This window comes from Mesorhizobium sp. NPDC059025 (genome assembly GCF_042739655.1).
Classification (GTDB): domain Bacteria; phylum Pseudomonadota; class Alphaproteobacteria; order Rhizobiales; family Rhizobiaceae; genus Mesorhizobium.
This window is the reverse complement of sequence record NZ_JBHYIM010000004.1, coordinates 108,933-333,758: the sequence shown is the minus strand read 5'-3', so window position 1 is coordinate 333,758 and position 224,826 is coordinate 108,933. Positions and strand designations below refer to the sequence as shown.

Below are 224,826 nucleotides of genomic sequence, written 5' to 3'. Positions count from 1 at the left end.
TTTACACGGCGGAGCGTGGTGGCGGCGCTTTCATGAACGATCGCCGGCTGCGAGTCGCTGCGCGCAACAAGCTGTCCGACACGGTGATCGGTTGCGGCGTACCACATCTCGGCCGCGGGCATCATGGCAATTTCCTGATCGAGCTGCGCAATGTGATGGCCGAAGTCTCCGGTATTCGTCGCCTCGGCTCGGCAGCACTCGATCTTGCCTATGTCGCCGCAGGTCGCATGGACGGCTATTGGGAAGACAAGCTCTCGGCCTGGGACATCGCTGCCGGCATCCTGATGGTGCGCGAAGCAGGTGGCTATGTCTCCGATCCGGATGGCGGCCAGGGCATGCTGGAGAGCGGCAGCCTCGTTGCCGGCAATGAGGCGATCCATCGCGCCCTGCTTGCGACGCTGAAGAAGCCGCTCGCCCAGCGCTAGCACACCCCGCAAGGCACGCTCTGACGAGTTATAGCGTCGTACCTCGCGAAAATCGGTTACGATTTTCGGCCGATATGTGAAGTACGCCGCAGCCACGAAACCGTTACAGAAGCTTGAAATACTCGCCTGCGACTGCCCAGATAAAGTGTATGCAGGTGAACCCATGAGTGAAGGCCGGCCCGAGACGGCTATCGACATCCCCTTTGTCGGGCGATGGCACTATTCGCGTGCCGAGATGATCGCTGACGGCATCGTCCACGCCGTCGGCATCGTGCTGGCGATTGCTGCGGGTTCGGCCATGCTGACCCTGGCTGCCTTTCACGCTGGGCCGGGTGAATATGTGGCCGCGGTGTTTTATGTCGTGGCACTGCTTACGGTTCTTTCCGTGTCGATGGCCTACAATCTCTGGCCCGTTACATCACGCATGAAATGGCTGTTGCGCAGGTTTGATCATGCCGCGATCTACCTGCTGATTGCCGCTACCTACACACCCTTTCTGGCTCAGCTCAGCGACGCGACGCTTGCCGGCTGGATGCTCGGTCTGATCTGGACGGCAGCTGTTGCCGGAATCGCCATCAAGGTCTTCCTGCCCGGTCGCTTCGACCGTCTTGCCATCGTCTTTTATCTCGCCATCGGCTGGAGCGGGATTGTTCTGGTCGAACCGCTCGTCGGAACGCTGCCACCAACCGCCATCGGTCTTCTGCTCGCCGGCGGCATCGTCTATTCGCTGGGCGTCATCTTCTTTGTCTGGAAGGGTCTGCGTTTCCACAACGCGCTGTGGCACGGCTTCGTCGTCACCGGCGCGGGCCTGCATTTTGCCGCCATGCTGGACAGCCTGGTCATCAACCGGCTGTGACACTGCATTTCGGCGCCTTCCAATTTCGTCACATTTCCGTTTAGAGTCGCGGCAATCCTATTCGGCGACGACATCGCAAACGGGGCAGGAATGACCTTTCTCAAATCCATGACTGCTGGCCGGGGTTCGGATGTGTTGAGCTACGACCCGCACAAGCTTTCCAGTCCACAGGTTTTCGTGCTGACGATGGTGATCTTTCTGGCCATCGTTGCCTTCATCGCCATTGTCCTTTCCCGTCAGATCCAGACGGCTTTCGTCACCAATCCCGGCCTCAACGGCTTGATCGTCGGCGTACTGGTCGTCGGCATCCTGCTGGCTTTCGTCCAGGTTGGCAGGCTGTTTCGCGAAGTGCGCTGGGTGAATTCGTTCCGGGCTGGTTCCGAAACCACCGAACCGGTGTTGCTTGCCCCGATGAAAGCGATGATCGGTCGCTCGTCCTCGCTCGCTTTTTCGACCAGCGCCATGCGAACCATGCTCGATTCGATAGGTACCCGCCTCGACGAAAGCCGCGACACCTCGCGCTATCTGGTCGGCTTGCTGGTTTTTCTCGGCCTGCTCGGAACCTTCTGGGGCCTGCTGCATACGATCGGTTCGATCAGCGAGACGATCCAGTCGCTCGATCCCGGCTCGGGCGACGCGGCAGCCGTGCTTGACGCATTGAAGCAGGGCCTGTCGGCTCCCTTGTCCGGCATGGGCACCGCTTTTTCGTCCTCGCTGTTCGGTCTCTCCGGTTCACTTGTGCTTGGGTTCCTCGACCTGCAGGCCGGCCGCGCGCAAAACCGCTTCTACACCGAGCTCGAGAACTGGCTGTCGACGGTCACCGACCTTTCTTCGGATGTCGGCACGACCGATGCATCGCGTTCGGAGTCTTCCGACGAGCTGCGCGCTCTTTCGGAGCGCCTGCGTCACATGAGCGAGAGCGACAGCTCCAGCCCGCGCGTCGCGACCGCGATGGCCAATCTGGCCGATGGCATTTCCGGGCTGGTCAAGAACATGCGCTCCGAACAGCAGATCATGCGCGACTGGGTGGAAGCGCAGTCCGATGAGCAGAAGGCGATGCGCGCAACACTGGACAAGATCGCCGAGGCCCTGAAAAGCCGGGAGCGCAACTAAATGGCGCTCGCGAGGGGACGACGCAGCTATCGCCACATCGATTATTGGCCGGGCTTCGTCGATGCGCTTTCGACATTGCTGCTTGCCATCATGTTCCTGCTTTCCGTCTTCGTGCTGGCGCAGTTCCTGCTCAGCCGCGAGATTTCCGGCAAGGATGTGGTGCTCAACCGGCTCAACGCCCAGATCAACGAACTGACGCAGCTTCTGGCTCTGGAAAAGAGCAACAGCCAGGACGCTCAGGATTCTCTGGCCAACCTGCAGGCTTCACTCTCCGCGGTCGAGGCCGAAAAAAGCCGCCTGCAACAATTGCTGAACGCCGGCTCAGGTGCAGGCAATGCCGCCAGCCAGCGTGCCACCAAGCTGGAGGGAGAACTCGACACCGAACGCCAGGTCAGCCAGCGTGCGCTGAGCCAGGTCGAACTGCTCAATCAGCAGATCTCGGCGCTGCGCAAGCAGATCGCCGCCCTTGAGGACGCGCTGAATGCGTCTGAGACACGAGACCGCGAATCCAACACAAAGATCGCCGATCTCGGCCGTCGTCTGAACGTCGCGCTTGCCCAGCGCGTGCAGGAGCTGAACCGCTACCGTTCGGATTTCTTCGGCCGCCTGCGCGAGATACTTTCCGACCGCGAGAACATCCGCATCGTCGGTGACCGTTTCGTTTTCCAGTCCGAAGTGCTTTTCCCGGTCGGCTCTGAAGAAATCAACGACGCCGGCAAGGTCGAGATGAAGAAGCTGGCCGATGCGATCATCGAACTGCAGAAGGAAATTCCGCCCGAGATCAATTGGGTGCTTCGTGTCGATGGGCATACCGACAATCGCCCGCTTTCGGGCACCGGCCGTTTCAAGGACAATTGGGAACTGTCGTCCGCGCGCGCGACCTCCGTGGTCAAATTCCTGATCGCCAATGGTGTTCCGGCCAATCGGCTGGTCGCAGCGGGCTTCGGCGAATATCAGCCGCTGGATGGTACCGACACCGACGATGCACGATCCAAGAATCGCCGTATCGAGCTGAAGCTTACCGAACGCTGAGACAAGACGTTCAGGCGTCCGCCAGGGCGTTTCCGTTTTTCACGGAAACGCTCCAGCTCTTTGTTTTCAGGCCATTCCGGACGGAAAACCACCACGCACTTTTCCCGGAGTTGCGCGAAGCCCAGCAAGATCAAATGGGTAACGGTTCGTTATCCTTAACGGTGACTTAACCACTATAGTTAACAATGCTCTCAGAAGGGGCCGTGATCGCGTGGTGATCGGCGCGGGTTTGGGAGCTTGAATCCATGCAATTCAAATTGCACATAGCGCTGGCTCTGGCTGCTGCAGTGCTTCTGCCGCCGATGTCGGCACTGGCTGCCGACTACGATCCGCCGATCTATGTTGATCAGGCGCCCGAATATCAACCGGTGGAGGTTGGTTCGGGGTGGTATCTGCGCGGCGACGTCGGGTACAATTTCAACAAACCCTACAAGTATTTCGAGAACACCGCGGCGTTCTCATCAAGCACCAATCCGGTCTCCGGCTCGGTCGGCATAGGCTATCACCTCACCGATTACCTGCGCGCCGAGCTCAACCTCGGCCTGCTGCCGAAAAGCGAATTCGCGACCGATTTCCTGTCGAGCTGCGAGGGAACCCAGACGACGACGACGGTTATTAACAATGTCAACGGGGAGGATTCGGTTTTTAACGACAGCCGGCGTGTATCGCAAAATTGCCAGGGGCAGAATGCCGGAACCAACAGCGCCTTCGATGGCACCGCCAACCTCTATGTCGATCTCGGCACGTTTGCCGGCCTGACACCTTACATCGGTGGTGGCCTTGGCCTGATCTATTCCAGGTATCGCAGTTCGACGGGCGATCGCCATTGCACCGAACCGTCTCCCACGGTGATCCAGGGCGGCAACGTGACGACAACCACGGCTTTCAGGTGCGACGACGCTGGGACCTATGAGGGTTCGGCGGACTCAGAAAAGCAGCTCGGGCTGATCTATTCGCTCAATGCCGGCTTTGCCTATCAGGTCTCGAAGAACGTCGAGCTCGACTTTGGCTACGAATACAAATCGGCACCAAGCGCGCGCTACGTTTCGTTCGAGAACAACGCGGTGGTCCTGAACAAGGGTATCGACTACCACCAGTTCAAGGTCGGTGTTCGCTACGATCTCTGGTAGGACACGTCCACTCACCACAAAAACAAACGGCAGGCTGTGGGCCTGCCGTTTGTTTTTGTGGCTTTGCCGCCGCCCCAAGCCAATATCCCGCAAACGACAAAAACTTTGCTCTTGACGCCGGCAAGCCGAAGTCCTATCGCCGTCCGTGGGCCACCCCTCCCCACCGAGGGGCTTACTATCTGGAAGGATAGACCACGATGACTGCTCTCCCCACGCCGGACGTGCGTCCGGCCAATCCCAATTTCTCCTCAGGTCCCTGCGCGAAACGTCCCGGCTGGTCAGTCGAGGCGCTCAAGAATGCCGCCTTGGGTCGCTCGCACCGCGCCAAGATCGGCAAGGTCAAGCTGGCCAACGCCATCGACCTCACCCGTGAGATCCTGCAGGTCCCGGCCGACTACCGCATCGGCATCGTTCCGGCGTCCGATACCGGTGCCGTCGAAATGGCGCTCTGGTCGCTGCTCGGTGAACGCGGCGTCGACATGGTCGCCTGGGAAAGCTTCGGCGCCGGCTGGATCACCGACGTGGTCAAGCAGCTCAAGCTCGTAGACGTGCGCAAATTCGAGGCGCCTTACGGCGAACTTCCCGATCTGACCAAAATTGACTTCGACCGCGACGTCGTCTTCACCTGGAATGGCACGACTTCCGGCGTGCGCGTGCCCAATGGCGATTTCATTCCGGATGATCGCAAAGGCCTGACCATCTGCGATGCCACCTCGGCGGCCTTCGCGCAGCGGCTCGATTTCGCCAAGCTCGACGTCGTCACCTTCTCCTGGCAGAAGGCGCTCGGTGGCGAGGGCGCGCACGGCATGCTGATCCTGTCGCCGCGCGCCGTCGAGCGGCTTGAGACCTACAAGCCGGCCTGGCCGTTGCCCAAGATCTTCCGCCTGACCTCGGGCGGCAAGCTGATTGAAGGCATCTTCAAGGGTGAGACGATCAACACACCGTCGATGCTGTGCGTGGAAGACTATCTCGACGCCTTGAACTGGGCAAAGAAGCTCGGCGGCCTCGATGGGCTGATTGCCCGTGCCGATGCCAATTTCGCAGCGCTCGACGCCTTCGTGCAGAGGACGGCCTGGCTGGACAATCTGGCTGCGGTCGAGGAGACGCGCTCGAATACCTCGATCTGTCTTTCGATCGTCGACCCGGATGTCACAGCGCTCGACGCCGACGGCCAGGCTGCTTTCGCCAAGGGCATCGTCTCGGCGCTCGATAAGGAAGGCGTCGCCTTCGACATCGGTCACTATCGCGATGCTCCTCCCGGACTCCGCATCTGGGCCGGCGCCACGATCGAGACGGCTGATCTGGTTGCGCTGACGGCATGGCTCGACTGGGCCTTTGCCAACCAGAAGGCCGCGCTCAAGGCCGCTGCCTGACACAGACTTGCGGCGGCCCCGGAGCATGATCCCGAAAAGCGGAAACCGGTTTTCAGAGAAGATCATGCTCCAACAAAGAGGCCGCCCTCTTTTCGAACAATTCAATCACTCTTCAAGGAGGCAGCAATGGCGCCCCGCGTACTCGTTTCCGACAAACTCTCCACCACCGCCGTGCAGATCTTCAAGGATCGCGGCGTCGAGGTCGACTATCTGCCCGACCTCGGCAAGGACAAGGAAAAACTGCTCGAAGTCATTGGCCAGTATGATGGTCTCGCCATCCGCTCGGCGACCAAGGTCACCGAAAAGCTGATTGCCGCAGCGACCAGGCTGAAGGTCGTGGGGCGCGCCGGCATCGGCGTCGACAACGTCGATATTCCCGCCGCGTCGCGACGCGGCATCATCGTCATGAACACCCCCTTCGGCAATTCGATCACCACGGCGGAACATGCCATCGCATTGATGTTCGCTGTCGCCCGGCAGATCCCGGAAGCAAATACCTCGACCCACGCTGGCAAGTGGGAAAAGAACCGTTTCATGGGCGTCGAAATCACCAGCAAGACGCTCGGGCTTATCGGCTGCGGCAATATCGGTTCGATCGTCGCCACCCGCGCCGTCGGCCTGAAGATGCATGTCGTTGCTTTCGACCCGTTCCTGTCCGAACAGCGTGCCGAGGAGCTGGGTGTCGAGAAGGTGGATCTGGACGAGCTGCTTGCCCGCGCCGACTTCATCACCCTGCACACGCCGCTGACCGACAAGACGCGCAACATCATCAACGCCGAAGCCATCGCCAGGATGAAGGATGGCGTGCGCATCATCAATTGCGCGCGCGGTGGCCTGGTGGTCGAGAAGGACCTTATCGCGGGCCTGAAGAGCGGCAAGGTGGCGGGTGCTGGCATCGACGTCTTCGAAGTCGAGCCGGCGGAACAGAACGAACTCTTCAATATGGAGAATGTCGTTTGCACGCCACATCTCGGCGCCTCGACCTCCGAAGCGCAGGAGAACGTCGCACTCCAGGTGGCCGAACAGATGGCGGATTACCTGGTCAAGGGAGCCGTCACCAACGCCATCAACATGCCTTCGATCACGGCAGAAGAAGCTCCCAGGCTGAAGCCTTTCGTCAAACTGGCCGAGGTGCTCGGTGCCTTCGTCGGCCAGGTCACCGAAGACCCGATCAAGGAAGTCGAGATCCTGTTTGACGGCTCAACGGCACAGATGAACACCAAGGCGCTGATCAGTGCGGCGCTTGCCGGCCTGATCCGGCCCCAGGTGGCCGATGTGAACATGGTGTCGGCGCCGATCATGGTGAAGGAGCGCGGCATCATCGTCGCCGAGGTCAAGCGCGACAAATCGGGCGTGTTCGACGGCTATATCAAGCTGAGCGTCAAGACGGAACACATGACACGCTCGATCGCCGGTACCTGCTTCTCCGACGGCAAGCCGCGCTTCATCCAGATCAAGGGCATCAATCTCGACGCGGAGGTGGGCCAGCACATGCTCTACACCACCAACGCCGATGCGCCCGGCATCATCGGCCTGCTCGGCACGGTCTGCGGCGAGAACGGCGTCAACATCGCCAACTTCCAGCTCGGCCGCAATCGGCCGGGTGGCGATGCGATCGCATTGCTCTACCTCGATGCTCCGTTCCCCGAAGAAGTCCTGGCCAAGTTGCGCGCACACCAGACGATCGATTCGGCCAAGCGGCTGCAGTTCGACGTCGGTCCGGCCTGATCGTCTTTCACGGACTTCGAAGGGCGCGGGCAAACCCCGCGCCTTTCTGCATCTGCCGACACGACGCTGGAATGCTCAGTCGTCGGGGCCGCTCCAGCCTGGCAGATGGCTTGCGGATTTATCCCGCGCCAACGCGGCGGCCTTCCTGGCTACCCTGTCGAAATTGTCGGCGAGGAGGCCGGGATCAATGCGCCGGCGGAAGAAATCCGCCCAAAGGAATTCCGCGAACGGCGTCGTGTCCTTGGCGTAACCGCCAGCTCTTCTTACCGCGCCAGCCAGACTGCGAAACGGATCGTCGACCAGCCTGTCGACCGATTTCGGCAAGTCTTCGTAAGCGCGCCGGCGCCCCGATGCATCGAAAGGATGCATCCAGGCACGGTTATCCAGGAAAACCAGGAATTCTTCCTTGGTGAGCCGCGACAGGTCCGCGAGCACGCTGATCAGCACCTTTCCGATACCCTCTTCATGCAAGGCGCGGGCAAGATGATGATGGTCGACCACGAAGGGACGCTGCTTTGGGCCGATCACCGCAGGGATGAGATGTAGCCCGAGAAAATCGTCCTTCTTGCCTGCCGCCAACGCGCGCAGCTCCTTGCGTTTGAGCGCCACCTCGCGCAGGCCGACGGTCATTTGTGTCGGGCGCAATTCGGCGACGGATACCGGATGCAGGACTGGGACGATGTTCCGTGGCATGGTTCATCCTTCCGAAGTTGATGGCGGCGGCGTCTGCTCACGCCCGTCCCGCTCGCCAGTGATGATGTCTGCTATGGCGTTGTCGACGCTGCGGAAAATGGCGTGCGGCCCCAGCATCGCCACGATGCCGAACCGCTCCAGTGCTCTTTGTGCCCGTACCGCTTCCAATCTGGCGATCCGGAAGGAGATGCCGGCTTTTCGGCAATGCCCGATCACCGCCCGAAGGGCTTGCGCCGCGGTGAAGTCTATGTCGATGACGCTGCTTGCTTCAAAGACGACGTGTCTCACGACGCGGGCGTCGATCATCGTCCGGAAATCCTCAGCGAACCTCTCTGCATTGACGAAGGAAAGTGGAGCCTGGAACGCGAGCACCAGCACGCCGGGGACCCGCTCGCCTGCGGGCTCGGCCCCCGGCGGCCACCAGATCGATGTGCCGGGTACTTTCTCGAACTCGATCGCGTTTGCCTGCGTCATGCCCCAGAGGCCATGCAGCAGGGAAAGGCCAATGCCGATGGCCACGCCAACCTCGATCGGAAGGGCGATGATGGCAATCGCCGTGATCATGATCAGCACGAATTCCAGCGGCGCCTGGCGAAACGTGCCAAGGAACGTCTGCCAGCGCAGGATGCGCATCGCCACGAAAAACAGGATGCCGGCAAGAGCGGCTTGCGGCACGTTGGCCAGCAGGCCTTTCCCGAACAGCACGAGCAACAGCACGACTGCCGCCGCGATCAGGCAGGAGAGCTGCGAACGTCCGCCGGTCTCACTGACGATGGCCGTACGCGGCGGACTGGCATTGACGGGAAAGGCGCCCGCCAGTCCGGACAGCAGGCTGGCCGCACCGACGCCGACGAAATCGCGATTCACATCGGCAGGCCGGCCCGAATCACCAGCGAAGGAGCGCGTCGTTGCAGCCGTCTGCACCATGACGATGATCGCCACCAGCAGAGCCAGCGGAACCAGCGTACGCATGTCGTCGAAGCTCACCTGCGGCAGGCCGAGACCCGGCAGACCCGCAGGCAGACTACCCAGGACCGCGACACCGCGAACTGTCAGGTCGAGTGCGGTCACGGCCAGCGTAGCCAGTGCCAGCGCGATCAGCGCGCCTGGAATGCGCAGGCTTATACGCTCGCATCCCGTGACAATCGCGAACACCGCGACGCCAAGCGCCAGGCTCCAGAAATTGATTTGGCCGAGATCGGCCCTGACAGCCGCCAGACGCTGAAATACATTGCCACTGCCGGGCGGCAGGCCAAGCAGCTCCGGCAATTGCGACACCAGGATGTGCACGGCAATGCCGGCAAGAAAACCAGCCATCACCGGCACGGACAGGAGATCCGCGATCCAGCCCAGCCTGAGCAATCCGCCGACCAGAACGATCGCCCCTACCATCAGCGCAAGCAGCGCGGCCATCGTCACATAATGTGGCGAACCCGAAGTCGCGATCAGCGCAAGTCCGCCGGCCAAGATCGGCGTGATGGTCGAATCCGCGCCCACCGATAAGAGCCGGCTGGCACCAGACAACGCGAACGCGAGCACGGCGGCAATGAAGGCGAAGAGCCCAAGTTCCGGAGAGAAATCGCCCAGGCGGGCTGTTGCTATCTGCTCGGGAATGGCAATCGCCGCGAGGGTCAGGCCGGCGAACAGGTCACCACTGAGATCACCTCGGCTCCAGCCTTGCAGGCCTCGAAGAAACAGAACCGGTTTCGCCATCGGCGTCCCGCCTCGAACTCCGATCCCCTCCTGCATATCCAGCTTCCCTAGTCGGGTCTCCGCGCATCAACCTAGGCCATATCCTGCAAAGGACAAGCGGCCGATGAGCCCTGACGATTGCGGACACCGTTCAGGCAGCCGAGCGACGGCTGCCATGCTCGGCCAGCCAGATGCCGCCAAAGACCAGCGCCAAGGCTATGGCATGGTAGAGGTGAAAATCCTCACCCAGGATCAGAATTGACAGCAAGGTGCCGAAAATCGGTACCAGGTTGATGAAAAGCCCGGCGCGATTGGCGCCGATCAGCTCGATGCCGCGAATATAGGTGAGCTGCGAGATCACCGACGCGCCGAGCGCTGTGTAGAGTGTGATCGCCCATCCTGCCGGATCCGGAAAGATGGCCGTGCCGCTGGCGACTTCCCAGATGAAGAACGGCACCGAAACCACGAGTGCGGCGATCGACAGGGCCAACATCAGGCTCTGCCATTGCAGGGCGGGTTTCAGTCGCAGGCCGACCGAATAGCCGCTGTAGAGCACGACGGCGATCAGCATGATCGCATCGCCGAAGTTCAGGTTGAGTTTCAGCAGTTGTGTCGGATCGCCGTGGCTCGCGGTGAGAATGACACCGACGATGGTCAGCAAGACGCCAAGCGCCTGCAGCCAGCCGATCCTGAGACGAAAGAACAGGAAGTTCGCGACAATGATCAGGATCGGCATGCTGGCCTGCTCGATCGAGACATTGATCGCGGTCGTGTAGTTCAGCGCGGCATAGAAAATCACATTGAAAAGCGAAAAGCCGCACGCGCCGAGAACGAGAAGCAGGAACAGGTGACGCCGGATGACCGGCCAGTCTTCCACCAAGGCGCGGCCGCCTATCGGCAGCAGGATGACCACGGCCAGCACCCAGCGGAAGAACACCAGCGTCATCGGCGAGACATGGCCGACGGCGAGTTTTCCAGCCACGGCGTTGCCGCCCCACAGCAGCGTGGTGAGAAGAAGCAGGACATAGGCTTTGCGGTGCATGCGGCAGTCTCCGCCGGATCGGCCCGGACGATGACAACCCGACTATGGTGCTGCTCCATGCAAGTAAATGATGCAAAAGGCCAAAATCTTGTGGCTAGGAATGCCTTTCACGGCAAAGAAAGGGTCGCGCAACGGAGGGCTTGGGGCTATATGGGCCTGTCGTGGCGGGCTTCGAGGCCCGCTTTTGGTGTTGAGCAAGGGATAGTGACATGGCCAATGTGGTGGTCGTCGGCTCGCAATGGGGCGACGAAGGCAAAGGCAAGATCGTGGACTGGCTGGCCGACCGCGCCGATGTGGTCGTGCGCTTCCATGGCGGCCACAATGCCGGTCACACACTGGTCATCGATGGCGTCAGTTACAAGCTGGCACTGCTGCCCTCGGGCCTTGTGCAGGGCAAGCTCTCGGTCATCGGCAATGGTGTGGTGGTCGACCCGCACCACTTCATCACGGAACTGCAGAAACTGCGGGATCAGGGCGTGACGATCACCCCGGAAATCCTGCGCATCGCCGACAATGCCCCGCTGATTCTGTCGCTACATCGCGAGCTCGACGCTATCCGCGAAGACGGGAATTCAGGCCTCAAGATCGGCACCACCCGGCGCGGCATCGGCCCGGCCTATGAAGACAAGGTGGGACGCCGGTCGATCCGCCTCATCGACCTCGCCGAGCCGGAAACGCTGATGCTCAAGATCGAGCGTCTGCTCACCCATCACAACGCGCTGCGGCGCGGCATGGGTTTGAACGAGGTCGATCCCCAGACGATCCATGACGAACTCACCTCCGTCGCCGACGAGATCCTGCCTTTCATGGACCAGGTCTGGCGTGTGCTGGATGAAAAGCGTCGGACTGGCGCCCGCATCCTGTTTGAGGGCGCGCAGGGTGCGCTGCTCGACAACGATCACGGCACTTATCCTTTCGTCACCTCCTCCAATACGGTGGCGGGCCAGGCTGCAGCCGGCTCGGGCCTCGGGCCGACCGCGATCGGCTATGTGCTCGGCATCACCAAGGCCTACACGACACGCGTCGGCGAAGGGCCCTTCCCTTGCGAACTGGACGATGAGGTCGGGCGGCATCTGGCTACGGTCGGCCGCGAGGTCGGAGTCAACACCGGTCGCCCGCGCCGCTGCGGCTGGTTCGACGCCGTTCTGGTGCGCCAGACGGTCAAGACGTCGGGCATCACCGGCATCGCTCTGACCAAGCTCGATGTTCTGGATGGGCTGAAGGAGATCAAGGTCTGCGTCGGCTATGAACTCGATGGCCAGCGGATAGACTATCTGCCTGCCTCAATGCGGGCACAAGCTGCGGTTAAGCCGATCTACGAAACATTGGAGGGATGGTCGCAAACGACTGCAGGGGCGAGAAGTTGGGCCGAATTGCCGGCACAGGCAGTGAAATACGTGCGCTACATCGAGGAATTGATCGGTGCGCCGGTAGCACTCCTCTCCACCAGCCCTGAGCGGGACGACACCATACTTGTGACCGATCCGTTTGAAGATTAATTGTCAAAGACCTGACCGGCCCACTGATTTGCGGGGGGCCTGTCCTGGAAACGAACGACAGGTTCGATTGAAGCATGGCAGATTTCGTTGCGGTTCTGAAAAAGACGCTCGATGGGCTCGGCGAGACGACGCCGGACGTACGCGCCAAGGTCTACGACAAGGCGCGCGCCACCATCGAGAGCAAGCTCGCAGCGATCAACCCGCCGCCGCCTGCCGCGGTTGCCGATCGTCAGCGCAAGGCGCTCGAGGATGCGATTGACGCGGTCGAGAAAGACTACACAAAAACGGCACAACCGCTCGACCCCCTTGCGGAACTCGAGAACATCTTCTCCTCGATCGATCGCAACCGGACCCAGCAGAGCCACGCGCGACCTGCGACGAAAACCGAGACGCCGGTTCCCGCACCGCAAACGCCGGCGCCCGCTCGCACGGACGAACGCTCTGCGCCGCCTTCCTGGCAGCGCCCGCTGCCAGAAGCACGTCAACCTGACCTGAAACCCCAGCCTGCGCTGAAGCCGGAGCCCGCTCCCGCGCCAAAATTGGAATCCACTCCCGCGCCAAAGTCGGAGCCTAACCTGTTCGGCTCACAACCGGCGCTTGAGCCGGTCTGGCCCAAACCAAAGGCTGAAACCAAACCCATCTTCGACCTTGGCAAACCGACAGAGCCAACGCCCGAGCGCCCGCTGGCGCAGGCCTTCGAAGCCAACACGCGGCGTGAAGCCGAACGGGTGACCCACGATTCGGTCTTCAGGGATCAGTCTATCGACGATGTCGCCGACGAAACCTTCGACGACATCGAGGAGCCGGAACAGAAGCGTGGGTTCAGCCGCGTCATCGCCGCAGTCGTGGCGCTCGCGGTCCTGGGCGGCGGTGGATACGGCATCTGGCTGAACAGGGACGCCTTCAAGGACATGTTCGGCCTCGGCAAGACGGAGACCGCCGACAACACGCCTGCGCAGCCGGCGACACCGGCTAAGCCCGCCGAACCGGCGCCCACTCAACCGAACACGGCCACCAGCCCGACCCCCGCTCCAGCGGCGGAGAATGGCGAGTCGCAGAAACTCACCCAGCGCCTGCTGCCCGACGGCAAGGAGACGGACCCGGGTCGCGCCGGAGGCAGCACCAGCGTTGGCGAAGGCACGTCCATCGTGGCCCTGACGACGCCGCCACCCGCAACACCGCCGGCCCAGACACAACCAGCGCAGGGACAACCGCCGGCATCCGGCACCGAAGCCCCGGCAACTCCTGCAACGACGCCTCCCGCGCCGGAAGCAGGAAACCAGCCGGCTGCAATCCCGGTCGGCCAGAAGGCGATCTATTACGAGGAACGCACCAGCTCGGCTGAAGGATCGGCCCAGCCAGGCAACATCGTCTGGTCCGTTGTCCAGGAATCGCCGGGCGGCGACGCGCCTCCAGAGCCGGCGATCCGTGCCGAAGTGACGGTGCCGGCCAAGGACGTGCAATTGCGCATGACCATCCGCCGCAACGCCGACCAGACCCTGCCGGCCAGCCACATCATCGAGATGATCTTCCTGACCCCGCAGGGCTTCGAAGGCGGCGGCATCGACAATGTGCTGCGCATCGCCATGAAGACGTCCGAGCAGGAAGCCGGCAGCCCGCTGATCGGCGTGCCCGCCAAGATCGCCGACGGCTATTTCCTGGTCGCGCTGAACGACACCAAGGCCGACCAGGATGCCAACCTGACCCTGCTGCGCAACCAGGAATGGATCGACATCCCAGTCGTCTACAAATCGGGACGGCGCGCGCTGATCACCATGGAAAAGGGCTTGCCCGGCGACAAGGTCTTCGACGAGGCACTCAAGGCCTGGCAGGCGAAAACGTCCGGGTGATCGCTGCAGCCATAGCGGTCATAGCGGTCTAGACTAGATCCCCTGGCACTTTTACAAATCTTGTTTTCGGGCAGACCGATCGAGGGCTGCCCATTCAGCCTGCGGGACAAGAGCTCCGGTACGGGAAACAAAGGACAACACCCGCGTCGCATTGGCGTCGACCTCGCATCTGAAGCTCACCCTGTACCATGCCGTTCGCGTGCGAAAGGTGGCGTCCGGAACGTCCAGGACATTGCCCGACTTGAGCAGACGGTATGGAAGCAATCCGGGAAAGTAACCTTCGTCGAGAAGTTGCTGCTGCAATGCACTTGCGCAAAGCTTGCCCGCCCGTTGATCACGCGGCACCCCGTCCATCGAGGCCCCGGCGAAGGGATCGCCGGTCGCGCCTTGCGAATAGAGCCGCCTGACACCCGGAAGGCTGGAATATCCTTGCGACGCGGCGACGGCCACATCCGCGGAACTTGACTTTTTGGGGCCGGCGCTTGCCGGCTTCGGCCCTCTTGCCGGCCTGGGCTGTGGCGCCGCTGCAGCCACGGGAAGCTCGATTTCGCCGGATCCATCGGTCACGGCCTCCTGTTCATCGGCACCCGCCGCCTTGGCCTCTGGCTGGTCAGGCTTCGCTGAACTCCCATCCTTCGCTGCATCCTGAATGGCTTCGCGATTGCTTGCCGTGTCTTCCTGTTTCTGGCGCTCCGGCTCAGCTGCGGATTTGTTCTCGCTGTCTTTCACGCCACCGGGCTGCTTCGGATCTTCTGTCTTCGTCGGCGACGCCGAGCTTTCCTGCGCGCTGTTGCCGTCCAGGGATCGCCTTGGACCGGAATCCTTGGCTCCGTACTGGAAAACAGGCTTCAGCTCTTCGATGGACGACGGCGGCGGGGACGGCTTTTCGACTTTCTGCTCGACCGGTTTTTCGACCTTCGGTTCCGGCGGTTTTTCGACCTTGGTCTCTGGCGGCGGAACCGGTTCCGGCTTCACTTGTTCGGGCGGCGGCACCATGACGACACTGACCGCTCCATCGTCCGGATGCTGTTGCGGAAGCCTCGACGAACCGTAGACCAGAAGCGCGATGATAAGCGCATGCAGGATCAGCGATGGGGTCAAGCCCCACAGCACACCACCATCATGCTCCCGCGCGTCACTGTTCATCCTGACCGATGTGGGACGAAATAACGGCGACATCAAGCATTGGCGTCAGCCGCCGCCGTTCAATTCGTTTATGACACAGCACGAGATTGCCGTGCGGCGGCTGCATTGCTCCGATTGCCCGAAAAGACTGGCAGGTGTCTTCAAGGATTCGGCAGAAAGGCCGGTCCGACGATGCGCACGGCTCGATTGATTGCAGGCTCTTCCATCAAGGCCAGGGGCGTGGGTAAATTGCCGTTCATCGCGCCGACAGCCGATAGCTCCGACACGTTCTGTTCCGGCCTCCCCGCTGGTAGCGGAATGACTGCGTTTTCCATATTGCCCGGCGTTACCGTGCGTGCGCGCATTTCGCTGACCCGGCTGTAGTAACGTCGCAGGTCGCAGCTCTTGAACGCCGCGGCGTCGCGGTAACGAAACGCCGTCGCCAGATCCTTGTAGGGTTTGCGTTCGGCGACCGAGACCATCTCATCGGTTTCCAGGCTGGGATCGGTCAGGGCGAATACCTCCATGCCTGGATCATCGCAGATGAAGCGGCACTGGTCAGTGGTCTCCTTCAGGTCTGTATCCCTGGCGAACTGCGATTTCGGTGCCGGGAAGAAATAGCCGTCCGAGGGCCGCACGCAATAGAGCATCGAAGCACCGCCGATCGACATCGGACCCGAAGCGGTATCGCGCGCCGGCCGTTCGCGTCGCTCCGGCACACAGCCAAGCGCGATGTAACGAGCCTGCAGAACGGATGCGTCGCGTCCTCCGCTTGCGGACGCCATCTGCCTCAGCACATCGGCGCGCATGCGCGCAAGGTCACCACAGGGGTCGAAGAAACCGCCGGAGCCCTTGCCCGAACACTGCCGCCGCCGCTCGAGTGCCTGGATGGCGACAAGCTGTCGCCGCAGCTGGGCCTGTTGCGGATTGGTGCCTCCACTGCCGCTGCTGCGGATCTGGCGCGCCAGCGATGAGCACTCGTCGGCCAGCGCCGGGGATGCCGTCAGCGTGCCGAAAGCGAAGATGCAGATCAGCGATGCCGAAATGAAGCGGCAGCAAAGGAGGAAAATGGGTCCCTCGCGCCTGAAACAGCCAAAACCAGCTTCAAGAATACGCATGCCTGCAACACCTTGATACGCACTGGATTTCTCAGCTTTGTATCAGGCTATACCAACGTCACAGCCTTGTGAAAGTACTTCATAATATATCCAGCAAATGTGGTTACGCGCCGGGCGGGATCCAGATACGATCCATTAAGCATGATCGATGACGTGGGATCGAGAGCCGGGATACTCTGGAGCGGAGAAGCTTCAATCATGCCGCTTCGCCCTCCTGGACGGGAAATCTGGCGGCAAAGACTTCCTTGGCCGCAAACAACCCGTTGAGCGCCGCGGGAAAGCCGGCATAAACCGCCATCTGGATCATGATTTCGGTGATTTCGTCCTTGCTCAGCCCGACATTCAGCCCCGCCTCGATATGGACTTTCAGTTGCGGGGTCGCGGTTCCGATCGCCGTCAGCGCGGCGATGGTCGCGATCTCGCGGGCGCGCAGGTCGAGGCCAGGGCGGCTGTAAATGTCGCCGAACGAGAACTCGAACACGTAGTTTGCGAAATCGGGAGCGACGTCGGCCAGAGCGGCAATAACCTTGTGGCCGGCTTCGCCGTCGATTTCAGCGAGCGCCCGCTTGCCGCGGTCCAGCCGGCTTTCGCTGACGTCCGGGGATTGATGCGTCATAGTCCTTCATCCTCTGTTTCATGCCGGCATATCCGGCAATCTTGGTGTCGAGGACGAGAAGGCAGGCTTGCAGCTTGGCCACATGCGCACGGACACGCTCACGGTGCTGCTCGAGCAATGCGCCGCGCTCCGCTTCCGTGTCGCCGCCGCGCTCCCGCAAGGCCGCGTAACGCAGCATTTCCCGTATAGGCATCCCGGTCGTCTTGAGACGATCGAGAAATTCCATCCAGGTCAGGATCGATGCGTCGTAATCACGTTGGCCCGATTGGTCCCTGTCGGCATGGGGAAGCAGCCCGATCCGCTCATAATAACGGATGGTGTGGGCAGACAGTCCCGAACGCTTTGCCAGCTCGCCAATCTTCATCAACGCCTTCTTTCGTCACGACGCAGAGAAAGCTACCGGTTAGAGTGCACTCTAAGTCAAGAGGAGTTTGAAGCTTCGTCGTGTCGCCGGGATACCAGGTTTCGCGATGCGACGGCGTCGTTGATTTCCAAGCGAAAAATCTGTTGCAGATGCCAGGTACCGAAGTCGACCCGCATGTCGACATCCGCGACACCGGAGGGCTGCTTTTGTGGGTTCGCGGCCTAGATGCCCGAGCCGTAGAGTTCCTCTTCGCTGCCTTCCCAGGGCCTCGGCATATCGGCCAGCGCACTCGTGTTCGCGTTGGCGCTCGGCAACGGCATCCAGCATTTCAATTCGGGATCGGCATATTCGATCATATGGCCGGGATAGGAATCATTGGCCCGCCATCCTTCCATGCCGAACTGGTCGGCCCTCGCCCAATAGGCGACGTCGACTTCCGCAGGTCCCTGCTCGGATGATCTCACCGTAACCAGAACCCGGCTGCCGTCTTTCGGCGCGCTCGACATGTGACGCCACCCGGTCGGTTCTGCCATGGAAACTCCTCCTCCGTCGGCCAACGAATACTCGCCAACGGTAGCACGATCCGCCCCGCCAAGATCAATGCCGGATTTTGCCGATTGTCGGAATAAGGATGCATCAGCCGAACAGCGCTTCAGCCTTCCAGTTCTTCGCGCAGCATTTCCAGTTCCAGCCACTCTTCCTCGAGTGCGGCGAGTGTGGCCCGTTCCTTGTCGAGCGCCGCGATCGTCTTCTGGAAGCCAACCGCGTCGCGCTCGTAGAAGGCCGGATCGGCGATGTTGTTTTCCAGCCTGGCGATCGATGCCGTCACCGCTTCGATCTTCTTCGGCAGATTTTCCAGGGCGAATTTCTGCTTGAAGGAGAGCTTTCTGGCCGTCTCCTTGGGCACCTCCGCGCGTGGCTTCTCTGCTCTCGGCTCTGCGGACTGGCCGTTGCGTGCCTTGCGGTCCTCAAGCTTGGTGCCGCCACGCTGCGCCAGCATGTCGGAATAGCCGCCGGCATACTCCACCCAACGGCCACCGCCGTCGGGCGCGATCACGCTGGTGACCGTACGGTCGAGGAAATCGCGATCGTGGCTGACCAGGATGACCGTGCCGGCAAAACCCGCCACCAGTTCCTGCAGCAGTTCCAGCGTTTCCATGTCGAGATCGTTGGTCGGTTCGTCCAGCACGAGCAGATTCGCCGGTCGCGCCAGGACGCGGGCCAGCAGCAGCCGTGCCCGTTCGCCGCCGGAAAGTTCACGCACCGGCGTACGCGCCTGTTCCGGCTTGAACAGGAAGTCCTTCATGTAGGACACGACATGGCGCTGCTCGCCATTGATGACGAGGTTTTCACCACGCCCGTCCGTCAGGTAATGCGACAGCGTCTCATCCGGATCGGCGGCCTCGCGCTTCTGGTCAAGAGCAGCGATCTCGAGGTTGACTCCCAGCCGCACCGTGCCGGCGTCGGGCTTCGTCTCCCCGGTCAGCATCTTCAGCAAGGTCGTCTTGCCGGCGCCGTTGGCACCGACCAGGCCGACACGATCGCCACGCTGGATACGGGTCGAAAAATCCTTCACCACGGTGAGATCGCCGAAGCTCTTCTCGATGTTCTTGGCCTCGATCACCAGCTTGCCCGATTCGGCTGCGTCGCTGGCCACCAGCGTCGCGGTGCCTTCTGCGCCGCGATGGCTGCGGAAACGCTGGCGCATCGACTGCAATTCGCCGAGCCTGCGCATGTTGCGTTTGCGCCGTGCAGTCACACCGTAGCGCAGCCAATGCTCCTCGCGCACGATTTGCCGGCCGAGCTTGTGCTGGTCGCGCTCCTCCTCTTCCAGAACCTGATCGCGCCATTCCTCGAAATGGCCGAAGCCCTTTTCCAGCCGGCGTGTCTGGCCGCGGTCGAGCCAGACCGTGGCACGCGAGATGCGCTGCAGGAAACGACGGTCGTGGGAAATGACGATCAAGGCTGAGGAGGTGCGCGCCAGCTCCTCTTCCAGCCATTCGATGACGGCGAGGTCGAGATGGTTGGTCGGTTCGTCGAGCAGCAGGATGTCGGGTTCCGGCGCCATGACGCGGGCCAATGCGGCCCGCCGCGCTTCGCCGCCGGAAAGATCGGCAGGGCGTTCCTCTCCGGTGAGCCCCAGATGCTCCATCAGGTAGGTCGCGCGATAGGGATCGTCGGCCGGCCCCAGCCCGGCTTCGACATAAGCACGCACGCTGGCAAAACCGTCCATGTCTGGAACCTGCGGCAGGTAACGCACGGTTGCCGTCGGCTGACGGAACACCTCGCCATCCTGCGGCTCGATCATGCCGGCGGCGATCTTGAGCAATGTCGACTTGCCGGAACCGTTACGGCCGACCAGCGCGATCTTGTCTCCGGGAGAGGCCACGAGTTCGGCGCCATCCAGCAAAGGTGTGCCGCCGAAGGTCAGTTTGATGCCAGTCAGGTTGAGAAGGGGCGGCGCCATGTCAGCTTTCGGGAAGTGGGTAAGGATGAGCAAGCAGGAGCGCACGGCCAGTGCCGAGCGCTATTTCGAGCTTGCCTTGCACCGCATTGGAGATGGTGAGGGACGAACCGAAAGGCATTTCCACCGCATTCAGTGGCCATTTGGCGCCCTTGATCGTGAGCCCGGTGAGTTTCGAGAAGCCAAGCACTGAAAACAACGTTCCTTCGGCATAATCGAAAGCCGCCGTCCGGCCAGGCAGAACCGGAATACCTTCCTGCGCACCGCTGGTCAGGAGTACGTCTGTCCCCTGTTCGGCCAGGCTGAGCGCCAGAGCCAGATGCAGGAAGGCATGATCGGCCCTGGCGCCGCCGAAGGCACCCACGAGATTCAGCTTCGCCGCACCGAGATCAAGCGCAATCGAGACGGCGAGCTCGCCATCGGTGGAATCCTTCTCGGCCGGGAACCGCTCCTTCGGCACCTTCGCCAGATGCGGCGGCAAATGAGCTGGTGCGGAATCGAAATCCCCCACCCACAGCTCAGGCGTAAGCCCCAGCATATCCGCATGCCGGATGCCGGAGTCGGCGGCGATCACGCGCGTGCCGGCGACCTGGGCTTCGAGCCGCGGCGTCTGGATGACCTCGCCGCCAAGCAGAAGGGTGAATGTGCTCATGGGCGTCGCCCTTACCAGCCCCTATGCGGAAACGGAAGGGCGTGCGGAGCCTGCCCGTTTCATCCGGCAAACTAACGCTTGCGCGCCACCGTCGCCCGCTCTATGTCTCAGGCCGCTCTAACGGGGTGCCAGATCGCGGCTTCGCGAACCGGCTGAGAGGCGAAAAGCCAACCCGCTGAACCTGATCCGGTTTGTACCGGCGGAGGGATTAGACGCTTAGCCAAAGCGCCAGTTCCCTTGTCACGAAGTGAAGGAGGCGCCGATGCGCAAAACTCTGTCTGTCCTGGTTTCCGCTCTCGCTTTCGCTGCCGCCACGCTGCCGGCGACCGCGAAAGACAAGCTGACCATCTATACCTATGAGAGCTTCACCGCTGAATGGGGTCCGGGCCCCCAGGTCAAGAAGGCGTTCGAGGCGGACTGCGACTGCGAGGTCGATTTCGTCTCGGTTGCGGATGGCGTCGCCCTGCTCAACCGCGTCAAGCTGGAGGGCAGTGCCACGAAGGCCGATATCGTGCTTGGGCTCGACACCAACCTGACAGCGGATGCCAAGGCAACTGGCCTGTTCACTCCGCATGGCGCAACCGCGGCATCCGACGTGCCGGGCGGCTGGAACGACGACACCTTCGTTCCTTATGACTACGGCTATTTTGCCGTCGTCTATGACACCGAGACGCTGAAGACACCGCCGGCCAGCCTCAAGGATCTGGTCGAAGGCGACGCGACCCAGAAGATCGCCATCCAGGACCCACGCACCTCAACGCCCGGCCTTGGACTGCTGCTGTGGGTGCGCGCGGTGTATGGCGACAAGGCACCAGAGGCATGGGCGAAGCTGAAGAACCGCGTGCTCACGGTCACGCCGGGCTGGAGCGAGGCCTACGGCCTGTTCACCAAGGGCGAAGCGCCGATGGTGCTGTCCTATACCACCTCGCCCGCCTACCATATGATCGCTGAAAAGACTGATCGCTACCAGGCAGCTTCCTTCTCCGAGGGCCATTACCTTCAGGTCGAGGTCGCTGGCATCACCACCACCGGCGCCAGAAACCCGCTGTCCGGGAAATTCATGGCCTTCATGACCAGCCCGAAATTCCAGGACGTGATCCCCGAAACCAACTGGATGTTCCCGGCCAGCAAGATGGACAAGCCGCTCGATCCGGCCTTCGACAAACTGGTGAAGCCGGTCAAGACCCTGGCTTTCACTCCCGAGGAGATTGCGAAAAACCGCAAGGCCTGGGTGGATGAGTGGCTCAACGTGATGAGCAAATAGGAACGACGGCGAAACCATTGTCTCAGGCTGCACACCCCGCTGCATTGCGCGACAGACGTGTCGGCGCGGGGATCGCTGCATTGACCTTTGTCGCCGTCCTGATCGGCGGTGCTTTGCTTGGCCTTGCCATCGAAAGCGCCGGCGATTTTTCTGGCGCGGCTGCCGCTTTCGATTCCTATCTTCTTCGCGTCGTCCGCTTCACCTTGTGGCAGGCCGTGCTGTCGACCTGCCTGTCGGTCGTACCGGCATTGTTCGTGGCACGAGCGCTGGCGCGTCATCCCGGTTTTTTTGGCCGCAACTTCATTCTGCAGCTGTTCGCGGTGCCTCTGGCGCTACCCGCCATCGTTGCAGCACTCGGGGTTCTCACTCTTTATGGCCGCGCCGGCTATTTCGCGCCTTTCCTGACAAAGATCGCAGGCGAGGATTGGCCGGGCATTTACGGTCTCTCCGGCATCCTTGTCGCCCACGTCTTCTTCAATCTGCCACTCTGCGTGCGGCTTTTCCTAGAAGCGTTGCAGACCGTTCCGGCGGACCAATGGCGGCTTGCCAGCCAACTCGGCATGGGCGTGCGCCCTGCCTTCCGCTTCATCGAATGGCCGGCGCTGCGGCAGGCGCTTCCCGGTGTCGCCGGTCTCGTTTTCATGCTGTGCATCACCTCGTTCACCATCGTGCTGATCCTTGGCGGCGGGCCGCGCGCAACCACGCTGGAAGTCGCCATCTATCAGGCGTTGCGCTTCGATTTCGATCCAGCGCGTGCGGTTGCGCTGACGCTGCTGCAGGTCCTGCTCACTTTCGCCGTCGTGGCCCTGCTTTCGCGCCTCGGCGCCAACACGGCCGCCGAGGCCGGTCTTTCCGTGGCGCCGCGCCGCTACCTTTCGATCGGTGATGGCGAGACAGCCCTGAACGCCTTGCTCATCACGCTCGCCTTGTTGTTCGTCGCTGGCCCGATGATGGCAACCATAGCCGCCGGGGTGCAATCCGATCTTGTCCGCCTCGTCGGCGAACAAGCCGTGCATCGGGCCGTCACGACAAGCGCGGCACTTGCATTCCTCTCGGCCCTGCTTGCCACAGCCCTTTCCTTGTCTTTGGCAATGGCGCGGCATGGCCTGGCTGCCCGCCGTGGCAGAACCGGTGGTCGGTCGCTGCTGGAATATGCCACCGATACCGGAGCCGGCTTCGTGCTGGTCGTGCCACCGATCGTCATCGGCGCCGGCTGGTTTTTGCTGCTACGCCATGTCGGCAGCGCTTTCGCGATCGCCCCGGCCATGGTCGTTGCGGTGAACGCCATCATGGCGATGCCCTTCGCCCTGCGTGCCATTCGTCCGGCCTATGACGCGGCCAGCGAACGGCATGAGCGGCTTTGCGCACAACTTGGCATCACCGGCTGGGCCCGCTTGAGATTGATCGACTGGCCGGTTCTGCGACGCCCGCTTGCCACCGCTTTCGCCTTTGCCATGGCTTTGTCGCTCGGCGACCTCGGCGTGATCGCGCTGTTCGGTTCGGATTCCCTGCAGACGCTGCCTTATCTTCTGCTTGCGCGCATGGGCAGCTATCGTACCGCCGATGCCGCGGGGCTGGCTCTGCTGCTGGGTCTGGTTTGCTTCGCGCTGATCCTGCTTGCCGACCGGCTCGGAAAGGGACGTTCCTCATGACCGCCGATATGCCGGCTCGACAGGAGGTGTCGCTGCATCTCGACAGGACAACCTTCAGCTATGGCGAGGTCGACCTCACTTTCGACGTCGAATTTCCTGCCGGCGAAATCACCGCCATCATGGGGCCGAGCGGCTCGGGGAAATCGACATTGCTCAGCCTTGTGGCGGGGTTCGAAACACCTCGCTCCGGGCGTGTCCTGATCGGTGACAAGGATTTCACCAGCGTTGCACCGTCCGAGCGGCCGGTTTCGATGGTCTTTCAGGAGAACAACCTGTTCGCTCATCTCGATGTGTTCCGCAATGTTGGCCTCGGTATCTCGCCTTCGCTCGCCCTCACCGCCGCCGACCGCGCCACCATCGCCGGCGCGCTCGCACGCACCGGTCTGGCGGGCAAGGACAAACGCCTGCCACGCGAGCTTTCCGGCGGCGAACGTCAACGCGTTGCACTGGCGCGGGCCCTGGTCCGCGACCGACCGGTGCTTCTGCTGGATGAACCCTTTGCTTCGCTCGGACCTGCCCTGCGCGAGGATATGCTGGATCTCGTGGCGGCGGTTCAGACCGAACGAAAAATGACCACGCTCTTCGTCACCCATCAGCCACAGGACGCACGCCGCATCGCTGCTCATGTCGTTTTCCTGGAGAACGGCGCGGTTGCCGCAAGTGGCGGAGCAGGCGATTTCTTTTCCGCGAATGGTCCGGCAGCCTTCCAACGATACGCCGGCGCAACCGACGAAGGTTAGCCGAGCGCCGGAAAAGAGTGGCCACCGCCACATTTTGACTGGTCCTGCACCAGGGAAATCTGGAACGGATTATGCGACTCAGGCATTTGTCTTGCCCGGAAGCCGACATAATTTGCGGTCAAACCGGTTTGGGGGCATCATCGTCGTTGCTTGCCAATCTGCTTCGTGTGTGGCTAGGTCCACCGCAGATTGTCGGGCACAATCGTAGATTGCTCCATTGAGACGAAGAAGGAAGCCGACCTGTCGACCGGCCTGGACATGAGCTGCAAGAAAACCCCGGTGCGCATGCTCGCACTGGCCGGGGTGGCTTTTGCGCTTGCCTCCTGCCAGTCGGTGATGCCGAATTCGGTTGAGGAATCCGGCTTCCAGCCTTCGAACAGGCCGGTTACCGTCGACAACGCGCAGGCCAACAGCCGCCTTGCCGATCTTGCCAAGGCGCAGCACCCTCGCATCCTCGCCACCTATGGCGGCGAGTACTCCGATCCGAAACTGGAGCGCATGGTCGCCAAGATCGTCGGCCGGCTGACCGTGGTGTCGGCCAACCCGACGCAGACCTACCGCATCACCATCCTCAATTCGCCCAACGTCAACGCCTTCGCGCTGCCGGGCGGATATCTCTACATCACCCGCGGCTTGCTGGCGCTCGCCAACGACTCGTCCGAGATCGCCGCGGTGATTGCACATGAGATGGGCCACGTCACCGCCAACCACGGACTGCAGCGCCAGCAGCTGGAAGCCGAGGAAGGCCTCGCCACCAAGGTCGTCTCCGATGTGCTCGGCGACAATCCCAACGCCAAGGCAGCCCTCATCCGCGGCAAGCTGAGGCTCGCCCAGTTCTCGCGCAATCAGGAACTCGAAGCAGACGCCATCGGCATCAAGTCGGTCGGTGAAGCCGGCTATGACCCCTACGCGGCCGGCCGCTTCCTGCAGTCGATGGCCTCCTATGCCGGCTTCCGCTCGGTCAGCGGTGCGACCGACGCCAGCCTCGACTTCCTCGCCACACATCCGAATACGCCCCAACGTATCGATCTGGCGCAACGCCACGCGCGGATGTTCGGCCAGCCGGGCTTCGGAACCCGTGACCGTGATTCCTATCTTGCCGGCATTGACGGTCTTCTCTACGGCGACACGCCCGAGGAAGGCTATGTGCGCGGCAATACCTTCCTGCATCCCAAGCTCGGCGTGTCGTTCGCCGTGCCGGATGGTTTCGTCATCGACAACTCGGCAGCGGCCGTCACCGCCACCGGTCCCGGCGACATGGCGGTACGTTTCGATGGCGTGACGATCGACAAGGACGTCACGCTGCCTGATTATATCCGCAGCGGCTGGGTTGCCGGCCTGGAAGACGCCACTGTCCGCCAGGAGACGATCAATGGCAATGAAGCCGCGGTTGCCAAGGCACGTGCCGATGGCTGGCAGTTCGATATCGTCGTCATCCGCGCCAACGGCCAGGTCTACCGGCTGCTGACGGCCGCTCCTGCAGCGGGAACGTCACTCGAGCCTGTCGCACGTTCGGTGAGCAGCACATTCCGTGTCCTGAGCCCAGCCGAGAAGGCCGCCCTGAAGCCGCTGCGTATCCGCGTCGTCACCGTGCGACCGGGCGAGACGATCGGCACCCTGTCGGCGCAGATGGTCGGCGTCGACCGCAAGCTCGACCTGTTCCGCGTGCTCAACGCGATGGGACCGGGGGCGACGGTTTCGACCGGCGACAAGGTCAAGATCGTTACCGACAGATAGCATTACGGCGTCGGTTTCGAGCGCGAACATCCGTGCCTACAGCTCGGCTTCAGCCTCGTCTCTCATTTCCACGCCTTCTCCATCGACATTCGCACGCAGGCGCGCGAACACGGACCGAGTGTGATCGAGTTCGTCCTGGCTCATGCCAGTTCGCAATTGCCGGTCGAAGGCGATTGCCGTTTCGCGCAGTCGCAGGAACATCGCCTCGCCGCTCGGCGTCAGTTCGACCAGATGCTTGCGCCGATTGGCTGGATCGCGACGGCGGGTCAGCAGGCCATCCGCCTCCATGGCATTGAGGTGATGTGTCAGCGTCGCCCCCTGGATACCAACCGATTGCGCGAGCTGGCGCTGGTGTCCGAATTGCCGTGACTTCACCGAAATCAGCACGGACCAGACCGGCAGCGATCCGCCATTGGCAATCATCGCATCATCCAGCGCGCGCCGGACGACTTTGGCGGTTTGAGCGAGGTCGAGACCGATCGGTTTGGCGGAAGGTTTAGGCATGCCCGGACACTAGCATACAAAAGGCCGACGTCTAATAGATTGACATCTAACAGTTAGATATCTATCAATTCGATGGTCGCGAATTTGTGGAGGTCTTTGCATGCAGTACATTTTCATGATCGCACTGGCGCTGCATGTCATGTCGGGCGTGTTCTGGGCCGGCTCGACTTTCGTGCTGGCACGCACGGGTGACGGCCGGCTGGCCACAACGCTGTTCGCACCGCAGATGGGGGCAGCCACGATGGCCGTCCTGTCGGGCGCCGTTCTCTGGTATCTGTTTCACGGCAGCAGCTATTTCGGCACGCAAGAACAGATTCTGGCGGTGGGGGCAGCAGCGGCAATCGTTGCCGCGGGTGTTCAGGGCGCGCTGGTCGGGCGCGCACGACGCATTGGCGCTGAGGGTAACGCCGCCAGCATTCTTGATCAGGCGATACGCGGCGAGCGCCTGGCGGCGGTATTGCTCGCCGTTACCGTCATAACCATGGCGATCGCGCGCGTATTCTGACGTCGACGGATCGACGAACGTTCAGGCCGCGAGGAATTCCGGGTTCTGCTTCACCAGCGCCAGTTTCAGCTTCTCCAGCGCCCGTACCTCGATCTGCCGGACGCGTTCCTTGGAGATGCCCAGCGTCTCGCCGAGCTCTTCCAGGGTAGCGCTCTCGTCGCCCAGCCGGCGCTGCTCGATGATCCGCAATTCGCGCTCGTTCAAAGCCGCCAGAGCCTGCTTCAGCCAGCCGGAGCGGCGCTCGACGTCGATGGTGTCGCCGACGATCTCGTCGGGCAGCGGCCCATCCGAAACCAGGAAATCCACACGCTCCGCCCCGGTGCCATCGTCGGTCAGCGGCGCGTTGAGCGAGCTGTCGGGTGCCGACAGTCGCGCATCCATGATGGCGACATCGGTTTCAGAAACGCCCAGCGCGGTGGAAACCTCGCGATAGAGAGCCTGGTTTGACAGGGCCTCGGTTCCAGTGCCGAGACGGGCGCGCAAGCGCCTCAGATTGAAGAACAACGCCTTCTGCGCTGAACTGGTCCCACCGCGCACGATCGACCAGTTGCGCAGGATATAGTCCTGCATGGAGGCCCGCACCCACCAGCTTGCATAGGTGGAGAAGCGAACCTCACGTTCGGGATCGAAACGGGCAGCGGCTTCGAGAAGGCCGATATGGCCCTCCTGGATCAGGTCGGAGACCGGCAGGCCGAAATAGCGGAACTTCGCGGCCATCGCGATGACCAGCCGCATGTGTGCAACGACGATCTGGTTCAGCGCATGCTGATCGTGGCCATCCTTCCAGCGAAGCGCCAGATCATGCTCCTGGTCGCGTTCCAGATAGGGAGCGGCCATTGCCGCGCGGACCATGATACGCCCTGCACTATCCTGAAGCATCGCGACTTTCCCGTCTGCCCGTTGAACCTGGCTGGATCGACCGAAGGTCTGCATCCCGAAGGCCTCCCCCAAACGTGCTATGCGGGTAATGGTTCCCCGGCCGCTCTCACGAAGCCTCCCGGAAACGGAATGGTGCGGTTCATCCGCGCGTTGACCGCAACCTCAAAAGAGAATGAAATTCCCAAAATCGATTCATTTCGAAATTTCATTCCTTATTCGCAAGGCAAGCTTCTGTCACATTCCAGCACCTCTCCAAAGGCCGACATTTGCTGTCCGCCGATATTACGGGATCACAAAAAGATGAAATGGCTGAAATCGCTGCTCCTGGCCGGAACCCTGCAAGTCCTGGCCGTAACCGCTGGTCATGCCGGTGCTGATTTCGATCAGATCAAGCAGGCGGGTGTCTTCAAGATCGGCACCGAAGGCACCTATGCGCCCTTCACCTATCACGACACGTCCGGCGCGCTGGTCGGCTTCGATGTCGAGATCGGCCGCGAGATCGCCAAACGGCTTGGCGTCAAGGCCGAGTTCCTTGAGGGCAAATGGGACGGGCTGATCGCTGGCATCGATGCCAAGCGTTATGATGCTGTCATCAATCAGGTCGGCATCACCGAAGCGCGCAAGGCAAAATACGATTTCTCTGATCCCTACATCGCCTCCAAGGCCGTGCTGATCGTCCGCGACGACAACACCGAAATCAAGGATTTCGCCGACCTCAAGGGCAAGAAGTCGGCGCAGTCGCTGACGTCCAATTTCGGTAAGATCGCTGAGAAGAATGGCGCGGAACTGGTCGGCACCGACGGTTTCGACCAGTCGATCCAGCTGGTGCTCAACGGCCGCGTCGATGGCACGATCAACGACAGTCTTTCCTTCTTCGACTTCAAGAAGCACAAGCCTGACGCCAAGGTGAAGATCGTCGCGCAGGAAGCCAACGCCGACTACTCCGGTGTCATCGTGCGCAAGGGCGACCCGGAACTGGTCGCCGCGATCAACAAGGCGTTGGCCGAGATCAAGGCCGATGGTACCTACAAGAAGATCTCCGAGACCTATTTCGGCGAGGACGTTTCAAAATAAGTCCCCGCTGCGGGCCGGGAATTTTACCCGGCTCACTCAAACAAGGCGGCGTGCCGTTGGCGGCGCGCCGCTTTTGTGTTTTCTGCGACTATCTATGATGAAATTCTAGAACAGGCCCGGAGGGAGAACAGTTCGTGCCACCTTGGCTGCAATTGATGCTGGATTCGCTCGGTCCCCTGCTGTGGGCTGGATTGATCTTCACCATACCGCTCACCCTTCTCTCATTCGCTTTTGGGCTCGCGGTCGGGCTTGGCGCTGCGCTGCTGCGCCTGTTCGGGCCGTGGCCATTGGCGGCGATCGTCCGTTTCTACGTGTGGATCATTCGCGGTACGCCGCTGCTGGTTCAGCTGTTCCTCATCTTCTACGGCTTGCCGAGCGTCGGCATCGTGCTCGATGCCTTCCCCGCGGCATTGATCGGCTTCACGCTCAACATCGGCGCCTATTCGTCGGAGATCATCCGCGCAGTCATCGGCTCGGTGCCCAAAGGGCAGTGGGAAGCGGCCTATTCGATCGGCATGACCTGGAGCCAGACGATGCGCCGCACCATCCTGCCGCAGGCCGGCCGTGTCGCGGTGCCGCCGCTGTCCAACACCTTCATATCGCTGGTCAAGGACACCTCGCTGGCGGCCGCCATTACCTTGCCGGAACTGTTCCAGTCGGCGCAGCGTATCGTCGCCGTGACCTATGAGCCATTGATCCTTTATGTCGAAGCGGCGCTGATTTACCTGGCGATGAGCTCGATCCTGTCGGCATTGCAGGTACGCCTCGAGGCCCGGCTCGGCCGTTATGGCGGTTTCCTGGAGGCGCGCTCGTGATCGAACTCTCCAAACTGGAAAAGCGTTTTGGCGACAACGTCGTCCTGAAGGACATCAATGTTGCCATGAAGGAAGGCAGCGTCACCGCGCTTGTCGGCCCTTCGGGCGGCGGCAAGTCGACACTGCTGCGCTGTATCAATCTGCTGGAAATCCCGACCACCGGCACGGTGAGGATCGGCGAGATAGCCCTGACCTTCCACCCGGGCGGCAAGGTCTCGTCGGGTGATGTGCTGAGACTGCGACGCCAGACTGGCATGGTGTTCCAGAACTTCCAGCTGTTTCCGCACCGCACCGCTATCGAAAACGTCATGGAAGGGCTGGTCACGGTTTTGAAGTGGCCCGAGGACAAGGCGCGCGAGCGGGCGCTTTCGCTGCTCGAGAAAGTTGGCATGGCACACAAGGCGGACGCATGGCCGGCGACCTTGTCCGGTGGCCAGCAGCAGCGCGTCGCCATTGCACGGGCACTGGCGCCTTCGCCACGCGTGCTTCTGTGCGATGAACCAACCTCGGCTCTCGACCCCGAGCTTGCCCAGGAGGTCGTCGACGTGCTCGGCCAACTTGCCGCCGAGGGTACCACCATGGTCATGGCGACACATGACCTGAGGCTCGCCTCGAAGGTAGCGCGTGAGGTGGTTTTCCTGGAGGCCGGCGTCGTTGTCGAAAAGGGACCCGTCGAAACGGTTTTTGGCAATCCGCAGCATCAGCGCACCAGGCGTTTCATCGCCACACTGCGACATGAGCAGGAAGAAGCGAACGGCACGACCTGACCAACATCTCCGACGGGAGTGGCTGGGCAGGCGCGTAACGAATGCCTATGTTTGAACGAACATCCTCTGCAACGAACAACAAGCCGCAAAGGCAAGGAGATCATTCATGGACACCCATACCTATCCCGTCACCCGTACCGACGCCGAATGGCGCGCGCTGCTGACGCCGGAGCAATATCAGGTGATGCGTCACCACGGCACCGAGCGACCGGGTAGTTGCGCGCTTCTCTATGAAAAGCGCGCCGGCACCTTCAAATGTGTCGGTTGCGACAGCCCGCTGTTCGAATCCAAGCTCAAATTCGAAAGCGGTACCGGCTGGCCAAGCTTCAACGATCCGGTCGACGGCTCGGTCGAGACCACGGTCGACCGCAGCTACGGCATGGTGCGCACCGAAGTGCATTGCGCAACCTGCGGCAGCCATCTCGGCCATGTCTTCGAGGATGGCCCGCCGCCGACCGGCCTGCGTTATTGCATCAACGGCGTGGCGCTGACGTTCGAACCTGCCTGACGGCCCTTCCCAAGCCCTTCCGTATCGCCTCCGGCTGACCTATGTCCACCTGTGGGTTGGGAGCCGGAGGAGAGAATGACACATTTCATGTGCCTGCAGTGCGGCGTGCAATTCGCCGAAACCGAATTGCCGCCCGAGCATTGCCCTATTTGCGAGGACGAGCGCCAATATGTGCGCTGGGAGGGCCAGGCCTGGACAACTTTCGAGGACCTCGCCGGGACGCACCGACTGTCGATGAAGGACGATACAGGTGTACTTGCCTTCGGCGTGGAGCCCCGCTTTGCCATCGGCCAGCGCGCGCTGCTGGCCGAAACACCTGATGGCAACGTTCTGTGGGATTGCGTCAGCCTTGTCAGCGACGAGGCCGTGGCCGAGATCGAGCGGCGCGGCGGCCTGCAGGCGATAGCCATCTCGCACTGCCATTATTATTCGGCGATGGCCGAGTGGAGCGAAGCCTTTGGCGGCATACCGATCCATATCCATGCCGACGACCGCGAGTGGGTGATGCGACCGCATCCGTCGGTCGCTTTCTGGGAGGGCGAAACGCTCCCCCTGAACCCGTCGCTGACCCTCATCCGCTGCGGCGGTCATTTCGCCGGCGGGCAGGTGTTGCACTGGAAGCGCGATGGCGGCAACGCCATCCTCTCCGGCGACATCCTGCAGGTGGTACCGACGCGCCGGCATCTCTCCTTCATGTACAGTTATCCGAACCAGATCCCGCTCAACGCACGCACCGTCAGGCGCATCGCCACGGCACTCGAGCCCTTCGACTACGACGACATTTACGGCGCCTGGTGGGGAAGCAATGTGATCGGCGGAGCCAGGGAGGCGATGCGCATTTCCGTAGACCGGTATCTCGCCGCCATCGCATGAAGCGCTCGAGCAATTGCAGGAAAAGCGTGTAACGGTTTGCCGTTCGGAATTGCGAAAACAATGAATTAGAGCGTCTCCGCGAAAGGAGGAAACGCCCTACGCCACGGTGACGAAAACGAGCCAGACCGTCGCCGCCAGCTGATAGGCAACGGCTATCACGAACGGTCGACGACCGGCTGTTGTCCAAACCGCAATGAAAAGAAAGAGGTTGTACGGCAAGGGCAGCAGATGAACCGCGAGGGCGGCAGCAAGCGGCAACCCCGCGCCTAGCGCCAGCAGGGCGAAGACGGAGATCGCCAGGTTGATGATCGTCCCGGCAACGATCATGTCGCGCCAGAACAGTCTGCCGAGCGGGACCTGTCCACGCCACCTCGACAGAAGGAATTCCGCGAGAGATTTGCGGCCGAATGTTTGCGGCCAGCTCACGGCTCTGCGCTCAGCACTTCAGTCACCGCCCGCTCGAAGCGCCCTGCCTCGGTAACGAGCCAGTCGGCCATGGCCGCCCAGTTATCGTCCGGGAAACAGTTGACCCGCCAGATTGCATTGACGCCGAAGTCCTGCCCACCCTGCTCAGCCTTCAACTTCAGCCTGTCTTCGATCGCGGCCCTGAACGGCTCCAGTCGGATTTTTGTATCGACGGCACCCAGCCGCTCGTTGCGGCCGAAGAACACACCCACGACATTCTGCTCGGGCGCCACATACATGGTGACGACGAGATTGAGTTCCGGCAACCCGCGCTGCCAGAACCAGGGTCCATGCCTGACTCGTCGGGAGCGCTCGACCGGATGCCGCTCCTCGAACAGCGCCCAGAAGGCTCGGTGCCGGAATTCCCTCGCATTGCGTGCTCCAAAATCGAATTCATTCATCGATCGATCCGTCAATCCGAGCTCGTGTTTCTGGCATCCGTCAGGGAGCCTGCCTTATCCCGCCACCATTGTAACTCTCGTCATCCCCTGTCCGCCCCTAGTCTGGCGATCACCACTCCGAGAGACGGAGGCAATCCGAGAGGAGAAGACGATGCAACATCCTGTTGGAGATACCAGCGCAATACCTAACACAGTCATCCGGAGCAGCTACCAGCGCCAGGTCGACACGCTACGCGCCTGGGAGAAAGCGCACACAAGGGAGAGCGACGCAATTGCGGCTGCTCGCCGCCGGCTGCCGATGGTCAAGGTCGATGGGTCGGCGCGGCTCGTTGGTGAAAATGGCCCGGTAACGCTGCTGGACGCGTTCGAAGGCCGCCGCCAGCTGATCGCCTACTACTTCATGTGGTATCCGGGCCGCCCGGCACCGGAACAGTGCGAGGGCTGCACGCTCTTCACCACGCAGGTCCGTGAATTGTCCCATATCCATTCCCGCGACGTCACCTACGCGACGTTCTGCCAGGGCCCATACGAGGAGAGCGCCCGCTATCGCAACTTCATGGGATGGGAAATGCCCTGGTATTCGGTCCAGGACTCGGCCGCAGCCCTGCTCTCCCCTCGCCCGGTGGGGATGATGTACCTCATCTGCTACCTGCGGCAGGAAGACGATGTCTTCGAAACCTATTGGACGACAAGGCGCGGCGTCGAAGCGATGGACAACAGCTATCGCCTGCTCGATCTGACGGTCTATGGCCGGCAGGAATTGTGGGAGGACTCGCCAGGCGGCTGGCCACGAGGGTGGGGGGAAGGCAAGCACCGTATGCGCACGGGTGGCCGGCCAATCACGCAATGGCCTCGACTGGAGGCCGGCCATTCCGACGATCTCGGCACCGTTGGCTGACTTCAGGTGGCGTCGACGAACTTCGCCGACAGCAGTTCCTCGCCGCCATGGTCCCGGAGGGCGCTGTCCAGCGCCGCCTCATAGTCGGGCTGCGCGCTGGCGAGACGCGCGCGCCCCGTGTCCGTAAGAACCGCATAGACCCCGCGCTTGTCGTCGGGGCAAAGGTCGCGAAGAGCAAGTCCGCCGCGCTCCAGCCGCTCGACCATGCGCGATACCGAACTCTGGTTGAGCCGCAGATGCGTGGCCAGATCCTGCATCCTGAGCTCGGAATTCGCCGATCGCGACAGGATCTGCAATGCACGGTACTCTGAAAGGCCGAGGCCGTGTTGCCCTTGCAGAACCTCGCCGAGCTCGGCCTCGACGCCCGTCACGGCATGGATCAGCCTGAGCCATGAATCGCTTTTGCCTGGCATGATCTACGGACTCCGTTTCGCCTGATCGCGGACATCACATGTATGTCCATGCAATAGCCTGCTCAAGAGCGGCGACCGCTACGATGCGCGCGAGCGGAATGCCAGGAACGGCGACAGGCCTGTTGAGACAACGAGCCTCCCGGCGACCGCCAGCTCCGTGGGTCCTGAGCGAAAAGGCCATACGTGCCGCGATAGTCAAAACCATGCGTGGCAGCCTCGTCGCGGTCGACGGCATAGAACACCTGCGCGAGGCCCGCATGCAGCGCACTCACATAACACATCGCGCAGGGCTCTCCCGAGGCCAGAAGCGTCATTCCTGCCAGGCGGGTTGTCTTGTGCGAACGGCAAGCGTCACGAATAGCCTCGACTTCGGCGTGAGCGGTCGGATCGTGATGTTCCCGGACGCGGTTGACGCCGCTTCCGAGGATGATGCCGTCCTGATCGACGACCAAAGCACTGAACGGGATGCCGCCCTTGTGGACATGGTCCAAAGCACTGGCGACGGTCGCCTCCATGAGTTGCGTGCAGCGGGCAGGAACATCGACAGCCATCAGGCCTGTCCTTGAAGCTTTACGCTGTCAGCGAGCTTCAGCCACACGACACCAACGATGATGACCCCAAGCCAGAAGGCTTGAACGAGCGTAAGCGGCTGATCGAGCAGGATACTGCCGAAAGCCGCGGCGCCGACGGAACCGATGCCCGCCCACGCCGCGTAGCCGATGCCGACGTCGATGGTCCGCAGGGCGGCGCTGAGGAAGTAAAGTGTGAGCAGGAAGAAGACCAGCGCGGCGATCGACCAGCCCGGTACGGTGAACGCCTGGCTGCCACCGACACTGAGGGCGTAGCCGATTTCAAAAACGCCGGCGAGCAGCAGCATGATCCAGGCCCGGCCGGCACTCTGGCGATTTTCATGGGAGAGTGTCATCTCTTTTCCTTTCCGATTTCCGTGAAGCAAATGAAACGGCAGGCTTTCAGGCCGCACCGCTGAGGCGCAGGCCGACGACGCCGCCGATGACCAGAGCGATACCGAGAGCCTTCTTCCAGTTGAGCTGCTGACCGAAGAAGATTGCGCCCAGGATGACGATCCCTACGCCGGACACCGAGGTCCAGATCGCGTAACCGACACCGACGTCGAAGGTGAGCAGGGCAAGGCTGAGGAAGAAGGTGCCTATCGCACCGGTGACCAGTGTGGCGATCGTCCACCACAGTCTGGTGAACCCCTTTGCGTTGCCTGCGCTGATCGCGACCGCGATCTCGAAGATCACGGCAATCCCGAGATAGAGCCAGTTCATTTGTCTACTTCCTTTCATGACCGGTGTGCCCGTGACGGCCTTTTCCAACTGCGGTTCGCGTGGCGGGGGTCGCCTCGGTCGTCGTTTCATCGAGAAGCTGTCCGCTCTCTCGTGCTGTCCTTATATTTGCATGCGCATACATATAACAAGTCGGCTGCGATTCAATTTATTTGTATGCGCAAGCAAATAAATAAAACGCGCCTCCCGGTAGCTCGTTCAAAGCGCCCCGGCTTCGCTCATGCCGTAACGTGGGGCTTGCCGACGATCTTCTGGACAACCGGGATCGTCAGCAAACCGACAGCCAGGCCAATCAGCCCGGCTGCTGCCGCCGAAACCAGGAAAGCGACCAGCTCGCTGGCCATGGGAACGGAGTGTGCAGCCTTTTCTGCCACAGCCTCGATGAGGTGCGCGAGGGTGCCGTAGCCGAATGTCTCGAGGCCATGCACGAGGATGCCGCCACCAACCCAGATCATGGCAGCCGTTCCCACGGCAGCGAGTGCTTTGAGGAAGTAGGGCATCCCGGTCACGACTCCTCTTCCGAAGGCGCGTAAGGCTGTGCCCAGTCCGAGAAAACGTCCTTTGGTCCTGGCCAGGGCCAATCCGAAGTCGTCGGCCTTCACGATGATGGCGACGACACCGTAGACCCCGAGCGTGATGCCGATGCCGACCACGGCAAGGATGGCGGCCTGCGTCGCAACACTTGAGGATGGTATCGCGGCAAGCGTTATGGCCATGATTTCCGCCGACAGGATGAAATCCGTCCTGATCGCGCTCTGGACTTTTTCATTCTCGAACGTGGCAGGCTCGACCGCAGTGTTCGTCTTGGTGCCGTTGTCCGCCTCGGCGTGCGGGAAGAAGGTCTCCAGCACCTTCTCCGCGCCCTCGAAGCAAAGATAGATACCGCCGATCATCAGCAGCGGCGTGATCGCCCATGGCGCCAGCCATCCCAGCAGCAAAGCTGCCGGAAGCAGGAAGATGAGCTTGTTCCGCAACGAGCCGATCGTGATCTTTGCGATGATCGGCAGCTCGCGTTGCGCCGTGAAGCCGACAACATAGCGAGGCGTCACCGCCGCATCGTCGATCACCACCCCCGCGGCTTTTGCCCCCGCCTTGGTGGCTTGCGCGGCAACATCATCGATCGAAGCGGCCGCGACCTTTGCAATCGAGGCGACGTCATCAAGAAGGGCTAGCAGTCCGGAGCTCATCGGAGACCTTGCTTGCAGTTGGCAGGCACATTTGGCTTAGGCTGGATGATCATGGTCAAGAAGCCTTAGCGACGACGTGGGATTCTGAAAAGATGCCTCGAAGTGGGTCGGCCTTCGGCGCCTGCTGACACGAGCTTGAGTTTTCGTGACCATTGCCGTAAATTCTCTAGTGACTAGAGGAGTTGGCCCCTCTGTCCAAGCATGAAGGACCGATGATGCTGACGATCGGCGATCTCTCCCGGCACACCGGGGTAAAAGTTCCGACGATCCGCTACTACGAGCAAATGGGTTTGGTGTCGGCAGTTGAGCGTTCGAAAGGCAATCAGCGCCGCTACGGAACCGACGAGCGGGACAGGCTCACCTTCATCAAACATGCGCGTGAACTGGGCATTTCCATCGATGCGATCAGGGAACTGCTCGAACTTAGCGCGCACCCTGACGTTCCTTGCGCGCGTGCCGACAAGATTGCTTCGGAGCAACTGGTCTCCGTGCGCGGCAGGATCGCCAAGCTCCGCAAACTGGAAACGGAACTCGAGCGCATCGCTACCCGTTGCGGTGGCTCAACCATCGGTGATTGCTACGTGATCCGATCGCTCGCCAACCACGAAATGTGCGAGCACGAACAGCACTGATCTGATGCCATTGTGCGGTATCTGATCCGGCGGAGACAGCATCAGATCCTGAATGCAGCGCCGGGGCTTCTTATTTGCGCGCCGAGCAGTCGGTTGCCTTTGGAGGAACGGGGCCCTGGAGGGACATTTTGATCTCCTTGCAAACACTGGTGTTCAGTGCTGCAAGAAGCCTGGCTGCGTTATCACATTCATCAAACCACAACGACGGATGCGCCGACGGGGACACGGTTGTAGAGGTCGATCACATGATCGTTGACCATCCGGATGCAGCCGTTCGATACCGCTTTCCCGATCGTCCAAGGTTCAGTCGTACCGTGGATCCGATATAGCGTGTCGCGGCCATCCCGATAGAGGTAGAGCGCGCGCGCTCCGAGCGGATTGCTTTTCCCACCTGGCAGCCCATCCGCAAAACGCAGATACTTCTCCGGGTCACGCTTGATCATGTTGGCCGTGGGTTTCCAGCGCGGCCACTCGGCCTTCCGGCCAACCATCGCCTGGCCCCTGAACGCAAGCCCTGCCTTGCCGACACCTATGCCGTAGCGGCGAGCCACACCAACAGTTTCCACGAGATAGAGGAAGCGACTCTTGGGATCGACAACAACGGTGCCGATATCCTGCCCCAAAGGGAAGTCGACCAGCTGGGGCAGATATCGTTTGTCGAGCTTGAATGCCCTGCTCTTTTTTGCCGGAGCCGGGTCGGCAAAGGCATCCGTCGAAGCCAGCGCCACGACGCCGAAAAGAAAAAATCGTCTGTTGAACATCCTGGACACCATCAGTGCGGATGACCGTCTTCGCCCTCGGGGGCCTGAACATCGGGAACAAGCTTTTCAACCTTGGCCCCGGATCGCAGATCACTCAAGATGCGGGCGGCCTCTTCAGCTTCAAGCGCCTGTCTGATTTCACCAGCAAGCAATTCGAACCGTGGCGCCGCGCGTGGCCTACGCTCATCGACTTTGACGACGTGAAAACCGAACGCGCTTTTCACTGGTGTCTCGCTGAACTGCCCCGCCTTCAGTTCGGCCGCCGCGCTTTCAATCTCTAGAAGGGTTTGCCCGGGCGTTAGAAAACCCAGGTCACCGCCCTTCTCTTTCGAAGCGGGATCGGCCGATTTCTCCTTGGCGATCGCCGAGAAATCTTTGCCTGCCTTCAGATCGGCGATGACGACATCTGCGGCCTCGGCTGTCGGCAGCAACATATGGCGCAGGCGCGTTTCCTCGACCACAGGCATCTTGGCCACTTGCTCATCATAGGCTTTCCGAACCGCCCCGTCGTCGACACGCTTTGAAAGCTCCCGCTGCATGAAGATCGAACGAAGGGTTTGCGCTTCGAAGAAAGCAATCTGACGCTTGTATTCCTCGTCGTCCTGTATGCCTGACTTCCGAGCGGCCTCAGACATCAGCCGCGACTCGATCAACGCATCAACGATCGTGGATCGCTTCGCGTCTTCCGGCATTTTGCCGAGCTGCTGGCCGTACATCTCTTCAGCTACGGCATAGTCCTGCGCGGTGACATCCACGCCATTGACGCGCGCAACTGCATCATTTTGTTGCGCCGTCGCCAACGACGCCGTCAGTACGAAGATCGATGCGAATGCGCCGAACGTGTAAGCGCGATGTTTCCTGGCAAGCATGGCGGTCCCTCAGTTCTTGCCAGCCAGCAAGCTGTCGATCTTGCTGCCCAGGGCTTCGATTGAATAAGCGTCCTTGTAGAGTTCGCCATTGACGAAGAACGTGGGGGTAGCCTCGACTCCAAGCAGCTTCCCGCGCTCGGCGACAGCATTGACCTTGTCGAGCAGAGCCTGATCGGAAAGGCAGGCTTCGACCTTCGGGCCATCCATCCCGGTCATTCCCAGGATCGACTTGAACGCCGAGGATGGATCCTTGCTGCGTGCCCAAGTCTCTTGCGACCGGTAGAGCAGGTCGACTGTGGCGTACCATTTGTCGTCGCCCGCACAGCGGGCCAGCATGAAAGCTCCGGCAGCGCGCGGATCAAAGGGAAACTCGCGCATTATGAACCGTACCTTGCCGGTGTCGACGTATTTTGCCTTGAGCGCAGGCCAAACGTTCATGTGAAAATTTCGGCAATGCGGGCAGGTCATCGAAGCATATTCAACGATTGTTACGCGTGCGTCGGCCGGTCCGAAGCTCATCTCCGGAAGTGGCCCGGGCTGCATCAGTTGTTCTGCAGGTGTCTGTGCGACCGCGACAGACCACGACAACATTCCAAGGCCGACCAGCCCTGTCGCCAACACCATGTCTCTTCTGTTCAAAGTGCTCTCCACATGCGTTTTGCCATGGCTAAAACCTCTAGCCCCTAGAGGGTCAAGCCCGAACAAGATGCAAAAAGCGGCTTCGACGCTGGCCGCGGTCAAATTTGCTTGAACACGGCCTGGCGACGCGAAGGGCCGTGCCAGGGTCACGCCGCCCTTTGGCGAAGTCGAAGAGTGGCAATCGACCGCAGTGCATTTGGTGCAGATTTCGCTTTGAAGCAGTCTTCGAACGGAGAAACCGCCTGTGTCGCTCGATCACGTCAGCCGGACTGAAAGCCTGGACATTGCAAGGAGCCGATCCACGCGGAACAGACTTTTCCTCGCGGCGCTGCTCGTTTTTGTCGGCGCAGTGTTCATCGGCAGCTTCATGCACCTTCGAACCGAATTGTCGGCAGCCGCAAGCCCTGCCTCCAACACGCCCATCACGCTCAAGTGAATTGTCGTTAAGGCGGCATTAGGGTTAACGAACCATTCTCCCTGACAATCTTGGAGACTTTGGTTGTCGCGATCGCCCCGCCCGCGCTTGCGCCGCTTCTTCGCTCAAAGCCTGCGCATACCGACGATTGGCCTTGCATGTTTTGCAACGCTTGGTTTTGCGGCGCCGGCCAGTTCGCCACACATTCTTGCCGCTGAGAATCCGACATCGGGTACGCAGGACAAGTGCTCACACCTCATGGAATTGAGGCTGAGTTCAATCGGCCCCCTGGGTCAATTTTCGCGCTCGGCGGTCGAACCGAAAAAGGCGAGATTGCCGTCGGTGCCGAAGGCTCAGGAAAAGCGTGGCCGCGTCACGGCATCCAGCAACCGCGCCGAGCGTCATCGATCGCAATACGACAGGCTTGTTGGGGTCCCAGCCGTTCTCGCCGACCTCGTGAACAACGATGGCGCGGACATCCTTGCCAGTGCTTATGCCCCCAATGATGCATTTCACGATGCGCGCAATCCTTTCGACCGCCTGCTGGGGTCAGGCGACACCTCCGGGCGCTTCGTTCCCCCAGCCGCGGGAGGCGATCACCCATGGATAAAAACAGCTCTCCCAAGGGAGGTCTTCTCGGCGTCCGAGCAGAAATGCCTCGCGACAGCCATCTATTTTGAAGCCCGTGGAGAAGAACTCAAAGGTCAGGCAGCAGTCGCCCAGGTGATCCTCAATCGCGTCAGGAACCCCGCATATCCCGATACGGTCTGCGATGTTGTTTATCAGAATCAAGACTTGCTCAACCGATGTCAGTTTTCGTTTGCCTGCGACGGCATCGCCGACGTGGTCACCGATCGCCGCGCGTTTGAATTGACAGAGCAGATCGCGATGGCGGTAACCGCGGGCAAGATTTTCCTGCCGGACGTAGCGTCGTCGACCCACTACAACGCGACCTATGTTTCCCCTTCCTGGTCACGCTCGATGGAGCGCATGACCCAGATCGGTTCCCATATCTTCTATCGGACTTTCGGTGGCGGCTGGAGCTGAGATCAACACCACCGGCCCCAGTCCGTACAATTTGGTATCGCTTCAGCCCGTCACCATAGGCTGCAGCCGTCGCGGTTGACCACGTTCCATGTTTGGCGCACTCCATGGAATGAATTCGACAGAACGAGAAAAGATTGCAGGCAACGCGGGCTATTTTTCCGGGCGGTCTCGTCCGATGCTGCAAGGGTCTTTCATGCGAGCACTCATCCAACGTGTCTCATCGGCATCCGTCACGACCGAGGCAGGTGTCGCGGGCCGGATTGAAAACGGCCTCCTCATCTTCGTTTGCGCAATGCGAGGCGACACCGAAAAGGAAGGCGACTGGCTCGCGCGAAAAATCACGAACCTGCGCATTTTCAGAGACGACGCGGACCGGATGAACCGATCGCTCCTCGAGGTCGGCGGAGCTGCCCTTGTCGTCAGCCAGTTCACGCTGGCAGCTGAGACCAAGGGAAACCGCCCCGGCTTCAGTAGCGCGGCGTCACCGGAAGAAGCGCAGCATCTGTACGAGGATTTTTCAGGGCGAATCCGATCATTCGGCGTTTCCGTTCAGAACGGTGTCTTCGGTGCCGATATGAAAGTTGCACTGGTAAACGATGGACCGGTCACGATCTGGCTCGATACGCAGACGCGCTAGGCCACCACGGACGTTCGCGGTCCGCCCGTGCTCGTCAATTCAATCCGAGCTTGATCGGCACCATCTGCTTCTAAATAGAGCCCCGCGAGGCGGTGCGCCTGCGGGGCGTCCCAGGACAAGTCCTCAAACGACGTCGTCCACAAAGCGACGACGGGATCACACCATGCCGAGCGCGGCCTTGTACAGGTCGAGGATCGATTCCTCTTCCTGCCGCTCGGCCTGGTCCTGCTTGCGCAGGCGCACGATCGCGCGGATCGCCTTGGTGTCGAAGCCGGTGCCTTTGGCTTCCGCGTAGACATCCTTGATGTCGTCGGCGATCGTCTTCTTTTCTTCCTCGAGACGCTCGATACGCTCGATGAGTGCCCGCAACTGGCCGGCGGCTACAGTCTGGCTGGTCTCGGTGATTTCGTCGGCCATAGTGGTCTCCATTCCTTCTCAGCGGCCACGACTCGGGCAAGCGGCAGCCGGTTTTCCGGCCGGTTCGATGCCCGACCGGGCCTGACAGGTCAAGACCTGATTGTCAGCAATGCCGTGCTGGCGCGTCAGCCGAACACCACCAGGAGATCCTTGGCGTCGATCTGGTCGCCCGCTTTCACCAGCACCTCGGCAACGACGCCGTCGCGTTCGGCATGCAGTGCCGTCTCCATCTTCATCGCTTCGATGGAGAGCAGCACGTCGCCCGCCTTGACGCTCTGGCCGGCCGAAATCGACACGCCCGACACCACGCCCGGCATCGGCGCGCCGAGATGCGCGTCGTTGCCGGCTTCGGCCTTCGGCCTCGCCTTGCCGTTGGAAGCACCATGCGCCCGGTCCGGCACCTTGACGCGGCGCGGCTGACCGTTGAGCTCGAAGAAGACGGTGACCATGCCCTTTTCATCGGTATCGCCGACGGCAAGGCAGCGGATGACCAGCGTCTTGCCCTTCTCGATGTCGACGAAAACTTCGTCCTCCGGCTTCATGCCGTAGAAGTAGGTCGGTGTCGGCAGCACGCTGACCGGACCATAGGTCTCCTGGGCGGCAGCGAAATCGGAGAACACCTTAGGATACATCAGCCAGGAAGCGAATTCGTTCTCGGGCAGCTTGCGACCGAGCTTTTCCTCGATCTCCTTGCGGCTCTTCTTCAGGTCGGCAGGCTTGAGCAGCGAGCCGGGGCGCACCGTGATCGGCTTGTCGCCTTTCAGCGCCTTCTTCTGCAGGGCTTCGGGCCAGCCGCCAGGCGATTGGCCGAGATCGCCGCGCAGCATCGAAACGACGGAATCCGGGAAGGCAATATCCTTGGCCGGGTTCTCGACATCGGTCACCGTCAAATCCTGGCTGACCATCATCAGCGCCATGTCACCGACGACCTTGGAAGACGGCGTCACCTTGACGATATCGCCGAACATCAGGTTGACGTCGTGATAAGCCTGCGCCACCTCGTGCCAGCGCGTCTCCAGCCCGAGCGAGCGGGCCTGTTCCTTGAGATTGGTGAACTGGCCGCCGGGCATCTCGTGCAGGTAGACTTCCGAAGCCGGTCCCTTGAGGTCGCTCTCGAAGGCGGCATACTGGTTGCGCACCGCCTCCCAGTAGAACGAGATCTTGCGGATCCATTTCGGGTCGAGACCCGGGTCGCGGTCGGTACCCCTCAGTGCCTCGACGACGGATCCCAGGCAAGGCTGCGACGTGTTGCCGGAGAATGCGTCCATCGCCGCGTCGATGGCGTCGACGCCGCTCTCCACCGCCGCCAGCACGGTTGCGGCCGACAGGCCGGACGTGTCGTGCGTATGGAAATGGATCGGCAGATCGGTCGCTTCGCGCAGCGCCTTGAACAGCACACGCGCTGCTGCAGGCTTCAGCAGGCCGGCCATGTCCTTGACGGCAATGATATGGGCGCCGGCCGCTTCCAGTTCCTTGGCCAGGCCGACATAGTAGTTCAGGCTGTATTTGGCCCTGTTCGGATCGAGGATGTCGCCGGTGTAGCACATCGCCGCTTCGATCAGCTTGCCCTCGGCGCCGACCGCATCCATGGCGACGCGCATGTTCTCGACCCAGTTCAGGCAGTCGAAGACGCGGAACAGGTCGATGCCGCCTTCCGCGGCCTGTTTGACGAAATGCTGCACCACATTGTCGGGGTAATTGGTGTAGCCGACGCCGTTGGCGCCGCGCAGCAGCATCTGCAGGAGGATGTTCGGCGCCCTTTCGCGCACCAGCGACAACCGTTCCCAGGGATCCTCGGTCAGGAAGCGCATGGCGACGTCGAAGGTAGCGCCACCCCAGCATTCGAGCGACAGAAGCTGCGGCAAGGCACGCGCATAGGTTCCGGCGATGCGGGCAATGTCGTGTGTACGCACGCGCGTTGCCAGCAGTGACTGATGGCCGTCGCGCATGGTCGTATCGGTGACCAGAACCTCGCTCTGCGCACGCATCCATTTGGCGAAGCCTTCAGGGCCAAGCTGGTCGAGCTTCTGCTTGCTGCCGTCGGGGATCGGCGCGGTGAACCACGGGATGACGGGCGCAGCCGCATCGGGATTCGGCTTCGGCCGGCCACGCGTCTCGGGATGACCGTTGACGGTGACATCGGCCAGGTAGTTGAGCAACTTGGTGGCACGGTCCTGGCGTTTGACCTGCGCGAACAGTTCCGGCGTCGAGTCGATGAATTTCGTCGTGTAGGAATTGTCGGCGAAGCTCGGGTGATTGATGATCGCTTCGAGGAACGTCAGATTGGTCGCCACGCCGCGAATGCGGAATTCGCGCAAGGCGCGGTTCATGCGCGAGATCGCCTCATCCGAGGTCGGCGCCCAGGCCGTGACCTTCTCAAGCAGCGGATCGTAGTAGCGGGTGATGACCGCGCCGGAATAGGCCGTGCCGCCGTCGAGCCGGATGCCGAAGCCGGTGGCGCCGCGATAGGCGGTGATGCGGCCATAGTCGGGAATGAAGTTCTGCTCGGGATCCTCGGTCGTGATGCGGCACTGCAAGGCATGACCGTTCAGCCGGATATCTTTCTGCGCCGGCACACCCGATTCCGGCGTGCCGATGGCGAAGCCGTCGAGGATGTGTATCTGCGCCTTGACGATGTCGATGCCGGTCACCTGTTCGGTGACGGTGTGTTCCACCTGGATACGCGGATTGACCTCGATGAAGTAGAATTTGCCGGTATCGGCATCCTGCAGGAATTCGACCGTGCCGGCGCCGATATAACTGGTCTCGTTGGCGATCTTCAGCGCATGGCCGCAAAGCTCCTGCCGCAGCTCATTGCTGAGATAGGGTGCCGGCGCACGCTCGACGACCTTCTGGTTGCGCCGCTGGATCGAGCAGTCGCGCTCGAACAGATGGACGGCGTTGCGATGCGTGTCGCCGAGGATCTGCACCTCGACATGGCGAGCCCGCTCGATCAGCTTTTCGAGATAGACTTCGTCCTTGCCGAAAGCTGCCTTGGCTTCGCGCTTGCCCTCGGTCACCTCGCGGATGAGGTCGGTTTCGCTGCGGATTGCGCGCATGCCGCGCCCGCCGCCGCCCCACGACGCCTTGAGCATGACCGGATAACCGATCGCCTTGGCCAGCTTTTTGATTTCCTCGGCATCCTCCGGCAGCGGATCGGTAGCCGGCACCACGGGCACGCCAACCTCGATGGCGAGGTTGCGCGCTGCCACCTTGTTGCCGAGCCGGCGCATTGTTTCCGGCTTCGGTCCGATGAAGGTGATGCCGTTGGCCACGCAGGCCTCGGCGAATTCGGGGCTTTCCGACAGAAGGCCGTAGCCTGGATGGATGGCGTCGGCCCCGGAAAGCTTGGCGACCCGGATCACCTCGTCGATCGAAAGGTAGCTTTCGATCGGACCCATGTCCTTGGCGAGCCAGGGGCCGCGACCGACCTGGTAGCTTTCGTCGGCCTTGAAGCGATGCAGCGAGTATTTGTCTTCCTCGGCCCAGATCGCCACCGTTTTGAGTCCCAGTTCGTTGGCCGCGCGAAACACGCGGATGGCGATCTCGGAACGGTTGGCGACAAGGATCTTCGTGATTGCCAAGTGGGGTGCTCCAACGCTCTGGGGAAGAAAGGCGGGGGCATGATTAGCGGGAAAATGCTGCAGTGCAACTAAAATAAGCAGCCCTTCCGAGATGAATACGGATCAGGCAGTGACGGCACTCGGAAACAGGAAAAGAGTGGAAAATTCCGCTACGTCAGGCTTTGAAAGAACACAAGATATTCGCGCCCGTAAACGGTGCACGGCCGTGTAGTTTTATGAATAAATCGAAACCGAAAAAGAAAATGCCCGGCGCTTGGCGCACCGGGCATTTCATCAGGACAGAAGAAAGATCAGTCGACCTTCGGCACGTAGGTGTACTTGCCGTCGTCGCCCTTCTTCCAGATGTACATCACATAGCCCGGAAGCTTGGGATCGCCCTTCTCGTCATAGGAGAGGTCGCCGAGAACGGTCTTGAACGGACCCTTCTCGTGCAGAGCCTTGGCGACTTCCTTGGGATCGTTCGACTTGGCGGCGGCAGCTGCCTGAGCGATCACCTGCACTGAGGCATAGGAGTACAGCGTGTAGGCTTCCGGCTCGAAGCCCTGGGCACGGAACTTCGCAACCAGGTCGTTGTTGGCCGGATTGAGGCGCGGGTCGGCACCGAAGGTGTTCAGCGTGCCTGCAACCGCGTCACCGGCGATTGAAGCCAGTTCGTTCGACACGATGCCGTCACCCGACATCAGAGGGGCCTTCAGGCCCTGGTCGGTCGACTGGCGGATGATCAGGCCGGCTTCGGTGTGGAGACCGCCCCAGTAGATCAGGCTGACACCGGCTTCCTTCATCTTGGCGATCAAAGCCGAGAAGTCCTTGTCGCCGACGTTGACGCCTTCATACATGACTTCCTTGACGCCAGCGGCATTCATCGCCTTCTTGGTTTCGTCGGCGAGGCCCTGGCCATAAGGGGTCTTGTCGTGGATGACCGCGATCTTGGCGTCCTTGAAGTTCTTGGCGATGTAGGCACCGGCGATGCCACCCTGCTGGTCGTCACGACCGCAGGTGCGGAACACGTTCCACAGACCACGTTCGGTGAAAACCGGGTTGGTGGCGGCTGGCGTCACCTCGACAATGCCGTTTTCGGCATAGACTTCCGAGGCCGGGATCGACACACCCGAGTTGAAGTGGCCAACCACGAACTTGACGCCGTCAGCAACGAACTTGTTTGCGACAGAAATACCCTGCTTCGGATCAGAGACGTCGTCGCCAACCGAAAGCTTGACCTGCTCACCATTGATGCCGCCAGCCGCATTGATCTCGGCGATGGCCATTTCGGCACCCTTCTGCAACTGCGCGCCGAAGGCAGCATTGGGGCCAGTGATCGGGGCACCAACGGCAATCTGAAGGTCAGCCCACGCGTTGCCGCTGAACGCGACCAGCGCGGTCAGGGCCACGGCGGACAAAAGTGATTTTTTCATTGAAACGCTCCCATTTCCCGGGCGGGCGATGATAGAGTTTTCACGCGATGCCCACCCCAATCGCAGAAAACGTACTTTGCCTCATTTTAAGGCCTTGTCACGCCGATTCTTGGTCGAGGCGCACGAGCCAAAAATGTCAGCCTTTTGCCTTCCAGCTGAGCGGCGAAACCTTTTCGTATAGCCAGCTATACTGCGACACCATTTGATTGGTGCGGGTATATTGGTAGCCGAGGAAAGCCAGCACCATCAGCACGATCGTGTCGACGACGTAGAATTGCAGCGTGAACATCGTGCCTTCGAAAAGAGCGTGGTGGATGAACCGTACGCCGAGCCCCAGGCCGAGAATGTAGAGGAACAGCATTGGTCGTGTGCGCCATGTCTGCGCGCAGGCCCTTCCTGTCATCCACGCTGCCCATCCGCCCAACAGGCAGGTGACGAAGAAGAACTGCCAGACGGAGGCTTCCTCATAGATGATGCCTTGCATGATGAAGACCCCTAACTCAGTGATGGCCGCCTTCGAGATAGGCGGCGCGAACTTCCGGATTGGCGAGCAGGTCCTTGCCGGTGCCGCTCATGGTGACGTTGCCGTTCACCATGACGTAGCCGCGCGTGGCGAGCTTCAACGCACCGAAGGCGTTCTGCTCGACCAGGAACACCGTCAGCCCCTGCGTGCGATTGAGTTCGCGAATGGCGTCAAAGATCTGCTTGACGATCAGCGGCGCAAGACCGAGCGATGGCTCATCCAGCAAAAGCAGTTTCGGTCGCGCCATCAACGCGCGCCCGATCGACAGCATCTGCTGTTCGCCGCCCGACAGCGTGCCGCCACGCTGGCCGATACGCTCCTTGAGGCGCGGGAACAGGGTGAAGACCTTTTCGACGTCCTCGCTGTAATATTTGAGGTTGTCGAGGCTGGCCCCCATCTGCAGGTTTTCCATCACCGTCATGCGCGGGAAGATGCGACGGCCTTCCGGCGACTGCGCGATGCGCAGCCTGGCGATTTCGTGCGTCGGCATCTGCGTGATGTCGGTACCCGCGAAGGTGATCGTTCCGGTACGCGCACGCGGTGCGCCGAAGACCGTCATCATCAGCGTCGACTTGCCGGCGCCGTTGGCCCCGATCAGAGCGACGATCTCGCCCTCGTTGACGCTGACGTTCACGCCGTTCAGTGCCCGGATGTTGCCGTAGTAGGTGTGGACACCCTTGATATCGAGCAGCGGTGCACCGGCCATTATTTACGTCCTCCGCGCTTGGCCGCTGCGGACTTTGCCGACACATGGCTGGTTGGTACATCGCCCGCATCGACCCGACGCGAGAACTCCGTTTCCTTGCCTTTTGCAAGCAGCTTTGCCTGGCCGATCCAGTCTTCGCGGGCAATGCGCCCGTCAAAGGCGAGATAGGCTTCCGCCGCAACGACATCGGCCTTCTTCCAGGCAGCGATCTGGTCGAAATGATAGATGCCGTGGTCGTTCAGCTTCTTTTCGTTGACCGAGCCGATGCCCTTGATGCGGGTCAGGTTGTCGGCCTTGCCGCCGCGCGGTGCCGAGAGCCGGTTGGAGATGCCCCCGGCAACGGCCGGCTTGGCCGCGGGTGTCTTGCCGGTTGCTGGCTTTGTTGCCGGCGCTGCAGCTTTTGTGGTTTTGGCTGCGGGTGTGGTTGCGACGGCCACCGGGTTCGCGGCTGCGGACCTGGCAGCGGTCTTTCCGCCTGCCTTGGCCGCAGGTTTTGAGGGGGCGGTCGCCGTCACCGGCTTGCCTTTGGATGTCTTGACACCTGCCAGTGCGGAAGCCTCCGACGCGACATTGGCCCGCGCCTCCACGAGTGCGGCCTTCGATGCTCCCTTGGAAACGGTCACCCGCTCACCTTCGACGTGGTCGATCGTCTCGCTAATCGGGCCGGCCATCATCGAGGCGGACGTGCTTGGCCCATGTGCGGTATCGGGGTGCGCCTCGAGCTGTTCGATGATGTTCTCATCACCGACGTCGGTGAGCACGGTCTCCACTTCCTCGTCGTCGACACCGAGATAGGCGGCGATGACCTTGGGATCGGAGCGCACGGAAGCCGGATCGCCATCGGAGATCTTGCGGCCATATTCCAGCACCACGATGTGGTCGGAGATCTGCATCACCACGGACATGTCGTGCTCGATGAGCAGGATCGACGTACCGGTGCTGTTCTTGATGTCCAGAAGCAGATCGTTGAGCGCCAGCGATTCCTTCGGATTGAGGCCGGCGGCAGGCTCGTCGAGACACAGCAGTTCCGGACCGGTACACATGGCGCGGGCAATTTCGAGCCGGCGCTGCGCGCCATAGGGCAGGTCGCCGGCGGGATCGTCCGCGCGGTCCATCAGATCGGCCTTTTCCAGCCAGTGCTTGGCCAGTTCGACCGATTCACCTGACACGCGGCGGTAATTACCGAGGCCAAGCAGGCCGACAATCGTATAGCCCGAAGCCTTCATCAGCTTGTTGTGCTGGGCGACGAGCAGGTTTTCCAGCACCGTCATTCCCGAGAAGAGGCGGATGTTCTGGAACGTACGAGCGACCTTGGCCTTGGCGGTGATCTGGAAGTCCGGCATGCGTTCCAGCAGGAATTCCGAGCCACCCTCACCGGTGAAGCGGATCATGCCTTCGGTCGGCTTGTAGAAGCCGGTGATGCAATTGAACACCGTCGTCTTGCCGGCCCCGTTCGGACCGATCAAAGCCGTGATCTCGCCGCGCCTGGCCTCGAAGGACAGGTCGCCGATGGCGACCAGCCCGCCGAATTTCATCGACAGGTGCTCGACCTGAAGAAGCGTCTTGTTCATGGCAGGGCTCGCATCCATCAGCCGTGTCCTTCCTTGGTGAAGGAGCTTGAAACCGCTTTTCGTTCCTTGAGGAACGCAGTCGGTTCTCGACTGCCGACGAAGCCGCGTGGCTTCCACAACATGACGATGACCATGGCCATGCCGAACAGGAGCATGCGGTAGAGCTCAGGCGTGAAGTCCGGTCCGAACACGACTTTCAGGAAATCCAGCTCTCGCAGGATTTCGGTGCCGCCGATCATCACGACCGCCGCGACCGCGATGCCGCCGAGCGAACCCATGCCGCCCAGCACCACGATCGCCAGGATGATGGCCGATTCGATGAAGACGAAGGATTCCGGCGATACGAAACCTTGCCGGGCGGCGAAGAAGGAGCCGGCGAAACCGCCGAACATCGCGCCGGTGGCAAACGCCGTGAGCTTGGTGGTGGTGGTGTTGATGCCGAGCGAGCGGCAGGCGATCTCGTCCTCGCGCAGCGCTTCCCAGGCCCGCCCTACCGGCATGCGACGCAGCCGGATGGTGACGAAGGCGGTGACCAGCGCCATGGCCAGGATGAGGTAGTACAGGAAGATCTTGTAGTAGGCGCCCGACTGGGCGATGCCCAGCACCTTGGCAATGTAGTTCGGGTCCGACACGTTGAACGACATCAGGCCGAAGAACGAGACCTTGGGAATGCCGGAGATGCCGGCGGCGCCATTGGTTACCTCGCGCCAGTTGATCAGCACCAGGCGGATGATCTCGCCGAAGGCCAGTGTGACGATGGCAAGATAGTCACCGCGCAGGCGCAGGACCGGGAAGCCGAGCAGGATACCCCAGAAAGCAGCCATGATGCCGGCAGCAGGCAGCAGGATCCAGAACGACAGCCCGTAATGTGTACCGAGCAGGGCGTAGGCATAGGCGCCCACCGCATAGAAGGCGACATAACCGAGGTCGAGCAGGCCGGCCAGGCCGACGACGATATTCAGACCCCATGCCAGCATCACGTAGATCAGGATCTGGATGCCGAAATTGTCGACCCATTTCAGCGAGCTCTGGAACCCGACCAGCGACACCACCAGGATTGGATAGAGCACCAGAGCGGCAATGCCGAGCGAGTTGAAATTGCGGCGAACGAACCCCGGCTCGGCGACCGCGGCGGGCGCGGCCGCCTTCTCTGCCTTGGCGCGCTCCATCGCCGGTATGGCGAAGGCCACGTAGAGGAAACGGCCAAGCGCGGTGATGCCCACCACGACAGCAAGCAAACCCCAGCGCTGGATGAGCACCAGTTCGTTGCGGATGTTCTGGTCGGTCCTCAGACCAATGAGCAGGACGAAGAGCCCGAACGCGACGAGGCCGGCATAGATCGCCTCGCGGAGAGCGCGAGCCATCGGGTTGGCGACAGCGTCGCCCGTGTTGTTGGAAACGGTGACGGCCATGGGGTCAGACCTTTTCGACTTCTGGCCGGCCGAGGATGCCGGAAGGCAGGAAAATCAGCACGATCGCCAGGATCGAGAAGGCGGCGACGTCCTTGTAGTCGATGGAGAAATAGGCCGACCACATGCTTTCGATGAAGCCGATCAGCAGGCCACCGAGCACAGCGCCAGGCAATGAGCCGATGCCGCCGAGGACAGCTGCCGTGAAGGCCTTCACACCTGGCACGAAGCCATCGGAGAAGGAGACGACGCCGTAATACATCAGGAACAGCGTACCGGCGACGGCGGCAAGCGCCGCACCCATGATGAAGGTGATGGAGATGGTGCGGTCGACATCGATGCCGAGCAGCGCGGCCATCTTGCGGTCCTGCTCGCAGGCGCGCTGGGCGCGGCCGAGTGCGGTCTTGTTGACCAGGTACCAGAACAGCGCCAGCAGCAACGCCGTGACGACGACGATGATGATCTGCTTCAGCGAAACGGATATGCCGCCGATGTTGTAGACCTGGCTGACCATCGGCGGGATCGGCTTGTTGCGCGGACCCTGCGTGACCTGCACGAAATTGGAGAGGGCGATCGACATGCCGATGGCGGTGATCAACGGGGCAAGACGGAAGGAACCGCGCAGGGGGCGATAGGCGACTTTTTCGATCGTCCAGTTGTAGAGACCTGTAAGCAGCATCGCGACGATCATCATGATCAGCAGCGCAATGACCACCGGCACTGAAGCAAACATGGCACCGAGGATCAGGAACACGATCAGCGCCGTGAACGCCCCGACCATGAAGATATCGCCATGGGCGAAGTTGATCATACCGATGATGCCGTAGACCATCGTGTAGCCGATCGCGATGAGTCCATAAATGGACCCGAGCGTCAGCCCGTTCACAAGCTGCTGAACGAAATACTGCATATTCCCGAGGCTCCCCTGAGACGTCGCCTGCCCTGGCGCGCCTCTCTCGTAATTTCCCCTAGTCCTAAGGTCTCAAATCCAGATTGCAACGGCATTTTTCTACCGCCTGGCGCGTGTTTCCCACACGCCTCGCGACTGCCTTATTATCGTTGCCCGGTTGTGGACTATGGCGGACCGTATCATTGGCACAAAGCAATGTCTTTGACGATTCCGAATTAGTTTGCACCCATTTTCGAAGTTTCAGTCTTCAAAATCGGTTGAGAAGACGAATCCTTGCGTCATTCGGACCCGTCACTTTTCCTCCTTATTCGTCGACAAACCCGTTTGGGAAACCTTAGTTGGCGATAAAGCCCTCGGGAGCGCGTCACGACCATCGACGAAAGTCATATTCGATCCCTTGATGTGCGCTCAACTCCCGATCGATGCAGACCTGCCGCCACTGCCTTTCGACACCTGACACCTGAGCACGCTCCGGCGGGTGCTTCGCCAACGCTACCATTGTCCGACCTCAGCCCGCCTTCGGGCAAGCCACGCCATGGAGCCGAATTGTCAGCGCCGCCGCAGCCTCCCTCGCGACAACGGCGGACGCCTGCCTTCGATTGCGCCGCCTTTTGCCCGCAATCGTCAGTGGTTCGATCTTCCTGTCAGGCAGAACCAGGTCCAACACCAGGACGTACTCGGGCACTCTGCAGTCACACGGGATCAAGCACGGTGTTTGCCCTGAATTTTGCTGAGGACAGTCCGGAGCCCAGTATATCGAGCGGGCATTTCGCCTTGATATATCACTGACATATCTCTTATGACTTCCTTGCTTCAGCTGGCTTTGCCGGCTGATATATCAAAAGTATATCTACTCCGGACGACGTGCCTTGAACACAAACGTGCCTGTAGCGGAACGCGGCGAAGCCGCTGAATCGGCGAGCGCCAAAGCCTATCGCGTTCTCGAAAAAATGATCGTCACGCTCGAACTCGCTCCCGGCAGAGTGACCACTGAAAAGGCCCTGATCGAAAAAACATCGCTCGGCCGGACCCCGGTCAGAGAGGCCATCCAGCGCCTCGCCTGGGAGGGGCTCGTTGCGGTTCGTCCCCGCGCCGGTCTCGAAATCGCCCTCCTCCACGCCGCCGACTGGCTGAAGGTGCTCGACGCGCGTCGCGGCATCGAAATCATTCTCGCACGCTCGGCCGCCCGTTTCGCCACCCAGGAAATCGTCGCTCGCCTGCAAGCGACCGCGCTCGCCATTCACGACGCAGTCGTCACCGGCAATGTCATCGGATACCTCGAAGCCGACAAATCGATCGGCGAGGCAATGGCGCTCGCTGCGGACAACCAATTCGCCGCCCGGCTCGTCGCCCCCCTGCAGACACACAGCCGCCGTTTCTGGTTCCGTTTCCAAAGCGGCACAGGCCTCGCCGAAGTCGCTGGAAATCACGTCACACTGATCCGCGCCATCCTGGAACGCGATCAGGAAGCGGCCGCAGCCGAAGCCGACAGGCTGATGGCTCTGCTGCGCCTGCATGCCCAGGCCGCCGCGATGCGGTGACGCCTGCTCAGCTGTCGCGCTCCCTGACGTCTGCCGTCAGTGTGTTTTCCCATCCCTCACCCGCGCCGACGATGCAGGTCCGACCGCTCACATCGGTCATCAGCACCGTCCAGGTACCGGCCATGGAAACATAGATCTCGACAACGGCGACCTGGCCAACAAGGCCGTAGCCGATCCGATGCTCGTGGAAGAGCTGACCAAGTCTGGCAACGATGACGTCACGCGTGCCGCAACCAATTTGCGCCTCCGCCTGCAACGGCAGAAACGCCATCGGCAAGGCAGCCGCCGCCAACCTCAACCATCGAAAAACAGGATAGCGTGCCATCCGGCACCTCCTTCGCCCTGGCATATCGGCAAAGGGAGGCACATGGGCAGCCTCAGTATACCGATACGCTCCAGGCTGGATGCGGCGACCTCATCGCGTCGCTCCTTCTGGCTTCCATTCCCCGCTTATTGCAGGGTCTCATGAATCGATATGGTGGTTGTTCCGACGAAAACAAGCGATCGGTTCACCCACCCGTACAGACCGGGAAGCGCGCGATGCCGTCCTTGCCGAACAGTGCGCGCAAATCGATCGCCGTCGTCACCGGGAAGAACCTTTCGCCCGGCTTCAAGCGCATATAGATCGCTGCTGTCAGCGGACCGTCGTGGACAGCGCCGGCACGGCAACCGCCTTTGATCGTCACGGAAATGCTGCCCTTTCCGCCGTGCTGCCCGGTCTCCCGATACGCGCGGGCTTTCGCCAATCCGGTCGCCAGCCGCTCGACGTCCTTCCCCGCGACCCTGGCTTGCTGGATGTGTTCGAAACTGGGGCTCGCCGCCACGCCAGGCGCCTTATCGCCGTCGACGATTTCGAGCAGCACCGTTTCATGCACGGGTCCAAAGGGTGCCGGCGCTTGCAGGGAAATATCCAGCACGACATCGCCAGTCCGCAATTTGAGCGCCGCCGGCATCACCGCCGCGATAGCGAGGACCTTCGGATCCGCCGACAATGGATCCATTGTCGCAAGTTTGAGAAGCGCGGAGGGAGTGACCGAGGCACAGCCGGAAACACTCAGGGTCACAACGAACAGACAGGCACGCGAGATACGTTTGAACATGTGGCTTATCCATATTTGACAGCCAATAATTATTGTTTTACGATAATAAATGCAATTGGCAATTTAAGGACCTTGTCATGACAGAACGCGAGCAGGCTCGCCGGCTGAGCCGGCGGCTGGAGTTTCTGGTCACTGCGATTGTCGTGGTGATCCTGGCGGTGGCCGGAATTGGGCTGGCATGGGCACTTGCCCAGCCGGACAAGATCGCGCCCTTCGCTGCAGAGCAGTATGGTTTCGCCGCTCCAGGCCAGGGCTCGGCCATGACTGCCTTTCTGCTGATGGCCGTCTTCCTGGTTCAGACAGTTCCGCTTTTGGCCGGCCTGTTCAGCCTGCGCCTGGCGTTTCGCGGAATCGCCCGGCATGAGACGATCGGCATCGAGACCGCGCGCTGGCTGCGCCGTTCCGGCATCGCGTTCTTCATCAACGCGCTGATCGCGCTTGTGTCGCGACCTGTCGTCTCGCTGATCCTGTCGATCGACATGCCACCCGGCCATCGCTTCGTCAGCATCGGTTTCGGCTCACCCGAACTGCTTACCTTGCTGGTCTCCGGCGTACTGGTGATGTTCGGCCATCTGATGACCGTCGCCGCCCGGATCGAAGACGAGAACAAGCGGTTCATCTGATGCCCATAATCGTCAACCTCGATGTCATGCTGGCGCGCCGCAAGGTGCGGTCCAAGGAACTTGCCGGCAAGGTCGGCATCACCGAGCAGAACCTTTCGCTGCTCAAATCCGGCAAGGTAAAGGGCGTGCGTTTCTCGACCCTGTCGCGAATATGCGCCGAGCTCGACTGCCAGCCCGGCGACCTGCTTGAATACCAGCCGGGAGCCGAGGAAGAAGACGAAGCATAAAAAAACGGGCGCCGAAGCGCCCGTTTTTTGTCTCCACGACGATCAATTCATCGTCGGGCTAGTTCATCGTCGGAATGACGAATTCCGCACCATCCTTTATGCCCTGCCGCACGCTCCGCAGCCGCCCTGCGGCGAGGACGTGCAACCGGAAACCGTCGGGCTAGTTCATCGTCGGGATGACGAATTCGGCACCATCCTTGATGCCCGACGGCCAGCGCGAGGTGACCGTCTTGGTCTTGGTGTAGAAGCGGAAGGCATCCGGGCCGTGCTGGTTGAGATCGCCGAACGACGACGCCTTCCATCCGCCGAAGGTGTAGTAGGCAATCGGAACCGGGATCGGCACGTTCACGCCGACCATGCCGACCTGCACGCGGCTGGCAAAGTCACGCGCCGCATCGCCGTCGCGGGTGAAGATGGCAACGCCGTTGCCCATCTCATGGTCGTTGGCGAGCTTGATCGCATCCTCGTAGCGCGGCGCGCGCACCACCGACAGCACCGGGCCGAAGATCTCTTCCTTGTAGATCGTCATGTCAGGCGTCACATCATCGAACAGGCAGCCACCCATGTAGTAGCCGTCCTCGTAGCCCTGCATCTTGAAACCACGGCCATCGACGACGAGCTTCGCGCCTTCCTTCACACCGAGATCGACATAACCTTTGATGCGCTCCAGTGCCTGCTTGGTCACCACCGGACCGAAATCGGCGGCGGAATCGGTCGATGGGCCAACCTTCAGGCTCTCGACGCGCGGGATCAGCTTTTCCATCAGCCGGTTGGCGGTGTCGTTGCCGACCGGGACCGCGACGGAGATGGCCATGCAGCGTTCGCCAGCCGAGCCGTAACCGGCGCCGATCAGTGCGTCGACGGTCTGGTCCATGTCGGCATCGGGCATGATGATCATATGGTTCTTGGCGCCGCCGAAGCACTGCACGCGCTTGCCGGCCGCGCAACCGCGCGAATAGATGTACTGCGCGATCGGCGTCGAGCCGACAAAGCCGACGGCCTTGATATCCGGATCGTCGAGAATGGCGTCGACCACTTCCTTGTCGCCGTTGACGACGTTGAGGACACCTTCCGGCAGGCCGGCCTCGATGAAGAGCTCGGCAATCCTCAGCGGCACGCCCGGATCACGCTCGGACGGCTTCAGGATGAAGGCGTTACCGCAGGCGATCGCCGGGGCGATCTTCCACAGCGGGATCATCGCCGGGAAGTTGAACGGCGTGATGCCCGCAACGACGCCGAGCGGCTGGCGCATGGAATAGACATCGATGCCAGGGCCGGCGCCATCGGTGAATTCGCCCTTCATCATGTGCGGCGCGCCGATGCAGACCTCGACCACTTCCAGGCCGCGCTGGATGTCGCCCTTGGCGTCGGCGATGGTCTTGCCGTGCTCGCGCGCCAGAATGTCGGCCAGCGAGTCATATTCACGGTTGGCGAGTTCCAGGAACTTCATCAGAACGCGTACGCGGCGCTGCGGATTGACGGCTGCCCATTTCACTTGCGCCGCCTTGGCGTTCTCGACAGCGGCGCGCAGTTCCGACTTCGAGGCCAGCGCCACGGTGCCGCGCACCGTGCCGTCCATCGGCTGCATCACATCCTGCTTGCGCCCGCTGGTGCCGGCGACACGCTTGCCACCGATGAAATGACCGTAGTCGATCATGGTTCTCTCCCTGGATTTTGATTGAAGCCATTGTCGGTCTTTAAAGGCTGGAACGCAACGCGAGGGAAATCGCAGCCGTTGTGCAAAAATCGTACATCGATCTGGACACAAGCATCAAACGACGCAAAGATACGATCGACTTCCTCGCCATCGGGATGCTGCAACCGCCATGGAGATATCATGAACTGGGACGACGTGCGCATCTTCCTTGCCGTCGCCCGCACCGGCCAGATACTGGGCGCGGCCAGGCGCCTGGAGCTGAACCATGCCACGGTCTCCCGGCGCATCGCTACGCTCGAAGAGGCCTTGCGCACCAAACTGTTTCGGCGGCTCACCACAGGGTCCGAACTGACGCCTGCCGGCGAAAGGTTCCTCGATATCGCCGAGCGCATGGAAGCTGAGATGATTGCCGCCCGCTCGACGGTTGCCGGCGAAGGCGACGACATTTCCGGCACGGTGCGCATCGGCGCGCCCGACGGCTTCGGTGTCGCCTATCTCGCACCGCGGCTCGGCGCACTGACCGCCTTGCATCGCGAGCTCACCGTGCAACTGGTGCCGGTGCCGCGTTCATTTTCCCTGTCCCGCCGGGAAGCGGATATCGCGATCACCGTCGAACGACCGACGGAAGGCAGGCTCGTTGCCGGCAAGCTTGTCGACTACACACTTGGCCTCTATGCCTCGCGCGCCTATGCCGACAGACATGGTTTGCCCCGGAACCGGGAGGAGCTGAAGGATCATACGCTGATCGGCTACGTGCCCGACCTGATCGTCAGCCAGTCGCTCGACTACGCTGCCGAGTTCAGCCACGACTGGCGTTCCACATTCGGCATATCCTCGGCCATGGGCCAGGCCGAAGCCGTGCGCTCCGGCGCGGGTGTCGGCATCCTGCACACCTTTGTCGCCCGGTCGATGCCGGAACTGGTGTCGGTGGAAGCGGCTCCCCCCATCCGACGCGCCTACTGGCTGGTCTACCATGAGAGCGTGCGCCAGCTCAGGCGCATCCAGGTGGTGGCATCCTTCATTGCCGGGCTTGTCGAAAAGGATCGAGCCCTGTTTCTTTAAGCCCGGGAGAAAACCTTGCTGTCGCGACCCTATGTCGAACTCCTGCGCCAGGCTCAGCGTGCGTCGAGACGGCCGGACGAGGCGGACGATCTTCTCCAGGCCGTGCTGCTTTCGGCCATCGAGGCCGGCCGCTGCGATCTCTCCTGCCCCGACAATCGCCGATGGCTGCAGGGCGCCATCCGCAAGCGGGCCGCATTCGAAGCCCGCACCGCCGTCCGACGGCGCCAGCGCGAAACCCGCTGGCAGGCTGAACCGGCAGTGTCCGTCACCCAGGAGATCATGCCCACCGCCTTTGTGGCGACGCTGCCCGCAGCGCTCCGAACCACCGCGCTGCTCGCATTGACCGGCCATAACCGCCAGGAAATCCGCTGGCTGCTGCAGCTCTCCGACTCCGCCTTGCGGCAACGCATCGCCGAAATCAGACGGCGTTGGCGTGACGCCGGCGGAGATCGTTTGGAGGATATTCCCGGTCTCGACGGCACGCTGCATTTCGGCCGCATCCGCCGCGCGCTGCTTGGGCCGGCCCGCCGCGACGGCGTGCTTCTCGCCAGCCATGATCCTGACGGTCATCTTTTTTTGGTGAGCATCCCCTCACAAATCGGCATGGCGCGGCAACAGAGCCAACGCAAACCCTCGAACCAGGAGTAGACACCCGTGTTTCGCAACAGAAAGCTTGGCAGCATCTGCTATTTCGTCGCTGACATCAGCCGCACCGAAACCTTCTATCGCGACGTTCTCGGCCTCGATATCGAGAACATGGGCGATGCAGGCGATGGCCATGACTGGCTGATGGCGAAAACCGCCAACGGCATCGAGCTGATCTTCTTCCAGCAGGAATCGCGGCCGGGCAATTCGCCCATCATCGTCTTCGAGATCGCCGAAGGCGGCATTGACGATGTCGTTGCCGGTCTGGCGGCCAAAGGCGCTACAATCGTCACGCCGGTCAGCCATGCCCCGGGAGGATGGTCGGCCGAAGTGGCCGATCCCGACGGCCACCAGATCTCGATGTACCAGTCGGAAGACCAGCCGCGTTCGTTGAAGACGTAGCCCGGCAGGCAACACAAGCATTCAACACGCCGAAACTTCGGTTTCGGCGTGTTGAAAAAACGGGATCAGGCGTAGCGGGACATGCCGAGTTCGCTGACGTCGATGTCCGGCTTCCTGCCCGATACGATGTCGGCCAGCACCCGCCCCGATCCGCAGGCCATGGTCCAGCCCAGCGTGCCATGGCCGGTGGAGAGGAAGAGGTTGTCGTAGCGGGTCTTGCCGATGATCGGCGGACCGTCCGGTGTCATCGGCCTGAGCCCGCACCAGAAGCTGGCCTTCGACACATCGCCGCCGCCCGGGAACAGATCGGTGACCGAATGTTCGAGCGTCGCGCGCCGCGCCGGGCGCAGAGCAAGATCGTAGCCCGAAATCTCGGCCGTACCGCCGACACGGATACGATCGCCCAGCCGCGTGATCGCCACCTTGTAGGTCTCGTCCATGACGGTCGATTCCGGCGCGCCGGCCGCATCGGAGATCGGCACCGTGATCGAGTAACCCTTGATCGGATAGACCGGAATCGAAAGTCCGAGCGGTTTCAGCATGATCGGAGAGTAACTGCCAAGCGCACAGACATAGGCATCCGCCGTCAGCAGCCCTTCACTGGTGTCGACACCGGCGATGCGCCCGCCCTCGGTGGCAATACCCTTGATCGCGGTGTTGAAGCGGAAGCTCACGCCACGCCTGGCCGCGTGTTCGGCGAGCCGTTCGGTGAAGATCTTGCAGTCGCCGGTTTCATCGCCCGGCAGGCGCAGGCCGCCAACGAACTTGCCTTTCACATTGGCCAAAGCCGGCTCAGCGCCGATGCAGCCGGCCGGATCGAGCACCTCGTAGGGCACGCCGAACTGCTTCAGCACCTCGATGTCGCCGGCAGTGCCGTCAAGCTGCTTCTGGTTGCGGAAGAGCTGCAAGGTACCTTTGGCGCGTTCGTCATACTCGATGCCGATTTCGCCACGCAGCGCCTTCAGGCAATCGCGGCTGTATTCGGCGATCGGCACCATACGCGCCTTGTTCACGGCATAACGTGCCTCGGTGCAGTTGCGCAGCATCTTCAGCACCCAGGACACCATGGCCGGGTCGACCTTGGGGCGGATCACCAGCGGCCCGAAATGCATCAGCAACCACTTGATCGCCTTGACCGGAACGCCGGGGCCTGCCCAAGGCGAAGAATAGCCCGGCGAAACCTCGCCGGCGTTGCCGAAACTGGTTTCCAGCGCCGGACCGCCCTGGCGGTCCACCACCGTCACCTCATGGCCGGCTTCCGCCAGATAGTAGGCGGCGGTCACCCCGATGACGCCGCTTCCAAGCACCAGAATTCTCATACGCCCCGCTCCTAGAACATGATCCCGAAAGTTGCGGGGTCACGACAAAACAACCAGATGGAGCAGAATGCCCTGGTGGCATTCGGCTCCAGCGCATCGGCGCCCGAAATCAGAATGATCTTCGGCAGGCGCGATGCGCAACCTCAAACTCGAAACGCCCTGGCATCCGAATGGATGAGAGGCGCTCCAACCCGGTCAAGCCGCCGTTGGCCCAGCCGGGTCGTCATCGGCCCCTGTCTGCCGGATTTTCTCCACCGCGCCAAGTGGTGGCACAATGCTATTGGCACTGTAGACCAGTCGGAGTGGCGGCCGGGCCTGTCGGGCGATGCTCGCGCGCCGCGCCGCTTCCGGCTGGAACAACACCTTGACCACCCGGATCGGCTCGATTTCGCCTGCCGGCCGTTCGACGAAACCGGCTTCGCCCTCCGCCATGCCAAGCAGCGAAAGTCCCCATGGCGTCGTCACCGGCAGGCTGGCGCCAACGACGCCGCGCACCTCGTTCTGGATCACGGTGCGTGTCTCCGCCGGATTGGCACCGATACGAAATGTGACGCGGCTGTTCATGGTCACGACATCGGCGTCGATGGAATCGAGCAAAACCACGCTGGCATTGGCAAGCTTCTTTTCGAGCAGCTGTGCAAGCGGATCATCCAGCGCGCGCCGACGTTCCAGCATCGTTTCCAGGATGGCGAAATCCTTGGTAGTGAGGCGGCAGGTCCTGTTCATGCCCGAGCCTCGACGCGATCCGCATGCGGCGGCTCGACGGCAACAATGTCGAGCGTCATTTCGCGACCGTCGCGCGTGATCCAGCGAACGCAGTCACCAACCGCGGCGCCGATCAGGGCGGTTCCCAGCGGCGTAAGTATGGAAATGCGTTGGGTGGCAATGTCGGCTTCGGCTGGATACACCAGCGTCATCCGCTGCTCGGCGCCACCGCCATTGCGGGCAAGGATCGTGGATCCCATCCGCACGACGGTGTCCGGCAGAGTTCCGGGAGCGGCCACGGTGGCGCGATCCATCTCGGAAAGCAGTTCTTCGGCGGTATCGGGCAGCCGGTCGAGCGATGCCCGCGCCAGGCCGGTCAGGCGGCCATGGTCATTGGCGGTCACCAGAATGGTGTCGGGCGGACGAACCTTGATTGATCTTTGCATGGTGGAATCCTTCGGGTTGATGATGCATCGGAACGATGCGTGGCCGGCCACACGCGCGGCGGCCCTTCAATCGAACCGACGCGCGTTCGCACCGCCTTCGGCTCGAAATTCAGTTCTGTTTTTGAAAAAAGCCCCGGTACGGACGGACGCACGAAGGCGTCCGCGCCGGGGCTACGCTCCCGCGATGGGGCAGATCCTGAAGCAGGTCTGGATATGGGCAAGGGTGCTCATGTCACGAGCCTTGCCGACCCGGCACGGCTTGTCAAGCATGACGGGATCGTTCAGCCGCCGACGTAGCGCCGGTGGAAGCGATGGCCAAGGCTGGTCAGCACCTCATAGCCGATCGTACCGGCGACATCCGCCACCGTGTCGAGCGGGTGAGACGGGCCGATGAGCTCGACCAGATCACCTTCCTTCAGACGTCCTTCAGGCAGCGCGGAAACATCGAGGATGATTGAATCCATCGATACGCGGCCGATGAACGGCAGCTCGACGCCTTCGAAAAAGGCGGCCGCCGAGGTCCGGCGATGCCAGCCGTCAGCATAACCCAGAGTGATCGTCGCTGTCCGGAGTGGCTCCGTGGCGTGAAAGGTGTGGCCGTAGCCGACCCCTGCCCCGGCGCTGATCTGCCGGGTCTGGAGCACCTTGGCTTCCAGCTTGATCACCGGCTGCATCGGGTTCTTGCGACCCGGCGTCGGGTTGATGCCGTAAAGAGCCGCTCCCGGGCGGGCAAGGTCGTGATGGTAGGGCTTGCCGAGGAAGATGCCGGAGGAATTGGCGAAGGAAAGCGGCGCCGGCGGAAGCATGCGGCGCAGCCGTTCGAACTCCAGCCGTTCCGCCTCGTTGGCGCCGTGCTCCGGTTCATCGGCGCAGGCCAGATGGCTCATCACCAGCCTGAGTTCGATGCCGTCGAAGGCCGACGGATCGGCTGCCAGCGCTTCGACCTCGACCGGGGCAAGGCCGATACGCGACATGCCGCTGTCGACCTGGATCGCCGCCGGCAGCTTCTTGCCAAGCTGGCGAGCGAGATTGCGCCAGGCGGCAAGCTGTCCGGTGCTGTTGACGACCGGGATAAGTCCGGCTGCCTCACCCTGTGCCTCCGATCCCGGCAGAAACCCGTGCAGCACGAAAATCGCTGGCCCAGTGCCCAGGGCATCGCGCAGCACGATGCCTTCCCACAGATGGGCGACGAAGAAGGTGTCGCAGCCTTCCTTGCGCAGGGCATTCGCCACCTGCACGGCACCAAGCCCGTAACCGTCGGCCTTGACGACGCCGGCGCAGGCAACGCCGTCGAGATGCGCCTTCAGGCGACGGTAGTTTTCGCGAATCGCACCAAGATCGATGGTGAGGATAGCGCCGGCTGCAGCCTCATCGGGCTGCGCGGGCAAATTGATCGGGTTGTCAGTCAATTCGGGTCGTCTAGCTCCGGAAATCCTGGCGGCATCGACCATCTTCGACCCCGTGCGGCAATACGATTGGCTCCCGCAACGGTTATGCCACCAGATGCCGGAAGGCCGCAACGACCTGTTCGTAGACCCTGCGTTTGAAAGGCACGATGAGATCGGGCAGGTCGCTCATCGGCTTCCATCCCCAGTCGTCGAACTCCGCGTCATGGCCGCCAGGAGGCGGATTGATCTTGATTTCGCTTTCGTCGCCGCGGAAGCGGAATGCGAACCATTTCTGTGTCTGGCCGCGATAGCGTCCCTTGAAGGCGATGCCGACCAGATCGCGCGGCAGGTCATAGTTGATCCAGTCGGGAGCCTCGGCCAGAAGATCGAGACTTTTCATCCCGGTCTCCTCGTAGATCTCCCGCCTGGCCGCGACGAGCGGCTCTTCGCCCTTGTCGATGCCGCCCTGCGGCATCTGCCAGAGCTGCGTCGTACCGGAAAACTCGCTGTCCGGTTCGGCGATGCGATGCCCCACCCATACCAGGCCCTCGCTGTTCAGCACCAGGACGCCGACGCAGGGGCGATAAGGCAATGTTTCGGGATCCACGAGTTTGTTCTTTGCCATGCTCACTTCCGCTCCGGATCGATCGCCACCGCCGAGATCGGCACGATCTCGACGCCACGTTTCTTGGCTTCGTTCACCCAGGACACGACGGCATCGACGGTGACGTTGAAAGCCGACCCGGTGCCGACGGCATATCCCTTGGCGCGCGCCGTCGCCTCCAGCTCATCGAGCTTCTTCAGGATGGCGCCACGCTCCTGCACGCCATCGATCGCGGTGTCGGCGATCGCCAGCGGTACGCCATCCTTCCTGGCGAGATCCGGCGCGATGCTGCGCGCCGACGAGCCATCGTCCAGATACCCGATGCCGCGCCTGGCGAGTTCCGCCATCACTGGCCCGAACGCCTGGGGATCGGTGGAGAAACGCGCCCCCATATAGTTCATCACCGCCGTATAGTTCGTGGTGCGCGACAACACCCAGCGCAGGTTCTTCAGGTTTTCTTCTTCAGTGGCATCGACGGTGAGTGTGCTGCGGCCGGGATTCACATTGGGATAATCGAACGGTTCCAATGGCAATTGCATGACGATCTCATGGCCACGCCGGCGGGCCTCCTGCATCCAGCGGCCGATGCTGTTGCCTTGCGAGGCAAAGGCGAGCGTCACTTCACCCGGCAGCTTGGCGATCGCCGACTGGGTGCCGGTCTGCGACACGGCGAGCCCGCCGATGACGATGGCGACACGGGCGCCGCGAGCGCCGGACCAGGGGCGGGCGTAGACATCGAACGGCCGTCGTCCGTCCGCCGAGCGGATCGGCAGGGGACCGCCTTCGCCGTCTTCGATCAGCGCCTTGTCGGGCAGGTGTGCAACGGACAGGTTCTGGCCGACGGCGGAAGCGTCCTGGATGACGATACCGGCCTGCCCACCCGTATCGGTTGGCTGAACGCGGATGATCTGCGGCCCGTCGCTCTTCTTTGGCTGCGCCGTGACCTTCGGTGGTGCCGCTGGCGTCTGGGCCACTGTTTCGACCGGCTTCGTTTCCTGCGGCACCGGCGTGGCGACGACCACCGGTTTGCGGAACGGTTTTTCACCAAAGGCAATCAAGGCTGACGCACCGACCGCCACCAGAACCCCCAGGACGGCAGCCACCTGACTGCGGCCCAACCGTCGCGCGGAACGCGGCGTGGACGCCCGGACAGATTGTCCGAGCGGGCGTTCGATCTCCTTGGTGAAATCAGCCAAGCCGCCAACCCCTGCCGCCTGCGCGGTGCGTCGATGCGATGCACCGCTTCCACAGAACGGCGACCCGCATTGTTCCTTGTCCTTACGCAATTCCGGATGGAAAACCGCAGCGCGGTTTTCCTGGAATCGCTCGGCGCAAGCCCCCGAATCAAACTGCCGGAACCTTGCGGTCCCGGCAGCATCGCATTGCTTGGTTCAAGCGGCCAGTGTCCTTTGAAAGAACCGCCGCTGACGCGCCAGCCTTACTGGTTCATCACCGCCTTGTCGGGGTTCGGCGGGAAGGCCGCATCAGTCTTTTCGCCGCGCAGCAGCTGCTCGGCGAAGATCAGCTGCAGGTCGTTCTTCGGATCCGGCGGCACATAGGCGGCGGAACCGGAGCCCTGCGAGCTTTCCTCGACGCCCTTGATGTGCCCCTTGAGGTCGGACTCGCCGCGGGTCAGGTCGCGACCCTGCAGTTCCGCCGGCACCGGCTGATCGACCTTGATGTCAGGCGTGATGCCCTTGCCCTGGATCGATTTGCCGGACGGCGTGTAATACAGCGCCGTGGTCAGCCGGAGCGCGCCGTTTTCGCCGAGCGGGATGATGGTCTGCACCGAACCCTTGCCGAAGGACTGCGTGCCGACGACCGTCGCGCGCTTGAGATCCTGCAGCGCACCGGCGACGATTTCCGAAGCACTGGCCGAGCCGCCGTTGACGAGCACCACCAGCGGCTTGCCGTCGATCTCGTCGGTCGTCTTCGACTTGGCGTCGAAACGGGTCACATCCTTGGGATCGCGGCCACGCGTCGAAACGATCTCGCCGCGCTTCAGGAACGCGTCCGAAACCGACACAGCCTGGTCGAGCAGGCCACCCGGATTGAGCCGCAGGTCGAGCACATAACCCTTCAGCTTGTCCTTCGGTACCTGTTTCTTGATCTCAGCGATTGCGTTCTGCATATCGTCATAGGTCTTCTCGGTGAAAGACGTGATCTTCATATAGCCGATGTCGTTCTCGACGCGGAACTTCACTGCCTTGACCTTGATGATGTCGCGCACGACCGTCAGTTCGATCGGCTTGTCGGCACCCTGGCGCAGGATGGTCAGCTTGATCGGCGTGTTGACCGCGCCGCGCATCTTGTCGACGGCGTCGTTGAGTGTCAGGCCGCGCACTTCGTCGCCATCGATCTTGGCGATGTAGTCGCCGGCCATGACACCCGCCTTGGCTGCCGGCGTATCGTCGATCGGGGTGATGACCTTGACCAGGTCGTTCTCCATCGTGACCTCGATGCCGAGGCCGCCGAACTCGCCCTTGGTCTGCACGCGCATGTCCTGCGCCTGCTCGGAGTTCATGTAGGACGAATGTGGGTCGAGCGACGACAGCATGCCGTTGATGGCATTTTCGACCAGCGACTTGTCATCCGGCGGCGTCACGTATTGCGCGCGCACGCGCTCGAAGATATCGCCGAAAATGGCGAGTTGCTTATAGGTGTCGGAGCCTGCCGCGTTCGCCGCCGAGCTTGGAACCCCATAAACCAGGCTCATGGCAGACGCGCCCATCAGCGCGCCGGCAACCAAGAGCGACAGTTTCCGCATCATCTTACGTCCTTCCAGAGAATCGCTCCGCCCACCATGGGTTAGGATCGACGGGTTTTCCATCCTTGCGGAACTCGATGTAGAGCTCCAGCGTGGTATTTCCATTCTGCGTTGCCGATGTGCTCGCTACGCGGGCCTCGCCCATGGTTCCGATCGGCTCGCCCGCGAGCACGGCCTGGCCTGCCGCTACGTTCAATTTGCTCATTCCCGCCAGAACGACATGATAACCGTCGCCAGCATTCAGGATCAAGAGTTGTCCATAGGAACGAAATGGTCCTGCATAGAGGACACTCCCATCCGCCGGTGCCGTGACGATGGCGCCCGATTGTGTCGCAACCATGTCGCCCTGCATGGTGCCGCCGGTGCCGTCCTCGCCTCCGAAACGGCGGCGCACCTTGCCGGTCACCGGCAACGACACCTGCCCCTGCATCGCCGAGAATGGCACGGACGAAGCGAGGCGGTTGGCTTCCGGGACCGCAGCGGCCGCTTCCCTGGCATCCGCGTCAGCCTGGGAGGCCGCATTCTGCCTGGCTTTTTCGTCCGCCTTGCGGGTTTTTTCCGCTTCGGCATCCAGAGAGGCGATCAGGTCTTTGAGGCTTGAGGCCTTTGCCGCCAGCTCATGCGCCTTCTTTTGTTCGTCCGCCAAGGCTGTTTCGGTCTCGGTCTGCAACCGTCCCTTGGCCTGAAGCAGCAGATTGAGCCGCTGCTTCTCGGCCAGTTGATCGGTGACCGCCACGGCCAGCCGCGTGCGCTCCGCCTCGATCGAGACCGTCACCCGCGACAGTTCCTTCAACTCGGTCATGACGATGTCGGCCCGGTGCCGCAGTTCCGGCACCACCGCACCCAGAAGAATGGCGCTGCGTACCGAAGACAGCGCATCTTCCGGCTTCACCAGGATGGCCGGAGGCGGGTTGAGTCCCATGCGCTGCAGCGCGCCGAGCACCTCCGCCAGCACGTCGCGGCGAGCGGCGAGCGATTCGCGCAGCTTCTTTTCCTGGTCCTTCAGGCCGCCGAGTTTGCCGCTGATGTCTTCGATATCCTGGCCAAGCTTCTGCTCGGTTTTGGCCGATTGAATCAGTGCCGCCGTGATCGAGGCCGAATCCTTCTTCACCGTCGCGATATCGGCGGCCAGTTTGCTCAGGCGTTCGGCGGAAAGCGTGATCTCCTTGGAAATCCGCTCATATTCGACGCGGCTTTCTTCCGCACCGGTCGTGGTTTCCAGTGTGTTTTCCGCCCGCGCCGAAAACGACACGACAAGCGCGGCAGCAACCAGGCAGCCGCGCATGAAGCGGGGTTTCGATTTCGCACGCTCAAACATGGAAGCCTGACTGTATTTCCGGCTTCGTTAACGAACCATCAACCATAAATGTCCGCTCGCCCCGACCCGCGCGCCTTCTCGGACCGCAATGGGGCAAAAATCGGTCCACTACGCTGCTATCATGAACGGTGGTATGGATGCCCGGCAAGGATCGTTCCAGCCCGGTAAAGCTGTTCGCCCAGCATGACACGCACCAGCTGATGCGGCCAGGTCATGGCACCCAGCGACACCACCAGATCGGCCTGATCGCGCAGCGACTGATCGTGACCGTCGGCGCCACCAATGGCAATGACCACCGCCTTGCGGCCGCCGTCGCGGAACAGCCCGATGCGACCGGCGAACTCTTCGGAGGAAAAAGACCGCCCCCGCTCGTCGAGCAGGATCAGCGCGCCGCCGGGCTGCAATTGGGTCTGCAGCTTCTGGCCTTCCTCGCGCCGGCGTTCGCTGGCGGTCTGGCCGCGACTCTCCGGGATTTCGGTGACACCGGAAAATTCAAGCCCGAGCGCGGGACCGCTCTTGGCGAAGCGGTCGAAGTAACGAGCTGCCAAATCTCTTTCGGGGCCGGCTTTCATCCGGCCCACGGCATGTATGATGATCTTCATCCCTGCCTCTAGAGCGTTTCCGTTTTTAACGGAAACGCGGAAACGCTCCGACCCTTAGTTTCCATGCAATTCCGAACGGAAAACCGCTGAGCACTTTTCCTGGAATTGCTCCAAGGAACCTTGCGGCTCAGTGGAGGGTCTCTTCCTCGAGATCGGGTGCCTGCCACATCTTTTCAAGATTGTAGAAGTCACGCACCTCGGGTCGGAAGACATGGACGATGATATCGCCTGAATCGATCAGCACCCAGTCGGCGCTCGCCAGCCCCTCGACGCGCGCGTCGCCATAACCGGCGTCCTTGAGCGCTTTGAGGAGGTGATCGGCTACCGCCGTGACATGACGGTTCGACCGGCCCGACGCGATGACCATGTAGTCGCCGAGGCTCGATTTTCCCTGGATGTCGATGGAGACGATGTTTTCGGCCTTGGAGTCTTCCAGACTGGCAAGGACTGTCTTGATGGCGCGGGCCGAGGCGTCGATGCCGCCTATCCCGGCCGCCGAAGGCACGATGTCGGCCTTCTTCCGCAGTGCTGTTCTCAGTGTCTTTCCTTTCGCGACAAGAACAACGAAGTCACCAACCAAATCAGGTGACGCTAAATAGATAGGCAGAGTCGCATTGCAGTTTCAAGACAAGCTGGAGCACACTCGTCACAAACCAATCATCAAAGCGCTGATCTATCTTGCAAAACTGCTATTTCTTTGCCGCTTTCCGGATCGCGGTGGACGACAGCAGCGAGCGTGGGCCGTGGATGAAGGTCCAGGCCGGCGCCCGCATGTGCGCCAGGATGGGCGCATCGCCCTCGTCGACCCGGGCGTAGTCGAACGTCTTGGCGACCACCGACGACAGGAAGGACAGGGTTGCTCCGGGCCGGTCGATGACGGCGATCGGGAAGGTCATGGCGATCTGGCGCCAGCGTTGCCAATGGTGGAAGTCACGCAGCGAATCCGCCCCCATGATCCAGACGAAATCGACCCCCGGATTCTTTGCCCGCACCAGCGCCAGCGTGTCGGCGGTGTAGCGGATGTGATGGCTGGCCTCGAACGCCGTCACCTTGATGCGCGGGTTCCTGGTAATCTTTTCCGAAAGGCGGATGCGCTCGGCGAGCGGCGCGAGTTCGCGCGTGCTCTTCAACGGATTTCCCGGCGTGACGATCCACCAGAGCTGGTCGAGGGCGAGCTTCCTCAGCGCGATCTCGGCTACGAGCGAATGGCCGGCATGCGGTGGGTTGAACGAGCCGCCGAACAGCCCGACCTGCATGCCCTTTTCGACATAGGGCATGCGCAGATATTGCACGGGAACGCCGTCGTTCTTGCGCAGGGGTTCAGTCCCTTGGCCGATGCCGGTCGGAGGTCCGTCCGATTTCAAATTCTGGTCCCCAACCGCTTTCCAGGACGCAGGCGCGGCCCTAGGCCCGCACCTGACCGTTGCCGCGCACGCGATATTTGAACGAGGTGAGCTGCTCCACGCCGACCGGCCCGCGCGCATGCATCTTGCCGGTGGCGATGCCGATCTCGGCGCCCATGCCGAATTCGCCGCCGTCGGCGAATTGCGTCGAGGCGTTGTGCAGCAGGATGGCGGAATCGATCTCGTTGAAGAACCGTTCCACGGTCGCGGCGTCCTCGGCGACGATCGCCTCGGTGTGATGCGAGGAGAACGTTTCGATATGGTCGATGGCGCTGCCGACGCCGTCGACGAGTTTCACCGCGATGATGGCGTCGAGATATTCCGTCACCCAGTCGGCATCCGTCGCCGGCTTTGCATCGGAGAAAGCCCTCAGCACATCGGCATCGGCGTGGATTTCGCAGCCGGCGGCGCGCAGGGCTTCCAGCACCGGAACGAGATGCGTGGAAGCGACGGCGCGATCGACCAGCAGCGTTTCCGCCGCTCCGCAGATGCCGGTGCGCCGCATCTTGGCGTTGACCGCGATCTTCACCGCCATGTCGAGATCGGCCGACTTGTCGATATAGAGATGGCAGATGCCTTCCAGATGCGCGAACACCGGAACACGCGCCTCGCTCTGCACGCGCTCGACAAGGCTGCGCCCGCCACGCGGAATGATCACGTCCAGGTTGCCGGACAAGCCCTTCAGCATTTCGCCGACCGCGGCGCGATCGGTGGTCGGCACCAGCTGGATCGCCTCCTGCGGCAATCCGGCGGCCTTCAGCCCTTCGACCAGGCAGGCATGGATGGCGGCTGACGAATTGATCGAGTCGGACCCGCCGCGCAGGACGACGGCATTGCCGGCCTTCAGACACAATGCCCCCGCGTCCGCCGTCACGTTCGGGCGGCTCTCATAGATGACGCCGATGACGCCAAGCGGCGTGCGCACACGCTCGATATGCAGGCCGTTGGGCCGGTCCCATTCGGTGATGACGTCGCCGACCGGATCCTTCAGCGCCGCGATCTCGCGAATGCCGTCGCTCATCGCGCGGATGCGCGCCGCATCGAGCTTCAGCCGGTCCATGAAGGATGGCGACAGCCCGGCTTCCTCGCCATTCGCCACATCGATGGCATTGGCTTCCAGGATCGTCTTTTCGTTGCGCAGGATGGCATCCGCCATGGCGGAGAGAGCGGCATTCTTGGCAATGGTGGAGGCGATCGCCAGTGGTCGCATCGCAGCCCGTGCCTTGCGGCCGATTGCCGCCATCAGCTGGGCCGTGTCGGCGACCGGCCCGTCATGCAGCTTCAGCATGCTCATTCTCCACTTTGCGCGCCAGCCCCACCTTGAACACCAGCATGGCTGACCACCAGGTCGTCGCGGTGGATCATTGCCGAACGCGCCTCATAGCCGAGCACCGTTTCGATCTCGGCCGTCTTGAGACCGGCGATTCTTACGGCATCGGCGGCATCATAGGCAACAAGGCCCCGCGCGATCTCGCGGCCCTCTGGCGACAGGATCGCCACCGTATCGCCGCGCGCGAAATTGCCGCTCACCAGCTTGACGCCCGCTGGCAGCAACGACTTGCCCGACATCAGCGCACCGACGGCGCCGGCATCGACGGTCAATCGCCCTGCCGGCTCCAGCTGGCCGGCGATCCAGGTCTTGTAACCCTTCACCGGCGTCGGGCTGGGCTTGAAGAAGGTGGCGCGCTCGCCGCGTTCGATCGCCATCAGCGGCGACAGCCGCGTGCCCGAGGTGATCACCATGGCGGTACCCGCCGCATTGGCGATCTTGCCTGCGTCGAGCTTGGTGCGCATGCCGCCGCGCGACAATTCGGAAGCCGCGGCACCCGCCATCGCTTCGATATCCGGCGTGATGCGCTCGACCACCGGAATGAACGCGGCATTGGGATCGCGCGCCGGTGGCGCCGTGTAAAGCCCATCGATGTCGGAGAGCAGCACCAGCAGGTCCGCCCCCATCATGGTGGCCACCCGCGCAGCCAGGCGGTCGTTGTCGCCATAGCGTATCTCGGACGTCGCCACCGTGTCGTTCTCGTTGATGACGGGTATGGCCTTCATCTTGAGCAAGGTCGAGATGGTGGCACGTGCGTTGAGATAGCGCCGGCGCTCTTCGGTATCGCCCAAGGTGAGCAGGATCTGGCCGGACTTCAGGCCATGGCCGCCCAGGGCATCGGACCACGCGCCGGCCAGGGCGATCTGCCCGACGGCGGCAGCGGCCTGGCTTTCCTCCAGCTTCAACGCCCGTTTGCCAAGCCCCAGGATCGTGCGGCCAAGCGCGATGGCGCCCGAGGACACGACGAGCACTTCAGCGCCACCAGCCGCCAGTGTGCCGACATCCTGTGCCAGCGAGGCCAGCCATTCGCGTTTCAGCCCGGTGGTGCGGTCGACCAGCAGCGCCGAACCGATCTTCACCGTGATGCGGCGGTATTTCTTCAGAGACTGCACGGACATGTCCTACTGTTCCCAGCGCGTCTCGACCCTTGCCGGCACGGCGTCGCGCGCTTCGGCCACCACGGCCATCAGCGCGCGCAGCACCGCCTCGACACCCTCGCCGGTGACTGCCGACACCAGGAAAGGCTGCCGCCCGGCCGCGCGTTTCAGCGAGGCCAGCTTCTTCTTGCGTGCGTCCTCGTCCAGCGTGTCGGCCTGGGAAAGCGCGACGATCTCGACCTTGTCCTCAAGCCCGTTGCCATAGGCCTGCAGTTCCGTGCGCACGGTCTTGTAGGCCTTGCCGGGGTTTTCCTCCTGCGCGGAAACCAGGTGCAGCAGCACACGCGTGCGCTCGACATGGCCGAGGAACCGGTCGCCGATGCCGACGCCTTCATGGGCGCCTTCGATCAGGCCGGGGATGTCGGCCAGCACGAATTCGCGCGCGTCGATGCGCGCCACGCCAAGCCCCGGATGCAGCGTCGTGAACGGATAGTCGGCGATCTTCGGCTTCGCCGCCGTGACCGCCGCCAGGAAGGTCGATTTGCCGGCATTGGGCAGACCGACCAGCCCGGCATCGGCGATCAGCTTGAGTCGCAGCCAGATCGTCAGTTCCTCGCCCGGCAGGCCGGGATTGGCACGCCGCGGCGCCTGATTGGTCGACGTCTTGAAATGCTGGTTGCCGAAACCGCCATTGCCGCCGGCGGCGAGACGGAAGCGCTGGCCTTCCTCGGTCAGGTCGCAGATCAGCGTCTCGTTGTCCTCGGCATAGATCTGCGTGCCGGCCGGCACCTTCAGCGTCACATCGCCGCCCTTGGCACCGGTACGGTTGCGGCCCATGCCATGCACGCCGGTCTTGGCGCGGAAGTGCTGCTGGTAGCGATAGTCGATCAGCGTGTTAAGGCCGTTGACCACCTCGACCCAGACATCGCCGCCGCGGCCGCCGTCGCCGCCGTCCGGCCCGCCGAACTCGATGAACTTCTCGCGCCGGAACGAGACGGCACCGGCTCCGCCGTCGCCGGAGCGGATGTAGACCTTGGCCTGATCGAGGAATTTCATCGGACGCGATTTCTATTGCTATGGAGTTTCATGAACCTGTCTGCTCTAAACCATGGAAAGGCCCAGAGCGAGAGCGGGTACGGCCGAATTTGCGGCCGGATGCGGGAGAGTGCGTTATGCGGGTTGTCACTTACAACGTCCAGTACGGCATCGGCCTCGACGGTCGCTACGACCTCGGCCGCATCGCGGACGCCGTGCGCGGCGCCGACGTCATCGCCCTGCAGGAGATCTCGCGCAACAACCCGCGCAACGGCGGACATGACATGGTTGCCGCGATCGGCGAGGCGCTGCCGGACTATTTTGCCGTCTATGGTTCCAATTTCGAGGCCAATATCGGCTCTTCGATCGTCGGCGGCCGTGCCCGCACGGTCACCTTCCAGCTTGGCAATATGGTGCTGTCGAAGACGCCGATCCATCTGTCGCGCAACCTGCTGCTGCCGCGAAGCCGCTCCGTCGGCACCATGAACTTCCAGCGCGGCGCCATTGAGGCCCTGATCGAGACACCGCTCGGTTTCGTGCGCTTCTATTCCGCACATCTCGACCATCGCAATCCCGTCGAGCGCGCCCGGCAGGTCCGTTTCCTGCGCGATCGTGTGCTCAACTATGCGCTTGAAGGCGGCGGACTGAGCGGCCTCGGCGAGATCGGCCTGCCGGAACCGCCATGCCCCGAGGCTTTCGTCGTCATGGGCGATTTCAACATGCTGGCCGGTTCGCCCGAATATGTCGACTTCGCCGGCCTGCCCGATCACGAATTCGGCCTGCATCTCAGCGCCGACCTCGCCGTCGACGCCGCCGTGCGGCTGGACGCCGGGGAACCGGACCTCGTCACCTGGGTCGACCCGGAGCGACCCAAGGACGAAAGCCGCCACAAGCGCATCGACTACATCTTCACCAGCGCCTCGCTGGCCGGTTCGCTGAAACGCCTCTGGGTCGACCGCAACGCGGACGGCTCCGACCACCTGCCCGTCTGGCTCGAACTGGGCTGAGCTACCCTCGCCAAGCATCTTTGTTTGCCTTGTCGATGGTCGCCATCATGACCATGTCGCAGTAGCTGCCGTCGATGCAGGCCGCATCGCGTTCGACGCCTTCCTGAACGAAGCCGACCTTCCGATAAAGCGCGATGGCGCGCGCGTTGTCGGCATAGGCCGTCAATTCGACACGCACGATGCCCTGTCGACGCGCTTCAGCGAGCGTCGTTTCGATCAGTTGCCGGCCAAGCCCGCGGCCGCGATAGTCTGGAACGATTCCCATGCCGAGCGCTCCCCGGTGCGCAAAAACCGGCCTTTCGTGCCTGGAAACATCGCACCAGCCGACGACTTCATCCTTCACGACTGCCACGAACTGCGGATTGCGCTTCTCCATCATGCCGCGCACGAAATCGCGCGTGGCTGCCAGCGGCGGCGCTTCCAGGAAGGCGAGATACCTGCGCTCGCGCGCCACGGTATCGAGCGCGCGATGGAAGCTCTCGATATGGGTCTCCGCCATCGGCGCGATGGTGGCTTGTGTTGCTTCGTTCATTGCCCTGCTCATTGCCGTCAGCGGCCGGCGGCCTCTCTCAACGCCGCCGGCCATCAACTACAGCCGCACCCAGCTTCTCAGGCTCGCCCAGGTCTTGCGGTCGAGCCGGTAACGCTCGACCGGCACTTGGCCGGCAACCATGGAATTCAGCATGCCCTGGCCGGCATACTGGAAGCCGCACTTGTGGATGACCCGGCGCGAGGCCGGGTTGATCACCCGGGTCGAGGCCTGGAGGACCTGGATCGTCGTGCGCGTGAAGGCGAGGTCGACCAGCGCGTGCGCCGCCTCGGTGGCGTAGCCGCGCTTCCAGTGCGGCTCGCCGATCCAGTAGCCGAGTTCCAGGCCACGGTCGGTGCTGTTCAGCCCGGCGCAGCCGATGAAGGCGCCGTTCTCGGCAAGAGTCAGTGCATAGACGATGCCGCCGCGCGGCGCCCGTGCCATGGCCAGGAAGCTGCGGGCTTCCTCGATGCCGTAGGGATGCGGCATGCGGGCGAGCATCTCGGCGACGTGGCGGTTGTCGGCAAGCGCCACCAGCTGATCGATATCCGCCTCGCACGGCGCCCGCATCACCAGGCGTTCGGTGCGCAGCACCGGGTTATCGATCGTGAAGCCTCCGTCGTCCGTGTAGTCCGCTTCGGCAACCATGTTGAAAGTCCTCCAGGCACGAGAAAAAGGGGAGATGGTCACCCATCTCCCCTGATCCTTTTCCTGGCCTGGCCAGACACCGGTTCCCGAGATGGGGTGCCGGTGTCTAGGTGCGGAACCGGCTACTCCGCTGCTTTAAGGGTCGGGTTCACCGACACGTAGGTTCGGCCATTGGCTTTTTTGTTGAAGGCTACGACGCCGGCTTCCAGCGCAAACAGGGTATGGTCCTTGCCCATGCCGACATTGGTGCCGGCATGCCACTTGGTGCCACGTTGACGAATAATGATGTTGCCTGCGATCACGGCTTCACTGCCGAACTTCTTCACGCCAAGGCGCTTGGATTCCGAATCGCGACCGTTGCGCGACGAACCGCCAGCTTTCTTGTGTGCCATTTCATTGCTCCTTTGCGCCGCGGGGGCGCCTCAAAACCCTTATGAACGCGTTCGCGTTCCGTTTCAAGCCTGCTCGGGCGACATGGCCGCCCAGTCAGTCTTACTCAGCGGCGTCCTCTGCCTTGGCCTTCTTCGGCGCAGCCTTCTCCTTCTTGGGAGCGGCTTCAGCCTTGGCCTCTGCAGCGGTTTCCGCCTTCACCTCGGCCTTGGCAGCCGCCTTCTTGGAAGGCTTGGCACCGGCGACCAGAATCTCGGAGATGCGCACGGTGGTCTGCAGCTGGCGGTGGCCGATCTTGCGGCGCGAATTCTGCCGGCGGCGCTTCTTGAAAGCGATGACGGTGCGGTTCTTGCCCTGCTCGACGACTTCGGCGGTGACCACCGCGCCGTCGACGAACGGAGCGCCGATCACGACATTCTCGCCTTCGCCATGCGCCAGAACCTGGCCGATTTCGACGACGTCGCCGACATTGGCCTCGAGCTTCTCGATCTTGAGCACATCGTTGGCGGCAACACGATACTGCTTGCCGCCCGTTTTGATGACTGCGAACATTTTTTGCCTTTCGCTGTTCGGTCGGCCTTTTTGAACCGCTTGTCCTTGTCGGGGCGGTTCGGCCGTCTTTTTGTCAGTCTGCGGGTTCAAAAAACAAGCGGCGCGGAGAATCCCCCACGCCGAATGCGGGCCGTCCATAACCGCAGCTTCGCGGTGAGTCAAGGCAAAGGCCGGACGGCTTCGTCAAAAAGGGCCGAAATCAGCCCATTTAGGGCCTTGTGTCCCGGGCAAGCAGCCGTTATCTAGTGCGCCGCGCCGGCAAGGCCGACCACGCTGCGGAGAAGTGGCTGAGTGGTTGAAAGCACCGCACTCGAAATGCGGCATACTCGCAAGGGTATCGGGGGTTCGAATCCCTCCTTCTCCGCCATTATCTTTTTGCCCCCTGGATTTGGCTCCGTTTTTGAATGCCCAGGATGCTGAGGGTCGTCTTGAGGTGGAAGGAGAGCCGTTCCCACCCCTCGTCCAGACCGCAGGAAAGACTACAAGGCTACCTTTGAAGTCCGAACCCACAATGTCCTCCCTACCAATGGTGGTGAAGGCATGGTCGTCGGTGATTTTGATAGCGGTGAATTTGCAAAAGGTTATGAGGCCTTGGATACTCGCAAGTCATGACATCTCCCAAGTCCACGCTGCATGATATTCCTGGAGGGGAGGCACTCGTTGATTGGTTCGGGTGCGTGCCCCGCTTTCATGATGCCGAACTGCTTGAGATTACCTTCTCCGGCAAGGGAGCTGCGCTGCTGCGCATACAGGCCTGGAATATGACGGACCAGGTGGATGCCAAGGGCTATTTTGTTCTCGACAAGCACGCGACGGTCACTCTCATCCTTGATGGCGTGACCACAATCCATTGCATCGATTTCAACATGATGCCGGCAATCATCTTTGATCTGGAGATCACTCAGGTCGAGGAGAACTACCGCATCGAATGGAGTGCGAGCTACGGGGTAGCCGGCTTCATCATTGCAAAGCACGTGCGGATCAATCTCGTGCCCGGAAAGCCCGACTAAGAGGAGTTTCGAGGCAAAGTCTTGGCAACTGCAATTATCGTGGTCGCGATCTCGAGCATATGAAAACGGAGCCGTTTCGTGCAAGCTACCGACGTTTCGCGTGCTGTGGCTGCGGCCACGTCCACCGCCTCCGAGCTTGGCCTGACAGTCGATGATGCGGTTGTTCTCCAGAATTCGAACAAGCTCACCTTGCGCCTTCTGCCCTGCGACATCCTTGCCCGGGTAGCACCCTTGGCGGATCCGGTTATGCCGTTCGAGGTCGAGCTGGCCGAGTTGCTTGCAAAGACCGACAGCCCCGCAGTTGCGCTCGAACCCCGCGTTCCGCCGCGCGTCTACGAGCGCGATGGTTTCACGCTGACATTCTGGACCTACCATGCGTCCGTCACGCTGGACGTCGCGCCGGTCGACTATGCGCGTTCATTGCGGCGCCTGCACATCGGCATGGAAAAAATCGCGATCGCCACGCTGCGCTTCACCGATCGGGTTGCGGAAGCAGGGCAACTTCTGGCCAACCGTAACCTGACGCCCGGACTGGGCGATGAGGATCGGGAGTTTCTCGGCAGCCTGCTGGAGAGCCTCACACGAACGATTGTCGAGAGTGGCGCCGTAGAACAATTGCTGCACGGCGAACCACATCCCGGCAACGTACTGAACACCAGATTCGGGCCGCTGTTCATCGACCTTGAGACATGTTGCCGTGGGCCGGTGGAGTTCGACCTGGCCCATGTGCCTGATGCGGTCATCGAGCACTATCCCGACGTCGATCAGACGCTGCTGAGCGCATGCCGGGCCCTCGTTCTCGTCATGGTCGCAGCATGGCGGTGGGACGCGGGCGACCAGTTCCCAGACGGCCGGCACTGGGCTGAACAGCTCATCCGCACCCTGCGCGAGGGTCCGCCATGGCCGTCGCTCGATGCGATGACGCGGCGCCTCGGCGCTGCAGGATAAATGCTACGTCCTGATTTCCATCCGGCTGGCAACGTGATCAGGCAGGAACGTAGGTCAACCTGATCACGTCCTCGCCGATCCGATCATGCGTCACAAGGCGAAGCGATGGCCGGGGACCGGCGAAATAGGGCGTGCCGTGACCAAGCACGACGGGATGCAGGTAGATCCGGTATTCATCGATCAGGTTAAGTTCGGTGAGGCTTCGCGCCAGGTCCGGGCCGGCAACTTCGATCTCCCCGTCATGCCCAGCCTTGATCTCCCGGATCGCGCCCTCGAGACCACCCTCGACAAGTCGGGCGTTGGGACCGACCGCCTGCAACGAGCGCGACACGACCCATTTCGGCTGCTTCCGCCACGCCGCGGCGTAGGCCTGTCGGTCCGCATCCCACTCCGGATGATCGTCATCCCAGTAACGCATGATCTCATACATCCGGCGACCGTAGATGCTGCCGGCCTGCGCTTGAGCTTCCTCGATGAAATGGCGGAAGAGCGTGGGACTTGGCGCAAACCGCATGTGGTCGACATAGCCGTCCAGGGACTGGTTCATTCCGAACACAAGTTTGGCCATGCCAGTTCGCTCCCGCACAGAGACCACCCATCTGCTTGCACTATGCAAGCAGATGGGTGGCAAATCAACCGATCTTTAGGTGCGCGGGAATGCCGGACGCCGAGCCTCCGTCATGCTGCAGTCGACCCGCTCTCCATCGTTCGGAGACCTTCGAAACCGACGATAAGCTGCTGCACACGCATGTTCAGGGTAGCGATGCTCCTGGATGTGTCGTGAAGCTCCCGCAAGAGTTTCGCCGGGTCGTCCCGGATGGATTCCTCCGGTGCGCTTCCGACACCGGTGAGAAGCCAGATCGGGCTGACGCCCAGGATTCCGGCCATGGTGGTCAATCGGTTGGCTCGCAGTTCGGCACGATCGCACTCCCAGGCGGTCCAGCTTGAGCTCAGGACGCCCAGGGCTTGCGCGGCTTGTGCGATCGAGAGCCCCGCGAATTCGCGGGCAAGCGATATCCGGCCGCCCAGCGTGTCGGCGGAAAAGTCGGCATGGTGATGGGACACGTTTCGGTCTCCTTTGAGAAAATGAGCGCAGCGGCTGGCTGCACTCGCGTTCCGGAACAATGGGCGGCGGCAAGCGCCGCCGTCCGCGAAGCAGTCACGTCGAGGGCGCCCCGAAGAGCGTGGCGTGCCTTATCCCTCGACCCACTTCTTCACCTGGTCGGGGTGATCGGCGATGTATTTGTCGACCGCTTTTTCGTAGGAGGTTTCCTGGGCGTCGAACATCGCCGCCTCGAGTTCGGGGATCGGCAGCTTCATGCGCGCAAGCAGTTCCGCGACCTTGGGATTGTCTTCCTTGAACCCCTTCCGGGCGAGGATGTCGATATGCTCGGCTTTGCCGAGCGAGCCCTTTGGATCTGCGATGTAGCGCAGCTTGTACTTGCCGAACATCCAGTGCGGGCTCCAGGCCGTGGCGACGAACCACTTCTCGGAACGCATGGCGCGGTCGACGGTGGTCAGCATGCCGGCCTCGCTGGAGATCTTCAGCTTGTAGTCCAGGCCGTAATCCTTGACCGCCTGCTCCGAAAGCCGTGTCAGGCCGGCGCCGGGGTCGATACCTTGCACCTCGCCGCCGAGTTTCTGCTTCACCTCGTCCTTTTTCAGGTCCTCGATCGAGCTGATCTCGCTTTCCGGGATGTATGCCGGAACGACCCAGCCCAATTTTGCGCCGTCATAGATGGTGCCGAGCGTCTCGACCTTGGATTCGACGCGCTTGAAATAGTCGGCATGGGTCTGCGGCAGCCAGGCCATCATCATGGCGTCGATGTCGCCGCGGCTGACACCCTGGTAGAGCGGAGCGACGTCCGTCTGAACGAGTTCGACCTTCTGGCCGAGCTTGTCCTCGATGAGCCTGGCGGCGAGCTTGGTGACGAATTCCGCATCCGACCATGCAGCCCAGCCGAGCTTCACAGGCTTGCCGTCCTGCGCAAAGGCTGCCGTGGCCATGCTGCCCGCAACAAACGCGGCAAGCCCGATACGTGTGAGTGTCCTGAACATCTCTTCTCCTTCGTATTCTGGAAATTCAAGCCGCGGCGGAACGCTGCTTGTCATCAGCCGGAACGTGGTCCGGCGAATTCGCCCGCTCGACGCTCGCGGCTCTGCGGGAGACAAGGAAATTCAGGAAGCCCGAACTGCCTTTGCCGAAACTCTGGGTGATCCGATCCAGCACAACGGCCAGGATGACGACGGCCAGCCCGCCCTCGAAGCCGGCGCCCACGTCGAGACGCTGGATGCCTGTCAGCACATTGTTGCCGAGCCCGCCCGCGCCGATCATCGAGGCGATGACGACCATCGAAAGCGACAGCATGATCGTCTGGTTCACCCCAGCCATGATCGAAGGCATGGCATTGGGCAGTTGCACCTTGAACAGCAACTGCGAAGGCGTGCAGCCGAAGGCCAGTCCTGCCTCGACGAACTCGCCATGGACCTGCCGGATGCCAAGATTGGTCAGGCGCACCACAGGCGGCATGGCGAAGATGACCGTGGCGATGGTCCCAGGCACCGCTCCCAGGCCGAAGAACATCGCGGCAGGGATCAGATAGACGAAAGCCGGCATCGTCTGCATCAGGTCGAGCACGGGTCGTAGCAGGCTCGCCACCCTGTCGGAGCGTGCCATAGCGATGCCGGCCGGAATACCGACGACCACGGCGATGACGGTGGCCGAAAGCACCAGCGACAGTGTCTCCATGGTGCCTTGCCAGAGGCCCATGTGATTGACCAGCGCAAGCGCCAGCAAGGCGAACACGGCAAATTTCCATCCCACCCGCCACAGCGACAGCATCGCCAGCAGGGCGATACCCGCCATCGGAGGAGTGCCCACCAGCGCGCCCTGGATGCTGCCGGTCACGAAACCGATCGCCGCGGCAATCACGTCCAGCGCGGGGGTGAAGTTGTCCAGGATGTAATTGACGACGACGTCGGCGCCATGGCCGACACTGAAATAGAGATCCACGATCTTTCCTTTCGGCTCAGCGCATGACCCCGAAAATCGGAATCGATTTTCGGAAAAGATCATGCGCCAAATCAAAGTGTTAGAGCGACCTTTGCGCGTCCGAATGGACGCGCGGCGCTCTAACCGGCCCTGTCGAGCGTTTCCAGAAGCGCCGACTTGCTGATGGAGCCGACATAGCGGCCATGCTCGTCGACCACGGGCACGGGCCAGCGGCTTTCGGCCACGCGGCCGAGCACGTTGGACAAGGGTTCGCCGGCAGCGATCGGCTCCACGCCCTGCAGGAAAGCGTTGCGATACGGCTCCACGGTCTTTGTTTTGATCTTGTCGATCAGCGCGTCCTGGCTGACCATGCCGTGGAACTTTCGGTCGCGACCGACAACGATGGCCACGTCACGCCCGGACTGTTCCATCTGCTCCAGCGCAGCCGCCACGGAGACCCCCTGCCGGTCGATGATGGTGAGCTGTGTCTTGCGGGCGATGTCGCCGGCCTTGAAGACCTGCGAGACATCCACATTGCGGAAAAACGACCGCACATAGTCGTTGGCGGGCTTCGAGACGATCTCGTCTGGCGTGCCGATCTGCACGACCTTGCCATGCTGCATGATGCAGATGCGGTCACCGATGCGCATGGCCTCGTCGAGGTCGTGGCTGACGAAGACGACCGTGCGGCTCTGCTCGGCCTGAAGGCGCATCAATTCATCCTGCATCTCGGTGCGGATCAACGGATCGAGCGCGGAAAAAGCCTCGTCCATGAGCAGGATGGTCGGTTCGCTGGCCAGCGCCCGCGCCAGACCGACACGCTGCTTCATGCCGCCCGAAAGCTCGTCCGGCCTGCTGTTCGCATAAGGCTTCAAGCCGACTGCGTCGAGCGCTGCAAGTGCCTTCGCGGCACGCTCGGCTTCGCTCGCCCCGGCAATTTCCAACCCGAAAGCAGCGTTACCGAGCACAGTGCGGTTGGGAAGCAGGGCGAAGGACTGAAACACCATGCTCATGTCGTGCCGCCGCAGTTCGATCAGCTCGCGCCTGGACATCTTCGTGATGTCGCGACCGTCGATCTCGACCGCACCGGCGGTCGGCTCGATCAGGCGGTTGAGAAGGCGAAGCAACGTCGACTTGCCGGAGCCGGACAGGCCCATGATGACAAAGGTCTCGCCGGTCATGATGTCGAAGCTCGCAGCGTCGACCCCGATCATACAACCGGTGGACGCATGGATCTCCGATTTTGGCTTGCCCGAACGCGCCATTTCCAGCGCTCGATCGGCATTATCCCCAAATATCTTGTATACGTTTCTGAGTCTTACTTTCACACCACTATTGATTGCGGTGTTTTCTTGCTCAATGTTTTGTAATGAATTGGAATAATTTGACGTCATGTAGTAATTCGCAAACCCGCCATGCCGGCAGATGAACTCTCCTCTTCTGGGAAGGAAGTTTTCTTACATTTCCATTGATCGCAAAATAATTGCCGGAAATGCGTCACTCGCGGAAATGATATTTAGAATCCGCAGCCGTCATATAGGCCTGGTCGGAAAGATTGTCTACCCAAAGATGCCGGCATATACAACTTATGAGAGAATTCTCACAGCTCCCGAAGTTCGCATGTCGACCGCGATCAGTTCATGAGCACCGCCAGAAGCGCGGCTTTCCCGGGGCTTTCGAGTGAATTTTCGTTGGCTGTATGGCGCAGGAGAAAGTTGCAATCGATCCGTGATTTTTTCACGGAACCGAAGCGCCATGCTCGCCGGGATCTTGATTCCTCCCTCCATCGCCAGCCCTTGCCGAACCGTCGCCGCGCCCGATCACAGGATGCGACTCCTTGTTTTGCGGTCGTCGCCGTCCGCTGTGCGAACAGCCGGCACCCCTGTGCCGGCTGTCACGCATCATCGAAAGATCAGGCCTGTTCCAGCCAGACGTTCTGCAGATCCATCTCGAAGGTCTGATGAATGCCGTAGTTCCGCACCTTCTTGCTCATGTGGCAATAAAGCTTCTGCCAGTAGGGCTGGATGATGACGCCTGAATCCTGGAGGATTGTCTCGAGGTCCTTCATCACCTCGCGCCGCTTCTCGACATCGTTGATGGAAAGCGCCTGTTTCAGCTTGGCGTCGAAATCTGGATTGGAATAGCCTGATTCGTTCCAGGCCTCGCCGGTGCGGTAGCCCAGCGCCAGCACCTGCACGGCGAGCGGGCGCATGTACCAGATGGTCATCGAATAAGGATACTTGGTCCAGTCGTTCCAGAAGGTGGAGCCCGGCAGCACGGTCCGCTTGACCTTGATGCCCGCCTCGCGCAGCTGTGCTGCGATGGCGTCGCCCGTGTTCTTCTGCCAGTCGTCCTCGATCGTTATCAGCTCATGCTCGAAGTCGGCCTGGCCGGCATCGGCCATCAGCTTCTTGGCGCCGGCGGCATCACGCTCCTTCTTGGGCAGCGCATAATATTCGGGCTGGATCGGGCTGACGTGGTGGTTTTCGCCGACTGTTCCGCGTCCGCTGTAGCCGAGCTGCAGCACGACATTGTTGTCGACTGCCATCTGCAGCGCGTTGCGCACGCGCTGGTCGTCATAGGGCTTGTGGGTGACGTTGGTGCGCGCAACCAGCGTCGTCGCCGTGGCGACTTCCGACCTCACCAGATCCATCTTGTCCAGAATGTCGATGAAGTCGGCCGGGGTTTCCAGGTTGAGGTCGATCTCGCCCGATTCGAACGCATTCACCGACGCGTTGAAGTCGGTGCCGTAGTCGACGAATTCGACGCCGTCGAGCGGAGCCTCGCCACCCCACCACTTGCCGTTCTCGCGCCGCTTGACCACGGCCTTCTGGCCGACCGCATAGGACACCAGTTCGAACGGCCCGGTACCGATCGGCTTCTTGACCGGATCGGCGCCATCGGCGTCGAAGTTGCGGTGCACGATCAGTGCCGGATAATCGGTGAAGTTCGGCACGAGCGCGATATCCGGCTCGCCGAGCTTCAGCTTCACCGTGTGATCATCGACCTTGGTGATGGCGCCGTCCCGGGCCTTGCCGGTCTTGGCGTCGATCAGCGCGCCCATGCGCCCGGCCATCGAATTGCCGGCTGCGGCCTTTTCGCACCAGCGGGTCAGGTTGTAGGCGACGTCGTCGGCGGTGAAAGCGTCGCCATTGTTCCAGGTCACGCCCTTGCGCACATGCAGGACATATTCGGTGGCTTCGTCATTGACGTCCCAGCTTTCGAGCAGCACCGGCTCGAAGGTGAATTCGCGTGTGTAGCGCACCAGCGGCTCGAGCCAGCTGCGCGAGACATTGGCAAGTTCGACCCAGTCATAGGTGCGCGGGTCCTTCTGTGCCTTGACCGGCATCGACACGCGCAGCGTACCGCCCTTCCTGGCCTCCTCGGCGAAGGCAGGAGCAGGAACGGCCAGACCGACCATGCCGTAGGCAAGCGCCGTCGAGGCGCCCAGCGCACTTGCCAGCGCCAGGAACTCGCGCCGGTCGACGCGGCCTGCCATAACGTCCTTGGCCATCGTCTCGACGGCTGCCGGGACGCGGTCGCCATTGTTTCTGAAGAACCCCATTCTATCCTCCCTTTCTTGTTCTGCTCGGTTTGTGTTCCCTTGGATCTCTGAGCTTTCTGTCTCGGGCCGGTTCACGCTCTCAGCGTGAAACGCATGCCGTCATAGACGGCGGCATGGATGTTCCTGGAGGCGACGGCATCGCCGATGCGATAGAGGGTGAAGGACCCGGCAGGATTGCGGTGCGGAAAGATGTCGCCGCCTTCGATCAGCCGCTCATAGTCGACCGCGCCTGTGTTGATGGAGAGTGGCTTCAGCGCCAGATAGAGCTCGTCGAGCGGCGCCGTGCCGTGCTCGACGACCACCTGATCGACCAGCCTTGTCGCCTGCCATCCGTCGGCAAAATCCGAGCCGAGCGTCGCCACCAGCTGGTTGCCATCTCGCTTCACCGAACGCAGGCGGGTGTTGATTGTGATGGTCACGCCCCTGGCGTGGAAGGCGGCCATATAGGGCACATGGTTGAGCCCGCCCATTTCCGGCGCGAAGAACCGTTCGGGTGAAACCAGCTCAAGCCTGGCACCCTGGTTGGCGATGAGTTCGGCGGCACCCATGCCCTGATGACCGCCATTGTCGTCATAGAGCAGCACGTTCTCGGCCGCCTTGACCGCGCCCGAGAGGATGTCCCAGCTCGAAGTGACCAGATCATCGCCTGCCCCCAGTGGCGGGTTCTGCGGAATGCCGCCGGTGGCGACGACGACGACGTCCGGCTCCAGGTCCAGCACGTCCTGGCTTTCGGCCCATGTATCGTAGCGGATATCGACGCCGAGCCGTTCCAGTTCGGCAAGCCGCCAGTCGACGATGCCGATCAGCTCCTTGCGGCGTGGATTCAGTGCGGCGAGCCGAATCTGCCCGCCCGCCTGCGAAGCAGCCTCCAGCACCGTCACCGTGTGGCCGCGCTCGCCCGCCACGCGGGCGGCCTCCAGCCCCGCCGGACCGGCCCCGACCACGACGACGCGCTTCCGCGCTCCGTCCGCCCTGGCGATGACATGCGGGATCGTCGCTTCCCGGCCCGTCGCCGCGTTGTGGATGCACAGCGCCTCGCCGCCCTCATAGATGCGGTCCAGGCAATAGGTGGCACCGACACAGGGCCGGATCTCGTGCTCGCGGCCCTCCATCACCTTCCGCATGATGTGCGGGTCTGCGATGTGGGCGCGGGTCATGCCGACCATATCGAGCTTGCCGCTGGTTATGGCATGGCGTGCGGTCGCCACATCCTGGATGCGCGCGGCATGAAAGGTCGGGAACTTCGTCGCTGCCCGCACCTCGCCGGCGAAGTCGAGATGCGGCGAGGAGCGCATGCCTGTCACCGGGATGACCTTGGAAAGCGCGGCGTCGCTCTCGATCGATCCCCGGATGATGTTGAGGAAGTCGACCTTGCCGGAGTTCGCCAGCCGACACGCGATCTCGATGCCTTCCTCCTTCGAAAGGCCGGCGGCGAAATCCTCATCAGCCACCATGCGGATGCCGACGACGAAATCCTTGCCCACCGCTGCCCGCACGGCATCAAGCACCATGTCGGTGAAGCGCAGCCGGTTCTCCAGCGAACCGCCGAAGTCGTCGTCGCGATGGTTGGTGGCCGGCGACCAGAAACCGTCGATGAGATGGCCATAGGCCTCGAACTCGATACCGTCGAGACCTGCCGCCTGGCAGCGCTGGGCAGCAGAAGCATAATCCCTGACGATGCGCTCGATGTCCCAGTCTTCCGCCGTCTTTGGAAAGGCGCGGTGGGCCGGCTCGCGCACCGGCGATGCGGACAGCACCGGCAGCCAGTCGGCCTTGTTCCAGCCGGTGCGGCGGCCGAGATGGGTGATCTGGATCATCACCTTGCAGTCGTGCTCGTGGCAGGCGTCGGTAAGTTCGGCCAGCCAGGGCACGATGGCATCGTCGTAGAGGTGCAGGTTGCCGAAGGCGGCCGGGCTGTCGCGCGACACGATGGCCGAGCCCGCGGTCATCGTCAGCGCCATGCCGCCCTTGGCTTTCTCGGCGTGATAGAGCCGGTAGCGCTCTTTCGGCATGCCGTCTTCGGAATAGGCGGGCTCATGGCTCGTCGACATCACCCGGTTCTTTAGAACCAGATGCTTCAGGCGGTATGGCTGGAGGAGCGGATCTTTGGGTAGGGACGTCATGAGGCCTGCCTGGATGTGAACGGAAGCCCGATCATGCCGATTTGTGGCGCCGGGACTATCTGTTTCAATTGACGGTGTCCGGCAGCCTTTCCTCGCGCCGCGCGATGAAATCCTCCAGTGCCTCGGCGATGCCCTCGTCGAGCTTCGGTTCCTCGTAATCGGCCAGCATGTTGCGTGCCTTCTCCCGGCCGCGCGTGTCGTGATCCTTCGCCCCTTCCGCCTTCCATTGCTCGAAGGAATTGAAGTCCATGATACTGGGGCTGAAGAAGGCGTTCTCGAAATGGTCGAGCGTGTGCTGCGTGCCGAGATAGTGGCCAGCCGGCCCGACCTCGCGCACGGCGGCCATCGCGTCCTTGAAATCCTCGAACGGAACCCCGCCGGCATATTTATACCAGCCGACAAGCTGCTCGCAGTCGGTGGCGAATTTCGAATAGCCGCAGGTCAGTCCCGCTTCCAGCCAGCCGGCGGAATGCCAGATATAGTTGGCGCCGGCCAGTATAGCGGCGTGCATCAGCATGTTCGCCTCGTACCCGGCCTGGGCGTCGTTCAGCTTGGAGCCGACATGGAAACCGGACGTGCGCCAGGGCAGCCGGTATTTCCGGGCGAGCGCGCCCATGAGGTACATCATCTGCGCGGCTTCCGGCGTACCGCCCATGGGTGCCCCCGTCTTCATGTCGACGGCGACCATGAACTGCCCATAGATCTGCGGCGAGCCCGGACGCAGCAGCTGCGTGAAGGCAACGCCCGCCAGCGCCTCGGCATTGACCTGCGCGACGGCGCCCACCGAGGAGGCCGGCGTCGAGGCGCCGCAAAGGGCGAAGGGGGCGAGGATCAGCGGCTGGTTGTTGCGAGCATAGACCTTCATGGCGTCGAGCATGGTTGCATCCCACACCAGCGGCGAGTTGCAGTTGGTGATCGACACCAGCACGGGATTGTCGCGGACATAGTCTTCGCCGAAGACGATGCCGGCCATAGCCATCGTGTCTTCGGCACGGTCCCTTGACGTGACGATACCCATGAATGGCTTGTCAGAGTGCTTCAGGGCCGAATGGATGATGTGCAGATGCCGCTTCGGCACCGGGATTTCCATCGGCTCACAGATGATCGAACTCGACGAATGCAGCGCTGGCGCCATGTAGGCCAGCTTGTGGAAGTTCTGCAGGTCCTCCAGCGTGCCGTAGCGCCGGTTGTTGTCGAGATCGCGCACATAAGGGGCGCCATACATCGGCACGAAGATCGAATTCTTGCCGCCGACGCGCACCGAGCGCTCAGGGTTGCGTGCATTGAGCGTGAATTCGGCCGGGACCTTCGACACCAGCTCCATCAGAAGAGCACGGTCGAAACGAACCCGCGTGCCGGAAACATCGGCTCCCGCCTGCCGCCACAACGCAATCGCCTCGTCGTCGCGGAATTCGCAACCGACCTCTTCGAGGATGGACAGCGATTCCTGATGGATCAGCTCGACTGCCTCGTCGGGAACGATCTCATAGGCCGGAATCTGGCGTACCAGCGTGGGAAAGGCCGGCACGGCTGCACTTCTGAGCGCCTTGCGCCCGATGCGCCCACCGCCGCGGCGATGCTGGGCCGGCGCTTCCGTGACCTGGCTTAGATCTGCAACACTCATGTTCAACGTTCTCCCTTGCGGAAAGAGAACGCACTGCAAGCTGCTTGTTCAAGCGAATAAGGAACGCCGGTCACTTGAGTTCAATTCAAGCGACCGGCAAGAGCAATGAACCGCGCGACCCGATGGTCTGATCTCAGGCCGCGCGATGATCAGGCAGCGGCCTTGCAGTGCCCATCTACCACCCGCTGCACCATCGGTGCGTAGTGCGCGAAGCTGGGGGTCGTCAGGCCGGCGATCTTCCCGGCATCGTCCAGATGGCGAACCCGCACGATGTCGCGGACATTGGGATTTGTCTCGAAAACGGCGATCTCCTCCGGGCTCATCGGTCCACCCTGCAGGTTGAGGGAATGGATCGAAGCCGCCGACAGCTGCCCGAAATAGGAAGGGTCCGTCGCGCAGATGTAGCGCTTGGCAGCGACATGGAAGCGAACGCAGTCGATCACCAGATCGGGAAAGAAGCGCTGCAACACTTCGGCACCCGCTTCCTCATGATGTTTGTCATGCGTGTCGTCCATCGAGAACGTACCGAACTCGCTGGTGAAATGGCCGATATCGTGCAGCAGGGCAGCGACGACAATGATCTCCGGCTCGCCTTGCTGCTCGGCCAGATATGCACCCTGCAGCATGTGTTCGGCCATCGTCACCGGCTCCCCGAGATATTCCTCCCCGCCGCGACGCTCGAAGATATCGGCAAGGAACGGCACGATCGTATCCGCCGTCAACGTATCGGAAGCGGGCCTGGCCATCATGCCGCCTCCTGCCGCTCGATGGCCGCAAGCGTGGAGAGCAGGCCGTCCTTGTCGGCGTAGCAGCCCTGCAGCCACCGCGAGCCGGCGCCAGAGTAGCCCTTTCGGGCATGCAGCACGCGTGTGTTGTCGACAATGAAGGATTCGCCCGGCGACAGCTTGAAGGTCACTTCCATCGACGTGTCGTCTATGAGTTCTCCCAGCCGGCGATAGGCGGCGTAATAGTCTGCCATGTCGTCATATGGCACCTCGGTGATGGCTGCCGCCGAACGGTTGTTGAAGCGGATGCCGACCAGTTCCCCATCCGGGGCAAGCTCGATCATCGGCCTGCGCGAGCGCAGGCAGACGCCGACGCTGCCGGCATATTCGAAGCGGGCGCAGTGGCCCGCCAGAAGATCGAAACCACGCGGGTTTTCCGCGCGCAGCCTCTCACAGGCGCGGAACCCGTCGACAACCATGTTCTCGCCGCCCTCGGCAGAGTTTTCCAGGCAGTACAGTATCTGCAAGGTGGGTACCGGATCGCGATAGGGATTGTCGGTGTGTGCCTGAAGGCCAAGACCGGTATAGGCGAGGTTGGAGGGGTTCACCTCTGTCCGCACTTCGAAATGGCGGCCGTAATTCGTCTCCCGAACATAGCCGAACAGCGAAGCGACCTTGAACAGCGCACCGCTTTCGACCGGACCGCCGACAAGTTTGCCGAACCCGAAGCGCCGCACGCCGGCAAGCCAGACGGCGAGTGCTTGCCGATCCTGGCTCACCGCTGCGAAATCGCCGACCGGGATGTCTGCACCCAGCGTCGCATCCCAGGTCTCGATTTCCGGTCCGGTCCATCCCGTGAGGCGGCTCGGCGTATCGTCATAGCTATGGTCGGCAAGCCATTTGAGATCGTAGGCGATGGTCCTGCCCTCCGGCTGGAACGTCACATGGAGCTGCTTTCCATCCGCGTGTGCCGAAGCGATCGTCGTATCGGTGGGGATATCGCCGAGTGTTATCAATCGCTGACCGTTCCCCGGCGCGCGGGTCGCTTCGTCCCAGGCATTGTCGCGCAGCCAGATGGCATGGAAACGACGCCTGCCTTTGTCCGGAAGGTCGAGCGCGAGAGCCTCGCCACCGTCCAGAATCTCGAATTGGGTGTTGCCTGCCATGGGTCGCTCCTCAGCGGATAATGGTGGGGATGGCCGCTACTTGACACCGCGCCTCACATAAGCACAAACAACATTACCTGACAGCAAGACCTAAAATTCGTTATGCCTCAGAATGTGCAGAACCTGCCGCCGCTTGAATGGATTCGCGTCTTCGAGGCATCGGCGCGGCTTGGCAGTTTTACGGCGGCCGCCAATGAACTGGGCCTGACCCAGGCCGCGGTCAGCCAGCGCATCAAGAACCTGGAACTCCATCTCGGCGCGCAGCTGTTCAGCCGGCAGGCACGGGGCGTCATCCTGTCGACCCAGGGTGAGGCCTGGCTCCCCCACGTTCAGGCCGCGTTGGCGGAACTGCTGCACAGTGCGGCAAACCTCTTCGAGCAGCCGCGGCGCAAGATCAGCATCGCGGCCTCGAGTTCGGTCATCGAACTCTGGATCGTTCCCCGTCTCGGCGACATCGCGAGCCGGCTGCCGCATGTGCAGCTTTCGTTCGAGACGATCCAGAACCTGCCGGATTATGAACGCCTGGAGGTCGACTTCGAGATCCGCTTCGGCGCCGGCAATTGGCCGGGCCGCGAAGCGATCCAGCTTTTCACCGAGGAGCTGACGCCACTGGCATCGCCCTCCCTGCTTGGAACCGGCGCGAATTGGCAGGACCAGCCGCGTATCGCGACGTCCGGACCACGGCTCGGTTGGCGCGATTGGTCGAACGCGGCGGCCGAACCGCCCGGGCCGACGCCCTTGTTGCGCTTCGACACCTTCGCGCAATCCCTGAGGGCAGCGGAAGCCGGCGCCGGCGTTTTGCTCGGCTCGCTCGCATTGTGTACGGGCGCGATTGCCGCCGGCAGGCTGAAACGCCTGACGGATCGCACGCTGCACATGGAAGCCGGCTATTGGATAAGCTGGGCGCGCAGCCACCCGGCCTTTGCGGAGCAACGGGACCTGGTCGATTGTCTTGCCCGCCCCTGACAGCGGCACGCCTTGCGTCCGAAGCTGCGGCTCAATCGTCTAGCGACAGCAGCCAGTCGCGCAGCAGGCCGGCCTGACGGCTGAGCGGGCGACGCGCGCTCCAGGTGACGAAGTAGGAATGCGGCGCCGCGATTTCGGCAACGCTGAGCTGCACCAGGTCGCCACTTTCGATCAGCGGCCTGACCAGGCTTGCCCAGCCCAGCACTGCGCCCTGTCCGCTGCGCGCCGCCTGCAGCGCGATGACATGACTGTTGAAGCGCCTGACATTGAGACGCCGGTTGGGGCAGCCGAGCTCGCGGAAGAAATCCGCCCAGGTGGTCCAGCTCCAGTCCATGCCTTCGACGGAAAGCAGTTGCAGCTGGGCCAGGTCGTCCAGCGTCTCGACGGCATGCTCGCGCGCAAACGCCGGACTGGCGACGGCGAAGATACGGTCGCCATACAGCCTGGCCGACAATTCGTCCGGCCACTCACCGTTGCCGTAACGCAGCCTGAGATCGATATCGGGACGATCGAGGCCGCGCGGATGATCGGAGATGACGTGATCGACGGCGATGTCCTGGTGACTGCCCCAGAAGGCGCTCATGCGCGGCATCAGCCACAGATGAGCCATCGCCATCGTGCAGCCGATGGTGACGCTGGACTGCCCGCCCGACGTCTTGACCTGCCGAAAGGTCGACGAGATCCGCTCGAACCCTTCCTTGAGGGCCGCCGCCATCGTCTCGCCTTCGCGCGTCAGCTCAAGTGCCCGATGCCGGCGCAGGAACAGCGGGTTGCCAAGCTCCTCCTCCAGCATGCGGATCTGCTTCGAAACGGCTCCGACCGTGACGTTGAGCTCCTCGGCCGCCTTCGTGAGACTGAGATGACGCGCCGCCGCCTCGAAGGCAGCGAGCGCGATCAACGAAGGAAGGTTGTAGTAGCGGCGAACCATGACGGGATATTTGGCCCGGATGGAGCGTATCCTGCAAGACTTGCCCTCCCGATCTCGACATTGACACCGACGATGGGGCACTAAATTCGGCAGAGGCGTGTTAGCCTAGGGAAATCGGCATGAAAACCGCGATCGTCTTTGACTGCGAATTTCTGTGCGCGGAGGGCTCGCAACGCCGGTTCTGGTGTGGCGCCCATGACCCCGACCCGGTCATCGCCCAGATCGGAGCGGTGAAACTCGGCCTGGAAGGCCCGTATCCGATCCTGGACACGCACAGATCCTACGTTCGCCCGATGGACCGCTTTGGCCGGCAATATGACATCGACCCGTTCTTTACCCGGCTGACGGGAATAACGCCGGAAGAGATCGCCGCGCGAGGCGTTCCACTCCCTCAGGCCCTGCAGGACGTCGACGCGTTTTCGGAAGGAGAACAGCTCTGGTCCTGGGGCAAGGACGAACTGAACATGGTCGCCATCAGTTGCTACGTCGAGGGCATCACGCCGACAATCCCGGCTCCGCGCTTCGACAACGCGGTAAAGCTGTTGCTGGCGGCCGGCATGCCGATTGAAGATCTTGCCAGGACCCCCAGCAACAGGCTGGCGGAATATTACCGCGTCGACCATCCGCCGCTGCAGGGTCACGACGCGCTCGATGATGCCCTGTCGGTCGCCTATACGCTGCAGCACCTGCTGCTCGCCGGGAAATTGAAACCCTCGGCTTTTGGCTGACTGCCTCCGACCGAAACGGTCAGGATGCGGCGCCGGTCACCGAATTGCGGATGCGGACCGATGTCTGGAAATGCGTGGTTGCCGGTGGCTCCGGCCTGACACCGGTCCGATGCAGCAGCAGCTCGGCCGCCGCGCGACCCATCTCCAGCCCCGGCTGCGCCACGGTGGTCAGGGCGGGCTGCAGCAGTTCGGCGGCGGCTATGTCGTCGAAACCGGTGATGCTGAGCTCAGCCGGCACAGCGATATCGTGCTCGCGGCAATATCGCATCACGCCGATGGCCATCAGGTCGTTAGCGCACAGGATGGCAGTGGGCCAATGCCTGCGCGGACCCGCCAGGAAGCGCTCTGCGGCCAGATAGCCGGAGCGCTCGCTGTAGTCGCCGGCGACATAGGGCGCCGCGTCGGTATCGATGGCCGCCGCCGCCAGCGACTCGCGAAAGCCAGCCAGCCGCTGCTCGCTGGTCCAGAGCCGGGGCGGTCCGCCGACGATCGCAATGCGCCGGTGTCCCTGGTCGATGACATGCCTGGCGACAGCACGAGCGCCGGCCAGGTTGCTGCTCGACACGAACGGCACGTCGATGCCAGGCAACACCTCGTCGACGAAGACGACCGATCCGGCGCGCGCCAGTTCGAGCAGCGAAGAACTCGGAAGCCCTGTGCCGGTGAGATAGATGACACCGTCCAGCCGCTGCGTGCGCAGGATACGTGCGAAATACTCCTCGCGCTCGGTCTGTGACCAGGTGATGCACAGCATCAGGAGGATATCGTTGTCACCGATGCCGCGCTGCACGCCCTCCGCCACCGCGGCGAAGAAGGGGTTGTCCAGATCAGGCACGACAAAACCGATCGAAGAGATGCGCCGGCTCTTCAGGCTGCGGGCGGTGTTGTTCGGTTCGAAGCCGAGTTCGGCGATGAAGCGCTGCACATGGCGCCGGGTTTCCTCGGCGACCTGACCGCGCTCGTTGATGACGGCGCTGACCGTACCGATCGAAACACCCGCCTCCCGGGCCACATCGCGAATGGTTGGCCGGCCGTTGCCCGAAGATCTCGATCCACTCATGCCTGCTGCGGGCCTCAAACCATGTCGCGGCGCAGGAACGCGCCGGCTACGTCAACTACGCGTTTTTGAAGGAGATTTCCAAGGGCGAGTGGATATGCGGCTGCTTTGTTGACCATCCGCTTTCCGCCCTTCACATTACTGGGCTATTGAACCGGTTCATTGAGTTTTGTCAATCTAAGAAAAATCTGAAATTCAACCGTTGCAAAGCCGAGATTGTTGCGGCAGTCTATAAACCTGAAACGGTTCAGGCATTTCATCAAAGCATGCCTACCGCACCACTTCGCCGCCGAATGGGCGAATGGAGTTGATGGGAGATCGAAGCCTTGTCCAATACCAAGAAGAAAGTGCTGCTTGTCGGCGAGACCTGGTTGAGTTCGGCCACCCATTTCAAGGGCTTCGATCAGTTCGGCAGCGTCACCTTTCATTCCGGCGCCGAGCCCCTGATCAAGGCGCTTGAGGGCAGCGCCTTCGACCTCACCCACATGCCGGCGCACGAGGCTGTCGAGAAGCTGCCTTTCGACCTCGACGGCTTGAGAGCCTATGACGCAATCCTGCTTTCCGACATCGGTGCCTCGTCCCTGCTGCTGCACCCTGATGTCTGGCTGCATGGCAAGACGGTACCCAACCGGCTCAAGCTGCTGAAGGATTGGACGGCGCAAGGCGGTGGCCTGGCGATGATCGGCGGCTATTTCTCCTTCCAGGGCATCGACGGCCGCGCACGCTGGCGCCGTACGCCAGTCGAAGATGTATTGCCGGTGGAATGCCTGCCTTACGATGACCGCCTCGAGATACCCGAAGGTTTCAGCGCTGTCGTCGACGCCAAAAGCAACCATCCGATCTTGAACGGCCTGGACGGCGAATGGCCACCGCTGCTCGGCGCCAACGAGGTGCGTCTGAAGCCGGAAGCCGGCATCGAGGTCCTGGCAAGCCTGCCCGAAGACCAGGGCGGCCATCCGCTGCTGGTCACCGGGACGTTTGGAAACGGCCGCACACTGGCCTGGATGTCCGACGTCAGCCCGCACTGGCTTCCGGCATCCTTTTCGAACTGGCCGGGTTACACCACCTTATGGCGCAATGCGCTCGGCTGGCTGACCCGGCTCTGACAGTGCAATCGGGACGTGGCTGGGGAGGAGAAAGACATGTCCGAAGCATTCCTGGTTGCCAAAGGCATCGCCAAGCGGTTCGGCGGCCTGACCGCGCTTTCCAATGTCGATCTCGAAATCCGCGCCGGAGAGGTTCTCACCCTGCTGGGTGACAATGGGGCCGGCAAATCCACCTTCATAAAGGTTCTGGCCGGAGCGCACCCTCCAAGCGAAGGCCAGATCCTCGTCGCGGGGCAGCCGGTGTCCTTCGCCTCCCCGAAGGACGCGGCTGCCTCCGGCATCGCCACGATTTTCCAGGAGCTGGCGCTCTCGGAAAACCTGTCGATCTCGGAGAACGTCTATCTCGGCCGCGAACTGAGGCATTCGGTGCTCGGCGTTCCTTTCCTGCGGCGCAAGGAAATGAAGCAGCGGGTCGCCGGGCTGCTGAAGGAACTCGACGCGCATATCTCCGACCCGGAAGCGCCCGTTGGCAGTCTTTCCGGTGGCCAGCGTCAGTCGGTTGCCATTTGCCGCGCTCTCAACCTGAACGCGAAGCTGGTCATCATGGATGAGCCCACGGCCGCGCTCGCCGTTGCCGAAACCCGCAAGGTGCTCGCTCTGATCCGCAAGCTCGCCGAGCGCGGCTGCGCGGTCGTGTTGATCAGCCATAACATTTCCGACGTCTTCGAGGTCGCCGACCGCATGGTCGTGTTCCGGCGCGGACGCAAGGTCGCGGAACGGCTGCGTGCCGAGACAGAACCGGAGGAAATCGTCGCTCTCATAACAGGCGCTCACCCCGACGTGCGGGCGCTCGAAAAAGCACAATAACAGCACGTCCAACCCAGAGAGGAACAAACATGCTGAAACATCTCGCGCGGGCCCTGGCAGCTTCGGCGATACTTGCGATTGCCACCTCAGCGATGGCGCAGGACAAGCCCAAGGTGGCTTTCGTCCCGCAGCTCATTGGCATCCCCTATTTCAACGCGATGGAAGCCGGCGGCAAGAAGGCTGGCGCCGATCTTGGCGTCGACTTCGTCTATACCGGCCCGGTCGATGCGAACCCGATCGACCAGTTGCAGATCGTGCAGAACCTGATCGACCAGGGTGTCAACGCCATCTCGGTCAGCGTGCTCGATGCATCCAGCATCGCACCGGTCGTCCAGGCCGCCGAGACAAAGGGCATCAAGCTGTTCACCAGCGACAGCGATGCCCCAGACAGCGGCCGCGCCGTCTATGTGGCGCAGGCGACCGATGAAGGGCTCGGCTATGCCATCGTCGATGAGCTGGTCAAACGGGTCGGCGAAGACGCCAAGGTCGGCATCGTTTCCGGGGAGGCGACCGCCACCAACCTGAACGCCTGGATCGGCTTCATGAAGAAGCGGGCCGCGGAGAAATACCCCAAGCTCGTCCTGCTCGAACCGCAGTTCGCCGGCGGCACCGCCCAGCGCGCCGCACAGATTTCGAGCGACCTGATTGCCGCCAATCCCGACCTTAAGGCCCTGATCGCGGTGGCTTCCAGCACCTGCCCTGGCGTGGCGCAGGCGATCGAGACCGCCGGCAAGATCGGCAAGGTGGTTGGCACCGGCTATTGCAGCCCCAACACCGCACGCTCCTACATCAAGAGCGGTGCCTTCGGCTTCAGTGTCCTGTGGGACCCCTCACAGCTCGGCTATCTCACCGTGTGGGCAGGCAAGCAGCTGATCGACGGAAAGAAGTTCGAGGCATCGAACACCGTACCGGGCTTTGCCGAACCCGTGACCTATGATGCCGAGAAGGGCATCCTGCTGCTCGGTCCGCCGGCGATCTTCACGGCCGAGAATGTCGACAAGTTCGACTTCTGACACGGGAGAACCCATGCGCCGCCTGAACCAGGCCATGTCCATGCTGACAGGCCGCGAGCTTATCCTGCTCGCGGCGTGCGTGGTCCTGACCATCGCGTTTGCGTCCGCCTCACCCGTGTTCGCCACGCCGGAGAATGCCGCGACCATCATGCGCAACAGCGTCGAGCTGCTGCTGATCGGCCTTGGCATGACGCTGCTGCTTGCCATGGGCGGCATCGACGTTTCGATCGGTGTCGTCATGGGGCTGTCGGCCATCGCCGTCGGCCGTGCGCTCGGCGCCGGCCTCGATCCGGCTCTTGCCGCGGTGATCGGACCTCTGACCGGTGCTCTGCTCGGCCTTGTGACGGCAGCCGTGGTCGTGCTCGGCCGCATCCCTGCAATTGTCGGCACGCTCGGCCTGCTCGGCATCTACCGCACGGCGATCTTCGTGGTGCTGGGCGGGCAATGGCTTTCCGGCCTGCCGACAAGCCTCACCGAGATGCTCGGCGCCGGTCTTGGCGGCGTGCCGCTCTCCTTCTGGATGATCGCGCTGGCCTATCTTGCCGTATGGCTGGCCTTGCGGCGCACACCCTTCGGTCTGCATCTGCTTGCCATCGGCAACTCCGAGGAAAAGGCGCGGCTCGCCGGCATCTCCGTGACCAGGGTACGCTTTGCCGCCTTTGTCATCAGCGGCATGCTGGCCGGACTTGCGGCAACCTTCTACGTCGCGACCTATAGAAACGTCGAAATGAGCACCGGCAGCACGCTGGCTCTTGATGCGATCGCCGCGGTGGTGCTGGGCGGCACGAGCATTCTCGGCGGGCGCTGCTCCCTGATCGGAACCGTGCTCGGGGTGCTTTTGCTGCGCATCCTGCAGAACGGTCTTCTACTGGTTGGGGTGCCGTCGCTCTGGCAGACGGTCGTCACCGGCGGCCTGCTGATTGCCGTGCTCAGCCTCGAGGTCCTGGCCGGCCGCATGGCTTTCTCGAAACCGGGATGGGCCAGCAGATGAACCGCTTGCGCAGTCTTCACGGGCCGGCGCTGGTGCTGGCCATCCTCGCCGTCCTGTGGGTGGTGGTTCTTGGCGGTCTGTTCGTGCTCAAGCCGACGGCGCTGAGTGCCGCCACGGTGACCACGGTCCTCCAGTTTTCGACGATCCTGGCGCTCGCCGCCCTTGGCCAGGCGCTGGTCATCCTTGCCGGTGGAGCCGGCATCGATCTTTCCGTCGGCGGCACCGTCTCTCTTTCGGCGATCCTCGCCATGCTTGCGCTCAAGGCAGGAATGCCGCCCTTGTTCCTACCACTCGCCTGTATCGTCGCGGGGCTCCTACTCGGCCTTTTCAACGGTCTGCTGGTCACCCGCCTTGCCATTCTGCCGTTGATTGCGACGCTCGGAACCTTCTTTGCCTATTCCGGTCTGGCGCTGGCGCTCACCGGTGGCGCACCACAGCCGGGTGTACCGCAATGGCTGCTGCCGTGGGGGCGCGGCACCGTAGGCGGCATTCCGTTGCCTTTCGTCTCGGCGGCGATGCCGGCCTTTGTACTGGCCGGCATCGTGCTCGTCTTCACCGCCTGGGGCCGCTGGATCTATGCCATGGGCTTCAACGAACGCTCCGCGCGCCTGGTCGGCATTCCGGTCGATCGCACGCGTCTCCTCCTCTATGGGCTGAGCGGCATGCTAGCCGGCGTGGCGGGACTGGTGTCGCTGGCGTGGTTCGGCAGTGGCCGGCCCAATATCGGCCAGAACCTCGAGCTGGAATCGCTGACCGCGGCCATGCTCGGCGGCATAGCCATCTTCGGCGGCCGCGGCGGCGTCGGTGGCGTGCTCGCCGCGGTCGTCCTGCTGGTCACCCTCAAGACCGGGCTGCTGCAACTCAACGTCAACACGGTCTGGCAGGTCGGCATCGTCGGCGCGCTGCTGATCTTCGTGCTTCTCGCCGACCGCCTTTCACAACGCTGGAGATGATTGATGGCGTCCATCGAAGAAAGAATTTCCGAACAGGTCGAGGCACGTGGCGACCGCATTGTCGAGACGCTGAGTGCGCTGGTTTCCTTCCCGTCGATCGTCATGTCCGACCCGACCAAGGCCGGTCCAGGCGAACGCGACTGCCAGCTCTATCTGCAGGGACGACTGGAAAAGCTCGGCTTCACCACCGACCTGTGGGATCCGGACGGCCCGGCGCTTTATGAGAAATACAAGGGAAGGCCCGGCGCCAACAAGGGCCGCACCTTCGAGGGCCGGCCCAATCTCGGCGGAACACTGAAGGGTACCGGCGGCGGCAAGTCGATCATGCTGACCGGCCATATCGATGTCGTGCCGCCGGGCGCGCGCGAACACTGGCAGACCGATCCGTTCCAGCCCGTGCTGAAGGACGGTTTCCTGCATGGCCGCGGCACCGTCGACATGAAAGGCGGCGTCGCCTGCATGCTGATGGCCGTCGAGATCCTGAAGGAACTCGACGTACCGCTATCCGGCGATATCGTCTTCACCACCGTGGTCGATGAGGAGATCGGCGGCATGGGCTCGCTTGCCATGGTCGATCGCGGCTTCCACGCCGACGCCGGCATCATGACCGAGCCGACCGCCAACCGCATCGCGCCACTGTGCCATGGCATCCTTTGGGGGCGCATCATCCTCGACGGCATCGGCGGGCACGCCGAACTCACACCCAATGCGTGGTATTCGAGCGGACCCGTCGATGCGGTTCAGCTGTGCCGGCAGATGCTCGATGGCATCGATATCCTCAACCGCCGCTGGATGTTCGACCCCCGCAAGACACATCCGCTGATGGATATGCCGAACCAGATCATGGTGACGCAGATCAATGCCGGCGAGCACCCTTCCTCGACCGCCGGGCGCGCCGAGATCATCATCGACGCCCAGTATCTGCCGCATGAAAAAGATGAGTTCGGCCTGGGCGGTGCGGTCAAGCGCGAGATCGAAGAGCACGTCGCCAATGTCTGCCAGGCAGATCCGTACCTGCGCGCGCATCCGGCACGGGTGGAATGGATCCTCGACGCGGACTGTGCCGAAGTACCGGCCGACCATCCGTTCGTGCAGACCTTCCAGGGCGCGGTCGAAGCCGTCAGGCTGTCGCCGAAACTGTCGGGTTTCGGGGCGCACTCGGATATCGGCCTGCCGACAGGGCTCGGCAACACGCCGACCGTCAATTTCGGCCCGGGCGATCCGGCCCAGTCGCATCAGCCGAACGAACGCGTCTCGGTGCGTGACCTGATCGACTGCACCAAGGCCATCGCCCTGACCATTGAGCGCTGGTGTCGGTAGCAGGGGGCAAAGGCGACCCGCGAGGCAGCGGACGTGAAGAATCCGCGCCTCATCATTCATGCTGTTACCCAGCGTAGCGAACGCGTGGGCGGTGACGTCGCGCCTTGAACCATGCTGCGATGGGTTTCTCCAGCAATTCGTGGCAGACCAGCCCGGCAACGGTGCCGGCGATGATCGACAGCACGAAGGCAGGCAGCGCCGACAGGCCTGCTGTTCCGCTCGCCTTGACGACGACGGAGATCGCGATCGTGTGCCAGAGATAGATTGAGTAGGAGGCATCGCCGAGATAGGTCGGAACCCGCATATGCCGGACACGGCCGGCCTTCTCGAGACACAGCACACCGACCAGAAGCATGCCCGACAGGGGTGCGAGCGCAGCCGGCCCGAACGGAAGATAACCGAAGCCGACCAATGCAAAGCCGGCTACCGACACGACGATCAGCGGAACTCCCAGCGTGGCCGGCGGCATTCGGTCTGCCAGCCACAATTTGCCGATCGCCGCGCCGATGAGGAATTCCGCCATCAGCGGGCTTGTATAGGTGCGCAGCACCGCGCCATCCGGCTGCACGACCAGACCGAAGCCGACCAGTACGCCGAACAGCAATACCAATGCCAGGAACCGCCTCGCTGCCGGCAGGAACAGCACTGCCGCGAACAGGACGTAGAAAAACATCTCGTAGTTCAGCGTCCAGCCCTGCACCAACACCGGCCACGTCCCGCCATCGCTCGGCGACACGTGCGGAATGAAGGCGAACGAGCCGAAGACATGGAAGGCGGTGAGCTTCATCTTCGGGAATAGGCCAGCGAGGCCTCCTACCACCATCACGGCGGTCGCGATCCAGTAAAGCGGCACGATGCGTTCGATCCGCTCTCTCAGGAAAGCTGTTGGCGAGGGCTGCCGCGTCTCGGCCAGCACCCACATGATGAAGCCCGAGACGACGAAGAAAATGTCGACGCCCGCGGCGCCGATGGTGAAATGACCGCCATTGCGCTCGGCGGCATGGAAGACGACCACGCCCAGCGCAGCGACAGCTCGCAGGTACTGGATGCCGTAGAGCTTGTTCATGCCGTGCCCGGCCGCAGCAAGCGCGTCGCCGTGGCGATTTGGGGCGCGCGCTGCGGCAGCACCAGTTGCCCCGCCGCGTAATAGACCAGGAAGGAGCCGACGACATAAGGATTGATGACGTCCACCTCGACGAAGGAGCGGATCAGGAACATCACCGCGATGCCGAGCAGTGTGAACGAGGCCGGATCCCGCCGCGCATCGATCAGGCGAAGCAGCAAGCCGAAGGGAACACGGACCATCAGCACGGCGATGGCGAGGATACCGGCAAGGCCGAGTTCCACCAGCACTTCGATGTAGGTGTTGTGGAAATGGAAGCCGCTTCGCGAGCCGATATAGAATTCCTGCCAAAGTCGTTCGGCTTCGGAAAATCCCTGCACCCAATAGCCTTGATAGCCGACGCCGAACCAGAAGGACGGCATGGCGGCCTCCCAGCCCTGCTGCCAGAGATAGGTTCGGCCCGTGAGGGTCGAATCCTTGCCGAAGGCGCCAAGCACCGCATCGGCCGCCCCCATGTTGAGCCCGACAAAGACGAGAAGCAGGCCGAAAGCCATGCCGGCAACCAGGCAGCCCTTGCGGGCGGACGGTGAAAACAGCATCGCCAGCTTCAGGGAGATCAGCATGGCGAGCGTCGCTCCGATCGCAAGCACCGAGGTCGCCGACTGCGCCGCAAGCAAGGTGTAGGCACACAACAAGCCGCAGAAGATCGCCAGCAGGCGCCAGAGGCCACGCTCGTGCTGGACGGCGACGGCCGTGAACGCGAAGTAGATGCCGAGTGACGAGAACAGGCCAAGCTGGTTTTTCGACGAGAAAGCGCCGACAAAACTGTAGGTGCCGTCGATCGGATCCAGATTGTATTGTCCGAAGGCAATGGAAAACAGCACCACCATCAGGATACCGCCCAACGCACCGATGTTGAGCGTGCGCACCGAAATCGTGCGCGCCGCAATCAGTGCGCAGACGACATGCGACAGCAGTTGTATGCCGGCACGCGCCGTCACGCCGGGCGCTGCCGACCAGAACATGGAAAGGCAGGCGAGAACAGCGAATGCGATGATCCAGAAGACGCGGCGATAGTCGCCGAGCGCCCGCTTGTAGTCGACCAGCACAAGTGGCAGCCAGCAGGCATAATAGGCGAGAATCGAAACCTGTTCAAAGCGGGTGGAATAGGCGAACACGAAGATCGACACGGCGACAGCGACGGCGCCGTACCAGAAATTCCGTTCGGGATTCACAAGCAATGCTTTGGCGATCTTCACGACATCGTTCCGCTACACTCGCGTCTGAAGCTCGGCGCAACGCGTTTTTGAAAACCGATCCCGATTTTCACGCTGATGCGCTGGGCGCCGCGCGTCCTTTCAGGCACACGACGCCGGTCCAGCGGCTTCATCATACTCGGCTCTTGCGACGGCTCAGTTGGACGTTACGTTAGGACCGTCGATCTCGATCTTGACCACGTCACCGGGCAGGATCTGAGTGTTCTCGTCGGCTGCGACTTCGCTCGACTTGCCATCCTCGCCCGTCCGCACGATCGCGTAGCGGATGACCGGCTCCGTGCCATTGTTCGCCGTGCGCGCGGCATCCGGCGCCCGTGTCATCGCCTCGGTCATGAGACCTGAATACATGCCGACCTTGAAGCCCATCTCCTCAAGGTCGGCCTCGGTCTGTTGCCGGCTCTGAGCGACCTCGGTATCGCGATCGTTCTGCAGCTTGGTCGCGTCCTGCGTTGCCTTGGAGATGTCCTGCTTGGCGCGCAGGCTGGCGGTCTCCAGATCCAGCACCTTGCCCTCGAGTTCGGCACTTGTCCGTTCAAGGCTCATGATGCGCTGGTTGACCACGAGGCCCTTTTCGGCAAGACCGCTGATGCTCTTCAGTTCGTCCTTCGACAACTCGACCTGACGGTTCTGCGTGACGATCTTTTTCGAGAGCGATTCGATCTCCGACTGCAGCAGCTTCTTCAGGTCATCCAGCGCCGTGAGTTGCAGGCGCAGGCGCTTTTCGCGCGCTTCCTTCAGCGCAGTCTCGTCCGCCATAAGCTTGCGGCCGACATCGGTCTTGTTGAGCTCCGGCGGAAAATCGATCTGATCCTTGTTTTCGGCCTCGGCGATCAAGCGCGCGCGGCGTGCAAGCAGGCCATTCCGCTGCGCGATCAGGACATCGTAATTGCCTTGCGCCTGGATGAAGTCGCGCACACCGCCCTGCCCGCTGTCGGCGCGGCGCAGGCCGCCGGCGAGGCTCATCGCCTTCAGCACGGTCAACCCCGGCGCATAGGGGTATTTGCCGGGCGTCTGAACATCGCCGGCGAGGAAGACGGGACGAAATTCGGCGATTTCGACTGATGCCTCGGGCCGGTCGGGCAGACCGAGCTTCTGCTGCAGGCCGGCGGCAATGGCTGCCGCCACTTCGGTCGTGGTTTTGCCCTTGACGTCGAGTTCGCCGACGAAAGGCAGCGAAACCTCTCCGGCAGGGTTGACGCTGTAATCACCGCTGATGGTTGCCCAGTCGCGCACCGCGCCCTCGGCACTCTGCCATTCGGCAACCCGGATGCGCAGCTTGTCCATCGCATCGAGACGATAACCATCGGCGGCCATGGAGGCGGATGTCGCCATCAACATGAAACCGACACACAGGCCGTGGATAAACAGCCGTACAGACAAAGCTGCTCGAATATATCTCAAAGAATGCCGTCCTTCTTCTTGGACCTCCCGGAGGGAAGGTCCGATGAAAACCCGCCCGGCTGTCGCAAAAATCAATAACTACCGCGCGACGAGAACACCGCTGGGACCGTGCGGACGAGAATCTTCAAATCGAAGACAAACGACCAGTTCTCGACGTAGTGCTGATCGAAGGCGACGCGGGCGCCATAAGACACGTCGTTGCGGCCGCTGACCTGCCACAGGCCAGTCAGGCCTGGACGCGACTTCAAGTAGAATTCAGCCGCATTGCCATAGAGTTCGAGTTCGTCCTTCACCACGGGACGTGGACCGACAAAACTCATTTCGCCGCGCAGGATGTTGATGATCTGCGGCAGCTCATCAAGCGAGAGTTTGCGCAGTACGGCTCCGACACGTGTCACACGGGGGTCGTTCTGCAGCTTGCGGGTTGCGTTCCATTCTTCGCGATCTTGCGGGTTGCTGGCCAGATGTGCGGTCAACACCTCATCGCCGTTCTTCACCATCGTCCGGAATTTCCAACATCGGAACACCGTCCCGTTGCGTCCGATTCGTCGGTGGCCGTACAGGATGCTGCCGCCGCCATCCGTGGTCTTGACGAGCGCCGCCAGCATCAGCAGCAAGGGGCTGAGCAGGGCAATGCCTGCCAATGCGCCCAGAATGTCGAATCCGCGCTTGATCGCACCGCCTATCGCGGGAGGAGCCCCTTCGTCGGGCTGGCATGACAATCCGTTGGCCAATCTGGCGGCGTCTCTCATTTTGTTGCTCCGCAAAAAATGGTCAGGTCAACGATGCTGCACCGCAGCATGCGAACAATAGAGGGCTGGATATGTCACCTCTATGATGAAAATCGGTCGCAACGAGGAGACGGCAGTCATATTTTGTAACGATTCGAAACATTGCGGGTTCTCCTATGTTCGAACGCCGCATGAAATCTCACTTTTGTGTTTGATTTCCTTTATGTTTTCAATATTAAACTACAAAAATCACGCCAAGTTTCGGTATTTATCAAATTGTATTTTATTTCGCCATGAAGATGTCGCGAAGCTAACCAATAGTGCTAAAATAACAAGGAGAGCATCACTTCAGCTTTTGCAAGCGCAACCGGCTACGCGGACGTGTTGCAATAATATCTCCAGAGAACCCAAGGTAAACCATGACCATGGATGTGATCCCGCAGCGTGTTGCCTAGTGTTGCCGAAATTCCTATATTTGACGGCGTGCGGGCAAATGGGAAATCTGGGCTTCAAGCTTTGAAGAAAGCGAGTCTTGATTTCACCGGCTGAGGTGTAAGACCAGCGCCCGTCATGGCGGGAGACAGGTTTTGCCCAAGCGTTTCAACACGACGCGAAATCAGAATATCAGGAAGGGATAATATGTCCTTTCTGTTATTCCTTCGTGGTTTCATCGCAGTGTTGGTTGCATTCGCCGTAGCAAGCTATGCGATTACTCAATCGGCCTGGACAACTTTCATCCAGACGCTGATTTGTGCCGTTATCATTCAAGTCGGATATTTCATCGGCATTCTGGTCATGGTCTGGCGCTCGGGCGAGCCCGGGAAACGCGGAGAACCGCTGGCTCGCGGCGAGAATGTCGCCGCTTCCGCCACGGATATCCAGGCAAAAGGCGAAACCGCGCAGCTGCCTGGCGTGGGACGTTCCCCGCTGCCCTGATCGTTCAGGCACTCGAGCAAGCCGGCCACCCCTCAGACAGGGATTGTCATCAAATCGCCTTGCGTTTCTGCGAACAGGCAGTCATGGCGCAGGATCGTGGCTGCTAGCCACAAATCGGGCATGGGGATGCATCGGCTGCAAGCAAGCGGCCGCAACTGGAGTGTCGAGATGGCTTCATCCGCCACCGTCTGCGTCATCATCGCAGCCAAGAACGCTGAAACGACGATCGGACGTGCGGTCGCCTCGGCACTACGCGAAAAGCGGGTTTCCGAGGTCGTCGTGGTCGATGATGGCTCGGAGGATGCAACAGCCCAGGTCAGCCTGGAGGCCGATGATGCTACGGGACGGCTGCATATCCTTCGTCTCGACCGCAATCATGGACCGGCCCATGCCCGCAACCGGGCGATCGAACATTCCAAGGCCCCGCTGATCGCCATACTGGATGCCGACGACTTTTTCCTGGAAGGACGTTTCGATGCCCTGGTCGACGGTGAAGACTGGGACTTTGTTGCTGACAACATCGTTTTTATCGACAGCCGTGGCACGCATGGCACCGAACCGCACGTCCCATATTTCGAACCAGCCCCTCGCTTCCTGGACCTCGAAGGTTTCGTCGAGGGCAACATATCGAAGCGCGGCGCTTCGCGTGGCGAGATCGGGTTCCTCAAGCCCATCATGCGCCGCGCCTTCCTGGACACCAATGGCCTGCGCTACGACGAGCGCCTGCGGCTGGGCGAAGACTATGACCTCTATGCGCGCGCATTGCTGAAAGGCGCACGCTACAAGGTCGTTCACGGCTGCGGCTACGGTGCCGTCGTGCGCCCCGATTCGCTCAGCGGCAAACACCGGACCGGTGACCTCAAGCGGCTCTACGAAGCCGATCTGGCCATGCTGTCCGGCCCATTGCCGGCAACGGCAAGGACCATGCTGAGCCGCCATGAACGTCATGTCCGTGGCCGCTATGAGCTGCGCCATTTCCTCGACGTCAAGGCTTCTCGGGGCCTTGCGGGAGCCGGTATCCATGCCTTGCTGCGTCCCGCCGCGCTGCCGGCGATCGTTAGCGGCATAGTCGGCGACAAACTGGACGCCCGGCGGGCACGGCAACGGCCTGTCAGCGACGAGCCGGCACCGCCGCGCTATCTGTTACCAGCCCGTATCGGCGCTCAGAGATAGTCCCGCCGCACGTCAGCAAGCACTTCACGGAAACGATCCTTCTTTTCCGACAGCATCGCATCGCTGCTCAGCTGTGGCCGCGCCTTGCGCGCCTGCCACAATGCCAGTGTCGACGGCGCAGCCAACACCTGCTTGGCCACGGAGCGCAGCATCGACGGTGGCGGGTCGTTGCGCATTATCACCAAAGCATTTCCGCTTTTGCGCTCCAGAACTTCGGTATGATCGGGTCGGCCTGTATCGTGTACCATCGCTGCCGGCGTCTCGAAATCGAAGCCCCAGAATCGTGCTCCCTTGGTGACCGCCTCTGCCCGCGACGAGATCGGGATCTGTCGGGGTCTGTAGTCCACACCCAGCGACGTCGCCCAGTCGCGCCACTTGAACGAATTGATGGAGCGGGACGTCGTCACCGCCACCCACGGCACCCGGAAAGCGTCGGCCAGGATCGCGGCGTGCATTGATTCGGCCACCACCAGATCCGCCTGGGCGATCGCCCGGATCACCGACCTGGCTTCCCCGCATGGGTCGACATAGCCCAGTCCGGCCGCCTGGCAGACCAACGGCCAGATGCCGCCGACCGTCGATTCCCAATGCGGAACGAAGATCGCACCGCCGGTCCTTGGCAGATCGCGGAACTCCGGCATCTCGGCCACCATCACGGCAGGGTCGATTATGCCCAGTTCCGGCGCCAATCCAAGCTTCTGCGCCGTGAGCGGCCCGCGCACCGCGCGGGTATCCCATTCTTCCCTGTCGGACAGATCCGGCAGCGAGCCATAGCCAAAACCGCTACCGACGACGAGCTTCTTCACGCCGGCCGGCAGCAATGCCTGATTGAGCACGGTGCCGACCCCAACCAGAAGCACGTCGGGATGGACGTTGCGGAAGCCTGGCAAGAGGAAATCCCAGAGCCACAGGTTGAGATCGTCGCCAAAATTGCCGTGTGCGGATTCCCAGTAGAAAGGTTGCATCACAGGGTCCTATTTCGCGATCTTGGAAACGGCGAGATTGACGGCGCTGCGCAGGAGTTTCGGATCGCGCCAGGCCCACGCAGCCAGTTGCTTGAATTGCGGTGCCTTGCGAGCCTTCACCAGCCGCGCCTGTCCCCACAGCGCCTGATTGCGTGCCGTCTGCTTGTAGTTCTCGATCGACGCACGGTCTTCGGCAACATGCTGAAACCGGCTTTCCAGCTGGTCGAGCGCCACCCAGGTGTTGAACTGCTGTTTCAGGAACTGCGGCGAATCACTGTCCAGCCCATGGAAGATGTTGATGCCTTCGCCGCGTACGGCGCCGAAGCTCTCGGAAAGCACCGTGCGACGGGAGCTTCTCACGCAGTCGTAGAAGAAGAGCACGTCTTCGGCTGCCAACCGCAACGAGGCATCGAAGCGAACCTTGCGGAACAGGGCCTCGCCGATAACCATGCATGACAGGTGCATGAAGCTCCAGTTCTTCAGCATGGTTGCGCCGAGCGCCGGGACCTCGACCAGAGGCGGCTGCTCGGAAAGACGGACCACCTGCGTCACAGCGGCCAGGTCGACCACCCCGAAGTGGTAATAGAAGGCATCGCCACCCTTGATCGAGGCCCAGTAACAATCCGCCTCAAAAAGTGATAGGCCTGCCACGGCATTCTTCAGGTGGTCGGGGGTCCACTCGTCGTCGGAATCGAGGAAGGCGGCATAGTCAGTGTCGGCGCCGATATGATCCAGACCGGTGTTGCGTGCACCGCCCGGTCCTGCATTCGGTTGTTTTACAACGGTTATTCGCGCCCGCTCGGCGGGGCTGAGGTTTTCGAGATCGCCTTCGGCCGGCAGCGGAGAAGCATCGTCGACGACAATCACATCGAAATCCGGATGCGTTTGCGCGAACACGGATCTCAGTGCGCGGGCCAGGATTCCCGGCTCTCGCTGGTAGTAAGGAATGATGACAGTGCATTTCGTCATTTTTTCGCGCCTTCAGGAGTTTAGGAACCCGCGCAAGTGGTTCCGATGATTCCGGTCGGTGCCCCCGTCCAGAGCTCGCTGACGCACGGCCCGCTCGTTCAAACAAACGGTGCTCGTCACATGCCGGCTGCTTTTAACCTGAAAAGCGTGACAAAACATGTCGGCCGGAGCGAGCCTCCCAAGACCAGTACATTCGGGCTGAAATTTGTCGCCTCTCCGGCGATGTCCCGCGAACCCATCGCAGCAATCGAAAAGGATTGATCCCCGTGACCAATATTCTCGTCGTCGGCGGCGCCGGATACATCGGATCCCACACCTGCCTGGACCTGGCCGGGCGAGGTTTCACACCGGTGGTCTATGACAATCTGAGCAACGGTCACGCTGAATTCGTGAAATGGGGACCGCTGGAGCGCGGCGATATCCGCGACCGCGAGAAGCTTGCCGCAGTGATCGAGGCGTATCGACCGGCTGCAATCGTGCATTTCGCCGCTCTCATCGAAGTCGGCGAATCGGTGAAGGCGCCGGCTGCCTTTTATGACAACAATGTCGCGGGCACCCTCTCCCTGATTCTTGCCGCCCAGCAGGCCGGCATCGACAAGCTGGTCTTCTCGTCGACCTGTGCCACGTACGGCTTGCCGGTCGATGTCCCCATGCGGGAGACGCATCCGCAGAACCCGATCAATCCTTATGGCCGCTCCAAGCTGATCGTCGAGCAGATGCTGTCCGATCTGGATCGTCATCAGGACTTCCGCTCGGTAGTCCTGCGCTATTTCAATGCCGCGGGAGCCGATCCCGAGGGGCGGATCGGCGAACGGCATTCCCCAGAAACGCATGCCGTTCCGCTGGCCATCGACGCAGCGCTTGGCCGTCGCGACGGCTTCAACGTCTTTGGCACCGACTATGACACGCGCGACGGCACCTGCGTGCGCGACTTCATCCACGTCTCCGATCTCGCCGACGCGCATGGGCGCGCCGTCGAATATCTGCTTGGTGGTAGCGAAAGCGTTGCGCTCAATCTTGGCACCGGCACCGGAACCACGGTGCAGGAATTGCTGACGGCGATTGCGACGGAAGCGGGCAAGCCGTTCCCGATTCGCCGCGAAGGACGCCGCCAGGGTGACGCTCCCGTTCTGGTCGCCGACAACGCCAAGGCAAGGTCAGTGCTGGGCTGGAGGCCCAGGCATGACCTCGGTTCCATCGTCCGCACCGCCTGGCAATGGCATGCCTCGACGGGGCTGGCTGCGGCAGAGTAAGATCGTCGCAGTGGGCGGGTAGGGTTGCGAACGGCAGGAGAAGGGACCGGCCATGGCCTTATTCAAATTCAACGCACGCAAGCCGTTCCGCGTCCGGAGCCTGCGGCGGGACCGTGAGACCGACGCAACCCGCGCCGCCCGACTGCTTGGACTGGTCGAAGGGTTGCGCAAGGAGATCGAGCGTGAAAGGGACGGCCTGCGTGATCGTCACGAAAGCATCTCGGCTCAGGCTGCCTTCTCGCAGCAGGCTCTCGAAGACGGCCAGGACACATCGATGTCGCCGGTCATCAATGATCTCACCGATGTGATGATCCGCTATTCGGCACGGATCGCTGCTCTCGAGAAACAGATCGATTTTGTTACCAGCCTGCGCGCGCAGGCCGAGCTGTTTCCCTATGAAAATGAAGACATCGCGACCGCAGCGCCCACTCCTCGTCGGCGGCTGGCTTAACCGACGATCACAAAAAGTTACCGCATCGATGGCAGGAATATGGATTGGCGTCACATTGTGATCCGCTAATCTATTCTATGTGCATTGCAACATTCGCCCGAAATTGACGCGGGTCCGCCGCCCTGGTGAGCACCCAAAACGAAAGTAGCAAGCGGTATGGCTGCAAGTGTGAGAATACCGGCGCGAGCCGGCCTGAACTGTTGTCTGGTGGTGGCGTCGGTATTGTCCGCGTCCATGGCTGGTATCGTTCCAGGCCGTGCTGAAGATCAAAAAGAACCTAAGGCGACGGGCAAGTCTTTCGTCGAGAACTTCGACAAGCTCGACAAGAAGCGCTGGTATGTTTCCGACGGCTGGTCGAACGGCGACCACCAGAATTGCACCTGGTCGGCCAAACAGGTGAATGTCTCCGATGGAACCCTGAAGCTCGGCTTTCAGGCTGAACCAAGCAAGGGCCGCAGCAATGTCTGTGGCGAGGTGCAGACCAACAAGCGCTTCAGCTACGGCACTTTCGAGGTCCGCATGAAGGCTGCGGCGGGGTCCGGCCTCAACACCGGTTTCTTCTCCTTCATCGGTCCGGTCCACAAACAGCCGCACGACGAGATCGACTTCGAAGTGCTGGGCAAGGATCCTTCGAAGGTCCAGGTCAACCAGTATGTCAACGGCAAGAGCGTCGGCTCGGCCAAACTGGTCGATGTGCCTGGCGGTGCCGACAAGGAATTCCACGACTACGCCTTCGTGTGGCAGCAGGATCGCATCGCCTGGTATGTCGACGGCAAACTGGTCGAGGAAGCCACCGACCCGGCAAAGCTGCCCAGCCATCCTGCCAAGATCTATCTCAGCCTGTGGGGCAGCGACACGCTGAAATCCTGGATGGGCACCTTCTCCAGCCCTCCGCAGCAGATCATCGCCGAGGTGGATCGTGTCGCCTACACAGCCCCCGGCGACGCCTGCCAGTTTCCGGAATCGATCGTCTGCAAGCTGAACAAGAGCACGCAGTGAGCGCGGTCTTTCATCCGCGCCCCGTGGCGCTGCTACACCCGGGACGATTTCAAGGAATTGTTGCATCTGCCGATGGAGGCCAACCACCCGTTAGGCGCGACCTTTGCTTCAAAATCGCCGCAACAATTCTTCGAAATCGCCCAAGCTGACGGTCCGGCCATGCTGAACATCCTCTACCTGGTCCACGATCTTTGCGACCCGGCGGTACGCCGGCGCGTGACGATGCTCCAGATCGGCGGTGCCACCGTGACGCTGGCGGGTTTCCGCCGCGCCGAGACGGTGCCGGATTTCGAAGACCTGTCGCCAATCGATCTTGGCGTCACTGCCGATCGCGCTTTCGCCCAACGCGTCGCGGCCGTCGCCAAGGCGGCCTTCTCGCTCGGCACCAGGCTTGGCACGATCCCGAAACCGGACATCATCATCGGTCGCAACCTCGAGATGCTGGCCCTGGCCAACCGGGCGCGCAGCATTTTCGGTGGTTCCGCACCGATCGTCTACGAGTGCCTGGACATCCATCGTTTCCTTCTCGACACAGGCGCCGTTGGAAGAACGCTGCGTGGCGCCGAACGGCTCTTCAGCCGCGATGCGCAGTTGTTGCTGACCAGCTCTCCCGCCTTCGTTCGTGACTATTTCGAGGCTTTCGGCCAGACCCGGGCGCCAGCTGTGCTGCTGCAGAACAAGATGCTCGACCTGAGCGGCAAACCGGCCCAGCCGGCGAAGCTGCCGGCCCCGCCCGCGAACGGCCAACCCTGGAGGATTGGCTGGTTCGGCGCATTGCGCTGTGCCAAATCGCTGAAACTGCTGGCAGACTTCACGCGCCGCATGCAGGGGCATTTCGAGGTCCTGTTGCGCGGCCGACCGGCACGCGTCGAGTTCGACGATTTCGACGGCTTCGTGCGTGCCGAACCCCACCTTTCGTTCCAGGGTGCCTATCGCAACCCGGACGATCTCGCCGCCATCTACGGCGAGGTGCATTTCTGTTGGGCCATCGACTTCTTCGAGGAGGGCCTGAATTCGAGCTGGCTGCTGCCGAACAGGCTTTATGAAGGCTGCCGCTTCGGGGCGGTGCCGATCGCGATGAAGGGAACCGAGACGGCACGTTTCCTTGCCGACCGCCACATCGGCCTGCTGCTTGACGAGCCATCCGTCGAGAACCTCTCTGCATTGGTGGGCGACATCGACACCGACACTTATCTCGAGCGCCGAGGCAAGATAACCGCTCAGGATCTCGGCACCTGGATCTGTGTTCCGGATGACTGCCGTTCGCTGGTGACACGACTGGGTCGTCTTGCCGGCAAGGAACAGCAGGACATCCTGCTGGGAGTTGCGGCATGACAGCCCTCGACACGAAGATGGCTGCCGTCCCTGCAAGCGAGGAGGCACAAGTCGCAAGCGGAGCAGCCGCTCGGTGCATGGTGGTGATTCCTTGCCTGAACGAGGCCCGGCATATCGGCGCCCTGCTGACCGAACTTTCCGAACCTGCCGAGCGGAACGATCTGCGCATTGTCGTCGCCGATGGCGGCAGCACCGATGGCACCCGCGACATCGTTCGCGAGATCGCTGATCAAAACCCCCGCGTCGTCCTGCTCGACAATCCACGACGCCTGCAGAGCGCCGCCGTCAATCAGGCGGTCGCCGCCTATGGCGGCGAAGTCGATTTCTTCATCCGTATCGATGCCCATGGCGGTTACCCGGCAAACTATTGCGACCGTCTGATCGAGGAGGCTGCGGCCACCGGCGCCGACTCGATCGTCGTCTCGATGGCGACAAAGGGATTCGGGCTGTTCCAGAAGGCGACCGCGGTCGCGCAGAATTCGAAACTGGGCAATGGCGGCTCACCGCATCGCGAGGGTGCGCCAGGCCACTGGACCGATCACGGCCACCATGCGCTGATGCGCGTCGAGGCCTTCCGCGCCGTCGGCGGTTATGACGAGAGCTTCAGCCACAACGAGGATGCCGAGCTGGATTACCGGCTTCGTGCCGCCGGCTATCGCATATGGATGACTGACAAGACCTTCATGACCTACTATCCGCGTGCCTCGGCATCCGCGCTGTTTCGCCAGTATCTCGGCTACGGCCGCGGCCGGGCTCGCAACATCCTGAAGCACCGCACCTGGCCGAAACTGAGACAGGCGATTCCGCTTCTGGTCTTTCCGGTTGTTGTCGGTGCTTCGCTGGCGTTCCTCAGCCTGTCGGCCCTCGTTCCCGCCGGCCTTTGGATCGCAGCCTGTCTCGGCTACGGCGCCTGGATGGCGATCGGACAGCGCAATCCCTACGGCCTGCTCGCTAGCCTCAGTGCCATGATCATGCATCTCGCCTGGTCGATGGGTTTCTGGCTGCAGCTTCTCGGTTCATGGAAACGCGGAGAGGCAGCGTCGTGACCCAGAATGGCTTGCCCCCGTCACCGAAGATCCAGGTCGACGTCTGCGTTTGCACCTATCGCAGGCCCTATCTGGCGGAAACCCTGCGCTCGCTCAGCGCGCTTGAACGGCCGTCCAATGTCCAGGCCCGCATCATCGTTGCCGACAACGATACAGCGCCCAGCGCGCAGGAGTTGACGGCATCGCTCGCGCCGATCCTGCCCTTCGAGCTGACCTATATCCATTGCCCGGCGTCCAACATCTCGCTGGCGCGCAACGCCTGCCTCGATGCCGCCGACGGCGACTTCGTCGCCTTTGTCGATGACGATTCCACGGTGACGGCCGGCTGGATGGCGGCACTGATGCAAATTGCCGAGACCACCGGTGCCGATGCCGTGCTTGGCCCGGTAAGATCGATCTATGCCGCAACCGCCCCCGGCTGGATGCGTCGCGGCGATTTCCACTCGACCAATCCGGTTTGGGTCGATGGGCAGATCCGCACCGGCTACAGCGGCAATGTGCTTCTACGCCGCGCGTCTCCCCATGTCGAAGGACGACGTTTCAATCTTTCGCTCGGCAGGACCGGCGGCGAGGACACTGAGTATTTTTCGCAGCTTCATGCGGACGGCGGACGCATCGCCTATGCTGAAGATGCGCTGGTGCTCGAACCCGTTCCCGAGGAACGCGCCCGGCTGCAATGGCTGGTCAAACGCCGCTTCCGCTCGGGCCAGACCCATGGCAGGCTGCTCGCCAGCCAGCAGACGGGCAGAAGGCCGCTGCAGATCGGACTGGCGGCAGCCAAGGCCGCTTATTGTTTTGCGAGTGTCGGCGCTTTTGTTGCTGTTGCGCACAGACGCAACCGCCAGGCACTTCGCGGCATCATGCATGTCGGGGCGATCAGTGGGCTGCTCGGGGTCCGTGAAATCAGCCTCTATGGTGACCAGCCAGCGAGAGGGCGCACCCATGCAGCCTGACGTCAGCTTCGTCATCGCGGCCTACAACGCCGGGAACTCGGTTGCACGCGCCATCGAGAGCGCGCTCGATCAGCGCGACGTGTCGGTTGAAGTCGTGGTCGTGGACGATCGCTCAAGCGATCGCACGGTCGAGATCGCCCGCGCTTTTCCGCCGGAGCTGGTCAAGGTGATCGCGCTGGACCAGAACCGTGGCCCCGGCGGCGCGCGCAACGCCGGCCTGGAAGCCGCCCGCGGTCGCTGGATCGCAGTGCTTGATTCCGATGACACCGTGCATCCGCAACGCCTGCGGCGCATGATCGCGAAAGCCGAGGCACAAGGTGCCCAGATCGCTGTCGACAATCTCGAAGTGGTGCGCGACGGCGAAGGCACCCGCGAAGCGATGTTCGAAACCAAGCTTCTCGAGGCCCATTCCGAACTCGCGCTCGCCGATTTCATCGCCGCCAACATCATGTTCGAAAGCACCTTCTCCTTCGGCTACATGAAACCGATCTTCGAACAAAGCTTCCTGGAACGACACCAGCTGCGCTACGACGAGACCCTGCGGATCGGTGAGGACTATATCTTCCTGGCTTCGGCCATGGCCAAAGGCGGCCGCTGCGTCGTCGAACCAGGCGTTGGTTATGCCTATCACATCCGCGAAGGCTCGATCTCGCGCGTACTGGAACTACGGCATGTCGAGGCGATGCTGAGGGCGGATGCTACCTTCCTCGAACAGCATAGGCTGGATCCGCGTGCCGCCGCCGCGCAGACACGCCGCACCCGCAGCCTCAGACAGGCAGCATCCTTCCTCAAGCTGGTGCAGCATCTGAAGGCGCGCGCGCCGATCCTTGCCGCAGCCACGGCGCTGCGCGATCCGGCCGCACTTCGGCATCTGGGCATGCCGATCGCGGCGCGATTGCGCCGGCTGGCGGCAACCTTGCAACCTGGCCGGACATCATCGGAAGCCGGCTGAACAAACCACTTTTGAAATTGGGCGGAGGGGCTCGATTTGCAAACAGGGATGACGTGATGAAAAAGGTGAGAAAAGCGGTGATACCGGTTGCCGGTTTGGGCACGCGGTTCCTGCCGGCCACGAAGGCCATGCCGAAGGAGATGCTGACGGTGGTGGACCGCCCCGTCGTGCAGTATGCGGTGGACGAGGCGCTGGAAGCCGGCATCGAACACATCGTCTTCGTCACCGGCCGCAACAAGCATGTGATCGAGGACTATTTCGACATCCAGCCCGAGCTGGTGGAGACACTGACGCGCTCCGGCAAGAACGAACAGCTGGCGTCGCTGACCCGCATGCAGCCGCAGCCGGGTACGATTTCCTTCACCCGCCAGCAGGCGCCGCACGGCCTGGGCCACGCGGTGTGGTGCGCCAGGGATATCGTCGGCGACGAACCCTTCGCGCTTCTGTTGCCCGACATGGTCTCGTTCGGCGATCGTGGCTGCCTTGCCGGCGCCATGGACCTCTATCTTGAAACCGGCGGCAATGTCGTCGCGGTCGAGCAGTGCGATCCGCTGGAAACCGGCAGCTACGGCATCGTCGGCAAGGGGGCCGGTGTCGGCGCGGGCTTTACCATCACCGAAATGGTGGAAAAGCCGGCGCCGGAGGCCGCCCCCTCCAATCACTACATCAACGGCCGCTACGTGCTGCAGCCCGAGATCTTCGACATTCTTGGCACGCAGGAACGCGGCGCCGGCAATGAGATCCAGCTTACCGACGCCATGGTACGGCTGTCGGAGAGCCAGAAATTCTATGCCTCTCCGTTCGAAGGCCGCATGTTCGATTGCGGTTCGAAGGACGGTTTCATCCAGGCCAACGTCGCCTTCGCGCTCGCGCGCAAGGACATTTGCGACCTGGTGTTCGAACCGATCGAGGAGATGATCGCTTCGCAGGCACGTCGCAGCCGCGCCGCCTGACGCGCATCGGCCCAAAAATCGGAATCGATTTTCGGAAAGCACGATGCGTGGATTCAAACTCCACGACGCGCCACGGCCATCTGGCCGTGGCCGACTTTTTCATTTCGCGACGGAGCACCGGAGCAGCCATGAACCAGGGAAGTTATCCGTTGAAGCCCATGTCCTCGGAAGATTCATCGGACTTCATTGATCTCGACGCCTTGCTGGCGGCAGCGCGCCGGCAGGCTCGGCTGGTCGGCCTGTTCGGGCTGATCGGCCTGGTTCTCGGGGTCGTCTATCTCGTGGCGACACCGCCGCAATACACTTCGGGAACGCGGATCCTCCTCGATGACAGTCTGACCCGTTTTGCCGAAGACAAGCCAGCCCCGCCCGCCGGTCCGCAGGCCGACGCGATGGTGTCATCAGAGGTCGAAATCCTCAAATCCAGCCGTCTCGCCCGCGCCGTCGTGCTGGCAGAGAAACTTCAGGACAACGAAGCTTTCCTCAACCCGCCACGCTCGCCGCTCAGCGCGCTGAAAGCCACGATCAAAAGCGTGGCAGGCTTCTTCTCGTCGCGCTCCGAAGAAGAACCCGGTTCAATACAGGACGCCAAGATCGGTCGCGCCATCGGCATCCTCCAAGACGGGGTCCACGCCGAACGCGTCGGCCGCAGCTTCGTCATTGATCTCTCCTTCACCGCGCCGGATCCCAAGCTGGCCGGCACGATCGCGCGCGCCTATGCCAACGCCTATCTGTCCGATCATCTCGACGCCAATTTCGACGCCACCCAGCGCGCCACGGTATGGCTGCAGGGCCGTCTCGACGAACTGCGCGAAAATTCGCAGAAGGCAGCGCTCGAGGTCGAGCAATTCCGTGCGGCCAACGGGCTGACGGCCGCGCGTGGCGAACTGATGTCGGAACAGCAATTGTCCGATCTCAACAAGCAGGTCATCCTGGCTCAGGCCGATACCGCCAATGCGCTGGCCCGCTACAACCAGTTCAAGGCGATCGTGGACAGCGGACCGGAGAACGCGGTCAAGAACGCCACCATCCCGCAGGAAAAAGGCGCCAGCGGCAGCAACAGCGCCGCCATCAACGAGATGAAGGCGCGCTATCTCAACGTCAGCAAGCGCGAACAGGACATCTCCAGCCGTTTCGGACAGGACCACGCGCAGGCGGTGGCGCTGCGCGCCGAGCAGGCCAACCTGACCAACCAGATCTATGCCGAGTTGCAACGGCTCACCGAAAGCTACCGCAACGAATACCAGGTCGCGAAATCGCGTGAGGATTCGCTGCGCGGCAATGTCGGTGATCTGGCAGGCCAGAATTCGCAGACCGGCCAGGCCCAGGTGAAGCTGCGCGATCTGGAGCAGAAGTCACAGGCACTCAACACGCTCTATCAGGCTTTCCTCGCCCGCTATGAACAAGCGGCGCAACAGCGCTCCTTCCCGATTGCCGAGGCCCGGGTCATCTCGACCGCCGGCAATCCGACCTCGGCTTCCAGCCCGCGCAAGACCATGGTGCTCGGCCTCTCCCTGGTGCTCGGCCTGTTCGCCGGCGCGGCAGCCGGCGCTGTCCAGGAATTCCGCGAGCGCTTCTTCCGCACCGGCGACGACGTGCGCGACGCGCTCGACCTGAACTTCCTCGGCTACCTGCCGGCAATCGGCGGACGCTTCGCCGATGCGCGGCCGCGAGCACAGCCGGCCGCGGATACACCCGCCACCAATCCGCCCAGCCCGGAAACGGTCACGCCGAGGATTCTGAGAGTGGCGATCAACCAGCCTGCCTCCTCCTTTGCCGAGACCTTGCGAAACGTCAAACTGGCCAGCGACGTCGTCCTGCACAGGACCAACGGCAAGGTGATCGGCTTCGTTTCGGTGCTGCCGCGCGAAGGCAAGACCACCACCGCCGCCAACTTCGCGGGACTGCTGGCAGCCAATGGCGCGCGCACCTTGCTGATCGATGCCGACTTGCGCAATCCCGGCCTCAGCCGTGGCCTGTCGCTGACCCCCGACAAGGGCCTGGTCGAGGCGTTGGTCGGCGAACATCGCTGGCAAAGTGCCTGTCTCGTCGATCGCAAGACCAAACTCGTCATCCTCCCCGCAGTGGTGCGCCGGCGCCTGTCCCACACCAGCGAGCTCATCTCAGGCCCGGCGATGGCGGCGCTGCTCGAAGAGGCCCGTAAGTCCTTCGACTATGTCGTGGTCGATCTGCCGCCCCTCGGCCCGGTGGTCGATGCCAAGGCCTTCGCACCGCTGGCCGACGGCTTCGTGCTGGTGGCCGAGTGGGGTGCCACACCGCGCCTGCTCGTGCGCTCCGCCTTGCAGGCGGATCGCCAGATCGCGGCAAAGACACTCGGCGTCGTCTTGAACCGCACCGACATGAAGAAGCTGGCGAGCTACGGCATGTTCGGTGCGGCCGAGCAGTATCTCGATCGCTACGCGTCTTATTATGTCGAGCAGACGGTGACGGAGCCTGAGCCCAACCGTACGGAGCCGGCTTGATCGGGTGACGGCAGCCACCGCATATCCGGCCGGCCGGTCGCGTTCAGTTTTCCTGGGTAAAGTTGCTGAGGTAGCGCCCCTTGTCCTGCCAGATGCGCAGGGCCGTCAAACGGCCGCTGAAGAAGGCGCCGGTATCGAGATTGACACGCATGCCTTCACGGCCCGCCTCCTCGACCGGCGTATGGCCATGCACCACATAGCGCGAAAGCATGTGCGCGCGTTCGAAGAAGGCCGAGCGGATGAAGACGAGATCTTCGTCCGTCTGCTTGTCCAGTGGAACCTCAGGCCGCACGCCGGCATGAACGAAGATATAGCGCGCGGCCTCGACCAGCACCGGCATTGCGCGCAACAGGGCAAAGTGAGCCGGCGATATCGATCTGCGGATGGCGTCGTCGACCTGATCCTGGTCACGAAAGATCTCGATCAGCCGCCGGTGGTCGATACCATACGATTGCAGCGTGCTTTCCGCGCCCATGCGCAGCCATGCGGCAAGACTGGACCGCCCCTCAAGATAGTCGAGCATGGCAAGTTCATGATTGCCGGCCAGGCAGATGCGCTCGACGCCCATTGGCGGATGCGCCGCAAGATGGTCGAGCACCTGCGCCGACGCAGGCCCACGGTCAATATAGTCCCCCAGCATGATGATGAGCTTGCGGCCCGGCAACGTCGCCGCGTCGCGAAGGATCACGTCTTCCAGCACCAGAAGCTCGTCCAGGCAGCCATGGACGTCGCCGATCGCATAGACGACGGTGTCGGTCATATCGAGGCGCAGGCGGGGCAAGCGTGCCCGGGCGCCACCCGTTCTCAGGCCGAGAATGCGTCCGACGCGCTTGATCATCTGGCGTTTTTCATGATTGCCCGGGTTCTGGCGATGGCCCGGCATGACCGCCGGACTGCCTTGTTACCCGGGGTTGTACTTAGAGCGTTTCCGTTTTTCACGGAAACGCGGAAACGCTCTAACACTTTGTTTTTACGCAATTCCGGACGGAAAACCGTTACACACTTTTCCTGGAATTGCTCTAGTGAAGCCGTCAAACGGTCCGAATCCCCTAACCTAGCTTCCGGGCTTCAAAAATCGCCCATTCGCCGCTGCGTCTCTGTGCTCCGCCTCCTGAGAGATCGCACCGCTCGCTGCTCCGTCAATCGGGGCCGATCCCGTCGAGGAGACGAATCTTGAAAAACACTGCGTCCCGCCCCTCGCCTGTCCCGCCGATAGTGTCCGACCGTGTCAGAATTGCGCGCGTCCTGTGCATCTTTTTCATGATGTTCGTTCACGTCCAGCCAGGCATCATGCAAAATATCCAGGACCGCGATACCGCCGTCTTCGATTTTGTCTATTTCATCTTCACACGCATTCTGGGTTTGAGCTCGGTTTCGCTGCTCAGCGTGGTTTCAGGCTATTTCATCGTCGCCAGTCTGCTCAAGACCGATCTGCTCGCGCTGGCACGATCGAAGTTCAGGACACTGATTGTACCCATGGTGGCCTGGAACCTGGTCATGCTGGCGCTGTTGGCTGCATACGGTTTCATGACCGACAAATGGCAGGACATGCCGGATCTGACGATCCTAGGCTGGGCGAACGCACTGTTTGCCGTCACCGAATGGCCGCTCGACGTGCCGTTGTGGTTCCTGCGTGACCTGTTCGTGTGCTGTCTGTTGTCGCCGCTCGTCTATCAGGGGCTGAAGCGCTTCGCACTGCCAACCATGACGCTGCTCGCCGTCTACACGCTGTTCGGCGAAAATCTCTATCTGCTGCAGCGGCCGCAGCTTCTGCTGTTCTTCTCTCTCGGCATGTGGCTGCGCATCGCTGGAACCGATACGACGACGATCGACCGGCTCTCAGCGTATCTGGCGATCGGCCTCACTGTGATGATCGGCATCTTCATCTTCATTCGTCTCGAGAACATCCTGATCGGCGAGATGAACGATCAGCTGCGCATAACGCTCGATACGCTGCTGCGCATCACCATGGCCGGCGGCTTCTGGATGCTGACGGCATTGATCCGGCACTCGGGGTTTGCGGCCACCTTCATACGGCTGGAGCCATACTCATTTGTACTGTTCTGCAGCCACGCGATCCTGTTCAATTTCGCCGGCATCGTCTTTCGGCGGTTTTTCGGCGATTACGGCTCGCCTCTGTTCCCGATCACCTTCTTCACGCTGCCGCTTCTGGCGGTCCTCTGCGCCGTTGTCGGTCTGCAGATGATAAGCCGTTCACCGCCGCTGCTCCTCCTGCTGAACGCCGGCCACGGCGTACCGCCATGGCGAAAGGCGAAGGAGGAAATGCAGGGAGAGCAGGCAGGCGATCGCCGCGACGCTCGCGCCTTATAAGATGATTGGAATAGTCATGTTTTATTGTTATAGAACTCGCGGAAGAAGGCCCGGATAACCACCGCCCGTGATGGAAATAACAACGCTTTACGAAACGGAATATGATCGGCTTCGCTCATATGTAAGGCGCATGGTCCGTAATCCCCATACGGCCGAAGATTTGGTGCAGCAGGCGTTCACGAATTTGATCGGCCGCGACGGCATGTCGAGACCGCCCGACGCGGCTTATGTCATGCGAGCAGTCCGAAATCTGGCCCTCAACTACCTACGAGACTCGGGGCGGCGGGCAGAGATCGAGGTATTTTGCGCCACGGCGGACAACATCGCGGAAATGAAACCGTCGCCGGAGATGGTGGCGCTTTATCGCAGCGAACTCCGCAGGCTTCTCGAAGCCATCGCCCGGCTGCCCAAACGTCGCCGACAGGCTTTCCTGCTCAACAAGATCGAGGGCCTTTCTTACGATGAAATCGCCGGCCGCATGAATATTTCCCGCAATACCGTCATCACGCAGGTGGTTGCTGCCATGGCCGAACTCGATCGCCGGCTGGGTTCGGAATAGCTGCCTTTCATTGGTCTCCCTCTCCAAGGTGTCCTATACAACGCGGGACATGCGAATCCATGAGATCGAGCCGGTGGGCAAAGCAGAGAAAAGCCGGGAAGACAGGCTGACTATGGAGGACGACGAGACCGATCCAGCCTACATGGAAGCGTTGGAATGGTTCGTTCGGATGAAGGACGAGCGTGTCAGCGAGGAGGATCGGCTCGCCTTTCAAAATTGGTTGGCCCTCTCCCCATCCCATCCGGCTGCGTACGACCGCGCCCGAACCTTGTGGGACCGCTTCGACATCGTGAAGCCGGAATATGAGCGGCTGCGGCCATCGGATCGCGTCCATCGCCGAAATTTCCTGATTGGTGGTTTGGTGGCGCTCATCGCCGCCCCAACTGCATACGTGCTGACCCGACCGGATCTGTTCGCTGGATTCACGACGGATATCGCTGAGCGCCGCTCATTCACCCTGCCAGATGGCAGCGCTGTCGAACTTGGCGGCTATTCTGCCCTGTCGCTCGAGTTCACGGATACTGAACGGCGTCTCATCCTGCACAGAGGCCAAGCGTTCTTTCAGGTGATGCCTGATAGAAATCGGCCTTTCATCGTTCAGGCGGCGATGGGGGATATCCAGGCGCTCGGAACGGCGTTCGATGTCAAGATCTTGCTTGATCTTGTCACCGTATCGGTTGTCGAGCACTCGGTGGCGGTCAAGGCGTCCGGGGTAGAGTCCGTCGTTGTCGAGTCCGGTTGGCAGGTAAGCTACGGCGACAACGGCATCCTGCCGGCGACGCAAATCGACGTGCCCGTTGTGCAAGCCTGGCGGCACGACCGCATCGTTTTCGAAGACGCCCCCCTTCGTCGGGTTCTTGCCGAGTTGGAGCGCTACCGTCGCGGCAAGATCATTCTGATGGACAACTCCATCGGTGATATTCCGGTGACGGCAGTCTTCGATACCAGGCACGCCGAAAATGCCCTTCGGACGATCGCGGAAACCCTGCCGATCAGGGTTTTGAACACGGATGGCTACATCGCTGTCGTCTATCGTCGCTGACGCCGATCGTGGCTCAAACCGCCCCGCCTGCGCACGAACCTCAGGAGAACAACTGGCCGCGCCTGTTTGCCGATGGCGCCATGCCGGAATTGGAGCCGCCGGAACAGACCGCCCTGGGCAGGATCACTGGCGTCCGGTATTCGGGGTCTGGAATGACGGAGCATCTTAGTCCGAAGAATCGCTCGATCGCGGTTTCCGTCAGAATATCCGATGGCCTTCCCTGATCGACGACCGTTCCTTGATTGACGACGGCGAGATTGGTTGCGTAACGGGCCGCGAGGGTAAGATCGTGCATGACGGCGACGATCGTTTTACCGGCAGACACAAGGCCTCCGCAAATTTCCAGAATTTCGATCTGGTGTGCAAGATCGAGATATGTGGTCGGTTCGTCCAGAAGAAGGATATCGGTACCCTGAGCCAGAAGCATGGCTAACGATACTCTCTGTTTTTGCCCACCCGACAACTGGTTAACCGGTACCTGTGCTATCGATCGTGTCGACGTCACCACCATGGCTTCCTCCACAGCCGCCGTATCATTGGCAGACCAAGGTCGAAACCATCCGTGGTGAGGGTGGCGCCCACGCCGGACCAGTTCCAGCGGCGTCGCTCCGTCCGGGAATTGTGTCTGTTGCGGCAGCAACCCAACTCTCTTTGCGAACAGGCCACGCTCGAACTGCCCGATGTCCGTGCCGTCGAGAAATGCCTGCCCTGAAGAGGGTGAAAGAAGCTTCGCCAGACATCGCAGCAAGGTGGACTTGCCGGACGCATTCGGCCCGATAATCGCCGAAAAGGCCGCGCGCGGAAAATGCACATTGACGTCGCGCAGGACCGGAGTGCCGCCAGGGGCAGCAAAAAGAGCCTTTGTATGAAGGGCAGGAGAAACAGAATTCACGCCAGTGTTCCTTTGCCATTCCGCCTGCTCCAGAGCAGCATGACGAAATAGACACCTCCCAACGCCGCCGTCATTGCTCCTGTGGGGACGATGCGGGGCAGAAAAAACAGTCGACCGGCAAGATCGCTGCTTAACAGGAACACCCCGCCGAACAGAGCAGAGGCAAGCAACGGGATAGACGCGCCGCCGAGCAGCCAATGGGCGACACGCGGCGCAATCAACGCCACGAACCCGATCGGCCCAGCCACAAAGGTCGCCACGGCAGTCAGAGCCAATCCAACAAGGCCAATCTTCAGCTGTGTTGCAGCGACGTTTTCGCCGAGGCTGGCGGCCCTGTCGTCGCCCAGTTCGAGGATACGCAAGGCGCGCGCGCAGGCCAGCGCCGCAGGCAGCAGCAGACACAGTATCAGCCCGGCCAAGGCAAGCTTGGTGCCATCCACGCCATTCAGCGAGCCCGCTTTCCAGCTGGCTGCCGCCAGTGCCGTATCGAGTTGCGCGGTCATGACGACCCAGTCGTTCAACGCCATGAAGAACGCGCTGACGGCGATGCCGACCAGAATGATGCGCCCCGTGCCGCCGTTCCCGAAGCCGGAGAGACCATAGATGAGCACACCCGCCAGCAGCCCGCCCGCCAAGCTTGCGCCTGCGACCGTCATCTCGGAAGCACCAGCCACCATGGCCAGCAGCGCCCCGCTGAAGGCACCGGAATCGAAGCCGACAATATCGGGACTTCCGAGTGGGTTGCGCAACAATGTCTGGAACAGTGCTCCTGCCATGCCGAGCGCCATTCCGGCGAGTATCGCGGCAGCGACGCGCGGCGCCCGCCATTCCACCACGACGAGCCTGATGCGCGGGTCGCCTTCGCCGAACAGGGCGGCCGCCACCTGATGCAGGCTGACCGACAGTGTGCCCGTCGCAAGGGCCGCGATGGCCAACCCCAGGCCTGCAGCAATGAAAAACATCACCCATCCCGCCTTGCGCGGGAAATCCTGGGAGAAATGTCTCTCGGTTAGCTGTCGCATTATCCGTCCTCTAAGCGCCCAGCGACAGCTGCCGCTTTCGCGCTACGAAAATGAGGAATGGCGCACCCAGAACGGCGATCACCACACTTATGGGAATTTCGTTCGGTGCGGCGGCTGTGCGCGCAACGGTATCCGCCAGGATCACCAGTTCGGCACCGATGAACGCCGCAAGGGCGAGCGTGACGCCTTCGCTCGCATGCACCACTCGCCGCGCAACATGCGGCGCCGCGAGCCCGATGAAAGCAATGGGTCCGCTGATTGCCGTCGAACTTCCTGCCAGCAGCATGACGGCGATGAGACTTATGAACCGTGTCCGGTTTACCGATATACCAAGCGAGGTTGCACGATCCTCGCCGAGGGCGATCAGGCCGATGCGTGGCGCAAGCCATATCGCCAGGAGAAATCCGAGGCCGAGCATCCAGATTGAATTCATGACGTTTTCCGGCGTCGCTGCCGCCAATGAGGCGGCGCGCCAGGTGCGGATCAGGTCAAAACGTTCCGGATCGGCCAGAGCAATCGCCTGGGTAAGGCCAAAGCAAAAGGCGCCGACGGCGATACCGGCCAGTGTCAGCCGCATCGGGGTGGGGATACCCGCCAGAGCCTGCACGGTGAAGGCGGCAAGACCCGCGCCGACGGCCGCGAGCCAGAAAGGGGAAGAAACGACGTCGGTTCCTAGAATGCCGGTTCCGACGACGATCGCCAGTGCCGCTCCGGCATTGAGGCCAAGCAGGCCAGGATCCCCAAGGGGATTGCGGGTGACGGACTGTATGATGCCGCCCGACACCGCCAGCGCAGCACCCACCAGTACGGCAAGCGCGACGCGGGGCACTCTTATGTCCCAGAAAATGAGCAGCGTTTCATCTTCCCCCCGGCCGCTTAACGCTTCGAGAATAGCCCCGAGAGGCAGGTGGCGGGCCCCGGTGGAGAGGCCGAGCAAGGCCGTCGCCGACAGAACGATGCCAAAGCAAAGGAAAACGAGGATCACCCGGAGGTTTCTGCCGTCAAGCGACCTCATCACGTCTGTCCTCTGGCAAGCAGACCACGCCAGCCTTCGGCCAGATAACGTGCGGTGTAGACCGAACCGAATACGCAATTTCCTTTCATGACGTGAATTCGGCCCGCACGGACGGCCGGCAACCGTTGCCACAATGGCTCCGCCGACAATTCGCGCGCCGCGCCATTGCCAAAATCGATCAGCAAAATCGCGTCAACGTCGCCAAAGACGTCTCCGAAACACTCCAGTGTCACCTCGCCATTGGGGCCAAGCCGTTCCGCACCGATTTCGCGTCCGCCCAGTTCCGAAAGGACCTGCGCCGGCATGACGAGGCCATAGCTCGTACCTTGGCTACAGACCATCGCGCGGCGTTTGACGGGATCGTAGTAGAGCGCGGCGAAACGCAGGTTCGCCAGCGCATGGGCGTGGGCTTTCCGGATATCCTCGATCAAGCTGCCGTGTTCGCGCAGGCGTTGCTGGACCATTGGCGTTTTGCCAAGCCAGTCACCGAGGCGTTGCAGGTTGACCTGCCATGTTTGAAGGTGATTGGAAGGCAGGACCGGGGCAATGGACGACAGCCGGACCAACGGCCACCAATCGGAATTTGGCGATGAATCCGGGCACAAAATCAGATCCGGCGCCAACATCAGTATCTGTTCGAGGTCCGGTGGCGCTGTCAGCATCGGCACGCTGCCGGGCACAGGAACCCAGGGCCGTGCGCGGCTGTGGCTATAACCTATGACCGGCAGATCCAGCGCCAGGGCTGCTTCCAGACTGATGCGGGAATCGATCGCCAACACGCGCTGTGGATGAGCCGGAATATCCACATGCCCCAGGGATGTCTCGACCCTCCGCTGCTCATTCGAGGCGTATAGTGGTGTCGTCGACAGGGCGATGGACGCCCCACCGGCCAAAAACGCGCGTCGCGAAAGACGAGGCATCTCGGTTAGGCTGCGTCAAAACTTGAAGGTAGTCGAAATGGTCAAGGCTCGAGGCGCACTCGGGTAGAGCAGATTAAAACCAGGGAAGGTGCTCCAATACGCTTCGTTGAAGACGTTTGTGAGGTTTGCCTGGAAGACGATCGGCTGAGCGTTCGCCCGCTCCCAGGTATAGCGCGCGCCGAGGTCGAAAGTATTCCATCCGGAGATTTTTTGCAGGTTGGCCGCATCGACATAGGATGAACCCGACGAGTTCATGCGTGCCGACAAGGTCAGGTTGGGGAGGAAGCTTGGATCCCATTCTAGTCCGAGCGCAACGGTGTAGTCCGGCGCGCCGGCAGCCTTCCTTCCATCATAGAGACCGTCCGCCGTCTTTGTCGCCTTCGTGTCGAGAAGGACAAGCCCGCCGAGAACGCGAAGCGACGGCGTGATTTCGCCCGCAACGTTCAATTCAACGCCGCGATAGACGGTTTCGCCGTCGGCCGTGAATGTGTTGTTGGCGCTGTTGGCGATACCGGAAGCCTGTGTGGTCTGGAAGACGCTCAGTGTCGTGAGAACATTGCCCCAGTCGATCTTGACGCCGGCCTCGTATTGCTCCGTCACATAAGGAGACAGGACTTCGCCGCGATTGGAATAGGTATCCGGCACGGTCTGGCCCGCGCTGAGACCCTCGATATAGCTTGCATAGAGAGTGGTGTTGTCCCACGGCTTCACGGCAACACCGATGACGGGGGTCAGGGCGTCGCTTTCATACGAACCCGTCTGGGCTCCGGTCACGACGTTGAAATTCTCGACCTCGACATATTGCTTGCGCAACCCCAGCGTCAGCTGAAGCCTTTCATCGAATACGGAAAGCGTGTCGGAAAGCGCTAAGCTGGTGAAGGTCGTCTTGCTTTGCGGACCGATCGGCGTATCGATGATGGTCGGCGCGGGCGCAAAGACCGGATTGTAGATATTGGATTGTGTCACCGAAAGAACGCTGGTGGCCGCCGAATTCCGGTCGGCGCGGTAACCGTTCGCCGAAAGCGTGATCTCATGCGAGACCGCACCTGTGTCCAAATTGGCGCGCAGGCCGGCTTCGCCGGATCGGCGGTGAATGTCGATCAGATAGCGACGGCCGGTTGCAGTGAAGTTGCCATTGGGCATAAGGCCGGTACCGGCCTCGACCGCCTGATCCCAATCCATCGAACTCAGACCGCCTTTGGCGTAAACGCTGAGACTGTCGGAAATGTCCAACTCGGCCGAAACAGCACCGTACCTGTCGGTAAAGTCGCTGTAGTTCCATGGCGACACCCAACCCTTTTCGGGCTTTGGTGGACGCGCCAGCGGAACACCGGCCGCGGCAATCACGGTATTGTTCATTCGCTCGGTCTTGAGCACCTGCTGGCCGAGATCCACGGCAAATCGAAACCGTTCGCCCTTGTAGTCGAGCGCGAGCGTTCCATTCGCCAATTCTTGCGCCTGGTCTGAAATCGGCGTGTCGCCGTTGCGATAGAGGATGTTGGCGCGCGCGCCCCATTCCTTGCCATCGCCGAAACGGCGCCCGATATCGAGATGTCCGCCGAACTGACTGTCGGTGGCGTAGGTGGTGGTAAATTGCGTCAGAGGCGTATCCCCGGCGCGTTTGGGCACGAGATTGATCACACCGCCAACACCGCTTGGCGAAAGACCGCCCAGGAAGGCACCAGGTCCCTTCAGGACCTCAACACGTTCGATGCCCGCAAGAGTGGTCTGGCCATTCGGCGCTACGCCAAACAGTCCGTTATACGCAAGGGCGCCGTTGCCGACCTGGACACCACGTATGATGAAATAGTTGCTGTTGCCGACATTGGTGGGCTCAACATTGCTGATGGCTGGATCGTTTTTGACGACGTCGGCAACGGATTGCGAATTCTGGTTCTCAATCAATTTCGATGTGTAGCTCGTGACGGTGAACGGCGTGCTCATCACGTCGCGATTGCCGAGAACACCGAGCGCTGCTCCGGTCGCGATCTGGCCCCCGGCGTAAACGGGAGGCGCGTTCCAGTTATCGATGCGTTCGAGGAGGATCGTATCAAGCAGCGTCGATTTCTCCGCGGCGACTTCGCCACTGCCCGCCGCCGGGTTTGGGCCGCTGATCGTTACGACATTGCTGCTGATACGGTGGCTAAGTCCGGATCCAGCAAGCAACTGTGCAATCGCCTCGTTGCGGGTAAAGGATCCCCGCAAGCCAGGAGAGTTTTTCCCCCGCACAAGATTGGCGTCGAAGAAAAGCTGGACGCCGGCCACGCCGGAATAGGCTATGAGCGCCTTGGACAAGGATTGAGAGGGAATGTTGAAGGAGATCTTTCCGGCACGAGACGTCGTCTGGGTTGACTGCGCATAAGCAGGGATTGAACAAGGCACCAGACTTGCGACAACAGCCGTCCATATCGCCAGAGACGGGATCAAAGCTGTTTTCCGCTTATGCTCGCTGCTTTCGCTTGCGTGACTGTCCTTGTGTCCCGACGCTCGTTCGGCCTGCATTGCCCGATCCCCATGTCAAAGAGCCCGCGAAGCGGGTTCCGATGTCCCTGCGAGAGCCGTTCGCCAACGTGCCCTCATAATGTTAGACACCTGGGAACGCCCATCTAATGATCGCAGGAACTGAACTGTCCGGTTTCCGCGTCGCGGGGCCCTCGTCCTCTCGCGTCTCTGGGAATGTGCCTCTGTGCAAGCGGCCCAAGCCTGCGCGGGGGGATCGCCCAGGCGGCCTGCTTGTCCGGGTGAGTGCCTAACGGAAAGCGTCGAGAACGGCGCTTGTCTGCGTCGTGTGCCGGTGCACATTGCCTGACATGTCCGGGCACCATCGCTGCTTGTGCCGCTCAACGCTGCTGCAGCCTGCCATCATGGTGCAAGGTCGGGCCGGTCGAAAAAGGCGACAGGGACCAATTGTCTCCGTGCCGACTCCTGATCTGGAGGTCGGGATCACACCGCCCTTCCGCCTTCCTGCGGAAGGGCGGCGTGATTGATAATCAGACGTCTGCCTTGAACGTCTGGCGCTGGCTGCCGAGCCCTTCGATGCCGAGTTCGACGACGTCGCCGTCCTTGAGATAGCGCGGCGGCTTCATGCCCATGCCGACGCCAGGCGGCGTACCGGTGGAGATGATGTCGCCGGGCTGCAGGCTCATGAACTGCGACAGGTAGGAGACGAGGAAGGCGACGCCGTAGACCATTGTCCTGGTCGAGCCGTTCTGCATTGTCTCGCCATTCACGGTGAGCCACATCTTGAGATCCTGCGGATTCTTGACCTCATCCTTGGTCACCAGCCATGGCCCGGTCGGCCCGAAGGTGTCGCAGCTCTTGCCCTTGGTCCATTGCCCGGAACGCTCGGTCTGGAACGCACGCTCCGACACGTCGTGGGCGACGCAGTAGCCGGCGACATAATCCAGCGCCTCGGCTTCCGGGACGTATTTCGCGGTCTTTCCGATGACGACGGCGAGTTCGACTTCCCAGTCGGTCTTCTGCGACCCACGCGGGATCAGCACATCGTCATCCGGCCCGACAATGGCAGAGGTCGCCTTCATGAACACCACCGGCTCCGGCGGTACCTGCAGGCCGGACTCGGCAGCATGGTCGGCATAGTTGAGACCAATGCAGATGAACTTGCCGGTGCCGGACACGCAGGGACCGAAGCGCGGCTTGCCTGGTACCGCCGGCAGCGTCTTCGGATCGAGCCTGGCAAGGATCGCAAGCGACGCCGGATCCAGCGCCTTGCCGCCGACATCGGCGACATGGCCGGACAGATCGCGGAGCGTGCCTTCCGCGTCGATGAGGCCGGGCTTTTCGGCGCCGGCAGCGCCATAACGAACAAGTTTCATGCAATCCTCCAGTTCAATGCAAGGCAGTGACGGCAATCCCGGCAAAAGTGCGCAACGGTTTGCGTCCGGAATTTTCTGAAAACAAGACTCAGACCGTCCAGCCACCGTCGATGGCGTAAGCCTGGCCGGTGGTGTAGGTGGCGCCGGCCAGATGCACGGCAAGCGCTGCGATCTCTTCCGGCGTGCCGAGCCTTCCGGTGGGCTGGCGTGCCAGGAAGGCGGCGCGCGCGGCTTCATAATCGCCTTGCGCACGCATGCGCCCTTCCAGTGAGGGACTGTCGACGGTGCCCGGACAGATGGCGTTGCAGCGGATACCCCTGGTGATGAAATCCGCCGCCACCGCCTTGGTCAGCCCGATCACCGCCGCTTTGGTCAGGCCATAGACGAAACGGTTCGGCACGCCCTTGATGCTGGAGGCCACCGACGACATGTTGATGATCGCGCCGTCTCCGCGCTCGAGCATGCCCGGCAATGCCGCCTGTATGGTTCGGACCATCGCCTTGACGTTGAGGTCGAAGGCGAAGTCGAGATCGCCGTCCTTCATCTCCAGAACGGAGCCGGAATGGACAAAGCCGGCGCAATTGAACAGCACGTCGACGCGGCCGATCTGCGCGAAAGCCTGCTTGACCGCATCATCATCGAGAACGTCCAGCCTGCGAACGCTGATGCCTTTTATTCCGGACAATTCGGCGAGCAGCGGTTCATTGATATCGGTAGCCACGACGCTTGCACCGGCCTCGGCGAAGGCGATCGCGCTTGCTCGCCCGATACCTTGCGCGGCTGCGGTTACGACCACCGTCTTGCCGTCGAGTGAACCCATCGTCTTGTCTTCCTCCTCTCCGGTTGAGCCGCAGCCAGCAATCTTGCAGCCTCTGCACCGGGACCGCACCTTAGGGAAGGGCACTTGCCTTGACCACTGCGTCTTGTCGCGCAGGCGGCAAAAAAGCTTCCCGCCAAGAAGCATTTCCTTCCCGCCTGAATGATGCTCTCATGGCCGAAGCAGGGCGCGCTTTCGCCGCCACAGTCAGGGAAGCGCGACATGATCTTCGATACCCATCTGCACCTGATCGACAGGCATGCGCTGCGATACCCGTGGCTCGGCAACGTACCCGCGCTCAACCGCGACTTCTCGCATGAAGAATACGCGACCGAGGCACGCCGCGCCGGCATCGAGGGCGCCTTCCATATGGAGGTGGATGTCGACCCTGACGACATCGAGACGGAAACCGCTCACTTGAAGGCGTTGGCGACGCGCCAGGGCAGTCTCCTGAGAGGTGCCATCGCCTCCTGTCGTCCGGAAGAAGAGGGCTTTCCCGCCTATCTGGAACGTGTTCGGACAGACCCTTTCGTCAAGGGTTTTCGCCGCGTTCTCCACGTCGTGCCAGACGACGTCTCCGAAGGCGCTTTGTTTCGCGATAACATCAAACGGATAGGCGGCGGCCTTACCTTCGACCTTTGTGTGCAGCCGCATCAGATCCCGAAGGCCATCGCATTGGCCGACCTGGCGCCCGAAACAACGTTCGTGCTCGACCATTGCGGCGTGCCCGATATCAAGGCCAAGGCCGAACACCCATGGCGGGACCATATCGCCGAAATTTCCCGCCGGCCGAATGTGGTGGCCAAGATCTCCGGCATCGTTGCCTATGCCGATCCCGATGCTTGGACGGTCGAGACTTTACGGCCCTACGCCGAGCACGTCATCGGGCGCTTCGGCTGGGATCGGGTGATCTGGGGCAGCGATTGGCCGGTCTGCACGCTGGGCGGCGGTCTCTCGACCTGGGTCGCCGCCACTCACGCCCTGCTGGCCGGCGCAAGCATCGACGAACGGCAGAAGCTGCTGTCGGCCAATGCCAAGCGCATCTGGAAGGTTTAGCTCTGCCAGCCGCACGTGTCGGGAGCGCTGGGCGACCGCGTTCCCCGAAGCTTTGGTCACGAGCCTGCGGCCAACAAAAAAGCCGGGCTGAAGCCCGGCTTTTCAGTGTTGAAAACTCAAACCATCAGGCAGGCAGGATAGCGCCTTCCAGCGTCGTGAGCTGGTGCAGGAACTGCTCAGCCTTGGAGCGCGACGCATCATCCTTGGCATCGGCGATGTCCTCGCGCGCTTCCTGGATGCGACGGGCGATGTCTGCACGATCGATATCTTCGACGGCGACAGCCGATTCCGCCAGCAGCGTGCAGCCCGAAGGCAGGATGTCGGCGAAACCGCCGAACACCACGAAGCGCTGGACGTTACCGGAAGCCGGCTTCACCGTAACGACGCCCGGCTTGATGGTGGTCATCACCGGAGCATGCTCCGCCATCACGGTCATCTCGCCTTCCGCACCGGGAATGACGACGGACTCGACCTCTTCCGAGACAAGCAGGCGCTCGGGCGAGACCAGTTCGAATTTGAAAGCTTTAGCCATGTCGTCTCACAAACGCTCGGAACGAAACGCGCGGACGACACGTCCGCGCGGTTGTTTTCTTGCGATCAGGCCGCTTCGGCGGCCAGACGCTGGGCCTTCTCGACCGCCTCGTCGATGTTGCCGACCATGTAGAAGGCAGCTTCCGGCAGGTGGTCGTAGTCACCGTCGCAAAGACCCTTGAAGCCCTTGATGGTGTCGGCGAGATCGACCAGCTTGCCAGGCGCACCCGTGAACACTTCGGCGACGAAGAACGGCTGCGACAGGAAGCGCTCGATCTTGCGGGCGCGAGCGACGGTCTGCTTGTCCTCTTCGGACAGTTCGTCCATGCCCAGGATGGCGATGATGTCCTGCAGCGACTTGTAGCGCTGGAGGATCGACTGCACCTGACGGGCAACCTGGTAGTGCTCTTCACCCACGATCAGCGGGTCAAGCATGCGCGAGGTCGAGTCGAGCGGATCCACCGCAGGATAGATGCCCTTTTCCGAGATGGCGCGGTTCAACACCGTCGTCGCATCAAGGTGCGCAAACGAGGTTGCCGGCGCCGGGTCGGTCAAGTCGTCGGCGGGCACATAGATGGCCTGCACCGAGGTGATCGAACCCTTGGTCGTGGTGGTGATGCGTTCCTGCAGCGCGCCCATGTCGGTGGCAAGCGTCGGCTGATAACCCACCGCCGAAGGAATACGGCCGAGCAGAGCCGACACTTCCGAACCCGCCTGGGTGAAGCGGAAGATGTTGTCGACGAAGAACAGCACGTCCTGACCCTGGTCGCGGAAATATTCGGCAACCGTCAGACCGGTCAGAGCGACGCGAGCGCGGGCTCCCGGCGGCTCGTTCATCTGGCCGTACACGAGTGCTGCCTTCGAGCCTTCACCGCCGCCCTTCTTGTTGACGCCCGATTCGATGAACTCGTGATAGAGGTCGTTGCCTTCGCGGGTGCGCTCGCCGACACCGGCGAACACCGAATAGCCGCCGTGCGCCTTGGCGACGTTGTTGATCAGTTCCTGGATGAGAACGGTCTTGCCGACGCCGGCGCCGCCGAACAGGCCGATCTTGCCGCCGCGGGCGTAGGGAGCGAGCAGGTCGAGAACCTTGATGCCGGTGACGAGGATCTGTGCCTCCGTCGACTGGTCGACATAGGCCGGTGCCGGCTGGTGGATGGCGCGAATCTCGACGCCCTTCACAGGACCGGCTTCGTCAACCGGCTCGCCGATGACGTTGATGATGCGGCCGAGCATGCCCGGGCCGACCGGAACCGAGATCGGAGCGCCGGTGTCATAGACCAGCTGGCCACGCACCAGACCTTCGGTGGAGTCCATGGCGATGCAGCGCACGGTGTTTTCACCGAGGTGCTGGGCGACTTCGAGAACCAGGCGGTTGCCGACGTTCTCGGTTTCCAGCGCGTTCAGAATCGCCGGCAGATGGTTGTCGAACTGCACGTCGACAACGGCGCCGATGACCTGGCGAACCCTGCCGGCGGCACCGGTGGCCTTGACCGCAGCGGTCTTGGCCGGAGCCTTCGTTGCCGCAGCCGCCTTTGCCGGAGCCGCTGCCTTGGCAGGAGCAGCCGTCTTCGCTGGTGCCGCAGCCTTGGCCGGAGCGGCCGCCGCCTTCTTTGCCGGAGCGGCCTTTGCCTCCGCCGGCGCCTTGGAAGCAGCCGCGGCCTTCGCCGGTGCCTCCTTCTTCGGGGTCGCTGCTTTCGCCATCGTGTTTACCCTTTTCCGTCCGTTTGGTTACCGCGTGCTCCGAGCGAAGGCCGCCTGCCTTCGCGGTTCACGCTTAGAGCGCCTCGGCGCCCGAAATGATTTCGATCAGTTCCTTGGTGATCTGCGCCTGGCGCTGGCGGTTGTACGTGATCGACAGTCTGTTGATCATGTCGCCCGCGTTGCGCGTCGCATTGTCCATCGCGCTCATCTTGGCGCCCATCTCACCGGCTGCGTTTTCCAGCAACGCCCGGAAGATCTGCACCGCGATGTTGCGCGGGATGAGGTCGGAGAGGATTTCGCCCGGCTCCGGCTCGTATTCGTAGACAGCGGCACCGTTGGCGGCTTCGCCCGAGGTTTCTGCTGCCGCAGGAATGATCTGCTGCGCGGTCGGAATCTGGCTGATCACCGACTTGAAGTTCGAATAGAACAGCGTGCAGACGTCGAACTGACCGTCATTGAACAGGCCGATCACCTTCTTGGCGATGGCGTCTGCGTTCACGAAGCTCAGCGTACGCACTTCGCGCAGGTCGACGCGATCGATGATCAGCGAAGCATAGTCGCGACGCAGGATGTCGAAGCCTTTCTTGCCGACGCAGATGATCTTCACCTGCTTGCCGGCCGAGAGAAGTTTGCGGACATGGTCGCGAGCCAGACGCGCGATCTGCGAATTGAAGCCGCCGCACAGGCCGCGCTCGGCCGTGCAGACGACGAGCAGATGCACGTCGTCCTTGCCCGTGCCGGTCATCAGCGCAGGAGCGTCACCGCCGCCGCCGACAGCCTGGGTGATGTTGGCCAGCACCGCGCCCATCCGCTCGGAATAGGGACGCGCCGCTTCCGCGGCCTCCTGGGCACGACGCAGCTTCGCCGCGGCGACCATCTGCATCGCCTTGGTGATCTTCTGCGTCGCCTTGACGGAGGCGATGCGGTTACGAAGGTCTTTTAGTGAAGGCATGCTTCAAACCCGGTCCCGTCTTCCGTCGCCTTACGCGAAGGTCTTGGCGAAATTGTCGATCTCGGCCTTGAGCTTGCCGCGCAGATCGTCCGACAGCGCCTTCTCCTTGCGAATCGCATCGAGAACCGCCTTGCCGGTGGTGCGCATATGCGAAAGCAGACCCTGCTCGAATTTGCCGACCTGGTTGACTGCCAGCTTGTCCAGATAGCCGTTCACACCAGCGAAGATCACCGCGACTTCTTCTTCCGTCTTCAGCGGCGAGAATTGCGGCTGCTTGAGCAGCTCGGTCAGGCGTGCACCACGGTTCAGCAAGCGCTGCGTGGCGGCATCGAGATCCGAGCCGAACTGCGCGAAGGCCGCCATTTCGCGGTACTGCGCGAGTTCGCCCTTGATGGAGCCGGCAACCTGCTTCATCGCCTTGATCTGCGCCGACGAGCCGACGCGCGACACCGACAGACCGACGTTCACGGCCGGACGGATACCCTGGAAGAACAGGCTGGTTTCGAGGAAGATCTGACCATCGGTGATCGAGATCACGTTGGTCGGGATGTAGGCCGACACGTCGTTGGCCTGCGTCTCGATGATCGGCAGCGCGGTCAGCGAACCGTTGCCGTTGTCATCGTTGAGCTTCGCAGCGCGCTCGAGCAGACGGGAGTGCAGGTAGAAGACGTCGCCCGGGTAAGCTTCACGGCCCGGCGGGCGGCGCAGCAGCAGCGACATCTGACGGTAGGCGACGGCCTGCTTGGACAGATCGTCGTAGGAGATGAGGGCGTGCTTGCCGTTGTCACGGAAGTATTCGCCCATGGTGCAGCCGGTGAACGGCGCCAGGAACTGCATCGGCGCCGGATCCGAAGCGGTGGCGGCGATGATGATGGAGTAGTCGAGCGCGCCGCGCTCTTCCAGCACCTTCACGAACTGCGCGACGGTCGAGCGCTTCTGGCCGATGGCGACGTAGACGCAGAACAGCTTTTCCGCCTCAGGGCCGGTTTCGTGCACCGACTTCTGGTTCAGCATGGTGTCCAGGATGATGGCGGTCTTGCCGGTCTGACGGTCGCCGATGACCAGTTCGCGCTGACCGCGACCAATCGGGATCAAAGCGTCGATCGCCTTGAGGCCGGTCGACATCGGCTCATGCACCGACTTGCGGGGAATGATGCCGGGAGCCTTCACGTCGACGCGGCGACGTTCGACAGCCTTGATCGGACCCTTGCCGTCGATCGGGTTGCCGAGAGCGTCAACGACGCGGCCGAGCAAACCCGGGCCGACCGGAACGTCGACGATGGCGCCGGTACGCTTGACGGTGTCGCCTTCCTTGATGTCGCGGTCGGCACCGAAGATAACCACGCCGACATTGTCGGCTTCGAGGTTCAGCGCCATGCCACGGATGCCGCCCGGGAACTCGACCATCTCACCGGCTTGGACGTTGTCGAGACCGTAGACGCGGGCGATACCGTCCCCCACCGACAGAACCTGACCAACTTCGGAGACTTCGGCTTCCTTGCCGAAGTTCTTGATCTGGTCTTTCAGAATTGCGGAAATTTCCGCGGCGCGGATGTCCATCAGCCGACCTCTTTCAGTGCAAGCTTGAGCGAATTGAGTTTGGTTTTAAGCGACGTGTCGATCTGGCGCGAGCCCATCTTCACGATCATGCCGCCGAGCAGCGAAGGATCAACCGTAACGGTGATCGCGACGTCCTTGCCGGCGACGGCTTTCAGTGCGGTCTTCAGTTCTGCTTCCTGAGCCGAAGTCAATGCATGCGCCGACGTCACCTCGGCAGCAGTCTCGCCGCGATGCTCGGCAGCGATGCGGCGGAACGCCTTGATCATGCCGGGCACGGCGAACAGACGACGATTGCCGGCCACCACGCGCAGGAAGTTCCCGGCGAGACCTGCGATCTTGGCCTTGTCGACAATGGCGGAAATGGCGCGAACCTGCTCCTCGGTGGTGAACACCGGGCTTTCGATCAGGCGCTTCAGATCGGCGCTGTTGGCGAGCAGAGCGTCGAAGCTGTTGAGATCGGCTTCGACCTTGGCGACGGATTTCGCCTCGAGCGCCAGCTCGAAAAGCGATGACGCATAGCGTTCTGCGACAGCGGAGATTGGCGAGGACGTTTGGGCCACGGACCGTCTTTTCTCTTGTCTGAGAGGCCGCAGATCGTTGGCGCGAGCGAAAACTCTGGCTAAATCTTTGACCTTACTGCATTTTTTCAAGCCAAGGGACGCGGCTTCCGCTGTCCCCCGGTCGAAAGTCGGTTGCCGTCTAGCACAGGCTTTTCAGGACCGCAATGCGTCCACGGACATGCTTTCAAGGCACTTTTGTCGCATCCGGCGGCCGAGTTCAATGGCTGGCAGCGGATTCACCACGATTCAGGGCAAAAAGCCAAAGGCGAACGCGAGCGGCAACACCGCCAGCACGAGCTCCACGACGACCGCACCCCAGTTGTAAGGTGTATTGGCGCCATCGGACATCATCGCGAGGACCCGCCCGAACGCGGTGAACAGCCAAGAGAAGCCGAGCGCCATATAGAGCAGCGGCTGGGCCAGCAGAATCGCGCAGAGCCCGACGCCGAGATAAAAACCAGCCATCCGCGCTCGCCCTTCGGCAATGGCTTCCGGCTTTTCCGGCTTGGGCTGCAGGCGCAGCAACTTGAAACAGAGACCCGGCGCGAAGAACAGGGCCAGACCGAGCAGCAGCGTGACCGCTGCGCTCGACCACGCGAGCCACTCCCCCTGGGTGGTCGGCCAAGGAAATGAAAATTCCATTTTGGTCCCCTCGAAACGAGACCGCATTGAAGATCATCGCCTTGGGAAGTCAAGCGCGCAGACGCGTGCCCGGCAACTGCCCAAATTCGTCTGCTTGACCATATATAAGAATACTGATATCAGAACACTGATACATGGAGAAGATCGAATGGGCACGAGGATTTTTCTCGCGGGAGCCAGCGGAGCGGTTGGGCGACGCCTCACGCCGATGCTTGTCGAAAAGGGGCACCTGGTATGGGGCACCACCCGCTCGGCCTCGAAAGCCGTGGAACTGAAGGCGGCAGGCGCCGCTGCCGTGCTCGTGGACGTATTCGATGCCGACGCGCTGTCGGCGGCCATGCTTGAAACCAGGCCTGAGGTCGTCGTCCACCAGTTGACCGACCTGCCGAAGGATCTCGACCCGGCGCGGATGAGCGAAGCGATCGTGCGCAACGCCCGCATCCGCGACGAAGGCACCCGCAATCTGGTCGAGGCTGCAAAACGGGCCGGTGCCAGGCGATTGATCGTGCAGAGCATCGCCTGGGCCTATGCGCCCGGTCCGCTGCCGCATGGCGAGCAGGACCCGCTCGATACCGGCGCGGAAGGGCCGCGTGCCATCAGCATCAACGGCGTCGTCGCCCTCGAACGCCAGGCTCTCGAGGCGCCGATGGCGGCCGTCATCCTGCGCTACGGCCAGTTCTATGGTCCAGGTACGGGATTTGAAGCGCCGAAACCGGGCGCTTCCGTGCATATCGACGCCGCCTCCTACGCAGCGTTGCTCGCCGTCGAACACGGCGCCGGCATCTACAACATCGCAGAACCGAACGACCAGGTTTCGACCGAAAGAGCCACCGCGGACCTTGGTTGGCACGCCGATTTCAGGAGAACCACACCATGAGCAGCCAAATCTTCCACGACAAGACCCCGCAAGGCCTGTCGAAGCGGCGGCACCTCGTCGCATTGGCCGCCGTGGCTGTAGCCGGCGCAGTTTCGGCAGGGTTGTACGTGACGACAATGGCACCGCCACCTGGGGCCATGCACATGGCAGAAAATGGCACGTCTGCTGCGGCCTCGGGTCGCCCGGCGACCGAAATCAAACCGATTTCCTGCACGCCACTGCCGGACATTCCCGGCAAGGCGGTGACAGTGGCGATTGTCGACTTCCCTCCGGATGCCTACACGCCGCGCCATCACCATCCCGGCAACGTGACCGCGTTCGTCCTGAAGGGCACATTGAAATCGCAGCTCGCCGGCGAGCCGCCGATGACCTACACCCAGGGACAGAGCTGGTTCGAGCCGAAAGGCGCAATCCATCTGTTCGCGGAGAATGCCAGCAAGACCGAACCGGCTTCCTTGCTTGCCATGTTCGTCGCTGACGAAAACTGCGGCCCCTTGACGGTGCTTCTGCCCGAAGACCACGATGGCCATTCCAGGTGAGAGGAGAGATATCATAGCAGGACCGGATTCCACACAGCCGATACCGCGTGTCGGCGAGGGCAGGCGCGGCGAGGACGGCTACTTCGGTTATCTGCTGCGCCAGGCGGCAGGCGCCTATCGCTATCGCATGGAGGCGACACTCGTGGATCTTGGCATCACCCAGCCGCAGTTCGCGGTGATGGCGATGCTGAGTGCCTATCCCGGCCTGTCCAATGCCGATCTGGCGCGCGCGGCATTGCTGACACCGCAGACGCTGAGCGTTATCGTCGCCAACCTGGAAAAGGCCGGCACGATCGTGAAACGCCGCCACGCCGGTAACGAGCGCATCCGGCAGCTGGAACTGAGCGAAAAGGGCAAGGCGGTTTATGCCGAGGCGCGCGGCCGCGTCCGCCTGCTCGAAGCCGATCTCGCCGCCGGATATTCGCAAGACGAACAGAAGATTGTCCGCCGCTGGCTGGCCGCCGTCACCGCCGGCACGCCCGAAGAGTAGAGTTTCCGGTTTCACAGGAACATGGAGACACTCTGAAGCTCTCTGAACGGAAACGCCGGACACTGAACTTGCTCCAAGCTGTTTGGCCGTTTCGTTCAAGATCGCGGTGAGATGCCGGAGCATGGTGCGATACGTTCACACCATGCGAGGCCTTACCATGAACCTGCCCCTTCAGCATCTTGGCTTCATCCTGCTCGGCGGCGTCTTCGTCTGGGCGGGGCTGGAGCACTTCCTGCGCTTCCGTGCCCTCGCCGGCCAGCTTGGCGAGCACGGCTTCCCGGCACCCGGGCCGTTGCTTGCGGCCGGCTCACTGCTTGAAGTCACAGCAGGCCTGTGCGTGGTCCTCGGCTTCCACAGGTCTTATGCCGCTGCCGCCCTGACCGTCTTCACCGTCGCCGCAAGTGCGCTTGCGCTCAATTTCTGGCGCTATTCAGGCCCGCAGAGACAAGGCCTTCGCTCCGCTTTCATCATCAATTTTGCCGTTGTCGGCGGCCTGCTCCTGGCGATGGCCTGTTAAATGGTCGCGCGAATGCCGGAGCGATTTTTGCGCAGGACGATGGCGATCCAAAGCGACAAACAATGATATATCAATTGATATATCATTGTAGATCTAACAACTTAATGAATATCAGCGCCTTCCATCGCGATGATATCCGCGAGCAGGTCCAACCCCTCGCCCGTACCGGCAATGCGCAATTGCATCGAGCCGGCATCGCCGAGCCAGGCGACCTGCTCGGTGAAGACCATGCGCGTGCGGGCCGCCTCGGCAAAGAACTCGACCGTCGCCAGTGAGGCCGAGAGCCGCTCGCCGGCAAAGCCCATGTCGAAGGCATAGATGATGCGCCGTGCCGGCACGATATCGAGATAGCGGGCAAGGAAGGTCTGCTCCTGCCCCCCATCGGTACGCCAGCGTTTGGCCTCGACACCACCGACGCGGAAATCGAACTCCTCCTCCAGCACCGCCCAGTCCGGATGACAGGAGGTCCAGCGCTCTTTCAGCGCAGGCTCCGAAAAGAACCGAAAAGCATGTTTCGGGCTGGCTGCCAGTTCGCGCTCGACGACAAAGGTTTTGTGTTCGACAGTCATGGTCATTCCTCTTCCGGCATGTCGGCGATCGCCTGGGCGAGGCGATCGAATGCAGCATTGAGTGCTGTTTCCCGTGCACCCACCCAATCGTTCACCGGTGCGAACGCATCGCGTCGCATGGCATAGGTGCGGGTACGGCCGGCCTTGCGCGAAACGACGATACCGCCGTCTTCGAGCACCTTGAGATGCTTCACCGCTGACGGCAGCCGCATATTGGCCGGTCGAGCCAGTTCTTTCACCGTCGCCGGGCCGCGCGCCAGCTGTTCGATCATGCCGCGCCGGCCGGGATCGGCGAGCGCCAGGAAGATGCGGTCGAGAGGCTGGGTTTGCTGCATGGATTATCCTCAGACAAAGGCGGCACCGCTTGCGAACCGCTCCGGCATGGCGTCGCGATAGGGGAACATTGAGAAGAAGGGCTGCGCTTCTGCAAGTGTTCTCTTCACCGCTGGCCGGGCCAGCAGGCGTTCGAGATAGGCGCAAAGATTGTCCTGATCGTCACCGAACGGGTGCACGATCGAGGAAAAGAAAAGGCAGGGCGCTGCAGCACAGTCGGCAATGGTGAAGTCATCGCCGATCGCCCATTCCCTGCCCGCCAGCTGGCCGTCGATCATGGCGTAGGCCGTATCCAGCGTGTTGCGGGCATGGGCGACGCCGACCGGGTCGTTGCCGCCCTCCGGCCGCAGCCGGTCGGTAACGATCTTCTGCATCGGCTCGCTGACATAGAGATCGAAAAAGCGCTCCCACAAACGGGCATCGAGGCGGGCCTCCGGTTCGTGCGGCAACATTGGAGAAGGCCCGGGATAGTGCCGCTGCACATATTCGATGATGATGCTGGTCTCCGGAACGACGCGGTTGCCGACTGCATCATGCAACACCGGGATCTTGCCGACCGGCCATCGTGCGAGATGGCTCGCCGCCGAACCGGGATCCAGGAGGTCCACGGTCTCGGAGCGAAAATCGAGGTCGTTCTCATAAAAGGCGATGAGCACCTTGTGGCAGAACGCCGCGAGCGGGTGGAGATACAGGGTCAGCGACATGAGTGGTCCTTATAGTTTCCAGATCGGGAAACTATTCGCCAGATATCTGCAAGGCAACAAAAAGTTTCCATTAACGGAAACCTTTCTCATCCATCCCGTCAACCCTTGCCACCGCCTCGGTCTGCCGTTCAGATATGCCATCCCGCTGTTGGACAAGCGCTGGCGATGAAAATTCCTGAACGGCTTGTCTGGACGATCGATCGGCTCGGCATCGCGGGCAACGAAACGATGCTCGAGATCGGCGGCGGACGCGGCATCGCTGCAGCACTCGTGCTGTCGAAACTGACGACCGGCAGGCTGGTAGGCATCGACCGCTCCGACACGGCGATCGAAGCTGCACATGCACTCAACGAGGTTGATGAGCGCGCTGGCAGGCTAAGGCTGGTTCACACCTCGATCGAAAACTTCGGTGCCGGCGCCGACCGTTTCGACATCGCCTTCGCCATCAATGTCAATCTGTTCTGGATCGACGCGAATGCAGCATTGAAAACCATCCGCGGCCTGCTCAAGCCGGGCGGCAGGCTTGTCCTTGCTTACGAACCACCATCGGCAGGCCAGATCGAAGCGATTATCGCCAGGCTCCGTGACAATCTCGAAACCGCACGATGGCAGATCCAGCGGACCGAGGCCGCGGAACATGCGCCGCTGCTGCTGATGGTCGCCATCCCGCTTTAAAGGACTTCGCCTATAGCGGCCTGATCAGTCGATGCAGCACATGTCGCTTCGAACCGATGTCTCGCGGTTCAAACGTCTTCTCCAGCACAAAACCCTCGCGCTCCCAGAAGCTGCGGCCGCGCGTGTTGACGTCGAGAACAGCAACCAGCATCCGCCGGCACCGCCGCACCTGCGCCTCGCGAACAAGATGAAGCACAAAGCGCCGGCCGATGCCCTGTGCTCGCATCCCGGGATCGATCAGCAGCAGCCCGATATAGGCATCTGATTTTTCAGGAAAACCGAAGGCCATATCCGCGATGCCGATGATGGCGTCCTGCCCGTCAAAGCACGCCAGCTTGAGGGAACTGGCCGGATCACATCCCGGAGGACAGTCTTCGAAGAAGCTTCGAACACTTGCCGCATCAGGGAGCTGACCGCGCTCCATCAACGCATAGTCGGCAGCGCGGCCGAAAAATTCCAACACTGCCTCGCCGTGTCGCTCTCTGTAGAGGGATTGGAACTCTGCATGCCTTTCGATCAAGCAACCAACCCTCACAGGAAGCTCTGCGGATCGATATCGACACTCACCCGCACCGACCCCCTCACTTTCGGCCCCTCGGCCAGCATCTGGCGTACGAAACTCTGCATGTCGGAGCGGCGCTCGCCGTGCACGAGCAGGCGAAAGCGGTGACGGCCACCGACCAGAGCCAACGGCGCTTCCGCAGGCCCCAGCACGAAGATATCCGACGCATCCGGCGCCGCCCGGCGCAAGCCGCGCGCATGCGCTTCCGCGTCGTGGCGCGTCTCGGCGCTGACGATGATGCCGGCGAGCCGGCCGAACGGCGGCAGCGCCGCACGCTCGCGCTCCGCGATCTCGCGCTCATAAAAAGCACCGACGTCTCCCGAGACGATCGCCCGCATGACCGGATGGTCCGGCTGGTAGGTCTGCAGCAGCCCGAGGCTCTTCTTGCCCGTGCGGCCGGCCCGGCCCGTCACCTGAGACAGAAGCTGGAAAGTGCGCTCGGCCGCGCGTGGATCGCCATTGGCAAGGCCGAGGTCGGCGTCGATGATGCCAACCAGCGTCATGTTCGGGAAATTGTGGCCCTTGGCGACGAGCTGGGTGCCGATGACGATATCAGCCTCGCCTTTCGCGATGGCCTCCAGTTCCAGTCTCAGTCGCCGCACTCCGCCGACGAGGTCGGAGGACAGCACGATGGTGCGTGCATCCGGGAAAGCGGCGACCACCTCCTCGGCGATGCGTTCCACGCCCGGACCGCATGCCACCAGATGATCGATGGTGCCACATTCCGGGCAGGCATCCGGACGCCTCTCGTTGTGGCCGCAATGGTGGCAGACCAGTTGCCCGCGAAAGCGATGCTCGACCAGCCACGCCGAACAGACCGGGCAGCCGAAACGATGGCCGCAGGATCGGCACAGCGTCAGCGGCGCGTAGCCGCGCCGGTTGAGGAACAGCAGCGACTGCTCTTGCCTCGCAAGGGTCCTGGTCATCGCCTCGACAAGCAGCGGCGACAGGAAGTTGCCACGCGCCGGTGGCGCACGGCGCATATCGATCGAGCGCAGGGTCGGCAGGGCAGCTTCGGCGAAACGCGCGGGCAGGTCGACACGGGCATAACGGCCCTGATTGGCATTGACCTGGCTTTCAACCGAAGGCGTGGCCGACGCGAGCACGATCGGGAAGGATCCGATATGGCCGCGCACCACCGCCATGTCGCGGGCATTGTAGAAGACCCGATCCTCCTGCTTGTAGGCAGGGTCGTGCTCTTCGTCGACGACGATCAGGCCAAGTTCCTTGAACGGCAGGAACAGCGCCGAACGCGCACCGGCGACCACACGCACCGTGCCTTCCGCAACCTGCCGCCACACGCGCTCCCGCATCTTCGGGGCAAGGTCGGAGTGCCATTCCGCCGGCTTGGCGCCGAAGCGCGTCTGGAAGCGTTCGAGGAAAGCGTGGGTGAGCGCGATTTCCGGCAGCAGGATCAGCACCTGCTTGCCCTGGTCGAGCGCTGTCGCGACGGCTTCGAAATAGACTTCCGTCTTGCCGGATCCGGTGACGCCGTCCAGCAGCGTCACGCCAAAGGTCCCCGCGGCGGCCCCGGCGCGCAGGGTCTCGGCTGCCGCCGCCTGATCGGGCGTCAACTCTGGCCGCGCATAGGTCGGGTCGGGTGCCGCCACAACCGGACGCGGCGGGATCATCACCGTCTCGAACACGCCCTGCGCCCTCAGGCCGTCGATGACGGTCGAGGAAACACCGGCCGCATGTGCCAGGCCCGAGCGCGTCCACGCCAGGCCGCCATCGGCGGTTTCCAGCACGCGAGACCTCGCGGCGGTGATCCGGTCCGGGATCGCGGCGGTACGCTGCAGGCCTTCGATCCAGGGTTCCGGATCGAAGGCCTCGGGCGCGCGCAGCAGCATGCGCGCGACGAGACCGGGCGGGGTCAGCGTGTATTGCGCGATCCAGTCGACGAAACGGCGCATGTCGTGATCGATCGGCGGACAATCGAAGACATGGTCGATGGGCCTCAGCTTCCTGGCGTCGACCTGTTCGACCGTGCCATCCCAGACAACGCCCGCCACCAGCCTGGGGCCGAGGGGCACACGCACGATGGAACCCGGCACCACACGCATGCGTTCCGGCACCGCGTAAGTGTAGGCGCGCTCGGCAGGCATCGGCACCAGCACGGGTGCGGCCGTCGTGAAGGGCGAATCTTCTTTCATGACGCGTGACCTTGCCCCGACTTTGGTCTAGAGCAAAGGGCAACGCCAAGCCTGCGGCGCAGTGCCTTATCCCTCCCAAGGAGAACACCATGAAATTCTTCGTCGACACCGCTGATGTGAAGGAAATCCAGGAGCTCAATGCGCTGGGCCTGCTCGATGGCGTCACCACCAACCCGTCGCTGATCCTGAAGTCCGGCGGGAAGATCGATGAGGTCACCAAACAGATCTGCGACATCGTCGAGGGTCCGGTCTCGGCCGAAGTCACCGCCACCGATTTCGACGGCATGATGAAGGAAGCCAAGGTGCTGGCGAAGATCGCCGACAATGTCTGCATCAAGGTGCCGCTCACCCTCGACGGCCTCAAGGCCTGCCGGGCCATCCGTGCCGAGGGCCGCATGGTCAACGTCACGCTCTGCTTCTCGGCCAACCAGGCGCTGCTTGCCGCCAAGGCCGGCGCCACCTTCATCTCGCCCTTCATCGGCCGTCTCGACGACATGGGCTTCGACGGCATGGAAGTGATCGCCGAGATCCGCCAGGTCTATGACAATTACGGCTTCGACACCGAGATCCTGGCCGCCTCGATCCGCACGCCGGACCATGTCAAGCGCGCCGCCCTGATCGGCGCCGACGTCGCCACCATCCCGCCGGCCACGCTGAAGGCCCTGGTCAAGCATCCGCTCACCGACAAGGGGCTCGAACAGTTCCTCGCCGACTGGGCAAAGACCGGCCAGAAGATCGGCTGACACCGACTTTCTATTGAACAGAAACGGCGCCGTCACGGCGCCGTTTCTTTTTTGTCCGGCATGGTTCAAGCGAACGGCGGCAGCCGGCGCTTCACCGGCTGTGCCTTGACGATGGCGCTGCTGGTCTCGGCCTTGTCGGTGATCTTGTCGAGGATGCGGTCGAGATCGCTGATCGAGCGGATGTGCAGCCGCCCGATGAAGCAGTCATCACCGGTCACCTTGTCGCATTCGGTGAATTCCGGGATTTCCTCGACCAGCTTCTGCACCTGATGCAACCTGCCCGGCAGCGGCTTGATGCGCACGATCGCCTGCAGCGTGTAGCCGAGCGCGGCGGGATCGACATCGACTGTGAAGGCGCGGATGACGCCGCGCTCCTCCAATCGCCGCAATCGCTCCGACGCGCTTGGCGACGACAGGTTCACGCGAGCCGCCAGTTCCTTCAGCGAGATACGCGCGTCGTCGACCAGGATTTCGACAATACGCCGGTCTAGATCGTCCAGCATCACTCATCCTTAGGATTTTTACATACCATACCTTACAAGATTAGGTCGTTTTTCGCAATTGCCTTTCCAATGGTATGTATTCCGAACCTTCGAGCGCGTACAAAACGGTCACGAACGAAGGAGAGGTCGCATCATGTCGGACAACGCGCGCGGAACGGTCGAGATGACCGCTGCAATGGTGATCTCTGGAACGATCGGCGTGTTTGTCGTCCTGTCTGGGCAGCCGGTGATGGACGTGGTGTTCTGGCGCTGTGCCTTCGGCACCGTCACGCTGCTGATCGTCTGCGGCGCTCTCGGCCTGTTCAGGCGCGACGTGATCTCCCGCCGACAGATCGCCTATGCAATCATCGGCGGCATTGCCATCGTCTCCAACTGGCTGCTGCTGTTCGCCGCCTTCCCGCGCGCCTCGATCTCGATTGCCACGGCCGTCTACAACACGCAGCCCTTCATGCTGGTGGCGCTGGGCGCGCTGCTGTTCAGCGAGCGCCTGACGCTGACCAAACTGACCTGGCTTGCGGTCGCTTTCGCTGGCATGCTGCTGATCGTGCAGGCCAAGCCGAACGCCGCCCACACCGGGTCGAACTATCTTGTCGGCATCCTGCTGGCGCTCGGCGCGGCATTCTTCTACGCCATAGCCGCGATCGTCGCGAAGAAGCTCAAGGGCGTACCGCCACACTTGATCGCGCTCATTCAGGTTACTGTCGGCATCCTGATGCTGATCCCGTTCGCGAATCTCACGAATCTGCCGACAGACGCCCGTACCTGGGCCTTGCTTGCCGCAGTCGGTGTCGTCCATACCGGCCTGATGTACATCCTGCTCTACGGCGCGATCCAGAAACTGCCCACCAATCTCGTCGGCGCGCTGTCCTTCATCTACCCCGTCGTAGCCATTGTCGCGGACTTCGTGGTCTTCGGGCAGCGCCTGCATCCGCTGCAACTGGTCGGCGCCGTCGCCATCCTGATTGCCGCCGCAGGCATGACACTGGGCTGGAGCCTGATCAAGCCACGTACCAGTCTGCCCGTGGCCCGCTAGAGCATTTTTGTAGCCAAGTGGAATCACTTGGCTACAAAAATGTAGTAAAAACAAAAGATTAGAGAATTTCCGCGTTTCCGTTAAAAACGGAAACGCTCTAGTCATCATCAGACATCTGGCCCGTTAGCCTCAGGCCCTCAATCGTCGTCGCCCCGTCCAGCCGCACCACGGTTAGCGCTCTCGCACCAGTGCGGTCGGCGATCAGATCCGCCAGTTCGCGCGAATGCGTGACCACCCAGAGCTGGGTCCGTTCCGCGGCCTTGGCGATCATGTCGGCCAATGCAGGCAACATGCGCGGGTGCAGGCTGGCTTCCGGCTCGTTCAGTGCGATCAGCCCCGGCAGACGATACGACATCAGTGCGCCGGCGAGCGCCAGGAAGCGGATCTGCCCATCCGACAGTTCCTGCGGCCGGAACAGCCGCTGCGGAAAATCCGGGAGACGCAAGCCGAATGTGGCGGTTTCGCCCGGCTCCGGCACTTCCAGCTTTGCTCCCAGTGCGTCGGCCAGCGCGCGATCAAGATCGACGGTATCCTGCCTGATATGGGCAAGCGTTGCGAACACCGCGGCGAGGTTGCCGCCATCCTCGTCCAGCAGCGTCGAGGTGATCGCCAGCGACGGTTTCCGCGCGGGCGAATCGGCGTCGGTGCGGAAGCCGTGATAGAAGCGCCAGCCTGAAACCGCGGCCCGCAGATCCCCTGTTTCCGGATAGCGGCCGGATGCGCCGAGCACTGCCAGCGCCGTTTCCGAATTGAGCAGCTTCGCGGGGTGTTCGATACGCCTGCCCTCGCTGTCGCGCCCGTAGGCTGCAGGACCCTTGCGGCTCATCATCTCCACCGGTCGTCGCCCGGTTTCGACCGTCAGGGTCTCTTCCTTGACGTGAGGTTCGAAAGCAAATCCCGCCGAAACGGGTGGCGGCAGCCCGATCTCCACCCGATAGGAGAAACGCGCCGCGGTCTCGTCATCCTCGACATCCGCCTGCAGGATGACGCGCACGGGTCGGCCCAGACGACGTGCGCCGGACCAAAGGGCCGACTGCATGCCGCCTTCGCCGGCGATCGAGCGGGCAAGCGTGCCTTCGCCGGCCGCCTTGATCAGTTGCAGGGCGCGGTAGAGATTGGATTTTCCAACACCGTTCTCGCCAACGAACAAACCGACCTGGCCAAGCTCGAGCCGGATCGATTTGAGCGACCGGTAACCTTCAGCAACCAGCCCCGTCAGGCGCATGGTTTCGCTGCTCGCCTGCGCGCCGCTTACCTGGCGCCGGGCTTGGCAAGGTCCTGAGCCAGCGCCAGATGCAACAGCTCAGCGAGTTCGCGCGCGGCGCGGTTTTCGGCATCGATCTGTGCGCGATAGGACGCGAATTCCTGGCCCGGCTTGTCGAAGGACGACGAGATCGAACGTTGACCGTTGGCCACAGCCTTGCCGGTCTTGGCATCGGTCAGCGTATAAGCCGCCGTCATGATCACCGTACCGGCGGTCGGCTGGTCCTGATCCTTGGCAACCTGGATGCTCGCCGTGGAGATCACCGATTCGGTGACATTGAGCGCCAGCGAATAGGCGGGCGCGTTGGGACGCTCGCCTCCTCCGGTCAGCGCAAAGATCAGATTGTTGCGGACCTGCTGGGCGTAACGCGACGAGACCGGCTTCACGGCGATCGAAGCCAGCTCCTCGCGCGCGCTCACTGTCGAACCAGTCGACAGCGGCTGGTTCGAATAGAGCGGCCGCACCTGGCATGCCGAAACCAGCGCAACGCCGGCGAGCAGGCCGAAGAGCGCCGCGCGGCGCGCGAACGAAGCCGCTGTCTTACGAGTGTCAGGCAACGACATTGACGATCCTCTGGGGCACGACGATCACCTTGCGCGGCGCCTTGCCCTCGAGCGCCTTCTGTACGAAGTCCAGGGCCATGACGGCCTGTTCGACCTGAGCTTGGTCTGCGTCGCGGGCGATTGTCAAATCACCACGCTTCTTGCCATTAATCTGTATCGGATAGACGACGTCGTTGTCGACCACCAGTGCAGGATCGAAGCGCGGCCAGGGCTGATTCGCGACAAAACCCTCGCCACCCAGTGCCGACCAGCATTCCTCCGCCAGATGCGGCATCATCGGCGCGATCATGACGACAAGCGCCTCGACTGCCTCGCGCAGCGCTGCAGCGGTTGCCTGATCGCCCTTGCCGTCGACGAGTGCAGTCGCCACGGGCTGGATCGTGTTGAGCAGTTCATAGAGACGGGCAACCGCCTTGTTGAAGGACAGACGTTCGATGTCTTCGCCGACAGCCTTCACCGTCTTGTGGACAGCTTTCGAAACTGCGGCGGCGGAACCATCACGTGCAGCCGAGGCTTCAACGCCTGCCAGCGCAGGCGCTGTCTCGGACACCAGCCGCCAGATCCGCTGCACGAAACGGTGCGCGCCTTCGACGCCAGCCTCGGTCCAGATGACATCGCGTTCCGGCGGCGAATCCGACAGCATGAACCAGCGTGCCGTGTCCGCACCGTAGCTCGCCAGAATGTCGTCCGGATCGACGACATTCTTCTTCGACTTCGACATCTTCTCGATCGCGCCGATCTCGACCGGGCTGCCATCCGCGATCAGCGTGGCGCTGCGCTTGCCGTCGACGTCCACGATATTCACGTCGACGGGCTGCACCCAATACGCATTCGCGCCGGTGCCGGCGCGATAGGTCTCGTGCACCACCATGCCCTGCGTGAACATGCCCTCGAACGGCTCCTTCACCTCATTGAGATGGCCGGTGACCTGCATGGCGCGCGTGAAGAAGCGCGAATAGAGCAGATGCAGGATCGCGTGCTCGATGCCGCCGATATACTGCCTGACCGGCAGCCAGCCGTTCTTGCCGTCGACATACTCGAGCGTCGTCGGCGCCTTGTCGTTCCACGGATCGGTGAAGCGGGCGAAATACCAGGACGAATCGACGAAGGTGTCCATCGTGTCGGTGTCGCGCCGGGCCGGCTTGCCGCATTGCGGGCATCCGACATGCTTCCAGGTCGGATGATGGTCGAGCGGATTGCCCGGCTTGTCGAAGGTGACATCGGTCGGCAACTCGACCGGCAGGTCTTTAGCCGGTACCGGTACGGCCCCACAGCTTTCACAATGGATGACCGGTATCGGGCAACCCCAGTAGCGCTGGCGCGAAATCAGCCAGTCGCGCAGCCGGAACTGTACCTTGCGCTCGGCCTGCGGCCGATTGCCGATCGTCACGCCGGACAATCTGGTCGCCACCTCGTCAAAGGCTTCCTTGAAGCGCATGCCATCGAGGAAGCGCGAATTGATCATCGCGCCATCGTCGACAAAGGCCTCTTCCGTGATGTGGAAGCCGGTGGCATCGACGCCGTCCGGCAGCACCACCGGGGTGACCGGCAGGCCATATTTGTTGGCGAAATCGAGATCGCGCTGGTCATGGCCCGGGCAACCGAAGATCGCGCCGGTCCCGTAGTCCATCAGCACGAAATTCGCGACATAGACCGGCAGCGTCCAGTTCTCGTCGAACGGATGGACGACGCGCAGGCCGGTGTCGAAACCCCTCTTCTCGGCCGTTTCGAGCGCAGCCGCCGAGGTGCCCATGTGGCGCACGTCCTCGATGAAGGCGGCGAGTTCGGGATTGCCTGCAGCGACCTTCCTGGCCAGCGGATGGTCGGCGGCGATGGCCATGAACGAAGCGCCGAAAATCGTGTCCGGTCGCGTGGTGTAGACTTCGAGCTCGCTTTCGCCGGCAGGCGGATTGGCCAGTGCCCAGCGGACCAGCAGGCCTTCGGAACGGCCGATCCAGTTGGCCTGCATGACGCGGACCTTTTCGGGCCACTTGTCCAGCGTGTCCAGGCTGTCGAGCAGGTCCTGGCTCATCGAGGTGATCTTGAAGAACCACTGCGTCAGGTCGCGCTGCTCCACAGGCGCGCCGGAACGCCAGCCGCGTCCGTCGATGACCTGTTCGTTGGCCAGCACGGTCATGTCGACCGGATCCCAGTTGACCTTTGCCGACTTGCGCTCGACCAGGCCCGATTTCCAGAAATCCAGGAAGATCTTCTGCTGGTGCTTGTAGTAGCTGGGGTCGCAGGTGGCGATTTCACGCGCCCAGTCCAGCGACAGGCCCATGGTCTTCAGCTGGCCCTTCATCGTCTCGATGTTCTTGTAGGTCCAGTCGCGCGGATTGACCTTGTTGTCGCGCGCGGCGTTTTCCGCCGGCAGGCCGAAGGCGTCCCAGCCCATCGGATGCAGCACGTTGTAGCCCATGGCACGGCGCCAGCGCGCCACGACGTCGCCCATCGTATAATTGCGCACATGGCCCATATGGATGCGCCCCGAAGGATAGGGGAACATCTCGAGCACGTAATATTTCGGCCGTGGATCGTCGTTCTTCGTCTCGAAGAGCTTGGCCTCGTCCCATGCCTTCTGCCACCTGGGCTCTGCTGCGCGAGGATTGTATCGTTCGGTTGCCATGGCCGGTTTTTCACTTACAAAGCATGCGGGAAACCGCCGGTTGGTCCGGCAGTTCAAGGACATGGTCGGGGTCTTCACCATGCTTTCGGGGACCCGTCAACCATATGGGTCTCGAGGCCCGGCAAAAACAGCAGGATCAGGACAGGTTGGCACATGAGTGACGCGGTTCAGCAACTCGAAACGGTCAGGGCAAGAATCGTGGCCGCCGAAGGCGAGGCAAACCGGCCGGCAGGGGCCGTGACCCTGGTCGCAGTTTCCAAGACCTTCGACGCCGACGCCATCCGGCCTGTGCTGGCCGCCGGCCAGCGTGTTTTCGGCGAAAATCGTGTGCAGGAAGCGCAGGGCAAGTGGCCCGCACTGCGCGAGGAATTCACCGGCATCGAGCTGCACCTGATCGGACCGCTGCAATCCAACAAGGCAAAGGAAGCCGTCGCGCTGTTCGACGTGATCGAGACGGTCGACCGTGAGAAGATCGCATCCGAACTGGCAAAGGAAATCGCAAGGCAAGGCAAGGCGCCAAAGCTCTATGTACAGGTCAACACCGGCTCGGAGCCCCAGAAAGCCGGCATCGAACCGAAAGATGCCGTCGCCTTCGTCGCCCGCTGTCGCAGCGAGCACGGCCTGACCATCGAGGGGCTGATGTGCATTCCGCCGGCGGAAGAGAATCCGGGACCCCACTTTGCCCTGCTTGAAAAACTCGCACGCGAGGCCGGCGTCGAGAAGCTTTCGATGGGCATGTCTGGCGACTACGAGCTGGCCGTGGCCTTCGGTGCCAGCTCGGTGCGGGTCGGTTCGGCCATTTTTGGTCACCGATAGGGGCCGCGCTCACGCCAACGCATAAAAAGAAAGGCCGGGAAATTCCCGGCCTTTCTTCTTTAAACGGTACGGTTGCCTTACTCGGCCGCGACGATCTTGCCGTCTTCCCACTTGAACAGCGAGAAGCTCGGGCTGGTCAGGTCGCCGGTCTCGCCATAGGTCAGTTTGCCGATGGCGGTCGGAATGGCTTCACCACCCTTGAGCGCGGTGCCGACGGCTGCCGGATCATCCTTGCCGGCCTTTTCGATGCCCGCCTTCAGAACCTGGACGGCGGCATAGGCGTTGAGCGTGAAAGCCTCGGCCGGGATGCCCTTGGCCTTGAGTGCTTCGACGGCCTGAGCCGAGTCAGGGTTCTTCAGTGCGTCGGTCGCGTTGGTGAACAGCGTGCCGGCGGCGGCCTGATTGCCGATCGCCCAGTATTCGGTGTTGGACAGGCCTTCGCCACCGATGATCAGTGCCTTGACGCCGGCATCAGCGAGCTGGCGGGCAAGCAGGCCACCTTCAGGATGATAGCCGCCGAAATAGATCACTTCGGCGCCATCCGACTTCAGGCGTGTGACCAGGGCCGACAGATCCTTTTCACCAGGGGTCAGCGAGTTGTGGCTGACTTCCTTGACGCCGCCGGCATTGATCGCCTTCTTGAAGGAGTCGGCCAGACCCTTGCCATAGGTGCCCTTGTCATCGACGATGGCAACCTTCTTGTCCTTCAGGTTCTTCACCACATAGGCAGCCGCCACTTCCGCCTGCTGGTCGTCACGACCGCAGGTGCGCAGGACGTTGGTGAGACCCCGGTTGGTCAGGTCCGGCGAGGTTGCGGTCGGCGTCACCATCAGCACGCCGTTCTCGGCGAACACATCGGACGCCGCCATGGCGACACCCGAGGTCACCGGACCGATAACGAACTTCACGCCTTCGCCGACCAGCTGGTTGGCGGCGGAAACGCCCTGTTTCGGATCGCCGGCGTCGTCGGCGAGCTTCAGCACGACCTTCTCACCTTTGATGCCGCCATCCTTGTTGATGACTTCAACGGCGGCTTCGGCGCCGTTCTTGACCTGATCGCCATAGGCGGCGACAGGACCGGTCAGCGGCGCGACAAGGCCGATGACGATGTCGGCGCGGGCAGCCGTGGCAGCAACCAGCACGGAAGCGGCGAATGCAACGCCGGTCAGCAGTTTCTTCGTATTCACGGGAATCCTCCTCAAGCGAACCTCTAAGAGCGTAAGTGCAGCTTCGGGTTCGACCGAAAGCCTGGTCCGCGCTTAGCCGCGCGCAGTGGCTTTTGCAATCAGCCAGAGGCGATAAGGAGATGAGCTTTTGGGCCAGAAATGAACGTCGACTTGCCTTTCCGCCGATCCATCGGACGAGGCAAAAAGTCGCTTCCGTCAGGGGGCGGTCGAACTCCCGCCGCTGATCTTGATGGCTGCCCTTCGTTGTCCTGCCGCAGTTGCCGCAGCAGGACAGCCTCACGATTCGATCAATGCAGCAGGATCTCGCCGTCGACCTTGCGCCATTCATTCGCCGAAATCAGCTTCTGGTGCGTGAAGCAGACCGAGTGCAATGGCCCTTCGAGCTTCTCGCGCCAGAAGCTGATGAAGGCACCCAGTATCGGGAATTTCGGGGCGATGTCGTAGTCCTGCCAGATGTAGGTCTGCAGCAGGTGCGGATGGTCGGGGTAATGATACAGGATGCGGGCTGTCGTCAGCCCGTAGCCCTTGAGCAGAAGTTCCAGTTCGGAATGGTCGCGCATGGCAGCCCTCGCAAGTTGATCTCGGATGTGCCTCGACACACCCCTTGCCGGTCCTCCCGGAAAAACTCTGCGCCTCGAACGTTAACCATGTCTTTAAACGTTCAATCCGCCCCCTTGGTTCGACCTAAGCGTGTGCGGCTTCACGCAATTTTCTGTTACGGGCGGGCAAACCCAATGTCTAATATTGCCGTAACGTCCGAACTGATAATAATGCCGGCGATTTTCGCGGCCCGCGGGCCGCAACACCGCCAACCGGCGGCCGATCTCAGGAGGAAGACCAAGACATGACCGAGGCTAAGGTCCACCGCGTACAGCCGGCGTGGAAGAAGCATGCGCTGATCGACAACGAAACGTATGTGAAGTGGTACGCGGAAAGCGTGAAGAACCCGGACAAATTCTGGGGCAAGCACGGCAAGCGCCTCGACTGGTTCAAGCCTTACACCAAGGTCAAGAACACCTCGTTCGACGGCAAGGTATCGATCAAGTGGTTCGAGGACGGACAGTTGAACGTCTCGCACAACTGCATCGACCGCCACCTGAAGAAGCGCGGCGACCAGGTCGCGATCATCTGGGAAGGCGACAATCCCTATGACGACAGGAAGATCACCTACAACGAGCTGCACGAGCATGTCTGCCGGCTCGCCAATGTGATGAAGAAGCACGGCGTCAAGAAGGGCGACCGCGTTACCATCTACATGCCGATGATCCCGGAGGCGGCCTATGCGATGCTGGCTTGCACCCGCATCGGCGCGGTCCATTCGGTGGTGTTCGGCGGCTTCTCGCCGGACGCGCTGGCCGGCCGCATCGTCGACGCCGCCTCGACCTTCGTCATCACGGCCGACGAGGGCCTGCGCGGCGGCAAGAGCATTCCGCTGAAGGAAAACACCGACAAGGCGATCGAGATCGCCGCCAGGCAGAAGACCGCGGTGAAGTCGGTTGTCGTGGTGCGCCGCACCGGCGGCAAGATCGGCTGGGTTGAAGGACGTGACCTCTGGTATCACGATGAGGTCAAGACGGTTAAGGCCGAATGCAAGCCGGAGAAGATGAAAGCGGAGGATCCGCTGTTCATCCTCTACACCTCAGGCTCGACCGGCAAGCCGAAGGGCGTGCTGCACACCACCGGCGGCTATCTCGTCTATGCTTCGATGACGCACCAGTATGTGTTCGATTACCACGATGGCGACATCTACTGGTGCACGGCCGATGTCGGCTGGGTGACGGGCCACAGCTACATCCTCTACGGCCCGCTCGCCAACGGCGCCACCACGCTGATGTTCGAAGGCGTGCCGAACTATCCGTCGGTATCGCGCTTCTGGGAAGTGGTCGACAAGCACAAGGTCAACATCTTCTACACAGCTCCGACCGCCATCCGCGCGCTGATGGGTGCCGGCGAAGCGCCGGTGAAGAAGACGTCGCGCAAGAGCCTGCGTGTCCTGGGTTCTGTCGGCGAGCCGATCAATCCGGAAGCCTGGGAATGGTATTTCAACGTCGTCGGCGACAAGAAGGTGCCGATCGTCGACACCTGGTGGCAGACCGAGACCGGCGGCATCCTGATCACGCCGCTGCCTGGCGCCACCGACCTCAAGGCCGGTTCGGCGACGCGGCCGTTCTTCGGCGTCAAACCGCAGCTGGTCGACAATGACGGCAAGGTGCTGGAGGGTGCTGCCGACGGCAATCTGTGCATCACCGATTCCTGGCCGGGTCAGATGCGCACCGTCTATGGCGACCATGAGCGCTTCGTGCAGACCTACTTCTCCACCTACAAGGGCAAGTATTTCACCGGCGATGGCTGCCGCCGCGACGATGACGGATATTACTGGATCACCGGCCGCGTCGACGACGTCATCAACGTGTCGGGCCATCGCATGGGCACGGCCGAGGTGGAATCCGCACTCGTTGCCCATGACAAGGTGTCGGAAGCGGCCGTCGTCGGCTATCCGCACGACATCAAGGGCCAGGGCATCTACTCCTATGTCACCTTGATGGCAGGCGTGGAGCCGACCGAGGACCTGCGCAAGGAACTGATCGCGCATGTGCGCAAGGAGATCGGTGCGATCGCTTCGCCCGACAAGATCCAGTTCGCGCCGGGCCTGCCCAAGACGCGCTCCGGCAAGATCATGCGGCGCATCCTGCGCAAGATCGCCGAGGACGATTTCGGCGCGCTTGGCGACACCTCGACGCTGGCCGACCCCGCCGTCGTCGATGACCTCGTCAGCAACAGGCAGAACAAGAAGGGCTGAGCGGCTACGATCTCGCCGCCGCGCTCCGGAAAGCAGCGGCGAGAACCTTGAGCACCTCGCGCGCATCGCGCCGGCCGGGACGTGACATCAGCACGATGTCCTGCCCCGGCAAGGGCGGCAGCCCAAGATCTGCACCGACATCGATGGCGCCTGCCGGCGCCACCCTCTGGGCCAGCGCCGCCACGGCCAGACCGGCACTCACCGCCGCGCCCAACGCCATGACACCCCCGCCGACGAACGCTTCCCTCCATGGCAAACCCGCCTCGTCCAGCGCATCGATGGCAAGCGCACGGATGCCGCAGGGCGCGGCCAGCGCCGCCAACCTGAGCGGTTCGCCCGAGCGATGCTGGAACGACGGTGATGCGAACCAGCGGAACGGCTCGCGAAACAGGATCTCGCCGTCGGCATTGTCGTCGCCGCGCCGCGCGATCACGGCATCCAGTTCGCCGTGGCCGTAACGGGCCACGACATCACGCGAAGAGGCAATCCGAACCTCCACCACCAGTGACGGGTCGTAGGCGTTGAGCCTCGCAAGCAGCAGCGGCAGTTCCGGCCCGGCGACATGATCGCTGATGCCGAGCGTGAGCCGACTGGGCACGGCTGCCTGGATGCCGGAAAGCGCACGCTCATGCGCCTCGAGCAGGTTGCGCGCCGCCGGCAGGAAGCGTTCGCCCTGCGCGGTCAGCCGAACATGACGCGGAGTGCGCTCCAGCAGGCGGGCATCGAGGCGGGCTTCGAGCCGTTTCAGCTTGAGGCTGACCGTTGCCTGCGACGTGTCGAGCACCTCCGCGGCCCGCGTGAAGGAGGCAAGATCCGCGACCAGAGCGAAGGCCTGGACCGTGTCGATATCGAGCGTTCGCGCCGGATCATTCATGTTCAAATCTTATGACTGATATATTCATTGATATGTTTTCATAATGAAGCAGCGATGGCAAGCTGCATCGAAATCAAGGAGCCCAGCCATGTTGATGATGCAGTACATCCACCGTCTTCCTGCCGACCATGATATGGAGAAGATTGCCCGCAGGGCGGCCAGTCTGGGCCCCGATTGGGACGAGACGCCCGGCCTCGGCTTCAAGGCCTTCGTCGCGCAGCGGCGTGGCGAGAACGGCGCCATCAACAATGCCTATTCGTCGCTTTATCTCTGGCTGGACGACGAAGCCGCCAGCGATTTCATCACCGGCGAGCGCTTCCAGAAAGTGATCGATGGCTTTGGTCGCCCCGCGATCGAAACCTGGCTGCCGCTCGATGTGCATCTGGGATCGGCGACAGGCGCACGCTCCGTCTATCGCGAAGACGTCCTGATCGATCCGGCCGCGAATTTCGCGGCGCTGAAACGCAGCGAGAACGAACACAACACCGCGCTCGTCAAACAGGCGGGCATCTATGCCGCGGTAACGGCGATCGACCTGGCCAACTGGCGTCTCTCGCGTTTCCGGCTTTCCGCGGAGGCAGCGACCACACCCGAACATGGTTCCGCCTACGACATCCTGCATCTGGCAAAGCCCGGAATTCCAGCGCTTTTCGCGGCAGCATGAAACTGTTGCGGTCCTGCACTTGCGCTCGGGCGGAAAACACCCCACCTTGTGGGCGTGTTCAACGAACTGAAAGGAGGTGATCCGATGTCGAGTGATTTCGTTTTCCAGAGCGTGATCCCGGCGGATCGCCTTCACGGAGAGCAGCCTCTCCGCTGAAGCGCGAGACGCGCGGTGCACGGTCCGAAGGGATCGTGACCACGGGCCGCGCCTGGACGAAAGCCACGGAAGGCCGCCCATCACAAGATGTGGCGGCCTTTTCCGTTTCCAGTTGAGTCGTTTGACAGACCGGTTACTTCGTCAGAGCCAGTCTGTTCAAGTTCCTGGCGATCTTGTCGAAGGCTGCCTTCAGTTCCGGTCCGGTGGAGGCGTCAAAGAAATGCTTTCCACCGCTGTCGGGGCTGGCGCATTTCTGCAACAGATCAATCGCCTTGGCCCGGGAATCAGCGGTGATATCGCGGTTATAAAGATCGAACCCGATGGTGTAGATTTCGATGCCCTTGGCACGCATGCTTTCGCAAAGCTTGATGGCCGCGTCACGTGGCGGAGCCTTGCCATCCTTGTACACACCTCTGTCGGTGGAAGCGTCGAAATAGGAAAGATTGAACAGGCCGTCCGTCATCAGGATCGCGTATTTGCCTATCTTGGTATTGTCATAGTCCATTGGACGTTGCGCCTCGGGGAGCGCTCCCGCCCAGTTCGGCGAGAGCAGGTACCAGCTCCATTGCACGCCGATATGGCCGGCCGTACCGCCCTCAAACTCAAATGCATCGATCCGGGACTTAAGCGCCTGAGCATCCGACGTGAGCGGCATTATTTCCGCTTTAGGGCACATGACAGTAGCAGAGAAGCCGGCAGATCCGTCCGAGAAAGTCGTTATGAATAGATCCCGATTGACCATGCTGCTTTCGGGGCCATCGTCGGTATACTGGTAGTCACCCTTACGCTCGGTGGCACAGTTGTATTTGTTGTTCGTGCCGTTGCTCGAATTCGACGGCAGTCGCGGCGTGGTGTTGCCCGGTGCCTGCTTGCGTTCACTATCCTTGGTTTCAATGAAAACGGAGCTTGCGGCCAGGCTGCTGCCGACATTCACCGCATTTGCATAAGGTATAAGCGCCACTCGCACCCTGGGGCGGCTAGGGCTTTGATCCTTGAAAATAGTGTCGACCGCATCTTTTGCGGCATTCTTGAGATCCTGGACCTTTGTCCCGCTTTTCATCGACCCAGTCAGGTCGAGCATCATCGCAATCTCAAGCTGGCGGAACGAATAGACGGCAGCTCCCGTTTGCGACACTCGCCGCGTCTTTTCCGTACCGAACAACGGAAAGAAGAGCGGTACGTCGACATAGGCCGAAACCTGAAGCGTGTATTGCGTGCGGTCCAGCGTTACCTTGTCGATCACGATCTGGTTGGCGCTCAAAATGCCGCCGCTGCTATTGGCGTCCAGGTAGACCTTGATGATCTTGGTCGCCTCAGCCTCGGTGGCGGTCCCGGTAGTCAGATCGCGTGCCGTCGAGGTCACCGCTGCATCGATGGCGTTGCCGAGCGCCGAACGGGCATTCATCATCTGGCCGATATCCACCGCAAAGCCCACGGCCAGCGCCAGCACACCCAGCACGACGCCGGCCATCACTATGAAATTGCCGCCGCGGTCCCTGCCGAACCTGCCGACCAGCTGCCGAAGCCTGCCGAAAAACATCATCGCCCTTCCCCGCCCGCGGAACCCGTATTTTCGAATGCGGGTTTCCTGCCGGATGGGGCGGCATCTGGACCAATATTGGTGAGTGCTTGGTAAAGGCCCGGCTTTCCGGCCCCCAAAACCCTAACGAAGGTAAACGCAGGGTAAAGTTACAGGTGCTTTGAGAATCAAGGTTACAGAATGCTAATTTAGCGTCGTCGATTGTATCGATGCCGCCAGCGGGTCAGCGTCGGGAAAGACCGTGCGGCGATCGACCCCGGCCCGAACCCGCATCAGAAATCGCTGGTCAGGCCCTTCACTTCCCAGTCGCCATAACGATTGGGGTCGTTGCCGCCACGCCCGCCGATTTCCCTGGGCAGGACTGCCTCGGCCTGGCGATAGGCCTGCCGGCGGATTTCGGCTTCAGCCAGTGCCCGTTCCGCGGCCGGCGACAGCGCCTTATCTTGGCCTGCTTCGCCCGGCATCTCGTGCGGCTTGCGGTTTTCGTCCGGCATGCTTTTCTTCCAGTGGATTGAAACGGCTTGGGCTTCTTACCATCATATAGCGGAACCAGGGCGAGGGATCGACCCTTGCCAGGCGATGGAGAAACATTTGAGCACGATGCGCACAGCCATGCTTCTGGCCGCCATGACGGCGCTGTTCATGGGTGTTGGCTACCTGATCGGCGGCTCCGGCGGCATGATGATTGCGTTGGTCATCGCAATCGCCACCAATTTTTTCAGCTACTGGAACGCCGACAAGATGGTGCTGTCGATGAACCACGCCGTCGAGGTCGACGAGCGCAGCGCACCGGAATTCCATGCCATCGTGAAGAGCCTTGCCGCCAATGCCGGTCTGCCGATGCCGCGTGTCTATCTGATCGACACCGACCAGCCCAACGCCTTCGCCACCGGCCGCAACCCCGAGAACGCCGCCGTTGCTGCCTCGACCGGGCTGCTGCAGCGCCTGTCGCATGAGGAAGTCGCTGCCGTGATGGCGCACGAGCTTGCCCATGTGCAGCACCGCGACACGCTCACCATGACCATCGTGGCGACCCTTGCCGGCGCCATTTCCATGCTCGGCAATTTCGCCTTCTTCTTCGGCGGCAACCGCGAGAACAACAATCCGCTCGGCTTCATTGGCGTGCTGGTGGCGATGATCGTTGCTCCTTTCGCGGCCATGATCGTGCAGATGGCGGTGAGCCGCACCCGCGAATACGAGGCGGACAGGCGCGGTGCGGAAATCTGCGGCCATCCGCTCTGGCTGGCTTCCGCCCTTGACAAGATCGCGCGCAGCGCCGAACGCATCCGCAACGACGATGCCGAACGCAATCCCGCCACCGCGCATCTTTTCATCATCAACCCGCTTTCCGGCGAGCGCATGGACAACCTCTTCTCCACCCACCCGAATACGGAAAACCGCATCGCCGCCTTGCAGGCGCTTGCCGTGCAAATGGGCCAGGCCCGCGAGGCCGGCGAAGCGACGCGTCCCGAAGCGGCACCTTCGCCGCGCCACGGCCAGATCGATTCGGCCGGCCCCTGGGGTAGCTCGGAGCCTCCCTCAGGCGAAAGCGAGCAACCGGAAGCGCCGAAATCCAATCCCTGGGGTCGCAACCCGTCCGGCCCGAAAGGCCCATGGCAGTGAAGCAAGCTGGCAGGGCCGCCCGCAAGCCGACGCCTCATCGTTCCGATAGTGCGCCGCAGGCACCCGGCCTTGCCGCGCGCCAGGCGGCAGCGCGACTGCTGGCCGCGGTCATCGATGCCCGCACGCCCCTGGATGGACTGACCGACAACGAGCACGGCCACCCGCAATATCGTGCGCTCGACGGGCGTGACCGTGCATTGGTGCGCGCCATTCTGGTCACCGCGCTCCGCTATCGCATGACCATTGCCGGCCTGCTCTCCCGCCGGCTGGAAAAGCCGCTGCCGGCCAATGCCACCACGCTTTCGCATATCCTGCATGTCGCGGCCGCGCAGATATTGTTCCTGGACGTGCCCGACAGTGCTGCCGTCGACCTTGCTGTGACTCATGCCAAAGCCGATCCGCGCACCGCACGCTTTTCCGGTCTCGTCAACGGTGTCCTGCGCGCCCTGGTCCGCGCCAAGGATGTCGAGCTGCCGCCGGCGCTGGATGCGACCAATGATGCGCCGGCGTGGTTCGAGCAACGGTTGCGCGATGCTTATGGCCAGGAAACGACCGATGCGATCCTCGCCGTGCATCGGCTGGAAGCACCGGTCGACTTCACGGTGAAAGCCGACCCGGCACTGTGGGCACAACGATTCGGTGGCATCGTCCTGCCGACGGGCACGGTTCGAGTGGAGAAGCTGCCCGCCCCTGTCACTGAGCTGTCAGGCTTCGCGGAAGGTGCCTGGTGGGTGCAGGATGCAGCAGCCGCCCTCCCGGCAAGGCTTTTCGGCGACATCACCGGCAAACGTGTTGCCGACCTTTGTGCGGCCCCTGGTGGCAAGACGGCACAGCTCATCCTCGCCGGCGCGAAGGTGACGGCGGTCGACACCTCGAAAAGCCGACTGGCGCGGCTGAGGCAGAACCTCGAACGGCTGGGCATGAACGCCGAGGTCATCCAGTCCGACCTTTTCGACTACAACCCCGCCGAGCTTTTCGATGCTGTTCTGCTGGATGCACCCTGCTCTTCCACCGGTACGGTACGCCGACACCCCGACGTACCCTGGACCAAGACGCTCGCCGACATCGACAAGCTTGCGAACCTGCAGCGCCGATTGCTGGAGAAAGCCGTCACGCTGCTGAAGCCTGGCGGTCGCGTTGTCTTTTCCAACTGCTCGCTCGATCCGCTCGAAGGAGAGGAACTCCACGAAGCCTTCCTGTCCGAGGCGAAGGGTATTGTCGACGATCCGATCCGGCCGGACGAAATCCCGGGCATCGCGTCTTTCGTGACGCCGAAGGGAACGCTGCGCACCACACCTGCCGGCTTCGGCATGGACAATCCGATGTTGTCCGGCCTCGACGGCTTCTTTGCTGCCCGCCTGCGCAGAACGGATTGACATCCCGCACTCGGCAAATCGTGTCGCGGCAAAATACCCCAAAAAGGTCTGGCTTAACCCTGATCTGTGGGCTTCCCGCCGAATTCGCTTTCAAGAATATAGTTGAATCCTATAATTCACGCGGGCGGACGGGACAAATCGAGGTGGTTTTTGGCACTCGCTGCCGATGATACGACGCGTCTGTGGACGCTCGTCGCAAAGGAATTTTGGCGCAAGACGCGCCGGCGCCTGCGCGCCGGGCCTGTCTATCGCTGGCGCTATTCCGGTCGCACCCCCGAACGCGTGCTGATTGCGCCGCCCGATCTCAGGCTGGCCGATCCGCAGATCGCGCATGAAATCTACTATGGCCGTTTTCCGCTCTCCGGCCATCTGGTCGAGACCGGTGGCCTGTCGCCGTTCCAGCTTGACGTCGCCCATGATGGCTGGGTGCGCTCACTGCATGGGTTCCGCTGGCTTCGCCACATGCGCGCCGCCGGAACCGACCTTGCTGCCGCCAACGCCCGTGCGCTGGTCTCCGACTGGATCGCCCAGCACGGCAATCGCATCGCGGGCCCGGCCTGGGAACCGGCCACCACCGCCAAGCGCATCATCGCCTGGCAGCAGCATTCCTCCATCGTCCTGCAGGGCGCGGAGTTTCCATTCTACCGCGCCTTCCTGAAAACGCTTGCGGTGCAGATCCGCTACCTGCGTTCGCTGGCGCGCGAAATGCCCGATGGCAAGGACAGGCTGCGCGCCCGCGTCGCTCTCGCCTTTGCGGCATTGTCGCTGCCCGCGCCGGCCTCGGCACTGCGCTCGGCCACCCGCAATCTCGGCGAGGAGCTCGACCGACAGATCCTTCCCGACGGCGGTCATGTCTCGCGCAATCCGCTGACTGTACTGGAGATCCTGGCCGACCTCCTGCCGCTGCGCCAGACCTATGCCAATCAGGCCGAGACACCACCGGCGGCGTTGATCAATGCCATCGACCGAATGCTGCCGGCGCTGCGTTTCTTTCGCCACCATGACGGCAGCCTCGCCCGATTCAACGGCATGGGCGCCACGATTCAGGACCGAATCGCCGCGATCCTGCGCCATGACGACACCGCCGGCGCGCCGTTGCTGCATGCGCCCTATTCCGGCTACGAGCGGCTGGCCATGGGCGACGTGACGGTGATTGCCGACACAGGCGCGCCGCCGCCTATCGATGTTTCCAATTCCGCCCATGCCGGCTGTCTGTCGTTCGAGCTGTCGTCGGGCCGCCAGCACTACATCGTGAATGCCGGCGTGGACACCTATGGCGCCGCCGAATTCCGCCCGTTGGCGCGCGCCACTGCCGCGCATTCCACGGCGACGCTCAACGATACGTCATCCGCGCGTTTCGCCCTGTCGATGCGGCTCGGCGGCCTGCCAGGTTCGCCCTTGCTCGGAGGTCCGCGCAAAGTCTCGAGCGAACGGCTTGACGATAGTGGGCGTCAGGGCTTCATCGCCCGGCATGATGGTTATGCGCAACGCTTCGGCATCCTGCATGAACGCGAAGTGGTGCTGTCGACAAATGGCAATGTTCTGACCGGCCGCGACCGTTTCCTGCAAGCCGGAAGCGGTGCGATCCGCAATGATGGTCGCGACACCGTCGCTGTACGCTTTCACATCCACCCCGACGCCAGCCTGTTCCGTGACGAGCACGACCGGCTCGTGCTTGCCGCCGAAGGCGGCGACATCTGGGTGTTCACCTCGCCGCAGGTACAGCCCGAGGTCGAGGAATCGATTTTCTTCGCCGGTATCGTCGGACCGCGCCGCAGCCGGCAGATCGTGCTGCATTTCCAGGCATCGACCCTGGCGGAAGTGCATTGGCAGTTCGTGCGCACCGGCACCGCGGGTTTTGCCCCAAGGCCTTGACCTTGGCGCGCTCCGATTTCAGGTGTCCGGCACGTAACCTGCAAGCCTCCGGGCGTGCGCCCTGATATCCGTCGGCCAGTTCGCCATTTCGCGCGTGAACGCCTCGGGATCCTCGGCAAACAAGGCTCGGGACGCCTCCTCGAAGCCGGGCAGGTTTCCAGCCATGGCCGAAAGGAACCGATAGGCGGCCTCTCGTCGGTTACGCCGGACGCTCCCATCGCCATCCGCACGGCGTGCTGTATCGACCAGCCGGCGCAACGTCTGCGAGGCACCGCCAGGCTGCGCCGCCAGCCACTCCCATTGCCGCGGCAACAACGTGACCTCGCGTGCGATCACCCCAAGCTTCGGCCGGCCCCGACCGCGCGTTGCGGTATCCGGCCCTTCCGCTATCGGTTGGTCCTCAGCAGCGGTCTTGGCGGAGGGAATCGATGGAAAACGTCCGGCGAGCCGCGAAATGATCTCCGCTTCCGAACCACGCAGGTCGAGATCGATGACAGCGCCCGTAGCGTCGTCGAAGACCAACAAGGGCGCGTCCGCGGCGCTTTCTCGCGCTTTCACGGCGAGCGCCACTTCGGCCAGCGAGCCGCCGGCGAGGCGGCGATCGCCCTCGAACGCGGTGCTGGCGGCGGTCAGAGACAAAGGCATCAAGAATTCTCCCTAGTTCGGCCTTCATACCGTGTTCTCCGGCAATGTCAAATATTACCCGGGTATAATTGACATTGCCGAACGCTGCCCCTACATGCCGGCCGAAAGGTTTCCATCATGAGCAGCATCGACAGGAAGGCCGCCGTAGCGGCCTATAAGAAACGTGATGTCCCGGCGGGGATTTATGGGCTGTTCTGCGCTGAAGCGGATCAGCGCTGGGTCGGGCATTCGCCGGATCTCGACGCAATGCCGAACCGGTTGTGGTTCACGCTTCGGCTGGGCAGCCATCGCGCAGCCCAGCTGCAGGCGGCATACGACCGACATGGCCAGGACGCCATCGCCATCGAGGTGCTCGAGCGTTTCGAGGACGATTCCCAACCCGAAGGCGCTGCGCTGAAGGAACGCCTGTCCTTCTGGCGTGACAAGATGGACGCGCTACCCGCCTGAGTTTGTGCCCGGCACGCTTTCCGGCGCTGACCCTGCTTGATTTTGAGCTTCCGTGTGCTACGGCGCGGGCCATCTTCTTCAGCCCGCAGAAAGGCCGCCAGCCATGGCCGTTGCCGCCAAGAACATTCCCGCGCCGGATCTCGTTCCCGTTCGTCGCGCGCTGCTTTCCGTGTCCGACAAGACTGGCCTCATCGATTTCGCGGCGGCACTCGCCAAGGCTGGCGTCGAACTGGTGTCGACCGGCGGCACCGCCAAGTCGATCGCTGCTGCCGGCATCGCCGTGCGCGACGTGTCTGAACTGACCGGCTTCCCCGAGATCATGGACGGCCGTGTCAAGACACTGCATCCTTCGGTGCATGGCGCCTTGCTCGGCGTGCGCGACGATCCGGAACATGCCGCCGCCATGCGCGACCACGGCATCCAGCCGATCGACCTGGTCGTGGTCAATCTTTACCCGTTCGAACAGGTACGCGCCTCCGGCGCCGGCTACGCCGCCATCGTGGAGAACATCGATATCGGCGGTCCGGCCATGGTGCGCGCCTCGGCCAAGAACCACGCCTATGTCGCCATCGTCACCGAACCCGAGGACTATAGCGCGGTGCTTGAAGCGCTTGCCGCCAATGGCGGCGCGCTTCCGCTGGATTTCCGCAAGCAGCTTGCAGCAAAGGCCTTTGCCCGCACGGCCGCCTATGATGCGGCGATTTCCGGCTGGTTCGCCGAAGAACTGAAGATCGAGCAGCCGACATGGCGCGCCTTCGGCGGACGGCTGGAAAGCGTCATGCGGTACGGCGAAAACCCGCACCAGTCGGCCGGCTTCTACGTGAATGGCGACAGGCGTCCCGGCGTTGCAACGGCACGCCAGCTGCAGGGCAAGCAACTGTCCTACAACAACATCAACGACACCGACGCCGCTTTCGAGCTGGCCGGTGAATTCGACCCGGCCCGCAGCGCCGCGGTCGCGATCATCAAGCATGCCAACCCTTGCGGCGTTGCTGAAGGCGCCACGCTCAGGGAAGCGTATCTCAAGGCCCTGGCCTGCGACCCGGTCTCGGCCTTCGGCGGCATCGTCGCGCTGAACCGGCTGCTGGATGCCGAGGCTGCCGAGGAAATCGTCAAGACCTTCACCGAGGTGATCATTGCGCCCGACGTGTCCGAAGAGGCCGCAGCGATCGTCGCCGCCAAGAAGAACCTGCGCCTGCTGGTCACCGACGGTCTTCCCAATCCGCGCCAGGCCGGCACGATCGTGAAATCAGTGGCCGGCGGACTCCTGGTGCAGAACCGCGACAATGCCGTGGTCGACGATCTCGACCTCAAGGTCGTCACCAGGCGCGCGCCGAGCGAAGCCGAAATGGCGGACCTGAAATTTGCCTTCCGCATCGCCAAGCATGTGAAGTCCAATGCCATCGTCTATGCCAGGGACCATGCCACGGTCGGCATCGGCGCCGGCCAGATGAGCCGTGTCGACTCCTCGCGTATTGCGGCGCGCAAGGCGCTGGATGCTGCGGAAGCCGCCGGCCACGCTGAGCCGCTGACCAAGGGTTCGGTCGTCGCTTCCGACGCCTTCTTCCCCTTTGCCGACGGGTTGCTTGCCGCCGTCGAAGCGGGCGCCACGGCGGTCATTCAGCCCGGCGGCTCGATGCGCGACGACGACGTCGTCAAGGCAGCCGACGACCACGGCATCGCCATGGTCTTCACCGGCATCAGGCATTTCCGGCACTAGTCCTGGTGACGACATGGCCGCGATTTCGGACTTCGAACATCAGCGGATCCTGGAGATAATCGCGGCCGTTGCAGGCAATGACTGGAATAGATTCAAATTTCTTTCGGACGATCCTTTCCTGAATGAGGAAAGCATGTTCGAGCAATTCGAGGATTCTCGCTTAAAGGTCGCCGACGGATTTGGCGACTGGCAGAAATCTCTGGGCGTTAAAAAAACGAAGGATGGATCGCGAATGATCCATCTGCATGTTCAGCCCAAAATCCCAGGAGACTCAGAGATTGTTCTCACGCTTCATTCCTTGAAAAACAGGATAAGTATCTGGGCTTTCTATCAGATTCCGGATTTTTCGGATTGAAGCACTCGCCTCAGCCTTCCGTCCTGTCGGCCGGATAAGGCGTGCCGGCGAGGATTATCATGCCAGCGAGCAGGAACAGAATGATCATCGCCATGCCGAGGCGAGGCGAACCGGTCGTCGCCGTGACGGTGGCGATCAGGAATGGCGCCAGAAAACTGGTCGCCCGGCCCGCCAGCGCATAGATGCCGAAGTAGCGGCCGGACTCCTCTGCCGTGACACTGCGCGCCATGTAGGAGCGCGACGACGCCTGCACCGGCCCGAACGCCACGCCGATCAGCAGGCCGTAGACGATATAGGCCTTCTCTGCCGGCGTGCCGAACAGACCGCCGCTGTCGACGCCGGGAAGCTGCAGCCAGCCGAACAGCGTATAGCCCGGCCCGGTCGAGATGATGCCGACGGTGGCGATGGTCAGCAGCACCAGCGAGATCATTACCACGACCTTCGACCCCAGCCCGGTATCCAGCCGCGCCGCAACCCAGCAGCCGAGAATGGCGACGACATTGAGGATGATGCCGAACACACCGATCTCGGTGATCGACCAGCCGAACATCGCCGCGGCGAAAGCACCGCCGAGCGAAAGCAGCGCATTGACGCCGTCCTGGTAGATCATGCGCGCGACGAGGAAACGGAAGATGCCGACACGCTTGCGCACCTCGGCAAGCGTCGATTTCAGCTCCGCCAGACCCTGCCTGACCGCCGGCCCGACCGGAATGCCTTTGACCGCATCCGGCGTGAAAAAGAACATCGGCAGGATGAAGACGAAGTACCACAGCGCAGAGAGCGGGCCGGTGGCGCGGGCATCCTCGCCGAGCTTGGGGTCGAGACCGAAGATCGGGTCGAGGCCGACGATCGTCTTGCCGGTCTCCGGCGAGCCCGCCATCAACGCCACGACGAAGATCAGCGCCACCATGCCGCCGAGATAGCCGAGCCCCCAGGCGATGTTGGAGATCTTGCCGATCTCCGCCTTGGGCACCAGGCGCGGCATCATCGAATCGTTGAAGACCGTCGAGAATTCCGCAGCCACCGAGGCCAGCGAGAAGAACAGCACGATCAGGAAAAGGTTCGATCCCGGTGCAGCGAACCACAGCAGCATCAGGCTGACGATCTTGATCGTGGCGAAGAAGGCGATCCACGGCTTGCGTGGCCCTGTCTGGTCGGCGATCGAACCGAGGATCGGCGAGAGCACCGCGATCACCAGTCCCGCCGCGGCCAGCCCATAACCCCAGACCGCCTGGCCCATCGCAGGATCCGCCGACAGGCGCGAGACGAAATAGGGGCCGAAGATGAAGGTTGTGACCACCGTGAAGAAGGGCTGCGCCGCCCAGTCGAAGAACATCCAGCCCCAGATGCCGCGCCCGGAAGCGCGCTGCATGGTCACGTCGCTCATCTGTCCTCCACCGCTTTGTCCCGTTCGCGGTGGCCCATGTCTGCACGTTTTTCGCGGTTCTGCAAAGACCCGCGGGGAGTTGGCCGCCGTGACCTTGCGCGAGGGTTGCGGCCTGGGCCGCAAACACGATCTTTTGCTGTTCAAATTCCGCGCCACTGACACCGGGCTGCCCGATCCGGCTACCGGTCATGCATCGCGCGACTTTGCCGTGCGCGCTTCAATGGCGCGCAGGACGGCGGCCATGTCGGATTGACCAAGCCCCATCGCTTCGGTCTCACCGTAGAGCACGTGACAGACATCGAGCAAAGGCGAGGCGACTTTTGCATCGCGCGCTGCCTCGGCGATCAGGCGGTTGTTCTTGAAGACATCGGTGATCGCCGCCTGCACGGAGAAGTCCCCGGCAACCAGCTTCGCCAGCTTGATGCGCGAGACATCGCTGGCCATGGGGCCAGCATCAAGCACGGCAGCAAGTTGGGTGAGATTCAAATTGTAGCGCTCGGCGAAATGCACGGACTCGGCCAGGCCCGTCACCATGGTGATCAGGAAGATGTTGACTGCGAGCTTCATCAAGAGAGCATTCGGCACCGCGCCGCAGACAACCGTATCACGGCACATCGCCGAGAGCAGAGGCCGCACCACCTCCACCGCTTCGGGCTCGCCAGCCAGCATCGCCACGAGCTGTCCCGCTTCTGCGGGCTTGCGCGAACCCGAAACCGGCGCCTCGACATAGTGGCCGCCGGCTGCGCGGATGTCGGCCTGCAAGTCGCGCGAATAACCCGGAGAGGTAGTTCCCATATGCACGATGATATGCCCCGACACATACGCGGCGAAATCCGTCGTGCCCCGCGCCAGCATCGCATCGATCGCCTGCTCCGTGGCGAGCATCAGTATGACGATCTCCGTTCCGGCAAAAACCTCGCCGGGACTTGCAGCCACCTTTGCACCCGCTTCGCGCAACGGTTCGCAAAGACCCGGCGATCGGTTCCAGACCAAAAGCGGTGTTCCCGCCCGTGCCATGTTCAGCGCCATCGGCTGTCCCATCACGCCGAGGCCGATGAAACCAATCTCCTTGTCCGCTCGAACAGCCATCGTCATCAGAACCACACCTGTACGATCGAAAGGGCGAGCAGGACGGCGAGCGCTATGTTGAGCCCCCGCCATTGCGCATCGGTGCGGATAAGCCGCGCCATCAGCGCGCCGAAGGTACACCAGACCGACACCGAGATGGTGGCCGCCAGGCCAAAGGCGACTGCCAGCACGATGCCGAGCCGTGCTGGACCGCTGGCCAGCGTGGCGAAAGACGCGGCCGCGCCCAAAGTCATCGCCCAGGCTTTGGGGTTGAGCCACAGCAGCCAAACTCCGTTGGCAAAACTGGTTGGCTGCACCAGCGCAGTGTCGAGACTTGGCGGCCCCGCCCGTCCAACCTTCCAGGCGAGCCACAACAGATAGGCCGAACCTCCCGCTTTCAGGACGATCTGCAGCGAAGGCATCGCAATCAGAACGCCGGCCAAGCCGAGTGCCGCAGCGGCCGCCATGCTGGCAAGCCCTGCGGCGATGCCGGCCATCAACGGGATTGACCGACGGAAGCCGAAATTCGCGCCCGAAGCAGCGGACATGGTGGTTGCTCCGCCCGGCGTGATGGATGAGACGAGCGCAAAGATGAACAACGGCAGGACGGCTTCGAGCGACATGCGTTTCTCCGGAGGATACGGCGGCGTCCTAGCTAGCGCCGGATACACCATTAGAGAAACGCATGTTGATTATAGCCAGCATTAGCAATCATAATGGCGCTATGACCCGCAACCTCGACCTTGCCCTGATCCGAACCTTCCTCGCCGTTGCCGAGCGCGGCAACATGACCGCTGCGGGCAATGCCCTGCACCTCACGCAAAGTGCCGTCAGCCAGCAGATAGCCCGGCTGGAACAGGCCTTTGGCCATGAGTTGTTTTCGCGTGAGCGACGTGGGCTGCGGCTCACAAGCGCTGGAGAGCGCCTGCAAGGCAAGGCGCGACCGCTGCTGGGCCTCAACGACGAAATCTGGGCAGACATGACGACACGCCGTGTCGAAGGGCCCGTCCGGCTCGGTGTGCCCTTCGATCTCGCCGGTCCGCTCATCGCGCCTGTTCTGAAGGGTTTCGCGGACGCCTTTCCGCAGGTCGAGATTTCGTTGTTCTGCGCATCATCGCCCGATCTCACGCAAGCACTGGCCAGGGGTGAGATCGATCTGGCTTTGGTCGAGACGCCACTCGGCGCCTCCGAAGGCGAGTGCCTCGCCGTCGACCGTCTGGTCTGGGTCGGCGCCAAGGGCGGTGTCGCGCATCTGAAGACACCGCTGCCGGTTTCGATGGTCGCCGAAACCTGTGCTTTCAGGCCCGCGGTCCTGGCAGCCTTGCACAGTCAGGATCGCGAATGGCGTACGGTGTTCGAGAATGGCAGCATCGATGCCACCACCGCCACGGTGACGACGGATCTTGCGGTAACGGCATGGCTTGCTTTTACCGTGCCGTCACATCTCGACATCCTGCCGGCGGAGGCCGGCCTGCCGCCACTGCCGTCTTTCGCGATCAACCTGCATCTGCCGACGCGCGATGCAGCCCCCGCGACGCTCGAACTTGCCCGCCACATTCGCGAGGGCCTGTCGAGAACCCGGCTGGCAGCCTAGAGGCTCGAAGCTTCCAGGCTGCGGATCGGGTCGGACTAGGGATCGGAATCGGGGCATCAAGCCCCGATCAGGTCGCTCATCAGGCCGGAGGCGACCGACAGACGCGACACTGTGATGTCACCGCCTTCCGTCAGGGCCTGCAGCCGTTCGCGCACGCGGGCGATGCGCTCACCGCCAGCCTCCAGCCAGGCCGCGACCGGATCGGCTGCCTTGCCGTGCTGCGTGAGTGCCGCCACCGCGATGCCGCGCCGTGCGGCACCGATTGTGTCGGTGGCGCGCGACAGCGCCAACTGATCGTAGTAGTCGGGCGGTGTCACCGATCGCGCGGCTTCCTCGATGCGCGGAATGCGGAAGGCTTCGCTCACAGCAAAGAAGGCTTTCGCCGCCGCGACGATATCCGAACCGGCAAGGCGCGATGTCAGGGCGATATCCGGGATCAGCTCAGCGACGTCGGCCAGAGCCAGCCGTTCCGCCAGTCTGTCGGGCGTGCCGACCTTGAACAGGCCGTGCCGCTTCTCCTCCAGCCGCTCGCGCGAGAAATCCGACAGCAGCGATACCAGCTTCGGCTCAAGCGCCTTGCGGGCCTCCTGCAGTTCGGCAATGCGCTGACCGAGCGGTGCGGTGCCGGCATCGTTCTTCAGATACCAGCCGGCGGTCACAAAGATAAGCCGGCTTACAATCTGGTAGAGATCGATCTGCACCTGGCCGTCTATCTTGTTGTCGAGCGCGTTGATCTCGTTGTAGAGCGCCGGCAGGCCGAAGCCGTCGCGGATCACCGCGAAGGTGCGCACCACATCGGCCGCGCTGCGTCCGGTCGCTTCCATCAGCCGGTTGGTGAAGGATGGTCCGCCGCGGTTGACCAGGTCATTGGCGACAACACGGGCGATGATCTCGCGCCGCAGCCGGTGACCATGGATCTCCTCATTGAACTTCTTGACCATCCGTTCCGGAAAGTACCCGGTCAGGTCGGTGTTGAAATGTCCGTCGTCCGGCACATCCGAGGCGACGATGTCTGAGAACAGCACGATCTTGGCATAGGCGAGCAGGACGCCGAGTTCCGCCCGGGTCAACGGTTCACCTCTCGCTTCGCGCTCGGCAAGGGCAGCCGGCGACGGCAGCGTCTCGACGGCGCGATCAAGCAGGCCACGCGCTTCGAGCGCAGCCATGAAGCGGCCCTGATGCGCGATGTCGGCCAGCCCGCGCTTGCGGGCGAGCGACAGTGCCAGTGTCTGCTCGTAGTTGTTGGAGAGCACCAGATTGCCGACCTCATCGGTCATCTCTGCCAGCAGCTTGTTGCGTGCAGGCCGCGCCAGCGAGCCCTTCCGCATGGCCGATGCCAGCGCGATCTTGATGTTGACCTCGACGTCGGAACAGTTGACGCCGCCGGAATTGTCGATGGCGTCCGAATTGTTGCGCCCGCCGGCCAGTCCGAACTCGATGCGGCCCCGCTGGGTGACGCCGAGATTGGCGCCCTCCCCGATCACCTTGGCGCGCAGGTCCACGGCGTTGACACGGATCGGATCGCTGGCGCGGTCGCCGACATCCTGGTTGGTCTCCGAAACCGCCTTCACATAGGTGCCGATGCCGCCGAACCACAGAAGATCGACCGGAGCCTTCAGGATGGCGGTCATGATCTCGGCCGGCGTCGCTGTCGTCTTGGCAAGGCCGATCGCCGCTGCGGCTTCAGCAGGCAGCGTAATCGACTTCTGGTTGCGCGAGACAATGACGCCGTTCCTGGACAGTTTCGTCTTGTCGTAGTCCTGCCAGCTCGAACGCGGCAGGTCGAACATGCGCTTGCGCTCGGCAAAGGAGGCCACCACGTCCGGCTCGGGATCGATGAAGATGTCGCGATGGTCGAACGCCGCGATCAGCTTCGTCTGTTCCGACAGAAGCATGCCGTTGCCGAACACGTCGCCCGACATGTCGCCGACGCCGACCACCGTGAAGGGCGAGGTCTGGATGTCGCGGTTCATTTCACGGAAATGCCGCTTCACCGCTTCCCAGGCACCCTTGGCGGTGATGCCCATCTTCTTGTGGTCGTAGCCTGCAGAGCCGCCCGAAGCGAAAGCGTCGTCCAGCCAGAAGCCGTGCTTTTCCGAAATCGCATTGGCGGTGTCTGAGAAGGTTGCCGTGCCCTTGTCGGCCGCGACGACGAAATACGGATCGTCGGCATCATGGCGCACCACACCGGCCGGCGGCACGACATGGTCGATGCCGATGTTGTCGGTGATCGACAGCAGGCTGGAAACGAAATTGATGTAAGCCTGACGGCCTGCCTCGAACCACAGGTCGCGCTGACTGGCCGGCGGCAGGCGCTTCGGATAGAAGCCCCCCTTGGCGCCGACCGGTACGATCACCGCATTCTTGACCTGCTGCGCCTTCACGAGGCCCAGCACCTCGGTGCGATAGTCCTGGGCGCGATCCGACCAGCGCAGACCGCCGCGCGCCACCGCGCCGAAGCGCAGGTGCACGCCTTCCACCTCGGAGCCGTACACGAAAATCTCGCGCCATGGCCTGGGTTCCGGCAATCCGTCGACGGCGCGCGAATCGAGCTTGATCGCCAGCGACTGGCCGCGCTCCTTCTTGCCATCCACGAAATGGTTGGTCCGCAGCGTCGCCTCGATCAGGTTGAGGTAGCGACGGATGATGGTGTCGTCGTCGATGCTGGGCACATCCTCCAGCGCGTCCTTGATCTTCGCCTTGAGGTGCTTGGCCGTGGTCACGCCTTCGCCCGCCGCGTCCGCGCCATGCCGCGCGACGAAGAGCGCATGGAGGCCCCGGGCGATATCCGGATAGCGGTTCAGCGTCGCCGCGATGAAGTCCTGGCTCTGCGGAATGCCGGCCTGCTGCAGATAGCGGCCATAGGCACGCAGCACCAGGATCTCGGTTGCTTTCAGCCCGGCTGTCTGGGCAAGGCTGTTGTAGCCGTCATTGTCGACGTCGCCGCGCCACACCGCCAGGAACACGTCCTCGAACAGCGCGCCCTCGTCGGCGAGATCGATCGGCTGGCCGTACGCGTTCTCCAGCTCCATGTCGTGGATGAAGACGCGGTTGCCGTCCTCCTTGTCGATCTCGAAGGTACGTTCGCTGATCACCCGGAATCCGGTGTTTTCCAGCAACGGCACGCGCCGGGACAGCGCCACCGGACTGCCGTGGTGATAGATCTTAAGCGAAGCCTGCTCGGGCTTCTGGCCGGCGTCACGATAATAATCGATGTCGATCGGGTTCTCGGCCGAGATCCTCGCGATGCGTTCGGCATCGACCAGCGCCACCGCCGACGAGAAGGAATCACGATAGCTTTCCGGGAAACGCGCGGCGATCGCCTTCAGCGCCGCATCGTGGCCGCCGGCCTCGGCGGCTTCCGCCAGCGCATCTTCCCAGGTGCGCACGATATCGCGGATCGCCGCTTCGATCGTTTCCTGCTCGACCTTGGGCGTCTTGCCGCCGGAGCGGCCGATGATGAAATGCACGCGGGCGAGGCCGCCTTCCGGGAAAGCCGGATAATAAGCCGACAAACGACCATCGAAAACTGTCTTGAGATACGCGCCCATCTTTTCGCGCACGACGCTGTCGTAGCGGTCGCGCGGCACGAAAACGAGGATGGAGACGAAGCGGTCGAACTGGTCGGCGCGCACCAGCGCACGCACGCGCGGCCGTTCGATCAGGCCGAGAATGGCCTCGGCATGTTTACGCAGGGTGGGTATCGGCACCTGGAACAGCTCGTCGCGCGGATAGCTCTCCAGAACATTGATCAGCGCCTTGCCGGAATGGTCGTCCGGATTGAAGCCGGACTTGGCGATCACCGTCTCGGCCTTGGAGCGCAGATAGGGGATCTTCATCACAGAGCGCGTGTAGGCGGTCGAAGTGAACAGGCCGACGATGCGCAGCTCGCCTGCCAGCTTGCCGTTCTTGTCGTAGGTCTTGATGCCGATGTAGTCGAGATAGATGCGCCGGTGCACGACCGACTTGGCATTGGCCTTGGTGACGATCAACGGTTCCGGTCCGTGCAGGAAGGCGCGGATCTCGGGTGTCGTGGTGACTGCCTCGGTGCCGCGCCGCAGCACCAGCACGTCCGGATCGGAGAGAATGCCCAGCCCCGGCTTGTCGGCGCGCTCAAGGCTGCCGCTCTTCTCACCGCCCGAATATTTGAACTCGCGCATGCCGAGGAAGGTGAAGTTGTCGTCGCGCAGCCATTCGAGGAAAGCGATGGCCTCGGCGACATGTTTCTTGTCCAGCGGCACCGGCGCGTAGCGGAATTCCGAAATCGCCTGGTCGAGACGCGCCAGCATCGGCTTCCAGTCGACGACGGCTGCGCGTACCTGCGCCAGCGTCTTGGTGAGCCGCGCGCCAAGCGCCGCGGCCGCTTCTTCCGAAAGCCGGCCGATATGGACATGCACCACGCTGACCTTGTCGAGGCCTGCGTCTTCCTTGGCGAGGCCACCGTCTCCGACGATCTCGGCCACACCGGCCTTCGAATGCCTGACCGCGATGACAGGATGGGTGACCAGTGTCGGCTCACCCGCGGCCTCGGTGATCTCGCCGAGGATCGAATCGAACAGGAAAGGCATGTTGTCGTTGACGACGGTGATCACCGTGACCGGCCGCCCCTGGCGCGACACGCCGGACGCCGTCTCGATGGCGACGATGCTTTCGCCCTTCTTATGGCGGGAAACCGCATTCTCGGCCAGTTCGGCAGCGCGGGCGAGATCGGCCGCGTCATAGACGGCAACGTCTTCGGATGGTGCTCTCGCCAGCAGATGGTCCGCCAGCCGTCCTGGCCTTTGACCTTCTTTTCCGCCTCCCTTCACCACAGGTTTCTTTGGTTTGGTTGCGGACTTCAGGCTGGCCATGATGCGATTTACCTCCGCCTTAGGCTGTATTGCGACTATCGTAGCAGATGATCGCCTTTTGGCGACAAAGGTTTGACGGCTGCCTAAGAAAAATGCTGGCTGCATAGAAAATTTGCAGATGCCGGCGAAAGGACACCACGATGAGCGAGAAAATCACCGCACTGGACTTGCCCCAGGGGGAACTGAGCGACGCCACCGGGGCCTATTTCGCAAAGTGTGAGGAAAAGCTCGGCCTCGTGCCCAACGTGCTCAGGGCCTACGCTTTCGACGAAAAGAAACTGCGCGCCTTCACCGACACCTACAACGACCTGATGCTGGGTGATTCCGGATTATCCAAGCTCGAACGCGAGATGATCGCGGTCGTCGTTTCTTCCATCAACCATTGCTACTACTGCCTGACCGCGCACGGGGCAGCGGTGCGCCAATTGTCCGGCGATCCGGCATTCGGCGAGATGATGGTGATGAACTTCCGCGCCGCCGACCTCACCGAAAAGCAGCGCGCCATGCTGGAATTCGCGGTCAAGCTGACCGAGCAGCCGGCAAAGATCGTCGAGGCCGATCGCGAAGCCCTGCGCCAGGTCGGGTTCACCGATCGCGACATCTGGGACATCGCTTCGACCGCAGCCTTCTTCAACATGTCGAACCGCGTCGCCGCCGCCATCGACATGCGGCCCAACGCCGAATACCACGCAATGGCGCGGTAGCATTCTTTTCCCAGGGAGAAGAAGATTCAGCTTCGCGCAGCGATCGCCGCGGCAGCGCCGGCCATGGTTCCGGCGGAAACCCGGTTGGCGATGCGCATGGCGTGCGGGCTTTTCAACAGCCTGCGCGCCTGCGCCGCCGCCAGGATCCAGGCGAAGTCGATGACGATCAGCACCACGGCCATCGTCGCCGTCAGTTCCATCCAGCCGAGCATGGAGACGGAGGCCAGGTCGATGATGGTCGGCAGCAGCGCCAGATAGAACATCATGATCTTGGGATTGCCGAGGGTAACCGCCATGCCGGCAAGGAAAAGCCTCACCGGCGAATCGTCCTTCGGTAGCGAGCCTTCGTTCGCTTCGACCGGCGCCGTCCACATCTTCCAGGCGAGGTAGGCGAGATAGGCAACGCCGAGCCATTTGATGGCGACGAAGGCGAGATGGAAGGTCTGCGCCACCACCGCCAGCCCGAACACCGCAAAGGACAGCCAGATCGCTTCGCCGATCCACATGGCCATCAGGAACGGCAGCACGTCGCGGAACCCTTTTGAGATCACCCGCGCCACCAGCGCAGCGATCGAAGGACCGGGTGAGCCGGCGGCGACGAACAGCGCACCGGCGAAAATGAGAAGGGACGTGAACGTCATGGACGCGCTCCTTGAGGCAGGCGCCGAAGCATAGGCCGAATGTCATCCCATGCAATCGGGGGCGATGAGTTCGCTTTCCCGTTCGACGTTCGTGGCGATGAGCCGTGAGAACACGGCTTGATCTCATCGACGCTGCTCGCTAGAACGCCGCATCGTCATCAGCCTCAGGCTCCCGACTTTGCCATCGTAACCGCCGGTCTCGTCAGCTCTCCCAGAACTCGCATGGCAGCGTGCAAGCGTTGCCACTTTACAATTGCGTTCGTTCCTGTGGCGGTTCGAGACCGGTTTGGCCAGCGCCTCTGCGCCGGACTCGAAGGCTCTCTCGCCTGATTTCCACACGAACGCCATTCCGCGCCTCAAAGAGAGGCATCTCGTTCATCGCTGCTTGGACGGACTTCCTGACGGGAAGGACCAACCGGCATGTCGTGCACGCTCCGCGTCCGATGGACCCTCATTGCAAACCGTTTCCCCCGCCCCTGGCGCTCCTGTCCACGTTGCGGCACGCAGCGCGCCTTCGAATGCAGCGATAAATTCCGGCTCAACGCCAATGGCAGGCGGCTCGATGCCTGGCTCGTCTACAAATGCACCACATGCGACGACACCTGGAACCACACGCTGTTCGAGCGCCGCAACGCCCGCGACCTCGATCCGGATCTGCTTTCGGCCCTGGAGGCCAATGATCCGGCACTGGTCAGGCGTTACGCCTTCGATGTCGCGGCCCTGCGCCGGTTCGCATACAGGGTCGAGGAATTCGCTGGAAACGTCGTCCGCAAGGAAGAACTGGCTAAGGGGTCAGCCGCAACGGACCGACTGGAGATCGTTCTAGCCACACCAGTCCCGGTCGCCATCCGGCTCGACCGTCTGCTCGCGATGGAACTTGGCCTGCCCCGCGCCCGGATCGGTACCATGGCGGATGCCGGCCACATCATCACGGCCGCTGGCCTCAACCGGCCGGTTCGGGACGGTTGCCGGGTAGAGATTGACCTTGCCGTGGACGACGCTGAGGTGATCCTGCGCAACGCTCGCCCACAATGACCGGTCAAAAAAGAAAGGGCGGGGAAATCCCCGCCCTTTATAAAACCATCAGGCCGCGCTGACCTTCGACTTCTCGAAGCGCTTGCGCTCGTTCGGGTCGAGATAGAGCTTGCGCAGGCGGATCGTCTTCGGCGTCACTTCGACCAGTTCGTCGTCCTGGATCCAGGCGAGCGCGCGTTCCAGCGTCATGCGGATCGGCGGCGTCAGCTTGACCGCTTCATCCTTGCCGGCGGCGCGGATGTTGGTGAGCTTCTTGCCCTTCAGCACGTTCACTTCAAGGTCGTTGTCCCTCGAGTGGATGCCGATGATCATCCCCTGGTAGACCTTGACGCCGGCGTCGATGACCATCGGGCCGCGATCTTCAAGGTTCCACATCGCATAGGCGACCGATTCGCCCTGCTCGTTGGAGATAAGCACGCCATTGGTACGGCCGGGCAGTTCACCCTTGTAGCCCTGGTAGGAATGGAACAGACGGTTCATCACCGCGGTGCCGCGCGTGTCGGTCAACAGTTCCGACTGATAGCCGATCAGGCCGCGCGTCGGCGCGTGGAACACCAGGCGCTGGCGATTGCCGCCCGAAGGACGCAGCTCGACCATCTCGGCCTTGCGCTCAGACATCTTCTGCACGACGACGCCGGCGTGTTCCTCATCGACGTCGATGACGACTTCTTCGATCGGCTCGAGCAGCTGGCCGTCCTCGTCCTTCTGCATGACGACGCGCGGGCGCGACACGGCAAGCTCGAAGCCTTCGCGGCGCATCGTCTCGATCAGGACGGCAAGCTGCAGTTCACCACGGCCCGACACGAAGAACGAGTCCTTGTCGGCTGATTCCTCGATCCGGAGCGCGACGTTGCCTTCAGCTTCCTTCATCAGGCGGTCGCGGATGACACGGCTGGTGACCTTGTCGCCTTCGGTGCCGGCGAGCGGCGAATCATTGACGATGAAGGACATGGTGACGGTCGGCGGATCGATCGGCTGCGCATGCAGCGGCTCGGTGACGGCCGGGTCGCAGAACGTGTCGGCAACGGTGCCTTTCGACAGGCCGGCGATGGCGACGATGTCGCCTGCCTGCGCTTCTTCGATCGGCTGGCGCTCGAGACCGCGGAACGCCAGGATCTTCGATACGCGGCCGTTTTCCAGCAGGGAGCCGTCATGGTGCAGGACCTTGACCGCCTGGTTCGGCTTCAACGTGCCGGAATGGATGCGGCCGGTGATGATGCGCCCGAGGAACGGATTGGCCTCCAGGATGGTGCCGATCATCCGGAACGGACCGGGATGGACCGTCGGTTCCGGAACATGCTTGAGCACCAGATCAAACAGCGGTGCCAGACCCTGGTCCTTCGGACCTTCCGGATTCTCGGATACCCAGCCATCGCGGCCCGAACCATAGAGGATCGGGAAATCGAGCTGCTCGTCGGTGGCATCGAGGGCTGCGAACAGATCGAACACCTCGTTGATGACTTCCTGGTGGCGGCCGTCCGGGCGGTCGATCTTGTTGATCACGACGATCGGCTTCAGGCCTACCTTCAGCGCCTTGCCGACCACGAACTTGGTCTGCGGCATCGGGCCTTCTGCGGCGTCGACCAGAACGATGGCGCTGTCGACCATCGACAGGATGCGCTCGACTTCACCACCGAAGTCGGCGTGGCCGGGGGTGTCGACGATGTTGATGCGGGTATCCTTCCAGTCGACCGAAGTCGCCTTGGCCAGGATGGTGATGCCACGTTCCTTTTCGAGGTCGTTCGAATCCATCGCGCGTTCGGCGACACGCTGGTTCTCGCGGAACGAGCCGGACTGCTTGAGGAGCTGGTCGACCAGAGTGGTCTTGCCATGGTCGACGTGCGCGATGATCGCGATATTGCGGATGTTCATGCTGGGTCTCGGAGGTTGTTCAGGCAGCACGCCCGGATAGTCAAATCGAGACGCCGCCTTTTTCAGTTGCGCGGCTCATACAGGGTTTTTCGCATTTGCGAAAGGGGGCGGCGTGCCGGCAGTTGGTTGGTCACCTTTTGTTAAGTGGCAGCAGCGTAGAATTTCATTAACCAAACGCGGAACCTTTTCCGCTGTGGAGCATTCGGGCGTCCATGATACGCAGTCTGAACCGGTTCGTGATGATCTCCCTCTCGGCCACGCTCGTCGCCTTGCTGGCGCTGGGTGGCGCATGGTCGGCAGCAACGCCCGCCGACAAGCCGATGGCCGTGGTGACGACGCAGGCGGAAAAGCTCTTTGCGGACGCTCCGGACGGGGTCGACCCGATCGTTACCGGCCCGGTTAGCGCCGCCTTCAAGCAGCGCCAGGCCGATATCGGTTGTGAGAAGGCGACCTGGCCAAACGTGCCCGCCGCCTGCTTCGAGCACTGATCCCAGATCACGCAGCCCGAACCGGATCGAGCGTCGTCTTGTAGAGCTCGTTGTCGTCGCGATCCATCAGCCTGACGGTCAGCTGCCCGGTAATACCGTCGATGTCGACAAGGCCGAAGAACTGAAAGCCTGCGGAAGGCGGCAGGTTCTGGCCTTGCTCGGCGCTCGGCGCCTTCACATACTTCACTTCCGGCCCGAAGGTCATGTCGAGATCGTTGGGACCGAAGGTACCGGAGTGTATCGGCCCGGAGACGAATTCCCAGAACGGCTCGAAATCCTGGAACTGCGCGCGATCCGGGCTGTAGTGATGGGCTGCTGTGTAGTGTACGTCCGCCGTCAGCCAGACCGTGTTGGTGATGCCGGCATTCTTGATGAAGCGCAGCAGGTCGGCGAATTCGAGCTCGCGCCCCTTGGCCGGGCCGTTGTCGCCATTGGCGACCGCTTCCGAGCCTTTCTTGTTGGCGGCGTCGTCCCACACCACCAGGCCGATCGGCATGTCGGCGGCAATCACCTTCCAGGTGGCCTTGGAATTGGCGAGCTCGCGCTTGAGCCAGCGGGTCTGCTGCTCGCCCAGCATGCGCGAGCCCGCGTTGAGTTCGGTCTGCAGGTTCGGGCCGTTGGCGCCGCGATAGGAGCGCATGTCGAGGAAGAAGACGTCGACCAGCGGACCATACGCGATCTTGCGATAGACCCGACCGGGCTCGGCCGGCGTGAAGCGGATCGGCGTCATCTCATGGAAGGCTCGGCCGGCACGTGCCGCCAGCACGGCAATCGATTTTTCCTTGTAGCGGTCGTCGGCGGTCAGATCTTTCGAGCTCGACCAGTTGTTGACCACCTCATGGTCGTCCCATTGGAAGAAAGTCGGCAGTGCCGCGTTCATGGCAAGCAGGTTCTTGTCGAGCAGGTTGTATTTCCACTGCCCGCGATATTCGTCGAGCGTCTCGGCAACCTTGCGCTTCTCGTCGATGAGCACGACGTTCTTCCACTTTGTGCCGTCCTTGAGATCAACCTCGTCCTTCATGGCGCCATCGGCATAGATCGTGTCGCCCGAATGCAGGAAGAAATCGGGCGTGTGCCTGGCGATCGAGGCATAGGTCTTCATGCCGACCTCATCGATGCCCCAGCCCTGGCCGGCGGTATCGCCCGACCATGCGAAGCGCACGGAGCGGCGCGAGGTCGGCGCGGTGCGGAAACGGCCGACGATCGGCTCGGACACCGCGTTGATGTCATTCAGGTCGGCAAGCGTCATCCGATAGAAGATGTCCTGGTCCGACGCCAGGTCTGTGAGCAGGCGTTTCACCGCATAGTCGCTGTCAGGCAGCGCATTGAGCGGTGCCAGGCGTTCGGCATTGGCGAAACTTTCCGTCGTCGCCACTTCGAACTGCACGCGCGATGGCCTGTCGGCGCGCGTCCAGATCATGCCTGATATCGCGTCGATGTCGCCCGACTGGACACCGTGGGTAAAGGCCGGCCGCGTGTTCGCACGCGAATAATAAGGCATGGCCAAACCCGACAATCCGACCAGGCCAGCTGCCCCTGTCGAGACGATGAAGGCACGGCGGTTGATGCTGGTTGGCTTGCTCATGGCTGGCTCCTTGGCGGCGAATGGGTGCCGCCAAGGTCCTTGGCCATTGTTTCAGCCGCATTTCGGAGACGTGAAACTTTCTTGACGGTCCACAGTTTGCCGCCGCTGGGATAATTCCAGCAAAAGAAGACAGAGCGTTTCCGTGAAAAACGGAAACGCTCTGGAATCAGGCCGGCTGCTCTTTCGGCTCCAGCATTGGGCGGTTGGTGTTGATCAGCAGCGACAGGCAGGCGGCGATGATGCCGGTCATGCCGGCAATGACAAAGGCAAGCTCATAGCTGCCCTGGAACTCCCGCATAGCTCCGCCGAAGAACGCGGCCGTAGCCGCGCCGACCTGATGGCCGGCAACAATCCAGCCAAACACCAGCGGTCCCTTGGCATCACCGAAGGCTTCGTTGGACAAACGCAACGTCGGCGGCACGGTGGCGATCCAGTCCAGCCCGTAGAACACCGCGAAAACGATGAGCGCGGTCGCCGAGAAACCGGAATAAGGCAGATACATCAGCGAGAGGCCACGAATGGCATAATAGACGCCGAGCAGCTTGCGCGGATCGAAACGGTCGGTAAGCCAGCCCGACAGGGTCGTGCCGATGAGGTCGAAGATACCCATCAGCGACAACAGACCGGCAGCCTGGATCTCGTTGATGCCATTGTCGGCACAGAACGCGATCAGATGCGTGCCGACAAGACCGTTGGTCGTGAAGCCGCAGATGAAGAAAGTGGCAAAGAGGTACCAGAACACGCGTGTCCTGGCTGCTTCGCGCAGTGTGCTCAGCGTATGGGAGATGAAGTTGCCGGCTGCCGCTGGCGGCGTCGGCGGCACATCGTCGGGTTCGGCGCCGAAACGCACCTGGCCGATCGACGCCGGCCGCTCCGGCACCAGCAGCCAGACCAACGGCACCAGAGCTGCGGTGGCGATGGCAATGACGAGCGCCACCGGCTTCCAGCCACCCGACTGTGCAAGCCAGGCCAGGAAAGGCAGGAAGATCAGCAAGCCGGTCGCGCTGGACGCCGACATCAGGCCCATGACCAGGCCGCGGTTGGTCTTGAACCAGCGGTTGACGATGGTGGCGCCGAGTACGGTGGCGACAGCGCCCGAACCGACGCCGGAGAATACACCCCAGGTGGCGATGAGTTGCCAGGACTGCGTCATGAACAGCGAAAGCCCGGTGGATGCCGACATCACCACCAGCGAACCGATCACCGTCTTGCGCAGGCCGATGCGTTCCATCAGCGCGGCGGCGAAAGGACCGGTCATGCCATAAAGGAAAATGCCGATGGCGGCTGCCAGCGACACCACGTCGCGGCGCCAGCCGAAATCATTCTCCAGCGGCAGCATCATCACGGAGGGCGCGGAACGCAGGCCCGCGGCGATGAGCAGGGAGAGGAAGATGACCGCAACGACGACGAAGGCGTAGCGCTGGCCAAACGGGCGGGGCTGGACTATCATGTTACTGACCGGTACGTTGCAGTTGCCGAATGTGTACGTACCGGTTAGTAACATGTCAATTGGAACACCTCATGCCCACTGACAAAAATATTGAACCCAGCGTTTCGCGAGACGCAGCCTTGCCGCCGGCGGCCGAGAAAATCCTCGGCGTCGCGCATGAGCTCTTCTACCGCGAAGGCATCCGGGCGATCGGCGTCGACGAGATCGTGAAAAAGGCGGGCGTCACCAAGCCAAGCCTCTATCGCTCGTTTTCATCGAAGGACGAGCTCGCGGCATCCTATCTGCGTAAATACGACATCGAGTTCTGGGAGCGTTTCGACGAAGCAGTGGCTGCGCATCAGGGCGATGCGCGGGCTCAGATCATCGCGTTCCTGACGCGCGTCGGCAAACGCTCGCAGAAACAGGGCTACCGCGGCTGCGGCATGACCAATGCAGCGGTCGAATACCCCGAACCCGGTCACCCCGCGCGCGTGGTCAGCGAAGAGAACAAGCGCGAACTGCGCCGTCGTCTGCGCGCCATGGCCAAGGAGATGGGGGCGGCCGACCCCGGCACGCTGGGCGACGGCCTGCTGCTTCTCATCGAAGGCGCCTACATCTCAAGCCAGATCTTCGGCCCGGGCGGTCCCTCGCAGTCGGTTGCCAAACAGGCCGACCTTCTGATCGGCGCCAGCCTGAAAGGCTAGCGCCGCGCTAGCGCGTTAGCAGGCCCTCCAGCGCCTCATCCACCGGACAGGCATGAGGAACAGGATCAGGTCAGCCCGCGCTTCACCATCATGGCATCCGCGGTCGGCATCTTGCCGCGGAAGGCGGTATAGAGCTCTTCCGGATCCTTCGAGCCGCCGGCCGCGTAGATGTTTTCCCGCAGCTTTTTCGCCAGAGCCGGATTGAACGGATCGCCGGTTTCCTCGAAGGCCGAGAAGGCATCGGCATCGAGCACCTCCGACCACATGTAGGAATAGTAGCCGGCTGAATAGCCGTCACCGGCGAAGACATGGCTGAAATGCGGAGTACGATGGCGCATGGCGATCGTGTCCGGCATCGCGAGTTTCTCAAGGGTCTCCGTCTCGAAGGCCAGCGGTTCGGCCGGTGCATCCGAACGCGCATGATAGGCCATGTCGACCAGCGCCGAGGCGGTGAACTCGACCGTGGCGAAGCCGGCGCCGAACGTGCGCGCCGCCAGCATCTTGTCGAGCAGTTCCTTTGGCATCGGCTTGCCGGTCTTCACATGCAGTGCGTGTTTTTCCAGCACTGCCGGCACCGTCAGCCAATGTTCGTAGAGCTGCGAAGGCAGCTCGACAAAGTCGCGGCTGACCGAAGTGCCCGAAACCGACGGCCAAGTGACGTCGGTCAGCATGCCGTGCAGCGCATGGCCGAATTCATGGAACAGGGTCTTGGCCTCGTCCACTGACAGCAAGGCGGCCTCGCCGACGGGCGGCTTGGCAAAATTCATGATGTTGTAGATGATCGGCTTCGCACCCTTGCCCAGCTTGTAGCCCGACTGCAGCGCACTCATCCAGGCACCGGACCGCTTGGACGATCTGGCGAAATAGTCCGCCAGGAAGAGCGCGCGCTCCGATCCGTCGGGGTTCCTGACCACGAACACACGCGCATCCGGATGCCAGCCGGCAATGCCCTTCTTCTCTTCGAAGGTGAGGCCAAACAGCTTCGTCGCCACGTCGAAGCAGGCAGCGATGACGTGGTCGAGCTGCAGATAGGGCTTCAGTTCGGCCTCGTCGAAAGCGAACTTTTCGGCGCGCAGTTTCTCCTGGTAGAATCGCCAGTCCCAGGCAGCGAATTGTTCGTTGCTGCCGGCAGCAACCGCCAGCCGCTGCAGTTCCTTCTGGTCGGCCGCAGCCTTCTCCAGCGCCTTCTCCCAGACCGGGTCGAGCAGGTCGTGCACGGCCTTCGGTGTCTTGGCCATGGTGTCGTCGAGCTTCAGCGCGGCAAAGGAATCATAACCCAGCAGCTTCGCCTTCTCGGCACGCAGCCTAAGCATGTCGCGCACCACCGCGGTGTTGTCGCTGGCGCCGCCGTTCTGGCCACGCCGGGTGAAGGCGCGCCATGCGCCCTCACGCAGGTCGCGACGCTCGGAGAAGGTGGTGAAGGGTTCGTAGATCGACCGCGACAACGTCACCGCATAGCGGCCCTTCTGGCCGCGCGTCTCGGCGGCCTCCGCCATCGCGCTTCTCAGGAAATCGGGGAGGCCGGCAAGGTCGGCCTCATCGAGAAACAGTGCCCATTCCCGCTCATCGGCCAGCACGTTCTGGCCGAAGGTGGTGCCAAGCGAAGACAAATGTTCGTTGATCGCCGCAAGCCGCTTCTTGCCTTCGGCGTCAAGCTTGGCACCGGAGCGGACGAACCCTTTCCAGGTCCGTTCCAGGACACGCAACGTCTCGCCATCGAGCTTCAGGCCATCGCGCCGCTGATAGAGATCGTCGATGCGGGCAAACAGCTTCTCGTTCATCGAGATTGCCGAGAAATGCCGCGACATCTTCGGCGCGACCTCGCGCTCCATGGCTTGGATGGCGTCGTTGGTATGGGCACCGGCCCGGCACCAGAAGATCGAGGAGACGCGGTCGAGCGCTTCACCGGCAAGCTCCAGTGCCTGCAGTGTATTTTCGACGGTAGCCGGTTCGGTGTTGGCGGTTATGGCATCGATTTCCGCCTCATGCGCCTTCAGCGCCGCCTCGAACACCGGCCCAAAGTCTTCATCGCCGATCTTCGTGAAATCGGGAAGACCGAGCGGCCCCTGCCAGTTGGTCAAAGCATGGGCGGCGAGATCGGATACGGACATTGGGGGACTTTCGCTGAACGTGAGGAAGGCGGAACGACAATATCTTTCCGATGTAGGCCGATGGGACCGCCGGTGCAACGACAGGCCCCGCCGGCCCGCGTCGGATAGCCAGCGACGAAGGGCCTGGCGCAGGTTTCTCAGAAGCCGTCGCAATTTTCCGCAATGGTCGCTTGCGAGGATGCGGTGATGCGTTCGTCGCTCAGTGCGAACACCTCTCTTGTCAGAAGATCATTACCGGGAAAGTCGTAGCAGACGACGACAGTGACCAGACCGTTGTCGGCGCTTTCGATGCGATGCCGAATGTTTGCGCCTGATACCGCGCCCTGCCATTCGTCCATCGAAGCAAGGAACTGCTGCTTGTTCTGTTCGGTATCGACATCCTGCAATCGGATGCGGGCATCATCGGTCAGCATGTCCGCGAGCTGGCCGCGGTCTGCAACCAGCAGTGCTGAATACCAGCGGCCTATCACGGTGTTGTCGTCAGCCCGCGCTGAACCCAGCATCAGGACGTAAAGGACGACCAGACAGAGTTTCGACGAGCCGACAACTGGCACAGGACGACACCTCCTCCATGCAACCTAGGCCTGTATGGATGAGAAGTGAAGCGCACGCGGCCGGCGGTGCCGCCCGTGGTTGTCTTCAGCTGATATCGGGCCGTTCGAAATCGCCGGTTTCGTTGTTCATCGCCCACAACTCGCCGGTTGAAATATCGAACCATGCGCCGTGCAGGGTGAGCTTGCCCTTGCCTTCCAGAATCTTCACGCAGGGAAAGGTGCGCAGGTTGGCGATGGAATAGCGGATGGAGATGCGCTCCAGCGCCGTCTGCCGTTCGCCGGTCGTCATCATGGTCGAGGCTGAAACAGCTTCGGCGGCCGGCGCGATCAGGCTCATCCACTTGCCGATGAAATCGCCCGGCGACAGCGGAGCGGATGTTGTATCGAGCGCGGCGCGAATGCCACCGCAGCGGCCGTGCCCCATGACGACTATGTTCTTGACCTTCAGGCTCTGCACCGCGAACTCGAGCGCGGCCGAGGTTGAATGGTACTCGCCATCAGGCGCATAGGGTGGCACCAGATTGGCAACATTGCGCAGCACGAACAGTTCGCCTGGGCCGGCATTGAAGATCACCTCCGGCGCGGCGCGCGAATCGCAGCAGGCCACGATCATCGTCTCCGGCGCCTGGCCTTCGCGTGCAAGCGACCTGTAGTGATCGGCCTCGGCCACATAGCGGCCGTTGATGAAGTTGCGATAACCGGCAATGAGATGTTCTGGGAGATGCGGCATCTGGACCTTTCCAGGCTGGACGGCGACGGCTCGTTTCCACTGCGAATGGCACTAACGGCAAATTGGCCAGGCAATCAATGCAAAATTGTCATAGCTCTCCCGCGAGAACCATGCATGGCGCATAGCTCGCTATGCCAAACCGTTCAAACATGGATAGCGACAGGGATTCCTCTGTCATCGACCCCCGGCGGATTCGGATAGGAGGCAGCTTCGCCCCGCGCGATCCGGCCTGCAACCAGCAACATGGCAGCGGCGTCGAGAAAATCGTCCGCCGCGGCACCTTTCGGCGGCGCCTGATCAAGAAAGGCGCGCTCATAGCCGTGACGGGCGAGCAAAGCCCGCCGCTCTTCCATGCCGGCTGGATTGACCGTGCCCTTGATCTTCTTGGGCAGGGTCATCGCACGGCCGCCATTGAGCCGCCAGAATGCCACCTCGGGATGAGACTCGAAAACGCGCGCTCGTAGATCCGGCCGCGCCGTCAAAAGCCTGTCGATCTCGCGGATCTTGCCGAAGATGCCGAAGGCCTGGATCGAGACGCCCCGCGGCGGATTGGACGTCGCCGCCGCGACGGCGCTGGCGCGCCGATGCGCCTCATACCAGGCTTCGACTGTGCTGAAGCTGGCTGTATCGGCATAGACTGCTGCCCGCGATGGAATGGCGAAGACGCTGGATTGTCGTTGGCCAAGCAAGGGGCGCACCAGTGCTTCGGGCCCGCGCCCGCCTTTGCCCGAAACCTCGGGCAGACCGATCGGCATGTCGACAGCCACGATCGCATCAGACGGTAGGGCCGTCAGGAGATCGTCGAAGCCAGGATAGACACCGACGATCGGTGATCCGCCAGGATCCTGCCGCATCGCAATCCAGCCAGCCTTGCAGCCATCGACCCCAGCCACGGTTACGTTGGCCGGGTTTCCGGTCATGCGGTGCGACCTCGACCCGGATGCGTGAGATGGCGCATCTGCACCATCGCCATGGGTTGCGACAGGCTTTGCGCATCGGTTTCCAGCTGCAACTCGTCGCCGCCACGTTTGGCCGTACGCGCCAGGATCTCGTAGACGGCGGCCGTCGTTGATTGCAGCGCCTTGGCGGGTGGCTGACCGGACAGGGTCCGGGCCAGAAAGACCGCGCCGGTGAGATCGCCGAGGCCATTCGGCGGCCGGTCGATCAGACGGTGTTCGGCGAGCAGCACCTGGCTGGAATCGAGCAGGAGATTGCCGGTGCTGCCCGACATCATCGCCGGCGCCGACGTCACCAGCATGGTTGCCGGACCAGCATCCAGCGCCGCCGCAGTGGTCGATTTCAGGTCCGGCAGGTCGGCTCCCGCCATCCAGGCGAGTTCGTAGCGGTTCGGCGTGGCGATATCGGCCAACGGCATCAGCCGGTCGCGCAGGGCCTTGGCGGTTGCTTCGGGGACATAAAGCCCGCCGGAATCGCCCATCACCGGATCGCAGACGTAGAGTGCACCTGGATTCCTGGCCTTTACCGCGTCGACCAGGTCGGCAATGGCATCAGCCTGGCTTGCCTCGCCGAGATAGCCGGAAAGGACGGCGCCGACCTCGCCGAGCCAGGGCGCGCGCGCCAGGTCGGCCATCAGCGCCGCAAATTGTTCCGCAGGCGGAACAATCCTTGTCGCCCGACCGTGACCGGGATGCCAGGGCAGAATCACGGTTGGGACCGCCCATACAGGGAAACCCAGTGTCTCCAGCGCGAAGACAGCAGCGCGATTGCCCACGGACCCGCGCGCAACATGGCTGGACACGACGATGACGGCGCGGGGCGCCTCGGCCTGACTGGTGTTCATGATGGTCCTATAGATGGCGGGCGATGTAATAACCGACAGCGATCAGCATCGCGATCGCCAGGATGACGCCTAGCACACGGCCGATGCGGGTGCCCCAATATTCAATTGGATCGAAATCACCCTGGTCGGCTGCATGCCGGTCGGATGGCAGGCCGCCGGGCTCGGTCTCGCGTGCAATGCGGTCCAGGATGCGGCGCGACTCGTGCTCGCTGTCCCTGTCGGCATGACCTGCCATGGATGCTCCTCTTTTCGCTGATCCTAGCCCGATCGCGCTCGAGGTTACAGGGCCTCGTTGCCGACGAGGCTGCGCCACCGGCGTTGGCGGCGGTCATGCAAAGGCGTTTTATCCTGCGATCTTTATGGTATTGCTTGCCTATTCGAGCAAACGAGGGACCGCTCATGTACGCAAAGCGCCTGTCTTCGCTTCCCCGCAACCTCCCGGCTTTCCTTTTGATGGCGCTTTTGCTGCCGCTGCTGTCGGCCTGCGGCTACAACACCATTCCCACGGCGGAAGAAAACGCCAAGGCAGCCTGGAGCGAAGTGCTGAACCAGTATCAGCGCCGCGCCGACCTGATTCCGAACCTCGTGGAGACGGTGAAAGGCTACGCCGCTCACGAAAAGGACACCCTGGATGCCGTGGTCGAGGCCCGTGCCAAGGCCACGCAGGTCACGGTGACACCCGAAACCCTCAAGGATCCCGAAGCCTTCAAGAGGTTCCAGGACAGCCAGTCGGGCCTGACCAGCGCGCTGTCGCGCCTGCTCGCCATCACCGAGAACTATCCCGACCTCAAGGCCAACCAGAATTTCATCGCGCTTCAGGCACAGCTTGAAGGCACCGAAAACCGCATCGCCGTGGCACGCCGCGATTACATCCAGGCGGTCAAGGACTACAATCTGACGCTGAAGACCTTCCCGTCCGTGCTGTGGGCGACGTTCTGGTTCCGCTCCAACGAACCCTTCCAGAACTTCACCATCAGCGAGGACAAGATGCAGACGCCGAAGGTCGACTTCGGCACCAGCAAACCTGCGGGTCAGGGTGGCTGAACGCCACCCCTTCCCTGACCCGGACCGGCTGAACCTTGCGTTCCTCCCTGCCATCCCGCCGTTTGCCCGCGCATGAGACCCACGCAGTGTCGTGGGCTGTTGCGCTCAAGCTGCTGCTGGCGATGGTCTTCGCCATGTTGCTTGCTGGCATGGCGCTGGCCGACGATCTGCCAGCCTTGACCGGGCGTATCGTCGACAATGCCGGCATGCTTGACCCGGCAGCGAAGGCAGCCCTCGAACAAAAACTGGCCGACTTCGAAAAGAAGGGCTCCGACCAGATCGTCGTCGCCACCATCGACAGCCTCGGCGGCGAGGAGATCGAGCCCTATGCCAACCGGTTGTTCCGCGCCTGGAAGCTCGGTCAGGCCAGCGACAACAACGGCGTCCTGCTGCTGGTAGCCAAGAACGACCGCAAGATGCGCATCGAGGTTGGTTACGGCCTGGAAGGCACGCTGACCGACCTGCATACCAAGCTGATCATCGAAAACGACATGGTGCCGGCTTTTCGTGGCGGCGACTTTGCCGGCGGCATCACCAAGGCCGTCGACGACATGATCATGGTGCTGGAGGGCAATCCGGAAGAACTCGAGGCGCGCGGCAAGCGCCACCAGCAGGACAGCTTCAGCGAATACGACGCCGAACAGGTGATGTTTGCGCTGTTCATCACCATATGGGCGGTCCTGTTCTTCGGCGGCCTTGCCATCGCGATCCTGCCGCCGATTTTCGGCACCAAGATTGGCCCTGGTCGCTACCGTTGGCTGGGAATGACCTTCGACACCAACAGACGTTCGTCCAACAACAGCGGTGGTGGCTGGTCGTCCGGCGGTAGTGGATGGTCAGGCGGTGGCGGTGGGTGGTCTTCCGGTGGCGGTGGTGGTGGTTTTTCGGGCGGCGGCGGCTCTTCCGGCGGCGGCGGATCTTCGGGGAGCTGGTGACGATGGCGACACGTTCACTCACCCATGCCGACCATGAGCGCATCGCGCAGGCGATCCGTGCGGCGGAGCAAACCACAAGCGGCGAAATCTACTGCGTGGTGGCGCGCTCGAGCGACGGATATTTCTTCCAGGCGGCCTTCACCGCAACGCTTGCCCTGTTCGCCGTCAGCATCGCTTTCGGTTACGTGCTGGAGGCATTGTGGCTGAGCGTACGCCTGCCGCATTTTCTCATCGTGCAGGCAGTGGCCGCCATCAGCCTGTTTGTCCTTCTGTGGCTGGTGCCAGGCCTGCGCATCCATTTCGTGCCGCGCCGGCAACGCTACAAGGCCGCGCATGCCAATGCGGTCAAGCAGTTCCTGGCGCGCAACGTGCATCGCACCGCTGCACGGACCGGTGTGCTGATCTTCGTTTCGATCGCCGAACGTTATGCCGAAGTTGTCGCCGACAGCGGCATCGACGCCAAGGTCGGCCAGCATGTCTGGGACGGTGTGGTGCGCGACCTGACCGCCCATGCCGGCGATGATCGCCTGGCCGACGGTTTCGTGAGTGCCATCGGCGCGGTCGGTTCCGTGCTGGCGGAGCATTTCCCGGTCGGCCCCGACGACGTCAACGAACTCGACGACCATCTGGTCGAGATCTAGGCCACCTTTTTTGGCCCAGTATTTTCGCTTGTGCGAAAGCAAGCCGGACTCTTTGCAAGTTTGCCGACCGGGTCTATGGTTAACAAACCATGAACACGTTGACCATCGACATCCGCAGGGCCGAGCCGCAAGACGCGGCGGCGATTGCCGACGTGCATCTCGAGGCCTGGCGAGGCGCCTATAGCGGTATCATCCCGCACAAGACGCTGACGGCGATGATCAATCGCCGCGGCTCCGATTGGTGGTCGAATGCCATCCGCCGGGCTGCCACCGTGCTGGTGGTTGAAATCGGCGGAACGATCGCCGGCTACGCGACCGTCGGTCGCAATCGTGCCCGCGAATTGCGCCAGCAGGGCGAGATCTACGAGCTTTACCTGCGTCCCGAATACCAGGGCATCGGCCTTGGCCGCAGGCTGTTTTCGGCAGCGCGCCGCAAGCTTGCCGATCATGGCTTGAGCGGCCTCGTCGTCTGGGCGCTGGAAGAGAACCAGAATGCGCTCGCCTTCTATGCCGGCGAAGGTGGCCGCGATGTCGCCGAAGGCGTCGAAATCTTCGAGCAGAAGGCGCTGAAGAAGGTCGCTTTCGTCTGGGATTGACCAGGTCGGCGCCGCCTTCTCCTTCCGCACGCATTGCCGCATTGCACAAAGCCGTTTCGCCCGTTATTCGGTGCGCGGTTGCCTGCCCCCACGCAAGTCAAGATGCGTATGGGGCGCGGCAAGCCATTTCATCCTGCGCATGACCTGATGACAGATCCCGATCAGGACAGCGCCAAAGCGAGGGTTACCCATGCGTATCGAGGCGATATCCATCGGCAAGAATCCGCCGGAAGACGTCAACGTCATCATCGAAGTCGCTGTCGGCGGCGAGCCGATCAAATACGAGATGGATAAGGAAGCCGGCACTCTGTTCGTCGACCGTTTCCTCTACACGCCGATGCGCTATCCAGGCAACTACGGCTTCGTGCCGCACACCTTGTCCGGCGACGGCGATCCGATCGACGTGCTGGTCTGCAACACGCGTGAACTGGTGCCTGGCTGCGTCATCAACGTACGCCCGATCGGCGTCCTGATCATGGAAGACAATGCCGGCCAGGACGAGAAGGTGATCGCGGTGCCGTCGTCGCACATCACCAAGCGCTACGAGAAGGTGTTTGACTACACCGACATGCCGGAGATCACCCTCAAGCAGATCGAGCACTTCTTCGAGCACTACAAGGATCTCGAACCCGGCAAATGGGTAAAGATCGGCGGCTGGCACGATGCGGCCTACGCCAAGAAGATGATCGTCGAAGCCATCGAACGCGCCAAGGCAGCCAAGAAGTAGGCCGTCTCCAGCTTCTGTTTACGCAATTCCGGACGGACGACTGCCGCACACTTTTTCTGGAATGCTTTGGACGCCGGTGCCCCTTGGGTCGCCGGCGTCTTCAGTTGTCGACCCGGCCGAAGGCCGGAACGTCGCCGACGGTGATGCGCGTATCTTTTCCGCACGCAAAGGAACGCGCCTTCTCGTCGGCTATCTTGCGCGCTTCTTCATTGGCATTGGGACTTCCGGCTGCGACCAGCGCGATCGTGCAGCCTTGACGGCCTTCCATCTGGGCAACCTTCGCCACCACGAGGACGTCGGTCTTTTTCGTGCCGTCATCGCCGCTGCTGACGGAACGGCGGTGGATGGCCGCAAACGGAACCGAGACATCCCCCGTCGTCTCCACGCGCCACTCCACCTTCGGTCCGGCGCTGTTGAAGCCGACGAAACTCTCCCAGCTCGACGTCATGTCCGCGGGTGGAAAACCGTAGAAAACAGACTCGCGCGCGTCATCATAGGCGAGCAGAACCGGATAGCCGCGATAGCCCGAGCAGGAAAGATCGGCCCAGTCGCCGTCGCTCTCGCCGGCCTTCGCATAGGTCAGGCAATCCTTTTCGGTGACAAGGTCCGTATAGACGCTCGTGATCTGGCCCGCTGACGCGGATTGGCAGAAGCCGGCAAGAACGAGAAAGGTCAGGATGCTGCGCATGGCGTTCTCCGGCTGACGGACGTCTGCACCATATCGCCAAAACCGCGTCCGTGCCACGCCGGGGCCAGGGCGTTTCCGTTTTCACGGAAACGCTCCAACTCTTTGTTCTAAGCAATTCCGGATGGAAAACCGTTGCACGCTTTTCCTGGAATTGCTCCAGACACCCGCCCCGCGAGCTCGGCCGGATCGCCGCTGACACGCAGCGTCTTCAACCGCGCCGTGCCGCCGGCCACCACGGCCACGGATGACAGCGGCACGGCGAGAGCTCTGGCGACAAGCCTCTCCAGCGCAAGATTGGCGGCACCCTTTTCCGGAACGGCGCGCCCGCGTGCCTTGAGATGGCTACGGCCATCGGCAGCGGTCTCAGCACCATCCAGCGCATCGGACGCCGCCTTCGGCGTCAACCGAACGAACAGATCGATGCCGTCGGGGCGCAGGCGAAGGATTTCGCCCATCACTGGCGTCAGACGAGCGCCGGGTAGATGGTTGTGAGGATGAACTGGCGCAGGAAAAACAGGATCAGCAGGAGGATGATCGGCGAAATGTCGATACCTCCCAGATCCGGCAGGATACGGCGGATGGGGCGCAGTGCCGGTTCGGTCAGCCGGTAGAGCGCATTACCGATCGTGTTGACCACCTGGTTACGCGGGTTGACGACGTTGAAGGCGAAGAGCCAGGAAAAGATGGCCGAGGCGATGATGATCCACCAATAGAGGTCAAGCGCCAGAATGACGGTTTGAATGAGGGCGGTCATGCAGGTCTCCGAGTGTTGCCGACATTTAGCGATTGCGCACGGATGCGGCAAGAGCCGGGCACGCTTGCGGTGGTTTCCCGGAATTTTTAGGCCGCCCGGGAGGGCGGTCGCAGCCTTCGATCGAAACCATCGCATCGAAGATCGGGCATCGCCAGGCACGCGGCAACGACGGGCAGGCGTCCAAAAGCTCGCTTGACAGTGAAGCGCGGCGCCTCATAAATGCGCCATCCGCTGGACGGGGCTGTAGCTCAGCTGGGAGAGCGCGTCGTTCGCAATGACGAGGTCAGGGGTTCGATCCCCCTCAGCTCCACCAACGGAACTCCTGGCTCCCTGACTGTCCGAATTTACCCTCGATTTCGGCTATCCGTGTCGACGGCAGCCGCGCCGGCCTTCAGATGAGCCCCGACGACTTGGCTTTCGACACCGCTGCTGTCCGGGATGATACGCCAAGGGTCTTGAGCAAGGCCGAAACATGGGCACGGACAGTATAGGGCGAAATGTGGAGAGCCTGCCCGATCTCCTTGTTGGTTCGGCCGGCGGAGAGCAGGCGTAGCACTTCGCGTTGCCGGAATGTCAGCGCCGAAAGATCATCCTTTAGCTCCGGCAGGTCCCTGGCGTCGGGCTCGATGAGTATGATCCTCTCGCCGTCGCGTACCGCCGCGATGCCAGCCATGATCTGCTGCGGTCTCAGGCTCTTGCAGATAAATCCATCCGCGCCCTTGCCCATGATGCGTTCCGCGATGACACGATCCTGCACCATCGAGACAAAGATGATCGAAGACCGCGGGAACTCCCGCCGCAGCGCGGGAAGATCCGGCTCGACGCTCTTCCCCGCGAAGATAAGGTCGATGATGAAGGTGCTCGGCGGCTCCCCCCTGCGAGCAAGATGAAGCATCTGAACGAGATCGTCCGCTTCGATGATTTCAACTTGCGGCGCCACTCTTTGCAGCAGCCGGCGTATGCCCTCTCGAAAGAGCGGATGATCATCAGCGAGTATGATGCGATCGCCCCGCAAAAGTCCCTCCAAATATTTGACTATTCGGTCAAATAGCAGCGGCACGCTTACTATGAAACATTTCTAGTCCAGATGTATTATTATTAGTTCTATCTAATACTGATCGGCGGGTACGATCCGCGGACTTATTTCCCCAGTTGGATGGTTCTTTCGAGGGCCTGGTTGAAGCCCTTGAGGGAGATGGAGAAGGCGACGTCCTTTTCGGTGTCCGAAGCGAAGGCGCCGAGCTTCAGCGCGGTGCCGGTGCTGAGCGCCTTGGTGGTTGCCGGCGTGAAGGTGAGCCGCACGACGCAGCCACCCGGCAGGCAGGTGCGGAAACGCGACGGCTTGCCCGGCGGTGTGTCGTCGACGGAGAAGGTCACGCCCTTGTCGAGGTTGAGCCCGAACGGCATCACCAGAAGGCCCTTCAAGCCGCCATCGTCGGCAGGCGCCAGCTCGATGGTGAGCACACGCTGGCCGTTCTGGCTGACCTGGCCCTGCGAGAAGGCGCACTGCTTCTTGTTCTCGGGCACCGCCACGCAGGCGACGCGCCAGTCCTCATAGGTCTCCGACAGCGACGACGGTCCGCCTGCGGCAGCGGCCGGGCCGGCGGCGGGTTGCTGTTCCTGTCCGCAAGCGGCAGACGCGGCAGCCAAGAAGGCCGCCGCGCCGATCAACACTCTATTGGCTGGAGCGTTTCCGCGTTTCGCGGAAACGCGGAAATGCTCCAGTTCCTTGTTTCCACGCAATTCCGGACGCAAAACCGCTGCGCACTTTTGCTGAAATTGCTCCGGCATCAGAAGCGGATGCCGAGCCTTGCGTCGACGCCATTGCTCGACGATCCGGAGCCGAACTCGCCATTGTAGGAGATGCCGAGCGTGGCATTGTCGGTCACCTTCATGTCGAGACCGGTCTGCAGCACGAAGGTGTTCTTGGCGATCGGCACACCGGCCACCGTGAACAGGCTGGAACCGGCAAAGCCGACCTTGGTGAACGGCGTGGTGTCGCCGAAGGCATGCTTCCAGCCGACCGTGCCGTTGGCCGAGGCTGCGACCGAGCCCAGCATGAAGTCGGTCGAGGCACGCAGGCCGAGCGTCGAGAAGGTGGTGTTGGTGGTCTGCGCCTCGGCACTGAGGGCAGCAGCACCGCCCTTTTCGGTGAAGCCGTCGGTGCGCAGGCTGACATGGGCGAGGTTGACGAACGGCTCGAAGGCGGCTCCCGCCGCATCGAGGCGATAGCCCAGCTCGCCGAAGGCCTGGAAGGCACCGGCATCATAGTCGGCCGACAGGCCGTCATTGAAGCCGCGGAAGGAGACGGTGCGACCGGTCTCGATGTTGCTCCAGGTGTAGGAGAGCCCGGTGCGCAGGGCCAGCGCACCCCAGCGCGTGCCGCCATAGAGGCCAAGGTGGTAGTTGTCGCTGTCGCCCGACGAGGTGCGATCCTTGGCATCGAAGGAGGTGCGGCTATAGCCGGCGAGCACGCCGACGCGCCAGGCTTCGGCAAGCTCGGTGTCGATGCCGGTGACGAAGCCGCCGGTCGACTGCTTCATGCGGGAGGCATTGCCATCGCCGTCGATGCTGCTCCAGGCACCGAAGACCTGGCCCCAGGCGGCAGTCCTTGCGGTGGTTGCGGCTTCGATGTCCTTGCCGTCGGGACCATAGGCCATGACCGGCATGGCGGCTGCGGCGACATCGCCGAAGGCGGCACGGACGCGATCGTTGGCGGCGTTGCGCACATATTGCGACGAATTGATCAGCGCGGTCGTACCGGAGGCATGCACCTCACCAGACAGCTGCTCGAAGGCGGCGCGACCGTCGGCGGCATTCAACAACAGCAGCGTGTTGTAGAGCGCCAGCGACGTTCCGCTTTGCGGCAACGAGTTCAGGGCCACCGCCGTCTCGTACTGGTTGTGCGTCTCGGTCACATCATCGAACGGACCGCTGACATCCGGGCCGGGACGTGAAGGCGTGCCAGGATTATCTGGGTTACCCGGATTTCCGGGGTTGCCCGGTTCACCGGGGTTTCCTGGATTACCTGGATTACCCGGCTCGCCCGGATTGCCGGGTTCGCCTGGGTTGCCAGGTTCTCCGGGATTTCCAGGTTCCCCGGGGTTGCCGGAGTCCTTCACCTGGATCTTCAGGTCGACCTGATTGGCCGTCTGGTTCAGCGAGACATCCAGGAAGGCCGATTGCGAAACGGCTTGTGCAAATTCACCATCTATTCCGCCGGCCGCAGTCAGGATCGTATAGGTCTGCCCAGACAGATAGCTCGCAGCTGGGTCCAATGCAGTTACACGAACATTGACATCGCTACCGATATAGACTGTTCCCAGACCATCAATGGTCTTCGGGTTCCCATTGTCGTCGAAGCCGGATGCCTGCTTCAGTGTCTCCACGACGAGTTTGTCGCTGGCACCATTGCTTGCGATATCCACGTCGTACAAGGAACCCGTGGCAAACTGAGCCTGCCCTTTGACAACAATCGTGCCGATCCGGCTGTCGGATGTTCCCGGCGACACAATCGCGTTTTTGTCCACGGTGAGGCTGCCGATCGCACCCCAACCCTCAAGCCTTCCGACCGCAGCAGGCATGTTGCGAGCCGTATTGATGCCCTCGCCCCACACCTCCACCCGGCTCGTATAGGTCTCCGAGCCGAGGAAATTGGTCACGATCCGGCCCGTCTGTCCGCCAAGGACCAAGGTACCGTTCCTGACCTGCATTCGGCTGACGTATGGCGAGAGTTTGTTGGAATCGATCCCCGCCACAGCCGTGCCAAGGTCCGTTTTGAGGACCAGCTTGGCATCCTCGCCGTCGACGACGATACCACCGTAGCTGTTGGTCGCGTAAAATCGCGTGAGATCGCCGGTCAGAACCGTTTCACCATTCAGGGCCGTAATCACGCCGTTGCCAACCAGCGCATTCGAGAAGTCGTAACCCGTTTCCGTATGATTGAAGACGAGACGTCCCCCTTCATTGTCTCCCGATCCAAAGGTGATGACCGCCTCTTTGTTGATGTGGCCCGCCGCCTGTGGATCGAGAGCCTTCGGTTCGTCGGTGAAGCTTCCCATGTCGATCCTGCCACCGATCGTCACGTAGCCATTGTCCTCGGAAAGATCGATCCCGCCAACGACATTCAAATTGGCTCCGTTGGCGACCGAGACGTTGCCCGGCCCCATGCGAAGAACGCCTGAGACATTCACCGAGGACTTGTCACCGGTAATGTAGAGCGTGTTCTCGCCAATGGAGCTGTTTCCCACCTTGAGAGTGGAGGTGCTCAGGAGACCGCCGTCTTCGACGGTCATGTCTCCCCCCAGCTCGAAAGTGCCGGTATTGATCCACTTCGAGCCCTCTCCGGTGACAACCACCTTCGAGCCGAGAGCGTCGGCGAAATCACCGCCGGTCGAGACATAGTTGGTGGCGATGGAACCACCATCGCTGATCGTTACGGTGCTGCCCTTGGCATTGTCGATCCATGTCCTGACATAGAATTCGTCGGTGTTGAGAATTGACCCTTGGCCGGTAACGGTGAGGTCTCCCCTGCTCTTCTGGCCATCGCCGATACGGGTCCATTTCGCATCGACCTTGCCGCCCTTCTCGACGATCAACGCGCCATCACCGCCATAAACGCACATGACTGAATAGCCATTGCAACCGCCACCGACATAGAGCGTGTTGCCGAGTATGTCCGTCGTACGAATGACGTTCAGCTCACTTCCCGGACCGCTCACTGTAACGGTAGCCTGCGATCCTTGCATGCCAGCGATGATCGCCCGATTCTCGACGTAGATCTTGGCGCCATCCCGCACGGTGGCCGCGATGCCCTTGTTCTCGAGACCGATGATCAGGTCATCCTGGAATGTCTGATCCGTCGACCAGGAATAGGAACCCGGCGTGTCGATGACCGTGTCATTGGGATCGAGCGCGAATGCCGGGCTGATGCCGCCCGTCGCCGACATCGCAATGGATAACGCAACCGCAGACGCAGTGCCGGCACCGCCGTTGCCCAGGATTGTGGAAGCCAGAAGAATTTTGGTCCAGCGCGCTGCGCCGGATTTTCCGATCGTATTTCCGATCAAGACACGTCCCTCGTTCGATGCAAAATCTGCTCTGCAACAAAACGCGACCGTCCAAGCCCGCCGCCTGACGATCACGATCAACCGCAACGTTCAAATTTTGCCTGTGGTGCAACCGGGGAACAATTGCGACAGGTGTCCTAGTCGCCCAGTGGTGGAAAATGGGAACAGCACCCGCAGGGCAGCGTTTGCGCGCTGTCACACTGCTGAAGCGGCGCCAGAACTGGTTCCTGTAAGAATCGCAACTGGTTCTCACCCTGCACGAAGGAGCGAGACTAGGACCAGCCAACAAGAACAAAAATCATCTCAGAAAGAGAAGCCGGGACGAAGAGGCATGGCAGGTTGCCCCTAGAGCGCGACCTGTTCGGAGGCAGGGCGACGTTGGCGCCTTGCTGACCTCAGCCTCCAGCGAGCCTGGTCGGAGTGCGGAGCTTCGAGCGTCCCGACGCGCAACCAGACTGATGGTGGTGCGATGCCCATAGGTACTTCGAAGAAATACCCCCAGCCGTGGTGTTCGAGCCCCCCGGACATCGACACAGTTCACGCCAGCGGCCCCATGGCTCTATTAAAGCAGTCTGTCTGCCCGGCTCATATGTCCGCCGCTCACGATCCGCAGGAACAGCGAGGAATACCGATGACAATGACGGTAACGGACACCTCAGCTGTTGGCCTCACCATATTTGGCAGGTTGCGAGACCAGTTCCGATGGCTGGTCGGGCACGCAGTCGAGAACGTAGACGCTGAACGCGGGCAAGCCGTGATGCGGGTGGTTACCGTCCCGCCGATCGATGCTTACGTGCTGACCACCCTGCTGGTGACTGGCGCATCCATGAATTGGGTCGTCACGGGCATGGTTATCTATACGCTTCTGTACATACCTGGGTCGTGGTTTCTTCTTTATCACATCGACAAATATCCAGGATACAACTTCAAGAGAAGAGTATTCACGATATTCAACGACTACCTTGCCATGACATTTGCCATGGCGGTTGGCGGGGCGGTCACCATCCCCGTTTTTGCCATGCTGCTATGGGTAACCGTCGGAAACGGCCTGCGCTATGGTTCGCATTATCTCATTGGCGCCACCTTTTGCGCGCTGGCGTCGATATCTGTAGCGCTTCTGTTCAATGACTACATGCAGGCGAACCCCTTTGTGGTTCTGACGTTGCTGCTGACCACCATCCTTGTCCCGGCCTATATTTATGGCCTTCAGAAACGGTTGCAGACGGCTTATGCGCAGGCGCTGGAGGCCAATCTGGCCAAGTCACGCTTCCTGGCACAGGCAAGCCATGATCTGCGCCAACCCATCCATGCCATCAGCCTCTACACGGCCTGGCTATCCGACGCCGGGTTGAAGCGGGAGGCGCGCAAGATGGTCGAAAACATCGACCGCTCCCTGCACAGCGTTTCCAGCCTGTTTCGATCGCTCCTGGATATCTCGACGCTGGACAGCGGCAGCGTCACGCCGGAGAGGCGGCCCGTTGCGGTCGGCGACCTGATCAACGAGGTCGCGCGCCAGAATACCCACGTCGCCGCCTGGTCGAAGGTGACGCTGCGCGTCGTGGCATCAGCCTGCTACGTCGAAGCGGACGAGACCTTGCTCGCCACGATGGTGCAAAACATCGTCAACAACGCCATCAAATATGCCCCCGGGAGGCCCGTTCTGGTCGGTTGCCGCCGGCGCGGCGACAGACTCTCCATAGAGGTCTATGATCAGGGCGACGGCATCGCGGAAGAGCATCTGCCGCGCCTGTTCGAGGAATTCTACCGGGTCAGGGAACGCGGCGACCGTGACGTCGAAGGCGTCGGGCTCGGCCTGCCCATCGTTCAGCGCCTCGGCAGGCTGATGGGCCTTGCAGTCGACATCCGATCCACCAGGTACAAGGGAACCTGCGTCTCCATAACCGGTCTGAAGATCGTACCACAGCCGGCGGAACAGCCGACGCAGGCCGATCCGGTGACGCCGGCACTTCTCGATGGCCTTCGCGTTCTTCTGGTCGAAGACGACAAGGAGGTGCTGCTCGCAACCGCCGCCCTGCTTGAGAAATGGGGTTGCATCCCCCAGGCAGAGCTGGAACCGCCGACCAAGCCCGGGCAATGGGATGTGCTGGTCACCGATTACGATCTGGGCAACAGGCAAACCGGGAGCGATTGCATCGCGCGTGTTCGCGCGCTGAAGAAACGCGCCATACCCGCCATCATCATGACCGGTCATGACGAGGCCAGGGTCCGCGCAGATGTCAACGACATTGACATCCCGATATTGTCGAAACCCGTCAGACCCGCCGAGCTGCGATCGACGCTGACGACGCTGTTGCTGACTCAGGCGATTGAATGAGCCGGCGAGCGACACCAGCGTTCGCGCCGCGCGATCGGTTGATCTATCATCCAGGCGCCGGGGGCAACCGGACCGGGCTTTCCCGGCCCACCCCGACGCAGGGGAGGCTGTTTATGATCATTCGTTTCTGGCGGGCCGTAGCCGGCTCGGACGAGGTGTTAGCCGCCTATGCAGACCATCTCCGGAGGACCACCTTTGTCGAGATGGCCGAATTGCCGGGCCACCTTGGCGCCAGCTTGGCTCGTAAGGTGAAGGGAACCGAGAATGAACTCGTCGTCATGAGTTTCTGGAGCGACATGACGTCAGCTACTCATTTCGTAAAGGGTGGCTTCGACGATGCGGTCGTGAAACCAAGTACGCAGAAGCTGCTCAAATCCTTCGACTTGAAGGTCGAATATTTCGAGACAATTGTTTCCACCGGTGTCGTTGGCGGATACGACATCGCGGTTTGACGCGTATGGCGGTCTCGAAACCTTGAGCGTTGCGACAAACAGTCCGACGGCCGGAGCGAACTTTGATTTCCGGAATTCCAGCTACGCTTCCGCAGCCGTCGCCTTCAGCCAGTCCGATGGCCTGAACACGTCCTTGCCCGTCTTCCGGTGCCAGTGGCTCAGACGATCGACGATGCCCGGCAGTCCCTTCTGTCGTGCCCAGAACATCGGACCGCCCTTGCCGAGTGGGAAGCCGTAGCCATTGACCCAGACCAGGTCGACATCGGATTCGCGCGCGGCAATGCCTTCTTCCAGGATGCGCGAGCCTTCGTTGATCAACGGGTAGAGCGTGCGCTCGATGATCTCCTCGGCCGAGATAACACGCGGCGCGATGCCGAGCCGCCTAGCTTCATCGGCGATGTGACTGGCCAGTTCGGGATCGGGTTCCGCTGTGCGGCCATCGGCATAGAGATAGAACCCACGGCCGGTCTTCTGGCCGAAGCGGCCCTGCTCACACAGCCAGTCGGCAATCAGCGCTGTCTTGCCCAACGCCTTGCGGTTGCGCCAGCTGATATCCAGTCCGGCCAGGTCCCACATCTGGAAGGGTCCCATCGGCCAGCCGAAATCGGTGAAGGCCTTGTCGACATCCGTCGGGCTGGCTCCTTCCAGGAGCAGGGCTTCGACATCCGCACCGCGGGCTGTCAGCATGCGGTTGCCGACGAAACCATGGCAGACACCCACCACCACCGGCACCTTGCCGATCGAACGGGCAAGCGATAGCAGCGTCACCAGCACATCCGGAGCCGTTTCCCCGCCACGCACGATCTCCAGAAGCTTCATGATGTTGGCCGGTGAAAAGAAGTGCATGCCGGCGAAATCCTGTGGCCTGCTGACGGAGGCGGCCAGGGTGTTGACGTCGAGGTAGGAGGTGTTGGTGGCGATGATCGTACCTGGCTTCACCACCTTGTCGATGGCCGCCAGCACTTCCTTCTTGACCGCCATGTCCTCGAACACCGCTTCGATGACCAGGTCGCAGTCTGCGAGCGCCGCATAGTCCGTGGCGCCGGAAAGCAGTCCCATGCGTGCCGCTTTGGCGGCCTCGCTCAAGGAGCCGCGGGAAACCGAAATCGCATAGTTCTTCTCGATGCGCTCGAGCCCGCGCTGCAGCGCGGGCTGTGCCGCCTCGATCAGCGTGACCGCGATGCCACCATTGGCGAAAGCCATGGCGATGCCGCCGCCCATGGTACCAGCACCAATGATGCCGACCCGACGAATGGCCCGCGGCTTCACCAACTTGTCGACGCCTTCCACCTTGGCGGCTTCGCGCTCGGCGAAGAACAGATGCCGCTGCGCCCTGGATTGATCTGACGCCACCAGCTCGACAAACAGCACGCGTTCCGCGGCCAGCGCCTCGTCAAAGGGCAGAATCACGGCGTTTCGCACCGCCTCGGTGCAGGCAACGGGCGCCCGCAGACCCCTGGTCTTGGCGGCGATCGCCTTGATGCGGGTTTCCAGCTGTTCGCGGTCGGCGGCGTCGATCTTGTCGCGCCGGCTCCGCACGGCAACGAAAGGCCCCCCTTCCGCCGCCTTGACCGCTGCAAAGGCGGCAGCATCGGCAACGAGCCCGTCGATGGCCAGCGCGTCGACGAGACCCGCTTCAAGCGCCTCGCTGGCCGCGATCGGCGTCCCGGACGTGATCATTTCCAGCGCCTTCAGCGGGCCGACCAGGGCAGGCAGGCGAACCGTGCCGCCGGCGCCGGGCAACAGGCCGAGCTTCACTTCCGGCAGGCCAAGCTTCGCCGCCTTGTCGGCTACCCGGAAATGACATCCGAGCGCCAATTCCAGCCCGCCGCCCAAGGCTGTACCATGGATGGCGGCGACCGTCGGCTTTTCGATCGTTTCCAGCAGCGCGATCAGCGCGCGCAGGTCCGGATCCTGCATCGGCTTGCCGAATTCGGTGATGTCGGCACCAGCGATGAACGTGCGGCCGGCGCAGGTCAGGACAATGGCAGCCGTGGCCGCGTCGTCGCGAAGCCTGACAAGCGCGTCATGCAGCGGCTTGCGCACCGAAAACGACAACGCGTTCACCGGCGGATTCTCGATCGTGACGATCGCGACGCCGCCGCGATGCTCCACGCTCACCTTGTTTTCGGACGAAGCTGCTTCAGCCATGATCGCACCTCTTCCCCTTGCGCAGGCGGTACCGTTCATATTTACAAACCGGCTGGCCGGTAATAAAACTTGACCCATGCCCCGTCAACAGTCCGATCAGGTCAAGACAGCGAAAGCACCGGTAGGTCGGCCACCCAGCATGCCGGCGCCCCGCGCCACCATCCTGGATGCCGCGGCGAAACTTTTCGCCGCCCATGGTTTCGAAGGCGCCTCGCTCAACGACGTCGCGCAGTCGGTGGGTGTGACAAAGGCCGCTGTCTACCACTACTTCCCGACCAAGAAGGACATCTTCGACGAGATGATGATCGACCTTCTGGAACGGCAATATGCCGCTGTCAGCGCCCAGGTGAATGCAGCAGCAATCCCGCCTGACAGGCTGAAGGCCTTCATGCGCGCGCAGGCGGAATTCCTCGAGGCCAACCATGCCGCATTCGTCGTCATGCTGCACGGATTCGGCGGCATCGAAAAGAACCACTGGACCGAACAGCAGTTGGCACTGCGGGATCGCTATGAATCGCTGCTGCGCACCTTGCTCGCCGACGGCAAGGCCAGCGGCGCCTTCGCCATCGACGATGTCGCCACCGCTGCCCGTGCGGTCCTGTCTTTGATGAACTGGATGGTGCGCTGGTTCCGGCCGGAGGGCAAAACCCGCGCCGTCGACTTCGCCCTGCAATATTACGCGCTGATCGTCTCGGGCCTGCAGCCGAGAAGCTAATCCCAGGCCCGGGATTGTTTCGCGCAAGCCTTCTCCCCTAGGCTGAAGTCAAATCAAAGTGCTGGAGCATCCTTGTGCGCTCCAAGGGGATGGAGGTTTGCCGATGAACTACGCGCGCATGGTGATCGAGAAGGAAGCGCCGGAGGAATACGGCTATGACCGCATCCGCTACAACCTCTCCGAGAGCTCCATCGCCGACCAGAAGCTTTCCGATATCGGGCTGAAGCTGCCGGACCTCACCCTCTTCTACGGTGAACATCGCGGCGACCGGGCCTTGCGCGAGCTGATCGCCGCCACGGACAAAGGCCTGACATCGGATGATGTGCTGGTCACTGCGGGCGCGGCCGGCGCACTTTTCATCATCGCCACGACGCTCTTGTCGGAACGCGACCACCTTGTCGTGGTGCGGCCGAACTACGCCACCAACATCGAGACTCCCAAAGCGATTGGCTGCGCCATCAGCTACATCGATCTCGCTTTCGAGGATGGTTTCACCATCGATATCCAGCGCATTGCCGCCGCATTGCGACCCGAGACCCGGTACATCAGCGTCACCTGCCCGCACAATCCGACCGGAACGATGATGAGCCGCGCCGATCTCGATCGGCTGATCGCCCTCGCAGAGCAACACGGTTGCTATCTCCTGGTCGACGAGACCTATCGCGATCTCAGCTATGGCACCAGGCTGCCGGCAGCAGCGTCGCTCAGCAAACACGCCATCAGCGTCTCCTCGCTGTCCAAGGCCTTCGGCATTCCTGGCATCCGTATCGGCTGGCTGATCACGCGCGATAGCGAGCTGCAGGAAAGGTTCCTTGCGGCGAAGGAACAGATCGGCATCTGCGGCAGCGTCATCGACGAGGCGATCGCCCGCACCATGCTGGAACAGCGCGATGCCTTTCTCGCCGGACTGCTGCCCGAGATGGCGGCGCGGCGCGCCATCGTTCAGGACTGGATCGACAACGAGCCGCTGGTCGACTGGGTGCAGCCGTCGGGTGGCGTCGTTGGTTTCCCGCGCATCGACACCGCCCCTGATTTTGATCTCGATGGGTTCTACCTCAGGCTGCTCGAGAAACACGGCACCTATGTCGGCCCAGGCCACTGGTTCGAAATGCCGAAAAGCTTCTTTCGCGTCGGTTTCGGCTGGCCGACCGCTGACGAGCTTCGCGGCGGCCTTGCCGCAATCTCGGCGGCATTGCGCGACTGACAGGACAGACTTTTTATCCCGATCGCATGCACGGCGAAAATTATCCGCGCGCAACGCCGCAAACTGGTTTATAGCTCCCGCACCGGAACAGCGCCCATGGTGGAAGAGCCCGGCCGGCCTGTGTAAACCACCAAGGGCTGAATTCAATGTCTCCCGAATCCCGACCGTCTCCGGATCAGCGTTATGCTGCCTTCCGTCACGCGGCATTTCGCAATTATTGGGCCTCCCGCTTTCTGATCACCTTCGCCACCCAGGTCGTTTCCGTGGCGGTTGGCTGGCAGATCTACGACCTCACCCGCGATCCCTTCGACCTTGGCCTGGTCGGCATCGTGCAATTCCTGCCGTCGCTCCTTCTGGTGCTGGTCACCGGCGTCGTCGCCGATCGTTTCGGCCGTCGCAGGATCATGGCGCTGGCAACGCTGATGGAGGCGGCCTGCGCGCTGGTGCTGCTGCTTCTGACCTGGCATGGGCTGTATTCGCCGTTCCCGGTCTTCGGCGTGCTTCTCCTGTTTGGGGTTGCCCGTGCCTTCTTCGGCCCCGCTTCGGCTTCGCTGGTCGCCAACCTCGTGCCGCCGAAGGATTTCGCCAACGCGATTGCCTGGAATTCGTCCGCCTGGCAGACCGCGACAATCATCGGCCCGGTTGCCGGCGGCCTGCTCTACGGCCTGTCATCTGAGATCGCCTACGGTACCGCCGCCGTGCTGATGCTGTTCGCACTCCTGCTGATTCTCGGCATTCCGAAACCCGCACAACGCAGCGAAACCGATAAACCCAGCCTGGAGAGCCTGTTTGCGGGTTTCCACTACATCTGGCGTGAGAAAGTCGTGCTGGGTGCGATTTCACTCGACCTGGTGGCCGTGCTGCTTTCCGGTGCGACCGCGCTGCTACCCGTCTATGCCCGCGACATCCTCGACCTCGGTCCATGGGGTCTTGGGATGCTGCGCTCGGCTCCCGGCATTGGCGCCTTGTGCGTCGCCGTCTGGCTGGCCGGCCATCCGCTGCGCGACCATGCCGGTGCGGTGATGCTGTTCTTCGTTGCGGTGTTCGGCGCCGTCACGGCGCTGTTCGGGCTGTCCACCATCACCTGGCTCTCGATCGTTGCGCTCGCACTGCTCGGCGCCACCGATATGGTCAGCGTCTATATCCGCGAGACGCTGATCCAGCTTTGGACCCCGGACGAGGTTCGCGGCCGCGTCAACGCCGTCAACCAGGTCTTTGTCGGCGCTTCGAACGAGGTCGGCGAATTCCGCGCCGGCACCATGGCGGCGCTGATCGGCACCGTGCCGGCGGTGGTCGTCGGTGGCCTCGGTGCCATCGTGGTTGCCGGAATCTGGGCTGCGGTCTTCCCGGACCTGCGCAAGGTACGCCGCCTCGACATTCGGGAATAAGCAGGTCTTCGATCAGCGGGCGGCCGGGCGACCGAAGATCCTTTCCAGGAACTCACCCAGCCAACGCTTCAGGTGCATGTCCCAGATCAACCGACCGCCGAGGTGGTCGCGGCCGGGCTGGGCGCCCGGCAGTTCGAAGCGATGCGCCCCATGCACCACCCAGCGCTGCATCATCATACGGGTGAGCTCGCCATGGAACTGGATACCCCAGGCCTTGTCGCCATAACGAAAGGCCTGGTTGGGATAATTGTCTGAGGTCGCAAGCAGCGTTGCGTCCCTCGGCAGCGAAAAGCCCTCGCGGTGAAAATGGTAGACCATTTCCGGCCAATGCATCAGCTTCTTGCCTTCCTCGGTGGCGCGCAGCGGATACCAGCCGATCTCGACCAGTCCGTCGCGATGGCCATCGACCTTGCCGCCGAGGTGATTGACCAGCATCTGCGCACCCAGGCAGATGCCAAGGAGAGGTTTGCTCTCCTTGAGCGGCACCGCCAGCCAATCGGTTTCGCGCAGCACGAATTCCTCGTGGTGGTCGTTGGCGCTCATCGGTCCGCCGAACACGACGGCACCGGCATGCTGGCTGAGCGTCTGCGGAAGCTGATCGCCAAGCGGCGGACGGCGTATGTCGAGCTCATAGCCCGCTTCGATCAGCATGTGGCCGACGCGCCCGGGGCTGGAGCTTTCCTGATGCAGGACGATCAGGATGCGGGGCCGCTGGTCAGCTTTCACGAATGTCCGGCCCTGCTCATTCGTCGTTCGCGCTGCCCTTGGCTCCCGGAACCTCGGCTGCCGCCTTCCGCCGTGCTGCCACCCGGTCAGCCCGCTCGACGTCGAGCAACTCGGCCACCCGCCAGACGGTGTTGTCTTCGAGCTCGTGCAGTTCGCCGTCCGCATAGACGATTTCCCACATCAACCCGATGAAGGCCTTGCGCTGCTCGGGCTCGAGATCACGCTTGAGGACACTGGTGAAGGCATAGAGGTCGATCGCCTCGTTGTCGGCCTTCTCGCCGGCTGCCGCCAAGGCTTCCAGCTCCTGGCCCTCGACGGAATAAGTCTCGGCGAGGATGACCTTGAACCGCTCCCACTCGACATCCTGGCGCACGCCGTCGGCATTCATGACATGATAGAGCAGCGCTGCTGCCGCGACACGTGGATCGTCCGCCCGGGGACGGCTATGCGCACCGACCGAAGGCAGCTCTTTCAGAAAAGACAGAACACGTTCGAACATAAGGATAATCTGGTCCTTTCCGGAGCGCGATCAAGTCGTGGCTTTTCAAAACAACCGGAAACGGCGCGGCTTTTCAACCTCGTCGTCGGGGCCGACGCCTGGATCGTCGGGCTGGTGCGGCGTCTCGTCAGGGTCGGCCGCTGCGACAGAATGGCTCGTCACTGGCGTGCCGTTTGAAGCAGGAACCGTTTCTGCGTCCACCACGACGACGTCGTCGTCATCGCGCTCGGGTCCGGCCAGGGATGGTGGCGCCACGTTCGGAACCGGCCGGCTTGCCTCGATGAGCCTGCCGGCGCGTTCCACCGGGCCACGCCACTCGAAAGCGTCGAGCCGCCCGGTCACCGGCGAAATCGGCGCCCAGCGCTCCGCGGTGACACCGTCGGCCACCCAGGCAGCGTCATGCGGCGCGCGCACCGCTTGCGAGAGCAGCTGCCGCACCTTGCCCTGATTGCCGCCATCGGCCTCTTCGATATCGGCAAGCAGCAGGTAGGTGCCCTCGCTGGGTTGCATGCGGGCTGCCGCCTCGGCTTCTTCGCGAGCCAGCACCAAATCCTGGGCGTCAAGCGCCGCGCGTGCCACCGCAAGGGAGGATTCAGCGTGGTTCTTCTTCATCTCCTGCAGTTTTCGGGCGCGGCCAAGGCGATCGAGCACCGCATCGGCCGGCCTGGCATGGACATAAAGATCGGCGAGATCCGGATGCGGCTCCGCCCGCCATGCGGTTTCGAGGATCTTCGAACCCTTGCGCAGATCGTTCTGCTTGAAAAGCACCTTGGCGGCAACGATCGCCGCCGGGGTGAATTCCGGCAGCAGCTTGTTCGCCTCGAGCGCGGCTGCCTTGGCGCCAACGACATCGCTGTCCATCAGCGCCTCGGCCTTGGCGGTCAAAAGCACACCACGGCGCCGATTGGCGACATCGCGTTCGACCTGGTGGCTCGACTTTTGCGCATCGGCCAGCTTCAGCGCACCATCCCAGTCGCCGCGAGCCGCGAGCTCTTCCATTGTCGCTTCGGCGGCCCACGCCAATTGCGGCGCCACCGATGCCGCACGGCCTGCATAGTGGCGGGCCGCATTGCGGTCGCCCAGCCGTTCGGCTTCGAGGTAGAGCCCGCGCAGGCCGAGCAGCCGCATTTCAGGATCATCGAGCATCGCCTCGAATTTCTGGCGGGCGCCGTCATGGTCGCCTTCCAGCAGCGAGGCCTGCGCATCGAGCAGATTGATCAGCGGCTCCTGGTCGGACCGGATCAGCTTGACGGCTTCCTTGGCTTTGCGACGTGCCAGCGCGCCGTCACCGGCACCCGCCGCGATCATGCCGGTCGACAGCGCCTGATAGCCGCGGTCGCGGCGGCGCACACGGAAATGCCGGGCGATCGCGTACGGACTGTTCCAGATCGATTTGAGCAGCCACCAGGTGAGCATCACCGCGGCTACGACCGCGACGACAGCCACTGCCGCGACCATCAGGCTGACCTGATACTGGTAGCCGGAGAAGGTGACCACCATTTCGCCGGGCCGGTCGGCCAGCCATGCAAAACCCAATCCAAGCGCGAAGATGATGGCGAGATAGAACAGGATGCGGATCATCTCGTCATCCTTTCATTGCGCCGGACACCAGCTCGTTCACCGCCGCTTCCGCGTCTTGCCGGGCCTTGAGTTTGCCGGCGAAATCGGCACCGGCGGCTTTGGCCGTGTCGGGCAGCGTGTCGAACTCGGAAAGCGCCTTGGCATAGTCGCCCTGGTTCACGGCGACTTCCATGCGCGCCACGGTTTCCGGAGCGCCCTTGCCCTCGACGGCACCGATCGGTCGCACCTTCACCAGCGATTCGGCGCTGGTCAGCAGGCGCTGGAAGATGCTCTCGTCGGGATCGACAGGCGTCGCCGCCGAAACCATCGCATTGGCGGCGTCAGCCATGCCGGCGGCGATATCGATGCGGCTCGGGACGCCTTTTTCGGCATAGGCGCGCAAAGTCGCGATCTGCGGCGCATCCGGCCGGACCGCCGCGAACGTATCGAGTTCCGCGGCGAACGGCGCGCCACGCTCGAGTGAAGCCTTCAGCGCCGATGCGGCGATGGCCAGCGCTATCTTCGGTTGCGAAGCCTGCGCATCCACCTTGCCTGCAAGCTGCGACGCCTGCTGCTCGACCATGCCAAGACGGCCATCGAGCGCAGCAGCAGCCTGCTGCGCAGACTGCATCTGCGCGTCGAGTGTCGTCACCTTGCTGTTCAATGGTCCAAGATCGACGGCCCCACTTTCGTTGCGCAACGCAGTAAGTGCCGCATCAAGCTCGGCAATCTTGTCGGAAAGCGTTTTGACTTGCCCTTCGTCGGCACTCGCGGCCGGCGCCGCCTTCAGTGTGGCGACATCGGTCTTCACCTGATCAAGTGCTGCCGAGAGCTCGACCGACGCATCCGGCTTGGAGCTGGATTTGAGCGCCGCCACCTCGCTTTTGAGCGCTGCAATTTCGCTGTTCGCTGCAGAGGAGCCGAACAGGCCCGCAGCCTGCAGAGCGCCCATCCCGGCGAGGGCGACCACCCCGCCGATCACACCGGCGGCAAGGACACCTGGACCGCCCCGTTTCGGTTCCACGGGCTGATTGTTCACGAAGCCCCCATTCGTCTTGTCGCCGTCTGCGACCTTCGCCGCTTCGGGCGCCGTTCCTTGCTCCGTCGCTTTCGACTGCGTCCGGGCATCGCTTTCGCCAAAGTCGTAGTCGAAACCGCGGGACTCAGAAACTTTATCCTCAGTCGCGGCCGGACTGGCGCCGGAAGCGCTTGCCGGGACCTCTTTGGGCGATTCGGTTTCTGAAATGTCCGCCTGTGCGGCCAGGGCCTCTTCCGGCTGCTTGCCGGTGTCAGGCCGGTCTTTGTCGCCCACCCGCGAAACATCGGCTGGATCGAGATCGATCGTCACCGGTTCGCGACGGCTCCTGGAGTGGCGCGTCTTGGGCGTCTTGACCATGCTTCGGCTCCCCAAATGGTTCGGACCGTCAGGCGGCAGGCTTAAAACGGTCTACCACACCTCCAAGCTGTGAAAAGGGGCGGTATGATGAAGCAGCCTCATTCCGCAGCGCCGAGCAGTGCCAGCAAGGCGTCCTCGTCCGGCCGCGTTGCGACCGCAAGCCGCCCCGGAAAACCGGTGCTGACAGCCTGTGCAACACGTGCCGACAGCGTCAGGACACGGGTCTCTTCGAAATAGCGCGCCAGTTCCGGCCGCTGCACCAATGTCGAATAGGTCCGCGCTGCCTTTGCGGAATAGAGCAGCACCGCGGCCACCGGTTGGCCGGCCAGTTGTGTCGCCGCAACCTTGCCGGGATAGTCGACCGGCAGCGTGTCATAGGTCTCGACTGGCAGCACCTTGACCGCCTCCCCGGCAAGATATGCCTCGAACTCCGCGGAACGGACACGCCCGCACAGGTAGAGGACAGTCTTGCCGGCAAGCCCCGGCGCGATCAATTCTGCCAGTTGCCTGGCATCGCCGGATCCTGTTTCGACGACGGAAAGCCCGGCCGCGCGTGCAGCCCCGGCCGTCTTGGGTCCGACGACATGGCAAGGCAGATTTGAGAGTTGCGCCAGCAGGTCAGCCGGCGCATGGCGCACGGCATTGGCGCTGGTCACCAGCAGGGCAGAGACGGTTTCGGGCGAAATTTCCAGGACGGCGGGCAACGTGCGCGTTTCCGAAAGCGGCAGCACCACCGGCTCGAAGCCGCGCTCGCGAAGCCGTGCCGCCGTCCGGCCGGCGCCGGGTTCCGGCCGCGTCACCAGCACGCGTTTCATTCAGTGCCGCTCCGCCCCGAAAGCCATCAATTCCAGCCTTCGAAGAAGTGCGCGCCGGCGCGTGCCCGCACATCGGCCCCGGCCTCGGCGCCGATTGCCGCGGCGTCTTCGCCGAGCCCGTCTCGCGCCACCTGGCGGACGTCGCTGCCGTCGGGTGTCAGGATCATGCCTGAAAAGGACAGTTGACCGGCGGCAACCGTCGCATAGCCGGCGATCGGCGTGCGGCACGAACCGTCCAGTGCGGCAAGGAAAGCGCGCTCGCAAGCCAGCGCCTGGCCCGTCGGGACATCGTGGATGGCAGCCAGCATGGCGCCCGTTTCCGCATCGCCGATGCGGCTTTCGATGCAGATCGCACCTTGGCCCGGCGCCGGCGGAAACGCTTCCAGCGACATCACGTCGGTGGCGACATGCTCCAGATCGAGCCGCTTCAGCCCGGCCAGGGCGAGAATGGTGCCGTCGGCGACGCCCTCGTCGAGCTTGCGCAGCCTTGTCTGCACATTGCCCCGGAACAAGACGACATCGAGATCCGGGCGCATCCGGCGAATCAAGGCCTGGCGCCTGAGCGACGAGGAACCCACCTTGGCCCCCGCCGGTAGCTCGACGATGCGAGCTGCTTTCCGGCTGATGAACGCTTCACGGGCATCTTCGCGCGGCAGGAAGGCGGACAATTCCAACCCCTTCGGCAGCGTCGTCGGCATGTCCTTGGACGAGTGCACGGCGATATCGATGCGCCCGTCCAGCAGCGCTTCCTCGATCTCCTTGGTGAAGAGCCCCTTGCCGCCAGCTTCCGACAGCGGCCGGTCCTGGATGCGGTCGCCGCTGGTCGAAATGACGACAACTTCGAATGCCTGTTGAGGCAATCCATGCGCCGCCATCAGCCTGTCGCGCGTTTCATGCGCCTGTGCCAGCGCCAGAAGGCTGCCTCGGGTTCCAATCTTCAAGGTTGTTTGCATCAAGCGCGGTCCGTGATAACCCCGGCTCGGAGCCTGAGCTCCGGATATCCAGCCTTCCTCCTAACGGGGAAGTTGCTGATCGGCAATCATCGAGGTTTGCGGCGAATTGATCCGCGTTCTGGGTATAGAGACGAGCTGTGACGAGACGGCGGCCAGTGTCGTGGCGCTGGACGGCGCCTCCGCGCCGAAAATCCTGTCCAACGTCGTACTCAGCCAGATCGCCGAACATGCGGCATTCGGTGGCGTCGTGCCCGAGATCGCCGCGCGCGCTCATGTCGAGGCACTGGACGGCATCGTCGAGGCGGCACTTGCCGATTCCGGCACCGACCTGCGTGATATCGACGCCGTTGCCGCGACGGCCGGTCCAGGGCTTGTCGGAGGCCTGATCGTCGGCCTGATGACGGCAAAAGCGATCGCCGCCGCCGCCGGAAAGCCGCTGCTCGCCATCAATCATCTCGAAGGCCATGCCTTGACGGCCCGGCTGACCGATGGCCTTGCCTTTCCTTACCTGCTGCTGCTGGTCTCCGGCGGGCATACCCAGATCGTGCGGGTCGCCGGCGTCGGCGATTACCAACGCTGGGCCACCACCATCGACGATGCGCTGGGCGAGGCTTTCGACAAGACCGCCAAGATGCTGGGCTTGCCTTATCCGGGTGGTCCCAATGTCGAGAAGGCTGCCGTGGCAGGCGATCCGACCCGCTTTGCCTTTCCACGACCGATGAAGGGTTCGACTCAGCCCGATTTCTCGTTTTCCGGGCTGAAGACCGCTGTGCGCCAGGCGGCACAGGCGATCGCGCCGCTGACCGAACAGGACGTCGCCGATGTCTGCGCCTCGTTCCAGACAGCCGTCGCCGATGCGCTGGCGGACCGTGTTTCGCGGGCATTGGCCCGTTTCAAGGCGGAATTTCCGCACGAAAAGCAACCCGCCCTCGTCGTTGCCGGCGGCGTTGCGGCCAACCGGATGATCAAGGCAACGCTGGAGACGCTCTGCGACAAGGCGGGCTTCCGCTTTGTCGCGCCGCCGCTCAAACTGTGCACCGACAATGCGGCAATGATTGCCTGGGCAGGCATCGAGCGATTGAACGCACGGCTCGAGGAAGAGGATGCCTTCGACTTCGTGCCGCGTTCGCGCTGGCCGCTCGACGCGGTTTCGGCGCCGGTGGTGGGCTCTGGCAGACGAGGAGCCAAGGCATGAGCGAACGGCAAGCAACTGTCCGCCACATAACCGTGCTCGGCGGCGGAGCCTGGGGTACCGCGCTGGCGCAGGCCATGCTGCGCGCCGGCCAAAAGGTGTCCTTGTGGGCCCGCGACGCAGAAATGGTGACCGCCATTCGCCGGGGCGAGAACCCGCACTATCTGCCCGGCATCGCCATCGACCAGGGTATCGAGGCAAGCTCCTCGCTGGCGGAGGCCCTCGGCGGCAGCAATTGCATCCTTGCCGTCACGCCGGCGCAGTCGCTGCGCCAGGTTCTGGCTGAAGCCAGGCCACACATCGCCGCTGCCGTACCGGTAGTCTTGTGCGCCAAGGGCATAGAGCGCGACACAGGCGCGCTGCTTTCGACGATCGCTGGCGAGATCCTGCCCGACAATCCGATCGCCGCCCTGTCAGGACCGAGCTTTGCCACGGACGTTGCCAAGGGCCTGCCGACTGCGGTTGTCGTTGCCGCGCGCGATGAGATCCTGGCGGCGGAGCTTGCGGCGCTGTTTTCGGCGCGCAATCTGCGCTGCTACTCCAGCGACGATCTTGTCGGTGTCGAGATCGGCGGCGCGTTGAAGAATGTTTTCGCGCTCGCGGCCGGCGCCGTGAACGGTGCAGGCCTCGGCGCCAGTGCGCAGGCCGCCATGGTGACCCGAGGCTTTGTCGAACTGCGCCGCATTGGCGCCGCCTTCGGCGCCAAGCCCGAGACACTGATGGGACTTTCCGGCCTCGGCGATCTGATGCTGACCTGTTCATCGGCGCAATCGCGCAATTTTGCCTATGGGCTCGCGCTGGGACGCGGCGAAACGCTAGTCGGCCGGCCGCTGGCCGAGGGGGTGCCGACGGCGGCGATCGCAGCCCGCCTTGCCGCCGAGCAAGGCATCGACGCTCCGATCATCTCCGCCGTCGCCGCCATTCTGGAAGGCGCCATCACCATCGGCGAAGCCGTCTCCATGCTGATGACGCGGCCTCTGAAAACGGAAACCGACTAAACCGAACCGATTGAGGAAGCACGATGCTGTTTGCGCTGATCTGCAAGGACAAACCCGGTCACCTCCAGGTGCGCCTCGATGCGCGCCCTGATCACGTCAACTTTCTCAACGGATTGAACGCCGACAGGAAACTCGCCTTTGCCGGCCCCTTCCTCGACGCCGACGGCAAGCCGAACGGCAGCCTTGTCGTCATCGAGGCCACAGACCTCGCCGCTGCCGAGGCACTGGCTGCAGCCGACCCTTACGCCAAGGCAGGGCTTTTCGAGAGCGTCGACGTCAAGCCGTGGAATTGGGTGTTCAACAAACCGGCCGAAGCCTGAAACGGCAACAAGGTATTCCAGGCAGCAGAGGGACCACGATGAACTATTGGCTCTTCAAATCCGAACCGTTCAAATTCTCCTTCGACATGCTGAAGGAGAAGGGCAAGGCCGGCACGCAATGGGACGGTGTGCGCAATTATGCCGCCCGCAACAACATGAAGGCGATGCAGATCGGCGATTTCGGCTTCTTCTACCATTCCAACGAGGGGCTCAACATCGTCGGCATTGCCGAAGTCTGCGCCCTGGCCCACCATGACACGACGACCGACGATCCGCGCTGGGAATGCGTCGATATCCGGGCGGTTCGCGATGTGCCGACGCCGCCGACGCTGGCGGACATCAAGAACAATCCGAAGCTGTCGGAAATGGCGCTGGTCAGGCTGGGCCGTCTGTCGGTGCAGCCGGTGACGCCTCAGGAATGGAAGGAAGTCTGTCGCATGGGCGGTCTCGACCCCGCACCGTGAGGCTGACACCGCGAACCGCCGAGCGCTTCATCCTCGACAACACGGCGCCGATGGCGCCGCCGCATGTGCGTGAAATCACGCTGCGCCTTGCTGATGAGGCACATGATCTGTGGCGTCGTACCGAGGAACAACTGGCAGAAATCGGCCTGCCGCCGCCGTTCTGGGCGTTTGCCTGGGCCGGCGGACAAGGATTGGCCCGCTATGTGCTCGACCATCCGGAAGTCGTGCGCGGTCGCCGCGTGCTGGATTTTGCTTCAGGCTCGGGCCTGGTTGCCATCGCGGCAATGAAAGCCGGTGCGGTATCTGCCGAAGCAGCAGATATCGATCCTTTCTGCGAGGCAGCGATCCGTCTCAACGCCATGGCCAACGGCGTGACGATTGGCTTCACCGGCCAGGATCAGGTCGGCATCGACAGCGGCTGGGACGTGGTGCTCGCCGGCGACGTCTTCTACGAAAAGCCCTTTGCCGACCGACTGCTGCCGTGGTTCTCCGCGCTGAAGACCCGTGGCGCCGATATCCTTATCGGTGATCCCGGCCGCGCCTACCTGCCCAGGACCGGCCTTGAGCGGCTGGCGACCTATGAAGTGCCGGTCACGCGGGCATTGGAGGATGCCGAGGTGAAGCGTACGACCGTCTGGCGTTTCACTTGACGCCGCCAGAGAACGGGCGTTCCATCTCCCTCACAGGGGGAGAAAATCATGGATTTCTCTGCAATCAACTGGCTCGCGGTCGCCGTGGCCGCCATTCTCGCATGGCTGTTCGGTGCGGCCTGGTACATGACCTTGAGCAAGCCATGGCTTAAGGCGGCGCGCCTCGACCCAACCAGGATGAACAGATCCGTCTCGCCCTTTGTCATCGGCTTCATCGGCGAGTTTGTCATGGCGATCATCGTCGCGTTGGTCGTTGCCGCGATGACAGGCGGTTCCCCCAGTATCATCGCTGGCGTGGTCCTCGGCTTTGTGCTGTGGCTGGGTTTCATTGCCACGACACTGACGGTCAACCACCGCTATCAGGGTTCCAGCTGGGCCCTTACCGCGATCGACGCCGGGCATTGGTTGGGCGTGATGCTGATCATGGGCGCTGTTGTCGGCTGGTTCGGCGCACCTGGCTCCTGAAACCCGCCCCATTGCCGTTCAGAAATCGTCCCAACTTGACCGGACTGCGTCGACCGGCGGTGCATGCGCTTCGGCCAGGACCCAATCCTTGAAGGCAATGATCCGCGCATCCTGCGCCGATGCCTCCGGATAGACCAGGAAGTAGGCGAATTCCGGTGGCACCTTGATGCCGAGTTCGAACGGTCGCACCAGGCGGCCTTCCGACAGATCGTTGGCGACCATGGCGAAATCGGCCAGTGCCACGACATTGCCGCCGGCGGCAGCGGCGATGGCATCGGTGGAGGTTGTCATGACCACAGTGCGGCTGTCGTCGAAGTCCTCGATGCCGGCTGCGGCCATCCACATGCGCCAGTTCGGCCAGACGATGCCTTGGCGTACCCACTCGATATGAACCAGTGTGTGCCTGAGCAGGTCGCGCGGTTCATTGAGTGGCGGCCCCTGGCGCAGCAGTTCGGGACTGCACACCGGAATGATGACGTTTTCGAACAGTCTCTCGGCACGAAGCCCTGGATACTTGCCGGTTCCGAAGCGAACGCCGATGTCGACGTCGTCGCGGTCGAAATCGCGAACGTCATAGGTGATGTCGAAACGCAGATCTATATCGGGATACAGTTTGCGGAAGCCATCGACACGGCGGAGCAACCAACGCGTGGCGAATTCAGCGCTGGCGGTGACCTTCAACTGTGCCGCGCCGCGGGAGAGTTTTTTTGCCTTGGTCACCGCACGGTTCAGTGTTTCCAGCGCATCCGCCGACGCATCCACAAGCGCAAGCCCGGCTTCGGTCAGGCGAATGCTGCGGCTGGTGCGCGTGAACAGGATCAGGCCGAGCTGATCCTCGATTTCCTTGATCTGGTAGCTGACCGCCGCTGGCGTCAGCCCGAGTTCGTCGGCTGCGCGGGTGAAATTGAGATGCCGGCCCGCGGCTTCCAGCGTCCGCAAAGCACGGGTTCCAGGCAGCAGACGGGACATGGCTATCTTCAAGCGCCCCTTGATGATCTGCCAAGAACTACTCGTTTCCCCCTTGCGTTTCAATGCGAGATACTGGGATCAGTCGAAAATTGCCAAGCGCAGCTTAAGCTTCGCTGCTTTGAAAGAATCTGATCATGTCTGCCATTGTCCTGAAATCCCAGCCGCTGCGGCCGAGCCGCATCCAGCCTGTCCTGGACTGGTTGCGGCAGGCTCGTGTCGCCGCATCGTTGCCGCTGCAGAACGCGGAAGCCCTTTCGGACTCCTACCTGCGTGACGTCGGCCTGCGTCCGGAAGACGTTGCGCGCACGGTCACCGAAGCTCCCCAGCGCCTTGGCCTGCTCGATCTCGGCTGGCAGACGCCACGGCAGCCGAGGCGCCGATAGAGCATGTCCGTTTTTAACGAAAACGCGGTGCGCTGAACCCAAATCCGATCGCTTAGCGCACTACCTTCATCACGGTCCGGTCCGACAGCAGTGGCAACAACCGCGCCATGGTCCGCGCGGTCACGGCCACACAGCCCTGGGTCGGCGTGAAACCAGGTCGCGCCAGATGGAAGAAGATCGCGCTGCCGCGCCCGCGGCGGCGCGGCGCGACATTCCAGTCGAGCACGAGGCAGGCATCGTAGAGCCGGTCGTCCCGTTTCATGCGCTCGTGGCTGGCGCCATAGGGAATCCTGACCGGCCGGTTGTAGTTGCGGTCATCCGGCACCTCGCACCAGCCGAGGTCGGGGCTGATGGCTGCCATCGCAAGCCGCGTACGCCGCCCCCCGGAAAACTGGTCGTTGCGGAAATAGCCGGAGAGAATGCGCATCGCCGCGAGCGGCGTCGCTCCATCACCTTCGCGCTTGTTCGACGAAATCCCGCCCCTGCCAAGGGCGCAGGGAAACACCAGCTTTCCTGCCTGCAGAAGCCCTTTGGTTCCATCACCTGGCCGCGCCCGAACGACCAGTGTTCGAAGACCTGTGGCCAAGGATCGCCCTGCCCCATTGCGCACACGGTTTTTCGGATATGATAGCGTCATGGAACAAATTACCGTGATCAGCTGTTTAAGGCGACAACATCCGCATACACGGATGCCAGTCGACGACACACCTATCATTTTGTAATTTTGAAACAACGGATTGATCCATGACTTCACGCACCATCCTTGTTGTCGACGACGACGAAGACCTCCGCACCACGCTGGCAGAGCAATTGTCGCTTTATGAGGAATTCGACGTCCTGCAGGAAACCAGCGCGGCGAAAGGCGTCGCGACGGCGCGGAACGGTATGATCGACCTCTTGATCATGGACGTCGGCCTGCCGGACATGGACGGTCGCGAGGCGGTGAAAATCCTGCGCAAGGGCGGCTACAAGGCGCCGATCATCATGCTGACCGGGCATGATACGGATTCCGATACGATCCTCGGTCTGGAAGCCGGCGCCAACGACTATGTGACCAAGCCGTTCCGTTTCGCCGTGCTGCTTGCGCGCATCCGCGCACAGCTGCGCCAGCACGAGCAGAGCGAGGATGCCACCTTCACCGTCGGGCCCTATACCTTCAAGCCGAGCCAGAAGCTTCTGATCGACCAGCGCGGCGGCAAGGTGCGGCTCACCGAAAAGGAAGCCTCCATCATCAAGTACCTCTATCGCGCGGAGCAGAAGGTCGTAACGCGCGATGTGCTGCTGGAAGAGGTCTGGGGCTACAATTCCGGCGTCACCACCCACACATTGGAAACCCACGTCTACCGCCTGCGCCAGAAGATCGAACACGATCCGTCGAATGCGGCGATCCTCGTCACCGAAAGCGGCGGCTACAAGCTGGTTCCCTGAACGGTACTTCGCCTTGCCAAAGCAGGGCCGGAGCCGCTGTTTGCCAACGGTCGGGATTGTCCCGGCCGTTTTCTTATGGGCACCCGGCAAGCTGCCTTTTCTCGAACCGCTCCCCTGTCCGAACAGATTCTGTTAAAGGCTCTATATTATTGGTCAATTAAGTGTAGTTGGCCGGATTGCGATTTGGGTGGGGTCGCGCAACGGAGGGAACGACCTGTCGGTCCGGGGACATAACTGATGGCGCTGGATGACGACATCCGCATCCTGTCCGCCGTGAGGCTCTTCGAGGGCTTCACGCCGGAACAGCTGCGCCTGCTCGCCTTCGGCGCCGAGACCACCTCGCTGCCGGCGGACCGGAAACTCTACCGCGAGGAGGATGAGGCCGACTCCGCCTATGTCGTGATCAGCGGCCGCATCGCCCTCTATCGCGAAGCCGACAGCAATCATGTCGTCATCAGCACCGCAGGACCAGGCGCGATCCTGGGCGAGCTGGCGTTGATCGCCGATACAAAACGCCTGACCAGTGCCTCCGCAGCCATCGATTCGCAGGTTCTGCGTCTCAACCGCAAGATGTTCCGGCGCATTCTCGAGGAGTATCCCGACCTTGCCGTGCAATTGCATCAGCGCATCGTCGAGGAACTGCAGGCACTGATCGAGCGGATCGAAGAACTGGCGCCGCGTTTCGGCGGCTAGGGCACGTCCCCGAACCGAAGCTTGAAAAGCAAGAATCGCCGCCTTTCCGACGAGATCATGTCGCATGGCCAAGAGATAGAGCGGACGACCTGACGGAAACGCCCATGAGCACGACCTTTCATCTCCTCCGCGCAAGCGTCGACAATTTGCCTTTCATCATGACCACCGAACGATTGGACGGCTATGACCGGCTCGTCGGTCGCTGGGATGAGCAGAGGCACCGCGACGCTTTTGTCGACGGCAGTCATGCCTACTTCATCGGTTATGACGGCCTGACACCGATCGGCTTCGTCCTGATGCGCTTCTGGAATGCGCTCGAACGCACGACGCTGGTACGTCGCGTCGCCGTCGTCAGTCCAGGCCAGGGCCAGGGACGGCGCCTTCTTGCGGCCGTTGTCGCGCGCGCGTTCGAGGAGACCGATGTTCATCGCCTCGTCATCGGCCTGTTCCCCGACAATCTGCGCGCGCGACGCATGTATGAGGCGATCGGCTTCCAGGCCGAGGGCATTTCACGCGGCAGCGCCTATTTCAGCGGCGAGTATCGCGACGAACTGGTGATGTCGCTGCTGCGTCCCGAATGGCAAGCGGACAGCATCTGAACAACGTCCTCAGAGATCGAACCGGGCGATCACAGGCACATGGTCGGATGGGCGCTCCCAGCCGCGCGCCGTGCGCAGGATCTCATACCCCGTGAAGGCCGGCACGAGATTGTTGGAGGACCAGATATGGTCCAGCCGGCG

Annotated in this window: 224 protein-coding genes, 2 tRNA genes, 1 pseudogene and 1 riboswitch (2 of these 228 running past the window's edge); of the genes and pseudogenes, 99 read left to right on the top strand and 128 right to left on the bottom strand. The window is 62.3% G+C overall.

Annotation, left to right across the window (positions count from 1 at the left end; genetic code table 11):
• From ACFWYE_RS12905 to serA, 7 genes are all read left to right on the top strand, one after another.
• On the top strand, positions 1-425 hold the 3' portion of the coding sequence (locus ACFWYE_RS12905) for an inositol monophosphatase family protein (RefSeq protein WP_379111776.1). Its footprint begins 376 nt before the window's first position; 425 of the gene's 801 nt are visible here — the last part of the coding sequence; its start codon lies off the left edge, out of view; it ends in the stop codon at positions 423-425.
• Between the two features lie 163 nt (positions 426-588).
• Positions 589-1,281 (top strand): hemolysin III family protein, encoded by a 693-nt coding sequence (locus ACFWYE_RS12900; RefSeq protein WP_379065764.1) that lies wholly within the window; start codon positions 589-591, stop codon positions 1,279-1,281.
• Positions 1,282-1,371: 90 nt separating this feature from the next.
• The gene (locus tag ACFWYE_RS12895; RefSeq protein WP_379065762.1) at positions 1,372-2,394 is read left to right on the top strand and encodes a MotA/TolQ/ExbB proton channel family protein; all 1,023 of its coding nucleotides are present in this window, start codon (positions 1,372-1,374) and stop codon (positions 2,392-2,394) included.
• Positions 2,395-3,426 (top strand): peptidoglycan -binding protein, encoded by a 1,032-nt coding sequence (locus ACFWYE_RS12890; RefSeq protein ID WP_379111774.1) that lies wholly within the window; start codon positions 2,395-2,397, stop codon positions 3,424-3,426.
• 245 nt (positions 3,427-3,671) lie between these two features.
• Complete coding sequence (locus tag ACFWYE_RS12885; protein WP_379111772.1) at positions 3,672-4,556, top strand: outer membrane protein; 885 nt, start codon at positions 3,672-3,674, stop codon at positions 4,554-4,556.
• A 197-nt stretch (positions 4,557-4,753) separates the two neighbouring features.
• Positions 4,754-5,929, top strand: coding sequence for a phosphoserine transaminase (locus tag ACFWYE_RS12880; RefSeq protein ID WP_379111770.1), 1,176 nt, complete (start codon positions 4,754-4,756; stop codon positions 5,927-5,929).
• 126 nt (positions 5,930-6,055) lie between these two features.
• Positions 6,056-7,657 carry a phosphoglycerate dehydrogenase gene (gene serA, locus ACFWYE_RS12875; protein WP_379065754.1) on the top strand — a complete coding sequence of 534 codons (1,602 nt, stop codon included), beginning with the start codon at positions 6,056-6,058 and terminating at the stop codon, positions 7,655-7,657.
• A gap of 75 nt (positions 7,658-7,732) precedes the next feature.
• Here the strand turns inward: serA and ACFWYE_RS12870 are convergent, their stop codons facing one another.
• The 3 genes from ACFWYE_RS12870 to ACFWYE_RS12860 form a co-directional block, all read right to left on the bottom strand.
• A complete protein-coding gene (locus tag ACFWYE_RS12870; RefSeq protein ID WP_379111768.1) occupies positions 7,733-8,350 on the bottom strand; it encodes a ParB-like protein in 618 nt (205 codons plus the stop codon).
• Positions 8,351-8,353: 3 nt separating this feature from the next.
• Positions 8,354-10,063 carry a SulP family inorganic anion transporter gene (locus ACFWYE_RS12865; RefSeq protein WP_379111766.1) on the bottom strand — a complete coding sequence of 570 codons (1,710 nt, stop codon included), beginning with the start codon at positions 10,061-10,063 and terminating at the stop codon, positions 8,354-8,356.
• Positions 10,064-10,193: 130 nt separating this feature from the next.
• Complete coding sequence (locus tag ACFWYE_RS12860) at positions 10,194-11,084, bottom strand: DMT family transporter (RefSeq protein ID WP_379111764.1); 891 nt, start codon at positions 11,082-11,084, stop codon at positions 10,194-10,196.
• Positions 11,085-11,293: 209 nt separating this feature from the next.
• Here ACFWYE_RS12860 and ACFWYE_RS12855 point away from each other — a divergent pair, with 209 nt between their 5' ends.
• Positions 11,294-12,583: an adenylosuccinate synthase gene (locus ACFWYE_RS12855; protein WP_379111762.1), complete on the top strand. Its 1,290-nt coding sequence runs from the start codon at positions 11,294-11,296 to the stop codon at positions 12,581-12,583.
• Between the two features lie 74 nt (positions 12,584-12,657).
• Positions 12,658-14,433, top strand: coding sequence for a hypothetical protein (locus ACFWYE_RS12850; protein ID WP_379111760.1), 1,776 nt, complete (start codon positions 12,658-12,660; stop codon positions 14,431-14,433).
• Positions 14,434-14,484: 51 nt separating this feature from the next.
• Here ACFWYE_RS12850 and ACFWYE_RS12845 read toward each other — a convergent pair whose 3' ends face one another.
• The 7 genes from ACFWYE_RS12845 to ACFWYE_RS12815 all read right to left on the bottom strand — a co-directional run bounded on the left by ACFWYE_RS12845 (position 14,485) and on the right by ACFWYE_RS12815 (position 20,772).
• On the bottom strand, positions 14,485-15,579 hold the full coding sequence (locus tag ACFWYE_RS12845; RefSeq protein ID WP_379111758.1) for a DUF930 domain-containing protein: 1,095 nt from the start codon (positions 15,577-15,579) through the stop codon (positions 14,485-14,487).
• 140 nt (positions 15,580-15,719) lie between these two features.
• Positions 15,720-16,676: a DUF2865 domain-containing protein gene (locus ACFWYE_RS12840; protein WP_379111756.1), complete on the bottom strand. Its 957-nt coding sequence runs from the start codon at positions 16,674-16,676 to the stop codon at positions 15,720-15,722.
• A 196-nt stretch (positions 16,677-16,872) separates the two neighbouring features.
• On the bottom strand, positions 16,873-17,292 hold the full coding sequence (locus ACFWYE_RS12835) for a carboxymuconolactone decarboxylase family protein (protein ID WP_379111754.1): 420 nt from the start codon (positions 17,290-17,292) through the stop codon (positions 16,873-16,875).
• Positions 17,228-17,656 carry a MerR family transcriptional regulator gene (locus tag ACFWYE_RS12830; protein WP_379111752.1) on the bottom strand — a complete coding sequence of 143 codons (429 nt, stop codon included), beginning with the start codon at positions 17,654-17,656 and terminating at the stop codon, positions 17,228-17,230. The genes ACFWYE_RS12835 and ACFWYE_RS12830 overlap by 65 nt, the downstream gene beginning before the upstream one ends.
• A 221-nt stretch (positions 17,657-17,877) precedes the next feature.
• Positions 17,878-18,189 carry a hypothetical protein gene (locus tag ACFWYE_RS12825; RefSeq protein WP_129412689.1) on the bottom strand — a complete coding sequence of 104 codons (312 nt, stop codon included), beginning with the start codon at positions 18,187-18,189 and terminating at the stop codon, positions 17,878-17,880.
• Between the two features lie 119 nt (positions 18,190-18,308).
• On the bottom strand, positions 18,309-20,123 hold the full coding sequence (locus ACFWYE_RS12820; protein ID WP_379111750.1) for an ABC-F family ATP-binding cassette domain-containing protein: 1,815 nt from the start codon (positions 20,121-20,123) through the stop codon (positions 18,309-18,311).
• A 1-nt stretch (position 20,124) separates the two neighbouring features.
• Positions 20,125-20,772: a thiamine diphosphokinase gene (locus tag ACFWYE_RS12815; RefSeq protein ID WP_379065732.1), complete on the bottom strand. Its 648-nt coding sequence runs from the start codon at positions 20,770-20,772 to the stop codon at positions 20,125-20,127.
• 111 nt (positions 20,773-20,883) lie between these two features.
• A riboswitch (TPP riboswitch) is annotated at positions 20,884-20,997 on the top strand.
• A 37-nt stretch (positions 20,998-21,034) separates the two neighbouring features.
• On the opposite strand from ACFWYE_RS12815, the gene thiB reads away from it, so the two are divergent.
• From thiB to ACFWYE_RS12795, 4 genes are all read left to right on the top strand, one after another.
• Positions 21,035-22,036, top strand: a complete 1,002-nt coding sequence (thiB, locus tag ACFWYE_RS12810) for a thiamine ABC transporter substrate binding subunit (RefSeq protein WP_379111748.1) — start codon at positions 21,035-21,037, stop codon at positions 22,034-22,036.
• 17 nt (positions 22,037-22,053) lie between these two features.
• The gene (thiP, locus tag ACFWYE_RS12805) at positions 22,054-23,688 is read left to right on the top strand and encodes a thiamine/thiamine pyrophosphate ABC transporter permease (protein WP_379111746.1); all 1,635 of its coding nucleotides are present in this window, start codon (positions 22,054-22,056) and stop codon (positions 23,686-23,688) included.
• Complete coding sequence (gene thiQ / locus ACFWYE_RS12800; RefSeq protein WP_379111744.1) at positions 23,685-24,428, top strand: thiamine ABC transporter ATP-binding protein; 744 nt, start codon at positions 23,685-23,687, stop codon at positions 24,426-24,428. The genes thiP and thiQ overlap by 4 nt, the downstream gene beginning before the upstream one ends.
• Positions 24,429-24,686: 258 nt before the next feature.
• Complete coding sequence (locus tag ACFWYE_RS12795) at positions 24,687-26,165, top strand: M48 family metalloprotease (RefSeq protein WP_379065724.1); 1,479 nt, start codon at positions 24,687-24,689, stop codon at positions 26,163-26,165.
• Positions 26,166-26,201: 36 nt separating this feature from the next.
• Here the strand turns inward: ACFWYE_RS12795 and ACFWYE_RS12790 are convergent, their stop codons facing one another.
• The gene (locus ACFWYE_RS12790) at positions 26,202-26,669 is read right to left on the bottom strand and encodes a MarR family winged helix-turn-helix transcriptional regulator (protein WP_379111742.1); all 468 of its coding nucleotides are present in this window, start codon (positions 26,667-26,669) and stop codon (positions 26,202-26,204) included.
• 100 nt (positions 26,670-26,769) lie between these two features.
• Here ACFWYE_RS12790 and ACFWYE_RS12785 point away from each other — a divergent pair, with 100 nt between their 5' ends.
• Entirely contained in the window at positions 26,770-27,174 is a 405-nt protein-coding gene (locus tag ACFWYE_RS12785) for a hypothetical protein (protein WP_379111740.1), read from the top strand.
• A 21-nt stretch (positions 27,175-27,195) separates the two neighbouring features.
• Here the strand turns inward: ACFWYE_RS12785 and ACFWYE_RS12780 are convergent, their stop codons facing one another.
• On the bottom strand, positions 27,196-28,053 hold the full coding sequence (locus tag ACFWYE_RS12780) for an RNA polymerase factor sigma-32 (protein WP_379065718.1): 858 nt from the start codon (positions 28,051-28,053) through the stop codon (positions 27,196-27,198).
• Positions 28,054-28,353: 300 nt separating this feature from the next.
• On the opposite strand from ACFWYE_RS12780, the gene ACFWYE_RS12775 reads away from it, so the two are divergent.
• From ACFWYE_RS12775 to ACFWYE_RS12755, 5 genes are all read left to right on the top strand, one after another.
• Entirely contained in the window at positions 28,354-29,127 is a 774-nt protein-coding gene (locus ACFWYE_RS12775) for an amino acid ABC transporter substrate-binding protein (RefSeq protein ID WP_129412679.1), read from the top strand.
• 134 nt (positions 29,128-29,261) lie between these two features.
• The gene (locus ACFWYE_RS12770; RefSeq protein WP_379065716.1) at positions 29,262-29,942 is read left to right on the top strand and encodes an ABC transporter permease subunit; all 681 of its coding nucleotides are present in this window, start codon (positions 29,262-29,264) and stop codon (positions 29,940-29,942) included.
• On the top strand, positions 29,939-30,709 hold the full coding sequence (locus ACFWYE_RS12765) for an amino acid ABC transporter ATP-binding protein (RefSeq protein WP_379065714.1): 771 nt from the start codon (positions 29,939-29,941) through the stop codon (positions 30,707-30,709). The genes ACFWYE_RS12770 and ACFWYE_RS12765 overlap by 4 nt, the downstream gene beginning before the upstream one ends.
• Positions 30,710-30,815: 106 nt before the next feature.
• Positions 30,816-31,217 carry a peptide-methionine (R)-S-oxide reductase MsrB gene (gene msrB / locus ACFWYE_RS12760; RefSeq protein WP_379065711.1) on the top strand — a complete coding sequence of 134 codons (402 nt, stop codon included), beginning with the start codon at positions 30,816-30,818 and terminating at the stop codon, positions 31,215-31,217.
• A 75-nt stretch (positions 31,218-31,292) separates the two neighbouring features.
• Positions 31,293-32,090: an MBL fold metallo-hydrolase gene (locus ACFWYE_RS12755; protein ID WP_379065709.1), complete on the top strand. Its 798-nt coding sequence runs from the start codon at positions 31,293-31,295 to the stop codon at positions 32,088-32,090.
• A gap of 96 nt (positions 32,091-32,186) precedes the next feature.
• Here ACFWYE_RS12755 and ACFWYE_RS12750 read toward each other — a convergent pair whose 3' ends face one another.
• Both ACFWYE_RS12750 and ACFWYE_RS12745 read right to left on the bottom strand, forming a co-directional pair.
• Positions 32,187-32,516 (bottom strand): hypothetical protein, encoded by a 330-nt coding sequence (locus ACFWYE_RS12750; RefSeq protein WP_379065707.1) that lies wholly within the window; start codon positions 32,514-32,516, stop codon positions 32,187-32,189.
• Positions 32,513-32,956 (bottom strand): hypothetical protein, encoded by a 444-nt coding sequence (locus ACFWYE_RS12745; RefSeq protein WP_379065705.1) that lies wholly within the window; start codon positions 32,954-32,956, stop codon positions 32,513-32,515. The genes ACFWYE_RS12750 and ACFWYE_RS12745 overlap by 4 nt, the downstream gene beginning before the upstream one ends.
• A 151-nt stretch (positions 32,957-33,107) precedes the next feature.
• Here ACFWYE_RS12745 and ACFWYE_RS12740 point away from each other — a divergent pair, with 151 nt between their 5' ends.
• Entirely contained in the window at positions 33,108-33,854 is a 747-nt protein-coding gene (locus ACFWYE_RS12740) for a DUF899 family protein (protein WP_379111738.1), read from the top strand.
• Between the two features lie 2 nt (positions 33,855-33,856).
• On the opposite strand, the gene ACFWYE_RS12735 is transcribed toward ACFWYE_RS12740, so the two are convergent.
• From ACFWYE_RS12735 to ACFWYE_RS12715, 5 genes are all read right to left on the bottom strand, one after another.
• Positions 33,857-34,267 carry a MarR family winged helix-turn-helix transcriptional regulator gene (locus ACFWYE_RS12735; protein WP_379111736.1) on the bottom strand — a complete coding sequence of 137 codons (411 nt, stop codon included), beginning with the start codon at positions 34,265-34,267 and terminating at the stop codon, positions 33,857-33,859.
• A 62-nt stretch (positions 34,268-34,329) separates the two neighbouring features.
• The gene (locus tag ACFWYE_RS12730; RefSeq protein ID WP_379111734.1) at positions 34,330-34,818 is read right to left on the bottom strand and encodes a nucleoside deaminase; all 489 of its coding nucleotides are present in this window, start codon (positions 34,816-34,818) and stop codon (positions 34,330-34,332) included.
• The gene (locus ACFWYE_RS12725) at positions 34,818-35,192 is read right to left on the bottom strand and encodes a DMT family transporter (RefSeq protein ID WP_379111732.1); all 375 of its coding nucleotides are present in this window, start codon (positions 35,190-35,192) and stop codon (positions 34,818-34,820) included. The genes ACFWYE_RS12730 and ACFWYE_RS12725 overlap by 1 nt, the downstream gene beginning before the upstream one ends.
• Before the next feature lie 46 nt (positions 35,193-35,238).
• A complete protein-coding gene (locus ACFWYE_RS12720) occupies positions 35,239-35,559 on the bottom strand; it encodes a DMT family transporter (RefSeq protein ID WP_379111730.1) in 321 nt (106 codons plus the stop codon).
• A gap of 236 nt (positions 35,560-35,795) precedes the next feature.
• A complete protein-coding gene (locus tag ACFWYE_RS12715; protein ID WP_379111728.1) occupies positions 35,796-36,764 on the bottom strand; it encodes a DUF808 domain-containing protein in 969 nt (322 codons plus the stop codon).
• A gap of 215 nt (positions 36,765-36,979) precedes the next feature.
• Here ACFWYE_RS12715 and ACFWYE_RS12710 point away from each other — a divergent pair, with 215 nt between their 5' ends.
• Positions 36,980-37,396, top strand: a complete 417-nt coding sequence (locus ACFWYE_RS12710; RefSeq protein WP_379073259.1) for a helix-turn-helix domain-containing protein — start codon at positions 36,980-36,982, stop codon at positions 37,394-37,396.
• 191 nt (positions 37,397-37,587) lie between these two features.
• Here the strand turns inward: ACFWYE_RS12710 and ACFWYE_RS12705 are convergent, their stop codons facing one another.
• The 3 genes from ACFWYE_RS12705 to ACFWYE_RS12695 are packed head-to-tail and all read right to left on the bottom strand — an operon-like array spanning position 37,588 to position 39,545.
• A complete protein-coding gene (locus tag ACFWYE_RS12705) occupies positions 37,588-38,157 on the bottom strand; it encodes a L,D-transpeptidase (RefSeq protein ID WP_379065691.1) in 570 nt (189 codons plus the stop codon).
• An 11-nt stretch (positions 38,158-38,168) separates the two neighbouring features.
• Complete coding sequence (locus tag ACFWYE_RS12700) at positions 38,169-39,026, bottom strand: peptidylprolyl isomerase (RefSeq protein ID WP_379065689.1); 858 nt, start codon at positions 39,024-39,026, stop codon at positions 38,169-38,171.
• 9 nt (positions 39,027-39,035) lie between these two features.
• Positions 39,036-39,545: a DsbA family protein gene (locus tag ACFWYE_RS12695; protein ID WP_379111987.1), complete on the bottom strand. Its 510-nt coding sequence runs from the start codon at positions 39,543-39,545 to the stop codon at positions 39,036-39,038.
• A gap of 619 nt (positions 39,546-40,164) precedes the next feature.
• Here ACFWYE_RS12695 and ACFWYE_RS12690 point away from each other — a divergent pair.
• Both ACFWYE_RS12690 and dtd read left to right on the top strand, forming a co-directional pair.
• A complete protein-coding gene (locus tag ACFWYE_RS12690) occupies positions 40,165-41,127 on the top strand; it encodes a cell wall hydrolase (RefSeq protein ID WP_379111726.1) in 963 nt (320 codons plus the stop codon).
• A gap of 109 nt (positions 41,128-41,236) precedes the next feature.
• Positions 41,237-41,764: a D-aminoacyl-tRNA deacylase gene (gene dtd / locus ACFWYE_RS12685; RefSeq protein ID WP_379065683.1), complete on the top strand. Its 528-nt coding sequence runs from the start codon at positions 41,237-41,239 to the stop codon at positions 41,762-41,764.
• A gap of 156 nt (positions 41,765-41,920) precedes the next feature.
• Here dtd and ACFWYE_RS12680 read toward each other — a convergent pair whose 3' ends face one another.
• From ACFWYE_RS12680 to ACFWYE_RS12645, 8 genes are all read right to left on the bottom strand, one after another.
• The gene (locus ACFWYE_RS12680; protein WP_129412659.1) at positions 41,921-42,181 is read right to left on the bottom strand and encodes a DUF2312 domain-containing protein; all 261 of its coding nucleotides are present in this window, start codon (positions 42,179-42,181) and stop codon (positions 41,921-41,923) included.
• Positions 42,182-42,306: 125 nt separating this feature from the next.
• Positions 42,307-45,765 carry a pyruvate carboxylase gene (pyc, locus tag ACFWYE_RS12675; protein WP_379111724.1) on the bottom strand — a complete coding sequence of 1,153 codons (3,459 nt, stop codon included), beginning with the start codon at positions 45,763-45,765 and terminating at the stop codon, positions 42,307-42,309.
• Positions 45,766-46,055: 290 nt separating this feature from the next.
• Positions 46,056-47,177 (bottom strand): branched-chain amino acid ABC transporter substrate-binding protein, encoded by a 1,122-nt coding sequence (locus ACFWYE_RS12670; protein WP_379065679.1) that lies wholly within the window; start codon positions 47,175-47,177, stop codon positions 46,056-46,058.
• 136 nt (positions 47,178-47,313) lie between these two features.
• Positions 47,314-47,661 carry a DUF6867 family protein gene (locus tag ACFWYE_RS12665; RefSeq protein WP_379065677.1) on the bottom strand — a complete coding sequence of 116 codons (348 nt, stop codon included), beginning with the start codon at positions 47,659-47,661 and terminating at the stop codon, positions 47,314-47,316.
• Positions 47,662-47,677: 16 nt separating this feature from the next.
• Entirely contained in the window at positions 47,678-48,406 is a 729-nt protein-coding gene (locus ACFWYE_RS12660; protein WP_379065675.1) for an ABC transporter ATP-binding protein, read from the bottom strand.
• Entirely contained in the window at positions 48,406-49,995 is a 1,590-nt protein-coding gene (locus tag ACFWYE_RS12655; RefSeq protein ID WP_379065673.1) for an ATP-binding cassette domain-containing protein, read from the bottom strand. Before ACFWYE_RS12655 ends, ACFWYE_RS12660 begins: the two co-directional genes overlap by 1 nt.
• A complete protein-coding gene (gene livM / locus ACFWYE_RS12650; RefSeq protein WP_379065671.1) occupies positions 49,995-51,389 on the bottom strand; it encodes a high-affinity branched-chain amino acid ABC transporter permease LivM in 1,395 nt (464 codons plus the stop codon). The genes ACFWYE_RS12655 and livM overlap by 1 nt, the downstream gene beginning before the upstream one ends.
• 4 nt (positions 51,390-51,393) lie before the next feature.
• Complete coding sequence (locus ACFWYE_RS12645; protein ID WP_326894828.1) at positions 51,394-52,296, bottom strand: branched-chain amino acid ABC transporter permease LivH; 903 nt, start codon at positions 52,294-52,296, stop codon at positions 51,394-51,396.
• An 869-nt stretch (positions 52,297-53,165) separates the two neighbouring features.
• Here ACFWYE_RS12645 and ACFWYE_RS12640 point away from each other — a divergent pair.
• Positions 53,166-53,837, top strand: coding sequence for a GntR family transcriptional regulator (locus ACFWYE_RS12640; RefSeq protein WP_379111722.1), 672 nt, complete (start codon positions 53,166-53,168; stop codon positions 53,835-53,837).
• Positions 53,838-53,844: 7 nt separating this feature from the next.
• Here ACFWYE_RS12640 and ACFWYE_RS12635 read toward each other — a convergent pair whose 3' ends face one another.
• Together ACFWYE_RS12635 and ACFWYE_RS12630 are read right to left on the bottom strand one after the other, a co-directional pair.
• On the bottom strand, positions 53,845-54,162 hold the full coding sequence (locus tag ACFWYE_RS12635; RefSeq protein ID WP_379111720.1) for a hypothetical protein: 318 nt from the start codon (positions 54,160-54,162) through the stop codon (positions 53,845-53,847).
• A gap of 184 nt (positions 54,163-54,346) precedes the next feature.
• Positions 54,347-54,937: a hypothetical protein gene (locus tag ACFWYE_RS12630; protein ID WP_379111718.1), complete on the bottom strand. Its 591-nt coding sequence runs from the start codon at positions 54,935-54,937 to the stop codon at positions 54,347-54,349.
• Positions 54,938-55,014: 77 nt separating this feature from the next.
• On the opposite strand from ACFWYE_RS12630, the gene ACFWYE_RS12625 reads away from it, so the two are divergent.
• Together ACFWYE_RS12625 and ACFWYE_RS12620 are read left to right on the top strand one after the other, a co-directional pair.
• Positions 55,015-55,560 (top strand): hypothetical protein, encoded by a 546-nt coding sequence (locus ACFWYE_RS12625; protein ID WP_379111716.1) that lies wholly within the window; start codon positions 55,015-55,017, stop codon positions 55,558-55,560.
• Complete coding sequence (locus ACFWYE_RS12620; RefSeq protein WP_379065663.1) at positions 55,560-55,787, top strand: helix-turn-helix domain-containing protein; 228 nt, start codon at positions 55,560-55,562, stop codon at positions 55,785-55,787. Before ACFWYE_RS12625 ends, ACFWYE_RS12620 begins: the two co-directional genes overlap by 1 nt.
• A 160-nt stretch (positions 55,788-55,947) precedes the next feature.
• Here the strand turns inward: ACFWYE_RS12620 and ACFWYE_RS12615 are convergent, their stop codons facing one another.
• Entirely contained in the window at positions 55,948-57,444 is a 1,497-nt protein-coding gene (locus tag ACFWYE_RS12615) for a CoA-acylating methylmalonate-semialdehyde dehydrogenase (protein WP_379111714.1), read from the bottom strand.
• 180 nt (positions 57,445-57,624) lie between these two features.
• Between ACFWYE_RS12615 and ACFWYE_RS12610 the strand changes: the two genes are divergently transcribed.
• From ACFWYE_RS12610 to ACFWYE_RS12600, 3 genes are read left to right on the top strand one after another with little or no spacing between them, the layout of a single operon-like run.
• Positions 57,625-58,506, top strand: coding sequence for a LysR family transcriptional regulator (locus ACFWYE_RS12610; protein ID WP_379065658.1), 882 nt, complete (start codon positions 57,625-57,627; stop codon positions 58,504-58,506).
• Positions 58,507-58,521: 15 nt separating this feature from the next.
• Positions 58,522-59,154: a transcriptional regulator gene (locus ACFWYE_RS12605; protein WP_379111712.1), complete on the top strand. Its 633-nt coding sequence runs from the start codon at positions 58,522-58,524 to the stop codon at positions 59,152-59,154.
• 6 nt (positions 59,155-59,160) lie between these two features.
• Positions 59,161-59,553, top strand: coding sequence for a VOC family protein (locus tag ACFWYE_RS12600; RefSeq protein ID WP_379111711.1), 393 nt, complete (start codon positions 59,161-59,163; stop codon positions 59,551-59,553).
• 65 nt (positions 59,554-59,618) lie between these two features.
• Here the strand turns inward: ACFWYE_RS12600 and ACFWYE_RS12595 are convergent, their stop codons facing one another.
• The 14 genes from ACFWYE_RS12595 to obgE all read right to left on the bottom strand — a co-directional run bounded on the left by ACFWYE_RS12595 (position 59,619) and on the right by obgE (position 73,588).
• Positions 59,619-60,872, bottom strand: a complete 1,254-nt coding sequence (locus ACFWYE_RS12595) for a D-amino acid dehydrogenase (RefSeq protein ID WP_379111709.1) — start codon at positions 60,870-60,872, stop codon at positions 59,619-59,621.
• Positions 60,873-61,067: 195 nt separating this feature from the next.
• Entirely contained in the window at positions 61,068-61,598 is a 531-nt protein-coding gene (locus ACFWYE_RS12590) for a nucleoside-diphosphate kinase (RefSeq protein WP_379065650.1), read from the bottom strand.
• Positions 61,595-62,023 carry a nucleoside diphosphate kinase regulator gene (rnk, locus tag ACFWYE_RS12585; protein WP_379065648.1) on the bottom strand — a complete coding sequence of 143 codons (429 nt, stop codon included), beginning with the start codon at positions 62,021-62,023 and terminating at the stop codon, positions 61,595-61,597. The genes ACFWYE_RS12590 and rnk overlap by 4 nt, the downstream gene beginning before the upstream one ends.
• A gap of 281 nt (positions 62,024-62,304) precedes the next feature.
• Complete coding sequence (alr, locus tag ACFWYE_RS12580; protein ID WP_379111707.1) at positions 62,305-63,432, bottom strand: alanine racemase; 1,128 nt, start codon at positions 63,430-63,432, stop codon at positions 62,305-62,307.
• Between the two features lie 82 nt (positions 63,433-63,514).
• Complete coding sequence (locus tag ACFWYE_RS12575; RefSeq protein ID WP_379111705.1) at positions 63,515-64,036, bottom strand: RNA pyrophosphohydrolase; 522 nt, start codon at positions 64,034-64,036, stop codon at positions 63,515-63,517.
• A 2-nt stretch (positions 64,037-64,038) separates the two neighbouring features.
• Positions 64,039-65,211, bottom strand: coding sequence for a divergent polysaccharide deacetylase family protein (locus tag ACFWYE_RS12570; protein WP_379111703.1), 1,173 nt, complete (start codon positions 65,209-65,211; stop codon positions 64,039-64,041).
• Positions 65,212-65,453: 242 nt separating this feature from the next.
• Complete coding sequence (locus tag ACFWYE_RS12565) at positions 65,454-66,785, bottom strand: S41 family peptidase (RefSeq protein ID WP_379065638.1); 1,332 nt, start codon at positions 66,783-66,785, stop codon at positions 65,454-65,456.
• A gap of 1 nt (position 66,786) precedes the next feature.
• A complete protein-coding gene (locus ACFWYE_RS12560) occupies positions 66,787-68,100 on the bottom strand; it encodes a murein hydrolase activator EnvC family protein (protein WP_379111702.1) in 1,314 nt (437 codons plus the stop codon).
• A gap of 119 nt (positions 68,101-68,219) precedes the next feature.
• A complete protein-coding gene (gene rlmH / locus ACFWYE_RS12555; protein WP_144222844.1) occupies positions 68,220-68,702 on the bottom strand; it encodes a 23S rRNA (pseudouridine(1915)-N(3))-methyltransferase RlmH in 483 nt (160 codons plus the stop codon).
• A gap of 127 nt (positions 68,703-68,829) precedes the next feature.
• Entirely contained in the window at positions 68,830-69,207 is a 378-nt protein-coding gene (rsfS, locus tag ACFWYE_RS12550; protein ID WP_129412637.1) for a ribosome silencing factor, read from the bottom strand.
• A gap of 184 nt (positions 69,208-69,391) precedes the next feature.
• Positions 69,392-69,979, bottom strand: a complete 588-nt coding sequence (locus tag ACFWYE_RS12545) for a nicotinate-nucleotide adenylyltransferase (protein ID WP_129416156.1) — start codon at positions 69,977-69,979, stop codon at positions 69,392-69,394.
• 127 nt (positions 69,980-70,106) lie between these two features.
• Entirely contained in the window at positions 70,107-71,393 is a 1,287-nt protein-coding gene (locus ACFWYE_RS12540) for a glutamate-5-semialdehyde dehydrogenase (RefSeq protein WP_379111700.1), read from the bottom strand.
• A 2-nt stretch (positions 71,394-71,395) separates the two neighbouring features.
• Positions 71,396-72,547 (bottom strand): glutamate 5-kinase, encoded by a 1,152-nt coding sequence (proB, locus tag ACFWYE_RS12535; RefSeq protein WP_379111985.1) that lies wholly within the window; start codon positions 72,545-72,547, stop codon positions 71,396-71,398.
• Between the two features lie 9 nt (positions 72,548-72,556).
• Positions 72,557-73,588 (bottom strand): GTPase ObgE, encoded by a 1,032-nt coding sequence (obgE, locus tag ACFWYE_RS12530; protein ID WP_379111698.1) that lies wholly within the window; start codon positions 73,586-73,588, stop codon positions 72,557-72,559.
• 116 nt (positions 73,589-73,704) lie between these two features.
• Here obgE and ACFWYE_RS12525 point away from each other — a divergent pair, with 116 nt between their 5' ends.
• On the top strand, positions 73,705-74,574 hold the full coding sequence (locus ACFWYE_RS12525) for an endonuclease/exonuclease/phosphatase family protein (protein WP_379065631.1): 870 nt from the start codon (positions 73,705-73,707) through the stop codon (positions 74,572-74,574).
• A gap of 1 nt (position 74,575) precedes the next feature.
• Here the strand turns inward: ACFWYE_RS12525 and ACFWYE_RS12520 are convergent, their stop codons facing one another.
• The 4 genes and pseudogenes from ACFWYE_RS12520 to rplU all read right to left on the bottom strand — a co-directional run.
• Positions 74,576-75,106, bottom strand: a complete 531-nt coding sequence (locus ACFWYE_RS12520; protein WP_379065628.1) for a GNAT family N-acetyltransferase — start codon at positions 75,104-75,106, stop codon at positions 74,576-74,578.
• A gap of 57 nt (positions 75,107-75,163) precedes the next feature.
• Positions 75,164-75,751: a GNAT family N-acetyltransferase gene (locus tag ACFWYE_RS12515; RefSeq protein ID WP_129412632.1), complete on the bottom strand. Its 588-nt coding sequence runs from the start codon at positions 75,749-75,751 to the stop codon at positions 75,164-75,166.
• A 122-nt stretch (positions 75,752-75,873) separates the two neighbouring features.
• Positions 75,874-76,143 (bottom strand): 50S ribosomal protein L27, encoded by a 270-nt coding sequence (rpmA, locus tag ACFWYE_RS12510; RefSeq protein WP_054309796.1) that lies wholly within the window; start codon positions 76,141-76,143, stop codon positions 75,874-75,876.
• A gap of 106 nt (positions 76,144-76,249) precedes the next feature.
• Positions 76,250-76,693 (bottom strand): annotated as a pseudogene (gene rplU / locus ACFWYE_RS12505) (50S ribosomal protein L21); the annotation flags it as partial.
• 277 nt (positions 76,694-76,970) lie between these two features.
• Here rplU and ACFWYE_RS12500 point away from each other — a divergent pair.
• The 3 genes from ACFWYE_RS12500 to ACFWYE_RS12490 all read left to right on the top strand — a co-directional run bounded on the left by ACFWYE_RS12500 (position 76,971) and on the right by ACFWYE_RS12490 (position 78,651).
• Positions 76,971-77,060 (top strand) — tRNA-Ser (locus ACFWYE_RS12500).
• Between the two features lie 241 nt (positions 77,061-77,301).
• A complete protein-coding gene (locus ACFWYE_RS12495) occupies positions 77,302-77,703 on the top strand; it encodes a hypothetical protein (RefSeq protein WP_379111696.1) in 402 nt (133 codons plus the stop codon).
• A gap of 78 nt (positions 77,704-77,781) precedes the next feature.
• Positions 77,782-78,651, top strand: a complete 870-nt coding sequence (locus ACFWYE_RS12490) for a phosphotransferase family protein (RefSeq protein ID WP_379111694.1) — start codon at positions 77,782-77,784, stop codon at positions 78,649-78,651.
• Between the two features lie 37 nt (positions 78,652-78,688).
• On the opposite strand, the gene ACFWYE_RS12485 is transcribed toward ACFWYE_RS12490, so the two are convergent.
• From ACFWYE_RS12485 to ACFWYE_RS12440, 10 genes are all read right to left on the bottom strand, one after another.
• Complete coding sequence (locus tag ACFWYE_RS12485; protein ID WP_379065620.1) at positions 78,689-79,219, bottom strand: dihydrofolate reductase family protein; 531 nt, start codon at positions 79,217-79,219, stop codon at positions 78,689-78,691.
• A gap of 110 nt (positions 79,220-79,329) precedes the next feature.
• The gene (locus tag ACFWYE_RS12480) at positions 79,330-79,716 is read right to left on the bottom strand and encodes a helix-turn-helix transcriptional regulator (protein ID WP_379065618.1); all 387 of its coding nucleotides are present in this window, start codon (positions 79,714-79,716) and stop codon (positions 79,330-79,332) included.
• A 129-nt stretch (positions 79,717-79,845) separates the two neighbouring features.
• On the bottom strand, positions 79,846-80,709 hold the full coding sequence (locus tag ACFWYE_RS12475; RefSeq protein WP_379111692.1) for a glycine betaine ABC transporter substrate-binding protein: 864 nt from the start codon (positions 80,707-80,709) through the stop codon (positions 79,846-79,848).
• Between the two features lie 25 nt (positions 80,710-80,734).
• The gene (locus ACFWYE_RS12470) at positions 80,735-81,664 is read right to left on the bottom strand and encodes an ABC transporter permease (protein WP_379111690.1); all 930 of its coding nucleotides are present in this window, start codon (positions 81,662-81,664) and stop codon (positions 80,735-80,737) included.
• 119 nt (positions 81,665-81,783) lie between these two features.
• A complete protein-coding gene (gene proV / locus ACFWYE_RS12465) occupies positions 81,784-82,983 on the bottom strand; it encodes a glycine betaine/L-proline ABC transporter ATP-binding protein ProV (RefSeq protein WP_379111983.1) in 1,200 nt (399 codons plus the stop codon).
• A gap of 572 nt (positions 82,984-83,555) precedes the next feature.
• On the bottom strand, positions 83,556-85,208 hold the full coding sequence (locus ACFWYE_RS12460; protein WP_379111688.1) for an ABC transporter substrate-binding protein: 1,653 nt from the start codon (positions 85,206-85,208) through the stop codon (positions 83,556-83,558).
• A 71-nt stretch (positions 85,209-85,279) separates the two neighbouring features.
• Positions 85,280-87,331, bottom strand: coding sequence for an FAD-dependent oxidoreductase (locus ACFWYE_RS12455; RefSeq protein WP_379111686.1), 2,052 nt, complete (start codon positions 87,329-87,331; stop codon positions 85,280-85,282).
• 64 nt (positions 87,332-87,395) lie between these two features.
• Positions 87,396-88,955 (bottom strand): trimethylamine methyltransferase family protein, encoded by a 1,560-nt coding sequence (locus ACFWYE_RS12450; RefSeq protein ID WP_379065609.1) that lies wholly within the window; start codon positions 88,953-88,955, stop codon positions 87,396-87,398.
• A 149-nt stretch (positions 88,956-89,104) separates the two neighbouring features.
• On the bottom strand, positions 89,105-89,704 hold the full coding sequence (locus tag ACFWYE_RS12445; protein ID WP_379111685.1) for an HD domain-containing protein: 600 nt from the start codon (positions 89,702-89,704) through the stop codon (positions 89,105-89,107).
• Positions 89,701-90,846, bottom strand: coding sequence for a TauD/TfdA family dioxygenase (locus ACFWYE_RS12440; RefSeq protein ID WP_379111683.1), 1,146 nt, complete (start codon positions 90,844-90,846; stop codon positions 89,701-89,703). Before ACFWYE_RS12440 ends, ACFWYE_RS12445 begins: the two co-directional genes overlap by 4 nt.
• Positions 90,847-90,948: 102 nt before the next feature.
• Here ACFWYE_RS12440 and ACFWYE_RS12435 point away from each other — a divergent pair, with 102 nt between their 5' ends.
• On the top strand, positions 90,949-91,812 hold the full coding sequence (locus ACFWYE_RS12435; RefSeq protein ID WP_379111681.1) for a LysR family transcriptional regulator: 864 nt from the start codon (positions 90,949-90,951) through the stop codon (positions 91,810-91,812).
• 31 nt (positions 91,813-91,843) lie between these two features.
• On the opposite strand, the gene ACFWYE_RS12430 is transcribed toward ACFWYE_RS12435, so the two are convergent.
• Positions 91,844-92,740, bottom strand: coding sequence for a LysR substrate-binding domain-containing protein (locus ACFWYE_RS12430; RefSeq protein WP_379065602.1), 897 nt, complete (start codon positions 92,738-92,740; stop codon positions 91,844-91,846).
• A gap of 119 nt (positions 92,741-92,859) precedes the next feature.
• On the opposite strand from ACFWYE_RS12430, the gene ACFWYE_RS12425 reads away from it, so the two are divergent.
• Positions 92,860-93,468 carry a 3'-5' exonuclease gene (locus ACFWYE_RS12425; protein ID WP_379111680.1) on the top strand — a complete coding sequence of 203 codons (609 nt, stop codon included), beginning with the start codon at positions 92,860-92,862 and terminating at the stop codon, positions 93,466-93,468.
• Between the two features lie 19 nt (positions 93,469-93,487).
• On the opposite strand, the gene ACFWYE_RS12420 is transcribed toward ACFWYE_RS12425, so the two are convergent.
• Positions 93,488-94,528, bottom strand: coding sequence for a LacI family DNA-binding transcriptional regulator (locus ACFWYE_RS12420; RefSeq protein ID WP_379111678.1), 1,041 nt, complete (start codon positions 94,526-94,528; stop codon positions 93,488-93,490).
• 323 nt (positions 94,529-94,851) lie between these two features.
• On the opposite strand from ACFWYE_RS12420, the gene ACFWYE_RS12415 reads away from it, so the two are divergent.
• Genes ACFWYE_RS12415 through ACFWYE_RS12390 form a run of 6 tightly spaced genes read left to right on the top strand, consistent with a single transcriptional unit; the run spans position 94,852 to position 100,715 of the window.
• Positions 94,852-95,631, top strand: coding sequence for a glutamine amidotransferase (locus ACFWYE_RS12415; RefSeq protein ID WP_379111676.1), 780 nt, complete (start codon positions 94,852-94,854; stop codon positions 95,629-95,631).
• Between the two features lie 36 nt (positions 95,632-95,667).
• The gene (locus ACFWYE_RS12410) at positions 95,668-96,438 is read left to right on the top strand and encodes an ATP-binding cassette domain-containing protein (protein ID WP_379111674.1); all 771 of its coding nucleotides are present in this window, start codon (positions 95,668-95,670) and stop codon (positions 96,436-96,438) included.
• 29 nt (positions 96,439-96,467) lie between these two features.
• A complete protein-coding gene (locus ACFWYE_RS12405; RefSeq protein WP_379065591.1) occupies positions 96,468-97,451 on the top strand; it encodes an autoinducer 2 ABC transporter substrate-binding protein in 984 nt (327 codons plus the stop codon).
• Between the two features lie 13 nt (positions 97,452-97,464).
• Positions 97,465-98,442, top strand: coding sequence for an ABC transporter permease (locus ACFWYE_RS12400; protein WP_379111672.1), 978 nt, complete (start codon positions 97,465-97,467; stop codon positions 98,440-98,442).
• Positions 98,439-99,395, top strand: coding sequence for an ABC transporter permease (locus tag ACFWYE_RS12395; RefSeq protein WP_379111671.1), 957 nt, complete (start codon positions 98,439-98,441; stop codon positions 99,393-99,395). Before ACFWYE_RS12400 ends, ACFWYE_RS12395 begins: the two co-directional genes overlap by 4 nt.
• Before the next feature lie 3 nt (positions 99,396-99,398).
• Entirely contained in the window at positions 99,399-100,715 is a 1,317-nt protein-coding gene (locus ACFWYE_RS12390; RefSeq protein ID WP_379111669.1) for a M20 family metallopeptidase, read from the top strand.
• Between the two features lie 64 nt (positions 100,716-100,779).
• On the opposite strand, the gene ACFWYE_RS12385 is transcribed toward ACFWYE_RS12390, so the two are convergent.
• The 4 genes from ACFWYE_RS12385 to ACFWYE_RS12370 all read right to left on the bottom strand — a co-directional run bounded on the left by ACFWYE_RS12385 (position 100,780) and on the right by ACFWYE_RS12370 (position 105,208).
• A complete protein-coding gene (locus ACFWYE_RS12385; RefSeq protein WP_379111667.1) occupies positions 100,780-101,781 on the bottom strand; it encodes an acyltransferase family protein in 1,002 nt (333 codons plus the stop codon).
• Complete coding sequence (locus tag ACFWYE_RS12380; protein WP_379111665.1) at positions 101,778-103,037, bottom strand: O-antigen ligase family protein; 1,260 nt, start codon at positions 103,035-103,037, stop codon at positions 101,778-101,780. Before ACFWYE_RS12380 ends, ACFWYE_RS12385 begins: the two co-directional genes overlap by 4 nt.
• Positions 103,038-103,190: 153 nt before the next feature.
• Positions 103,191-104,393 carry a polysaccharide biosynthesis/export family protein gene (locus tag ACFWYE_RS12375; RefSeq protein ID WP_379111981.1) on the bottom strand — a complete coding sequence of 401 codons (1,203 nt, stop codon included), beginning with the start codon at positions 104,391-104,393 and terminating at the stop codon, positions 103,191-103,193.
• Positions 104,394-104,527: 134 nt separating this feature from the next.
• Positions 104,528-105,208 (bottom strand): sugar transferase, encoded by a 681-nt coding sequence (locus ACFWYE_RS12370; RefSeq protein ID WP_379065579.1) that lies wholly within the window; start codon positions 105,206-105,208, stop codon positions 104,528-104,530.
• Between the two features lie 618 nt (positions 105,209-105,826).
• Here ACFWYE_RS12370 and ACFWYE_RS12365 point away from each other — a divergent pair.
• On the top strand, positions 105,827-106,123 hold the full coding sequence (locus tag ACFWYE_RS12365) for an exopolysaccharide production repressor protein (RefSeq protein ID WP_379111663.1): 297 nt from the start codon (positions 105,827-105,829) through the stop codon (positions 106,121-106,123).
• 168 nt (positions 106,124-106,291) lie between these two features.
• Complete coding sequence (locus ACFWYE_RS12360) at positions 106,292-107,296, top strand: glycosyltransferase family 2 protein (protein WP_379111662.1); 1,005 nt, start codon at positions 106,292-106,294, stop codon at positions 107,294-107,296.
• Here the strand turns inward: ACFWYE_RS12360 and ACFWYE_RS12355 are convergent.
• Both ACFWYE_RS12355 and ACFWYE_RS12350 read right to left on the bottom strand, forming a co-directional pair.
• Positions 107,287-108,261 (bottom strand): polysaccharide pyruvyl transferase family protein, encoded by a 975-nt coding sequence (locus ACFWYE_RS12355; protein WP_379065574.1) that lies wholly within the window; start codon positions 108,259-108,261, stop codon positions 107,287-107,289. The genes ACFWYE_RS12360 and ACFWYE_RS12355 overlap by 10 nt on opposite strands.
• 9 nt (positions 108,262-108,270) lie before the next feature.
• Positions 108,271-109,230, bottom strand: coding sequence for a glycosyltransferase family 2 protein (locus ACFWYE_RS12350; RefSeq protein WP_379111661.1), 960 nt, complete (start codon positions 109,228-109,230; stop codon positions 108,271-108,273).
• 260 nt (positions 109,231-109,490) lie between these two features.
• Between ACFWYE_RS12350 and galE the strand changes: the two genes are divergently transcribed.
• From galE to ACFWYE_RS12305, 9 genes are all read left to right on the top strand, one after another.
• Positions 109,491-110,483: a UDP-glucose 4-epimerase GalE gene (gene galE / locus ACFWYE_RS12345; protein WP_379111979.1), complete on the top strand. Its 993-nt coding sequence runs from the start codon at positions 109,491-109,493 to the stop codon at positions 110,481-110,483.
• A 52-nt stretch (positions 110,484-110,535) separates the two neighbouring features.
• Positions 110,536-110,934 carry a hypothetical protein gene (locus ACFWYE_RS12340; protein ID WP_379111659.1) on the top strand — a complete coding sequence of 133 codons (399 nt, stop codon included), beginning with the start codon at positions 110,536-110,538 and terminating at the stop codon, positions 110,932-110,934.
• A 156-nt stretch (positions 110,935-111,090) separates the two neighbouring features.
• Complete coding sequence (locus tag ACFWYE_RS12335) at positions 111,091-111,933, top strand: glycoside hydrolase family 16 protein (protein WP_379111658.1); 843 nt, start codon at positions 111,091-111,093, stop codon at positions 111,931-111,933.
• A gap of 159 nt (positions 111,934-112,092) precedes the next feature.
• Positions 112,093-113,268: a glycosyl transferase family 1 gene (locus ACFWYE_RS12330; protein WP_379111656.1), complete on the top strand. Its 1,176-nt coding sequence runs from the start codon at positions 112,093-112,095 to the stop codon at positions 113,266-113,268.
• A 17-nt stretch (positions 113,269-113,285) separates the two neighbouring features.
• A complete protein-coding gene (locus tag ACFWYE_RS12325; protein WP_379111977.1) occupies positions 113,286-114,314 on the top strand; it encodes a glycosyltransferase family 2 protein in 1,029 nt (342 codons plus the stop codon).
• A complete protein-coding gene (locus ACFWYE_RS12320; RefSeq protein WP_379111654.1) occupies positions 114,311-115,267 on the top strand; it encodes a glycosyltransferase in 957 nt (318 codons plus the stop codon). Before ACFWYE_RS12325 ends, ACFWYE_RS12320 begins: the two co-directional genes overlap by 4 nt.
• Positions 115,257-116,219, top strand: coding sequence for a glycosyltransferase family 2 protein (locus tag ACFWYE_RS12315; protein WP_379111652.1), 963 nt, complete (start codon positions 115,257-115,259; stop codon positions 116,217-116,219). The genes ACFWYE_RS12320 and ACFWYE_RS12315 overlap by 11 nt, the downstream gene beginning before the upstream one ends.
• Positions 116,220-116,275: 56 nt before the next feature.
• Complete coding sequence (locus ACFWYE_RS12310; RefSeq protein WP_379065560.1) at positions 116,276-117,172, top strand: UTP--glucose-1-phosphate uridylyltransferase; 897 nt, start codon at positions 116,276-116,278, stop codon at positions 117,170-117,172.
• Between the two features lie 128 nt (positions 117,173-117,300).
• Complete coding sequence (locus ACFWYE_RS12305; protein WP_379111651.1) at positions 117,301-119,655, top strand: polysaccharide biosynthesis tyrosine autokinase; 2,355 nt, start codon at positions 117,301-117,303, stop codon at positions 119,653-119,655.
• Positions 119,656-119,698: 43 nt separating this feature from the next.
• Here ACFWYE_RS12305 and ACFWYE_RS12300 read toward each other — a convergent pair whose 3' ends face one another.
• Positions 119,699-120,493: a metallophosphoesterase family protein gene (locus tag ACFWYE_RS12300; RefSeq protein ID WP_379111649.1), complete on the bottom strand. Its 795-nt coding sequence runs from the start codon at positions 120,491-120,493 to the stop codon at positions 119,699-119,701.
• A 377-nt stretch (positions 120,494-120,870) separates the two neighbouring features.
• Between ACFWYE_RS12300 and ACFWYE_RS12295 the strand changes: the two genes are divergently transcribed.
• The 3 genes from ACFWYE_RS12295 to ACFWYE_RS12285 all read left to right on the top strand — a co-directional run bounded on the left by ACFWYE_RS12295 (position 120,871) and on the right by ACFWYE_RS12285 (position 123,587).
• Positions 120,871-121,986, top strand: coding sequence for an acyltransferase (locus tag ACFWYE_RS12295; protein WP_379111975.1), 1,116 nt, complete (start codon positions 120,871-120,873; stop codon positions 121,984-121,986).
• A 70-nt stretch (positions 121,987-122,056) separates the two neighbouring features.
• Entirely contained in the window at positions 122,057-122,545 is a 489-nt protein-coding gene (locus ACFWYE_RS12290; RefSeq protein WP_379111973.1) for an RNA polymerase sigma factor, read from the top strand.
• Between the two features lie 49 nt (positions 122,546-122,594).
• Positions 122,595-123,587, top strand: coding sequence for a FecR family protein (locus ACFWYE_RS12285; RefSeq protein WP_379111648.1), 993 nt, complete (start codon positions 122,595-122,597; stop codon positions 123,585-123,587).
• Between the two features lie 40 nt (positions 123,588-123,627).
• On the opposite strand, the gene ACFWYE_RS12280 is transcribed toward ACFWYE_RS12285, so the two are convergent.
• From ACFWYE_RS12280 to ACFWYE_RS12250, 7 genes are all read right to left on the bottom strand, one after another.
• On the bottom strand, positions 123,628-124,479 hold the full coding sequence (locus ACFWYE_RS12280; protein ID WP_379111646.1) for an ABC transporter ATP-binding protein: 852 nt from the start codon (positions 124,477-124,479) through the stop codon (positions 123,628-123,630).
• Positions 124,476-125,501 (bottom strand): FecCD family ABC transporter permease, encoded by a 1,026-nt coding sequence (locus ACFWYE_RS12275; protein WP_379111644.1) that lies wholly within the window; start codon positions 125,499-125,501, stop codon positions 124,476-124,478. The genes ACFWYE_RS12280 and ACFWYE_RS12275 overlap by 4 nt, the downstream gene beginning before the upstream one ends.
• 10 nt (positions 125,502-125,511) lie before the next feature.
• Entirely contained in the window at positions 125,512-126,516 is a 1,005-nt protein-coding gene (locus ACFWYE_RS12270; RefSeq protein WP_379111642.1) for a FecCD family ABC transporter permease, read from the bottom strand.
• Positions 126,516-127,436, bottom strand: coding sequence for a hypothetical protein (locus tag ACFWYE_RS12265; protein ID WP_379111640.1), 921 nt, complete (start codon positions 127,434-127,436; stop codon positions 126,516-126,518). The genes ACFWYE_RS12270 and ACFWYE_RS12265 overlap by 1 nt, the downstream gene beginning before the upstream one ends.
• A 15-nt stretch (positions 127,437-127,451) precedes the next feature.
• Positions 127,452-129,938 (bottom strand): TonB-dependent siderophore receptor, encoded by a 2,487-nt coding sequence (locus tag ACFWYE_RS12260; protein WP_379111639.1) that lies wholly within the window; start codon positions 129,936-129,938, stop codon positions 127,452-127,454.
• 488 nt (positions 129,939-130,426) lie between these two features.
• Positions 130,427-131,272, bottom strand: coding sequence for a fumarylacetoacetate hydrolase family protein (locus tag ACFWYE_RS12255; protein WP_379111638.1), 846 nt, complete (start codon positions 131,270-131,272; stop codon positions 130,427-130,429).
• Between the two features lie 88 nt (positions 131,273-131,360).
• Complete coding sequence (locus tag ACFWYE_RS12250; RefSeq protein ID WP_379111637.1) at positions 131,361-132,092, bottom strand: SDR family oxidoreductase; 732 nt, start codon at positions 132,090-132,092, stop codon at positions 131,361-131,363.
• 219 nt (positions 132,093-132,311) lie between these two features.
• Between ACFWYE_RS12250 and ACFWYE_RS12245 the strand changes: the two genes are divergently transcribed.
• Positions 132,312-133,145 (top strand): amidohydrolase family protein, encoded by an 834-nt coding sequence (locus ACFWYE_RS12245; RefSeq protein ID WP_379111635.1) that lies wholly within the window; start codon positions 132,312-132,314, stop codon positions 133,143-133,145.
• Positions 133,146-133,269: 124 nt separating this feature from the next.
• On the opposite strand, the gene ACFWYE_RS12240 is transcribed toward ACFWYE_RS12245, so the two are convergent.
• The 6 genes from ACFWYE_RS12240 to ACFWYE_RS12215 all read right to left on the bottom strand — a co-directional run bounded on the left by ACFWYE_RS12240 (position 133,270) and on the right by ACFWYE_RS12215 (position 139,094).
• Entirely contained in the window at positions 133,270-133,677 is a 408-nt protein-coding gene (locus ACFWYE_RS12240) for a F0F1 ATP synthase subunit epsilon (protein ID WP_379111633.1), read from the bottom strand.
• Positions 133,678-133,742: 65 nt separating this feature from the next.
• On the bottom strand, positions 133,743-135,380 hold the full coding sequence (gene atpD, locus ACFWYE_RS12235; protein ID WP_379111631.1) for a F0F1 ATP synthase subunit beta: 1,638 nt from the start codon (positions 135,378-135,380) through the stop codon (positions 133,743-133,745).
• A 73-nt stretch (positions 135,381-135,453) separates the two neighbouring features.
• Entirely contained in the window at positions 135,454-136,332 is an 879-nt protein-coding gene (locus tag ACFWYE_RS12230) for a F0F1 ATP synthase subunit gamma (protein ID WP_379065542.1), read from the bottom strand.
• A 30-nt stretch (positions 136,333-136,362) separates the two neighbouring features.
• On the bottom strand, positions 136,363-137,892 hold the full coding sequence (atpA, locus tag ACFWYE_RS12225) for a F0F1 ATP synthase subunit alpha (RefSeq protein WP_379065540.1): 1,530 nt from the start codon (positions 137,890-137,892) through the stop codon (positions 136,363-136,365).
• Positions 137,892-138,452 (bottom strand): F0F1 ATP synthase subunit delta, encoded by a 561-nt coding sequence (locus tag ACFWYE_RS12220; protein ID WP_379065538.1) that lies wholly within the window; start codon positions 138,450-138,452, stop codon positions 137,892-137,894. The genes atpA and ACFWYE_RS12220 overlap by 1 nt, the downstream gene beginning before the upstream one ends.
• 246 nt (positions 138,453-138,698) lie before the next feature.
• Complete coding sequence (locus tag ACFWYE_RS12215; RefSeq protein WP_326894926.1) at positions 138,699-139,094, bottom strand: DUF4345 family protein; 396 nt, start codon at positions 139,092-139,094, stop codon at positions 138,699-138,701.
• A 148-nt stretch (positions 139,095-139,242) separates the two neighbouring features.
• On the opposite strand from ACFWYE_RS12215, the gene ACFWYE_RS12210 reads away from it, so the two are divergent.
• The 4 genes from ACFWYE_RS12210 (at position 139,243) to ACFWYE_RS12195 (ending at position 141,517) form a co-directional block, all read left to right on the top strand.
• Positions 139,243-139,971, top strand: coding sequence for an NAD-dependent epimerase/dehydratase family protein (locus tag ACFWYE_RS12210; protein WP_379111629.1), 729 nt, complete (start codon positions 139,243-139,245; stop codon positions 139,969-139,971).
• Positions 139,968-140,510, top strand: a complete 543-nt coding sequence (locus tag ACFWYE_RS12205) for a cupin domain-containing protein (protein WP_379111627.1) — start codon at positions 139,968-139,970, stop codon at positions 140,508-140,510. Before ACFWYE_RS12210 ends, ACFWYE_RS12205 begins: the two co-directional genes overlap by 4 nt.
• A complete protein-coding gene (locus tag ACFWYE_RS12200; protein ID WP_379111626.1) occupies positions 140,494-141,000 on the top strand; it encodes a MarR family winged helix-turn-helix transcriptional regulator in 507 nt (168 codons plus the stop codon). Before ACFWYE_RS12205 ends, ACFWYE_RS12200 begins: the two co-directional genes overlap by 17 nt.
• Positions 141,001-141,157: 157 nt before the next feature.
• Positions 141,158-141,517, top strand: a complete 360-nt coding sequence (locus ACFWYE_RS12195; protein WP_379111625.1) for a DoxX family protein — start codon at positions 141,158-141,160, stop codon at positions 141,515-141,517.
• Between the two features lie 101 nt (positions 141,518-141,618).
• On the opposite strand, the gene ACFWYE_RS12190 is transcribed toward ACFWYE_RS12195, so the two are convergent.
• From ACFWYE_RS12190 to ACFWYE_RS12180, 3 genes are read right to left on the bottom strand one after another with little or no spacing between them, the layout of a single operon-like run.
• Positions 141,619-142,086, bottom strand: coding sequence for an SRPBCC family protein (locus tag ACFWYE_RS12190; RefSeq protein ID WP_379111623.1), 468 nt, complete (start codon positions 142,084-142,086; stop codon positions 141,619-141,621).
• 2 nt (positions 142,087-142,088) lie between these two features.
• Positions 142,089-142,421: an ArsR/SmtB family transcription factor gene (locus ACFWYE_RS12185; protein WP_379111622.1), complete on the bottom strand. Its 333-nt coding sequence runs from the start codon at positions 142,419-142,421 to the stop codon at positions 142,089-142,091.
• A gap of 9 nt (positions 142,422-142,430) precedes the next feature.
• On the bottom strand, positions 142,431-143,123 hold the full coding sequence (locus tag ACFWYE_RS12180; RefSeq protein WP_379111621.1) for a glutathione S-transferase family protein: 693 nt from the start codon (positions 143,121-143,123) through the stop codon (positions 142,431-142,433).
• Between the two features lie 165 nt (positions 143,124-143,288).
• Here ACFWYE_RS12180 and ACFWYE_RS12175 point away from each other — a divergent pair, with 165 nt between their 5' ends.
• On the top strand, positions 143,289-143,798 hold the full coding sequence (locus tag ACFWYE_RS12175; protein ID WP_379111620.1) for a class I SAM-dependent methyltransferase: 510 nt from the start codon (positions 143,289-143,291) through the stop codon (positions 143,796-143,798).
• 10 nt (positions 143,799-143,808) lie between these two features.
• Here ACFWYE_RS12175 and ACFWYE_RS12170 read toward each other — a convergent pair whose 3' ends face one another.
• Both ACFWYE_RS12170 and ACFWYE_RS12165 read right to left on the bottom strand, forming a co-directional pair.
• Positions 143,809-144,258, bottom strand: a complete 450-nt coding sequence (locus ACFWYE_RS12170; protein ID WP_379111619.1) for a GNAT family N-acetyltransferase — start codon at positions 144,256-144,258, stop codon at positions 143,809-143,811.
• 71 nt (positions 144,259-144,329) lie between these two features.
• On the bottom strand, positions 144,330-146,513 hold the full coding sequence (locus ACFWYE_RS12165; RefSeq protein WP_379111617.1) for a primosomal protein N': 2,184 nt from the start codon (positions 146,511-146,513) through the stop codon (positions 144,330-144,332).
• An 89-nt stretch (positions 146,514-146,602) separates the two neighbouring features.
• On the opposite strand from ACFWYE_RS12165, the gene fsa reads away from it, so the two are divergent.
• Positions 146,603-147,256 (top strand): fructose-6-phosphate aldolase, encoded by a 654-nt coding sequence (fsa, locus tag ACFWYE_RS12160; RefSeq protein WP_379063702.1) that lies wholly within the window; start codon positions 146,603-146,605, stop codon positions 147,254-147,256.
• 65 nt (positions 147,257-147,321) lie between these two features.
• On the opposite strand, the gene ACFWYE_RS12155 is transcribed toward fsa, so the two are convergent.
• Positions 147,322-147,759: an Lrp/AsnC family transcriptional regulator gene (locus ACFWYE_RS12155; RefSeq protein WP_129412573.1), complete on the bottom strand. Its 438-nt coding sequence runs from the start codon at positions 147,757-147,759 to the stop codon at positions 147,322-147,324.
• 133 nt (positions 147,760-147,892) lie between these two features.
• Here ACFWYE_RS12155 and ACFWYE_RS12150 point away from each other — a divergent pair, with 133 nt between their 5' ends.
• A complete protein-coding gene (locus ACFWYE_RS12150) occupies positions 147,893-148,792 on the top strand; it encodes a DMT family transporter (RefSeq protein ID WP_379111615.1) in 900 nt (299 codons plus the stop codon).
• 97 nt (positions 148,793-148,889) lie between these two features.
• Here the strand turns inward: ACFWYE_RS12150 and ACFWYE_RS12145 are convergent, their stop codons facing one another.
• Genes ACFWYE_RS12145 through leuS form a run of 3 tightly spaced genes read right to left on the bottom strand, consistent with a single transcriptional unit; the run spans position 148,890 to position 153,245 of the window.
• Positions 148,890-150,017, bottom strand: coding sequence for an AAA family ATPase (locus ACFWYE_RS12145; protein WP_379111613.1), 1,128 nt, complete (start codon positions 150,015-150,017; stop codon positions 148,890-148,892).
• A 26-nt stretch (positions 150,018-150,043) separates the two neighbouring features.
• Positions 150,044-150,619, bottom strand: a complete 576-nt coding sequence (gene lptE, locus ACFWYE_RS12140) for an LPS assembly lipoprotein LptE (RefSeq protein WP_379111612.1) — start codon at positions 150,617-150,619, stop codon at positions 150,044-150,046.
• Positions 150,606-153,245 (bottom strand): leucine--tRNA ligase, encoded by a 2,640-nt coding sequence (gene leuS / locus ACFWYE_RS12135; protein WP_379065510.1) that lies wholly within the window; start codon positions 153,243-153,245, stop codon positions 150,606-150,608. Before leuS ends, lptE begins: the two co-directional genes overlap by 14 nt.
• Before the next feature lie 153 nt (positions 153,246-153,398).
• On the opposite strand from leuS, the gene ACFWYE_RS12130 reads away from it, so the two are divergent.
• Positions 153,399-154,061, top strand: a complete 663-nt coding sequence (locus tag ACFWYE_RS12130) for a YggS family pyridoxal phosphate-dependent enzyme (protein ID WP_379111610.1) — start codon at positions 153,399-153,401, stop codon at positions 154,059-154,061.
• A 77-nt stretch (positions 154,062-154,138) separates the two neighbouring features.
• Here ACFWYE_RS12130 and ACFWYE_RS12125 read toward each other — a convergent pair whose 3' ends face one another.
• Complete coding sequence (locus ACFWYE_RS12125; protein WP_379111608.1) at positions 154,139-155,248, bottom strand: branched-chain amino acid ABC transporter substrate-binding protein; 1,110 nt, start codon at positions 155,246-155,248, stop codon at positions 154,139-154,141.
• 287 nt (positions 155,249-155,535) lie between these two features.
• The gene (locus tag ACFWYE_RS12120; RefSeq protein ID WP_129412567.1) at positions 155,536-155,808 is read right to left on the bottom strand and encodes an usg protein; all 273 of its coding nucleotides are present in this window, start codon (positions 155,806-155,808) and stop codon (positions 155,536-155,538) included.
• Positions 155,809-156,092: 284 nt separating this feature from the next.
• Between ACFWYE_RS12120 and acs the strand changes: the two genes are divergently transcribed.
• On the top strand, positions 156,093-158,048 hold the full coding sequence (acs, locus tag ACFWYE_RS12115; protein ID WP_379111606.1) for an acetate--CoA ligase: 1,956 nt from the start codon (positions 156,093-156,095) through the stop codon (positions 158,046-158,048).
• Between the two features lie 4 nt (positions 158,049-158,052).
• On the opposite strand, the gene ACFWYE_RS12110 is transcribed toward acs, so the two are convergent.
• The gene (locus ACFWYE_RS12110) at positions 158,053-158,922 is read right to left on the bottom strand and encodes a LysR substrate-binding domain-containing protein (protein WP_379065502.1); all 870 of its coding nucleotides are present in this window, start codon (positions 158,920-158,922) and stop codon (positions 158,053-158,055) included.
• Between the two features lie 88 nt (positions 158,923-159,010).
• Here ACFWYE_RS12110 and ACFWYE_RS12105 point away from each other — a divergent pair, with 88 nt between their 5' ends.
• On the top strand, positions 159,011-159,586 hold the full coding sequence (locus tag ACFWYE_RS12105) for a DUF4865 family protein (protein WP_379111604.1): 576 nt from the start codon (positions 159,011-159,013) through the stop codon (positions 159,584-159,586).
• A gap of 289 nt (positions 159,587-159,875) precedes the next feature.
• Here ACFWYE_RS12105 and ACFWYE_RS12100 read toward each other — a convergent pair whose 3' ends face one another.
• Together ACFWYE_RS12100 and ACFWYE_RS12095 are read right to left on the bottom strand one after the other, a co-directional pair.
• Positions 159,876-161,285 (bottom strand): pilus assembly protein TadG-related protein, encoded by a 1,410-nt coding sequence (locus ACFWYE_RS12100; protein WP_379065498.1) that lies wholly within the window; start codon positions 161,283-161,285, stop codon positions 159,876-159,878.
• Between the two features lie 269 nt (positions 161,286-161,554).
• Positions 161,555-161,776: a DUF1674 domain-containing protein gene (locus tag ACFWYE_RS12095; RefSeq protein ID WP_379111602.1), complete on the bottom strand. Its 222-nt coding sequence runs from the start codon at positions 161,774-161,776 to the stop codon at positions 161,555-161,557.
• A gap of 97 nt (positions 161,777-161,873) precedes the next feature.
• Between ACFWYE_RS12095 and htpX the strand changes: the two genes are divergently transcribed.
• The 3 genes from htpX to ACFWYE_RS12080 all read left to right on the top strand — a co-directional run bounded on the left by htpX (position 161,874) and on the right by ACFWYE_RS12080 (position 166,156).
• A complete protein-coding gene (gene htpX / locus ACFWYE_RS12090) occupies positions 161,874-162,905 on the top strand; it encodes a zinc metalloprotease HtpX (RefSeq protein WP_379065494.1) in 1,032 nt (343 codons plus the stop codon).
• Complete coding sequence (locus ACFWYE_RS12085; RefSeq protein WP_379111600.1) at positions 162,896-164,281, top strand: RsmB/NOP family class I SAM-dependent RNA methyltransferase; 1,386 nt, start codon at positions 162,896-162,898, stop codon at positions 164,279-164,281. Before htpX ends, ACFWYE_RS12085 begins: the two co-directional genes overlap by 10 nt.
• 150 nt (positions 164,282-164,431) lie before the next feature.
• Complete coding sequence (locus tag ACFWYE_RS12080) at positions 164,432-166,156, top strand: heparinase II/III family protein (protein ID WP_379111599.1); 1,725 nt, start codon at positions 164,432-164,434, stop codon at positions 166,154-166,156.
• Positions 166,157-166,174: 18 nt separating this feature from the next.
• On the opposite strand, the gene ACFWYE_RS12075 is transcribed toward ACFWYE_RS12080, so the two are convergent.
• Positions 166,175-166,801, bottom strand: coding sequence for a DUF2239 family protein (locus tag ACFWYE_RS12075; RefSeq protein WP_379111597.1), 627 nt, complete (start codon positions 166,799-166,801; stop codon positions 166,175-166,177).
• 117 nt (positions 166,802-166,918) lie between these two features.
• On the opposite strand from ACFWYE_RS12075, the gene ACFWYE_RS12070 reads away from it, so the two are divergent.
• From ACFWYE_RS12070 to ACFWYE_RS12060, 3 genes are all read left to right on the top strand, one after another.
• Positions 166,919-167,248: a GIY-YIG nuclease family protein gene (locus ACFWYE_RS12070; RefSeq protein ID WP_379111595.1), complete on the top strand. Its 330-nt coding sequence runs from the start codon at positions 166,919-166,921 to the stop codon at positions 167,246-167,248.
• A gap of 103 nt (positions 167,249-167,351) precedes the next feature.
• Positions 167,352-168,968 (top strand): bifunctional phosphoribosylaminoimidazolecarboxamide formyltransferase/IMP cyclohydrolase, encoded by a 1,617-nt coding sequence (purH, locus tag ACFWYE_RS12065; protein WP_379111594.1) that lies wholly within the window; start codon positions 167,352-167,354, stop codon positions 168,966-168,968.
• Positions 168,969-168,981: 13 nt separating this feature from the next.
• The gene (locus ACFWYE_RS12060) at positions 168,982-169,323 is read left to right on the top strand and encodes a hypothetical protein (protein WP_379111593.1); all 342 of its coding nucleotides are present in this window, start codon (positions 168,982-168,984) and stop codon (positions 169,321-169,323) included.
• 10 nt (positions 169,324-169,333) lie between these two features.
• Here ACFWYE_RS12060 and ACFWYE_RS12055 read toward each other — a convergent pair whose 3' ends face one another.
• From ACFWYE_RS12055 to ACFWYE_RS12045, 3 genes are all read right to left on the bottom strand, one after another.
• Positions 169,334-170,710, bottom strand: a complete 1,377-nt coding sequence (locus tag ACFWYE_RS12055) for an MFS transporter (RefSeq protein ID WP_379111592.1) — start codon at positions 170,708-170,710, stop codon at positions 169,334-169,336.
• Between the two features lie 186 nt (positions 170,711-170,896).
• Positions 170,897-171,805, bottom strand: coding sequence for an NAD(P)-dependent oxidoreductase (locus ACFWYE_RS12050; protein ID WP_379111590.1), 909 nt, complete (start codon positions 171,803-171,805; stop codon positions 170,897-170,899).
• Complete coding sequence (locus tag ACFWYE_RS12045; RefSeq protein ID WP_379111588.1) at positions 171,805-172,401, bottom strand: LysE family translocator; 597 nt, start codon at positions 172,399-172,401, stop codon at positions 171,805-171,807. Before ACFWYE_RS12045 ends, ACFWYE_RS12050 begins: the two co-directional genes overlap by 1 nt.
• A 101-nt stretch (positions 172,402-172,502) precedes the next feature.
• On the opposite strand from ACFWYE_RS12045, the gene ACFWYE_RS12040 reads away from it, so the two are divergent.
• Positions 172,503-173,372 carry a LysR family transcriptional regulator gene (locus ACFWYE_RS12040; protein ID WP_379065476.1) on the top strand — a complete coding sequence of 290 codons (870 nt, stop codon included), beginning with the start codon at positions 172,503-172,505 and terminating at the stop codon, positions 173,370-173,372.
• A gap of 56 nt (positions 173,373-173,428) precedes the next feature.
• Here ACFWYE_RS12040 and ACFWYE_RS12035 read toward each other — a convergent pair whose 3' ends face one another.
• Positions 173,429-178,222 (bottom strand): NAD-glutamate dehydrogenase, encoded by a 4,794-nt coding sequence (locus ACFWYE_RS12035; protein WP_379111587.1) that lies wholly within the window; start codon positions 178,220-178,222, stop codon positions 173,429-173,431.
• Positions 178,223-178,362: 140 nt separating this feature from the next.
• Between ACFWYE_RS12035 and ACFWYE_RS12030 the strand changes: the two genes are divergently transcribed.
• Positions 178,363-178,926 (top strand): peroxidase-related enzyme, encoded by a 564-nt coding sequence (locus ACFWYE_RS12030; protein WP_379111586.1) that lies wholly within the window; start codon positions 178,363-178,365, stop codon positions 178,924-178,926.
• Between the two features lie 26 nt (positions 178,927-178,952).
• On the opposite strand, the gene ACFWYE_RS12025 is transcribed toward ACFWYE_RS12030, so the two are convergent.
• A complete protein-coding gene (locus tag ACFWYE_RS12025; protein WP_379111584.1) occupies positions 178,953-179,567 on the bottom strand; it encodes a LysE family translocator in 615 nt (204 codons plus the stop codon).
• A 420-nt stretch (positions 179,568-179,987) separates the two neighbouring features.
• Here ACFWYE_RS12025 and ACFWYE_RS12020 point away from each other — a divergent pair, with 420 nt between their 5' ends.
• The gene (locus ACFWYE_RS12020; protein WP_379111582.1) at positions 179,988-180,602 is read left to right on the top strand and encodes a DUF1062 domain-containing protein; all 615 of its coding nucleotides are present in this window, start codon (positions 179,988-179,990) and stop codon (positions 180,600-180,602) included.
• 48 nt (positions 180,603-180,650) lie between these two features.
• Here ACFWYE_RS12020 and typA read toward each other — a convergent pair whose 3' ends face one another.
• Complete coding sequence (gene typA / locus ACFWYE_RS12015; protein WP_129412548.1) at positions 180,651-182,474, bottom strand: translational GTPase TypA; 1,824 nt, start codon at positions 182,472-182,474, stop codon at positions 180,651-180,653.
• Positions 182,475-182,686: 212 nt separating this feature from the next.
• Between typA and ACFWYE_RS12010 the strand changes: the two genes are divergently transcribed.
• Positions 182,687-182,962 carry a hypothetical protein gene (locus tag ACFWYE_RS12010; protein WP_379065464.1) on the top strand — a complete coding sequence of 92 codons (276 nt, stop codon included), beginning with the start codon at positions 182,687-182,689 and terminating at the stop codon, positions 182,960-182,962.
• A 7-nt stretch (positions 182,963-182,969) separates the two neighbouring features.
• Here ACFWYE_RS12010 and ACFWYE_RS12005 read toward each other — a convergent pair whose 3' ends face one another.
• Positions 182,970-184,547, bottom strand: a complete 1,578-nt coding sequence (locus tag ACFWYE_RS12005; RefSeq protein WP_379111581.1) for an alkaline phosphatase D family protein — start codon at positions 184,545-184,547, stop codon at positions 182,970-182,972.
• 166 nt (positions 184,548-184,713) lie between these two features.
• Positions 184,714-185,997, bottom strand: coding sequence for an MFS transporter (locus ACFWYE_RS12000; RefSeq protein WP_379111580.1), 1,284 nt, complete (start codon positions 185,995-185,997; stop codon positions 184,714-184,716).
• Between the two features lie 71 nt (positions 185,998-186,068).
• On the opposite strand from ACFWYE_RS12000, the gene ACFWYE_RS11995 reads away from it, so the two are divergent.
• Positions 186,069-186,680, top strand: coding sequence for a TetR/AcrR family transcriptional regulator (locus ACFWYE_RS11995; RefSeq protein WP_379065460.1), 612 nt, complete (start codon positions 186,069-186,071; stop codon positions 186,678-186,680).
• Between the two features lie 65 nt (positions 186,681-186,745).
• Here the strand turns inward: ACFWYE_RS11995 and ACFWYE_RS11990 are convergent, their stop codons facing one another.
• From ACFWYE_RS11990 to ACFWYE_RS11965, 6 genes are all read right to left on the bottom strand, one after another.
• Positions 186,746-188,791 carry a M3 family metallopeptidase gene (locus ACFWYE_RS11990; RefSeq protein ID WP_379065458.1) on the bottom strand — a complete coding sequence of 682 codons (2,046 nt, stop codon included), beginning with the start codon at positions 188,789-188,791 and terminating at the stop codon, positions 186,746-186,748.
• Between the two features lie 137 nt (positions 188,792-188,928).
• The gene (locus ACFWYE_RS11985) at positions 188,929-189,345 is read right to left on the bottom strand and encodes a nuclear transport factor 2 family protein (protein WP_379111579.1); all 417 of its coding nucleotides are present in this window, start codon (positions 189,343-189,345) and stop codon (positions 188,929-188,931) included.
• Positions 189,346-189,430: 85 nt separating this feature from the next.
• Positions 189,431-190,075 (bottom strand): carbonic anhydrase, encoded by a 645-nt coding sequence (locus ACFWYE_RS11980; RefSeq protein WP_379065453.1) that lies wholly within the window; start codon positions 190,073-190,075, stop codon positions 189,431-189,433.
• A gap of 143 nt (positions 190,076-190,218) precedes the next feature.
• A complete protein-coding gene (locus tag ACFWYE_RS11975; RefSeq protein WP_379111577.1) occupies positions 190,219-190,995 on the bottom strand; it encodes a DUF429 domain-containing protein in 777 nt (258 codons plus the stop codon).
• The gene (gene pdxY / locus ACFWYE_RS11970; RefSeq protein ID WP_379065450.1) at positions 190,992-191,876 is read right to left on the bottom strand and encodes a pyridoxal kinase PdxY; all 885 of its coding nucleotides are present in this window, start codon (positions 191,874-191,876) and stop codon (positions 190,992-190,994) included. The genes ACFWYE_RS11975 and pdxY overlap by 4 nt, the downstream gene beginning before the upstream one ends.
• 7 nt (positions 191,877-191,883) lie before the next feature.
• On the bottom strand, positions 191,884-192,111 hold the full coding sequence (locus ACFWYE_RS11965; protein WP_379111575.1) for a hypothetical protein: 228 nt from the start codon (positions 192,109-192,111) through the stop codon (positions 191,884-191,886).
• A 164-nt stretch (positions 192,112-192,275) separates the two neighbouring features.
• Here ACFWYE_RS11965 and ACFWYE_RS11960 point away from each other — a divergent pair, with 164 nt between their 5' ends.
• From ACFWYE_RS11960 to ppa, 5 genes are all read left to right on the top strand, one after another.
• On the top strand, positions 192,276-192,920 hold the full coding sequence (locus ACFWYE_RS11960) for a LemA family protein (RefSeq protein WP_379111574.1): 645 nt from the start codon (positions 192,276-192,278) through the stop codon (positions 192,918-192,920).
• A 122-nt stretch (positions 192,921-193,042) separates the two neighbouring features.
• A complete protein-coding gene (locus ACFWYE_RS11955) occupies positions 193,043-193,855 on the top strand; it encodes a TPM domain-containing protein (RefSeq protein WP_379111971.1) in 813 nt (270 codons plus the stop codon).
• A gap of 2 nt (positions 193,856-193,857) precedes the next feature.
• The gene (locus ACFWYE_RS11950; protein ID WP_379111572.1) at positions 193,858-194,496 is read left to right on the top strand and encodes a TPM domain-containing protein; all 639 of its coding nucleotides are present in this window, start codon (positions 193,858-193,860) and stop codon (positions 194,494-194,496) included.
• A gap of 89 nt (positions 194,497-194,585) precedes the next feature.
• Positions 194,586-195,092: a GNAT family N-acetyltransferase gene (locus ACFWYE_RS11945; RefSeq protein WP_379065442.1), complete on the top strand. Its 507-nt coding sequence runs from the start codon at positions 194,586-194,588 to the stop codon at positions 195,090-195,092.
• A 190-nt stretch (positions 195,093-195,282) separates the two neighbouring features.
• Positions 195,283-195,819: an inorganic diphosphatase gene (gene ppa, locus ACFWYE_RS11940; RefSeq protein ID WP_054310325.1), complete on the top strand. Its 537-nt coding sequence runs from the start codon at positions 195,283-195,285 to the stop codon at positions 195,817-195,819.
• 100 nt (positions 195,820-195,919) lie between these two features.
• Here the strand turns inward: ppa and ACFWYE_RS11935 are convergent, their stop codons facing one another.
• From ACFWYE_RS11935 to ACFWYE_RS11925, 3 genes are all read right to left on the bottom strand, one after another.
• Positions 195,920-196,507 (bottom strand): hypothetical protein, encoded by a 588-nt coding sequence (locus tag ACFWYE_RS11935; protein ID WP_379111570.1) that lies wholly within the window; start codon positions 196,505-196,507, stop codon positions 195,920-195,922.
• 107 nt (positions 196,508-196,614) lie between these two features.
• Positions 196,615-196,962: a DUF167 family protein gene (locus tag ACFWYE_RS11930; RefSeq protein WP_379111568.1), complete on the bottom strand. Its 348-nt coding sequence runs from the start codon at positions 196,960-196,962 to the stop codon at positions 196,615-196,617.
• Between the two features lie 8 nt (positions 196,963-196,970).
• The gene (locus ACFWYE_RS11925; RefSeq protein ID WP_379065438.1) at positions 196,971-197,261 is read right to left on the bottom strand and encodes a YggT family protein; all 291 of its coding nucleotides are present in this window, start codon (positions 197,259-197,261) and stop codon (positions 196,971-196,973) included.
• A gap of 237 nt (positions 197,262-197,498) precedes the next feature.
• Between ACFWYE_RS11925 and ACFWYE_RS11920 the strand changes: the two genes are divergently transcribed.
• A tRNA-Ala gene (locus ACFWYE_RS11920) sits at positions 197,499-197,574 on the top strand.
• Between the two features lie 78 nt (positions 197,575-197,652).
• On the opposite strand, the gene ACFWYE_RS11915 is transcribed toward ACFWYE_RS11920, so the two are convergent.
• Positions 197,653-198,222, bottom strand: a complete 570-nt coding sequence (locus ACFWYE_RS11915) for a DNA-binding response regulator (RefSeq protein WP_379111969.1) — start codon at positions 198,220-198,222, stop codon at positions 197,653-197,655.
• Here ACFWYE_RS11915 and ACFWYE_RS11910 point away from each other — a divergent pair.
• On the top strand, positions 198,148-198,312 hold the full coding sequence (locus tag ACFWYE_RS11910) for a hypothetical protein (protein WP_379112007.1): 165 nt from the start codon (positions 198,148-198,150) through the stop codon (positions 198,310-198,312). The genes ACFWYE_RS11915 and ACFWYE_RS11910 overlap by 75 nt on opposite strands.
• Positions 198,313-198,401: 89 nt before the next feature.
• Here ACFWYE_RS11910 and ACFWYE_RS11905 read toward each other — a convergent pair whose 3' ends face one another.
• Complete coding sequence (locus ACFWYE_RS11905) at positions 198,402-198,911, bottom strand: invasion associated locus B family protein (RefSeq protein ID WP_379111566.1); 510 nt, start codon at positions 198,909-198,911, stop codon at positions 198,402-198,404.
• A 140-nt stretch (positions 198,912-199,051) separates the two neighbouring features.
• A complete protein-coding gene (locus ACFWYE_RS11900) occupies positions 199,052-202,330 on the bottom strand; it encodes an autotransporter domain-containing protein (protein WP_379111565.1) in 3,279 nt (1,092 codons plus the stop codon).
• Between the two features lie 631 nt (positions 202,331-202,961).
• Here ACFWYE_RS11900 and ACFWYE_RS11895 point away from each other — a divergent pair.
• Together ACFWYE_RS11895 and ACFWYE_RS11890 are read left to right on the top strand one after the other, a co-directional pair.
• On the top strand, positions 202,962-204,665 hold the full coding sequence (locus ACFWYE_RS11895) for a hybrid sensor histidine kinase/response regulator (protein WP_379111563.1): 1,704 nt from the start codon (positions 202,962-202,964) through the stop codon (positions 204,663-204,665).
• Positions 204,666-204,778: 113 nt separating this feature from the next.
• The gene (locus tag ACFWYE_RS11890) at positions 204,779-205,117 is read left to right on the top strand and encodes a hypothetical protein (RefSeq protein WP_379111561.1); all 339 of its coding nucleotides are present in this window, start codon (positions 204,779-204,781) and stop codon (positions 205,115-205,117) included.
• An 81-nt stretch (positions 205,118-205,198) separates the two neighbouring features.
• Here ACFWYE_RS11890 and ACFWYE_RS11885 read toward each other — a convergent pair whose 3' ends face one another.
• Positions 205,199-207,268 (bottom strand): 3-hydroxyacyl-CoA dehydrogenase NAD-binding domain-containing protein, encoded by a 2,070-nt coding sequence (locus tag ACFWYE_RS11885; RefSeq protein ID WP_379111560.1) that lies wholly within the window; start codon positions 207,266-207,268, stop codon positions 205,199-205,201.
• Positions 207,269-207,407: 139 nt separating this feature from the next.
• On the opposite strand from ACFWYE_RS11885, the gene ACFWYE_RS11880 reads away from it, so the two are divergent.
• The 3 genes from ACFWYE_RS11880 to ACFWYE_RS11870 all read left to right on the top strand — a co-directional run bounded on the left by ACFWYE_RS11880 (position 207,408) and on the right by ACFWYE_RS11870 (position 210,575).
• The gene (locus ACFWYE_RS11880; RefSeq protein ID WP_379111558.1) at positions 207,408-207,983 is read left to right on the top strand and encodes a TetR/AcrR family transcriptional regulator; all 576 of its coding nucleotides are present in this window, start codon (positions 207,408-207,410) and stop codon (positions 207,981-207,983) included.
• A 103-nt stretch (positions 207,984-208,086) separates the two neighbouring features.
• The gene (locus ACFWYE_RS11875; RefSeq protein ID WP_379111557.1) at positions 208,087-209,187 is read left to right on the top strand and encodes an aminotransferase class I/II-fold pyridoxal phosphate-dependent enzyme; all 1,101 of its coding nucleotides are present in this window, start codon (positions 208,087-208,089) and stop codon (positions 209,185-209,187) included.
• A 146-nt stretch (positions 209,188-209,333) separates the two neighbouring features.
• Positions 209,334-210,575, top strand: a complete 1,242-nt coding sequence (locus ACFWYE_RS11870; protein WP_379111555.1) for an MFS transporter — start codon at positions 209,334-209,336, stop codon at positions 210,573-210,575.
• A gap of 12 nt (positions 210,576-210,587) precedes the next feature.
• Here ACFWYE_RS11870 and ACFWYE_RS11865 read toward each other — a convergent pair whose 3' ends face one another.
• From ACFWYE_RS11865 to hemC, 6 genes are all read right to left on the bottom strand, one after another.
• A complete protein-coding gene (locus ACFWYE_RS11865; RefSeq protein WP_379065420.1) occupies positions 210,588-211,301 on the bottom strand; it encodes a glutamine amidotransferase in 714 nt (237 codons plus the stop codon).
• Between the two features lie 16 nt (positions 211,302-211,317).
• On the bottom strand, positions 211,318-211,800 hold the full coding sequence (locus ACFWYE_RS11860; RefSeq protein WP_379111553.1) for a TerB family tellurite resistance protein: 483 nt from the start codon (positions 211,798-211,800) through the stop codon (positions 211,318-211,320).
• 45 nt (positions 211,801-211,845) lie between these two features.
• Positions 211,846-213,381: a heme biosynthesis protein HemY gene (locus ACFWYE_RS11855; protein ID WP_379111551.1), complete on the bottom strand. Its 1,536-nt coding sequence runs from the start codon at positions 213,379-213,381 to the stop codon at positions 211,846-211,848.
• Between the two features lie 4 nt (positions 213,382-213,385).
• A complete protein-coding gene (locus ACFWYE_RS11850) occupies positions 213,386-214,756 on the bottom strand; it encodes a COG4223 family protein (RefSeq protein ID WP_379111549.1) in 1,371 nt (456 codons plus the stop codon).
• Between the two features lie 98 nt (positions 214,757-214,854).
• A complete protein-coding gene (locus ACFWYE_RS11845) occupies positions 214,855-215,571 on the bottom strand; it encodes a uroporphyrinogen-III synthase (RefSeq protein WP_379111547.1) in 717 nt (238 codons plus the stop codon).
• A 26-nt stretch (positions 215,572-215,597) separates the two neighbouring features.
• Entirely contained in the window at positions 215,598-216,524 is a 927-nt protein-coding gene (gene hemC, locus ACFWYE_RS11840) for a hydroxymethylbilane synthase (protein WP_379111545.1), read from the bottom strand.
• A gap of 109 nt (positions 216,525-216,633) precedes the next feature.
• Here hemC and tsaD point away from each other — a divergent pair, with 109 nt between their 5' ends.
• The 6 genes from tsaD to ACFWYE_RS11810 are packed head-to-tail and all read left to right on the top strand — an operon-like array spanning position 216,634 to position 220,613.
• Positions 216,634-217,719, top strand: coding sequence for a tRNA (adenosine(37)-N6)-threonylcarbamoyltransferase complex transferase subunit TsaD (gene tsaD, locus ACFWYE_RS11835; RefSeq protein WP_379111967.1), 1,086 nt, complete (start codon positions 216,634-216,636; stop codon positions 217,717-217,719).
• The gene (locus tag ACFWYE_RS11830; RefSeq protein WP_379065406.1) at positions 217,716-218,714 is read left to right on the top strand and encodes an NAD(P)H-dependent glycerol-3-phosphate dehydrogenase; all 999 of its coding nucleotides are present in this window, start codon (positions 217,716-217,718) and stop codon (positions 218,712-218,714) included. Before tsaD ends, ACFWYE_RS11830 begins: the two co-directional genes overlap by 4 nt.
• Positions 218,715-218,737: 23 nt before the next feature.
• Positions 218,738-219,034 (top strand): YciI-like protein, encoded by a 297-nt coding sequence (locus ACFWYE_RS11825; RefSeq protein WP_379111544.1) that lies wholly within the window; start codon positions 218,738-218,740, stop codon positions 219,032-219,034.
• Between the two features lie 38 nt (positions 219,035-219,072).
• Positions 219,073-219,498, top strand: coding sequence for an EVE domain-containing protein (locus ACFWYE_RS11820; RefSeq protein WP_379111542.1), 426 nt, complete (start codon positions 219,073-219,075; stop codon positions 219,496-219,498).
• Positions 219,453-220,148, top strand: a complete 696-nt coding sequence (locus tag ACFWYE_RS11815; protein WP_379111540.1) for a class I SAM-dependent methyltransferase — start codon at positions 219,453-219,455, stop codon at positions 220,146-220,148. The genes ACFWYE_RS11820 and ACFWYE_RS11815 overlap by 46 nt, the downstream gene beginning before the upstream one ends.
• A gap of 48 nt (positions 220,149-220,196) precedes the next feature.
• Entirely contained in the window at positions 220,197-220,613 is a 417-nt protein-coding gene (locus tag ACFWYE_RS11810; protein ID WP_379111539.1) for a DUF1761 domain-containing protein, read from the top strand.
• Positions 220,614-220,631: 18 nt separating this feature from the next.
• On the opposite strand, the gene ACFWYE_RS11805 is transcribed toward ACFWYE_RS11810, so the two are convergent.
• Entirely contained in the window at positions 220,632-221,582 is a 951-nt protein-coding gene (locus ACFWYE_RS11805; protein ID WP_379111538.1) for a LysR substrate-binding domain-containing protein, read from the bottom strand.
• Between the two features lie 134 nt (positions 221,583-221,716).
• Between ACFWYE_RS11805 and ACFWYE_RS11800 the strand changes: the two genes are divergently transcribed.
• Entirely contained in the window at positions 221,717-221,965 is a 249-nt protein-coding gene (locus ACFWYE_RS11800) for a hypothetical protein (protein ID WP_379111537.1), read from the top strand.
• A 52-nt stretch (positions 221,966-222,017) separates the two neighbouring features.
• Here the strand turns inward: ACFWYE_RS11800 and ACFWYE_RS11795 are convergent, their stop codons facing one another.
• Positions 222,018-222,602 carry a L,D-transpeptidase gene (locus ACFWYE_RS11795; RefSeq protein ID WP_379111965.1) on the bottom strand — a complete coding sequence of 195 codons (585 nt, stop codon included), beginning with the start codon at positions 222,600-222,602 and terminating at the stop codon, positions 222,018-222,020.
• 107 nt (positions 222,603-222,709) lie between these two features.
• On the opposite strand from ACFWYE_RS11795, the gene ACFWYE_RS11790 reads away from it, so the two are divergent.
• The 3 genes from ACFWYE_RS11790 to ACFWYE_RS11780 all read left to right on the top strand — a co-directional run bounded on the left by ACFWYE_RS11790 (position 222,710) and on the right by ACFWYE_RS11780 (position 224,685).
• The gene (locus ACFWYE_RS11790; RefSeq protein WP_379065392.1) at positions 222,710-223,393 is read left to right on the top strand and encodes a response regulator transcription factor; all 684 of its coding nucleotides are present in this window, start codon (positions 222,710-222,712) and stop codon (positions 223,391-223,393) included.
• Between the two features lie 237 nt (positions 223,394-223,630).
• Positions 223,631-224,086 carry a cyclic nucleotide-binding domain-containing protein gene (locus ACFWYE_RS11785; protein WP_379065390.1) on the top strand — a complete coding sequence of 152 codons (456 nt, stop codon included), beginning with the start codon at positions 223,631-223,633 and terminating at the stop codon, positions 224,084-224,086.
• A 104-nt stretch (positions 224,087-224,190) separates the two neighbouring features.
• Positions 224,191-224,685 (top strand): GNAT family N-acetyltransferase, encoded by a 495-nt coding sequence (locus tag ACFWYE_RS11780; protein ID WP_379111536.1) that lies wholly within the window; start codon positions 224,191-224,193, stop codon positions 224,683-224,685.
• A gap of 9 nt (positions 224,686-224,694) precedes the next feature.
• On the opposite strand, the gene ACFWYE_RS11775 is transcribed toward ACFWYE_RS11780, so the two are convergent.
• Positions 224,695-224,826, bottom strand: the end of a protein-coding gene (locus ACFWYE_RS11775; RefSeq protein ID WP_379111535.1) for an exodeoxyribonuclease III. The gene runs 672 nt beyond the window's last position; 132 of the gene's 804 nt are visible here — the last part of the coding sequence; the start codon falls outside the window, past its right edge; the stop codon is at positions 224,695-224,697.

Coding starts and splice junctions, on each gene's coding strand:
- ACFWYE_RS12430 (WP_379065602.1), bottom strand. CDS start 92,740: ATGGTTCGCCGCTACTACAACCTTCCTTCGTTGATCGCGCTCGCTGCC.
- pdxY (WP_379065450.1), bottom strand. CDS start 191,876: ATGAACACCAGTCAGGCCGAGGCGCCCCGCGCCGTCATCGTCGTGTCC.
- ACFWYE_RS12005 (WP_379111581.1), bottom strand. CDS start 184,547: ATGAGCAAGCCAACCAGCATCAACCGCCGTGCCTTCATCGTCTCGACA.
- ACFWYE_RS12260 (WP_379111639.1), bottom strand. CDS start 129,938: ATGCAGGCCGAACGAGCGTCGGGACACAAGGACAGTCACGCAAGCGAA.
- ACFWYE_RS11950 (WP_379111572.1), top strand. CDS start 193,858: ATGGCGACACGTTCACTCACCCATGCCGACCATGAGCGCATCGCGCAG.
- ACFWYE_RS12365 (WP_379111663.1), top strand. CDS start 105,827: ATGTCCTTTCTGTTATTCCTTCGTGGTTTCATCGCAGTGTTGGTTGCA.
- ACFWYE_RS12700 (WP_379065689.1), bottom strand. CDS start 39,026: ATGCTTGCCAGGAAACATCGCGCTTACACGTTCGGCGCATTCGCATCG.
- ACFWYE_RS12070 (WP_379111595.1), top strand. CDS start 166,919: ATGAGCAGCATCGACAGGAAGGCCGCCGTAGCGGCCTATAAGAAACGT.
- ACFWYE_RS12250 (WP_379111637.1), bottom strand. CDS start 132,092: ATGGGTTCACTCGACGGCAAGACGGTGGTCGTAACCGCAGCCGCGCAA.
- ACFWYE_RS12495 (WP_379111696.1), top strand. CDS start 77,302: ATGACATCTCCCAAGTCCACGCTGCATGATATTCCTGGAGGGGAGGCA.
- ACFWYE_RS12190 (WP_379111623.1), bottom strand. CDS start 142,086: ATGACTGTCGAACACAAAACCTTTGTCGTCGAGCGCGAACTGGCAGCC.
- ACFWYE_RS12035 (WP_379111587.1), bottom strand. CDS start 178,222: ATGGCCAGCCTGAAGTCCGCAACCAAACCAAAGAAACCTGTGGTGAAG.
- atpA (WP_379065540.1), bottom strand. CDS start 137,892: ATGGACATCCGCGCCGCGGAAATTTCCGCAATTCTGAAAGACCAGATC.
- ACFWYE_RS11785 (WP_379065390.1), top strand. CDS start 223,631: ATGGCGCTGGATGACGACATCCGCATCCTGTCCGCCGTGAGGCTCTTC.
- ACFWYE_RS12475 (WP_379111692.1), bottom strand. CDS start 80,709: ATGTTCAGGACACTCACACGTATCGGGCTTGCCGCGTTTGTTGCGGGC.
- ACFWYE_RS12210 (WP_379111629.1), top strand. CDS start 139,243: ATGGGCACGAGGATTTTTCTCGCGGGAGCCAGCGGAGCGGTTGGGCGA.
- ACFWYE_RS12435 (WP_379111681.1), top strand. CDS start 90,949: ATGCCTCAGAATGTGCAGAACCTGCCGCCGCTTGAATGGATTCGCGTC.
- ACFWYE_RS12445 (WP_379111685.1), bottom strand. CDS start 89,704: ATGATGGCCAGGCCCGCTTCCGATACGTTGACGGCGGATACGATCGTG.
- ACFWYE_RS11955 (WP_379111971.1), top strand. CDS start 193,043: ATGGTCTTCGCCATGTTGCTTGCTGGCATGGCGCTGGCCGACGATCTG.
- ACFWYE_RS11880 (WP_379111558.1), top strand. CDS start 207,408: ATGCCGGCGCCCCGCGCCACCATCCTGGATGCCGCGGCGAAACTTTTC.
- ACFWYE_RS12060 (WP_379111593.1), top strand. CDS start 168,982: ATGGCCGCGATTTCGGACTTCGAACATCAGCGGATCCTGGAGATAATC.
- ppa (WP_054310325.1), top strand. CDS start 195,283: ATGCGTATCGAGGCGATATCCATCGGCAAGAATCCGCCGGAAGACGTC.
- ACFWYE_RS12195 (WP_379111625.1), top strand. CDS start 141,158: ATGAACCTGCCCCTTCAGCATCTTGGCTTCATCCTGCTCGGCGGCGTC.
- ACFWYE_RS11980 (WP_379065453.1), bottom strand. CDS start 190,075: ATGCCGCATCTCCCAGAACATCTCATTGCCGGTTATCGCAACTTCATC.
- ACFWYE_RS12370 (WP_379065579.1), bottom strand. CDS start 105,208: ATGAGAGACGCCGCCAGATTGGCCAACGGATTGTCATGCCAGCCCGAC.
- ACFWYE_RS12885 (WP_379111772.1), top strand. CDS start 3,672: ATGCAATTCAAATTGCACATAGCGCTGGCTCTGGCTGCTGCAGTGCTT.
- ACFWYE_RS12850 (WP_379111760.1), top strand. CDS start 12,658: ATGGCAGATTTCGTTGCGGTTCTGAAAAAGACGCTCGATGGGCTCGGC.
- ACFWYE_RS12865 (WP_379111766.1), bottom strand. CDS start 10,063: ATGGCGAAACCGGTTCTGTTTCTTCGAGGCCTGCAAGGCTGGAGCCGA.
- ACFWYE_RS12460 (WP_379111688.1), bottom strand. CDS start 85,208: ATGGGGTTCTTCAGAAACAATGGCGACCGCGTCCCGGCAGCCGTCGAG.
- rlmH (WP_144222844.1), bottom strand. CDS start 68,702: ATGAAGATCATCATACATGCCGTGGGCCGGATGAAAGCCGGCCCCGAA.
- ACFWYE_RS12785 (WP_379111740.1), top strand. CDS start 26,770: ATGCAGTACATTTTCATGATCGCACTGGCGCTGCATGTCATGTCGGGC.
- ACFWYE_RS12565 (WP_379065638.1), bottom strand. CDS start 66,785: ATGATGCGGAAACTGTCGCTCTTGGTTGCCGGCGCGCTGATGGGCGCG.
- ACFWYE_RS12780 (WP_379065718.1), bottom strand. CDS start 28,053: ATGCTTCAGGATAGTGCAGGGCGTATCATGGTCCGCGCGGCAATGGCC.
- ACFWYE_RS12055 (WP_379111592.1), bottom strand. CDS start 170,710: ATGAGCGACGTGACCATGCAGCGCGCTTCCGGGCGCGGCATCTGGGGC.
- ACFWYE_RS12105 (WP_379111604.1), top strand. CDS start 159,011: ATGTTGATGATGCAGTACATCCACCGTCTTCCTGCCGACCATGATATG.
- ACFWYE_RS12520 (WP_379065628.1), bottom strand. CDS start 75,106: ATGAACGAAGCAACACAAGCCACCATCGCGCCGATGGCGGAGACCCAT.
- ACFWYE_RS12405 (WP_379065591.1), top strand. CDS start 96,468: ATGCTGAAACATCTCGCGCGGGCCCTGGCAGCTTCGGCGATACTTGCG.
- ACFWYE_RS12300 (WP_379111649.1), bottom strand. CDS start 120,493: ATGATCAAGCGCGTCGGACGCATTCTCGGCCTGAGAACGGGTGGCGCC.
- hemC (WP_379111545.1), bottom strand. CDS start 216,524: ATGCAAACAACCTTGAAGATTGGAACCCGAGGCAGCCTTCTGGCGCTG.
- ACFWYE_RS12325 (WP_379111977.1), top strand. CDS start 113,286: ATGGCTGCCGTCCCTGCAAGCGAGGAGGCACAAGTCGCAAGCGGAGCA.
- ACFWYE_RS12880 (WP_379111770.1), top strand. CDS start 4,754: ATGACTGCTCTCCCCACGCCGGACGTGCGTCCGGCCAATCCCAATTTC.
- ACFWYE_RS12340 (WP_379111659.1), top strand. CDS start 110,536: ATGGCCTTATTCAAATTCAACGCACGCAAGCCGTTCCGCGTCCGGAGC.
- ACFWYE_RS11990 (WP_379065458.1), bottom strand. CDS start 188,791: ATGTCCGTATCCGATCTCGCCGCCCATGCTTTGACCAACTGGCAGGGG.
- ACFWYE_RS12000 (WP_379111580.1), bottom strand. CDS start 185,997: ATGATAGTCCAGCCCCGCCCGTTTGGCCAGCGCTACGCCTTCGTCGTC.
- ACFWYE_RS12400 (WP_379111672.1), top strand. CDS start 97,465: ATGCGCCGCCTGAACCAGGCCATGTCCATGCTGACAGGCCGCGAGCTT.
- ACFWYE_RS12655 (WP_379065673.1), bottom strand. CDS start 49,995: ATGGATGCGAGCCCTGCCATGAACAAGACGCTTCTTCAGGTCGAGCAC.
- ACFWYE_RS12040 (WP_379065476.1), top strand. CDS start 172,503: ATGACCCGCAACCTCGACCTTGCCCTGATCCGAACCTTCCTCGCCGTT.
- ACFWYE_RS11795 (WP_379111965.1), bottom strand. CDS start 222,602: ATGACGCTATCATATCCGAAAAACCGTGTGCGCAATGGGGCAGGGCGA.
- ACFWYE_RS11910 (WP_379112007.1), top strand. CDS start 198,148: ATGAAGCATCTGAACGAGATCGTCCGCTTCGATGATTTCAACTTGCGG.
- ACFWYE_RS12895 (WP_379065762.1), top strand. CDS start 1,372: ATGACCTTTCTCAAATCCATGACTGCTGGCCGGGGTTCGGATGTGTTG.
- ACFWYE_RS12545 (WP_129416156.1), bottom strand. CDS start 69,979: ATGCCCTATGTCGAAAAGGGCATGCAGGTCGGGCTGTTCGGCGGCTCG.
- ACFWYE_RS12155 (WP_129412573.1), bottom strand. CDS start 147,759: ATGCTGGACGATCTAGACCGGCGTATTGTCGAAATCCTGGTCGACGAC.
- ACFWYE_RS12795 (WP_379065724.1), top strand. CDS start 24,687: ATGAGCTGCAAGAAAACCCCGGTGCGCATGCTCGCACTGGCCGGGGTG.
- ACFWYE_RS12740 (WP_379111738.1), top strand. CDS start 33,108: ATGCAACATCCTGTTGGAGATACCAGCGCAATACCTAACACAGTCATC.
- ACFWYE_RS12410 (WP_379111674.1), top strand. CDS start 95,668: ATGTCCGAAGCATTCCTGGTTGCCAAAGGCATCGCCAAGCGGTTCGGC.
- ACFWYE_RS11845 (WP_379111547.1), bottom strand. CDS start 215,571: ATGAAACGCGTGCTGGTGACGCGGCCGGAACCCGGCGCCGGCCGGACG.
- ACFWYE_RS12265 (WP_379111640.1), bottom strand. CDS start 127,436: ATGCCTCGTCTTTCGCGACGCGCGTTTTTGGCCGGTGGGGCGTCCATC.
- ACFWYE_RS12620 (WP_379065663.1), top strand. CDS start 55,560: ATGCCCATAATCGTCAACCTCGATGTCATGCTGGCGCGCCGCAAGGTG.
- ACFWYE_RS11825 (WP_379111544.1), top strand. CDS start 218,738: ATGCTGTTTGCGCTGATCTGCAAGGACAAACCCGGTCACCTCCAGGTG.
- ACFWYE_RS12835 (WP_379111754.1), bottom strand. CDS start 17,292: ATGACGCATCAATCCCCGGACGTCAGCGAAAGCCGGCTGGACCGCGGC.
- ACFWYE_RS12455 (WP_379111686.1), bottom strand. CDS start 87,331: ATGACGTCCCTACCCAAAGATCCGCTCCTCCAGCCATACCGCCTGAAG.
- ACFWYE_RS12870 (WP_379111768.1), bottom strand. CDS start 8,350: ATGCCACGGAACATCGTCCCAGTCCTGCATCCGGTATCCGTCGCCGAA.
- ACFWYE_RS12305 (WP_379111651.1), top strand. CDS start 117,301: ATGAACCAGGGAAGTTATCCGTTGAAGCCCATGTCCTCGGAAGATTCA.
- ACFWYE_RS12515 (WP_129412632.1), bottom strand. CDS start 75,751: ATGGTTGCCGAAGCGGACTACACGGACGACGGAGGCTTCACGATCGAT.
- ACFWYE_RS12205 (WP_379111627.1), top strand. CDS start 139,968: ATGAGCAGCCAAATCTTCCACGACAAGACCCCGCAAGGCCTGTCGAAG.
- ACFWYE_RS12485 (WP_379065620.1), bottom strand. CDS start 79,219: ATGGCCAAACTTGTGTTCGGAATGAACCAGTCCCTGGACGGCTATGTC.
- ACFWYE_RS12245 (WP_379111635.1), top strand. CDS start 132,312: ATGATCTTCGATACCCATCTGCACCTGATCGACAGGCATGCGCTGCGA.
- ACFWYE_RS12825 (WP_129412689.1), bottom strand. CDS start 18,189: ATGGCAGAACCGACCGGGTGGCGTCACATGTCGAGCGCGCCGAAAGAC.
- ACFWYE_RS12310 (WP_379065560.1), top strand. CDS start 116,276: ATGAAAAAGGTGAGAAAAGCGGTGATACCGGTTGCCGGTTTGGGCACG.
- ACFWYE_RS12845 (WP_379111758.1), bottom strand. CDS start 15,579: ATGAACAGTGACGCGCGGGAGCATGATGGTGGTGTGCTGTGGGGCTTG.
- ACFWYE_RS12315 (WP_379111652.1), top strand. CDS start 115,257: ATGCAGCCTGACGTCAGCTTCGTCATCGCGGCCTACAACGCCGGGAAC.
- ACFWYE_RS12560 (WP_379111702.1), bottom strand. CDS start 68,100: ATGTTTGAGCGTGCGAAATCGAAACCCCGCTTCATGCGCGGCTGCCTG.
- ACFWYE_RS12275 (WP_379111644.1), bottom strand. CDS start 125,501: ATGCGACAGCTAACCGAGAGACATTTCTCCCAGGATTTCCCGCGCAAG.
- ACFWYE_RS12355 (WP_379065574.1), bottom strand. CDS start 108,261: ATGCAACCTTTCTACTGGGAATCCGCACACGGCAATTTTGGCGACGAT.
- ACFWYE_RS12725 (WP_379111732.1), bottom strand. CDS start 35,192: ATGACACTCTCCCATGAAAATCGCCAGAGTGCCGGCCGGGCCTGGATC.
- rnk (WP_379065648.1), bottom strand. CDS start 62,023: ATGCAAAGATCAATCAAGGTTCGTCCGCCCGACACCATTCTGGTGACC.
- ACFWYE_RS12755 (WP_379065709.1), top strand. CDS start 31,293: ATGACACATTTCATGTGCCTGCAGTGCGGCGTGCAATTCGCCGAAACC.
- ACFWYE_RS12100 (WP_379065498.1), bottom strand. CDS start 161,285: ATGATGTTTTTCGGCAGGCTTCGGCAGCTGGTCGGCAGGTTCGGCAGG.
- ACFWYE_RS12010 (WP_379065464.1), top strand. CDS start 182,687: ATGATACGCAGTCTGAACCGGTTCGTGATGATCTCCCTCTCGGCCACG.
- ACFWYE_RS12615 (WP_379111714.1), bottom strand. CDS start 57,444: ATGATCGACTACGGTCATTTCATCGGTGGCAAGCGTGTCGCCGGCACC.
- ACFWYE_RS11895 (WP_379111563.1), top strand. CDS start 202,962: ATGACAATGACGGTAACGGACACCTCAGCTGTTGGCCTCACCATATTT.
- ACFWYE_RS12660 (WP_379065675.1), bottom strand. CDS start 48,406: ATGGCCGGTGCACCGCTGCTCGATATCAAGGGTGTCCACACCTACTAC.
- ACFWYE_RS12395 (WP_379111671.1), top strand. CDS start 98,439: ATGAACCGCTTGCGCAGTCTTCACGGGCCGGCGCTGGTGCTGGCCATC.
- ACFWYE_RS12775 (WP_129412679.1), top strand. CDS start 28,354: ATGAAATGGCTGAAATCGCTGCTCCTGGCCGGAACCCTGCAAGTCCTG.
- ACFWYE_RS12110 (WP_379065502.1), bottom strand. CDS start 158,922: ATGAATGATCCGGCGCGAACGCTCGATATCGACACGGTCCAGGCCTTC.
- ACFWYE_RS11855 (WP_379111551.1), bottom strand. CDS start 213,381: ATGATCCGCATCCTGTTCTATCTCGCCATCATCTTCGCGCTTGGATTG.
- ACFWYE_RS12390 (WP_379111669.1), top strand. CDS start 99,399: ATGGCGTCCATCGAAGAAAGAATTTCCGAACAGGTCGAGGCACGTGGC.
- ACFWYE_RS12050 (WP_379111590.1), bottom strand. CDS start 171,805: ATGACGATGGCTGTTCGAGCGGACAAGGAGATTGGTTTCATCGGCCTC.
- ACFWYE_RS12840 (WP_379111756.1), bottom strand. CDS start 16,676: ATGCGTATTCTTGAAGCTGGTTTTGGCTGTTTCAGGCGCGAGGGACCC.
- ACFWYE_RS11960 (WP_379111574.1), top strand. CDS start 192,276: ATGTACGCAAAGCGCCTGTCTTCGCTTCCCCGCAACCTCCCGGCTTTC.
- thiB (WP_379111748.1), top strand. CDS start 21,035: ATGCGCAAAACTCTGTCTGTCCTGGTTTCCGCTCTCGCTTTCGCTGCC.
- dtd (WP_379065683.1), top strand. CDS start 41,237: ATGAATTCGACAGAACGAGAAAAGATTGCAGGCAACGCGGGCTATTTT.
- ACFWYE_RS11885 (WP_379111560.1), bottom strand. CDS start 207,268: ATGGCTGAAGCAGCTTCGTCCGAAAACAAGGTGAGCGTGGAGCATCGC.
- ACFWYE_RS12710 (WP_379073259.1), top strand. CDS start 36,980: ATGCTGACGATCGGCGATCTCTCCCGGCACACCGGGGTAAAAGTTCCG.
- ACFWYE_RS12165 (WP_379111617.1), bottom strand. CDS start 146,513: ATGAAAGAAGATTCGCCCTTCACGACGGCCGCACCCGTGCTGGTGCCG.
- leuS (WP_379065510.1), bottom strand. CDS start 153,245: ATGGCAACCGAACGATACAATCCTCGCGCAGCAGAGCCCAGGTGGCAG.
- ACFWYE_RS12590 (WP_379065650.1), bottom strand. CDS start 61,598: ATGAACAGGACCTGCCGCCTCACTACCAAGGATTTCGCCATCCTGGAA.
- ACFWYE_RS12375 (WP_379111981.1), bottom strand. CDS start 104,393: ATGTTGATGGCGACATCCGCCTCCATGGCCGCCGATGGTTATCGTCTC.
- ACFWYE_RS12890 (WP_379111774.1), top strand. CDS start 2,395: ATGGCGCTCGCGAGGGGACGACGCAGCTATCGCCACATCGATTATTGG.
- ACFWYE_RS11890 (WP_379111561.1), top strand. CDS start 204,779: ATGATCATTCGTTTCTGGCGGGCCGTAGCCGGCTCGGACGAGGTGTTA.
- ACFWYE_RS12815 (WP_379065732.1), bottom strand. CDS start 20,772: ATGAGCACATTCACCCTTCTGCTTGGCGGCGAGGTCATCCAGACGCCG.
- ACFWYE_RS11850 (WP_379111549.1), bottom strand. CDS start 214,756: ATGGTCAAGACGCCCAAGACGCGCCACTCCAGGAGCCGTCGCGAACCG.
- ACFWYE_RS12595 (WP_379111709.1), bottom strand. CDS start 60,872: ATGAGAATTCTGGTGCTTGGAAGCGGCGTCATCGGGGTGACCGCCGCC.
- ACFWYE_RS12745 (WP_379065705.1), bottom strand. CDS start 32,956: ATGAATGAATTCGATTTTGGAGCACGCAATGCGAGGGAATTCCGGCAC.
- ACFWYE_RS12855 (WP_379111762.1), top strand. CDS start 11,294: ATGGCCAATGTGGTGGTCGTCGGCTCGCAATGGGGCGACGAAGGCAAA.
- ACFWYE_RS12715 (WP_379111728.1), bottom strand. CDS start 36,764: ATGAGCTCCGGACTGCTAGCCCTTCTTGATGACGTCGCCTCGATTGCA.
- ACFWYE_RS12645 (WP_326894828.1), bottom strand. CDS start 52,296: ATGCAGTATTTCGTTCAGCAGCTTGTGAACGGGCTGACGCTCGGGTCC.
- ACFWYE_RS11925 (WP_379065438.1), bottom strand. CDS start 197,261: ATGACCGCCCTCATTCAAACCGTCATTCTGGCGCTTGACCTCTATTGG.
- ACFWYE_RS12720 (WP_379111730.1), bottom strand. CDS start 35,559: ATGAACTGGCTCTATCTCGGGATTGCCGTGATCTTCGAGATCGCGGTC.
- ACFWYE_RS11870 (WP_379111555.1), top strand. CDS start 209,334: ATGTCTCCCGAATCCCGACCGTCTCCGGATCAGCGTTATGCTGCCTTC.
- ACFWYE_RS11935 (WP_379111570.1), bottom strand. CDS start 196,507: ATGCGCAGCATCCTGACCTTTCTCGTTCTTGCCGGCTTCTGCCAATCC.
- typA (WP_129412548.1), bottom strand. CDS start 182,474: ATGAACATCCGCAATATCGCGATCATCGCGCACGTCGACCATGGCAAG.
- ACFWYE_RS11805 (WP_379111538.1), bottom strand. CDS start 221,582: ATGTCCCGTCTGCTGCCTGGAACCCGTGCTTTGCGGACGCTGGAAGCC.
- ACFWYE_RS11830 (WP_379065406.1), top strand. CDS start 217,716: ATGAGCGAACGGCAAGCAACTGTCCGCCACATAACCGTGCTCGGCGGC.
- ACFWYE_RS12575 (WP_379111705.1), bottom strand. CDS start 64,036: ATGGCAAAGAACAAACTCGTGGATCCCGAAACATTGCCTTATCGCCCC.
- ACFWYE_RS12540 (WP_379111700.1), bottom strand. CDS start 71,393: ATGCTGAAGCTGCATGACGGGCCGGTCGCCGACACGGCCCAGCTGATG.
- ACFWYE_RS12120 (WP_129412567.1), bottom strand. CDS start 155,808: ATGCGCGACCATTCCGAACTGGAACTTCTGCTCAAGGGCTACGGGCTG.
- ACFWYE_RS12215 (WP_326894926.1), bottom strand. CDS start 139,094: ATGGAATTTTCATTTCCTTGGCCGACCACCCAGGGGGAGTGGCTCGCG.
- ACFWYE_RS12730 (WP_379111734.1), bottom strand. CDS start 34,818: ATGGCTGTCGATGTTCCTGCCCGCTGCACGCAACTCATGGAGGCGACC.
- ACFWYE_RS12045 (WP_379111588.1), bottom strand. CDS start 172,401: ATGTCGCTCGAAGCCGTCCTGCCGTTGTTCATCTTTGCGCTCGTCTCA.
- acs (WP_379111606.1), top strand. CDS start 156,093: ATGACCGAGGCTAAGGTCCACCGCGTACAGCCGGCGTGGAAGAAGCAT.
- ACFWYE_RS12820 (WP_379111750.1), bottom strand. CDS start 20,123: ATGGCGCCGCCCCTTCTCAACCTGACTGGCATCAAACTGACCTTCGGC.
- ACFWYE_RS11800 (WP_379111537.1), top strand. CDS start 221,717: ATGTCTGCCATTGTCCTGAAATCCCAGCCGCTGCGGCCGAGCCGCATC.
- ACFWYE_RS11945 (WP_379065442.1), top strand. CDS start 194,586: ATGAACACGTTGACCATCGACATCCGCAGGGCCGAGCCGCAAGACGCG.
- ACFWYE_RS12705 (WP_379065691.1), bottom strand. CDS start 38,157: ATGTTCAACAGACGATTTTTTCTTTTCGGCGTCGTGGCGCTGGCTTCG.
- ACFWYE_RS12030 (WP_379111586.1), top strand. CDS start 178,363: ATGAGCGAGAAAATCACCGCACTGGACTTGCCCCAGGGGGAACTGAGC.
- livM (WP_379065671.1), bottom strand. CDS start 51,389: ATGGCCGTCACCGTTTCCAACAACACGGGCGACGCTGTCGCCAACCCG.
- ACFWYE_RS12735 (WP_379111736.1), bottom strand. CDS start 34,267: ATGCCAGGCAAAAGCGATTCATGGCTCAGGCTGATCCATGCCGTGACG.
- ACFWYE_RS11975 (WP_379111577.1), bottom strand. CDS start 190,995: ATGACCGGAAACCCGGCCAACGTAACCGTGGCTGGGGTCGATGGCTGC.
- ACFWYE_RS11875 (WP_379111557.1), top strand. CDS start 208,087: ATGAACTACGCGCGCATGGTGATCGAGAAGGAAGCGCCGGAGGAATAC.
- ACFWYE_RS12185 (WP_379111622.1), bottom strand. CDS start 142,421: ATGCAGCAAACCCAGCCTCTCGACCGCATCTTCCTGGCGCTCGCCGAT.
- ACFWYE_RS12635 (WP_379111720.1), bottom strand. CDS start 54,162: ATGGCACGCTATCCTGTTTTTCGATGGTTGAGGTTGGCGGCGGCTGCC.
- ACFWYE_RS12270 (WP_379111642.1), bottom strand. CDS start 126,516: ATGAGGTCGCTTGACGGCAGAAACCTCCGGGTGATCCTCGTTTTCCTT.
- msrB (WP_379065711.1), top strand. CDS start 30,816: ATGGACACCCATACCTATCCCGTCACCCGTACCGACGCCGAATGGCGC.
- ACFWYE_RS12130 (WP_379111610.1), top strand. CDS start 153,399: ATGAGTGACGCGGTTCAGCAACTCGAAACGGTCAGGGCAAGAATCGTG.
- ACFWYE_RS12230 (WP_379065542.1), bottom strand. CDS start 136,332: ATGCCTTCACTAAAAGACCTTCGTAACCGCATCGCCTCCGTCAAGGCG.
- ACFWYE_RS11810 (WP_379111539.1), top strand. CDS start 220,197: ATGGATTTCTCTGCAATCAACTGGCTCGCGGTCGCCGTGGCCGCCATT.
- ACFWYE_RS12290 (WP_379111973.1), top strand. CDS start 122,057: ATGGAAATAACAACGCTTTACGAAACGGAATATGATCGGCTTCGCTCA.
- ACFWYE_RS12180 (WP_379111621.1), bottom strand. CDS start 143,123: ATGTCGCTGACCCTGTATCTCCACCCGCTCGCGGCGTTCTGCCACAAG.
- rpmA (WP_054309796.1), bottom strand. CDS start 76,143: ATGGCACACAAGAAAGCTGGCGGTTCGTCGCGCAACGGTCGCGATTCG.
- ACFWYE_RS11860 (WP_379111553.1), bottom strand. CDS start 211,800: ATGTTCGAACGTGTTCTGTCTTTTCTGAAAGAGCTGCCTTCGGTCGGT.
- ACFWYE_RS12680 (WP_129412659.1), bottom strand. CDS start 42,181: ATGGCCGACGAAATCACCGAGACCAGCCAGACTGTAGCCGCCGGCCAG.
- ACFWYE_RS12385 (WP_379111667.1), bottom strand. CDS start 101,781: ATGAACAAGCTCTACGGCATCCAGTACCTGCGAGCTGTCGCTGCGCTG.
- purH (WP_379111594.1), top strand. CDS start 167,352: ATGGCCGTTGCCGCCAAGAACATTCCCGCGCCGGATCTCGTTCCCGTT.
- atpD (WP_379111631.1), bottom strand. CDS start 135,380: ATGGCGAAAGCAGCGACCCCGAAGAAGGAGGCACCGGCGAAGGCCGCG.
- ACFWYE_RS12425 (WP_379111680.1), top strand. CDS start 92,860: ATGAAAACCGCGATCGTCTTTGACTGCGAATTTCTGTGCGCGGAGGGC.
- ACFWYE_RS11780 (WP_379111536.1), top strand. CDS start 224,191: ATGAGCACGACCTTTCATCTCCTCCGCGCAAGCGTCGACAATTTGCCT.
- ACFWYE_RS12255 (WP_379111638.1), bottom strand. CDS start 131,272: ATGAAACTTGTTCGTTATGGCGCTGCCGGCGCCGAAAAGCCCGGCCTC.
- ACFWYE_RS11790 (WP_379065392.1), top strand. CDS start 222,710: ATGACTTCACGCACCATCCTTGTTGTCGACGACGACGAAGACCTCCGC.
- ACFWYE_RS12450 (WP_379065609.1), bottom strand. CDS start 88,955: ATGAGTGTTGCAGATCTAAGCCAGGTCACGGAAGCGCCGGCCCAGCAT.
- ACFWYE_RS11820 (WP_379111542.1), top strand. CDS start 219,073: ATGAACTATTGGCTCTTCAAATCCGAACCGTTCAAATTCTCCTTCGAC.
- ACFWYE_RS12625 (WP_379111716.1), top strand. CDS start 55,015: ATGACAGAACGCGAGCAGGCTCGCCGGCTGAGCCGGCGGCTGGAGTTT.
- fsa (WP_379063702.1), top strand. CDS start 146,603: ATGAAATTCTTCGTCGACACCGCTGATGTGAAGGAAATCCAGGAGCTC.
- ACFWYE_RS12285 (WP_379111648.1), top strand. CDS start 122,595: ATGCGAATCCATGAGATCGAGCCGGTGGGCAAAGCAGAGAAAAGCCGG.
- ACFWYE_RS12330 (WP_379111656.1), top strand. CDS start 112,093: ATGCTGAACATCCTCTACCTGGTCCACGATCTTTGCGACCCGGCGGTA.
- ACFWYE_RS12900 (WP_379065764.1), top strand. CDS start 589: ATGAGTGAAGGCCGGCCCGAGACGGCTATCGACATCCCCTTTGTCGGG.
- ACFWYE_RS12525 (WP_379065631.1), top strand. CDS start 73,705: ATGCGGGTTGTCACTTACAACGTCCAGTACGGCATCGGCCTCGACGGT.
- ACFWYE_RS12020 (WP_379111582.1), top strand. CDS start 179,988: ATGTCGTGCACGCTCCGCGTCCGATGGACCCTCATTGCAAACCGTTTC.
- ACFWYE_RS12150 (WP_379111615.1), top strand. CDS start 147,893: ATGTCGGACAACGCGCGCGGAACGGTCGAGATGACCGCTGCAATGGTG.
- ACFWYE_RS12200 (WP_379111626.1), top strand. CDS start 140,494: ATGGCCATTCCAGGTGAGAGGAGAGATATCATAGCAGGACCGGATTCC.
- ACFWYE_RS12240 (WP_379111633.1), bottom strand. CDS start 133,677: ATGGCTAAAGCTTTCAAATTCGAACTGGTCTCGCCCGAGCGCCTGCTT.
- ACFWYE_RS12175 (WP_379111620.1), top strand. CDS start 143,289: ATGAAAATTCCTGAACGGCTTGTCTGGACGATCGATCGGCTCGGCATC.
- ACFWYE_RS12350 (WP_379111661.1), bottom strand. CDS start 109,230: ATGACGAAATGCACTGTCATCATTCCTTACTACCAGCGAGAGCCGGGA.
- obgE (WP_379111698.1), bottom strand. CDS start 73,588: ATGAAATTCCTCGATCAGGCCAAGGTCTACATCCGCTCCGGCGACGGC.
- ACFWYE_RS12145 (WP_379111613.1), bottom strand. CDS start 150,017: ATGCGCCTGACGGGGCTGGTTGCTGAAGGTTACCGGTCGCTCAAATCG.
- ACFWYE_RS12830 (WP_379111752.1), bottom strand. CDS start 17,656: ATGAAGATTGGCGAGCTGGCAAAGCGTTCGGGACTGTCTGCCCACACC.
- serA (WP_379065754.1), top strand. CDS start 6,056: ATGGCGCCCCGCGTACTCGTTTCCGACAAACTCTCCACCACCGCCGTG.
- ACFWYE_RS11965 (WP_379111575.1), bottom strand. CDS start 192,111: ATGGCAGGTCATGCCGACAGGGACAGCGAGCACGAGTCGCGCCGCATC.
- ACFWYE_RS12610 (WP_379065658.1), top strand. CDS start 57,625: ATGAACTGGGACGACGTGCGCATCTTCCTTGCCGTCGCCCGCACCGGC.
- ACFWYE_RS12420 (WP_379111678.1), bottom strand. CDS start 94,528: ATGAGTGGATCGAGATCTTCGGGCAACGGCCGGCCAACCATTCGCGAT.
- ACFWYE_RS12360 (WP_379111662.1), top strand. CDS start 106,292: ATGGCTTCATCCGCCACCGTCTGCGTCATCATCGCAGCCAAGAACGCT.
- ACFWYE_RS12335 (WP_379111658.1), top strand. CDS start 111,091: ATGGCTGCAAGTGTGAGAATACCGGCGCGAGCCGGCCTGAACTGTTGT.
- ACFWYE_RS11995 (WP_379065460.1), top strand. CDS start 186,069: ATGCCCACTGACAAAAATATTGAACCCAGCGTTTCGCGAGACGCAGCC.
- lptE (WP_379111612.1), bottom strand. CDS start 150,619: ATGTCGTTGCCTGACACTCGTAAGACAGCGGCTTCGTTCGCGCGCCGC.
- ACFWYE_RS12695 (WP_379111987.1), bottom strand. CDS start 39,545: ATGAGCTTCGGACCGGCCGACGCACGCGTAACAATCGTTGAATATGCT.
- ACFWYE_RS12790 (WP_379111742.1), bottom strand. CDS start 26,669: ATGCCTAAACCTTCCGCCAAACCGATCGGTCTCGACCTCGCTCAAACC.
- ACFWYE_RS12860 (WP_379111764.1), bottom strand. CDS start 11,084: ATGCACCGCAAAGCCTATGTCCTGCTTCTTCTCACCACGCTGCTGTGG.
- ACFWYE_RS11815 (WP_379111540.1), top strand. CDS start 219,453: ATGGAAGGAAGTCTGTCGCATGGGCGGTCTCGACCCCGCACCGTGAGG.
- ACFWYE_RS12440 (WP_379111683.1), bottom strand. CDS start 90,846: ATGGCAGGCAACACCCAATTCGAGATTCTGGACGGTGGCGAGGCTCTC.
- ACFWYE_RS12085 (WP_379111600.1), top strand. CDS start 162,896: ATGGCAGTGAAGCAAGCTGGCAGGGCCGCCCGCAAGCCGACGCCTCAT.
- ACFWYE_RS11930 (WP_379111568.1), bottom strand. CDS start 196,962: ATGGGCGAAATCCTTCGCCTGCGCCCCGACGGCATCGATCTGTTCGTT.
- ACFWYE_RS12075 (WP_379111597.1), bottom strand. CDS start 166,801: ATGCCTTTGTCTCTGACCGCCGCCAGCACCGCGTTCGAGGGCGATCGC.
- ACFWYE_RS12630 (WP_379111718.1), bottom strand. CDS start 54,937: ATGTTCAAACGTATCTCGCGTGCCTGTCTGTTCGTTGTGACCCTGAGT.
- ACFWYE_RS12025 (WP_379111584.1), bottom strand. CDS start 179,567: ATGACGTTCACGTCCCTTCTCATTTTCGCCGGTGCGCTGTTCGTCGCC.
- ACFWYE_RS12670 (WP_379065679.1), bottom strand. CDS start 47,177: ATGAAAAAATCACTTTTGTCCGCCGTGGCCCTGACCGCGCTGGTCGCG.
- ACFWYE_RS12665 (WP_379065677.1), bottom strand. CDS start 47,661: ATGCAAGGCATCATCTATGAGGAAGCCTCCGTCTGGCAGTTCTTCTTC.
- ACFWYE_RS12095 (WP_379111602.1), bottom strand. CDS start 161,776: ATGCCGGACGAAAACCGCAAGCCGCACGAGATGCCGGGCGAAGCAGGC.
- thiQ (WP_379111744.1), top strand. CDS start 23,685: ATGACCGCCGATATGCCGGCTCGACAGGAGGTGTCGCTGCATCTCGAC.